Annotated in this window: 201 protein-coding genes, 1 tRNA gene and 1 pseudogene (1 of these 203 cut by a window edge); 122 read left to right on the forward strand and 81 right to left on the reverse strand. The window is 64.1% G+C overall.

The features are described from left to right. Positions 1-59: 59 nt before the first annotated feature. From AC0IYS_RS02860 to AC0IYS_RS02900, 9 genes are all read left to right on the forward strand, one after another. Positions 60-1304 carry an acetylornithine/succinyldiaminopimelate transaminase gene (locus AC0IYS_RS02860; RefSeq protein ID WP_471703749.1) on the forward strand — a complete coding sequence of 415 codons (1245 nt, stop codon included), beginning with the start codon at positions 60-62 and terminating at the stop codon, positions 1302-1304. A gap of 111 nt (positions 1305-1415) precedes the next feature. Beyond that, positions 1416-2453, forward strand: coding sequence for an arginine N-succinyltransferase (locus AC0IYS_RS02865; protein ID WP_471703750.1), 1038 nt, complete (start codon positions 1416-1418; stop codon positions 2451-2453). Between the two features lie 13 nt (positions 2454-2466). After that, on the forward strand, positions 2467-3525 hold the full coding sequence (astA, locus tag AC0IYS_RS02870) for an arginine N-succinyltransferase (RefSeq protein WP_471703751.1): 1059 nt from the start codon (positions 2467-2469) through the stop codon (positions 3523-3525). Next, entirely contained in the window at positions 3518-5023 is a 1506-nt protein-coding gene (astD, locus tag AC0IYS_RS02875; RefSeq protein WP_471703752.1) for a succinylglutamate-semialdehyde dehydrogenase, read from the forward strand. Before astA ends, astD begins: the two co-directional genes overlap by 8 nt. 9 nt (positions 5024-5032) lie before the next feature. Beyond that, positions 5033-6370, forward strand: a complete 1338-nt coding sequence (gene astB / locus AC0IYS_RS02880; RefSeq protein WP_471703753.1) for an N-succinylarginine dihydrolase — start codon at positions 5033-5035, stop codon at positions 6368-6370. A gap of 166 nt (positions 6371-6536) precedes the next feature. Next, positions 6537-11249: an NAD-glutamate dehydrogenase domain-containing protein gene (locus AC0IYS_RS02885; RefSeq protein WP_471703754.1), complete on the forward strand. Its 4713-nt coding sequence runs from the start codon at positions 6537-6539 to the stop codon at positions 11247-11249. Positions 11250-11253: 4 nt separating this feature from the next. Continuing rightward, a complete protein-coding gene (locus AC0IYS_RS02890) occupies positions 11254-12255 on the forward strand; it encodes a succinylglutamate desuccinylase (RefSeq protein WP_471703755.1) in 1002 nt (333 codons plus the stop codon). 110 nt (positions 12256-12365) lie between these two features. Further along, a complete protein-coding gene (locus tag AC0IYS_RS02895; protein ID WP_471703756.1) occupies positions 12366-12887 on the forward strand; it encodes an EF-hand domain-containing protein in 522 nt (173 codons plus the stop codon). Between the two features lie 374 nt (positions 12888-13261). Beyond that, entirely contained in the window at positions 13262-14740 is a 1479-nt protein-coding gene (locus tag AC0IYS_RS02900; protein ID WP_471703757.1) for an APC family permease, read from the forward strand. Between the two features lie 210 nt (positions 14741-14950). On the opposite strand, the gene AC0IYS_RS02905 is transcribed toward AC0IYS_RS02900, so the two are convergent. The 4 genes from AC0IYS_RS02905 to AC0IYS_RS02920 form a co-directional block, all read right to left on the reverse strand. Then, positions 14951-15187: a hypothetical protein gene (locus tag AC0IYS_RS02905; protein WP_471703758.1), complete on the reverse strand. Its 237-nt coding sequence runs from the start codon at positions 15185-15187 to the stop codon at positions 14951-14953. A gap of 300 nt (positions 15188-15487) precedes the next feature. Then, a complete protein-coding gene (locus AC0IYS_RS02910; protein ID WP_471703759.1) occupies positions 15488-16405 on the reverse strand; it encodes an EamA family transporter in 918 nt (305 codons plus the stop codon). 18 nt (positions 16406-16423) lie between these two features. Then, entirely contained in the window at positions 16424-18592 is a 2169-nt protein-coding gene (locus AC0IYS_RS02915; RefSeq protein ID WP_471703760.1) for an FUSC family protein, read from the reverse strand. Positions 18593-18686: 94 nt separating this feature from the next. Beyond that, entirely contained in the window at positions 18687-20375 is a 1689-nt protein-coding gene (locus AC0IYS_RS02920) for a M14 family zinc carboxypeptidase (protein WP_471703761.1), read from the reverse strand. 187 nt (positions 20376-20562) lie between these two features. Here AC0IYS_RS02920 and AC0IYS_RS02925 point away from each other — a divergent pair, with 187 nt between their 5' ends. Next, positions 20563-21402, forward strand: coding sequence for a hypothetical protein (locus AC0IYS_RS02925; protein ID WP_471703762.1), 840 nt, complete (start codon positions 20563-20565; stop codon positions 21400-21402). On the opposite strand, the gene AC0IYS_RS02930 is transcribed toward AC0IYS_RS02925, so the two are convergent. The 6 genes from AC0IYS_RS02930 to purB form a co-directional block, all read right to left on the reverse strand. Further along, positions 21403-21969, reverse strand: a complete 567-nt coding sequence (locus tag AC0IYS_RS02930) for an NADPH-dependent FMN reductase (RefSeq protein WP_471703763.1) — start codon at positions 21967-21969, stop codon at positions 21403-21405. Between the two features lie 104 nt (positions 21970-22073). After that, positions 22074-24227, reverse strand: coding sequence for a S46 family peptidase (locus AC0IYS_RS02935; RefSeq protein ID WP_471703764.1), 2154 nt, complete (start codon positions 24225-24227; stop codon positions 22074-22076). Positions 24228-24399: 172 nt separating this feature from the next. Beyond that, a complete protein-coding gene (locus AC0IYS_RS02940) occupies positions 24400-24966 on the reverse strand; it encodes a YceI family protein (RefSeq protein WP_471703765.1) in 567 nt (188 codons plus the stop codon). A 46-nt stretch (positions 24967-25012) separates the two neighbouring features. Beyond that, positions 25013-25567 carry a YceI family protein gene (locus tag AC0IYS_RS02945; RefSeq protein WP_463453039.1) on the reverse strand — a complete coding sequence of 185 codons (555 nt, stop codon included), beginning with the start codon at positions 25565-25567 and terminating at the stop codon, positions 25013-25015. 18 nt (positions 25568-25585) lie between these two features. After that, entirely contained in the window at positions 25586-26110 is a 525-nt protein-coding gene (locus AC0IYS_RS02950; RefSeq protein ID WP_471703766.1) for a cytochrome b, read from the reverse strand. A gap of 145 nt (positions 26111-26255) precedes the next feature. After that, on the reverse strand, positions 26256-27632 hold the full coding sequence (purB, locus tag AC0IYS_RS02955; protein ID WP_471703767.1) for an adenylosuccinate lyase: 1377 nt from the start codon (positions 27630-27632) through the stop codon (positions 26256-26258). A 104-nt stretch (positions 27633-27736) separates the two neighbouring features. Here purB and AC0IYS_RS02960 point away from each other — a divergent pair, with 104 nt between their 5' ends. From AC0IYS_RS02960 to AC0IYS_RS02985, 6 genes are all read left to right on the forward strand, one after another. Beyond that, positions 27737-28348 carry a glutathione S-transferase N-terminal domain-containing protein gene (locus AC0IYS_RS02960; protein WP_471703768.1) on the forward strand — a complete coding sequence of 204 codons (612 nt, stop codon included), beginning with the start codon at positions 27737-27739 and terminating at the stop codon, positions 28346-28348. Between the two features lie 7 nt (positions 28349-28355). Then, positions 28356-29411 (forward strand): LacI family DNA-binding transcriptional regulator, encoded by a 1056-nt coding sequence (locus tag AC0IYS_RS02965; protein WP_471703769.1) that lies wholly within the window; start codon positions 28356-28358, stop codon positions 29409-29411. A gap of 234 nt (positions 29412-29645) precedes the next feature. Beyond that, complete coding sequence (locus AC0IYS_RS02970; protein ID WP_471703770.1) at positions 29646-31955, forward strand: TonB-dependent receptor; 2310 nt, start codon at positions 29646-29648, stop codon at positions 31953-31955. A 148-nt stretch (positions 31956-32103) separates the two neighbouring features. Then, complete coding sequence (locus AC0IYS_RS02975) at positions 32104-33966, forward strand: alpha-amylase family protein (protein WP_471703771.1); 1863 nt, start codon at positions 32104-32106, stop codon at positions 33964-33966. A gap of 33 nt (positions 33967-33999) precedes the next feature. Continuing rightward, a complete protein-coding gene (locus AC0IYS_RS02980; RefSeq protein ID WP_471703772.1) occupies positions 34000-34977 on the forward strand; it encodes a PfkB family carbohydrate kinase in 978 nt (325 codons plus the stop codon). A gap of 11 nt (positions 34978-34988) precedes the next feature. Further along, on the forward strand, positions 34989-36332 hold the full coding sequence (locus tag AC0IYS_RS02985; RefSeq protein ID WP_471703773.1) for an MFS transporter: 1344 nt from the start codon (positions 34989-34991) through the stop codon (positions 36330-36332). Positions 36333-36356: 24 nt separating this feature from the next. Here the strand turns inward: AC0IYS_RS02985 and bfr are convergent, their stop codons facing one another. Beyond that, positions 36357-36830, reverse strand: coding sequence for a bacterioferritin (gene bfr, locus AC0IYS_RS02990; RefSeq protein WP_463453030.1), 474 nt, complete (start codon positions 36828-36830; stop codon positions 36357-36359). A gap of 255 nt (positions 36831-37085) precedes the next feature. Between bfr and AC0IYS_RS02995 the strand changes: the two genes are divergently transcribed. Next, positions 37086-37622 (forward strand): pyridoxamine 5'-phosphate oxidase family protein, encoded by a 537-nt coding sequence (locus tag AC0IYS_RS02995; RefSeq protein ID WP_471703774.1) that lies wholly within the window; start codon positions 37086-37088, stop codon positions 37620-37622. A 38-nt stretch (positions 37623-37660) separates the two neighbouring features. Here the strand turns inward: AC0IYS_RS02995 and AC0IYS_RS03000 are convergent, their stop codons facing one another. Together AC0IYS_RS03000 and AC0IYS_RS03005 are read right to left on the reverse strand one after the other, a co-directional pair. After that, complete coding sequence (locus AC0IYS_RS03000; RefSeq protein ID WP_471703775.1) at positions 37661-38368, reverse strand: energy transducer TonB; 708 nt, start codon at positions 38366-38368, stop codon at positions 37661-37663. 2 nt (positions 38369-38370) lie between these two features. Next, the gene (locus tag AC0IYS_RS03005) at positions 38371-38595 is read right to left on the reverse strand and encodes a (2Fe-2S)-binding protein (RefSeq protein ID WP_090324999.1); all 225 of its coding nucleotides are present in this window, start codon (positions 38593-38595) and stop codon (positions 38371-38373) included. Between the two features lie 261 nt (positions 38596-38856). Here AC0IYS_RS03005 and AC0IYS_RS03010 point away from each other — a divergent pair, with 261 nt between their 5' ends. The 5 genes from AC0IYS_RS03010 (at position 38857) to AC0IYS_RS03030 (ending at position 42183) form a co-directional block, all read left to right on the forward strand. Beyond that, entirely contained in the window at positions 38857-39126 is a 270-nt protein-coding gene (locus AC0IYS_RS03010; protein WP_471703776.1) for a FeoA family protein, read from the forward strand. A 3-nt stretch (positions 39127-39129) separates the two neighbouring features. Beyond that, on the forward strand, positions 39130-41034 hold the full coding sequence (gene feoB / locus AC0IYS_RS03015; RefSeq protein ID WP_471703777.1) for a ferrous iron transporter B: 1905 nt from the start codon (positions 39130-39132) through the stop codon (positions 41032-41034). A 12-nt stretch (positions 41035-41046) separates the two neighbouring features. Next, the gene (locus AC0IYS_RS03020; protein ID WP_471703778.1) at positions 41047-41334 is read left to right on the forward strand and encodes a DUF6587 family protein; all 288 of its coding nucleotides are present in this window, start codon (positions 41047-41049) and stop codon (positions 41332-41334) included. Between the two features lie 296 nt (positions 41335-41630). Continuing rightward, complete coding sequence (locus tag AC0IYS_RS03025) at positions 41631-41903, forward strand: BrnT family toxin (RefSeq protein WP_471703779.1); 273 nt, start codon at positions 41631-41633, stop codon at positions 41901-41903. Further along, positions 41884-42183, forward strand: coding sequence for a BrnA antitoxin family protein (locus AC0IYS_RS03030; RefSeq protein WP_471703780.1), 300 nt, complete (start codon positions 41884-41886; stop codon positions 42181-42183). The genes AC0IYS_RS03025 and AC0IYS_RS03030 overlap by 20 nt, the downstream gene beginning before the upstream one ends. 15 nt (positions 42184-42198) lie before the next feature. Here the strand turns inward: AC0IYS_RS03030 and poxB are convergent, their stop codons facing one another. Together poxB and AC0IYS_RS03040 are read right to left on the reverse strand one after the other, a co-directional pair. Beyond that, the gene (gene poxB, locus AC0IYS_RS03035; RefSeq protein ID WP_471703781.1) at positions 42199-43920 is read right to left on the reverse strand and encodes a ubiquinone-dependent pyruvate dehydrogenase; all 1722 of its coding nucleotides are present in this window, start codon (positions 43918-43920) and stop codon (positions 42199-42201) included. Between the two features lie 94 nt (positions 43921-44014). Beyond that, a complete protein-coding gene (locus AC0IYS_RS03040) occupies positions 44015-45625 on the reverse strand; it encodes an FMN-binding glutamate synthase family protein (RefSeq protein ID WP_471703782.1) in 1611 nt (536 codons plus the stop codon). Positions 45626-45773: 148 nt separating this feature from the next. Here AC0IYS_RS03040 and AC0IYS_RS03045 point away from each other — a divergent pair, with 148 nt between their 5' ends. Genes AC0IYS_RS03045 through AC0IYS_RS03055 form a run of 3 tightly spaced genes read left to right on the forward strand, consistent with a single transcriptional unit; the run spans position 45774 to position 47741 of the window. Continuing rightward, positions 45774-46445 carry a glutathione S-transferase gene (locus tag AC0IYS_RS03045; protein ID WP_471703783.1) on the forward strand — a complete coding sequence of 224 codons (672 nt, stop codon included), beginning with the start codon at positions 45774-45776 and terminating at the stop codon, positions 46443-46445. A 55-nt stretch (positions 46446-46500) separates the two neighbouring features. Continuing rightward, positions 46501-47277, forward strand: a complete 777-nt coding sequence (locus tag AC0IYS_RS03050) for a 5'-3' exonuclease (RefSeq protein ID WP_471703784.1) — start codon at positions 46501-46503, stop codon at positions 47275-47277. A 38-nt stretch (positions 47278-47315) separates the two neighbouring features. Next, a complete protein-coding gene (locus tag AC0IYS_RS03055; RefSeq protein ID WP_471703785.1) occupies positions 47316-47741 on the forward strand; it encodes a response regulator in 426 nt (141 codons plus the stop codon). A 174-nt stretch (positions 47742-47915) separates the two neighbouring features. On the opposite strand, the gene mnmA is transcribed toward AC0IYS_RS03055, so the two are convergent. Beyond that, the gene (mnmA, locus tag AC0IYS_RS03060; RefSeq protein ID WP_471703786.1) at positions 47916-49037 is read right to left on the reverse strand and encodes a tRNA 2-thiouridine(34) synthase MnmA; all 1122 of its coding nucleotides are present in this window, start codon (positions 49035-49037) and stop codon (positions 47916-47918) included. Positions 49038-49052: 15 nt separating this feature from the next. Next, positions 49053-49550 (reverse strand): NUDIX hydrolase, encoded by a 498-nt coding sequence (locus AC0IYS_RS03065; RefSeq protein WP_471703787.1) that lies wholly within the window; start codon positions 49548-49550, stop codon positions 49053-49055. 303 nt (positions 49551-49853) lie between these two features. On the opposite strand from AC0IYS_RS03065, the gene AC0IYS_RS03070 reads away from it, so the two are divergent. The 4 genes from AC0IYS_RS03070 to AC0IYS_RS03085 all read left to right on the forward strand — a co-directional run bounded on the left by AC0IYS_RS03070 (position 49854) and on the right by AC0IYS_RS03085 (position 53651). Beyond that, complete coding sequence (locus AC0IYS_RS03070) at positions 49854-50966, forward strand: Re/Si-specific NAD(P)(+) transhydrogenase subunit alpha (protein ID WP_471703789.1); 1113 nt, start codon at positions 49854-49856, stop codon at positions 50964-50966. An 11-nt stretch (positions 50967-50977) separates the two neighbouring features. Further along, a complete protein-coding gene (locus tag AC0IYS_RS03075) occupies positions 50978-51307 on the forward strand; it encodes an NAD(P) transhydrogenase subunit alpha part 2 (RefSeq protein ID WP_471703790.1) in 330 nt (109 codons plus the stop codon). Beyond that, the gene (locus tag AC0IYS_RS03080) at positions 51304-52779 is read left to right on the forward strand and encodes an NAD(P)(+) transhydrogenase (Re/Si-specific) subunit beta (RefSeq protein ID WP_471703791.1); all 1476 of its coding nucleotides are present in this window, start codon (positions 51304-51306) and stop codon (positions 52777-52779) included. The genes AC0IYS_RS03075 and AC0IYS_RS03080 overlap by 4 nt, the downstream gene beginning before the upstream one ends. Positions 52780-52886: 107 nt before the next feature. Further along, positions 52887-53651: an SDR family oxidoreductase gene (locus tag AC0IYS_RS03085; protein WP_471703792.1), complete on the forward strand. Its 765-nt coding sequence runs from the start codon at positions 52887-52889 to the stop codon at positions 53649-53651. Positions 53652-53976: 325 nt separating this feature from the next. On the opposite strand, the gene AC0IYS_RS03090 is transcribed toward AC0IYS_RS03085, so the two are convergent. From AC0IYS_RS03090 to AC0IYS_RS03110, 5 genes are read right to left on the reverse strand one after another with little or no spacing between them, the layout of a single operon-like run. Further along, positions 53977-54876 (reverse strand): J domain-containing protein, encoded by a 900-nt coding sequence (locus tag AC0IYS_RS03090; protein ID WP_471703793.1) that lies wholly within the window; start codon positions 54874-54876, stop codon positions 53977-53979. A 3-nt stretch (positions 54877-54879) separates the two neighbouring features. Then, positions 54880-56031, reverse strand: a complete 1152-nt coding sequence (locus AC0IYS_RS03095; RefSeq protein WP_471703794.1) for a UbiH/UbiF/VisC/COQ6 family ubiquinone biosynthesis hydroxylase — start codon at positions 56029-56031, stop codon at positions 54880-54882. Next, a complete protein-coding gene (locus AC0IYS_RS03100; RefSeq protein WP_471703795.1) occupies positions 56028-57386 on the reverse strand; it encodes an aminopeptidase P N-terminal domain-containing protein in 1359 nt (452 codons plus the stop codon). The genes AC0IYS_RS03095 and AC0IYS_RS03100 overlap by 4 nt, the downstream gene beginning before the upstream one ends. Then, entirely contained in the window at positions 57386-58129 is a 744-nt protein-coding gene (gene murU / locus AC0IYS_RS03105; protein WP_471703796.1) for an N-acetylmuramate alpha-1-phosphate uridylyltransferase MurU, read from the reverse strand. Before murU ends, AC0IYS_RS03100 begins: the two co-directional genes overlap by 1 nt. A gap of 13 nt (positions 58130-58142) precedes the next feature. After that, positions 58143-59213 carry an aminoglycoside phosphotransferase family protein gene (locus AC0IYS_RS03110; RefSeq protein ID WP_471703797.1) on the reverse strand — a complete coding sequence of 357 codons (1071 nt, stop codon included), beginning with the start codon at positions 59211-59213 and terminating at the stop codon, positions 58143-58145. Positions 59214-59320: 107 nt separating this feature from the next. Between AC0IYS_RS03110 and AC0IYS_RS03115 the strand changes: the two genes are divergently transcribed. The 4 genes from AC0IYS_RS03115 to rsmA all read left to right on the forward strand — a co-directional run bounded on the left by AC0IYS_RS03115 (position 59321) and on the right by rsmA (position 65085). Further along, positions 59321-61585 (forward strand): LPS-assembly protein LptD, encoded by a 2265-nt coding sequence (locus AC0IYS_RS03115; RefSeq protein ID WP_471703798.1) that lies wholly within the window; start codon positions 59321-59323, stop codon positions 61583-61585. Between the two features lie 112 nt (positions 61586-61697). Beyond that, complete coding sequence (locus AC0IYS_RS03120; RefSeq protein ID WP_471703799.1) at positions 61698-63161, forward strand: peptidylprolyl isomerase; 1464 nt, start codon at positions 61698-61700, stop codon at positions 63159-63161. Between the two features lie 64 nt (positions 63162-63225). Then, positions 63226-64290, forward strand: coding sequence for a 4-hydroxythreonine-4-phosphate dehydrogenase PdxA (gene pdxA, locus AC0IYS_RS03125; protein ID WP_471708784.1), 1065 nt, complete (start codon positions 63226-63228; stop codon positions 64288-64290). Positions 64291-64314: 24 nt separating this feature from the next. Further along, the gene (rsmA, locus tag AC0IYS_RS03130) at positions 64315-65085 is read left to right on the forward strand and encodes a 16S rRNA (adenine(1518)-N(6)/adenine(1519)-N(6))-dimethyltransferase RsmA (protein ID WP_471703800.1); all 771 of its coding nucleotides are present in this window, start codon (positions 64315-64317) and stop codon (positions 65083-65085) included. Positions 65086-65360: 275 nt separating this feature from the next. Here rsmA and AC0IYS_RS03135 read toward each other — a convergent pair whose 3' ends face one another. Together AC0IYS_RS03135 and AC0IYS_RS03140 are read right to left on the reverse strand one after the other, a co-directional pair. Next, entirely contained in the window at positions 65361-66005 is a 645-nt protein-coding gene (locus tag AC0IYS_RS03135; protein ID WP_471703801.1) for a hypothetical protein, read from the reverse strand. A gap of 29 nt (positions 66006-66034) precedes the next feature. Further along, positions 66035-66685: a hypothetical protein gene (locus AC0IYS_RS03140; RefSeq protein WP_471703802.1), complete on the reverse strand. Its 651-nt coding sequence runs from the start codon at positions 66683-66685 to the stop codon at positions 66035-66037. Between the two features lie 214 nt (positions 66686-66899). On the opposite strand from AC0IYS_RS03140, the gene AC0IYS_RS03145 reads away from it, so the two are divergent. Then, the gene (locus tag AC0IYS_RS03145) at positions 66900-67607 is read left to right on the forward strand and encodes an HAD family hydrolase (protein WP_471703803.1); all 708 of its coding nucleotides are present in this window, start codon (positions 66900-66902) and stop codon (positions 67605-67607) included. Positions 67608-67687: 80 nt separating this feature from the next. Beyond that, positions 67688-68704: a heat-inducible transcriptional repressor HrcA gene (hrcA, locus tag AC0IYS_RS03150; protein ID WP_315220145.1), complete on the forward strand. Its 1017-nt coding sequence runs from the start codon at positions 67688-67690 to the stop codon at positions 68702-68704. A gap of 97 nt (positions 68705-68801) precedes the next feature. On the opposite strand, the gene fur is transcribed toward hrcA, so the two are convergent. Then, entirely contained in the window at positions 68802-69230 is a 429-nt protein-coding gene (gene fur, locus AC0IYS_RS03155) for a ferric iron uptake transcriptional regulator (protein WP_471703804.1), read from the reverse strand. Positions 69231-69511: 281 nt separating this feature from the next. On the opposite strand from fur, the gene AC0IYS_RS03160 reads away from it, so the two are divergent. From AC0IYS_RS03160 to AC0IYS_RS03180, 5 genes are read left to right on the forward strand one after another with little or no spacing between them, the layout of a single operon-like run. Beyond that, positions 69512-70165: an outer membrane protein assembly factor BamE gene (locus tag AC0IYS_RS03160; RefSeq protein WP_471703805.1), complete on the forward strand. Its 654-nt coding sequence runs from the start codon at positions 69512-69514 to the stop codon at positions 70163-70165. A 10-nt stretch (positions 70166-70175) separates the two neighbouring features. After that, on the forward strand, positions 70176-70985 hold the full coding sequence (dapB, locus tag AC0IYS_RS03165; RefSeq protein WP_471703806.1) for a 4-hydroxy-tetrahydrodipicolinate reductase: 810 nt from the start codon (positions 70176-70178) through the stop codon (positions 70983-70985). Continuing rightward, complete coding sequence (locus tag AC0IYS_RS03170) at positions 70982-71668, forward strand: MotA/TolQ/ExbB proton channel family protein (RefSeq protein ID WP_471703807.1); 687 nt, start codon at positions 70982-70984, stop codon at positions 71666-71668. Before dapB ends, AC0IYS_RS03170 begins: the two co-directional genes overlap by 4 nt. A 31-nt stretch (positions 71669-71699) precedes the next feature. After that, positions 71700-72134: an ExbD/TolR family protein gene (locus AC0IYS_RS03175; protein WP_471703808.1), complete on the forward strand. Its 435-nt coding sequence runs from the start codon at positions 71700-71702 to the stop codon at positions 72132-72134. Further along, positions 72134-72460, forward strand: a complete 327-nt coding sequence (locus AC0IYS_RS03180; protein WP_471703809.1) for a barstar family protein — start codon at positions 72134-72136, stop codon at positions 72458-72460. The genes AC0IYS_RS03175 and AC0IYS_RS03180 overlap by 1 nt, the downstream gene beginning before the upstream one ends. A gap of 90 nt (positions 72461-72550) precedes the next feature. Here the strand turns inward: AC0IYS_RS03180 and map are convergent, their stop codons facing one another. Beyond that, a complete protein-coding gene (map, locus tag AC0IYS_RS03185) occupies positions 72551-73360 on the reverse strand; it encodes a type I methionyl aminopeptidase (RefSeq protein ID WP_471703810.1) in 810 nt (269 codons plus the stop codon). Positions 73361-73418: 58 nt separating this feature from the next. Continuing rightward, on the reverse strand, positions 73419-73790 hold the full coding sequence (locus AC0IYS_RS03190; protein WP_471703811.1) for a VOC family protein: 372 nt from the start codon (positions 73788-73790) through the stop codon (positions 73419-73421). Between the two features lie 168 nt (positions 73791-73958). Between AC0IYS_RS03190 and leuS the strand changes: the two genes are divergently transcribed. The 12 genes from leuS to AC0IYS_RS03250 all read left to right on the forward strand — a co-directional run bounded on the left by leuS (position 73959) and on the right by AC0IYS_RS03250 (position 91155). Next, positions 73959-76601 carry a leucine--tRNA ligase gene (gene leuS / locus AC0IYS_RS03195; RefSeq protein WP_471703812.1) on the forward strand — a complete coding sequence of 881 codons (2643 nt, stop codon included), beginning with the start codon at positions 73959-73961 and terminating at the stop codon, positions 76599-76601. Between the two features lie 31 nt (positions 76602-76632). Then, positions 76633-77247 (forward strand): LPS-assembly lipoprotein LptE, encoded by a 615-nt coding sequence (locus AC0IYS_RS03200; RefSeq protein WP_471703813.1) that lies wholly within the window; start codon positions 76633-76635, stop codon positions 77245-77247. A gap of 10 nt (positions 77248-77257) precedes the next feature. After that, on the forward strand, positions 77258-78274 hold the full coding sequence (gene holA / locus AC0IYS_RS03205; RefSeq protein ID WP_090325103.1) for a DNA polymerase III subunit delta: 1017 nt from the start codon (positions 77258-77260) through the stop codon (positions 78272-78274). Positions 78275-78308: 34 nt separating this feature from the next. Beyond that, positions 78309-79580: a glutamate-5-semialdehyde dehydrogenase gene (locus AC0IYS_RS03210; RefSeq protein WP_471703814.1), complete on the forward strand. Its 1272-nt coding sequence runs from the start codon at positions 78309-78311 to the stop codon at positions 79578-79580. A 9-nt stretch (positions 79581-79589) separates the two neighbouring features. After that, a complete protein-coding gene (locus AC0IYS_RS03215; protein ID WP_471703815.1) occupies positions 79590-80006 on the forward strand; it encodes a CopD family protein in 417 nt (138 codons plus the stop codon). A 10-nt stretch (positions 80007-80016) separates the two neighbouring features. Continuing rightward, a complete protein-coding gene (locus tag AC0IYS_RS03220; RefSeq protein WP_471703816.1) occupies positions 80017-80619 on the forward strand; it encodes a DsbA family protein in 603 nt (200 codons plus the stop codon). A 60-nt stretch (positions 80620-80679) separates the two neighbouring features. After that, a complete protein-coding gene (locus AC0IYS_RS03225; RefSeq protein ID WP_373924107.1) occupies positions 80680-81882 on the forward strand; it encodes a THUMP domain-containing class I SAM-dependent RNA methyltransferase in 1203 nt (400 codons plus the stop codon). Between the two features lie 23 nt (positions 81883-81905). Next, positions 81906-83183, forward strand: coding sequence for a multidrug effflux MFS transporter (locus tag AC0IYS_RS03230; RefSeq protein ID WP_471703817.1), 1278 nt, complete (start codon positions 81906-81908; stop codon positions 83181-83183). A 224-nt stretch (positions 83184-83407) separates the two neighbouring features. After that, positions 83408-85564, forward strand: a complete 2157-nt coding sequence (locus AC0IYS_RS03235; RefSeq protein ID WP_471703818.1) for an HDOD domain-containing protein — start codon at positions 83408-83410, stop codon at positions 85562-85564. Positions 85565-85568: 4 nt separating this feature from the next. Next, positions 85569-87863, forward strand: a complete 2295-nt coding sequence (locus AC0IYS_RS03240) for an EAL domain-containing protein (protein WP_471703819.1) — start codon at positions 85569-85571, stop codon at positions 87861-87863. A gap of 17 nt (positions 87864-87880) precedes the next feature. Beyond that, positions 87881-89479, forward strand: a complete 1599-nt coding sequence (locus AC0IYS_RS03245) for an SEL1-like repeat protein (protein ID WP_471703820.1) — start codon at positions 87881-87883, stop codon at positions 89477-89479. Between the two features lie 95 nt (positions 89480-89574). Further along, positions 89575-91155, forward strand: a complete 1581-nt coding sequence (locus tag AC0IYS_RS03250; protein ID WP_471703821.1) for an SEC-C metal-binding domain-containing protein — start codon at positions 89575-89577, stop codon at positions 91153-91155. 1 nt (position 91156) lies between these two features. Here the strand turns inward: AC0IYS_RS03250 and AC0IYS_RS03255 are convergent, their stop codons facing one another. After that, positions 91157-91711: a DUF4865 family protein gene (locus AC0IYS_RS03255; RefSeq protein WP_471703822.1), complete on the reverse strand. Its 555-nt coding sequence runs from the start codon at positions 91709-91711 to the stop codon at positions 91157-91159. A gap of 216 nt (positions 91712-91927) precedes the next feature. Here AC0IYS_RS03255 and AC0IYS_RS03260 point away from each other — a divergent pair, with 216 nt between their 5' ends. The 4 genes from AC0IYS_RS03260 (at position 91928) to AC0IYS_RS03275 (ending at position 94784) form a co-directional block, all read left to right on the forward strand. Beyond that, positions 91928-92803 (forward strand): LysR substrate-binding domain-containing protein, encoded by an 876-nt coding sequence (locus tag AC0IYS_RS03260; RefSeq protein WP_471703823.1) that lies wholly within the window; start codon positions 91928-91930, stop codon positions 92801-92803. 264 nt (positions 92804-93067) lie between these two features. Next, positions 93068-93748: a CsgG/HfaB family protein gene (locus AC0IYS_RS03265; RefSeq protein ID WP_471703824.1), complete on the forward strand. Its 681-nt coding sequence runs from the start codon at positions 93068-93070 to the stop codon at positions 93746-93748. Positions 93749-93756: 8 nt separating this feature from the next. Further along, positions 93757-94125, forward strand: a complete 369-nt coding sequence (locus tag AC0IYS_RS03270) for a DUF4810 domain-containing protein (protein WP_471703825.1) — start codon at positions 93757-93759, stop codon at positions 94123-94125. Beyond that, complete coding sequence (locus AC0IYS_RS03275; RefSeq protein ID WP_471703826.1) at positions 94122-94784, forward strand: DUF799 domain-containing protein; 663 nt, start codon at positions 94122-94124, stop codon at positions 94782-94784. The genes AC0IYS_RS03270 and AC0IYS_RS03275 overlap by 4 nt, the downstream gene beginning before the upstream one ends. 14 nt (positions 94785-94798) lie before the next feature. On the opposite strand, the gene AC0IYS_RS03280 is transcribed toward AC0IYS_RS03275, so the two are convergent. After that, entirely contained in the window at positions 94799-96079 is a 1281-nt protein-coding gene (locus tag AC0IYS_RS03280; RefSeq protein ID WP_471703827.1) for a M28 family peptidase, read from the reverse strand. A 74-nt stretch (positions 96080-96153) separates the two neighbouring features. Beyond that, on the reverse strand, positions 96154-97407 hold the full coding sequence (locus tag AC0IYS_RS03285; protein ID WP_471703828.1) for a glycosyl hydrolase: 1254 nt from the start codon (positions 97405-97407) through the stop codon (positions 96154-96156). 237 nt (positions 97408-97644) lie between these two features. Between AC0IYS_RS03285 and AC0IYS_RS03290 the strand changes: the two genes are divergently transcribed. After that, positions 97645-98697, forward strand: coding sequence for a TraB/GumN family protein (locus tag AC0IYS_RS03290; RefSeq protein ID WP_471703829.1), 1053 nt, complete (start codon positions 97645-97647; stop codon positions 98695-98697). 17 nt (positions 98698-98714) lie between these two features. Here the strand turns inward: AC0IYS_RS03290 and AC0IYS_RS03295 are convergent, their stop codons facing one another. Next, complete coding sequence (locus AC0IYS_RS03295; protein WP_471703830.1) at positions 98715-99467, reverse strand: AAA family ATPase; 753 nt, start codon at positions 99465-99467, stop codon at positions 98715-98717. Between the two features lie 103 nt (positions 99468-99570). Beyond that, a complete protein-coding gene (locus AC0IYS_RS03300) occupies positions 99571-100269 on the reverse strand; it encodes a glutathione S-transferase family protein (protein ID WP_471703831.1) in 699 nt (232 codons plus the stop codon). Positions 100270-100433: 164 nt separating this feature from the next. On the opposite strand from AC0IYS_RS03300, the gene AC0IYS_RS03305 reads away from it, so the two are divergent. Further along, complete coding sequence (locus AC0IYS_RS03305; RefSeq protein ID WP_471703832.1) at positions 100434-101381, forward strand: LysR family transcriptional regulator; 948 nt, start codon at positions 100434-100436, stop codon at positions 101379-101381. Between the two features lie 41 nt (positions 101382-101422). Beyond that, positions 101423-101496, forward strand: a tRNA-Gly gene (locus AC0IYS_RS03310). 407 nt (positions 101497-101903) lie between these two features. Here the strand turns inward: AC0IYS_RS03310 and AC0IYS_RS03315 are convergent. Beyond that, positions 101904-102791: a hypothetical protein gene (locus tag AC0IYS_RS03315; protein WP_471703833.1), complete on the reverse strand. Its 888-nt coding sequence runs from the start codon at positions 102789-102791 to the stop codon at positions 101904-101906. A 184-nt stretch (positions 102792-102975) separates the two neighbouring features. On the opposite strand from AC0IYS_RS03315, the gene AC0IYS_RS03320 reads away from it, so the two are divergent. Next, positions 102976-104115 (forward strand): MFS transporter, encoded by a 1140-nt coding sequence (locus AC0IYS_RS03320; RefSeq protein WP_471703834.1) that lies wholly within the window; start codon positions 102976-102978, stop codon positions 104113-104115. Between the two features lie 18 nt (positions 104116-104133). Here AC0IYS_RS03320 and AC0IYS_RS03325 read toward each other — a convergent pair whose 3' ends face one another. Further along, positions 104134-105756 carry a tryptophan halogenase family protein gene (locus AC0IYS_RS03325; protein WP_471703835.1) on the reverse strand — a complete coding sequence of 541 codons (1623 nt, stop codon included), beginning with the start codon at positions 105754-105756 and terminating at the stop codon, positions 104134-104136. Between the two features lie 244 nt (positions 105757-106000). Between AC0IYS_RS03325 and AC0IYS_RS03330 the strand changes: the two genes are divergently transcribed. Continuing rightward, complete coding sequence (locus tag AC0IYS_RS03330; protein WP_471703836.1) at positions 106001-108454, forward strand: TonB-dependent receptor; 2454 nt, start codon at positions 106001-106003, stop codon at positions 108452-108454. Between the two features lie 101 nt (positions 108455-108555). Here the strand turns inward: AC0IYS_RS03330 and AC0IYS_RS03335 are convergent, their stop codons facing one another. Next, positions 108556-108972, reverse strand: a complete 417-nt coding sequence (locus AC0IYS_RS03335; protein ID WP_471703837.1) for a DUF2141 domain-containing protein — start codon at positions 108970-108972, stop codon at positions 108556-108558. Positions 108973-109115: 143 nt separating this feature from the next. Between AC0IYS_RS03335 and AC0IYS_RS03340 the strand changes: the two genes are divergently transcribed. Further along, the gene (locus AC0IYS_RS03340; RefSeq protein ID WP_471703838.1) at positions 109116-109652 is read left to right on the forward strand and encodes a sterol desaturase family protein; all 537 of its coding nucleotides are present in this window, start codon (positions 109116-109118) and stop codon (positions 109650-109652) included. Here the strand turns inward: AC0IYS_RS03340 and crtB are convergent. From crtB to AC0IYS_RS03375, 7 genes are all read right to left on the reverse strand, one after another. Then, positions 109546-110517 carry a 15-cis-phytoene synthase CrtB gene (gene crtB, locus AC0IYS_RS03345; protein WP_471703839.1) on the reverse strand — a complete coding sequence of 324 codons (972 nt, stop codon included), beginning with the start codon at positions 110515-110517 and terminating at the stop codon, positions 109546-109548. The two genes, AC0IYS_RS03340 and crtB, sit on opposite strands and share 107 nt — an antisense overlap. Beyond that, entirely contained in the window at positions 110514-112004 is a 1491-nt protein-coding gene (locus tag AC0IYS_RS03350) for a phytoene desaturase (RefSeq protein ID WP_471703840.1), read from the reverse strand. The genes crtB and AC0IYS_RS03350 overlap by 4 nt, the downstream gene beginning before the upstream one ends. Then, positions 112001-113176 (reverse strand): lycopene beta-cyclase CrtY, encoded by a 1176-nt coding sequence (gene crtY, locus AC0IYS_RS03355; protein WP_471703841.1) that lies wholly within the window; start codon positions 113174-113176, stop codon positions 112001-112003. The genes AC0IYS_RS03350 and crtY overlap by 4 nt, the downstream gene beginning before the upstream one ends. Further along, positions 113173-114504, reverse strand: a complete 1332-nt coding sequence (locus tag AC0IYS_RS03360; RefSeq protein ID WP_471703842.1) for a glycosyltransferase — start codon at positions 114502-114504, stop codon at positions 113173-113175. Before AC0IYS_RS03360 ends, crtY begins: the two co-directional genes overlap by 4 nt. 23 nt (positions 114505-114527) lie before the next feature. Continuing rightward, entirely contained in the window at positions 114528-115472 is a 945-nt protein-coding gene (locus AC0IYS_RS03365) for a polyprenyl synthetase family protein (RefSeq protein WP_471703843.1), read from the reverse strand. 135 nt (positions 115473-115607) lie between these two features. Then, positions 115608-116891 (reverse strand): MFS transporter, encoded by a 1284-nt coding sequence (locus AC0IYS_RS03370; RefSeq protein WP_471708785.1) that lies wholly within the window; start codon positions 116889-116891, stop codon positions 115608-115610. A gap of 196 nt (positions 116892-117087) precedes the next feature. Further along, positions 117088-118428, reverse strand: coding sequence for a GH1 family beta-glucosidase (locus AC0IYS_RS03375; RefSeq protein WP_471703844.1), 1341 nt, complete (start codon positions 118426-118428; stop codon positions 117088-117090). 196 nt (positions 118429-118624) lie between these two features. Between AC0IYS_RS03375 and trmB the strand changes: the two genes are divergently transcribed. Beyond that, positions 118625-119344: a tRNA (guanosine(46)-N7)-methyltransferase TrmB gene (gene trmB, locus AC0IYS_RS03380; protein ID WP_471703845.1), complete on the forward strand. Its 720-nt coding sequence runs from the start codon at positions 118625-118627 to the stop codon at positions 119342-119344. Here trmB and AC0IYS_RS03385 read toward each other — a convergent pair whose 3' ends face one another. The 9 genes and pseudogenes from AC0IYS_RS03385 to AC0IYS_RS03425 form a co-directional block, all read right to left on the reverse strand. Next, entirely contained in the window at positions 119345-119755 is a 411-nt protein-coding gene (locus tag AC0IYS_RS03385; protein WP_471703846.1) for a hypothetical protein, read from the reverse strand. After that, entirely contained in the window at positions 119755-120264 is a 510-nt protein-coding gene (locus AC0IYS_RS03390; protein WP_471703847.1) for a hypothetical protein, read from the reverse strand. Before AC0IYS_RS03390 ends, AC0IYS_RS03385 begins: the two co-directional genes overlap by 1 nt. A gap of 39 nt (positions 120265-120303) precedes the next feature. Then, entirely contained in the window at positions 120304-122112 is a 1809-nt protein-coding gene (locus AC0IYS_RS03395; RefSeq protein ID WP_471703848.1) for an amidohydrolase, read from the reverse strand. A 12-nt stretch (positions 122113-122124) separates the two neighbouring features. After that, a pseudogene (locus tag AC0IYS_RS03400) lies at positions 122125-122433 on the reverse strand (EamA family transporter); the annotation flags it as partial. A gap of 54 nt (positions 122434-122487) precedes the next feature. Beyond that, positions 122488-123015, reverse strand: a complete 528-nt coding sequence (locus AC0IYS_RS03405) for a DUF1993 domain-containing protein (RefSeq protein ID WP_471703849.1) — start codon at positions 123013-123015, stop codon at positions 122488-122490. Positions 123016-123018: 3 nt separating this feature from the next. Then, positions 123019-124842, reverse strand: coding sequence for a DNA helicase RecQ (gene recQ / locus AC0IYS_RS03410; RefSeq protein WP_471703850.1), 1824 nt, complete (start codon positions 124840-124842; stop codon positions 123019-123021). Between the two features lie 25 nt (positions 124843-124867). Next, positions 124868-125707 (reverse strand): undecaprenyl-diphosphate phosphatase, encoded by an 840-nt coding sequence (locus AC0IYS_RS03415; RefSeq protein WP_471703851.1) that lies wholly within the window; start codon positions 125705-125707, stop codon positions 124868-124870. A 251-nt stretch (positions 125708-125958) separates the two neighbouring features. Continuing rightward, a complete protein-coding gene (locus AC0IYS_RS03420) occupies positions 125959-126708 on the reverse strand; it encodes a substrate-binding periplasmic protein (RefSeq protein WP_471703852.1) in 750 nt (249 codons plus the stop codon). 55 nt (positions 126709-126763) lie between these two features. Continuing rightward, positions 126764-127672, reverse strand: a complete 909-nt coding sequence (locus AC0IYS_RS03425) for a LysR substrate-binding domain-containing protein (protein WP_471703853.1) — start codon at positions 127670-127672, stop codon at positions 126764-126766. Between the two features lie 157 nt (positions 127673-127829). On the opposite strand from AC0IYS_RS03425, the gene AC0IYS_RS03430 reads away from it, so the two are divergent. Continuing rightward, the gene (locus AC0IYS_RS03430; RefSeq protein ID WP_471703854.1) at positions 127830-127958 is read left to right on the forward strand and encodes a hypothetical protein; all 129 of its coding nucleotides are present in this window, start codon (positions 127830-127832) and stop codon (positions 127956-127958) included. Positions 127959-127981: 23 nt separating this feature from the next. Here AC0IYS_RS03430 and AC0IYS_RS03435 read toward each other — a convergent pair whose 3' ends face one another. The 6 genes from AC0IYS_RS03435 to AC0IYS_RS03460 all read right to left on the reverse strand — a co-directional run bounded on the left by AC0IYS_RS03435 (position 127982) and on the right by AC0IYS_RS03460 (position 132055). Continuing rightward, positions 127982-128590, reverse strand: coding sequence for a hypothetical protein (locus tag AC0IYS_RS03435; RefSeq protein WP_471703855.1), 609 nt, complete (start codon positions 128588-128590; stop codon positions 127982-127984). 2 nt (positions 128591-128592) lie between these two features. Continuing rightward, positions 128593-128871: a hypothetical protein gene (locus tag AC0IYS_RS03440; RefSeq protein WP_471703856.1), complete on the reverse strand. Its 279-nt coding sequence runs from the start codon at positions 128869-128871 to the stop codon at positions 128593-128595. A 101-nt stretch (positions 128872-128972) separates the two neighbouring features. After that, entirely contained in the window at positions 128973-129251 is a 279-nt protein-coding gene (locus AC0IYS_RS03445) for a YkgJ family cysteine cluster protein (RefSeq protein ID WP_471703857.1), read from the reverse strand. A gap of 12 nt (positions 129252-129263) precedes the next feature. Next, positions 129264-130040, reverse strand: coding sequence for an alpha/beta fold hydrolase (locus AC0IYS_RS03450; RefSeq protein WP_471703858.1), 777 nt, complete (start codon positions 130038-130040; stop codon positions 129264-129266). Continuing rightward, positions 130037-131053 carry a M14 family zinc carboxypeptidase gene (locus AC0IYS_RS03455; RefSeq protein WP_471703859.1) on the reverse strand — a complete coding sequence of 339 codons (1017 nt, stop codon included), beginning with the start codon at positions 131051-131053 and terminating at the stop codon, positions 130037-130039. The genes AC0IYS_RS03450 and AC0IYS_RS03455 overlap by 4 nt, the downstream gene beginning before the upstream one ends. 78 nt (positions 131054-131131) lie before the next feature. Continuing rightward, positions 131132-132055: a LysR family transcriptional regulator gene (locus AC0IYS_RS03460; RefSeq protein ID WP_471703860.1), complete on the reverse strand. Its 924-nt coding sequence runs from the start codon at positions 132053-132055 to the stop codon at positions 131132-131134. A gap of 93 nt (positions 132056-132148) precedes the next feature. Between AC0IYS_RS03460 and AC0IYS_RS03465 the strand changes: the two genes are divergently transcribed. After that, a complete protein-coding gene (locus AC0IYS_RS03465) occupies positions 132149-132589 on the forward strand; it encodes an ester cyclase (RefSeq protein WP_471703861.1) in 441 nt (146 codons plus the stop codon). A gap of 115 nt (positions 132590-132704) precedes the next feature. After that, positions 132705-134105: a glycoside hydrolase family 88/105 protein gene (locus AC0IYS_RS03470; protein WP_471703862.1), complete on the forward strand. Its 1401-nt coding sequence runs from the start codon at positions 132705-132707 to the stop codon at positions 134103-134105. 47 nt (positions 134106-134152) lie between these two features. Here the strand turns inward: AC0IYS_RS03470 and AC0IYS_RS03475 are convergent, their stop codons facing one another. After that, the gene (locus tag AC0IYS_RS03475) at positions 134153-134485 is read right to left on the reverse strand and encodes a CzcE family metal-binding protein (protein WP_471703863.1); all 333 of its coding nucleotides are present in this window, start codon (positions 134483-134485) and stop codon (positions 134153-134155) included. Between the two features lie 320 nt (positions 134486-134805). Between AC0IYS_RS03475 and AC0IYS_RS03480 the strand changes: the two genes are divergently transcribed. Together AC0IYS_RS03480 and AC0IYS_RS03485 are read left to right on the forward strand one after the other, a co-directional pair. After that, positions 134806-136539 carry a methyl-accepting chemotaxis protein gene (locus AC0IYS_RS03480; RefSeq protein WP_471703864.1) on the forward strand — a complete coding sequence of 578 codons (1734 nt, stop codon included), beginning with the start codon at positions 134806-134808 and terminating at the stop codon, positions 136537-136539. A gap of 112 nt (positions 136540-136651) precedes the next feature. Further along, on the forward strand, positions 136652-137308 hold the full coding sequence (locus AC0IYS_RS03485; RefSeq protein ID WP_471703865.1) for a lysozyme inhibitor LprI family protein: 657 nt from the start codon (positions 136652-136654) through the stop codon (positions 137306-137308). 42 nt (positions 137309-137350) lie between these two features. Here the strand turns inward: AC0IYS_RS03485 and AC0IYS_RS03490 are convergent, their stop codons facing one another. Next, positions 137351-138697, reverse strand: a complete 1347-nt coding sequence (locus AC0IYS_RS03490) for a type II toxin-antitoxin system HipA family toxin (protein ID WP_471703866.1) — start codon at positions 138695-138697, stop codon at positions 137351-137353. 3 nt (positions 138698-138700) lie between these two features. Further along, complete coding sequence (locus tag AC0IYS_RS03495) at positions 138701-139069, reverse strand: helix-turn-helix transcriptional regulator (protein ID WP_471703867.1); 369 nt, start codon at positions 139067-139069, stop codon at positions 138701-138703. Positions 139070-139355: 286 nt separating this feature from the next. On the opposite strand from AC0IYS_RS03495, the gene AC0IYS_RS03500 reads away from it, so the two are divergent. The 6 genes from AC0IYS_RS03500 to AC0IYS_RS03525 all read left to right on the forward strand — a co-directional run bounded on the left by AC0IYS_RS03500 (position 139356) and on the right by AC0IYS_RS03525 (position 147266). After that, positions 139356-141323 carry a sialate O-acetylesterase gene (locus AC0IYS_RS03500; protein WP_471703868.1) on the forward strand — a complete coding sequence of 656 codons (1968 nt, stop codon included), beginning with the start codon at positions 139356-139358 and terminating at the stop codon, positions 141321-141323. A 61-nt stretch (positions 141324-141384) separates the two neighbouring features. After that, entirely contained in the window at positions 141385-143868 is a 2484-nt protein-coding gene (locus AC0IYS_RS03505) for a glycoside hydrolase family 95 protein (RefSeq protein ID WP_471703869.1), read from the forward strand. Positions 143869-144032: 164 nt separating this feature from the next. After that, a complete protein-coding gene (locus tag AC0IYS_RS03510; RefSeq protein ID WP_471703870.1) occupies positions 144033-144677 on the forward strand; it encodes a TetR/AcrR family transcriptional regulator in 645 nt (214 codons plus the stop codon). Positions 144678-144845: 168 nt separating this feature from the next. Further along, positions 144846-145499 carry a protein-L-isoaspartate O-methyltransferase family protein gene (locus AC0IYS_RS03515; protein WP_471703871.1) on the forward strand — a complete coding sequence of 218 codons (654 nt, stop codon included), beginning with the start codon at positions 144846-144848 and terminating at the stop codon, positions 145497-145499. A 14-nt stretch (positions 145500-145513) separates the two neighbouring features. Next, positions 145514-145837, forward strand: a complete 324-nt coding sequence (locus AC0IYS_RS03520) for a rhodanese-like domain-containing protein (RefSeq protein WP_315219373.1) — start codon at positions 145514-145516, stop codon at positions 145835-145837. Positions 145838-145922: 85 nt separating this feature from the next. Next, entirely contained in the window at positions 145923-147266 is a 1344-nt protein-coding gene (locus AC0IYS_RS03525) for a TolC family outer membrane protein (RefSeq protein WP_471703872.1), read from the forward strand. Between the two features lie 13 nt (positions 147267-147279). Here the strand turns inward: AC0IYS_RS03525 and gloA are convergent, their stop codons facing one another. From gloA to AC0IYS_RS03545, 4 genes are all read right to left on the reverse strand, one after another. Then, positions 147280-147687, reverse strand: a complete 408-nt coding sequence (gene gloA, locus AC0IYS_RS03530) for a lactoylglutathione lyase (RefSeq protein WP_471703873.1) — start codon at positions 147685-147687, stop codon at positions 147280-147282. 70 nt (positions 147688-147757) lie between these two features. Then, positions 147758-148189, reverse strand: coding sequence for an OsmC family protein (locus AC0IYS_RS03535; RefSeq protein WP_471703874.1), 432 nt, complete (start codon positions 148187-148189; stop codon positions 147758-147760). 95 nt (positions 148190-148284) lie between these two features. Then, positions 148285-149619 (reverse strand): PQQ-dependent sugar dehydrogenase, encoded by a 1335-nt coding sequence (locus AC0IYS_RS03540; RefSeq protein WP_471703875.1) that lies wholly within the window; start codon positions 149617-149619, stop codon positions 148285-148287. Between the two features lie 78 nt (positions 149620-149697). Beyond that, the gene (locus AC0IYS_RS03545) at positions 149698-149949 is read right to left on the reverse strand and encodes a hypothetical protein (protein WP_471703876.1); all 252 of its coding nucleotides are present in this window, start codon (positions 149947-149949) and stop codon (positions 149698-149700) included. 135 nt (positions 149950-150084) lie between these two features. Here AC0IYS_RS03545 and AC0IYS_RS03550 point away from each other — a divergent pair, with 135 nt between their 5' ends. From AC0IYS_RS03550 to can, 10 genes are all read left to right on the forward strand, one after another. Beyond that, on the forward strand, positions 150085-150978 hold the full coding sequence (locus AC0IYS_RS03550) for a DUF3667 domain-containing protein (RefSeq protein WP_471703877.1): 894 nt from the start codon (positions 150085-150087) through the stop codon (positions 150976-150978). 190 nt (positions 150979-151168) lie between these two features. After that, positions 151169-152077: an NAD kinase gene (locus AC0IYS_RS03555; protein ID WP_471703878.1), complete on the forward strand. Its 909-nt coding sequence runs from the start codon at positions 151169-151171 to the stop codon at positions 152075-152077. A gap of 17 nt (positions 152078-152094) precedes the next feature. Further along, the gene (gene recN, locus AC0IYS_RS03560) at positions 152095-153747 is read left to right on the forward strand and encodes a DNA repair protein RecN (RefSeq protein ID WP_471703879.1); all 1653 of its coding nucleotides are present in this window, start codon (positions 152095-152097) and stop codon (positions 153745-153747) included. Between the two features lie 239 nt (positions 153748-153986). Continuing rightward, positions 153987-155927: a hypothetical protein gene (locus tag AC0IYS_RS03565; RefSeq protein ID WP_471703880.1), complete on the forward strand. Its 1941-nt coding sequence runs from the start codon at positions 153987-153989 to the stop codon at positions 155925-155927. Between the two features lie 96 nt (positions 155928-156023). Beyond that, the gene (locus AC0IYS_RS03570) at positions 156024-157994 is read left to right on the forward strand and encodes a hypothetical protein (protein ID WP_471703882.1); all 1971 of its coding nucleotides are present in this window, start codon (positions 156024-156026) and stop codon (positions 157992-157994) included. A gap of 153 nt (positions 157995-158147) precedes the next feature. After that, on the forward strand, positions 158148-159257 hold the full coding sequence (gene hemH / locus AC0IYS_RS03575) for a ferrochelatase (protein WP_471703883.1): 1110 nt from the start codon (positions 158148-158150) through the stop codon (positions 159255-159257). Between the two features lie 280 nt (positions 159258-159537). Next, positions 159538-160077 carry a nucleotide exchange factor GrpE gene (grpE, locus tag AC0IYS_RS03580; protein ID WP_090325222.1) on the forward strand — a complete coding sequence of 180 codons (540 nt, stop codon included), beginning with the start codon at positions 159538-159540 and terminating at the stop codon, positions 160075-160077. Between the two features lie 118 nt (positions 160078-160195). Next, on the forward strand, positions 160196-162151 hold the full coding sequence (gene dnaK, locus AC0IYS_RS03585) for a molecular chaperone DnaK (RefSeq protein WP_471703884.1): 1956 nt from the start codon (positions 160196-160198) through the stop codon (positions 162149-162151). Positions 162152-162278: 127 nt separating this feature from the next. Further along, entirely contained in the window at positions 162279-163412 is a 1134-nt protein-coding gene (gene dnaJ / locus AC0IYS_RS03590) for a molecular chaperone DnaJ (RefSeq protein WP_471703885.1), read from the forward strand. Between the two features lie 104 nt (positions 163413-163516). After that, positions 163517-164194 carry a carbonate dehydratase gene (gene can / locus AC0IYS_RS03595; RefSeq protein ID WP_471703886.1) on the forward strand — a complete coding sequence of 226 codons (678 nt, stop codon included), beginning with the start codon at positions 163517-163519 and terminating at the stop codon, positions 164192-164194. A 39-nt stretch (positions 164195-164233) separates the two neighbouring features. Here can and AC0IYS_RS03600 read toward each other — a convergent pair whose 3' ends face one another. Beyond that, positions 164234-165157, reverse strand: coding sequence for a LysR substrate-binding domain-containing protein (locus AC0IYS_RS03600; protein ID WP_471703887.1), 924 nt, complete (start codon positions 165155-165157; stop codon positions 164234-164236). Between the two features lie 131 nt (positions 165158-165288). On the opposite strand from AC0IYS_RS03600, the gene AC0IYS_RS03605 reads away from it, so the two are divergent. From AC0IYS_RS03605 to tal, 31 genes are all read left to right on the forward strand, one after another. Continuing rightward, entirely contained in the window at positions 165289-165912 is a 624-nt protein-coding gene (locus tag AC0IYS_RS03605; RefSeq protein ID WP_471703888.1) for a glutathione S-transferase family protein, read from the forward strand. 261 nt (positions 165913-166173) lie between these two features. Further along, positions 166174-166557 carry a nuclear transport factor 2 family protein gene (locus AC0IYS_RS03610; RefSeq protein ID WP_471703889.1) on the forward strand — a complete coding sequence of 128 codons (384 nt, stop codon included), beginning with the start codon at positions 166174-166176 and terminating at the stop codon, positions 166555-166557. Next, positions 166554-167048 carry a 2,4'-dihydroxyacetophenone dioxygenase family protein gene (locus AC0IYS_RS03615; protein ID WP_471703890.1) on the forward strand — a complete coding sequence of 165 codons (495 nt, stop codon included), beginning with the start codon at positions 166554-166556 and terminating at the stop codon, positions 167046-167048. The genes AC0IYS_RS03610 and AC0IYS_RS03615 overlap by 4 nt, the downstream gene beginning before the upstream one ends. A gap of 56 nt (positions 167049-167104) precedes the next feature. After that, entirely contained in the window at positions 167105-167686 is a 582-nt protein-coding gene (locus AC0IYS_RS03620) for a YceI family protein (protein ID WP_471703891.1), read from the forward strand. Positions 167687-167791: 105 nt separating this feature from the next. Beyond that, positions 167792-168661: a TauD/TfdA dioxygenase family protein gene (locus AC0IYS_RS03625; protein WP_471703892.1), complete on the forward strand. Its 870-nt coding sequence runs from the start codon at positions 167792-167794 to the stop codon at positions 168659-168661. Positions 168662-168687: 26 nt separating this feature from the next. Then, positions 168688-169707 (forward strand): ABC transporter substrate-binding protein, encoded by a 1020-nt coding sequence (locus tag AC0IYS_RS03630; RefSeq protein WP_471703893.1) that lies wholly within the window; start codon positions 168688-168690, stop codon positions 169705-169707. A 4-nt stretch (positions 169708-169711) separates the two neighbouring features. Next, a complete protein-coding gene (locus tag AC0IYS_RS03635) occupies positions 169712-170569 on the forward strand; it encodes an ABC transporter ATP-binding protein (RefSeq protein ID WP_471703894.1) in 858 nt (285 codons plus the stop codon). Continuing rightward, positions 170566-171438, forward strand: a complete 873-nt coding sequence (locus AC0IYS_RS03640) for an ABC transporter permease (RefSeq protein WP_471703895.1) — start codon at positions 170566-170568, stop codon at positions 171436-171438. The genes AC0IYS_RS03635 and AC0IYS_RS03640 overlap by 4 nt, the downstream gene beginning before the upstream one ends. Positions 171439-171515: 77 nt before the next feature. Further along, positions 171516-172139 carry an ANTAR domain-containing response regulator gene (locus tag AC0IYS_RS03645; protein WP_471703896.1) on the forward strand — a complete coding sequence of 208 codons (624 nt, stop codon included), beginning with the start codon at positions 171516-171518 and terminating at the stop codon, positions 172137-172139. 419 nt (positions 172140-172558) lie between these two features. Beyond that, a complete protein-coding gene (locus AC0IYS_RS03650) occupies positions 172559-173731 on the forward strand; it encodes a CmpA/NrtA family ABC transporter substrate-binding protein (protein WP_471703897.1) in 1173 nt (390 codons plus the stop codon). A gap of 39 nt (positions 173732-173770) precedes the next feature. Further along, positions 173771-174667 carry a nitrate ABC transporter permease gene (ntrB, locus tag AC0IYS_RS03655; protein WP_471703898.1) on the forward strand — a complete coding sequence of 299 codons (897 nt, stop codon included), beginning with the start codon at positions 173771-173773 and terminating at the stop codon, positions 174665-174667. 11 nt (positions 174668-174678) lie between these two features. Further along, a complete protein-coding gene (locus tag AC0IYS_RS03660) occupies positions 174679-175485 on the forward strand; it encodes an ABC transporter ATP-binding protein (protein ID WP_471703899.1) in 807 nt (268 codons plus the stop codon). Further along, the gene (locus AC0IYS_RS03665) at positions 175485-176147 is read left to right on the forward strand and encodes a type IV pili methyl-accepting chemotaxis transducer N-terminal domain-containing protein (protein ID WP_471703900.1); all 663 of its coding nucleotides are present in this window, start codon (positions 175485-175487) and stop codon (positions 176145-176147) included. Before AC0IYS_RS03660 ends, AC0IYS_RS03665 begins: the two co-directional genes overlap by 1 nt. A 408-nt stretch (positions 176148-176555) precedes the next feature. Beyond that, positions 176556-177860 (forward strand): MFS transporter, encoded by a 1305-nt coding sequence (locus AC0IYS_RS03670; RefSeq protein WP_471703901.1) that lies wholly within the window; start codon positions 176556-176558, stop codon positions 177858-177860. Positions 177861-177877: 17 nt separating this feature from the next. After that, the gene (nirB, locus tag AC0IYS_RS03675) at positions 177878-180409 is read left to right on the forward strand and encodes a nitrite reductase large subunit NirB (protein ID WP_471703902.1); all 2532 of its coding nucleotides are present in this window, start codon (positions 177878-177880) and stop codon (positions 180407-180409) included. Between the two features lie 11 nt (positions 180410-180420). Further along, on the forward strand, positions 180421-180768 hold the full coding sequence (gene nirD, locus AC0IYS_RS03680; protein WP_090325260.1) for a nitrite reductase small subunit NirD: 348 nt from the start codon (positions 180421-180423) through the stop codon (positions 180766-180768). Next, complete coding sequence (locus AC0IYS_RS03685) at positions 180765-182003, forward strand: NAD(P)/FAD-dependent oxidoreductase (RefSeq protein WP_471703903.1); 1239 nt, start codon at positions 180765-180767, stop codon at positions 182001-182003. The genes nirD and AC0IYS_RS03685 overlap by 4 nt, the downstream gene beginning before the upstream one ends. A gap of 24 nt (positions 182004-182027) precedes the next feature. Continuing rightward, positions 182028-184751, forward strand: coding sequence for a molybdopterin-dependent oxidoreductase (locus tag AC0IYS_RS03690; RefSeq protein WP_471703904.1), 2724 nt, complete (start codon positions 182028-182030; stop codon positions 184749-184751). A 51-nt stretch (positions 184752-184802) separates the two neighbouring features. Next, positions 184803-186173 (forward strand): glutamine synthetase family protein, encoded by a 1371-nt coding sequence (locus AC0IYS_RS03695; RefSeq protein WP_471703905.1) that lies wholly within the window; start codon positions 184803-184805, stop codon positions 186171-186173. Positions 186174-186266: 93 nt separating this feature from the next. Further along, positions 186267-187394, forward strand: a complete 1128-nt coding sequence (locus AC0IYS_RS03700; protein WP_471703906.1) for an ABC transporter ATP-binding protein — start codon at positions 186267-186269, stop codon at positions 187392-187394. A gap of 12 nt (positions 187395-187406) precedes the next feature. Further along, complete coding sequence (locus AC0IYS_RS03705) at positions 187407-188315, forward strand: ABC transporter permease subunit (RefSeq protein ID WP_471703907.1); 909 nt, start codon at positions 187407-187409, stop codon at positions 188313-188315. Continuing rightward, a complete protein-coding gene (locus tag AC0IYS_RS03710) occupies positions 188312-189157 on the forward strand; it encodes an ABC transporter permease (RefSeq protein WP_471703908.1) in 846 nt (281 codons plus the stop codon). The genes AC0IYS_RS03705 and AC0IYS_RS03710 overlap by 4 nt, the downstream gene beginning before the upstream one ends. 83 nt (positions 189158-189240) lie before the next feature. Next, positions 189241-189999: a gamma-glutamyl-gamma-aminobutyrate hydrolase family protein gene (locus AC0IYS_RS03715; RefSeq protein ID WP_471703909.1), complete on the forward strand. Its 759-nt coding sequence runs from the start codon at positions 189241-189243 to the stop codon at positions 189997-189999. Between the two features lie 124 nt (positions 190000-190123). Further along, complete coding sequence (locus AC0IYS_RS03720; protein ID WP_471703910.1) at positions 190124-191494, forward strand: glutamine synthetase family protein; 1371 nt, start codon at positions 190124-190126, stop codon at positions 191492-191494. 28 nt (positions 191495-191522) lie between these two features. Beyond that, the gene (locus AC0IYS_RS03725; RefSeq protein WP_471703911.1) at positions 191523-192974 is read left to right on the forward strand and encodes an aspartate aminotransferase family protein; all 1452 of its coding nucleotides are present in this window, start codon (positions 191523-191525) and stop codon (positions 192972-192974) included. Positions 192975-192998: 24 nt separating this feature from the next. After that, positions 192999-194486, forward strand: coding sequence for an aldehyde dehydrogenase (locus tag AC0IYS_RS03730; RefSeq protein ID WP_471703912.1), 1488 nt, complete (start codon positions 192999-193001; stop codon positions 194484-194486). 18 nt (positions 194487-194504) lie between these two features. Next, positions 194505-195842 carry a glutamine synthetase family protein gene (locus tag AC0IYS_RS03735; RefSeq protein ID WP_471703913.1) on the forward strand — a complete coding sequence of 446 codons (1338 nt, stop codon included), beginning with the start codon at positions 194505-194507 and terminating at the stop codon, positions 195840-195842. 10 nt (positions 195843-195852) lie between these two features. Then, positions 195853-197214, forward strand: a complete 1362-nt coding sequence (locus AC0IYS_RS03740; protein ID WP_471703914.1) for an aspartate aminotransferase family protein — start codon at positions 195853-195855, stop codon at positions 197212-197214. Between the two features lie 170 nt (positions 197215-197384). Continuing rightward, a complete protein-coding gene (gnd, locus tag AC0IYS_RS03745) occupies positions 197385-198404 on the forward strand; it encodes a phosphogluconate dehydrogenase (NAD(+)-dependent, decarboxylating) (RefSeq protein ID WP_471703915.1) in 1020 nt (339 codons plus the stop codon). Next, entirely contained in the window at positions 198401-199084 is a 684-nt protein-coding gene (locus tag AC0IYS_RS03750) for an HAD family hydrolase (RefSeq protein ID WP_471703916.1), read from the forward strand. Before gnd ends, AC0IYS_RS03750 begins: the two co-directional genes overlap by 4 nt. After that, positions 199081-200151: a transaldolase gene (gene tal, locus AC0IYS_RS03755; protein ID WP_471703917.1), complete on the forward strand. Its 1071-nt coding sequence runs from the start codon at positions 199081-199083 to the stop codon at positions 200149-200151. The genes AC0IYS_RS03750 and tal overlap by 4 nt, the downstream gene beginning before the upstream one ends. 120 nt (positions 200152-200271) lie before the next feature. Here the strand turns inward: tal and tkt are convergent, their stop codons facing one another. After that, positions 200272-202338 (reverse strand): transketolase, encoded by a 2067-nt coding sequence (gene tkt / locus AC0IYS_RS03760; protein WP_471703918.1) that lies wholly within the window; start codon positions 202336-202338, stop codon positions 200272-200274. Between the two features lie 179 nt (positions 202339-202517). On the opposite strand from tkt, the gene AC0IYS_RS03765 reads away from it, so the two are divergent. Beyond that, positions 202518-205886 (forward strand): DEAD/DEAH box helicase, encoded by a 3369-nt coding sequence (locus AC0IYS_RS03765; RefSeq protein ID WP_471703919.1) that lies wholly within the window; start codon positions 202518-202520, stop codon positions 205884-205886. Here the strand turns inward: AC0IYS_RS03765 and panB are convergent. From panB to hda, 5 genes are all read right to left on the reverse strand, one after another. After that, positions 205846-206724, reverse strand: a complete 879-nt coding sequence (panB, locus tag AC0IYS_RS03770; RefSeq protein ID WP_471703920.1) for a 3-methyl-2-oxobutanoate hydroxymethyltransferase — start codon at positions 206722-206724, stop codon at positions 205846-205848. The genes AC0IYS_RS03765 and panB overlap by 41 nt on opposite strands. Positions 206725-206791: 67 nt before the next feature. Continuing rightward, on the reverse strand, positions 206792-207307 hold the full coding sequence (gene folK, locus AC0IYS_RS03775; protein WP_471703921.1) for a 2-amino-4-hydroxy-6-hydroxymethyldihydropteridine diphosphokinase: 516 nt from the start codon (positions 207305-207307) through the stop codon (positions 206792-206794). Between the two features lie 15 nt (positions 207308-207322). Next, positions 207323-208741, reverse strand: a complete 1419-nt coding sequence (pcnB, locus tag AC0IYS_RS03780; protein ID WP_471703922.1) for a polynucleotide adenylyltransferase PcnB — start codon at positions 208739-208741, stop codon at positions 207323-207325. Continuing rightward, on the reverse strand, positions 208734-209405 hold the full coding sequence (locus tag AC0IYS_RS03785) for a histidinol-phosphatase (RefSeq protein WP_471703923.1): 672 nt from the start codon (positions 209403-209405) through the stop codon (positions 208734-208736). Before AC0IYS_RS03785 ends, pcnB begins: the two co-directional genes overlap by 8 nt. Positions 209406-209415: 10 nt before the next feature. Then, the gene (gene hda / locus AC0IYS_RS03790; RefSeq protein ID WP_315219311.1) at positions 209416-210102 is read right to left on the reverse strand and encodes a DnaA regulatory inactivator Hda; all 687 of its coding nucleotides are present in this window, start codon (positions 210100-210102) and stop codon (positions 209416-209418) included. A gap of 358 nt (positions 210103-210460) precedes the next feature. Here hda and purM point away from each other — a divergent pair, with 358 nt between their 5' ends. Further along, positions 210461-211504, forward strand: a complete 1044-nt coding sequence (gene purM / locus AC0IYS_RS03795) for a phosphoribosylformylglycinamidine cyclo-ligase (RefSeq protein WP_463452888.1) — start codon at positions 210461-210463, stop codon at positions 211502-211504. Between the two features lie 210 nt (positions 211505-211714). On the opposite strand, the gene AC0IYS_RS03800 is transcribed toward purM, so the two are convergent. The 10 genes from AC0IYS_RS03800 to AC0IYS_RS03845 form a co-directional block, all read right to left on the reverse strand. Beyond that, a complete protein-coding gene (locus AC0IYS_RS03800; protein ID WP_471703924.1) occupies positions 211715-212440 on the reverse strand; it encodes a hypothetical protein in 726 nt (241 codons plus the stop codon). A 14-nt stretch (positions 212441-212454) separates the two neighbouring features. Continuing rightward, positions 212455-213135 (reverse strand): purine nucleoside phosphorylase YfiH/LACC1 family protein, encoded by a 681-nt coding sequence (locus AC0IYS_RS03805; protein ID WP_471703925.1) that lies wholly within the window; start codon positions 213133-213135, stop codon positions 212455-212457. Positions 213136-213151: 16 nt separating this feature from the next. Continuing rightward, positions 213152-214366, reverse strand: coding sequence for a 6-phosphofructokinase (locus AC0IYS_RS03810; protein WP_471703926.1), 1215 nt, complete (start codon positions 214364-214366; stop codon positions 213152-213154). Between the two features lie 61 nt (positions 214367-214427). Then, positions 214428-216449 carry a S9 family peptidase gene (locus tag AC0IYS_RS03815; RefSeq protein WP_471703927.1) on the reverse strand — a complete coding sequence of 674 codons (2022 nt, stop codon included), beginning with the start codon at positions 216447-216449 and terminating at the stop codon, positions 214428-214430. Between the two features lie 53 nt (positions 216450-216502). Then, positions 216503-218560, reverse strand: a complete 2058-nt coding sequence (locus AC0IYS_RS03820) for an alpha/beta hydrolase family protein (protein WP_471703928.1) — start codon at positions 218558-218560, stop codon at positions 216503-216505. An 88-nt stretch (positions 218561-218648) separates the two neighbouring features. Continuing rightward, positions 218649-220712, reverse strand: coding sequence for an alpha/beta hydrolase family protein (locus tag AC0IYS_RS03825; protein ID WP_471703929.1), 2064 nt, complete (start codon positions 220710-220712; stop codon positions 218649-218651). A gap of 85 nt (positions 220713-220797) precedes the next feature. Next, positions 220798-222861 (reverse strand): sodium:solute symporter family protein, encoded by a 2064-nt coding sequence (locus tag AC0IYS_RS03830; protein WP_471703930.1) that lies wholly within the window; start codon positions 222859-222861, stop codon positions 220798-220800. Continuing rightward, positions 222858-223160 carry a DUF4212 domain-containing protein gene (locus AC0IYS_RS03835; RefSeq protein ID WP_471703931.1) on the reverse strand — a complete coding sequence of 101 codons (303 nt, stop codon included), beginning with the start codon at positions 223158-223160 and terminating at the stop codon, positions 222858-222860. The genes AC0IYS_RS03830 and AC0IYS_RS03835 overlap by 4 nt, the downstream gene beginning before the upstream one ends. Beyond that, positions 223153-224706, reverse strand: coding sequence for a sensor histidine kinase N-terminal domain-containing protein (locus AC0IYS_RS03840; protein ID WP_471703932.1), 1554 nt, complete (start codon positions 224704-224706; stop codon positions 223153-223155). The genes AC0IYS_RS03835 and AC0IYS_RS03840 overlap by 8 nt, the downstream gene beginning before the upstream one ends. Beyond that, positions 224703-225419, reverse strand: a complete 717-nt coding sequence (locus AC0IYS_RS03845; protein WP_471703933.1) for a response regulator — start codon at positions 225417-225419, stop codon at positions 224703-224705. The genes AC0IYS_RS03840 and AC0IYS_RS03845 overlap by 4 nt, the downstream gene beginning before the upstream one ends. A gap of 174 nt (positions 225420-225593) precedes the next feature. On the opposite strand from AC0IYS_RS03845, the gene recA reads away from it, so the two are divergent. The 5 genes from recA to sucD form a co-directional block, all read left to right on the forward strand. Continuing rightward, positions 225594-226703 carry a recombinase RecA gene (gene recA / locus AC0IYS_RS03850; RefSeq protein ID WP_471703934.1) on the forward strand — a complete coding sequence of 370 codons (1110 nt, stop codon included), beginning with the start codon at positions 225594-225596 and terminating at the stop codon, positions 226701-226703. A 75-nt stretch (positions 226704-226778) separates the two neighbouring features. Beyond that, positions 226779-227237, forward strand: a complete 459-nt coding sequence (gene recX, locus AC0IYS_RS03855; protein ID WP_471703935.1) for a recombination regulator RecX — start codon at positions 226779-226781, stop codon at positions 227235-227237. Between the two features lie 71 nt (positions 227238-227308). Continuing rightward, positions 227309-228922: a phosphoethanolamine transferase gene (locus tag AC0IYS_RS03860; RefSeq protein WP_471703936.1), complete on the forward strand. Its 1614-nt coding sequence runs from the start codon at positions 227309-227311 to the stop codon at positions 228920-228922. 526 nt (positions 228923-229448) lie between these two features. Then, entirely contained in the window at positions 229449-230618 is a 1170-nt protein-coding gene (gene sucC / locus AC0IYS_RS03865; protein WP_471703937.1) for an ADP-forming succinate--CoA ligase subunit beta, read from the forward strand. A 13-nt stretch (positions 230619-230631) separates the two neighbouring features. Further along, positions 230632-230686, forward strand: partial view of a succinate--CoA ligase subunit alpha gene (sucD, locus tag AC0IYS_RS03870; protein WP_019923788.1) — the 5' portion only. It continues 827 nt past the right edge of the window; only the first 55 of its 882 coding nucleotides appear in the window; its start codon is at positions 230632-230634; the stop codon falls past the right edge of the window.

A 230686-nucleotide genomic window follows, 5' to 3' on the forward strand; every position in this document is an offset into this window, starting at 1 on the left:
ATGGCGCAACGTCAGCGGATTTCTGCTGGTCGCCCCACTAAACATTGATAGGGAATGCCATGAACGCCAAGCTAGATACGACCGTAACGACCCGTCCTGTGACTCGTCAGACTTTTGATGAAGTCCTGGTGCCTACCTACGCACCCGCAGCGATGGTTCCGGTCCGAGGCGCTGGCCTGGACCTGTGGGACCAGAATGGCAAACACTATCTGGACTTCACGTCCGGCATCGCCGTGGCCTCGCTGGGCCACTGCAACCCGGTCGTGGTCGAGGCGCTGACCCGCCAGGCCAACACCTTGTGGCACCTCGGTAACGGCTACACCAACGAGCCGGTGCTGCGCCTGGGCACCGCGCTGACCGAAGCCACCTTCGCCGACCGTGCCTTCTTCTGCAACTCCGGCGCGGAAGCCAACGAGGCGGCCCTGAAGCTGGCGCGCAAATACGCGCACAGCAAATTCGGCGCGCACAAATCGCGCATCATCTCGTGCTACCAGTCGTTCCACGGCCGCACGCTGTTCACCGTGTCCGTCGGCGGCCAGTCGAAGTACACCGAAGGCTTCGAGCCGCTGCCGCCGTCGATCGACCATATCGTCTATAACGATATCGAGGCGGCGCGCGCCGCCATCGGCGACGACGTCTGCGCGGTGATCGTCGAACCGCTGCAAGGCGAAGGCGGCGTGGTCCCGGCCGACAAGGCCTACCTGCAGGAGCTGCGCGACCTGTGCACCAAGACCGGCGCGCTGCTGATCTTCGACGAAGTCCAGTGCGGCATGGGCCGTACCGGTGACCTGTTCCACTACATGACCTACGGGATCACGCCGGACGTGCTGACGTCGGCCAAGGCGCTGGGCAATGGCTATCCGATCGGCGCCATGCTGACCACGCACGAACTGGCCGCGACGCTGGGCGTCGGCTCGCACGGCACCACCTACGGCGGCAATCCGCTGGCCGCGACCGTGGCGCTGACGGTGCTTGAGACGATCAACCAGCCGGCCTTCCTGGCGCGCGTGAAGGAAGCCGGCGCCAAGCTGCGCGGCATGATGGAAAAGCTGATCGCCGACTATCCGCAGGTGTTCGCGCAGGTGCGCGGCGCCGGCCTGCTGCTCGGCATGGTCGTCACCGACACCTGGAAAGGCCGCGCGAAGGACATCCAGAAGGCCGCCGAAGGCAATGGCCTGATGGTGCTGATCGCGGGCATGGACGTGGTGCGTCTGGCGCCGGCGCTGATCGTCTCGGACGCGCAGATCGCTGAAGTCGACCGCATCCTGCGCCTGTCGCTGGACGGCATGATCGCCGCAGCCTAAGAAGCACTCGCGGCGGACCTGGTTCCGCCGCTTTTCATTTGTGACCCGGCGTGTTCCGACGCGCCGGGTCGCTTGCTTTGACGCTTGAGTTGAATTACCGAAGGAGTTCCCATGTATGTAGTCCGTCCGGTCGAACTTGCGGATATCGCTGCCCTCGAAGCACTGGCGGCGGTGCCCATGCCGGGAGTGCATACCCTGCCGAAGACGCGCGAGAAAATCCTCGCCATGATCGAGCGTTCGATCGCGTCGTTCGCCGCGCACGTGGATATCCCCAGCGAAGAGGCGTATCTGCTGGTGCTCGAGTCGTTGGCCGATAAAACCATCGTCGGCACCGCCGCCATCTTCGCCGCCGCCGGTTCCAACGGCACCTATTTCTCGTTCCGCAACGACGTGATCCAGCAGGTGTCGCGCGACCTGAATATCAGCCACAGCGTGCACGCGCTGACGCTTTGTTCGGAGCTGACAGGGTACTCGCAGCTGTCCAGTTTTTATGTCGGCGAACGCGAATACGGCACGCCGGAAGCGGCGCTGCTGTCGCGCGCGCGGCTGATGTTCGCCGTGCTGGCGCCGCACCGCTTTTCCGACCGCTTCTTCGTGCCGCTGGCCGGCGTGACCGACGACGCCGGCGGTTCGCCGTTCTGGGATGCGCTGGGCCGCAAGTTCTTCCAGATGGATTTCCTCGACGCCGAACGCGTGATCGGCGGCGCCCGCAACCGCACCCTGATCGTCGAATTGATGCCGCACTATCCGGTCTACGTGCCGCTGCTGCCGGGCGACGCGCAGGCGGCCATGGGCCAGATCCATCCGTCGGGCGAGCTGGCGTTCAACCTGCTGACGGCCGAAGGCTTCGAAGCGGACGACTACATCGATATCTTCGACGGCGGCCCGATCCTGCAGGCGCACAAGAATTCGCTGCGCACCTTCAGTGGCGCCTTGCAGCGCCGCGTGACCGTCGCCGCCGAGGCGCGCGACCGTGGCCGCGAACCGCAGCTGCGCTATGCCGTGTCGTCGGGCGCCGAACATAATTTCCGCGCCGTGATCACCCATTGCGCCGCGCTGGAATCGCAAGTCACCGTCGCGCTGCCGGCCGATGTGCTGGAAGCGCTGCAAGTCGCCGACGGCGACACCGTCATCTGCGTCAGAATCTAAGAGTGGACAACCTATGCTAGTAGTACGCGCAATCAAAGCCGACGACCTCGACGCCCTGTACGTGATGGCCACGCAGGTCGGCAGCGGCATGACCACCCTCAAGCCGGACATGAAGATGATGGGCGACCGCCTGGCGATCGCCGTCGCCTCGTTCGCCGAAACCATCCCGCCCGAAAAGCGCGACTACATGTTCGTGATGGAGGATACCGACACGGGCCGCCTGGCCGGCGTGTGCGCGATCAAGGGTGCGGTCGGGCTGAACGAACCGTTTTATAACTACCGTATCGGCACGCTGGTGCATTCGAGCCGCGAGCTCGATGTGTTCACCCGCATGGAAACGCTGTACCTGTCGAACGACCTGACCGGCAGCACCGAACTGTGTTCGCTGTTCCTTCATCCGGACTACCGCACCGGCAACAACGGCAAGCTGCTGTCGAAGAGCCGTTTCCTGTTCATCGCGCAGTTCCCGCATCTGTTCACCGAAAAGCTGATCGCCGAAATGCGCGGCTACCAGGAGGAGGGCGGCCGCTCGCCGTTCTACGAAGGGTTGGGCCGCCACTTCTTCAAGATGGATTTCGACCACGTCGACGATCTGACCGCCGTCGGTAAAAAATCCTTCATCGCCGAGTTGATGCCGCGCCAGCCGCTTTACGTGGCCTATCTGCCCGAGGACGCGCAGCAGGTGATCGGCAAGGTCCACACTTCGACCGCGCCGGCGCGCCGCCTGCTGGAGCAGGAAGGCCTGTACTTCGAAGGTTATGTCGATATTTTCGACGCCGGACCGGTGCTGCAGGCGCGCGTGTCGGAACTGCGCGCCATGCGCGACAGCACGCTGGCCGAAATAGGCAAGGTCTCCGACCTGGCCTCTGCCTGCGCGCCGGAGGCGCCGATGGACGAGCCGATGCTGGTGTCGAACACCACGCTGAGCGATTTCCGCATGATCCTGTCGCAGTCGGTGCCGGTGAACGGCGCCCTGGAACTGCCCGTCGCGGAGCAGGACGCCCTGTGCTGCAAGGCCGGCGACACCGTCCGCACCCTGACTCTCAATTTGAGGAAGAATCCCCATGTTTAACGCATCGCCCAACGCATCGAACACCGCACTCAGTAACTTCATCAACGGCGAATGGCTGCCTGGCAGCGGCCCGGAAATTTCGACCATCGATCCATCGAACGGCCAGCAGACCTGGGCCAGCAATGAATCGATGCCGCAAGACGTGGCGCACGCCTGCGCCGCCGCGCGCGAAGCCTTCGAAGCCTGGGCCCTGGCGCCGCTGGACGAGCGCATCGCTGTGTGCACCCGCTTCCGCGACCTGCTCAAACAGGACGCCGAGGCGCTGGCGCTGCTGATCTCCGAGGAAGTCGGCAAACCGCTGTGGGAAGCCCGCACCGAAGTGGCGACGATGGCCAACAAGATCGATATCTCGGTGCAGGCGCACGCCGCGCGCACTGGCGAGTCGCACAACAAGGTCGCCGACGGCGAGGCGGTGCTGCGTCACCGTCCGCACGGCGTGTTCGGCGTTTTCGGTCCGTATAACTTCCCCGGCCACCTGCCGAACGGGCATATCGTGCCGGCGCTGATCGCCGGTAACACGGTGGTGTTCAAGCCGAGCGAATACGCGCCGCGCACCGCCATCAAGACCGTGCAGCTGTGGGAGCAAGCCGGCGTGCCGAAAGGCGTGATCAACCTGGTCAACGGCGGCCGCGATACCGGCATCGCGCTGGGCCAGAACCCGCTGCTCGACGGCGTGCTGTTCACCGGCAGCTGCCAGACCGGCTCCGCACTGCATAAGCAGTTCGGCGGCCAGCCGGGCAAGATGCTGGCGCTGGAAATGGGCGGTAACAATCCGCTGGTGATCTGGGACCAGGGTAACAACATAGACATTGACGCCGCCGTCTTCATGGCGATTTCCTCGGCCTTTATTTCGGCCGGGCAGCGCTGCACCTGCGCGCGCCGTTTGATCCTGCCGACCGGCGCGGCGGGTGACGCGATCGTTGCGCGTCTGGTCGATGTCGCGAGCCGCCTGACCATCGGCGCCTCGAACGCCGAACCGGCGCCGTTCATGGGGCCTGTCGTCTCGTCGGTGGTGGCCAAACGCCTGGTGCAGGCGCAGGAGGACATGGTGTCCAAGGGCGGCAAGCTGCTGCTGGAAATGCGCCACCTGGACGCCAACAGCGGCTTCGTCTCGGCCGGCATCGTCGATGTCACCGACGCCCAGGACATTCCGGATGAAGAGTGGTTCGGTCCTTTGCTGCAGGTGATCCGCGTGACCGATTTCGACAGCGCCATCAACGCCGCCAACGCCACCGCGTTCGGCCTGGCGTCGGCGCTGATCTCCAACGACGAGAATCTGTGGAAGATTTTCCAGGTGCGCGCACGCGCCGGCATCGTCAACTGGAACCGTCCGACGACCGGCGCCGCCAGCACCGCGCCGTTCGGCGGCGTGGGCCAGTCGGGCAACCATCGTCCGAGCGCCTACTACGCGGCGGATTACTGCGCCTATCCGGTGGCGTCGATCGAAAACAATGTACTCGAAATGCCTGCGAAACTGTCGCCGGGCATGCACTTCTAAGGATCCGACATGCGCGCACGCGAATTCAACTTCGACGGCCTGGTAGGTCCATCGCATAACTATGCCGGTCTGTCGTTCGGCAACGTGGCGTCGTTTAGCAACGTCAAGAGCGCGTCGAACCCGAAGCTGGCGGCGTTGCAGGGTCTGGCCAAGATGCGGGCGCTGGCCGCTCGTGGCTTCGGCCAGGCTTTGCTGCCGCCGCAGGACCGGCCCAACTTCCGGCTGCTGCGCAGTATCGGCTTCACCGGCAGCGATGCCGACGTGCTGGCGAAAGCGGCCAGGGAAGCGCCGGTGATCCTGGCGTGCGCGTATTCGGCCTCGCCGATGTGGACCGCCAACGCGGCGACGGTCAGCCCGTCCGCCGACAGCGCCGACGGCCGCACCCATTTCACCGCGGCCAATTTGAACAACAAGCTGCATCGCGCCTTCGAGCATGAGCAGTCGGCGCGCAGCCTGCGCGCGATCTTCCACGACATCAATCACTTCGCGGTTCACGATGCGCTGCCTGGCACGCCGGCTTTCGGCGACGAAGGCGCGGCCAACCACACGCGCCTGTGCAAGGACCATGGCAGCGCGGCGGTCGAGATGTTTGTGTACGGCCGTACCGAATTCGACGCGTCGGCATCGGCGCCGAAGAAGTACCCGGCGCGCCAGACGCTGGAAGCTTCGCAGGCCGTCGCGCGTTTGCACGGCCTGTCGGCCGATCGCACCGTCTACATCCAGCAGAACCCGGACGTGATCGACCAGGGCGTGTTCCACAACGACGTCATCGCCGTCGGTAACGGCAATGTGCTGTTCTATCACGACCAGGCCTTCGCCGACGAAGCGGGCAGCCTCGATACGCTGCGCCGCGCGATGGACGGCGTCGGCGCGGAGTTGAACGCGATTCGCGTCGATACCGGGGCGGTGTCGGTGGCCGATGCGGTGGCCAGCTATCTGTTTAACAGCCAGCTGCTTTCCAAGGACAACGGCAAGATGGCGCTGGTGATCCCGCAGGAGTGCGAGGAGAACGCCGCCGTCGCCGCCTATCTGCAAGGGCTGGTCGCCAGCGGCAACGCGGTCGACGAGTTGATTCATTTCGATCTGCGCCAGTCGATGCGCAACGGCGGCGGGCCGGCGTGCCTGCGCCTGCGCGTGGCGCTGACGGACGCCGAGGCGGCGGCCATGCATCAAGGCGTCGTGATGACCGAGGCGCTGTATCACACGCTGGTGGCGTGGGTGGAGAAGCATTACCGCGACCGGCTCGATCCGTCCGACCTCTCCGATCCTTCATTGGCGATCGAAGTGCACACCGCGCTGGAGGATTTAAGCCGGATTCTTGGAATGCCGAACCTCTACGATTTTTAAAATTGAGATGCTCGAATAATCGTGCTCCATTGATTCGATTTGTAATGCACTATTTCGTCCCCATCTGGTTTAATAGTGTCCGGATTCCCGACCCTTCGCCGCGTAGCCACAAGCCGGCGCGGCGTCCTGCAACATAAAATACTCATAACGTATTGGAGAAGCAAAGATGAAACAAATGCCACAAGACCTGCGCGCTCAGACGCTGGATTTGATCAACGCCAGCAAGCCTGCCAGCGAAACAAGCCAGGTTCCGGCGCTGATCAGCGCCTGGCTCGGATCACTGGACGATGAAGACCTGACCGGCACCGTGCCCGGTAGTCTGGCGCCGGTTTTGTGGGACGGTTTCACGCAAGCCTCCAAGCGCACCGGCAACGGCGCGCAAATCGCCAAGCTGCGCTACGAAGATGGCCGTGGCGGCATGGCCACCGCGCTGTTGATCCTCAACGACGACATGCCGTACCTGGTCGACTCGATCGTCATGGCCATGCGCAAGCTGCGCATCGTCGCCAACGGCGTATTGAACTCGGTGCTGCCGGTCGCCCGCAACGCGGAAGGCGTGGTCACCGCCGTCGGCCAGAGTGGCGACAAACTCGAATCCTACGTCCTGTGCCTGCTGGCCGACGACCTGTCGGAGGCGGAACTGGACACGCTGGTCGACCGCGTCGAGCTGGTCTCGCGCGACGCCGCCGTGGTCCGCCGCGACAAGGCCGCGATGCAGGAACACTTCAGCCGCATCGCCAAAGAAGCATCCGCCAATGGCGAAGAGGGCCAGGAAGTCGCCGCCTTCCTGGAATGGGCGCGCACCGAAGGCTTCGAGCCGTTCGGCTACGCCTACTATCAAGTCAAACCGGGCGTGCGCGAGCTGGAACGCGACATCCCGAGCCGCATCGGCGTGCTGCAGGACACCACGCATCCGGTCTATGGCACCTGCCTTGCGAACATCCCGGGCGACTTCGACACGCTGTCGAAGCGCGCGCACACGCTATCGATCGTCAAGGCCGACGTCGAAGGCACTTTGCACCGCGACCAAGCGCTGGATTTCATTGGCATCCGCCACACCGATCCGCAAGGCGCTATCCTCGGCGAATACTGCTTCGTCGGCCTGTTCACCCGCGCGGCCACCGCCACGCCGCTGAACCGCCTGCCGTTCGCGCGCGGCCGCATCGCCAAGGTGTTGAGCATCGCCGGCGTGCGCCAGGAAGGCTTCCGCGCCGAGAAATTCATCGAGATACTCGAATCGCTGCCGCGCACCGAAGCGCTGGAAGCGGAGCCGGAATGGCTGGCAGAAGTCTGCGGCGCCGTCGTCTCGCTGTACAAGCAACCGCGCACCAATGTGTTCGCGCGCCGCGACGTCTATGCGCGCCACCTGAACGTGCTGGTGTACCTGCCGCGCGAGCGTTACAGCGCAAGCGTCGCTTCCGCCTTGGCCAAGGCGCTGCAAGCCAGCTCCGGCGCCCATCACGTCAGCTCGCAGACCTTGGTGGCCGACGGCCCGCTGGCCCGCGTGTACCTGATCGCCCACGGCGCGCGCTATCCGCTGGACCTGGAAACGGACATCCAGCAGCCGCTGACGGCGGTGCTGGACGGCTGGCATGACAGCTTCTCGAAGCTGGCCGACGCCGTCTCGAACGTGCCGATGCGCGCTCACCTGCGCAAGATGTGCGCGACCCTGCCGACCGACTATGTCGGTTCGACCCCGCCGGTCGCCGCCTTCTATGACCTGCAAACCATTTTGCAAAACACCGATCCGTCGCGCGTCGACGTGCGCGTGGACGCGGCGGCCGACGCCACCACCATCCGCCTGTACTCGGTGGACCGCGTGCCGTCGCTGTCGACCATCCTGCCGGCGCTGCACAACGCCGGCGTGGCCATTGACCGCGAACAGGCGCACTCGATCCGCATGGACGGCAAGCGCCACTTCGTCACCAGCCTGTCGGTCGATGAAGCCAGCGCCGCCAGCCTGGCCAAGCCGGAAGTGATTCCGGTCGCGCAGGAGTTGTTCGCGTCCCTGTTCAACAACGAAGCCGAAGACGGCCGCCTGAATGGCCTGGTCATCGAAGGTGGTTTGAGCCTGCGCCAGGTGCAACTGGTGCGCGCCTACATGAGCTACTGGCGCCAGACCGGCACCCAGTTCTCGGTGCGCTACATCGCCGAGACGCTGCGCAAGCAGCCGGCCATCGTCAAGCAGCTGGTGGACGCCTTCCTGCAGCGCTTCAATCCAGCGCTCGATCAAGCCACCCGCGACGCCGCGCTGGAATCGCTGGCCGCCATCAAAGGCCGCCTGCCGTCGATCAACCACGCCGACAGCGAAGAAGTGCTGGGCGCCCTGACCGATCTGATGACCGCGACCCTGCGCACCAACTACTTCCAGAACAACCAGAAGGGCGACAAGATCATCTTCAAGTTCGACACCAGCAACCTGTCGCTGGTGCCGGAACCACGTCCGTTCCGCGAGATCTTCGTGTTCTCGCGCCGCTTCGAAGGCGTGCACCTGCGCGGCGGCCCGGTCGCCCGTGGCGGCTTGCGCTGGTCGGACCGCATGGAAGACTACCGCACCGAAGTCCTGGGCCTGGTGAAGGCGCAGATGGTGAAGAACGCCGTCATCGTGCCGGCCGGCGCCAAGGGCGGCTTCGTGTGCAAGCAGATGCCGAAGGACGCCGTGCGCGAAACCATCGCGGCCGAAGGCGAAGCGGTCTACCGCCTGTTCATCGCCAGCCTGCTCGAAATGACCGACAACCGCGTGCTGGGTAAAATCGTCCCGCCAGCGGACACCGTCTGCTACGACAGCGACGATCCTTACCTGGTGGTGGCTGCGGATAAAGGCACGGCGACCTTCTCCGACATCGCCAACGGCATCGCTGTGCAACGCGGCTTCTGGCTGGGCGACGCCTTCGCGTCGGGCGGCTCGAACGGCTACGACCACAAAAAGATGGGCATCACCGCCAAGGGCGCGTTCGAAGCCGTCAAGCGCCACTTCTACGAAATGGACCACGACATCCACGCCACCCCGGTGACGATGGTCGGCGTGGGCGACATGTCGGGCGACGTGTTCGGCAACGGCGCGCTGCTGTCGCGCAAACTGCAGATCATCGCCGCGTTCGACCACCGCCATATCTTCCTCGACCCGACGCCGGACATGGAAAAATCCTTCGTCGAACGTGAGCGCATGTTCGCGCTGCCGCGCTCCTCGTGGGACGATTACAACAAGGAATTGATCTCGGCTGGCGGCGGCGTCTATCCACGCACCTCGCGCATGATCGAACTGTCGCCGCAGATCCGCGCCGCGCTGGACATCGAGGAAACCTCGCTGCCGCCGGAAGAACTGATGCACCGCATCCTGAAGGCGCCGGTCGATCTGTTCTACAACGGCGGTATCGGCACCTACATCAAGGCGTCGACCGAGTCCCACGCGCAGGTCAAGGACCGCGCCAACGACAACATCCGCGTCGACGGCAACCAGCTGCGCTGCAAGGTCGTCGCCGAGGGCGGCAACCTGGGGGCCACCCAAGCGGGCCGTATCGAATTCGCGCTGGCCGGCGGCCGCATCTTCACCGATGCGATCGACAACTCGGCCGGCGTGGATTGCTCCGACCATGAAGTGAACGCCAAGATGTGGCTGGACGTGGAAATGAACGCCGGCCTGCTGACCGAGGCGGACCGCAACCGCACCCTGAACGAAATGACCGCCGACATCGAGCGCCTGGTCCTGCGCGACAACACGCTGCAAACGCAGTTGCTGGTGCGCGAGGCGCAGGCGCAAACCGACGCCGCCGTGCAAGACGGTTACGCCTCGCTGATCGCCTTCCTGGAAGAAGAGGGCGCGCTGTCGCGCGATCTGGAGCAGCTGCCGACGGTGGCCGAACTGGCGCGCCGCAAATCCGATGGCCGTGGCTTGACCACGCCGGAACTGGCTGTCGTCATCGCCAACGTCAAGAACCGCTACAAACGCATTCTGTCGGCGCTGCCGCTGACGGAAAACAGCTGGGCCGAGTCGGTGCTCAAACCGTACTTCCCGGACCTGCTGGTGGCGACCCGTCCGGCGCTGGCGCACCCGCTGGCCAACGCCATCCTGGCGACCGTACTGGCCAATGAATCCGTCAACCGTTGCGGCCCGCTGATGCTGCGCCAACTGGCCGGCGAACATGGCGTCGACGAAGCGGACGTGATCCTGGCATGGGGCCAGGCATGGTCGGCGCTGAACCTGGCGCCGATCTTCTCGACCCTGGACGCCGACGCATTGAAAGTGCCGCGCGCCGTCTCGATCAAGGTCGATGGCCGCACCCGCGTCCTGCAGAAGGCCGTCATCGAAGGCGCGCTGACCGTGCCCGCCGACCAGCTGAAGGACGGCGTGGCCGAGTTGACCCGCCTGTTCGCCAAGCCCGAGACCTTGGCCCACCTGAGCTCCGACGACGGCCAGTCCGACGCCGAACTGACCGCAGGCCTGCGTCCGGAATTCGTCGCTGCCTGGAAGGCTGTCGACGCGATCGAATCGGTGGCGGCGTTTGTGTTCGCGGCGCTGTCGGTCACCCGTCCGCTGGGCATGGATTTGCCGGCTTTCCTGCAAGTCGGCCTGGCGCTGCGCGCGCAAGTCGGCATCGACACCTTGGAACGCGGCCTGAAGCTGCCGGCCACCAGCCGTTCGCAGGAACAGCTGCGCAGCTACGCGCAGAACGCGTTGCGCCGCACGCAGCAACGCCTGTTGTCGCAGGTGCTGCTGCACGCCACCGGTAGCCACTCGGGCGTGGAGGCGGTCGAACTGGTGGCCAACACGCTGGGCCTGACCGGCTACGCGGTGGCGACCGATCTGGAACAGGCGATGCTGGATGTGTGGGCGCTGTCCGAGGCGACCAACTCAGGCAACACCACCTTGGCGGTGTAAGCGCATGAGCGAGCGTATCGACACCTTGCCGACAGCGTTACCGGAGGCGGTCCGTGCGCTCGCCGAAGCGGATTTCAGCGCCGTCGCACAGCGCTTTTCGGCGGCCGGTTTCGCTGTTACGCAGCCGGCCGACGGCATCCTCACGATCAAGGGCACGGGCGACCGTCCCGCGATGCTGATCTCCGTTGGCGTGCATGGCGACGAGACGGGGCCGATCGAGATGGTGGCCTACCTGCTCGACGCCTTGTCGCGGCAACCGCAGGCGCTGGCCGTCAATCTGATGCTCTGCGTCGGTAACATCGGCGCCATCCGCGCCGGCAAGCGCTTCATCGATGCGGATTTAAACCGCATGTTCCGCGCCGAACGCGGCACCTTGGCCGGCACCGCCGAAGCCGCGCGCGCCGACGTGATGATCGCCGCTACCACGGCCTTCTTCAGCGACGCGGGACCGGTGCGCTGGCATCTGGATCTGCACACGGCCATCCGGCCGTCGGTGTATCCGACCTTCGCCATCGTCCCGGAGATCATCGCCGAGCATACGCGGCGCGCGCTGATCGAGTGGCTGGGGGTTGCCGGCATCGGCGCGGTGATCATGAATCCGGCTTCGGTCGGCACGTACAGTTACTACTCGGCGGAGCATCATGGCGCCGCCGGCACCACCGTGGAGCTGGGGCGCATCGGCACCCTGGGCCAGAACGACCTGGCGCAATTCGCCGACGCCTCGCTGGCGTTGGATGATCTGCTGCGCGGCGCGCCCAAGCGCGAAGCAAAACAGGCGCCCCACGTCTTTAACACCGCGCGCCAGATCATCAAGTTGAGCGACAAGTTCCAGATGGCGTTCGGGAAGGACACGCATAACTTTACGGCGCTGAAGCAGGGCGAGGAGATCGCCCGCGACGGCGACACCGTCTACACCGTCCAGCATCCGGAGGAACTGGTGGTGTTCCCCAATCCCGACGTCCGGGTCGGCCTGCGCGCCGGTCTGATGGTGGTGCGGATCGACTGACCCTTCCGTCTTAACACCGCTTTACCTCCCTTTACATTCCGCGCACTCATCGTTGGACGATTAAGTACGTTAACAGGTACAGCATTGTCCTTAACTATGGAGTAAGCACTATGACGACAGCAATCAGCGGTATTTCGGGAAGCGCCAGCGCGCCGGCATTCGACCCTGCCAAGGGCGCGGCGCGTATCGCCAACAAGGTGTTCGGCGAGATGGACGCCGACAAGGATGGCAAGGTAAAGAAGGAGGAATTCGTTTCCGGCCTGGCGTCGAAAGGCGTTTCGGCCGACGACGCGGCCAAGCAGTTCGACGCGATCGATCAGCAGAAGACCGGTTCGATCACGAAATCGGATCTGGAGACGGCGATCAAAAGCGGCGACTTTGCGCCGCCCAAGCCCACCGAAGGCGGCGCGCCCGCCGCGCAGGGAGGCGGCAAGCCGCAAGGCGCGGGTGGCGGTGGCGGAGCAGGTGGGGCCGGCGCCGCAAGCAGCGCGACCAAGACCTACGAGGCGGCCGACACCAATGAAGACGGCACGGTGTCGCAGCAGGAGCAGCTGGTCTACAGCATCTCGCATCCGTCAGAGGGCGCTTCGGACCCCGGCAAAATCGGCGGCAACATCAACGAAATCGCGTGATCTTGTATTCCCGGTTTAGTCTTTAATTACGGGCGATGAGCACCGCAAGGATCGTCGCGGCGACGCCGAGCACGGCGACCGCCGCGCCGACCATCGGATGAAAACCGCGCGAGACTGTAGGGATTTTTTGAACCGGCATGAATGCTCCTTCTTGTCAGACTGTAATGTTGACTAAGATTAGCGTGCGTCTTGTTTGCAATCTATACGTCGGCCTGTATCAAAAGTAAGCAACTGTAACCAAGCCTTGATGGCGAGTGCGAATAAAGTTGTATTTGTGGCACAAATTACTTTGTGGCGATGAGGCTGGAAAGCCCTATAATCGCTTAGTTTTTTTGCCCCCATTTTCGCCCACACATCTCCCACAAGGATAGCCTGTGAACCAATCGCTGGTCCAGAAACTGACCCGTACCAAGCCGGTCGATACTACAGTTGCACACTTACCAGCTGAGCACGCCCCAACCAGCAATGGCCTGCACCGTTCGATCGGCCTGTTCCCGCTGACGATGATCGGTGTCGGCGCCACTATCGGCACCGGTATTTTCTTCACAATGATGGAAGCCGTGCCCAAGGCAGGCCCCTCCGTCGTCCTGTCCTTCCTGATCGCCGCCATCACCGCCGGCCTGACGGCGCTGTGTTATGCCGAACTGTCGTTCCGGATTCCGGCCTCGGGCTCGTCGTACTCGTTCGCGTATGCGACCGTCGGCGAATTCGCCGCCTTCATCATGGCCGCCTGCCTGTTGCTCGAATACGGGCTGGCGGCGAGCGCGACCGCCATCGGCTGGTCCGACTACCTGAACAATTTCCTCACCAACGCCTTCGGCTGGCACATCCCGGACATGCTGCGCTCGCCCATGATCGTCTCCACCGCGCACGGTATCGAGTGGCGCGCGGGGCATATCAACCTGCCGCCTATCCTGTTGGTGATCTTGTGCGGCCTGCTGCTGATACGCGGCACCAAGGAATCGGCCATCACCAACGCCATCATGGTGCTGATCAAGCTGGCGATCCTGATCTTCTTCATCGTGATCGCGTTTTCCGGGTTTGACATCAATAACTTCCATCCGTTCTTCAGTCCCGACAACGGCGTGCACTATACCGGCATGGCCGGGGTGACGGCGGCGGCGGCGACGGTGTTCTTCTCGTTCATCGGCCTCGACACGGTCGCCACGGCCGGCGAAGAGGTGCGCAATCCCAAGCGCAACGTACCTATCGGCATCCTGTCGGCGCTGGCGATCGTGACGGTGTTCTATATGCTGGTGGCGGTGGCGGCGATGGGAGCGCAGCCGGCGTCGAAATTCGCCGGCCAGGAAGCCGGGCTGGCTGTGATCCTGCAGAACGTCACCGGCAAGACCTGGCCGGCGCTGGTGCTGGCGGCGGGCGCGGTGATCTCCGTGTTCAGCGTGACCCTGGTGACGATTTACGGCCAGACGCGGATTCTGTACGCGATCTCCAAGGACGGCCTGATCTCGAAGTCGTTCCAGAAGGTGAGCGCGAAGACGGCGTCACCGGTGCAGAACACGTTGATCGTCTGCATAGTCGTGGGTCTGGTGGCCGGCTTTGTGGACGCGACCTTCCTGTGGGACATGGTCAGCATGGGCACGCTGACGGCGTTTATCGTGGTGTCGCTGGCGGTGCCGGTGATGCGCAAGAAGGAAAACGGTAAGGGTGTGAAGGGCTTCCGTGTGCCGTTCGGTCCGTATGTGGTGCCGGGCCTGAGTATCAGCGCCTGCCTGTATCTGATGTTCGGTCTGTCGTTGACGACTTACACGATCTTTATCATCTGGATGTCGGCCGCGGTCGTGACGTACTTCCTGTACGGGATGCGCAACTCGAAATTGAATCTGCTGAAGTAACTTATTTAAACCGCTACAAACTAAAAAGCCCCGGCACCGCGTTAGCGGCCGGGGCTTTTTGCTGTGGCGCGCACGGCTTATTCTACGTCTTTGGTTGGCTTCGAGCCCAGGTACAGGCGCAGAACGATACCGGATACGGCGATGGCGGCAGGCAGGTTTTCGATGATGGTCAGCATGGTGGTTCTCCGTAAATAAGTGAGTGAACTGCTATTAACCGAAACGGGCTGCGATGTAGCGCAGTTCCGCAGCCAGGTTAGGCGAGTGGGCTTCCACGTCTTTAGCGGTGCTGCTCAGCCACCAGATGGTTTCATCGGCGCGCTCGGTGGTCGCTTCTGCAACAGCGGCTGGCTTCCGTGCAAACAGCGCAGCGAACAGTTGACGTACGGCGTTGGCGACGTTGCCTGCATAGTTGGCGTTGGTGTGAGTGTTGAAAGTAGTCGAGTTCATGAGAAGCTCCTGTTAAATGTTCGTTTGATGCAGTGCAGTATGCGCCGTTTTCAGAAATAAAAAAAATTTTGATTTGTGATAGGAGCCATTAGTTTTCAGTATAACTTGATGTTTTCCCTATGAAACATCGGTTCCGAATGGCAACAAATTATGTTGGATTTTTTTGCTTGGGATGCTGCATCCGGTAATCTTGGATGTCCGAATGGCAATAATGGCGGCTAACCGTGCGACAGGCTGGCAAAGCTATTCACGAACGTGATAGCGGATATCGATTTTATTTGGGAAATCAATGACAGGAAGTTAACGCCGGCGGTCGAGCCAGCGGCCGCCAAACATCGTGCACATCAGCGACAGCACGATCAGCGCAATGCCGGCCCATTGCCAGCCGGTGACGACGTCGCCCAGCAGCACCATGCCGGCGCTGATGCCGACCACCGGCACGCCCAAGCTGAACGGCGCCACGCGGTTGACCGGGTGCCGCTTGAGAAGCCGGGTCCACATGGCGTAGCCGAGAATGGTGGCCATCCAGCCCAGATAGGCGACCGCCGCCCAGGTGGTCCACGGCGCGCCGGTCCAGTGCCAGCGGGTGGCCGGATCGTCGAACGCCAGCGACAGCCCGATGAAAGGCAGGATCGGCACCAGGCTGCACCAGACCATGAAGCTGACCACGTCGAATTCCGGCGTGGCCTGCTGGGCGCGGCGCACGACGATATTGGAGGCGGCCCACATCGCCGCCGCCATCAACGTCAGCAAGAAGCCGCCGGCGGTGGTGCCGCCGGCGTGGCCCGGTTCCACGTAGTTCATGCCGAAGCAGACCAGCCCAACGGCCGCCAGCAGCAGGCCGCCTTTCAGGGCGCGGCTGGCGCGCTCGCGCAGCAGCACGAAGCCGAACAGGGCGGTGAAGAAGACCTGCGTTTGCAGGATGACCGACGCCAGCGAGGCCGACATGCCGACCTTGAGCGACAGGAACAGCAGTCCGAACTGGCCGACGCCCTGGCACAGTCCATAGGCGACGATCCATTTGACGGGGAGCTTGGGCGGACGCACGACGAGGATCAGCGGCAGCACCGCGAACACATAGCGGGCGGCGCCCATCTGGAACGGCGTCAGGTCCTTGAGGCCGATCTTCATCGCGACGAAGTTGGTGCCCCAGATCAGGACCACGGCCAGGGCGGAAAGGAGGTCGCGAGTGGTGAAAGGGGCGGATGATGAACTCATCGCCCCATGTTAGCAGTATCAGGCCACGTTGCGGACGATGGCTTCACTATGGACGATGATTTTTGCGGCATCGGCTTGCAACAGACGGATGCGGCGCTGCACCAAAGGCCAGCCCGACCACGGCACGGCGGCGGTGCCGGCTGCGCAGTCGACCGGCTTGTTCGGCGCCAGCGCAGCGAGCGGCGCTGGCGTCTTGCGCGCATGCCGATCGAGCGCCTGCGACAGGATGCCGACCACCTCGGCGTGGCTCTCGTCCAGCATGGCGTTGACCGGCTCCTTCGGCAACTCCGTCACGTGGCGGCGCAGGATCGAGCGCAAGGCCGCCACGTGCGCCACCAGCAGGTAGTTCTGCACGATGAACAGGTTGATGTCCTCCACTGCGCGCTGCTTGCTCGATGGCTCGTCGAGCATGCGCACCAGCGCGGAGCTGAGCGACGCCAGGCTGTCCATCAACCGTTTGCGCTCGATGCGGTAGGCGAAATCGTCCTTGCCTTTGCCTTGCAGCAGATCGAAGCTGGCCTGCATGTAGCGCAGGTTCACGTCCAGCACTTCGCGGATCAGGCGCGGGAGGGTTTGGTATTCCCAGTTGGCCAGCACGAAGCTGAAGGCCGTCGCCACCGCCGCGCCGATGAAGGTATCGATGAGGCGCTCCATGATCAGGTCGTTGTTCCCCGGCGCGATCAGGTGCATCTGCAGCAGGATCATGATACTGACCGCGATGGCGGCGTAGCGGTAGCGCAGGTAGATGAAAGTGGGCGTGGCCACCGTCGCCACCACCAGGATGCCGAGCATGAAAGCGGGGTGGTTCAGGTAGCGGATCACCAGCGCGGTGATCACGCAGCCGATGACGGTGCCGATGATGCGGTCGCTGCGCCGCTGCTTGGTCATGCTGAAGCTGGGCTTGAGGATGATCACGATGGTCAGCACGATCCAGTAGCTGTGCGCCGCGTAAGGCAGCCATGCGGCCACCGCCAGGCCGACCGAGATCGCCATCGCCACCCGCAGCGAGAAGCGGAAGATCGGCGAATCCATGCGCAGGTGCGACAGGATCATGCGCAGCTCGTACTTTTGCTGCGACAGGAAGGGCCCCATGTCGGCGTCGACCCAGAACGGCGTGGTGTCGTAGACCTTTTGGCTGGCCTGATGCAGTTCGCCGATCATCTTGATGATGGCGCGGATCTTGTTGCGCTGGGCGCGCAGCACCGCCAAGGCTTCCTGCTGCGGCTTACCGTCGTCGATGCGGCGCTGGATCGCGGCCAGTTCCGCTTCCACGGCGTCGAGCTCCGGCGTGTAGCTGATCTCCGCGTACGACGCCTTTTTGCGGGTGACGTCGTAGGCCACCGATTCGATATCGCGCGCGGCCTTGTAGGCCAGGTCGTGCAAGGTGGCGAGCACCGGCGAATCGGCCAGGTGCATGCGCAGTTGCGCGTAATCGGTGTGGGTCGACAGGATCAGCTCATACAGGTCCAGCATGCAGACGTGGACCTGCACCACGATGGCGTCCTTGCTGTTCTGGTGCGCGCGCAGGATCAGGTCTCGCGACGCTTGCTGGCGGTCGGCCAGCACGCTTTGATGGCGCACCAGCTTATTGAACTGCTCATTGAGGTTGTAGCGGGTGTCGTAGAAGTCGGCCTTGATGTCGATGTAGGCGGCCAGCTCGAACAGCGCCTCGGCCAGCACCTGCTGCTTGATGCGGTGACGCAGTATCCACGAGATGCCCATCGCGTACGCCAGGTAGGCCACCGCGCCCAGGGTGAACAGGCCGGTATGAATGAACGACTGCTTGACCGTCATCGAGTGCTCCATCGACATGGTCATGATGAACAGCGTGGCCAGTTGCAGCGGCATCGACTTTTTGCCGTAGACGACCATCATGCAGGCGAGGAAGCTGATGATCACCAGCATCGTCAGCAGCAGCCAATGCAGCGGCGCGCACAGGCTGATGAGCAAGGTAACGGCGCTGCACAGCAGCACCGAGGCGCTCATCTCGTTGAATTTGTGGCGCAGGGGGCTGGGCATGTCCATCAGCGCGGTGCACAGGGCGCCGATGCAGACCGTCATGGCGGTGGCCATGTCGGCGAACTGCAGGGTGATCACGGTGACGCCGACCAGGCCCGCAGCAAAGCGCAGCCCAAGATAAAAATAGTGGCTGTAGAAGAAAGTGCGCAGATTGAGTGCGTAGTGCATGGCTGTGACCTTGTGGGCAGCGGGTGCTAATGTGTGCACGGCGGGATCGCCGCCGCGCACACGGGGAACGCGAAACTACGGTGTCGGGCTGTCGTCAGAAGACCGACAGCACCGGGTAGCGGCGCCATTCGGGTTCGGCGTGGCGCTTGCCGTTTTCGAAGATGAAGCCCAATACTTTTTCCTGATCCGACAGCAGCGCCGGATTGGCTGCCTTCCACGCTTCGAACTTGGCCTTCAGTTCCGGCTCCGCTTCGAGCATTTCCAGCGCCAGGTCTTCGAACACGTAGTCGGAGAACGCTTCCTTCTTTTCCAGCACGCTGTTGAAGAAGCCCCAGCGGAAGAATGAGTCGTGGCCTTGCGGTTCCAGCGTTTCGACGGCGTAGCGGGCGTTGGCCTGCTTGAGCGGGATGAACCAGTCGCCCGGCTGCACGGTGAAGCTGCCGGTGCGCGCTTCCAGTTCCACGGCGTCGTGATACATATGGCCTTCATACGCGTGCGGGCGCGAGGTCACGGAAGCGATGTGATAGTACTGCGCCTCGATGGTCGACGCTTCGTCGAACGCGGCCATCTCGACGCCGTTCCACTGCAGGCGCTCGATGGCTTCGCGCCAGGCTTGCGGCACGATATAGCCTTTCGGCGCGCGCACGGTGGCCGCCGGCACGAAGTTGTTGTAGTAGGCGATGTCCTTTTCCCACGGCTGGCTGCGATCGTAGGAGAGGCGCTGATAGTTCCCCAGCACGCTGGCGCTGCGCTTGGCCGCGTAGCCCTCGAAGCGGACGGTCGACGGATTGGTGTCATCCATTTGCCAGGCGACGGTCCACTCGCTGGCGTTGGCCGCCTGCTCTTTTGCGTCGGCGCGCAGGGCGCGGATTTGCGCGCCGTGGGCGGCGGTGAAGGCCATCGTCACGTCCAGCAGCGCGCGCATCGATTCGTAGCGGTCCTTGAAAGGCTTGAGCATGTGCGTCTCCGGCATGAAGCCGATGACGTGGTGCAGGGCCGCGAAGCCGGTCGAGAAGCGCGGTACTTCCAGGAATTCGGCGATGCCGTCGTCCGGGCTGTCCTTGATTGGGTTGACGTAGGGGCAGGTGGGCCAGCCCTTCGCTTCCATCTCGGCGTAGATATGCGGCAGCATGGTCTCGCGCAGGAAGGGGCCGAGGCCGTAGCCCAGCTTATCCGCCTGGGTGTGGATCAGGGTCATCGTGTACGGATAGTCGGCGCCGTTGGACGTGTGGGTGTCGACCATGACGTCCGGGTCCCAGCTGGTCACCAGCTGGTTGAACAGGCGGGCGTTGAGCGTGTCGCACTTGATGAAGTCGCGGTTCAGGTCCAGGTGGCGGCTGTTGCCGCGGAAGCCGAATTGCTCGGGGCCGTCCTGGTTGACGCGCGAAGTGTTGGCCCGGTTCAGCGCGCCGTCGACGTTGTAGAGCGGTACGAACAGCAGCACGGTGTCGCCCAGCGCCGCCAGGCGGGCCGGCTCGTAGCACAGGTCGCGCACGATGGCCATGCAGGCGTCCACGCCCTCGGGTTCGCCGGGGTGGATGCCGTTGTTGTTGAAGAAGACGGTGCGGCCCTCGGCCTTGATCTGCGAGCGGTCGAACACGCCGTCCGGGCTGACGATGCCGGCATGCACCGGGATGCCGCCGTCGGACACGCCGATCTGTTCAAAACGCAGCACCTGCGGGAAGCGCGCGGCCAGCTCCTCGTAGAACGCGATGCATTCGGTCCACAGGGTGGTTTGATTTTGATTGCCTTTTTCATAAGGCGTCGGCATATCTGGGTGCATGGCAGTCTGGATCTCAGAGGAACAATGTGAAATGGCGCGCCACGCCTTGTGGGCGCTTCGGCGTGCTGTCGAGGGCGCGATTGTATCATTCGTGCCCGCTTTTTGAGCGGCGGCAGGCCGCTCGCGCCAAGTACTTGAGTTGTTTCAAGGAAATAAATCCACGCGGTGGTCTACTGGAATTCTCGTCATGAACCAGGAGCCAGCGATGTGGAACGGGAGTGGGCTTGGTGCGGTGCTGGTCGCTTTTCTGCTGGCGCTGGTGTGCAAGGTGGGGCTGGCGCAGATCGGGCCGCGCTATGTGATCGACGTGAAAGCGGTCGGCGGCGTCGCCATCGTCGGCGCGGCGCAAGGCAGCGTGCAGCTGGTCGGCAAAGGCCTGGCGCTGATCCGCTTCCGAGGGCTGCGCCTGCTGACCGTGGGGGCCGACGCCGACGCCTACAGCGCCGAGTCGGTGCGCGAGTGGCCGGCGGTCGACCTGGTGCTGGTGACGCCGGCCAGCGCCGGACGCTACGGCGGGCTGGCGCCGCTGGCCGCGCTGCGCAGGCTGCCGGTGATCCTGGTGGAGCCGTCCGCCGGCGCGGCGGTGCCGCCGATGCCGCCGCCATCGTCGGCGCCGGGCGGTGGTGGCGACGGCCCGCACTACTATCCGATGCAGACCTGGGACGCATTGCATCTGCGTAAGGGCACGGGGAAGAACAACGATAAAGCGTGGCTGCGCGTGACGGCCATGCCCGGTCGGCCGGGAACGGCGCCTGTGGCGGGTTTTGTGCTGGAGCTGGGCAGCGGCCGGACCTCGTACCGGTTGTATGTCAGCTGCGAGGCGCTGGCCGCCGACGAGATCGAAGGCCTGCCGCTGCGCCTGCCGGGTGCCGACCTGGCGCTATTGCCGGCGCGCGATGGGCCGCAGTTGGTGCCGCTGCGCCGGGCGACGCAGGGCGCCGGCGTACAGGTGGGCGATGCCGGCTTGGTCGGCAAGCCGGCCGCGCTGACGGTGGCCGGCTACGCGTTCCGGGCAATCCGGCGCTGATTATTTCTTGGCGTTGGTTTCCACCCAGGCCGCGAAGGCGTCGGCGAATTTCTTCAGGAATTCCCTGGTGCGGTCGTTGTTGATCTTGCCGTCGTCGCCCAGCAGGCTGCCGGCGCCGCCGATGTAAGCTTCCGGCTGTTGCAGCACCGGCATGTCGAGGAACACCAGCGACTGGCGCAGATGATGGTTGGCGCCGAAGCCACCCACCGCGCCGGGCGAAACGGTGACCACGCCGGCCGGCTTGCCGCTCCAGGCGCTGTCGCCGTAGGGACGCGAGCCGATATCGATGGCGTTCTTCAGCGGCGCCGGCACCGAGCGGTTGTACTCCGGCGTAACGAACAGCACGGCGTCGGCCTCCTTGATGCGCTGGCGGAAATGGGTCCATGCCTGCGGCGGCGTGACATCTTTCCCTTCCAAATCCTCGTTGTACAGGGCCATCTCGCCGATTTCAACGATGTTGAACTCCAGCGAAGGCGGCGCCAGCGCGATCAGTTCGTGGGCGAACTTGCGGTTGATCGACTCCTTGCGCAGACTGCCGATCACTACGGCGACTTTTTTGGCGGGCATGACTTCTCCTGGTCTTGATTGGTGGAATGGAAGCGTTACTGTACCGCAGGCGCAAAAAAACCACGCCGCGTTGCCGGGGCGTGGTTTCGTTGAGCGGCAGGGAATTACTCGGCGTTCATTTCCTTCAGCAGATTATCGGCGTGGTCGACGTGCTTCATGTTCCACAGGATGTAGCGCAGATCGACCTGGATATCGCGCGTCATCGCCTTGTTGAAGTCCCAATCGGAGATGATCGAATCGAGCGTGCCGTCGAAGGCCAGGCCGATCCACTCGCCTTTGCTGTTCAGCGCGGCCGAGCCGGAGTTGCCGCCGGTGATGTCCAACGTCGCCAGGTAGGCGACCGGCACCGATTTGAGCACCGGATCGACATACTTGCCGAAGTCCTTGGCCTTGATCGCGTCCAGCTGCGCCTTGGGCGCGTTGAACTCGCCTTCGCCGGTGGCCTTGGCGGCGACGCCGGCAACGGTGGTGAAGGCTTTCCAGCTCGAGCCGTCGGCGCCCGGATCGCGGCCGGCGATCTTGCCGAAGGTCACGCGCAGGGTGCTGTTGGCATCGGGATAAACAGCGCGGCCCTGGCTGTTCATGTAGGCGATCTTGGCCTTCATGTAGTTGCCGTAGGCTTGTTGCAGCTTGCCGCCCAGTTCTTCCTCGGCCGCTTCTTCCTTCAGGTCGTTGTCGTACAGCGCCACGGCCGCCTTGACGAAGGCGTCGTCGCTGGCCTTGAAGTCCTGCGGCTTCTTGTCCAGCCAGGCGGTGCGGGTGGCCGCGTCGCCCAGCTTGCTGCCGGCGTAGAGCTTGTCGAGCGCCGCTTGCAGGTCGGCGCGGCTCATGCCGTCCTTGATGCCGACGACCGTATCGAAGGCGGCGCTGCGCTGGGCGGCCGGCTGGGCCGCGTACTTGGCCAGGCTGTTCATGACCAGCGCCTTGTCGACCTTTTCGTCGTAATTGCGCAGCAGCGCGGCCACGCTGGACTTGATGCGCGGCACGTCGCGCACCTGGTAGCCGGACTTGCGCTCGACGTCCGGCTTGGCGTTCTCGTTGGCCAGGCGGTACAGCACGCGCGCGGTGTTGAGCAGGCGCGGTTTCGAGGTCGACAGGTAGTAGTCGCGCTTGGTTTCGGCGTCGCGCTGGGCGATCAGCTTCTCGACCAGTTCGATGTCGGACGCGTATTCCTTCTTGCGCGCGGCGTCGGCGTTGATCCAGGTCTTCAGCGCTTCGTGCTCGGCCGTTTTGCGGGCCAGCATATCGCTGTTGGCGTACGAGTTCAGCATGCCCTGGCGGTTCTTGTAGTAATTGTTGATGCTGGCCACCTGCGACGCGTATTTCAGCGCGGTGTCTTTATCATCCTTGGTCATGGCGGCGATGGTCGCCAGGTTCTCGGCCGACGTCTTGACGAAGTTCGGATAGCTCCAGTCGAAAGTGAAGGCCACTTCCGACGGCAGGCGGTGGCGGTTGGTGCGGCCGGGGTAGCCCAGCACCATGATGAAATCGCCTTCCTTGACGCCTTCCCTGGCCAGTTTCAGATAGTGCTGCGGCACGTAGGGGACGTTGTCCTTGCTGTAGTCGGCGGCCTTGCCGTCCTTGCTGACGTAGGCGCGGTAGAAGCCGTAATCGCCGGTGTGGCGCGGCCACATCCAGTTATCGGTATCGCCGCCGAACTTGCCGACGCCTTCCGGCGGCGCGTGCACCAGGCGCACGTCGCGGATCTCGAGCTGCTTGCTCAGATAAAATTCCAGGCCGCCGTAGAACGACGACACGGTGCAGCGGTGGCCCGCGTCTTTTTCGCACTCGGCGGTGATGGCCTTGCTGTTTTTCTCGATCGCATCGCTGCGCTTCTTGCCGCTCAGTTTGGCGACGGCTGGCGTGACGACCTGCTTGGTCACGTCGGTGACGGCCTTGGTTACGAAGATGCGGCTGCCCGGTGCGGCCGGCAATTCCTCGCCGAAGTTCTTGGCCAGGAAACCGTTGGCCAGCAGATTGCGTTCCGGCGTCGAATTGTGCGCGACGCTGCCGTAGACGCAATGGTGGTTGGTCGCAACGAGGCCTTGTGGCGACACGAACGACGCCGAGCAACCGCCGAGGCTAACGATGGCGCCGGCCGGGAACTCGGTCAGCTTGGTCAGGTTGGCGGGGTCCAGTTCGAGGCCGGCGGCTTTCAGTTCCTTCGCCACTTGTGGCAGCTGTTGCGGCATCCACATGCCTTCGTCGGCATGGGCGGCGGTGCTCAGGATGGCGAGCGCGATCAGAGTCTTATGCATTTATATCGTTTCCAAAGTGGTGACGTGGGACAGCGCTGAGAGTATCCGCAGCATTGCCGTATACGTCAACCACATTTTGACGATATCAAAAAGCAACCCCGGGGGCACTGACCCCCGGGGTGGGGGCTTACGGTTGGGGCCGTGTCTGAATGACAGACTTGACCCCGACTGTTTAGTCGGCTTTGATGGCTTCGATCTGGATCGCCAGTTTGACTTCCGGGGCGAACGCCGGGGTGCCGTAGTTCAGGCCGAAATCGGTGCGCTTGAACTCGGCCGTGGCGTCGGCGCCGCAGACTTCCTTCTTGTAGCGCGGGTGCATGATGCACTTGAACTTGTCGACCTTGAGCATGACCGGCTTGGTCACGCCCAGCATCGTCAGTTCGCCGTCGACGCCGATCAGCTTGTCACCGTCGAACTTGAACGATTTGCTCTTGTAGGTGATGGTCGGGAATTTCTCGACGTTGAACATGTCCGGACCGCGCGCGTGGCTGTCCATCTTGTCGAAACCGAAGTTGATCGAGGCCGGGTCGATGGCGATGTCCAGCGAGCCGGTCTTGGTCTTGGCGTCCAGGGTGACGGTGCCGCTGGTCTTGTTGAACTTGCCGCGCCATACCGACAGGCCCATGTGGTCGGCCTCGAAGCTCGGGAAGGTGTGCGTCGGGTCGATGTTGTAGGTGGCGGCGATGGCGGACGTGGCCGAGGCGGCCAGCAAGGTGGCGACCAGGATCTGTAATTTCATGCGGTGTGTCTCCCTGAGTGGATGGCGAGTGGTTTATTGACCGGACTTATTGGCCGGCTACTACGTGAAACTTGATCGTGACGTCGTCGGCCACCATGCTGGTGTCCTTCCATTCGCCTTCGCCGATGTTGTAGGCCAGGCGTTTGATCGGCAGCGCGCCGTCGAACACTTGCTTGCCGCCCTCGGTCTTGACCGTCAGCGGGAAGGTGATGTCGGTGGCTTTGCCTTTGATGGTCAGCTTGCCGGTGACGGTGAGCTTGCCCGGTCCGGCGCTTTTGATGGCGCTCGAGACGAAGGTCGCTTTCGGGAACTGGGCCGAGTTGAACCACTCCTTCTTGGCCACTTCCTTGTTGTACTCCGGATCGCCCATGTCCAGGCTGGCCGTTTCGACTTCGACCGTGGCCTTGGAGGCGTCCGGCTTGGCGGCGTCGTAGTCGATGGCGACCGTGTATTTCTTGAATTTCGATTCGATCGGCACGTTCATTTGCTTGAACGTGGCCGAAACCGAGCTCTTGGCTGGATCGGTTTTCAAGACGGCGGCGCTGGCGGCCAGGGCGACACCCATCAGGGAGACGAGGGCGATTTTCTTCATGGTTTTCATAGTGGCTCCGGTAGGGGGTTACGGCAGCATCCGCTTGAGCGTGATGTCGCGGTCGATAAAGTGATGCTTGAGTGCGGCCAGAGCGTGGGCGACAACAACACCCGCCATCGTCATGACCAAAACATAATGAACAGTTTTTAAAATTGCCTTAAGTTCAGGGTCCGGTCCGATCAGCGCCGGCAGGGTGACCAGCTTGAGGTAGACCACCGGCACGCCGGCCGCGCTGCCGTACAAATAGCCGGAGATCGGCGCGGCGAACATCAGGAAGTACAGCAGGTAGTGCACGCCGTCGGCGACCTTGTGCTGCCACGGCGGGATGCTCACCAGCGGCGCCGGCGGCGTGTTCGCCAACCGCCACAGCAGGCGGAGCGCGGCCAGCGCGAGCACCGTCACGCCCAGCCATTTGTGCCATGAGAAGTATTTGAGCTTGGTCGGCGTGAAGCCGGGGATGGCGACCATCGTCAGGCCGAGGAAGAAGGCCGCGACGATCATCAGCGCGATCAGCCAGTGCAGCAGCATGGCCGTCTTGGTATAGCGTTGCATGGGTAGTGCTCCGGAAAATAGTACGTGTTAGGACTAACTGTTGCGGCTAATATACCAAAGAAACGCGGCGTGTGCTGGCGGGCAATAAAAAAGCCCCCGGGACGTGCGTCGCGGAGGCTAGTGTATGACAGATTGCTTATTTACATCAGATGGCTTTTGCCAGAGCCGGGGCGATGCCGATGTAGTTGGCAGGGGTCATGTCCAGCAGCAGGTCCTTGGCGTCCTGCGGAATGGCCAGGCCGAGGATGAACTCGCGCAGCGCGTCCTTTGAGATGCCCTTGCCGCGCGTCAGTTCCTTCAACTGCTCGTACGGGTTCTCGACGCCGTAGCGGCGCATCACCGTTTGCACCGGCTCGGCCAGCACTTCCCAGTTGGCGTCGAGGTCGGCGGCGAGGCGGGCGTGGTTCACTTCGAGCTTGTTGAGGCCGCGCAGGCAGCTGTCGTAGGCCAGCAGGGTGTAGCCGAAGCCGACGCCGATGTTGCGCAGCACGGTCGAGTCGGTCAGGTCGCGCTGCATGCGCGAGACCGGCAGCTTTTCCGACAGGTGCTTCAGTACCGCGTTGGCCAGGCCCAGGTTGCCCTCGGAGTTTTCGAAGTCGATCGGGTTGACCTTGTGCGGCATGGTCGACGAGCCGATTTCGCCGGCCTTGGTCTTCTGCTTGAAGTAGCCCAGCGAGACGTAGCTCCAGATGTCGCGGTTCAAGTCCAGCAGGATGGTGTTGACGCGGGCGAAGGCGTCGAACAGTTCGGCCATGTAGTCGTGCGGTTCGATCTGGATGGTGTACGGGTTGAACACCAGGCCCAGACGCTGCTCGATGACGTCCTTGGAGAACGCCGCCCAGTCGAACGATGGATACGCCGACAGGTGGGCGTTGTAGTTGCCCACCGCGCCGTTCATTTTGCCGAGGATCTCGACCTGTTCGATGCGCGTGATGGCGCGCTGCAGGCGGGCGACGACGTTGGCCATCTCCTTGCCCAGGGTGGTCGGGCTGGCGGTCTGGCCGTGGGTGCGCGACAGCATCGGCACGTCGGCGTTGGCGATGGCGATGTCGGTCAGCCTGGCGATGACGTTGCGCAGCGATGGCAGCATGACGCCGTCGCGGGCGGCCTTGAGCATCATGCCGTGCGAGGTGTTGTTGATGTCTTCCGAGGTGCAGGCGAAGTGGATGAACTCCGACGCGGCGACCAGTTCCGGCACGTCCTTGACCTGTTCCTTGAGCCAGTATTCCACGGCCTTGACGTCGTGGTTGGTGACCGCTTCGATCTCCTTGATGCGGGCCGCGTCGCTTTCCTTGAACTCGTTGGCGATCTTGTCCAGCAGCGCGGTGCCGGCGGCCGAAAACGGCTCGATCTCGGCGAAACCGGCCAGCGACAGCGCTTGCAGCCAGGAGATTTCCACTTTGACGCGGTGGTGCATGAAGCCCGATTCGGACAGGATGGGACGCAGCAGGTCGGTTTTGCCGGCGTAGCGGCCGTCCAGCGGCGACAGCGCCGACAACGTGGAGTAAGCAGGTGTGGTCATGATCGAGGAGGGGAAGTTGAAGAAGGCAAAACGTGATTTTACCATTGGCGGAGGGCGACCCCGCCGATGTTATACTGTCCGCTAACCTTCTACTCCGTGCATCCATGAAACTTATCGGTTCCCTCGCCAGTCCTTATGTCCGCAAAGTTCGGGTCGTCCTGGCCGAAAAAAAGCTCGATTGCCAGTTCGAGCTGGAAAACGTGTGGGCGCCCGATACGGCCATCAGCATCCTGAACCCGCTGGGCAAGGTGCCGGCCCTGGTCATGGAGGACGGCAGTGTGATGGTCGATTCGCGCGTGATGGTCGAGTATCTGGATACCCTGACGCCGGTGTGCAAGCTGCTGCCGCCGAATGGCCGCGACCGCGCCGACGTCAAGTGCTGGGAGGCGCTGGCCGACGGCATGCTGGACGCCGCCATCATCGTGCGCCTGGAGCGCACCCAGCGTCCGATCGAGCTGCAAAGCGAGGACTGGATCGCGCGCCAGATGCGCAAGGTGCATTTGGGCCTGGCGGCGCTGTCGGAAAAGCTGGGCGACCAGGCTTACTGCGCAGGCAAGAACTATTCGCTGGCCGACGTGGCGGTCGGCTGCACCCTGGGCTGGCTGTCGTTCCGCTTCCCCGAGATCACATGGCGCGACGACCACGCCAACCTGGCCAAGTTGTTCGACAAGCTGTCGGAGCGCCAGTCGTTCAAAGACACCGTGCCATCCGCCTGAAGTAACCATGCCTAAGACGATGCCGCCCGAGGCGGACAGCGCCTCCGCGCAGCAGCGCCGGTTGCAGATGGCCGATATCGCGCGGCTGGCCGGCGTGTCCACCTCAACCGTGTCGCGCGCGCTGGCCGGCAGCAAATTGGTCAGCGAGGAAACGCGCGTGCGCATCATGGAGCTGGCGCGCTCGCTCAAATACACCATCAACATCGGCGCGCAAAACCTGCGCATGAAGCAGAACCGCACCGTCGGCGTGGTGATCCCGTACGACCCGGCCACGCGCCAGCATTTGTCCGATCCGTTTTTCCTGGGGATGCTGGGCAGCCTGGCCGACGCGCTGACCGAGCAGGGTTTCGACATGCTGGTCTCGCGCGTCAACGCCGAGGAGCTGGACGCGGCGGCCGGGCCGTTCGACACCGGCCGCGTGATCGGCATCGTGTTGATCGGCCAGTGGCGCCATCATGAACAATTGAACCAGCTTGCGGCGCGCCATGTGCCGATCGTGGTGTGGGGCGCGCAGTTGCCGCAGCAGCTGTACTGCACCGTCGGCGGCGACAACGTCACCGGCGGCGAGTTGGCCGTCACCCATTTGCTGGAGGAGGGCCGCAAGCGCATCGCCTTCTTCGGCGATATCAACCTGCCCGAGGTCGGGCAGCGTTACGAAGGCTATTGCGCCGCGCTGCGCAAGGCCGGCATCGAGGTCGATCCGGCCTTGCAGGTGTCGGTGTCGTTCCTGCCCGAGGGTGGACGGGAAGCGGTGCGGGAGCTGCTGGCGCGGCGCGTGCCGTTCGACGCCATCTTCGCCGGCAGCGATTTGCTGGCCATGACCGCGATTAATACGATGCGCGAGCACGGCCTGTTCGTACCGGGACAGGTGGCCGTCGTCGGCTATGACGATATCGAGCTGTCGACCTATTTCCATCCTCCTTTGAGCACCGTGCAGCAGCCGATCCGCGAGGCCGGCCGCGCGCTGGTGGCGTCGCTGCTGGAGCTGGTCGAGGGCCGGCCGTCGCCGTCGCTGCAGTTGCCGACCAAGCTGGTGGTGCGTTCGAGCAGTTGCGCCGTCTGACGACTGCCTAATTTTCGCAACCGATTGCATAAATTTAATGGTGCGACGCAGCATTAATCGTGCTCTGCAACGTAATTTTTGCCAAATCTGTCCCGGTTTCCTTCTGCGGTAATTGCACCCAGAACATATTGCGGCGCATCTATGCAATCGATTGCATTAAATCCGTGTTCAAGGAATAATGGCGTACCTGTTCAACAAAACAGCAGAGCAAAACGACAATATCTGGAGACCACCATGAAACACCGCACCATCAAACTGGCCGCCATGACGGCCGCCGTCGCCGCCGCCGTCCTGCACATGGGCGTCGCCGCCGCGCAGGAAGCCGCTCCCGCAGCCGCCGCTTCGGCCACCGCCGCACCCGCCGACGGTTTGAACATGGAACGCGTGGTGGTCACCGGCACCACCACGGGTTCGTCGAAGATGAAGACCAGCGTTTCGATCAGCACCATCGAGGGTGACGTCATCAAGAATTCGGCGGCCCTGAGCGCGGCCGAAGTGCTGCGCGCCGTGCCGGGCGTGCGCGCCGAATCGTCGGGCGGTGAGGGCAACGCCAACATCACCGTGCGCGGCGTGCCGGTATCGGCCGGCGGCGCGCGTTATGTGCAGATCCAGGAAGACGGCCTGCCGGTGCTGCAGTCGGGCGACTTCAACTTCATCACGCCGGACAGCTACGTCAAGATCGACGGCACGCTCGACCACCTGGAAGTGGTGCGCGGCGGCTCGGCCTCCACCCTGGCGACCAACGCGCCGGGCGGCATCATCAACTTCATCACCAAGACCGGCGAGGAGAAGGGCGGCCATATCGGCATCAGCCGCGGCCTCGGTTACGACGAGACACGCTACGATTTCGACTACGGCTCGCCGATCTCGGACAAGACCCGCTTCTTCATCGGCGGCAGCTACCGCACCGGCGAAGGCGTGCGCGATAGCGGCATGAGCACCGCCAGCGGTGGCCAGATTCGCGGCAATCTCACGCATGACCTGGACAATGGTTTCATCCGCCTGTCGTTCAAGCACGTCGACGACAAATCGCCGACCGCGCTGCCGGTGCCGGTGCGCGTGGTGAACCAAAAGATCACCGAGATCCCCGGCATCGATCCGCGCACGGTGAGCTTCTATTCGCCGAACTGGGTGCGCGATGTCACCTTGGGCAAGAACAACACCCCGGTGTCGACCGACGTCAACGACGGCCTGCATGTGAAGAGCGATTCGATCGGCCTGGAAGGCTCGTTCGACCTGGGCGACGGCTGGAACCTCAGTAACAAGTTCCGCGCCTCCGACAACAGCGGCCGCTTCACCGGCGTCTTCGCCGGTAACAATGGCGTGAACGGCAATTACACCTTCGCCACCGGTCCGAATCGCGGCCAGGCCTACAACGGCGCCGCCTTCTCGGCGGTGGTGTTCAACACCTCGATCGACGACGCCGGCAATACGCTCAACGACACCAAGCTGTCGAAGACCTTCAAGCTGGCCGATGGCTCGAAGTTGACCACCACCGCCGGCCTGTATCTGTCGAACCAGAAGCTGGCGTTGACGTGGAACTTCAACGAGTACCTGATGCAGCTGAGCGGCGACAAACCGGCGCTGCTGCAAACGGCCAGCACCACGCCAGGCCTGGTCGGTCCGGCCTTCGGCGGCTGCTGCATGCGCGCGGTCGATATGGAATACAAACTGACGTCGCCTTACCTGAACGTGGGTTACGAGGCCGGTCCGCTGAACCTGGACGCGAGCGTGCGCCAGGACCGCCAGGAAGCCAACGGCAGCGCCAACATCGCCACCGGCGGCCTGCGCTACGATCCGGCCACCGAGCAGATGGTCAACTACAAGATCAACCACACGTCGTATTCGGTGGGCGGTAACTACCGGATCACCAACAACCTGGCGACGTTCGCGCGCGTCAGCGATGGCGTGGCGTTCAATGCGGACCGCATTTTGTTCGGCACGCCGCTGGATGGTTCGGCGCCGATCAACATCAACACCGTCAAGCAGCTGGAAGGCGGCGTGAAATGGCGCAGCGGCGGTTTGAGCACCTTCGTGACGCTGTTCCAGGCCAAGACCGACGAGAGCAACTACGAGGCGACCACGCAGCGCAGCACCTCGAACAAGTACGACGCCAAGGGCGTGGAGCTGGAAGGCGCGTATTCAATCGGCGACTTCCGCATCAGCGGCGGCGCGACTTACACGCATGCCAAGATCACCGGCACCGCCGCCGCAGATGTGGCCAACATCGGTAATTCGCCACGCCGCCAGGCCAAGTGGATCTATCAGGTTGCACCTACCTATACCATCGGCGACGCGACGGTCGGCGCCAGCGTGATCGGCACCGGCAAATCGTGGGGCGACGATGCGCACACTATCGAGATGCCGGCGTATGCTGTGGTCAACGCCTTCGTCAACTACCGCGTGACTGAGAAAGCCACCGTGTCGCTGAGTGCCAATAACCTGTTCAACAAGATCGGCTATACCGAAGTGGAAGGCGATGGGCATGCGGCACGCTCGATCACCGGCCGCGCCGCGAAGGTCACCTTGTCGTACGCGTTCTAAGCAGGACCAAGCTTCAATCTGAAACACGTAGGGCGGATTAGCGCAGCGTAATCCGCCAATGCATGCGTCGTCGGCGGCGCATGCATGGTGGATTACGGCGTTCCGCCTAATCCCCCCCTACGAAAACCCATCACCAAGCCTTTCGACTATGCCCTCTCAAGTAACCTCGGACCGCCTGCTCGCGGTCCTTCCCGAAGATCTGCGGCCACAGGCGGCTGAACGCCTGACAACGGCCGGGCCGGTGCTGCGCCGCCTGCTGGCCGGCCTGTACGGCGACCACGTCGGCTTCGACGCCTGGCTCGGCGATCTGATGGCATCCCTGGGCAAGCTGTACGCCGAACGCGCCCCCGAACTGCGCGCGCTCGACCTCCAGCGCGTCGCGCACCCCGACTGGTTCCTCAACCAGCGCATGCTTGGCTACTGCGCCTACGTACAAAACTTCGGCGGCAATTTGAACGGCGTCGCCGACCGCATCCCCTATCTCGAGGAACTGGGCGTCAGCTACCTGCACCTGCTGCCTTTCCTGCGTCCACGCGAAGGCGAAAACGACGGCGGCTTCGCCGTCACCAGCTTCGACGAAGTCGATCCGGCGCTGGGCACCAACGCCGACCTGCACGCGCTGACCACGCGCCTGCGCACGGCCGGCATCAGCCTGTGCTCCGACTTCATCCTGAACCACGTCGCCGACGACAACCAATGGGCGCTGGCCGCGAAAGCCGGCGACGCCAGGGCGCGCGCGATGTTCCACGTCTTCCCCGACCGCGACCTGCCGGACCGCCACGAGCGCACACTCGGCCAGGTGTTCCCGCAAGTCGCGCCGGGTAACTTCACCTATGTCGAAGCGATGGGCGGCTGGGTGTGGACCACCTTCTACCCCTATCAGTGGGACATGAACTGGTCCAATCCGGACGTCTTCGTTGAAATGGCGGCTGCCATGCTGCGCCTGGCCAATCGCGGCATTGAAGTGTTCCGCCTCGATTCCACAGCCTTCCTGTGGAAGCGCGAAGGCACCAACAGCATGAACCAACCGGAGGCGCACCAGATCCTGCAAGCGCTGCGCGCCATCGTCGATATCGTCGCACCGGGCGTTCTGCTGAAGGCCGAGGCTATCGTGCCGACACGCGAGCTGCCGGCCTATCTGGGCAGCGCCGCCGCGCCGGAATGCCATATCGCCTATCACAGCAGCCTGATGGCGGCCGGCTGGGTGGCGCTGGCGGAGCAAAACACCGGCGTGCTGCGCGAGGTGATCCGCAATACGCCGGCCTTGCCGTCGGCCGCCACCTGGCTCAGTTACGTGCGCTGCCACGACGACATCGGCTGGAACGTGCTGCGCGCGGAGGCGGAAGTCGGTTCTACCGCCGGCAGCGCGGCACGGCTGGCCGGCGCCGCGCGCTTCTTTGGCGGCGCGGAGGGCAGTTACGCCAGCGGCGCCGCCTTCCAGAGCACCGATCCTAACGCGGCCCACGGCAGCAACGGCATGGCTGCGTCGCTGACCGGTTTGCAGACCGCGAGCAACGAGGAGGAACGTTCGCTGGCACTGCGCCGCATGCAGTTGCTGCATGGCCTGGCGCTGAGCTTTGGCGCGCTGCCGGTGCTGTACATGGGCGACGAGCTGGCGATGGAAAACGACTATAGTTACCTGGATCGTCCGCAGCACGCGATGGACAGCCGCTGGTTGCAGCGCCCCGTGTTCGACGAGCAGCGCTGGAAGCACCGCTACGATAAAAGCACCGCGCCGGGGATCATGTTCCAGGGCCTGGCCAATTTGATACGCGTGCGCCGCAAGCAGGATGCGCTGGCCGCCAACGCGCCGCGCGCAATGCTGGCAGACGCGCCGGAAGGCTTGCTGGCGCTGGCGCGCGGGGACAGCTTCCTGACGTTGATGAACTTCACCGGCCAGCCGCAGGACTACGCGCTGCAAGGCGTCTGGAGCGACTGCGCGGCGCCGGGCCGCGTCGATGGCACGATCACCCTGGCGCCCTACGCGATGCACTGGCTGGCACGCGAATAATATAAAATCGCCCGAGAGGGCGTGGAGACATGCATGAATGCAGCTATAACCCCAAGAACGATCGCCGTATTCGGCGAAGCGCTGGTAGACGATTTCATCACCGAGCAGGTTGTCGGCGGTGCGCCGTTCAACGTGGCGCGCAATCTGGCGGCGTTCGGCGTTGCCACGCTGATGGTCACGCGCATCGGCGACGACAAGAACGGCGCGTTGATGCGCGCGGAGTTCGAGCGTTTCGGCATGAGCCAGGCCGGCTTGCAGATCGATCCGAAGGAGGCCACCGGCCGCGTGGTGGTCGAGCGCAACGAGCAAGGCCACCGCTTCATCATCCTGCCCGACCAGGCCTACGACTATGTGGAGACGCCTGCCGCGCTGGCGGCGCTGGCCGAGGCCAAGCCAGGCGTCATCTACTTCGGCACGATGGCGCAGCGCCACGAGTGTTCGCGCAAGACGGTGCGCGAGATGCTGCGCCATTCGGACGCCATGCGCTACCTGGACCTGAACGTGCGGGACGGGCAGGTGACGGAACGCTGCGCCTTCGAGTCTTTGCACCTGGCCGACATCGTCAAGGTCAACGAGGAAGAGCTCAAGGATTTATTCAGCTGGTACACGCACACCAAGCCGGGAACGAAGGCGATCGACAGCCCCGAGATGGTGGAGGCCTGCCAGGCGCTGATGCGGATCTTCTCGCTCAAGGGGCTGATCGTCACGCTCGGTGAGCGCGGCGCGTTGCACTTCGGCGCCGACGGCGCCGTCACCGCCAACCAGGAGTGCCACGCGCCGGCGCGCATCGTCGACACGGTCGGCGCGGGGGACGCCTTCTCGGCCGTGTTCCTGTTCGGACAGTCGCGGGGCTGGTCGCTGGCGCTCACGCTGGCGCGCGCCAACGCCTTCGCCGGCGCCATTTGCGGCATTTCGGGAGCGGTGCCGGCCGATATCGCCTTCTATCAGCCATGGATCGCCTGCTGGCGCAGCGGCGGCGTCTTGCCGTCGAAAGCCGGGGCGGTGGTATGAGCGGCACCTGCATGAAACCGCATCTGTCGTGGTGGCAGATCGTCAATATGAACATTGGCTTCTTCGGCATCCAGTTCAGCTTTGGCCTGCAGCAAAGCAGCATGAGCCCCATCTACAAGTACCTGGGCGCCGACGAGGCGAGCCTGCCGTATCTGTGGCTGGCCGGCCCGATGACCGGGCTGCTGGTGCAGCCGCTGATCGGCGCGATGAGCGACCGCACCGTCACGCGCTGGGGGCGGCGCACGCCGTACTTCCTGATCGGCGCGATCCTGTGCAGCCTTGGCCTGCTGGCGATGCCGTTCAGCCCCACCTTGTGGATGGCGGCCAGCCTGCTGTGGATACTGGACGCGGCCAACAACGTGACGATGGAGCCGTACCGCGCCTTCGTCAGCGACAAGCTGGCGCCGAAGCAGCATTCGCTGGGCTTCCTGACGCAGAGCGCCTTCACGGGTCTGGGTCAAACGCTGGCCTACCTGACGCCGTCGTTGCTGGTCTGGCTGGGCATGAACAAGGACGCCGTCAACAGCAGCCATATTCCGCATATCGTCATCGTGGCCTTTTTGATCGGCGCGGTGTTCTCGATCAGCTCCGTGCTGTGGACCTTGAAGACGACGCCCGAGCATCCGCTGACCGCGCAGGAGCTGGCGGAGATCCGTTCGCGGCCGGCCGGCTGGCGTCATACCTTGGGCGACATCGTCAGCGCCGTGCGCGAGATGCCGGCGACGATGAAGCAGCTGGTGTGGGTCAAGCTGTTCCAGTGGTATGCGATGTTCTGCTACTGGCAGTACATCATGCTGTCGCTGTCGACCACCTTGTACGGCACCACCGACCAGGCGTCGCAGGGATTTCGCGACGCCGGCTTGCTGGCCGGGCAGGTGGGGGCCTTCTATAACTTCATCGCGTTCATCGGCGCGCTGGCGCTGGTGCCATTCACGCGCAAGTATGGTCCGAAGCTGACGCACAGCGTGTGCCTGATGCTGGCCGGTTTCGCGATGCTGAGTATTCCGATGATCCACTCGCCGGCGCTGCTGTTCGTGCCGATGGTCGGCATCGGCCTGGCGTGGGCGTCCATCATGGGCAATCCGTATGTGATGCTGGCCGGTTGCATTCCGCCGGAGCGCACCGGGGTTTATATGGGCATCTTCAATATGTTCATCGTGATCCCGATGATCATCCAGATCTTCACGCTGCCTTTGTACTACCGCAGCCTGCTGGGCGGGAATCCGGAGAACGTGATCCGGCTGGCCGGTGGCCTGATGTTGTGCGGCGCGGTGGCCGTGCTGTTCGTGAAATTAAAAAAGCCGCAGGCGGAGGGCCTGCGGCTTAAGGATAACGAGGCGACCGGCGCCGCATAACGCCGCCGATCGTCAAGCAGGGATTTACTCTTCGATGATCTGGCTTTGCAGGTAGTTCTGGATGCCGATCTTGCCGATCAGGTCCAGCTGCGTTTCAAGCCAGTCGATGTGCTCTTCCGTGTCTTCCAAAATCATCAACAGCAGGTCGCGCGAGACGTAGTCACCGGCCTTCTCGGCGGTGGCGATGCCTTCCTTGACGGTCAACTGGGCGCCTTTTTCCAGCGCCAGGTCGCAGCCGATCATTTCTTCGGTGTGTTCGCCGATCATGATCTTGTGCATCGCTTGCAGGTTCGGCAGGCCGTCGAGCATCAGGATGCGGTCGATCAGCTTGTCGGCGTGCTTCATTTCGCCGATCGATTCTTCGTATTCTTTCTTCGCGATCTTTTCCAGGCCCCAGTGCTTGTACATGCGCGCGTGGAGGAAGTACTGGTTGATGGCGGTGAGTTCGTTGGTCAGCTGTGCGTTCAACAAACGGATGACTTCTGGATCGCCCTTCATGGCTTGCTTTCTAAAATGGTGTCGAATACCCGCATTCTGCCACGAACGGGCTGGCGAGGCGTAGCGGCACGGCCGTAAATCGTGCCCGGCGGCGTAAAACTGTATCAATATCCCCGGAGTGAGATTGTTGGTGTTAATGAAAACAATTAACATTCGCACCATCACGTGGCGCCAGTGTGAGGCAACCCACCGAGTGCTGGCGCCGCCAGAGCTAACATGGGTGCTCTACTTATTCGTACTTACCAGGAGCGCGCCATGGATTCGATCAATGCCAACCAGCCGGAACAAAACCATCAAGATCTGATCGGCGAAGACGCCGTCAAGAAGATCAAGGACTTCGTCGATAGCACGCCCGGCTGCTTCTTCTGCACCAACGATGGCGACGGCGGTCCGGGCGATGCGCGGCCGATGATGGCGCAGCAGGTCGATGATCTGGGTAACATCTGGTTCATCAGTGCCAGCGACAGTTTGAAGAACCAGGAGCTGGCGGCAGATCCTTCGGCGACCTTGTACTTCCAGGGTTCGGCACACTCGGAGTTCCTGCACATCGAGGGCGTGGCCACCGTGCTGCGCGACCGCGCGAAGCTCAAGGAGCTGTGGAGCTTTACCATGAAGACCTGGTTCACGGAGGGCGAGGACGATCCGCGCATCACGCTGATCAAGTTTGCGCCGACTTACGGTTATTATTGGGACACCAAGCATGGCCGCGCGGTGGCTGGCGTGAAGATGCTGATTGGCGCCGTGATCGGCAAGACGCTGGACGATTCGATCGAGGGTCGTCTGGATCTGTGATGATATAAATGACATGCGCCGCAGGAGCGGCGCATGGTTCAACCCAGCTGGAAGTTGATCGGCACCAGCGCGTACACCGGTATGGCCTTGCCATCTTCGATATACGGTTTGTACAGCGCGCGCAGCACGGCCTGGCGGCCGGCTTCATCGAGCTTCTCGGAACCCGACGATTTTTGGATCGTCACTTGCTCCGCCTGGCCTTTCTCTCCAATCAGCACGCGCAGCATCACGATGCCGCTCTCGCCCATGCGGCGGGCCATGCTCGGGTACACCGGCTGCGGCGCGCGGATATATTCCACCCCTGTGATGGTTTTCGGCGCCGACGGCGCTGCCGGCGCTGGCGTCGGCGGTGCGGCAGGTCCGGCCACGGCAGGCGTCGACGGCTGGTTGGTGCGCGGTGTCGGCGGCGCGACGGTGATCGTCGGCTCGACCTGCGGCGTGGCCAGTTGCGGCATCGGCGGGATATAGGTCGGCGTCAGCTTCACGACCGGCACCGTCTTCGGCTCCGGCGGAGCCGCCTTGAGCGGCTCGGGCGAGGCGACGAAGGTCACCGTGACCACCTTGGGCATGACGGCGACGGCGATCTTGCTCATCATCCCCGAATTGATCGCATAAAACATCAACGCATGACCCACGACGATCGCCGCCAGCGGCGCGAACCTGCGTCCGCGCGCCTTCATTTGGCGCAGTCCAGCGTCGTTCACGGACAGCGAGGGCGCCGTCCGGCTATAAGTCATGGTGTTCATAATTAGTTGGTGAAGACGGGACGCTTCAGCACGGTTTCTTTGATCTCTGCGGTGGCCTGGATCGTTGCCAGATGCTCGTTGAGGATTTGTTCGGCGCAATCGAAGCATTGGCCGCAGCAGGTCGACACGCCCAGGTCGCGGCGCAGTTCTTCGATCGAGGCCACGCCCAGCTCGACGGCTTGACGGATTTCACGATCAGATATGTTGTTGCAGACACATACAATCATTACGCACCTTCTGGCTAGCTGCTAAAAATGGGTTGGTTCAACCCGAACAAGAGCAATAAAGACATGATTGCAGGTAACTTAATGCGAATCATTATCATTAATCGTATACTGCCTCAACTTGGCGGCCGATGCAAGCGTAAATAGTAGTAATTCGCATTACCGTTTATAATGCTAGTATCTTATTTCCGGCGAGAACGCGCTCTTGCGAACCGCCGGGCGCGTCGCCGCCCACCGGCGCCGCATCCTGACCGGACTTAGCTCATGACGCCTGCTGTTCCCCTGATCACCCTGGACGCGCTGACGACCGGCGCCGCCGCCACCGTGGTGCACGTTTCGCCCGGCGACGCCGCCGACGACGGCGCCGGCCTGGCGCGGCGCCTGATGGAACTGGGCTTCGTCCCCGGCGAGAAGGTCCGCCTGCTCAAGCGCGGCATGCCCGGCGGCGAGCCGCTGGCCATCAAGGTCGGCAACTCCACTTTTGCGTTGCGCCGCTTCGAAGCCGCGCTCATTTCGATTCAACCGGACCAATAAACAATGGGTGCTGTAGAAAACGCGGTGCCGCAGGCGCCCACGACTTCCCCGTCCCGGACGCCCATCGTGGCCCTGCTGGGCAATCCGAATTGCGGCAAGACCGCCTTGTTCAACCGCCTGACCGGCTCGCGCCAGAAGGTCGCCAACTACGCCGGCGTGACCATCGAGCGCAAGGAAGGCTCGTTCAGCTCCCCCAACGGCCACGGCTTCCGCGTGCTCGACCTGCCGGGTGCCTATAGTTTGTCGGCCCACACGCCGGACGAGGAAATCACGCGCGACGTCGTCGCCGGCCTGCGCGCCGGCGAGGCCGCGCCGGACGTCGTGGTCTGCGTGGTCAACGCCACCAATCTGCGCCTGAACCTGCGACTTGTATTAGAGATCAAACGCCTCGGCCTGCCGATGGTGCTGGCGCTGAACATGGTCGACGTGGCCAAGAAGCGTGGCATCGAGATCGACGCCGACCTGCTGGCCGACGAATTGGGCATGCCGGTGGTGGAGACGGTGGCGGTGCAGGCCGGCGGCGAGAAGTCGCTGGTGCGCGCGCTCGAACTGATGCTGCCGCTGCCGGCGGCGAAACCGAATCCGCTGTCGGCGATCGACGCCGTATCGGTCGAGGACACGCAGCGCGAGGTGCGCCGCATCCTGGCCGCCGTCAGCAACGACGTCCACGACACCGGCAACCTGACCGAAAAAATCGACAACGTGGTGATGCACCCGGTGGTCGGCCCGATCATCCTGGCGTTGCTGATGTTCCTGGTGTTCCAGGCCGTGTTCACGTGGGCGGCGGTGCCGATGGAGATGATCTCCGGCGGCGTCGAAAGCCTGGGCAAGGTGCTGGGCGCCTATCTGCCCGACGGCATGCTGCGCAGCCTTCTGGTGGAAGGCATCATGGGCGGCGTCGGCAGCGTGCTGGTGTTCCTGCCGCAGATTCTGATCCTGTTCTTCTTCATCCTGATGCTGGAGGACTGCGGCTACCTGCCGCGCGCGGCCTTCCTGCTGGACCGGCTGATGGGCGGCGTGGGCTTGTCGGGCCGCGCCTTCATCCCGCTGCTGTCCAGTTTTGCGTGCGCGATCCCCGGCGTGATGGCCGCGCGCACCATTCAGAATAAGCGCGACCGCCTGGTGACGATCATGATCGCGCCGCTGATGACGTGTTCCGCGCGCCTGCCGGTGTACGCGCTGGTGATCGCCGCCTTCATTCCGGAGCGCGAAGTGGGCGGCTTCATGAGCCTTCAGGGGCTGGTGCTGTTCATCCTGTACTTCGCCGGCATTATCTCGGCGATGGCGGTGGCCTACTTCATGAAGCGCGCCATGGGCTCGACGCACAAGCAGCCGCTGATGCTGGAGCTGCCGGCCTATCACTGGCCGCACATGCGCAACCTGGCCCTGGGCCTGTGGGAGCGCGCGCGCATCTTCCTGACGCGCGTCGGTACCGTGATTCTGACGCTGATGATTCTGGTCTGGTTCCTCAGCACCTTCCCGGGCGCGCCGGAAGGCGCCACGCATCCGCCTATTTATTACAGCGTCGCCGGCATGATCGGCCGCGCTTTGGAATTCGTGTTCGCGCCGATCGGCTTCAACTGGCAGATCTGCATCGCGCTGGTGCCGGGCATGGCCGCGCGTGAAGTGGCCGTTGGCGCGCTGGGCACCGTGTACGCGTTGTCGCAGAGCGGCGACGACCTGGCGCAGTCGCTGACGCCGATCATCGCCGCGTCGTGGGCGCTGCCGACGGCGTTGTCGCTGCTGGCGTGGTATGTGTTCGCGCCGCAGTGCTTGTCGACGTTGAGCGTGGTGCGCCGCGAAACCAACAGCATCCGCTATCCATTGCTGATGGCGGGTTACATGTTCGCGCTGGCGTACGTGGCGTCGTTCCTGACGTACCGTATCTCGATGGCGCTGATAGGTTGACAGGAGGCTGATATGTGGCAGCAGATTATCGTTGGATTGATTGTCGCGGCGGCGGTGCTGCACGCTTGCACCAAGTACCTGCCGGCGGCGTGGCGACAGCAGATTGTGTATTTCCTGACGCGGCGCGGGTTCGACCAGAACAAGATGGCCAAGCTGTTCAAGACGCAGGCCAACTGCGGCGATGGTTGCGGCAGCTGCGGGTCGTGCGAGACGTCGGCGCCGGCGGCGTCGTCCACTTCATCGTCCCCGGATTCCTCGACGCCGCACAAGCGCGTCATCAAGCTGCACGTCCAGCGCTGACAGGCTGCATGGGGAGGGTTGGGGCACACGGAATCCTGTGGTAAACCCTCTCTTTCGTCTTCTCTTTTCTTCTATTTTTCTCGCCTTTTTTCTCTTTTTGGATTCCGCCATAAAAAGCGAAGAAAAGAGAAGAAAATAGACAAAAGCAGAAGTAAAAAGAGAGCGTTTGCCACAGTGCGCGCATAGCCCGGGCGCTAGTTGATGTTCACCTGTGACTGCGCAAGGTCGCCAGCTACCTCTCCCATTAGTCTTTTCCCAATCGTTTGATTTTTCAACCTTTGGGACTAAGATTAGCCATGGCGATCACGTTTGATCCCAACAAAGATGCACTCAATCTCCGTAAGCACGGCATTTCGCTGGCTGCTGCCGCTGCGTTCGAATGGGAGACGGCCGTGATCTGGACTGACCAGCGCTTTCACTACAACGAACTACGCGAATGCGGCCTGGGTCTAATCGGCAAGAACTTGTATTTTATTGTATTCGTTCAGCAAGGCAATAATGAGCGCATTATCAGTTTGCGCAAGGCGAACAAAGCGGAGGTAAGACGTTATGCGACATATCGAACGTGAAATTATTCCACCAACAGATGAGGAAGACGCGGCAATCACCGCTGCAGCGCTTTCCGACCCCGATGCATTGCCCCTGACAGAGGAACAACTTGCGCAGCTGCGGCCGTGGCGCTTGCGCCTGCTGCCCCCGCCGGGCTCCCCGAAAGTGTCATTAAGGATAGATTACGACGCTGACCTGATCGAAGTCTTCAAACGTACCGGCGACGGTTGGGAAGCCGGCATGAACGCCGTATTGCGCGAGTGGGCGATGCGACGCGGCTATCTACCGTTCCCTGACTAGCTTCACAAGCGTCGGCTAGCGCAGCAGATTGACTTTCGCCAGATCGATCAGCTCACCGGCGCGGCCATCGAGCACCGCCTTGATCATGAACAGGCCGAACTTGTGCGCCTCGTCCAAGGTCGCGTGCGGCGGCATGATCAACTCCTGGCGCGCGCTCACCACATCGACCAGCACCGGCCCGTTGTGGGCCAGCGCCTCGCGCAGCGCGCCCTCCAGCGCCTGCGGGTCTTCCACCCGGATGCCCTTGATGCCCATCGCCTCGGCCATGGCGGCGAAATTCGGATTCTTCAAATCGCAACCGGTGTCGAGGAAGCCGTTCGCCTTCATCTCCAGCTCGACGAAACCCAGGGTGCCGTTGTTGAGCACAATGATCTTCACCGGCAAATCGAGCTGCAGCAGCGTGAGGAACTCGCCCATCATCATCGCGAAGCCACCGTCGCCCGACAGCGAAATCACCTGCCGGTCCGGATGCGACGCCTGCGCGCCGATCGCGTGCAGCATGGCGTTGGCCATCGAACCGTGGTTGAACGAGCCGACCAGCCGCCGTTTGCCATTCAACTTCAGGTAGCGCGCCGCCCAGGCGATCGGCGTGCCGACGTCGCAGGTGAAGATGGCGTCGTCGTCCGCCAGTTCGCTGACCAGGCGCATGATGGCCTGCGGATGGATGGCGCGGGTGCCGGCGTCGATGACGGCTAAACTATCGAGGTCTTTGCGCGCCTCGGCATAATCGGCACGTGCCTTTGCCAGGAAGCCGCCATCGGATTTCTCCGCCAGCTTGGGCAGCAAGGCGCCCAGCGTCTCCTTCACGCCGCCCAGCACGCCCAGCGCCAGCGGGCAGCGGTTCCCCAAGGCCTCCGGACGCACATCGATCTGCGCGATTTTGGCCTGCTCGGGGAAGAACTGGCGATACGGGAAATCGGCGCCCAGCACCAGCAAGGTATCGCAACCTTTCATCGCCTTGTAGCCGGATGCGAAGCCCACCAAACCGGTCATGCCGACGTCGTACGGGTTGTCGTACTCGATGTATTCCTTGCCGCGCAGGGTGTGCACGATGGGTGCCTGCAGCGTACGCGCCAACTCCATGACCTCGGCGTGCGCGCCGGCGCAACCGGCGCCGCAGAACAGCGCGACACGTTCGGCGCCGTTGAGCAGCGCCGCCAGTTCATCGATATCGCGCGGGTTCGGCATGAGCGCCGGAGGATTCGGCAGTAGCCACGCCGGCGCCGCCGCGTGTAAAGGCTGCAGCGCGACATCGCCCGGAATGACCACGACGGCGACCCCACGCCGCGCCACCGCGATGCGCATGGCGCGATGCAGGATTTGCGGCAGCAGCGCCGGATTCGACACCAGCTCGACGTAGTGGCTGCAATCCTTGAACAGGCTTTCGGGATGCGTGGCCTGGAAGTAGTCGATACCGATCTCGGTGCTCGGAATGTGGGCGGCGATCGCCAGCACCGGCACGCCGCTGCGCTGGCAGTCGAACAGGCCGTTGATCAGGTGCAGATTGCCCGGGCCGCAGCTGCCGGCGCACACCGCCAGTTCGCCCGTCAAGTGGGCCTCGGCGCCGGCGGCGAAGGCGGCGCCTTCCTCGTGGCGCATGTGCACCCATTCGATGGCCTGTTCGCGCCGCAGCGCGTCGGTGAAGCCGTTCAACGAATCCCCGACCACGCCGAACACGCGCTTGACGCCAGCCCGTGCCAAGGTGTGTGCCATGTAGTCCGCAGCGGTAGCGCTCATATTCCGACCTCCCGGATAAATGTTAAAAAATTATCTGAGAGCCGAGTGTAGTGGAGTGCCGCGCGCCTTCCCATCTCCTATTGTGGAGGGGCGCCTAGCACAGCGGATTGAACGATTCCGCCTGCGCCATCGGCCAATATAACCCGAACACCGGCGGCAGACGCGCCAGCTGGCTCGGGTCGAGCAACTGTCCGGCTTCCAGATACGGCAGCAACTGCGACACCAGCTTGACCTGGTTGGGCGAGATGCGCCGCACCAGGTGGCGCGGCTTGAGCTGCGACGGGTGCGTCAGGCCGGCGGCGGCGATCAGCTGCGCCAGTGCGGCCATGGTGTTCTGATGGAAGTGCGTCACGCGCAGCATCTTGTCTGGCACCACCAGCGCGCGTTGCCGGTTCGGGTCTTGCGTGGCGACGCCGGTCGGGCATTTGTCGGTGTGGCAGCTCTGCGACTGGATGCACCCGAGCGCGAACATGAAGCCGCGCGCCGAGTTGCACCAGTCGGCGCCCATGGCGATGATGCGGGCGACGTCGAACGCAGTGATGATTTTGCCCGATGCGCCGATCTTGATCTTGTCGCGCAAATTGGCGCCCACCAGCGTGTTATGCACCAGCAGCAGCGCCTCCTGCAGTGGCGTGCCGACATGGTCGGTGAATTCCAGCGGCGCGGCGCCGGTGCCGCCCTCGCCGCCGTCGACGACGATGAAGTCCGGCGCGATCCCGGTCGCCAGCATCGCCTTGACGATGCCGAAGAATTCCCAAGGGTGGCCGATGGCGAGCTTGAAGCCGGTCGGCTTGCCGCCCGACAGATTGCGCAGCCGGTCGATAAACGCCAGCATTTCGAGCGGGGTGCCAAACGCGGAGTGGCTCGACGGCGAGACGCAATCCACGCCGAGGGCGACGCCGCGCGTGGTGGCGATTTCGATCGTCACCTTGGCGCCCGGCAGCACGCCGCCGTGGCCCGGCTTGGCCCCCTGCGACAGCTTCAACTCGATCATCTTCACTTGCGGCGAGGTGGCGTTGGCGACGAAGTTCGCCTCGGAGAAGCGGCCGTCGGCGTCGCGGCAGCCGAAGTAGCCGGAGCCGATCTCCCATACCAGGTCGCCGCCGTTCTGGCGGTGGTAGGGACTGATGCTGCCTTCTCCGGTGTCGTGCATGAAGCCGCCGGCCTTGGCGCCGCCGTTCAGCGCCAGGATGGCGTTGGCCGACAGCGCGCCAAAGCTCATCGCCGAGATGTTGAACACGCTGGCCGAATACGGCTGCGCGCGCGGGCAGTCCGGGTGGTTGCCGATCTCGATGCGGAAGTCGTGGCCCTGTTCCTGGGCCGGCACGATGGCGTGGTTGATCCATTCGTAGCCGGGCGCGTAGACGTCGAGCTGGGTGCCGAACGGGCGCTTGTCGGTGTCCATCTTGGCGCGCTGGTAGACGATGCTGCGCTGGTTGCGCGAGAACGGCGCGGCCACCGTGTCGTCCTCCAGCAGGTATTGGCGGATCTCGGGGCGGATCGCTTCGAAGAAGAAGCGGAAATGCGCCAGGATCGGGTAGTTGCGGCGCAGCGCGCGCTTGGTTTGCAGCAGGTCGGTGACGCCGACGACGGTGAGCGCGGCGGCGGTCAGCGGGATCCACCACGGCGCGCCCAGCGCCAGCGAGGCGAGCAGGGTGACGATGGCGGCAACGAAGGCGATATAGCGCGGGGAAAACAGATTCATGGGCGGTCCGGATGGCGGCGGCTGGAGCGATCAGTGTACTGCTGTTTCTTTCCGGAATCCATTACCCATCGGTCAGCGACGCGCGGCGGCCAGTAATGCTAAGCTAGCACGGTCGCGGCGCACGGCCGTTCTTTTTCGGGAAACCACCATGATCGTTGTCCACCACCTCAACAATTCGCGCTCGCAGCGCGTGCTCTGGCTGCTCGAGGAACTGGGGCTGGAGTACGAGATCGTGCGCTACCAGCGCGATCCGCAGACGATGCTGGCGCCGCCCGAGCTGCGCGCGGTGCACCCGCTGGGCAAGTCGCCGGTGATCACCGACAACGGCGTGGTCGTGGCCGAGTCGGGCGCGATCGTCGAGTACCTGGTCGAGACCTATGGCAACGGGCGCCTGGTGCCGCCGGCCGGCACCGCCGAGCGCCGCCGCTGGACCTATTTCCTGCACTTCGCCGAAGGCTCGGCGATGGCGCCGCTGCTGATGAAGCTGGTGTTCGACCGGGTCGAGACCAGTCCGGCGCCGTTCTTCGTCAAGCCGATCGCCAAGGCCATCGCGCGCAAGGTCAAGGGCAGCTATATCCTGCCGCAGATCGAGGCCCAGCTGACATACCTGGAAAACGAGCTGGCCGCCGCGCCGTGGTTCGCCGGCGCCGAGTTCAGCGCGGCCGATATCCAGATGAGTTTTCCATTGGAGGCTGCCGCCGCCCGTGGCGGGCTCGACGCCAACCGTCCCAAACTGACCGATTTCCTCAAGCGCATCCACGCCCGCCCGGCCTTCCAGCGCGCCATCGAGCGCGGCGGGCCGTATGAGTTGTTGAAGTAAGGTTAAGCCACGTCGGGTAAAATGGCGGCTTGATCAAGCCCGGATGAATTTGAACATGGGTCGACTCCTTGCCATCGACGGCCTCAATATCGTGCGCCGCGTCTACGAAGCCAGCCCCGAACCCGATAGCGCCGAAAAGGCCGACATCGCGCTGCGCCACGCGCTGTCGTCGTTCCGCACGCTGCTGCACGACCACGAACCGACCCACGTGCTGCCGGCCTTCGACTTCGGCGGACGCACCTGGCGCCACGACCTGTACGCCGGCTACCGCGAGGGCCGCGCGCCGATGCCGTCGCCGCTGCGCGAGGCGCTGCCGGCGTTCTACAACAAGCTTGCCGGCTTCGGCATGCACGTGGTCTCGCTGCCCGAGGTCGAGGCCGACGACGTCATCGGCACCGTGGTGCTGCGCTGGCTGGCCGACGGCCGCGGCGAGGCCACCATCGCCACCACCGACAAGGACCTGCACGGCCTGATCGCCCACGGCGCGCGCGTGTGGGACCATTTCAAGAGCGAGTGGCACGACCACGCCTGGGTCGAGCAAAAGTGGGGCATACCGGCCGACCAATTGCCGGACCTGCTGGCGCTGATGGGCGACGTCACCGACTCGATCCCCGGCGTGTCCAAGGTGGGCGTCAAGACGGCGGCCCGACTGTTGCGTACTTACGGCAATCTGGACGCCATCATGGCCGGGGCCGGCATTCTGAAGGACACGCTGGGCGAAACTCTACGAAAAGAGCGCGAAATGCTGTATCTTTCGAGACAATTGGTGCAATTGAAAACAGATGTGCGGGTCGGCGTGACCTGGAATATGCTGGCCTGGGACCGGCAATAACCGGTGGCGCGCGCACTCATTAATACAAGGTTTGCAAGATGTTAAAAGCGGTCATTATCGATTCCAGCGCGGTCGCGCGCGGCCTGCTCAACACGGTGCTGCTCGACGGCGGCTACGACGTGGTGGGCCAGAGCCACACCTGCGCCGCCGGCCTGGCGCTGCTGATCAAGTTCAACCCGCACATCGTCTGCATCGCCCGCGAGCAGATGGAAAACGGCGAAGACGTGGTGCAGGAAATCCGGACCAAATGGCCCAAGACCCTGATCTTCATGGTTTCGAGCGAATTCGACGCCGCCACCATCCAGGCCGCGCACGCGATGGGCGTGAGTGGCTTCATCGTCAAGCCGTTCAAGGCCGACACGGTGCTCAACACGATCCGCAACGTCGTCATCGCGATGGTCAAGCGCCAGCGCGCGGCGATGGCCGAGAAGGACGCCCCACCCGAAGCCGGCGACGAAGCCTGATAACGGGGTCAAGTCTGTCATTCGGACACGAGGCCAACGATAACGGGGTCAAGTCTGTCATTCGGACACGAGGCCGGCCGTAGCAAACCGATACAACGATAACGGGGTCAAGTCTGTCATTCGGACACGAGGCCGGCCGTAGCAAACCGATACGGCTGAAGCCGTGTCCGAATGTCAGACTTGACCCCCTGTGAATGTGAAGGTCGAGCTGTCGATGATGCCGCCGCCCAGGCACACGTCGCCGTCGTACAGCACGGCCGACTGGCCCGGCGTGACCGCCCATTGGGCATCCATGAATTTCAACGCGAAGTCCGAGTCGCCTTCGGGCGCGATCTCGCACGCCACGTCGGCCTGGCGGTAGCGCGTCTTGGCGGCCATCGCGCGTGGCGACGGCGCTTCGCCGGCGATCCAGCTGGCCTGGTCGGCGCGCAGGTCCGACGACAGCAGCCACGGATGCTCGTGGCCCTGCACGATGTACAAAGTGTTGTTGGCCACATCCTTGCGCGCCACGTACCAAGCGTCGCTGCTGCCGTCCGGGTTCTTGTACGCTTTCATGCCGCCCACGCCGATGCCCTTGCGCTGGCCCAGCGTGTAGAACGACAGGCCGACATGCTCGCCGACGGTCTTGCCGTCGTCGGTCTTCATCGGGCCCGGTTTGTACGACAGGTAGCGGTTTAAAAATTCGCGGAACGGGCGCTCGCCGATGAAGCAGATGCCGGTCGAATCCTTCTTGGCGGCGTTGGGCAGCTTGAGTTTCTCGGCGATCTGGCGCACTTCGGTCTTCGGGATTTCGCCCAGCGGGAACAGGGTCTTGGACAACTGCGCCTGGTTCAGGCGGTGCAGGAAGTAGCTCTGGTCCTTGGTGTGGTCGACGGCTTTGAGCAGCTCGAACTTGTCGCCGTTCTGGCGCACGCGCGCGTAGTGGCCGGTGGCGATCAGGTCCGCGCCCAAGTGCATCGCGTGGTCGAGGAAGGCCTTGAATTTGATCTCGGCGTTGCACAGCACATCCGGGTTCGGCGTGCGGCCGGCCTGGTATTCGCGCAGGAAGTCGGCGAACACGCGGTCCTTGTATTCGCTGGCGAAGTTGACCGCCTCGATGTCGACGCCGATGACGTCGGCCACGCTGGCCGCGTCGATCCAGTCCTGTCGCGTCGAGCAGTATTCGGAGTCGTCGTCGTCTTCCCAGTTCTTCATGAACAGGCCGACCACGTCGTAGCCCTGCTCCTTGAGCATCCAGGCCGCGACCGAGGAATCGACCCCGCCCGACATGCCGATCACGACTTTTTTCTTGCTCATTACTTTTCCAGCCTTCTATCCATTAGCGGTGCTCACCGCCTCCTTGAACACGGAGGCGTGTGTTTGTATCAGTTCCAGCGGGGCTCGGCGCCCGGCCAGGTATTCGTCGACGCATTGCAGCACCGTGGGGCTGCGGTGACGGTCGGCGCAGGCGGCCAGCTCGTCGCGCGTGAGCCACATCGTGCGCAGGATGCCCTCGTCGAGCGGGCGGTCGTGCTGCGCGCCGGGCGTGCCGCAGAACGTGAAGCGCAAATACGTCACCTCCTCGCCGGTGCGGTTGGAGGTGTAGCGCGACATGTACATGCCCACCAGCGCCGTCGGCGTAAAGTCGTAGGCTGTCTCCTCGAGCGTCTCGCGGATCACGGCCTGCTCGAGCGACTCGTATGGGTCGAGATGGCCGGCCGGCTGGTTGATGCGGATGCCGTCGCTGGTCTCTTCTTCGATCAGCAGGAATTTGCCATCTTTTTCGACGATGGCGGCAACAGTAACAGAGGGTTTCCAGATACGCGGCATGAGTCATCCTTGAAAGAGCCGACATTTTAGCCTGTTCCGGACGTTTGGTTTGAAACCCCGAGCGCTAAAAGATGAGTTCGTGTTGAACAAAAACAAGGTTTGGTCGGATAAACCGTGATTGACTGGGTGGTTTGCGCCATATCCAGCATTTTCGACGGCATTTCATGATAAATAGTGATAAATGATGTGATAAAAGCGTCATGTATTGATTAATACACATTCCGTATGATGGGTTCCCTGGGCGGCCGCAGGCCCGCGTTTCCGTGTTAGATTCTAGTCAGTTTGTTAATCATTGGAGGCACCATGAGAATAAGCGTACCGGCCGAGACAAGGCCGGGGGAGACCCGGGTCGCGGCCACACCCGAAACAGTCAAGAAGCTGGCAGCCAAACACGAAGTGCTGGTGCAATCGGGCGCCGGGCTGGCCGCCTCGGTCACCGACGAGGCCTATGTGGCGGCCGGCGCCCGCATCGTCGGCGCGGCCGAGGCGTACGGCGCCGACGTGGTGCTCAAGGTGCGCGCCCCCAGTGCCGACGAACGCGCGCAAATCAAATCCGGCACCGTGGTGATCGGCATGCTCAACCCCTTCGACACCGACAACAACGCGGCCATGGCCACGGCCGGCCTGCAAGCCTTCGCGCTAGAGGCGGTGCCGCGCATCACACGCGCGCAGTCGATGGACGTGCTGTCCTCGCAGGCCAATATCGCCGGCTACAAGGCGGTGCTGGTGGCGGCCAACACCTACCAGCGCTTCATGCCGATGCTGATGACGGCGGCGGGCACCGTCAAGGCGGCGCGGGTGCTGATCATGGGCGTGGGCGTGGCCGGGCTGCAGGCCATCGCCACGGCCAAGCGGCTCGGCGCGGTCATCGAGGCGTCCGACGTACGCCCGCCGGTCAAGGAGCAAGTCGAATCGCTGGGCGCGAAGTTCATCGACGTGCCCTTCATCACCGACGAGGAAAAGGAAATCGCGCAGGGCGTGGGCGGCTACGCGCGGCCGATGCCGGCCGACTGGATGCGCCGCCAGGCGGAGCTGGTGCACGAACGTGCCAAGCTGGCCGACATCATCATCACCACCGCGCTGATCCCGGGACGCCCGGCGCCGGTGCTGATCTCCGAGGAGACGGTCAAGGCGATGAAGCCCGGTTCCGTGATCGTCGACCTGGCCGTGTCCCAAGGCGGCAACTGCCCGCTGTCGGAGCTGAATAAAACGGTGGTCAAACATGGCGTGCATATCGTCGGCGAGCCCGATCTGGCGACTTTGGTGGCGGCCGACGCCTCCGCCCTGTACGCGCGCAACGTGCTCGATTTCCTCAAGCTGATTATCGACAAGGAAGACAAGTTGGTGATCGACCGCGAGGACGAAATCATCAAGGCGACCTTGCTGTGCGCCGGCGGCGAACTGTTAAGAAAATAAAAGGAGACATCATGGAAGTGAGCCACACCATCATCAATCTCATCATCTTCGTGCTGGCGATCTACGTCGGCTACCACGTGGTCTGGACCGTCACGCCGGCGCTACACACGCCGCTGATGGCGGTGACCAACGCCGTTTCGGCGATCATCATCGTCGGCGCCATGCTGGCCGCCTCGCTCACCGAGGGCGTGATCGGGCAGGTCGCCGGCACCGTGGCCGTGGCGCTGGCCGCCGTCAACGTATTCGGCGGCTTTCTGGTCACGCAGCGCATGCTGGAGATGTTCCGCAAGAAGGAGCCGAAGGCCAAGCCTGCGGCCACCAAGCCGGGAGATCACGCATGAACTTTATCTCCATGAACCTGGTGACGATGATGTACCTGATCGCGTCGGTGTGCTTCATCCAGGCGCTTAAAGGGCTGTCGTCGCCGGGCACGGCGCGCACCGGCAACGCCTTCGGCATGTCGGGCATGGCGATCGCGGTGGTGACGACGATCGCGTTGATCCTCAAGCTGCGCGCGGACGCGGTGGCGGCGGGCGTTGGAACGGGAAGCGGCATGGGCCTCGGCCTGGTGCTGGTCGGCGTGGTGGTCGGCGGCGGCATCGGCGCGGTGCTGGCCAAAAAAGTCGAAATGACCAAGATGCCGGAGCTGGTGGCGGCGATGCACTCGCTGATCGGCCTCGCGGCGGTGTGCATCGCGGTGGCGGCGGTGTCGGAGCCGCACGCCTTCGGCATCGCGGCCGTCGGCACGCCGCTGCCGTTCGGGAACCGCATCGAACTGTTCATCGGCACCTTCGTCGGCGCCATCACGTTCTCCGGATCGGTGATCGCCTTCGGCAAACTGTCGGGCAAATACAAGTTCCGCCTGTTCCAGGGTGCGCCGGTCAGCTTCGCCGGCCAGCACATGTTGAATCTCATTCTGGCCATCGTCATGGTCGGCCTCGGGCTGGTGTTCTGCTTCGCCGGCGGTGTCGAACCGGCGTGGACGCCGTTCCTGGTGATGACCGCGATCGCCTTCGTGCTGGGCGTGTTGATCATCATTCCGATCGGCGGCGCCGACATGCCGGTGGTGGTGTCGATGCTGAACTCCTACTCCGGCTGGGCGGCGGCGGGAATCGGCTTCTCGCTCAATAACGCGATGCTGATCATCGCCGGCTCGCTGGTGGGTTCGTCCGGCGCCATCCTGTCGTACATCATGTGCAAGGCGATGAACCGTTCGTTCTTCAACGTGATTTTGGGCGGCTTCGGCGGCGCGCCGGCGGAGGCGGGCGGCGGCGGGGCCAAGGAGCAGCGTCCGGTCAAATCGGGATCGGCGGACGACGCCTCCTTCATCATGGCCAACGCGGAAAGCGTGATCATCGTGCCGGGCTACGGCCTGGCGGTGGCGCGTGCGCAGCACTCGCTCAAGGAGCTGGTCGAGAAGCTGACGCACAAGGGCGTGAGCGTGAAGTACGCGATCCATCCGGTGGCCGGGCGCATGCCGGGCCACATGAACGTGCTGCTGGCCGAGGCCGAGGTGCCGTACGACCAGGTGTTCGAGATGGAGGACATTAACGGCGAATTCGGCCAGACCGACGTGGTGCTGATTCTGGGCGCGAACGACGTGGTCAACCCGGCCGCCAAGGATCCCAAGTCGCCGATCGCCGGCATGCCGATCCTGGAGGCGTACAAGGCCAAGAGCATCATCGTCAACAAGCGCTCGATGGCTTCGGGCTATGCGGGCCTGGATAATGAGCTGTTCTACCAGGCCAATACGATGATGGTGTTCGGCGATGCCAAGAAGGTCATCGAAGACATGGTCAAGGCCGTCGAGTAGCGGCTTTAATTCATATTTTGTGAATGGTTAATTGCTGTTTGGCCGATTGATGGTTGGGTTGGTGAATCTTATGATGGCTTCACTAACCCACCACAAGGAGCCTCAAAATGAACCGCTTACAAAACAAAGTCGCAATCGTCACTGGCGCATCGTCCGGCATCGGCCGCGCCACCGCCAAACTGTTCGCCGCCGAAGGCGCCAAGGTTGTCGTCGCCGCGCGCCGCGAGGCCGAACTGGCCAGCTTGGTCGCTGAGATCAAAGCCGACGGCGGGCAGGCCGTCGCGCTGGCCGGCGACGTCACCTCCGAAGCGTTCAACGCACAACTGGTCGCCGCCGCCGTCGAGGCGTATGGCCGGCTCGATATCGCCTACAACAACGCCGGCACCCTGGGTGAAATGGGCGAGACCACCGGCGTCTCGGAGCGGGGCTGGAACGACACGCTGGCCGCCAACCTGACCAGCGCCTTCCTCGGCGCCAAGCACCAGATTCCCGAGATGATCAAACATGGCGGCGGTTCGGTGATTTTCACCTCGACGTTTGTCGGCTACAGCTTCGCGTTTCCAGGTGTGGCGGCGTACGCGGCCAGCAAGGCGGGTTTGATTGGTTTGACGCAGGCGCTGGCGGCGGAATATGGTCCGAAAGGCGTGCGGGTGAATTCGGTGCTGCCTGGCGCGGTCGACACGCAGATGTACCGCGACATGAACGATACGCCGGAGGCGACGTCCTTCATCACCAACCTGCACGCGTTGAAGCGCGTCGCGCAGCCAGAGGAGTTGGCGCGCTCGGTCTTGTACCTGGCGTCGGATGACTCGTCGTTCGTCACCGGCACCGCGTCGCTGATCGACGGCGGCGCGTCGATCACCCGTACCTGAAACGCGAATTCGATCCCATTCCGGATCGAATTCGTTCCCCTGCTTCGCACGCATGTGATGGGAAAGCGCTAGTGGGGGAGCGCTGCGCTGCCACTCTGGTAAACCTTCTATTTCCGCTCTTATTTTTTTCTATTTTTCTCTCTTTCTTCTATTCCGTTGGGCATTCTCAAAAGAAGGAGAGAAGCGAAGAAAATAGAAGAAAAGAGAGAACGAAAGCGAGGGGTTGCCACAGGAAGCGGCATGGAGCGGAACCAAAATGTCGATGGCGATATGGAATGCGACCAGCACTGCGGAGATAAAGTGCTTGTATCGCCAGCGGCGTTTTCTAGGTAGTAGGGTAGAAATATTTAGACAGGGCCACGCAGAAGAACAGCAGTACTGGTGCAAGAAACATGAATACCAGTACGACACGCCAGAATCTATATTCCACTTGCTTTTTTGACGTTGCCATCGTCGCCCATTGTTCATCTTCGTCTGTGGACGGTGTGTAGAGTGCATCATCCGAGCCAGCATTCAGCCAACGATAAAGGGTACTGTTTCCTACAGTGATCGCCACTAACGCGGGAAATAGCTGTTGCAGATCGCGTATTGCAAGGCAGTGTTTGTCGACATCTTCCAGTTCCGGTGGACGGGGATCGCTCATTCTCATGATTGCCGCACGCAGCGGTGCTTGTTCTTGCGGGGGAAGCCCTTCCAGCAGACGACGCTGGCTGATGGCATGGTCAAGCACGACGCCGGCGCGATGGAACAATCTAAGTCGTCGTCGATCATCTTCCCAGCCGAAGATGTCGGTAGCCGCAATAAACAACGATTCATGCCCGGGCTGCCGGCGATAGACCAGTGCATCTGCAATGATCATCTCTAAATGCATGCGAATATTCAGATTGACAAGCAGTTCGCTGAACAACGCCTGGCGCAGGTTGGCCTCCCAAACATGGGGGGCTATCTTCTGTGCTTGGGTGATAGAGGCCAAGCATTGTTCCCAAGCTACATATGCGACACCCATGGCGGAATCTTCTTCCGCCTGCGACGTTGGTCCTCCCGCCAGGTTTGAGTCACTTTGTGTAGCACCGAATAGCAGCGACTCGTATGCGCTACGTAATTTCTGAAAGCCGACTGGGTCGTTCTGCTGATCGATTTGTTTCAGTTCGCGCGCGTAGGCTTTGCGGATATCGCGTTCGTTGGCCTCCGGTGTTAATCCGAGTCGGGCGTAGGCGTCCTGCATAGCTCAGCGGCGGCCGTACATCATCAGCTCGGCCAGCACGCCGCGCGCCGGGCCGGCCATGTCGATGGCGGCCAGCGACAATCCCAGTAGCGCCTGCGCCGGCGAGTCGTTGGCGAAGACCCTCGCCATCGTGTCGGTCAGGCGCACCGTCGTGGTCCGGTCCTGCCGGCGAAGCTCGGTGAACTGCGCCAGCATCGCCTGCGTGGCGCCTTGCGCCAGCAGGCGCGCCAGCACGGTGACGTCGCGCAGGCCCAGATTCAATCCCTGTCCCGCCACCGGATGCAAGGTCTGCGCAGCGTTGCCGATGGCGACCGTGCGGGCCGTCGCGCGCGGATCGGCATTCAACCCAAGCGGGAAGGCCAGGCGCGGCGACGCGTGCGTGAAGCGGCCAAGGCGCTCGCCGAACGCCTCGCCCAGCGCGGCAAGAAAAGCTTTATCGTCCAGCGCCTGCAACGTCGCGGCCAGCTCGGGACGCACGCACCACACCAGCGAATACTCGTCACCTTGCGGCAGCAGTGCCAGCGGGCCTTGCTCGGTGAACCGTTCGAAGGCGCGGTGCTCGAACGGCCGGCTGCTGCGCACCTGCGCGATGATCGCAGTCTGCCGGTAGTCGCGCCGCTGCGAGCGGGTCTCCTGGTCGTTGAACAAACCGCCTTCCGCCTGCACGACGATGGACGCCTTTAACGACTTCGCTTCCCCGGTCGCGGTGTCGATGATGGTCAGCGCCACCGAATCGGCCAGCTCGTCGAGCGCTTCCACGCGGGCGGGGCGCAAGGTCGCGATGCCCGCGCGTTCGCAGACGGCGCCCAACGCCGTCACCAGATCGCCGTAGCGGGTGACATAGCCGAGCGCCGGCAGTTTGTGTTCGTCGCGGTCGATCAGGCTGCGGCCGAATTGTCCGCGGCGCGAGACGTGGATCTGGTGGATCGCCGTCGCCGGCACCGGCCAGGCGCCGATTTCCTCGAGTATCTGGCGGCTGCCGTAGGACAGCGCGATCGAGCGCGGGTCCTTGCTGGCCTGCGCCAGCGACTTGGCGTCGACCAGCGCGATGCGCGCGGCGGGCACGCCGCGTTTGGCCAGCAGCGCGGCCAGTGCCATCCCGGCCGGTCCGGCGCCGCAGATGGCGACGTCGCTATCGGTTTGAATATCCATCATCGCTGCCGCATGACTTCTTCAATCTCGGCCACCGTCTTCGGCGCGGCAGCGCTCAGGATGGTGTGGCCATCGGCGCTGACCAGCACATCGTCCTCGATGCGGATGCCGGTGTTCCAATACTCCTCGGGCACGCCGTCGGCCGGCCGCACGTAGATGCCCGGTTCCACCGTCAGCACCATGCCGGGTTGCAGCGCCCGCGAAGGTTTGCCGGCCGCGTTCACGTCACGATACAGGCCGACGTCATGCACGTCCATGCCCAGCCAGTGGCCGGTGCCGTGCATATAGAACTGCATATAGTGTTTGTTGGCGATGACGTCGTCCACGCCGCCGTGGAGATCCTTCTTCAGCAGTCCCAGATCGAGCATGCCCTCGGACAGCACCCGCAGCGCCGCGTCGTGGGCGCCGGAATAAGACAGTCCGGGCGCAATGGTCTTGAGCGCGGCCGATTGCGCCGCCAGCACCAGTTCATACAAGCGCTTTTGCGGCGCCGAGTAACGGCCGTTGACCGGATAGGTGCGGGTGATGTCGGAGGCATAGCCATCGAGCTCGCAGCCGGCGTCGATTAGCACCAGATCGCCGTCCTTTGTTTGCGCGTTGTTGGCGCTGTAGTGCAGCACGCAGGCGTTGGCGCCTGCCGCGACGATCGAGTTGTAGGCCGGCGCCTGGGCGCCGTTGCGGCGGAATTCGTACAGCAGCTCCGCCTCGATCTCGTACTCGAACATGCCGGGGCGCGAGGCGCGCATCGCCCGCGCGTGCGCCGCGCTGGAGATGGTGGCCGCGCGCAGCATGGTGGCCTGCTCGCCGTGGTCCTTCAGCAGCCGCATCTCGTCGAGCAGCGGCAGCAGGTCGACCGCGCTGGCCGGCGGCGTGATGCCGGTGCGCGCCATGCGCCGCACGTTGCCCAGCCAAAGCTTGATCTGCGCGTCGAGCGACGGATTGCTGGCCAGGGCGCAGTACAGCGCCGGCGCGTCGGCCAGCAGCTTGGTGATTTCGCCGTCGAGGTCTTCGATCGGATAGGCCGCGTCGAAGCCGAAGGCCGCGCGGGCGCCGTCCGGGCCGTGGCGGAAGCCTTCCCAGATCTCGCGCTCGACGTTCTTCTGGCGGCAAAACAGGATGGAGCGCGCCGGCACGTCGTCGCCGCGCGCAGCCACCAGCACCACCACGCTTTCCGGCTCGGCAAAGCCGGTCAGGTAATAGAAATAGCTGTCGTGCCGGTACGGGTAGTCGCTGTCGCTGTTGCGCGCAACTTCCGGCGCCGTGCCCAGCACGGCCACCGCGCCGGACGGCATCGCCGCCAGCACCCGGGCGCGGCGCGCAACGCAGGTTGCCACCCCGGTTGCCACTGCGGCCGACATCAGCGCGCGCCCTTGGCGCCGGGCGCCATCGACGCCAGCGGCGCGTTCAGCCGTTCCAGCTGCTCGACGGTGCCGAGGTTATGCCACTCGCCCTCGTACACCTCGCCGCCAACCTGCTTTTTGTCGATGAACGAGCGGATCAGCGGTCCGAGCTTGGCGTGCTCGCCCGGCGCGATGCCGTCGAACATGTCCGGCCGGTAGACGCCGATATTACCGAAGGTCCACTTCGGCGCGCCATCGGCGGCGTCATTGGTCAGCGAATACATCGTCAGGCCGAAGTCGCCCTCCGGATGGAAGTCCGGATTGGGCACCAGGTACAGCCAGCAGACGTCGCGCTGGTCGGCGGGGTAGGGCTTGCCCCACATGTCCTCGTCCTTGAGCACATCCTTGACCTGTTCGAAGTCGAAGTAGGGGCAGTAGATGTCGCCCGATACGGCCACGAACGGTTCCTCGCCCAGCAGGTGGCGCGCGGTGGCGACGCCGCCGGCCGTTTCCAGCGCCGTCGTCTCGCGCGAGTACAGCAATTTCGCGCCGTACTTGCCGCCGTCGCCCAGCTCGCGCTCGATCGCCTCGCCCAGGTGGGCGGTGTTGATGACGATCTCGGTGATGCCGGCGCGCACCAGATTGAGAATGTGCCAGACGATCAGCGGCCGGCCGCGCACTTTAAGCAGCGGCTTGGGGCAGCTGTCGGTCAGCGGGCGCATGCGCTCGCCGCGCCCGGCGGCGAAGATCATCGCTTTCATAGGCGCCCCGTCATCAGAACGTGTAGCCGACTTGCGGCTGCTTGTCCTCGAGCGTGTCGAGCAGGCGCACCAGCGGCTTGAGGTCCTTGTAGCGGTTGGCGGTCTTGCGCACGTAGTCCATCACGGTCGGCAGGTCGCCCAGGTACTGCTCCTTGCCGTCGCGGTGGTACAGGCGGCAGAACAGGCCCAGGATCTTCAGGTGGCGCTGCAGGCCCATGTACTCGAAGTCCTTGTAGAAGGCGTCGATGTCCTTGTTGACCGGCAGGCCGGCCGACTTGGCGTGCTGCCAGTAGCGGATCGCCCAGTCGAGCACCAGCTCCTCGTCCCATTGCACGTAGGCGTCGCGCAGCAGCGAGGCCAGGTCGTAGGTGACCGGGCCGTACAGCGCGTCCTGGAAGTCGAGCACGCCCGGGTTGCCGGCGTCCATCCACATCAGGTTGCGCGAATGGAAGTCGCGGTGCACGAACACCTGCTGCTGCGCCGTGACGTTGGCCAAAATCGCCTCGAACACGCCCTGCAGCTCGGCGCTTTGCTTGTCGGTCAAGGTCGCGCCCAGGTGCTTGCCGATGTACCACTCGGGGAACAGGTTCATTTCGCGCAGCAGGAAGGCGCGGTCGTATTCGGGCAGCACGTCGGGCGCGCTGGTGGCCTGGAAGCGCACCAGCGACTCGAGCGCCTCGGCGTACATGGTCGAGGCGTTGTCGTGGTCGAGCACCTGCAGGTAGGTCGTCACGCCCAGGTCGGACATCAGCATGAAGCCGCGTTCGTAGTCGGTGGCGACGATGCGCGGCACGGTGACGCCGGCGTGCGTGAGCATTTCGTCAACCTTGACGAAGGCCAGCACGTTTTCGCGCTCCGGCGGCGCGTCCATGACGATCAGGGTGGCGCCGAGCGCGGCGCGGTGCGCGGGCAGCACCTCGACGCGGAAGTAGCGGCGGAAGCTGGCGTCGGCCGAGGCCGGACGCGCCGTTGCCACATCGACCACGTCCAGGGTGGACAGCCAGGCGGTCAGTTGCGCCAGGCGGGGATCGGCCGGCGGCGTTGCTCCAGATGTATCTGAAGTTAAATTCTGTAATAAAGACATTAAGCGAACCGTGGAAACCGGCGTAAGGTGAAGATTCCCATATAATAAGGGATTCAAATCAAAAAATCGCCTGTCATGGTGTTATCCCTCTTCTTTTCATGAGCTGCATGCGCTGGCTACTGGCCCCCCCCACTTCGCACCGCTGGGCGTACGCCCTGACCGCCATCGTCACCGTCTCGGCGGTGCCGTCGTACGCCTATGCCCAGGCCGTCGCGCCCAAGCCGCGCGTGCCGCGGGTGGAAGACCCGAACGCCGTCACCACCGTCAAGGCCGAGGATATCAGCGGGCGTCCCGAGCGCGAGGTGGTGCTCGAACGTAACGCCGAGGTCGTCAAGGACCAGACCAAGGTGCAGTCCGACTACGCCTGCTTCCGCCAGGTCGAGAACGAGGTCGAGGCCAAGGGCGCCGTCAAGATCTGGCGCTGGGGCGACTACTACACCGGCACCGAGCTCAAGCTCAATATGGACAGCGGCAAGGGCTACATGCTGGAGCCGACCTACCGGATGGCGGCCAACAACGCCCAGGGCAGCGCCGAGCGCATCAACTTCATCAACGAGGACGAGGCGCAGGTCGTCAACGGCACCTACAGCACCTGCGAGGGCGCCAATCCGGACTGGTACCTGCGTTCGAGCACGCTCAACCTGGACTCCGGGCGCGACGTCGGCACCGCCAGCCACACGGTGGTGTATTTCAAGGACGTACCGATCCTGGGCACGCCGGCGCTGTCGTTCTCGCTGTCGGGCGCGCGCCGCTCCGGCTGGCTCTCGCCGACGCCGGGCGTCGGTTCGCGCACCGGCCCCGAGCTGGTGGTGCCGTATTACTTCAACATCGCTCCCAACCGCGACCTGACCTTGTTCCCCAAGGTCATCACGCGGCGCGGCTTCCAGCTCGGCGCGCACGCGCGCTACCTGGGCGAGACCGAAGGCGGCCTGTACCAGGGCGACACCTACCTCGAGTACATGCCGCACGATAAAAAATTCGTGCCGGAGACGCCGGGCGGCTCGACCGACCGCTGGACCGTGCGCTCGAGCCACAAGCAGGACATCACCGAGGACTGGGCGTTCTCGTGGAACCTGCGCGCGGCGTCGGACAACAACTATCCGAACGATTTCTCCAAGACCGTCTCGAGCTCGACCGAGCGCCAGCTGCTGCGCGAGCTGCGCACCGATTACCACGGCGACATCTGGACCCTGACCGCGCGCGTGCAAAAGTACCAGGTGCTGCAGGACCCGGCCTCGGTGACCGACCCGTCGCTGTTCGTCACGCGCCCGTACGACCGGCTACCGGCGATCAACTTCCACGCCGCCCAGTACGACGTGGCCGGCGGCTTCGACTGGGCCTTCGACAGCGAGCTCACGCGCTTTAGCCATCCGACCCTGATCAACGGCACCCGCCTGGTGGGCATTCCGCAACTGAGCTATCCGATCGTCGGCCCGAGCTACTTCATCACGCCCAAGGTCATGGTCAATATGGCCACGTATTCGCTCGACAGCTTCGGCGCGCAATCGTCGCGCAACCTGTCGCGCGTGGTGCCGACCGTCTCGCTCGACTCGGGCCTGGTGTTCGAGCGCGACGTCAAATTCCAGAACAAGGAAATGACGCAAACGCTCGAGCCGCGGCTGTTTTACGTCAAGACGCCGTACCGCGACCAGAGCCAGTTCCCGACCTTCGACACCGACGCGGCCACGTTCAACTTCAGCCAGATCTTCAGCGAGAACCGCTTCGTCGGCTCGGACCGCGTCGGCGACGCCAACCAGCTCACCGCCGCGCTGGTGTCGCGCTTCCTCGACGCCTCCGGCGCCGAGCAGCTGCGCCTGGCGTTCGGCCAGCGCTTCTACTTCGAGGACCAGCGCGTGCAGCTGGCCTCGACCACACCGGTGAGCGAGGCCCGCTCCGACATCCTGCTCGCCGCCAACGGCCGCATCTCCGAACATTGGGGCTTCGACAGCGCGCTGCAGTACAATCCGAGCCAGAGCCGGGTGGTGTCGCAAAGCTACACGGCGCAATGGATCCCGGCGCCGAAAAAAGTGCTCAACGTCGGCTACCGCTACCTGCGCGACAGCTTCAAGAACATCGAGGTCTCCAGCCAGTGGCCGATTTTCCAGCGCTGGTACGGTGTCGGCCGGGTCAGCTACTCGATGCAGGCGAGCAAAATCCTCGAGAGCCTGATCGGTCTCGAATACAAGGCCGACTGCTGGGTGTTCCGCATGGGCGCGCAGCGCTTCGTGACCACCTCGACCACGGCGTCGACGCCGATCTTCTTCCAGCTCGAACTCAACGGCCTGTCGCACCTGGGCGTGGGCAGCCCGATCGAGGCGATGAAAAACAGTATTCCGGGGTATCAGCGTTTGAACGAGGGCTACGGCCGCTAAAGCAAGGCATCCGGGCGCGCGCCGCCGTCCCCTGGCCGGGGCGCGCGCCTTTTGATTTTTTTTACACCTGACTCATGAGCGTTCTACCATGCGTAATGCCAGTATGTACCAAATGAAGCTACTCGCCGTCCTGTTGTGCACCACCGCCCTGGGCGGTTGCAGCCTGTTCTCGAAAAAACCGGCGCCGGCGCCGGCCGCCCCCGCCGTCACCACCCCGGCCGCGTCCGCCACCGGCGGCGCGGCCGCCAAGACCGATGGCAAGGCTGATGCCAAGGCCGACGGCAAGGGCTTCATTCCGCCCGGCTCGTCGAGCAACGTCGCCATCGACTCCATCGTCGTCGTCGTCAACGACGACGTCATCACCCAGCGCGAGCTGGCCAACCGCATCAAGACCGTCACCGCCCGCATGCAGGCGCAGAAGGTGCAGATGCCGGCCGCCGCCGACCTGCAACGCCAGCTGCTCGAGCGCATGATCGTCGAGCGCGCCCAGCTGCAGATGGCCAAGGAGATGGGCGTGCGTGTCGACGACACCCAGCTCGACCGCGCGATCGGCCGCATCGCCGAGTCGCAAAAGATCAGCGTACAGGACATGCGCAACCAGATGGAAAAGGACGGCACGCCGTTCGCCGCCTTCCGCGAAGAAATCCGCGAAGAAATCATCATGCAGCGCCTGCGCGAGCACGAGGTCGACGCCAAGATCCAGATCTCCGACGCCGAGGTCGACAGCTTCCTGGCCGCCGAGAAGGCCGCCGCCGCCGAGCAGTTCGAGATCAATATTTCGCAAATCATGGTGCGCATCCCGGACAACGCCACCGCCGAGGTGATCGCCCAGCGCCGCGCCCGCGCCGAGGAAGTGATGCGCCAGCTGCGCACCGGCGCCGACTTCGCCAAGATGGCCGCCACCTATTCGGACTCCAGCGACGCGCTGGAGGGCGGCGTGGTCGGCTGGCGCCTGCCGGAGCGGCTGCCGCCGGTGTTCGCCGAGGCGCTGGTCAAACTCAAACCGGGCCAGGTCACGCCGATCATCAAAAGCACCGGCGCCTTCCACATCCTGAAGGCGGTGGACCGCCGCAGCGTGGCAGAGGCGCAGGCCGCCCAGTCGGTGCAGCAGACCCACGCGCGCCACATCCTGATCAAGGTCACGCCGACGATGAGCGCGGCCGACGCCAAGCGCAAGCTGGCCGAACTGAAGGAACGCCTGGACAACAACGCCGCCAAGTTCGAGGACCTGGCGCGCCTGGTGTCGAACGACGGCTCGGCTGCCAAGGGCGGCGATTTGGGCTGGCTGTACCCGGGCGATACGATGCCCGAGTTCGAGGCCGCGATGAACAACCTGAAAATCGGCGAAGTGTCGCAGCCGGTCGAGACCAGCTTCGGCGTGCACCTGATCGAGGTGCTCGAGCGCAAGAGCGACGACGTCTCCAAGGAGCGCGAGCGCAACAACGCGCGCCAAGCCATCCGCGAACGCAAGATGGAAGAGGCAACCGACAGCTGGCAGCGTGAAGTGCGCGACCGCGCCTACGTCGAGTTCCGCACCGAAGAGGGCGCCGCCGCCGCGGCGGCCGCGAAACAGTAACCACGCCGCGACAGGGGAGCACATGAGCGCCACTTTATCCACCGGGCGCGCAGATGCGGCCCCCATGGTTCCCGCCCGTCGCCGGGGGCGGCCTGTGCTGGCCGTCACCGTCGGCGAGCCGGCCGGCATCGGCCCGGAAATCTCGATCCGCGCCGCCTGGGCGCGGCGGCACGAAGTCAATTGCGTGCTGCTGGGCGACGCCGCCTTCCTCTCAATGATCGCCGCCGACATCGACCCGGCCATCCGGCTGTCGGCGCTGTCGTTGCAGGCGGTGCGCAACGGCGGCCTGCCGCACTTCGGCCCCGAACGCATCAGCGTGATCGACGTGCCGCTCGACGCCCACGTCGTGCCTGGCAAACTCGACAAGAACAACGGCCGCGCCGTGCTGGCCACCCTGGACGCCGCCATCGAAGGCGTGCGCGCCGGCTGGTTCGAGGCGGTCGTCACCGCGCCGCTGCAAAAAAGCACCATCAACGACGCCGGCGTCAAATTCTCCGGCCACACCGAATACTTCGCCGACCAGACCGGCACCGCGCAAGTGGTGATGATGCTGGCCGGCCAGCCGCCGGCGCCGGCCGGCGGCACCATGCCGCCGCCGCTGCGGGTGGCGCTGGCCACCACCCACCTGGCGCTCAAGGAAGTCGCCGCCGCCCTCACGCAAGAAGGCCTGGCGCGCATCCTCGACATCCTCGACCACGATCTTAAAACCAAGTTCGGCATCGCCGCCCCGCGCATCCTGCTGTGCGGCCTGAACCCGCACGCGGGCGAGGGCGGCTACCTGGGCCGCGAGGACATCGACGTCATCGCGCCGGCCATCGCGGCGGCGCAGGCGCGCGGCATCGACGCCCGCGGCCCGTACCCGGCCGACACCCTGTTCCAGCACAAATACCTGAAGGACGCCGACTGCGTGCTGGCCATGTACCACGACCAGGGCCTGCCGGTGCTCAAGTACGCCACGTTCGGACAGGGCGTCAACATCACGCTCGGCCTGCCGCTGATCCGCACCTCGGTCGACCACGGCACGGCGCTGGACCTGGCCGCGCAAGGCCTCGGCCTGGCCGACTGCGGCAGCATGGAGGCGGCCATCGCCACCGCGCTGGCGATGGCCGACGCCGTCGCCGGCCTTTGAACACTCACTGATTAGAAGAAAACCATGAAACACGTAGCCCGCAAACGCTTTGGCCAGAACTTCCTGCACGACAAATACGTCCTGTCGAGCATCACCGAGGCGATCGCGCCGGCGCCGGACGACGCCATGGTCGAGATCGGCCCGGGCCTGGGCGCGATGACCGAGCAGCTGATGCGCACGCTCAAGATGATGCACGTGGTCGAACTCGACCGCGACCTGGTCGCCCGCCTGGAAAAGACCTACAACCCGGCCAAGCTGACCATCCACGCGGGCGACGCGCTCAAGTTCGACTACAGCACCATCCCGGTGCCGGCGGGGGAGAAGTTGCGCATTGTCGGCAACCTGCCGTACAACATTTCCAGCCCGTTGCTGTTCCACCTGGCCACGTTCGCGCCGCTGGTCAAGGACCAGCACTTCATGCTGCAAAAAGAGGTGGTCGAGCGCATGGTGGCCGAGCCGGGCAGCAAGACCTACGGCCGCCTGTCGGTGATGTTGCAATGGCGCTATGACATGTCGTTGTTGTTCGTGGTGCCGCCGGAAGCGTTCGATCCGCCGCCGAAGGTCGAATCGGCGATCGTGCGCATGATCCCGGTGGCCGAGCAGCTGCCGTGCGACGGCCCGACCCTGGAGGCGGTGGTGCTGAAGGCGTTTTCGCAGCGCCGCAAGGTGATCCGCAACTGCCTGGCCGGCATGTTTACCGAAGCGCAGATCGTCGAAGCGGGCATCGACCCGACCCACCGTCCGGAAATGGTCGGCCTGGCCCAGTACGTCGCCCTCGCCAACCTCCTCAAATAATCCATCCTCCGGGGTCAAGTCTGACATTCGGACACGACCTCGTCCTTGAAGTCGGCAGTACGGTAAAGCCCGTGTCTGAATGTCAGACTTGACCCCCGCTGGTTTAAAGTTGCAGGCAAAAAAAAGCCCGCTGGTTAAAGCGGGCTAAATCCAATTCCTTTGCAAGAAGTGGAGGAGACAAGTACAGTATGGTGCGTCGCGGTATATCACGCCACTTTATTTTTCACATATCAAACATCAGGTCTGTGAATATCTGAAGTCTCCCGCTCCCGCTTTTATTTAGGCTTGCACTCCACCAGCAGATTGGTGACGGCCGCTTCGCCCATGACGCCGACGCCGTTTTTCACCGTGCAGGTGATGTCGGCCGAGCTCAGGGTGGTGTCCGGGTGGATGGTCACACCATACGACTGGCCGTCCGCCACGGCGACCGGGAAGGCGAAATCGCCGGTTCCGCTGCCGTCGGTCGGGCTGGTCAGGGTCACTTGGCCGCCGGCCGAGCCGTTCAGCAGGGTTACGGTGCGCGGTACGGCGGCCGTGGTGCCCACGGCCGGGACCGGGACCAGGCCCTTGAACTGGCCGCCCAGCGAATACGCCCTGCGCACGCACGAAATCGCCACAGAAATCGCCACCGTCTGGCCGGCCGAACCGGTGTTGATGGTGTCAAACTGGCAGGCCATGTGCTCCGGCTGCTGGGTGAACGATACGGCGTAGCTGGTGCCGTAGCCGATCTGGCGCGGGAACGCGAAGGTGGTGGCGCCGGCCGGGATGGAAATGGTTTCGCCGCCGTTGCTCAGTTGCAGGCCGGGCGTGGCCAGGCCGTTGATCGTGCCCTGCACCGTGTATTGCGCCTTGCCGCCGCAGCCGGCCAGCAGGGCCGCCGCGCTCAGCGCCACGATGGCGCCCAGATACGATAATTTCATGTGATTCTCCAAAGATTGAGCCAGCGTGTTTATTTTGCGACGCAGTTGACGACCAGCCGGTCGTCATTGCCGGCGGGCATCACACCGGCGCCTGGTACGGAGCCGGTGACCGGCGCGATGACCGAGCAGGTGCGGTTGGACGGCTGCGCCAGCACGGTCACGCCATAAGGCGAACCCTCGCCGACCGTGTTGGCGAAGGAAAACCGTACTTCGGCGCCGGCTGCCGCAGGCGCGGGCGCGGCGATATACACGGTGTCCGGGCCGTTCGCCAGGGTCACGCCGTCGTTGGTGCCGGTCACGCCGTCGTCGGCCAGGCCCTGCACTTTGCCGCTCAGCACCCATGGATTGGTGGTGCAACTGACCACCGTCCGATACGAGGTGAAGGAGTTGGCCTTGTTGGTGTTATCGGTCAGTTTGCACGTGGCGCCGCTTGGCGGGGTGTCGATTTGAATGTCGAACGATTCATCGACCGCGATCAGGCGGGTGAACTGGAACGAGGTGGCGTTGGGCGCGATGGTGATCTTTTCGCCGGTCGGGCGGTTGATCAGCACCAAACCGGACTTGTTCAAGCCGCTGATACTGCCCTGCAGCAGCATGCTGCCACTGCCATTGCCGCCGCAGGCGCTCAGGACAGCGGCACACAGCAGGGCCAGGCCCGCACGCGGATACATACTTTTCATAAAATCTTCTCCAAAACGAATAGGGCCGGCAGCACGCACGGGTGCAGCATCTTACACGGATTTGCCCCGTATTTTAGTGCATTTGGTAACACCAGTGACCCCAATGGATGTAACAGCTTGTTAGGGCGCGGCGCCAGGCGACGCGCGACCGGAGTGTGGTCGGAGCGCGATCGGTGCGACAATAGTCCGGAATCCACTCCATTTTTCGCCGCCCATGACACCACGCCCACCGCAAGCCCTGCTGTTCGATCTGGACGATACCCTGTGGCCGATCGGCCCAGTCATCGCGGCCGCCGAAACCGGCTGGCACGCCTGGCTGGCCGAGCGCGCCCCGGCCGTGACGAGCAAGTATTCGGTCGAGGCGCTGCGCGCGCTGCGCCTGGCGCTGCTGGAACAACAGCCGGAGCTGACGGCCGACCTGTACCGTCTGCGCCGCCTCGCGCTCGAGGCCGTGTTCGCCGAGACCGGCGAGGACGCGGCCCACATCGACGGCGCGATGGAACACTTCAACGTGCTGCGCAACGCGGTCACCCTGTTCGACGACGTCGCCCCCGTGCTCGCCGAGCTGGGCGGCATGCTGCGGCTGGGCGTGATCACCAACGGCAACGCCGACCTTGAAGTCATCGGCCTGCACCACCATTTCGAGGTGGCGCTGGCCTCGGCCCGCTTCGGCCGCGCCAAGCCCGACCCGTCCATCTTCCTGGCCGCCTGCGAGGCGATGGGCGTGGCGCCGGCCGACGCCGTCTACGTCGGCGACGACCTGCGCCTGGACGTGCGCGGCGCGCAGTCGGTGGGCATGCGGGCGGTGTGGATGAACCGCACCGGCAGCACCGCCCACCTCGACGCCGGCATCGTGCCTGACGCGATTTGCGCCGATTTCCACGCGCTGCTGGCCTGGGTGAGGCAACAACTGGGGCATTGATGTCACACGACAGCCCCCGGCCGGCGCGGAGCGTGCATAATAGATAAACACGGCAACTCTCGGCAAATAAGATATACAGTATGCAACTCGACACACGCGCTCAAACCCTGCTCAAAGCCCTGGTGGAACGCTATATCGCGGACGGCCAGCCGGTCGGCTCGCGCGCGCTTTCCAAGATTTCCGGGCTGGACCTGTCGCCGGCGACGATCCGCAACATCATGGCCGACCTCGAGGAGCTTGGCTATGTCGCCAGCCCGCACACCTCGGCCGGCCGGGTGCCGACGCCGCGCGGCTACCGCATCTTTGTCGACACCTTGCTGACGGTGCAACATCTCGACGAGCAATCGGTCGAGGGCCGCATGCGCCTGCAGGCGCCGCAGCCGCAGAAAATGATTTCCAACGCGGCGCAGATGCTGTCGTCGCTGTCGCAGTTCGCCGGCGTGGTGCTCAGCCCGCGCCGCGAATCGGTGTTCCAGCAGATCGAATTCCTGCGGCTGGGCGAAAAGCGCATCCTGCTGGTGATCGTCGGCCCCACCGGCGACGTGCAAAACCGCCTGCTGCTGACCGACGTCGACTACAGCCCCACGCAGCTGATCCAGTCGGCCAACTACATCAACCAGAACTATGGCGGCCTGGCCTTCGACGAGGTGCACACGCGCTTGCAGACCGAGGTGCGCCAGTTGCGCGACGACATGGGCCGGCTGATGCAGGCGGCGGTGGAGGCGGGCAGCGAGGCGATGGCGGACAACTCGGACGACATGGTCATCGCCGGCGAGCGCAACCTGCTGTCGGTGAGCGATTTGTCGTCGAACATGACGTCCTTGCGGCAGATGTTCGATATGTTCGAGCAAAAGACCGGCTTGATGCAGCTGCTCGACGTGTCGAGCAAGGCCAGCGGCGTGCAGATTTATATCGGTGGAGAATCGAGCCTGGTGCCGATGGACGAGATGAGCGTGGTGACCGCGCCGTACATGGCCAACGGCAAGATCGTCGGCACCCTGGGGGTGATCGGCCCGACCCGCATGGCCTATGAGCGCGTGATACCGATCGTCGATATCACGGCCAAATTATTGTCGAACGCTTTAAGTCACAATTGATTCCAACCCGTAAGGCGTGCGGCTTGGGGTCGTACCCCGTACGGGGTACGACCCCGCCGTATCGGGTTGAGTGTATGCGCCGCCGGGGCGCATACATTCAAGGCCGGTGCGGGCAGGCCGTCTTGATGCAATTGCCATAAATCGCCAGCGCGTGCTCGGCGATCTTGAAACCGCGCTCCTGGGCGACCATCTGCTGGCGCGTTTCGATCGCTTCGTCGAAGAATTCCTCGACCCGGCCGCAGTCCAGGCACACCAGGTGGTCGTGGTGGGAACCCTCGTTGAGCTCGAAGATGGCCTTGCCGGTTTCAAAGTGGTTGCGGTTCAGCAGGCCGGCCTGCTCGAACTGTGTCAGCACGCGGTAGACGGTGGCCAGGCCGACGTCCATATTGTCGGCCAGCAGGATCTTGTAGACATCCTCTGCCGTCAGGTGGCGCACGTCGCTGTTCTGGAAGATGTCCAGGATTTTAAGGCGAGGCAGGGTGGCTTTGAGGCCGCTGGCCTTCAGATCGGTTGGATTGTTACCCATGTTGGACACTCTTATTCTGGTTGGCGATAGCTAGCCGACAGTTTAACGCACTCCGCCCGCCACCGCACTCATTGCTGCCATCTTATTGGGACATCGCGGCCCGGCCGGCGTTTGCAAACATTTACACTTGCGCCTTGCAAAACAAGGACATATCCCCGGTTTTACAGGATAATGCTGTCACTTCGCGCGCCCGCGCGGCCCCATCTCGCACCATGTGCTCGGCATGTGCTTTATGATATAGCGTTTTTCGGCATTTCCGCTCGACCAGATTGAGGACATTTATGCGCGTCACCCCGGCTTTACTGCAGTCTTTGTCGCACCGTTTTACCCGCCGTGCTCCGTTGCTCGCAGGCGCCGTCTGCGTCGCGCTGGCCGCCGGCGGCTGTGCTTCCAACACCACCCTGGGCGAGAAATCGAACCAGGTCAAGGAAACCGGGATCACCCTGGACGCCAGCAAGGGCGCGCAAACGACCACCATCACGCCGCTGCAAAAGTTCATGTGGTTCTTCTCGCCATACCGTCCTGATATTCAGCAAGGCAACTTTGTATCCGAGGAAATGTTGGCGCAGTTGAAAGTCGGCATGACGCGCGAACAGGTCCGCTTCATCTTCGGCACCGCGCTGCTGACCGATCCGTTCCACGCCAACCGCTGGGACTACGCGTTCCGCATGGCCAAGGGCAACGGCGAAGTGACCACCAGCCGCGTCATCGTCTTCTTCGACAACGACGGCAAGGTGGCGCGCTGGGAAGGCGGCAACCTGCCGACCGAAAAGGAATACATCGCCCGCATCGCCGGCCCGGCGCCGAAAATCAAGAAAAATCCGGACGCGCCCGACAACAAGCCTGCGTCGAGCGTGCCGCCGCCGACCAACTCGGGCAGCGACAACGCCGCGCCCGCGCCGGTTGGCGTGACGGTGGGCAACCAGAACAAATAAGGAAGCACGCATGACCGCAATGAATATCGCCATCGCCGGCGCGAGTGGCCGCATGGGCCGCATCCTGATCGAAGCCGTCGAGAACGCGCCGGACGCGCGCCTGGCCGGCGCCCTGGGCCGCGCCGGTTCGGCCGGCGTCGGCGGCGATGCCGCCGCCTTCCTCGGCAAGCCGGGCGGCGTGCTGGTGCAGTCGGACCTGGCGCAAGGCCTGGCCGGCGCCCAGTACCTGATCGACTTCACGCGTCCCGAAGGCACGCTGGAGCACCTGGCCTACTGCGCCGAGCACGGCATCAAAGTCATCATCGGCACCACCGGGTTCGACGACGCCGGCAAGGCCGCCATCGCCGAGGCGGCCAAAAAAACCGCGATCGTGTTCTCGCCCAACTTCAGCGTCGGCGTCAACGTCACCATGAAGCTGCTCGAGCAGGCCGCCAAGGCGCTGTCGACCGGCTACGACATCGAAGTGATCGAAGCGCACCACCGCTTCAAGGTCGACGCCCCGTCCGGCACCGCGCTGAAGATGGGCGAAGTGATCGCCGGCGCCATGGGCCGCGACCTGAAGGAGTGCGCCGTCTACGCGCGCGAAGGCGTCACCGGCGAGCGCGATCCGTCGTCGATCGGCTTTGCCACCATCCGTGGCGGCGACATCGTCGGCGACCACACCGTGCTGTTCGCCGGCATCGGCGAGCGCATCGAAATCAGCCACAAATCGAGCAGCCGCGCGACCTACGCGCAAGGCGCGCTGCGCGCCTGCCGCTTCCTCGCCGACAAGCCGACCGGCTTGTTCGACATGTATGACGTGCTGTCGCTGAACGGATGACGCCCGCCGTCGCCAACCAGTTCACCCTGGCCCATTACTGGGAGCAGGGCGACGGCATCAGCCACGCGGTGGCGTTCGTGCTGCTGGCGATGTCGCTGGTGAGCTGGTTCTTCATCCTGTCGAAGGCCTTCGCGGCCTGGCGCGTGCGCCGCAGCTCCCCGGCCGTGCAGGCCTTCTGGGACGCGCCGACGATGCAGGACGGCGTCGCCTCGCTGGAGCTGGCCGACCCGGAAAAAATCTACCTGCCGCTGGCGCAGCAGGGCGCCGCGCAGATCAAAGTGGCCGAGCGGCAGTCGCTGGGCGGCGAGATGGACCGCGCCGCGCAAGTGACGCGTGTGCTGCGGGTGGCGATCCAGCGCTCGACCAACCGCCTCGAAGGCGGCCTGACCGTGCTGGCGTCGATCGGCGCGACCGCGCCGTTCGTCGGCCTGCTGGGCACCGTCTGGGGCATCTACCACGCGCTGGCCAATGTCTCGGCCAACGGCACCGTGCAAATCGACAAAGTGGCCGGCCCGGTGGGCGAGGCGCTGGTCATGACCGCGATCGGCCTGACGGTGGCGATTCCGGCGGTGCTGGCGTTTAACGCGTTTAACCGCGTCAACCGCCTGACGCTGGCGGAGCTGGACGCGTTCGCGCACGACCTGCACGCCTATCTGACCACCGGCGCGCGCGCCGGCCGGTAACCTACACGTTGTATTTGAGCCGGGAGCAAGCATGAGCTTTGGCGCCTTCAACCACCACCGCCAGCCGGGACCGATGGCCGATATCAACGTCACGCCGATGGTCGACGTGATGCTGGTGCTGCTGGTGATTTTCATCTTGGGCGCGCCGATGTTCACCAGCGCGGTCAAGCTCGACCTGCCGAAGGCGCAGGCGCCCACCAGCCAGCAGCAGGCCGAGGCGGCCACCGTCACGCTGGCCATCGACGGCAAGGGCAAGATATTCTGGAACAACGAGCCGCTCGAACAGGAGGCGCTGGAGGCGCGCCTGGTCGAAGCGGCCAGGCAGGACCCGCAGCCGGAGCTGCAGCTGCGCGCCGACAAGGACACCCGCTACGAAGTCGTGGCGCAGGTAATGGCGGCGGCGCAGACCAACGGATTAACGAAACTGGGGTTCGTCACGGATCCGAAGAAAGTAGAGAAGAAATAATGGCAACCGCAGAATTGAACGGCGCGGCGATCTCCGACATGGCGAGCTTCCACGCGGCCTGCAAGGCGGCGATGGGCTTTCCCGACACGTATGGCGCGACGATGGACGCGTGGGTCGATTGCCTGAGCTATTTGCGCGATGAAGACGGCATGAGCAAATTCCGCCTCAAGCCGAACGAGGTGCTGGAGATCGTCATCCAGGATGCCGGGGCGCTGAAAACCGCCGCGCCGGATATCCTGGAAGAGGTGACGTACTGCGTGGCCGGCATCAACGAGCGGTATGAGGATTACGGCGAGAAGCCGGCCTTGAAGCTGACGTTGAAGTAAACCCGCACCGCCAGGCGCGAACGGCGCCGCAGTCGCGGGTATGGGGTCGGACCCAACGGGTCCGACCCCGGTGTGGCCCGGGGTTAAAACTCAACCCGCGATCGGGATCTGCGCCTTGGCGCCGGTCTCGCCGGGCGCCAGGGTCAACACCTCGAACCCGGTCTCGGTCACCAGCACCATATGCTCCCATTGCGCCGACAGCGATTTGTCGCGCGTCTCGACGGTCCAGCCGTCGTCCAGTTCCTTCGTGGCCGCGCGGCCGGCGTTGATCATCGGTTCGATCGTAAACAGCATGCCCGGCTTGAGCACCACGCCCTGGCCCGGACGGCCGTAATGGGTCACCTGCGGTTCCTCGTGGTAGACCTGGCCGATACCGTGGCCGCAATAATCGAGCACCACGCTGAAGCCGGCCTTCTCGGCCACCGTCTGGATCGCGAAACCGACATCGCCCAAGGTCGCGCGCGGCTTGACGGCGCGGATGCCGGCCCACATCGCCGCGTAGGTGGTTTCGACCAGCTTGCGCGCCGCCTTCGACGGCTCGCCGACGTAGTACATGCGGCTGGTGTCGCCGTGCCAGCCATCCTTGATGACGGCGACGTCGATGTTGATGATGTCGCCGTCCTTCAGCACTTCCTCGGGCGAGGGGATGCCGTGGCAGACCACGTGGTTGATCGAGCTGCACACGGTGGCCGGGAAGCCGCCGTAGCCGACGTTGGCCGGGATCACCTTCTGCACGTTGACGATGTAGTCGTTGCACAGCTGGTCTAGGTAGGCCGTGGTCACGCCGGCCTTGATGTGCGGGCCGATCATCGTCAGCACGTCGGCAGCCAGTTGGGCGGCGACGCGCGCCATGACGATTTGTTCGGGCGACTTGATCATATTGGCGTTACGGCGGGACATGGACTACCTCTTTCTTTTTGAAGGGGCGTAGTTTGCCACAAACCGCCACCCCGATGGGTTAGCGTACCTCTTTCAGGTCGAAATGCGGGTTGTAAATCAGGCACAACAAATTGCCGAACGGGTCCGCCAACTCGACCGTTTTGATGTTTTCGCCGACATCTTCAATGGCGCCTTCGACGGTCGCGCCCAGCGCCACGATCCGGTCGGCTTCCGCCTGGATGTCGTCGACGCCCCAGTACACCATGCCGCCGGCCTTGGCGGCGGTGAACTTGTCACTCGGGATCAGGCCCAATTCAAAGCCGCCGACGCTGAAGCCGACATAAAAAGACTGGTCGAAGTAGGGCGCGGTGTCGAACACCTTCGCGTACCACTCCTTGGCGGCCGCCAGATCGGCCACCGGATAAACCAGCGTGCGCAGTCCTTTGATCATGGTACTAGTCTCCCAAGATGACGAAAACACCATATTGACACATCGGTAGTGTCAGCGAAACCTCTCAATGGCCTCGCGGGGGCCACTCTCGTGCGCTGGAGGCGGTTGAGCCAGTATAATGTCCGGTTCATATTCCTTTTTGCCGGGCCACGCCGGCTGCACACCATCATGCAAGATAAATATAGTCCCGCCGACGTCGAATCAGCCGCGCAATCCCACTGGAAGGCCATCGACGCCTATAAAGCCGTCGAGCACGACCCGCGTTTCCCGAAAGGGAAGTACTACGCCTGTTCGATGCTGCCTTACCCGTCGGGCAAGCTGCACATGGGCCACGTCCGCAACTATACGATCAACGACGTGATGTACCGCTACCTGCGCATGAACGGCTACAACGTGCTCATGCCGATGGGCTGGGACGCGTTCGGCATGCCGGCGGAAAACGCGGCGATGGCCAACAACGTGCCGCCGGCGCAGTGGACCTATTCGAACATCGCCCACATGCGCGAGCAGATGGAGTCCATGGGCCTGGCGATCGACTGGTCGCGCGAGATGACCGCCTGCAAACCGGAATACTACAAGTGGAACCAGTGGATGTTCCTCAAGATGCTTGAAAAAGGCATCATCTACAAAAAGACCGGCACCGTGAACTGGGACCCGATCGACCAGACCGTGCTGGCCAACGAGCAGGTCATCGACGGCCGCGGCTGGCGTTCGGGCGCGCTGATCGAAAAGCGCGAGATTCCGATGTACTATGCCCGCATCACCGATTACGCCGACGAGCTGCTCGAACACGTCGACAGCAAGCTGCCGGGCTGGCCGGAGCGCGTGCGCACCATGCAGGCCAACTGGATCGGCAAGTCGACCGGCGTGCGCTTCGCCTTCCCGCACCAGATCAAGGATGCCTCCGGCGCGCTGATCGGCGACGGCAAGATGTACGTCTTCACCACCCGTCCGGACACCATCATGGGCGTGACCTTCTGCGCCGTGGCGGCCGAGCATCCGCTGGCGATCCACGCCGCGCAGACCAACCCTGAACTGGCCGCCTTCAACGCCGAGTGCAAACTGGGCTCGGTGATCGAGGCCGATATGGCGACGATGGAGAAGAAGGGCATGCCGACCGGCCTGTTCGTCACCCATCCGCTGACCGGCGAGCAGGTCGAGGTCTGGGTCGGCAACTACGTCTTGATCACCTACGGCGACGGCGCCGTCATGGGCGTGCCGGCGCACGACGAGCGCGATTTCGCCTTCGCCAAAAAATACAACCTGCCGATCAAGCAGGTGATCCAGGTCGAGGGCCAGGAGTTCTCCACCGACGCGTGGCAGGAATGGTATGGCGACAAGGCCGTCTCCGTGGTCACCAACTCGGGCAAGTACGACGGCCTGACCTACGCCGACGCGGTCGAGGCGGTGGCCGCCGACATGGCCGCCAAGGGCCTGGGCGAGAAGAAGATCACCTTCCGCCTGCGCGACTGGGGCATCTCGCGCCAGCGTTACTGGGGCACGCCTATCCCGATGATCAACTGCGCCGATTGCGGCTCGGTGCCGGTGCCGGAAAAAGACCTGCCGGTGGTGCTGCCGGAAGACTGCGTGCCGGACGGCAGCGGCAATCCGCTGAACAAATACGAAGCCTTCCTCAAGTGCGACTGCCCGCAGTGCGGCAAGCCCGCGCGCCGCGAGACCGATACGATGGACACCTTCGTCGATTCGTCGTGGTACTACATGCGCTATACGTCGCCGGGCGCGAACGAATCCATGGTCGATGAGCGCAACGATTACTGGATGCCGATGGACCAGTACATCGGCGGCATCGAGCACGCCGTGCTGCACTTGCTGTATGCGCGCTTCTGGACCAAGGTGATGCGCGACTTCGGCATCGTCAAGTTCGACGAGCCGTTCACCAACCTGCTCACGCAGGGCATGGTGCTGAACGAGACCTACTTCCGCGAAGACGACGCGGGCAAGAAGACCTGGTTCAATCCGGCCGACGTCGAAGTGACGCTGGACGACAAGGGCCGTCCGCAAGGCGCCGTGTCGAAGGACGACGGCCAGCCGGTGCAGATCGGCGGCACCGAGAAGATGTCGAAGTCGAAGAACAACGGCATCGATCCGGCCGCGCAGATCGGCCAGTACGGCGCCGACACCGCGCGCCTGTTCACGATGTTCGCCTCGCCGCCGGAACAGACGCTGGAATGGTCGGGCAGCGGCGTCGAAGGCGCCAACCGCTTCCTGCGCCGCGTGTGGGCGTTCGGCTATGCGCAGGCCGCGCGCATTGAGTCGGCATTGAACGCCGCGCCGGCGCCGGTGGCCACCGAGCCGCAGAAAACCCTGCGCCGCGAACTGCACAAGATCCTGCAGCAGGCCGACTATGACCTCAAGCGCATCCAGTACAACACCGTCGTTTCGGCGTGCATGAAAATGCTCAACACGATCGAATCGGCAAAGCTGGACGACAGCGCCGAATCGAACGCGCTGGTGGCCGAGGGCTTCTCGATCTTCCTGCGCTTGCTGAACCCCGTGGCCCCGCACATCACCCACGTGCTGTGGGAGGAACTGGGCTACGCCAAGGCGCACGGCGACATCCTCAACGCGCAGTGGCCGCAGGTCGACCCGGCCGCGCTGGAGCAGGCCGAGATCGAGATGATGATCCAGGTGAACGGCAAACTGCGCGGCAGCGTGGTCGTCGCCAAGGGCGCCGACAAGGCGGCCATCGAGGCGGCGGCGCTGGCCAGCGAAGCGGTACAGAAGTTCATCGAGGGCACGCCGAAGAAGATCATCGTCGTGCCGGGCAAATTGATCAACATCGTTGTTTAATAGATTAGCGGACGGATCTCGGATGACTAACATGGCAAGCAGGTCCCGGTTGTTCCAGCGCGCGCGCCTGTGTGGGCTAGTGCTGGCGGTGTCGCTGACGGTGTCGGCGTGCGGCTTCCACCTGCGCGGCGACGGCGGCCACTACACGCTGCCGTTCCCGACGATGTATGTGGGACTGCCCGAGTCGTCGCCGCTGGCGGTCGATTTGAAGCGCAACATCAACGCCAACGGCAGCACCATCGTCGTCAAGACGGCGAAAGAGGCCGACGGCATCGTCGAGGTGCTCTCCAATCCGGAGCACACCAAGACCAAGACCATCCTGTCGCTGAACAACAATGGCCGCGTGCGCCAGTACCTGCTTCAGTACAGCATCGTGTTCCGCGTGCTGGACAAGCAGGGCGCCGTGCTGCTGCCGCCGACGTCGATCGCGCTGAGCCGCCCGATCGACTTCAACGAAACCCAGTTGCTGGCCAAGGAGCAGGAAGAGGCCCTGCTGTACAAGGACATGCAGACCGACCTGGTGCAGCAGATGATGCGCCGTATCGCCGCCATTAAAACGACGCGCATGTCGGTGCCCGCATCTACGCCCGCATCTACGCCAAATCCGGCGCCGACCCAGTCGGCACCGGCCGTGCCGATCCTGTAAGGGCGCTTCTATGCAATTGCGGTTGGAAGCGCTGGACGGCCATTTGACGAAGTCGTTGTCCCAGCTGTACGTCATCACCAGCGACGAGCATCTGCTGGCGCTGGAGGCGGCCGACAAGATCCGCCGCGCCGCGCGCGCGCAGGGCTATTCGGAGCGCGACGTGCTGACCGTCGAGCGCAGCTTCAAGTGGGGCGAGCTGCTGGCGGCCAATCAGGCGCTGTCGCTGTTCGGCGATAAGAAGCTGATCGAGTTGCGCATCCCGACCGGAAAACCCGGCAAGGATGGCGGCGCGGCGCTGCAGAACTATGTAAAAGATCTGAGTCCGGACAACCTGACCCTGATCACCCTGCCCAAGCTGGATTGGCAGACGCAGAAGGCGGCCTGGGTGGCCGCGCTGCAGCAGGCGGCGGTGTATATCGACATCGCGCAGATCGAACGGGCACACCTGCCCAACTGGATCGGCCAGCGTCTTGCCGCGCAAGGGCAAAGCGCGGACCGGCAAAGCGTCGACTTCATCGCCGACCGCGTCGAGGGCAACCTGCTGGCGGCGCACCAGGAGATCCAGAAGCTGGCCTTGCTGCACGAGCCGGGCAAGCTGACCTACGAGCAGGTGCACGACGCGGTGCTCAACGTGGCGCGCTACGACGTCTTCAAGCTCAGTGAGGCGATGTTGTCGGGTGACCCGGCGCGGCTGGTGCGCATGCTCGAAGGCCTGAAAGGCGAGGGCGAGGCGCTGCCGCTGGTGCTGTGGGCGGTGTCGGAGGAGATCCGCACGCTATTGAAACTGAAGTCGGGCATGGCGCAGGGCAGGCCGCTCGGCGCGCTGCTCAAGGAATACCGCATCTGGGGGCCGAAAGAGCGCATGATGGACCCGGCGCTGCGCCGCATTTCGCTGCCGACGCTGGAGGCGGCGATGAAGGACGCGGCGCAGGTGGACAAGATGATCAAGGGCCTGCGCGCCAAGGCGCACAACGGCGACGCCTGGGACGCCATGCTGCAGCTGGCATTGAAAGTGGCGCGCGGCTGAAGTTTAAGAACGCAGTGAACATCGTGGGATGAACATGGATATCAAGCACTACATGGAGCAACTGGGCCAGCAGGCGCGCAAGGCATCGCGCGCGATGGCCCGCGCCGACAGCGCCACGCGCAACCGCGCGCTGACGCTGATCGCCGACGCCATCGAACACAACGCCGACCAGCTGCGCGCGGCCAATCAGCTGGATATGGACGCGGCGGCCGCCAACGGCCTGGCGCCGGCCATGCTGGACCGCCTGGCGCTGTCGGACAAGGCCATCGCCACGATGGTCGAAGGCCTGCGCCAGATCGTCGCGCTGCCCGATCCGATCGGCGAGATCTCCGGTTTGAAATTCCGTCCGTCGGGCATCCAGGTCGGCCAGATGCGCGTGCCGCTGGGCGTGATCGGCATCATCTACGAATCGCGGCCCAACGTCACCGTCGACGCGGCGGGGCTGTGCATCAAGAGCGGCAACGCCACCATCCTGCGCGGCGGCTCGGAAGCGATCCACTGCAACCGCGCGCTGGCAAAGCTGGTCAAGGAAGGCCTGGCCGGCGCCGGCCTGCCCGAGGACGGCGTGCAGGTGGTCGACACCACCGACCGCGCCGCCGTCGGCGCGCTGATCACCATGCCGCAGTATGTGGACGTGATCGTGCCGCGCGGCGGCAAGGGCCTGATCGCGCGCCTGATGGAAGAGGCGACCGTGCCGATGATCAAACACCTGGACGGCATCTGCCACGTCTACATCGACGCCAAGGCCGACTTGAAGAAGGCGGTGGACATCGGCTTCAACGCCAAGTGCCACCGCTACGGCACCTGCAACACGATGGAAACCCTGCTGGTCGCGCGCGCGATCGCGCCGGCGGTGCTGCCGCAACTGGCGGCGCTGTACGCCACCAGGGAAGTCGAACTGCGCGCCGATCCCGAAGCGCTGGCGATCCTGTCGGCGGCCGGCTATCCGCACCTGGTGGCCGCCACCGAGGAGGACTGGTCGACCGAGTACCTTGCAGCGATCCTGTCGGTGAAAATCGTCGACGGCATCGACCAGGCGATGGAGCACATCAACCAGTACTCGTCCAAGCACACCGAATCGATCGTCACCGAGGACCACAGCGACGCCATGCGCTTCCTGCGCGAAGTCGATTCGGCGTCGGTGATGATCAACGCCTCGACGCGCTTTGCGGACGGCTTCGAATACGGCCTGGGCGCCGAAATCGGCATCTCGAACGACAAGCTGCACGCGCGCGGCCCGGTCGGGCTGGAAGGTTTAACGTCGTTGAAATACGTGGTATTCGGCCACGGTGAAGTTCGTCAATAAAGGATAGCTATGCTCTGGATTAAGGCGCTGCACATTTTCTTCGTCATCTGCTGGATGGCCGGCGTGTTCTACCTGCCGCGCATCTTCGTCAACCTGGCGATGGAGACCAACGCCGCCACCACCGAGCGGCTGACGCTCATGGCGCGCAAGTTGTACCGTTTTTCGATGTGGCTGTCGGTGTTCGCGGTGGTGTTCGGCGCGATCCTGGTCTACATGCAGTACGGCGCGAAAATGCCGGGCTGGATGCACGCCAAGCTGCTGCTGGTGGTGCTGGTGGTCGGCTATCACCACGCCTGCGGTTCGATCCTGAAGAAGTTCGAAAAAGGCGTCAACACGCGCAGCCACAAGTGGTTCCGCGTGTTTAATGAAGTACCGGTGTTCATGTTGTTGGCCATCGTCATCCTGGTTGTCGTCAAACCGTTCTGATTGGAGCGTCATGAGCAAAGTCTGTCAGTATTTTTTCGCCATCCATTCGCCGTGGACCTATCTGGGGCATGAGCGCTTTGTCGCGCTGGCGCGCCAGCACGCGGTGCAGATCGAGGTGCGCCCCTTCGACCTGGGTAAGGTGTTCGGCGTCTCCGGCGGCCTGCCGCTGGCCAAGCGCGCGCCGCAGCGCCAGGCCTACCGCCTGGTCGAGCTGACCCGCTGGTCGGCGTTCCTCGGCGTGCCGATGAACGTGCAGCCGAAGTTCTTCCCGGTGTCGCCCGACCTGGCCAACCGCATGGTGATCGCCGCGCGCCTGACGCACGGCGTCGACGTCGCGCTGGAACTGGCCGGCGCCATCATGCGCGGACTGTGGGCCGAAGAGAAAAACATCGGCGACGAGGACACCCTGGCGCAGATCGCCGGCGGCTGCGACCTCGATGGCCGCGCGCTGATCAAATCGTCGGAGACGGCCAGCGTGCAGGCCGAGTACGACCGCAACACCGAGGACGCCACCGCAGCCAATGTATTCGGCTCGCCGTGGTATGTGCTCGATGGAGAAAGCTTCTGGGGCCAGGACCGCCTGGACTTCCTCGAGCGGGCAATGCAGAAGTAAAGCAGTAACGAAGTAAAGTAGCACCGGTTTTTGGTTTTTCAACGGACAAAAGGTACACCTATGGCATCCTATTTTTGCCCATGCCCGCGCGGCATGGAAGCGGCACTGGCCGAAGAACTGGGCGAAATCGCCCTCCTGAGCACCACCATGAAGGTGCACAACCAGGTCCCGGGCGGCGTGCACTGCTCCGGCGACCTGCTGGATTCCTACCGCATCAACCTGCACTCGCGCATCGCGTCGCGCGTGCTGATGCGCATGGCGGTCACCGGCTACCAGAACGAGAACGACATCTACGACCTGGTGCTGGCGCAGCAGTGGGAAGACTGGTTCACCTACGACCACACGATCCGCGTCGACGTCACGGCCGTCAAATCCCCGCTGAAAAGCCTGGAGTTCACCACCCTGAAGATCAAGGACGCGATCTGCGACCGCTTCCGCGACCAGTTCGACAAACGTCCTTCGGTCGACACCAAGGAACCGGACATGCGCATCGTCGGCTTCCTCGACGCGCGCCAGTTCATCATCTACCTGGACACCTCGGGCGAGGCGCTGTTCAAGCGCGGTTGGCGCGAGGAAACCGGCGACGCGCCGCTGCGCGAGAACCTGGCCGCCGGCCTGCTGCGCGTGTCGGGCTGGAAGCCGGGCATGCCGCTGTTCGACCCGATGTGCGGCTCCGGCACCATCCTGTGCGAAGCGGCGCAGATGGTGCAGGGCATTCCGCCGGGCGCGCGCCGCCGTTTCGCCTTCGAAGCCTTCAACGACTTCGATCCGGCCCCGTGGAACGACATGAAGAATTCGATCAAGGCCAATCCGCTGCCGGCATCGCCGACCATCTTCGGTTCCGACATCTCGGGCGACATGGTGGCGATGACCCGCCATAACCTGAAGTGCGCCGGCATCATGTTCGACGTGCCGCTCAAGCAGATCGAGGCGCAGGAAGTGAAGGCGCCGACCGAGCAGCCGGGCATCCTGCTGACCAATCCTCCGTACGGCGAGCGTATCGGCGTGCGCGGCGACAGTTCGCTGCCGGAGGACGAACTGGCCAGCGGTTTCTATTCGGCGCTAAGCACTACGCTCAAGCAGCGTTTCGCCGGCTGGACCGTGTTCCTGTTCACCGCCGACCTGGGGCTGCCGAAGATGCTGCGCCTGAAGGAATCGCGCAAGACGCCGTTCTTCAACGGTGCGCTCGAATGCCGCCTGTTCCGCTTCGATATGGTGGCGGGCTTCAACCGCCGCGAAGCGGCAAAGCCCAAAGAAGTCTAAAAAGTCTAGAAAAGGCCCCAACGATGTTCCCGACACCTCCCGCCAATCTCCCGCCCGATCCTGTCGAGGACATCCCCCCGCCGCCGCCGTCGCACATGAAAGTGCTCAGCGCGGCGGGACTGGCGACCATGCTGGCCGCGATGTCGATGCTGGGACCCTTCTCGATCGACGCCTACCTGCCGGCCTTCCCCAACATCCAGGCGTCGTTGGGCGCCACTCCGCTCGAAGTGCAGCAAAGCCTGACGTTCTACATGCTGGCCTTCGCCGCCATGGTGCTGTGGCACGGTGCGCTGGCGGACGCCTTCGGGCGCCGCAACGTGGTGCTGGTGTCGCTGGTGATGTTCGCCATCGGCACGCTGGGCTGCGCCTCGGCGCACACGGTGCATTACCTGTGGGTGTTCCGCGTCATGCAGGGCGTGTCGGCCGGCGCCGGGGTGGTGGTGGGGCGCGCCATCATCCGCGACCTGTATGACGATGCCGCCGCCGCGCGCCTGCTGTCGCTGGTGACGATGATCTTCTCGATCGCGCCGGCCGTCGCGCCCATCCTCGGCGGCTGGATCGTCACCCTGTTCGACTGGCGGGCGATCTTCCTGTCGCTGCTGGCCTACACCATCCTGCTGTTCATCTACTGCTACCGGCGCCTGCCGGAGACGCTGCCGCCGCACAAGCGCCAGCCGTTCAACCCGCGCTACCTGGCGCGCAATTACGGCGACATCCTGCGCTCGCCGCTGTTCCTCATGAAGTCCGGCGTCGTCGCGCTCAACTTCGCCGGCCTGTTTGTGTATATCGCGGCGGCGCCGGAATTCCTGCCCCAGCACCTCGGCCTGGGGCCGTCGCAATTCGGCTGGCTGTTCATTCCGGCGGTGTCCGGGATCTTCCTGGGCGCGCTGGCGGCCAACCGCATGGCCGGGAAAATGACATTTTCGCGACAGATCGGCATCGGCTTCTGTTTCCTGATCGCGGCCCCGGTGCTGAACGTTTTGTACCACCTCTTTTTCCCGCCGGCGCTGCCCTGGTCGGTCGCGCCGCTGCTTTTTTACAACTTCGGCATGTCGGTCGTGGCGCCCGCCGCCACCCTGCTGGCGATGGACCTGTTCCCGCACATCCGGGGCACCGTGGCCTCGTGCCAATCGTTCGCGCTGACCATGCTCGGGGCGCTGGTGGCGGGCGTCATCGCGCCGTTTCTAGCACACTCGGTGCTGTGGTTAGCCGCAGGACAGCTGGCTTTTAGTGCCTCTGCTCTCGTTTTATGGTTGACGTCGCGCCATTACCGGCGCATGCTTCTACGCCATCCAGGTTAACACTTGTTTACGGTAGGAAATTGAATTAGTTTAAAGTGAAAGATCGATATCTGCTTGATAGCTGCCAAGTTATCATGATACTTTATGCTAATATAACTTTTCCAAACGTAATTTCAAGCGTCGAACCTGCCTGAAATACTGATGAAAAAATAACTATTTTGCGGTACTGAGCCGTTGAGTACCTTCTCCTTATTCGACGACCACTGGCGGCAAAGCTGGATACGATGCATCAACCTGACCATGACATTCGCAATCGATTGCTGATTGCCCGTCTGCCGGCCATGCCGCAGATACTCATTAAGTTGATCGAGCACTTGCAGGCGGACGACGCCGGCATGCCGGAGCTCGCCGCATTGATCGCCAAGGACGCGGCGATGACCAGCAAGATCCTCACCGTCGCCAACAGCTCGGCCTTCCACCGCAACGCCCGCACGGTGGGCCTGGAGCAGTCGCTGGTGTCGCTCGGCACCGACATGATCAAGACCCTGGTGATCAGCGAATCGGTGTTCCAGACCTTTAACAGCTTCCCCCATTCCGGCAGCACCGATTTGCGCGGCTTCTGGAAAGGCTCGCTGACGACCGCCGTCATCGCGCGCGACATCGCCCGCAAGATGGAATACCCGCACGTTGAGGAAGCCTACCTGGCCGGCCTGCTGCACAACGTCGGCCGCCTGGCGCTGCTGGCGGCAGCGCCCAAGGAATACGGCTTTAACTTCATGGCGCGCGACGACGAGGACCTGTGCGCCGTCGAGCAGCGCACCTTGCAGATCACGCACTCGGAAGCGGGCGCCTGGCTGATCGAGCGCTGGCAGCTGGACTCCTTCCTGGCCGACAGCGTGCTGTATCACCACGAGCCGCTGGCGCGCCTGGAGTCGTCGCATCCGCTGATCCGCATCGTGCGCCTGGCGCACCTGCTGTGCTGCCACGACGACCAGCACGAGGCGATCGAAAACGGCGCCTATCTGTGCGGACTCGATGGCGAACTGCTCGAGCAGATCGTCAACAACGCCGCCCGCCAGGTGGAAAAGTCGGCCGATTACCTGGGCATCGACCTGGCCGGCGTCGACGACGTGCCGGTGCCGGCCGCCTACGCGCCGCCGGTCGTCGATCCGGTGCAGCAGCGATTGTCCGAGGAAGTGCGCAACATGGTCCTGGTGTCCGAGATGGGCCAGTCCTTCGCGCGCCAGAACGGCGAGGCGGGACTGCTCGAATCGATGACGCGTTCGGCGCGCATCCTGTTCGATTTCGAGAACGCGCTGGTGCTGCTGGAGAACCCGACCGGCCACGCGCTGCACGGCACCGCCACCGGCGACCAGCAGCTGCGTTTTTCCGAATTCATCATCCCGCTCAACAAGGGCGGCGTGGTGGCGGCGTGCGCGCTGGAACGCAAGCTGGCCATCATCAGCCGCGACGGCCAGTTGCAACCGCCATTGAGCGTGGCCGAGGACCAGTTGTTCCGCATCCTCGGCACCGAGAGCATGGTATGCCTGCCGCTGGTGGCCAACCAGCGCTGTCTCGGTGTGCTGATCGGCGGTGCGCCGGCCTGGCAGATGGCCAGCTACCAGAAGCGCGCGCGCTTCCTGCAGTCGTTCGGCACCCAGGCCGCCGCCGCGCTGGAGACGGCCATCAGCGAGCGCGGTCACGCCAAGCGCCAGATCGCCCACGTCGCCGAGGAGTACCGGGAAGCGTCGCGCCGCGTGGTGCATGAGGTGAACAACCCGCTGTCGATCATCAAGAACTACCTGTCGGTCCTGGACAGTAAACTGGCCAGGCGCGAGCCGGTGGTCGGCGAGATGTCGATCCTGAACGAGGAGATCGACCGCGTCGGACAGTTGATCAACGGCTTGGCCGACCTGCAGCCGACCGAAACCAGCCACGCCACCGATGTCGCGCGCGTGGTCGACGACGTGCTGCGCCTGTTCCGCGCCACCGACTTCGTGCCGGCGTCGGTGCAGATCGTCGTGCGCATGCAGGAGGAGCCGGCCGACATCGAGGGCGACGCCGACCTGCTCAAGCAGATCCTGGTGAACCTGATCAAAAACGCGGTCGAGGCCATGCCCGACGGCGGCAAGATCGAAATCGCCAACCGCGGCCACGTCAACCGCGAGCGCAAGCTGTATCTGGAGCTGGTCATCGGCGACACCGGTCCGGGGCTGTCGGCCGACGTGCTGGCCAACCTGTTCTCCCAGGTGCGCAGCACCAAGGAAGGCCCACACCATGGCCTGGGCCTGTCCATCGTCCACGGCCTGGTGAAGAAGATGCAGGGTCTGATCACCTGCCGTTCCGGCAAAGCGGGAACCACTTTCGAAATTTTGCTGCCCGCCCGTAGCAGTTCCAGTCCCGTCGGCGGCGTGCAAACGCGGTTGATGGATTCAGTTTAAGGCCATGATGAACCTGACTCCCGCCGGCTACGCCGCCCTAGAAACGAGTTCGGACGACCCCACCCCCGTCGTCCATGCCGCCGATAATTGGCCCCGCATCCTGCTGGTGGACGACGAACCGCGCCTGCTGTCGTCGTTGTACGAGCTGCTGCGCGACCGCGACTACCATCTGGTGACCGCGACCTGCGGCAGCGAGGCGCTGGCCCAGCTGACCAAACTGAAATTCGACCTGATCCTGCTCGACCTGCGCCTGCCCGACATGAGCGGCCACGAGATCATGGACTTCATCAACGCCAAGGGCATCGACGGCGACGTCATCGTCATGAGCGGGGAGGTCGGCATCGACGCCGCCATCGGCGCGCTCAAACGCGGCGCCTACGACTACCTGCGCAAGCCCTATAGCCGCGAGGAGCTGCTCAAGACCGTGGAGAACGCGCTGCAAAAGCGCCGCCTGGCGGTCGACAACGAGCGCATCGCCTCCAAGCTGGAAAACTCGGAGAAGATGTACCGCTACCTGGTCGACAGCTCGCCGGACATCATCTATACGCTCAACCACGAAGGCAAGTTCACCTTCATCAACGACCGCGTGCAGCAGCTGCTCGGCTTCACCCGCGAAGAACTGATCGGCAAGCACTACTCGATCCTGGTGCACGACGAGGACCAGGAGCGCGCCCGCTACGCCTTCAACGAGCGCCGCGTCGACGAGCGGGCCTCGCGCAACGTCGAACTGCGCCTCAAGTGCAACACCGGCGGCGGCATCGAGCGCACCTTCAACAACACCTTGATGACGATTTCGCTCAACGCGATCGGCATGCATGTCCCCGACCACAGCATCAAGAAGCACGAATTCTTCGGCACCTACGGCGTCGCCCGCGACATCACGGACCGCAAGCGCGCGGAGGAAGTGATCTCCTACCAGGCCTACCATGACATCCTGACCGACCTGCCGAACCGCATGCTGTTCAAGGACCGCCTGGGGCTGGCCGTGATCCAGGCCAAACGCAAACTGACCGAGCTGGCGGTGATGTTCATCGACCTTGACCGCTTCAAGCTGGTCAACGATACGCTGGGCCACGTCAAGGGCGACGAGCTGCTGCAGCAGGTGTCGCAGCGCCTGAAAACCTGCCTGCGCCGGGGCGACACGCTGGCGCGCCAGGGCGGCGACGAATTCACCATCGTGCTGCCGGAGCTGCGCGACCGCCAGGACGCCAAGGCCATCGCCGACAAGTTCCTTGAGAGCCTGCACGAGCCGTTCGACCTCGATGGGCACCAGGTGCACATCTCCGCCTCGATCGGCATCGCCATTTATCCGAACGACGGCGAGACCATCGACGAGCTGCTGCGCCATGCCGACATCGCCATGTACCAGGTCAAGGCGCTGGGCAAGAATGGCCACAGCTTCTATCACGACTCGATGCTGGACGTGTCGCACCAGAAGATCGCGCTGGAACAAAGCCTGCGCAAGGCGCTGGAGCTCAACGAGCTGGAAATGTACTACCAGCCGCAGCTCGACGTCGCCACCGGCCGCATCATCGGCGCCGAGGGCCTGATGCGCTGGAATCATCCGCAGCGCGGGCTGCTGTCGGCCGGCGAGTTCCTGCCGTTCGCCGAGGAAAACGGCTTGATGCTGCCGATCTCCGACTGGATGCTGGGCGCCTTGTGCCGCGATCTGCTGCAGTGGAACGCCGCCGGCGGCGAGTCGATCCGCCTGTCGCTGAACCTGTCGCCGCAATACCTGGACCGGGGCGACTTCTTCGAGAAGATGCGCGGCGCGCTGACGCGCTACGGCATTTCGCCGGCGCAGATCGAAGTGGAGATCACCGAGAACATCTGCATCCGCAATCCGCAGTACGCGATCGAACAGTTGAACAAGCTTTGCCAACTGGGCGTATCGGTGGCGATCGACGATTTCGGCACCGGCTATTCGTCGCTGTCGTACCTGCACCGCTTCCCGATCCACACCATCAAGATCGACCAGTCGTTCGTCAAGGAGATCCACGACGAGAACGGCCACTATCCGGTGATCCTGGCGATCATCTCGATCGCGCGCGGCCTGGGCCTGCACCTGGTGGCCGAAGGCGTGGAGACCGACGTGCAATCGCGCTACCTGCAGGCCAACGGCTGCACCACGATGCAGGGCTATTTCTACCATCGCCCGATCTCGCTGCTCAGTTTCATCGACGTGCTGCAGGACCAGAACCGCTTGTCGGCCGCTTCCTCGCTGCCGTCCAGCGCCACCAACGCCAACAAGGCGCCGAACACAGACACCCAACCGGCCATGGTCGCAATCCAGGCTTGAATAATCAGTGAAGCAGTATGACGAAATACACGCCTGACGGACCCGATGCCAATCAAGGCGGCACCCACACAGCCGAATTCCTGCGCGTGAAGCAGCAAGCCGAACGTGGTATCGCCAACGCCCAGCACAGCCTGGGCTTTATGTACTTCAACGGCCAGGGCGTGGCGCAAAGCTTCGAGCTGGCGGTGGTCTGGTATCGCCAGGCGGCGATGCAGGGACTGGAGCACGCGCAGTACAACCTGGGCGTGATGTTCCAGAAGGGCCAGGGCGTCGAGCAGAATTACGAGGAAGCGGCGGCGTGGTACAAGCTGGCGGCCGAGCAGGGCTACGCCGCCGCCCAGTACAACCTGGGTTGGCTGTACGCCAAGGGCCAGGGCCTGGAGGCCGACACGCAGAAAGCCATGCACTGGTTCAGCAAGGCCGCCGAGCAGGGCGACGCCGGCGCGCAAAACAATCTGGGCATGATGTACGACACCGGCAAGGGCGTGCCGCAGGATTTCAAGCAGGCCATCGCCTGGTATCGCAAGGCGGCGGAGCAGGGCTATGCGCGCGCGCAGTTCAACCTTGGTCTGCGCTACGACAACGGCCAGGGCGTGGCGCAGGATGTCGGCCAGGCGATGTCGTGGTACCGCAAGGCGGCCGACCAGGGTTACGCGCCGGCGCAATTCAATCTGGCGCTGCGCTTCGACAAGGGCGACGGCATCGCGCAGGACAGCCAGAAGGCGATCCTGTGGTACCGCCGCGCGGCGGAACAGGACCACGCCAGCTCGCAGTTCAATCTGGGTCTGATCTACGACAACGGCCAGGGCGTGCCGCGCGACGAGCAGAAGGCGCTGGACTGGTACCGCAAGGCGGCCGAGCAGGGCCACGCCGGGGCACAGAACAATCTGGGGCTGCGCTACGATCACGGCCAGGGCGTGCCGCAGGATTACGACCAGGCGCAGGCCTGGTACCGCAAGGCGGCCGAGCAGGGTTATCCCGGCGCGCAGTACCATCTGGGCTTGCTGTACGACGCCGGCCACGGTGTGCCGATGGACCATCAGGAAGCGATTTTCTGGTATCGCAAGGCGGCCGACCAGGGCCACCTGCGGGCGCAGTTCGATCTGGGCCTGCGCTACGAAACGGGACGCGGCGTGCCGCAGGACCTGCGCAAGGCGATGCTGTGGTACCGGCGCGCGGCCGAACAGGATTACGCGGCGGCGCAGTACAACCTCGCGCTCTTGTTCGACAACGACGAGGGGCCGCAGCCGGATTGCGCGCAGGCCAACGGCTGGTATGCGAAGGCGGCGGCGCAGGGGCATACCCTGGCGCAGTTCGCGCTCGGCCTGCGCTACGACAATGGCCAGGGCATGCCGCAGGATTACGCGCAGGCCCACCACTGGTATGCGCAGGCGGCCGGCCAGGGACATTTGCGCGCGCAGTTCAATCTCGGCCTGATGTATCTGGTGGGGCAGGGCGTGCGGGCCGACGTCGCGCAGGCGTGGTTATGGCTGGCGATGGCGGAACGCGGCGGTTTCGGCGCCGCCGAGCGGTATTTGAAAACCGCCGCGTCGCGCATGGATGGCGAACAGCTGGCGCAGGCGCGCCGGCGGCTGCAGGCGCCCCACCTCGCGTAAATTCGCATTGAAATGGTTGCAGGGCACGCCAGGTGGCTGTGCTATATTGGCCCGAATGTTGGCGCGCGGCGGCCAGGACTTTGATCATCAGGACCATGAACGACCTAGAATTTGCCGAGCTAGCCTCCGCCCGCATCGCATCGCTATACGGTGTCGCCAAACGCAGCCAGCATCAATTCCCCGCCCACGCGCTCATTCAGACGCGCGCGCTCGCCAGTTTATGCTGCGACATCCTCTATCCTTACGACAGCGAGTGGAAGCTGGGCCTGGAGGGAAAGATCAATGTGCTCGTCAAGTCGCACCTGATCAACCCGGACATTCAAGAACTGCTGCATAAGTTACGGCGGTGGGGCAACTCCGCGGCGCATCCGGAGGAAAGCCTGCGCAGCGAAGCACAGCTGCAAGCCCTGGCCAAACAGGCGCTCATCGACGTCATGGCGCTGATTGAAGTGGTATTTCGTCAGAAAAACCATGGAGCTGCGGTACCCGACTACCATATCGTCGATGAAAGCCCGGACGAACTGAGTGCGGTGTGCTACCGGGCGCTATTTGAAAGCCGCCCCACGGACCAGTACCGGGCCGCGATGCTGTTGCTGAAGCGGTCGACGTCCGACTTCTCGATGACGGAACGCGCGCTGGACCTGCTGCGCTACGCCAGCGACGCCGGCTACACCCCGGCGCGCTACCAGTTCGGGCTCGCTTTGGCAGAGGGAAAAAACGGCATAGAGCATATCGGGCGAGGCGTCCATCTCATCGCGATGGCCTGCCAGGACGGCGACATCGACGCGCTTGCATGGTGCGGCCGCTCGGCGCTGTTGGGCCTGCATGAGGAGGCGGTCGATCATGCCCGGGCCAGGGATTATTTGGAGCGCGCGGCCGCCGAAGACCATCCACTTGCGCTGGTTCTGCTGTCGAACATCTATCGCGAAGGGCTGGGCGTGGCGGCCAACGCCAAGACCGCGTTTGATTTGACCTTGCGCGCTGCGGAAGCCGGCTACCCCATCGGCCAATATCAAGCCGGCCAGGCGTTGTATCACGGTGAAGGGGTGGCGACGAACGAACGGGCAGCGCTTGCCTGGCTGCAGCTGGCGAGCGACGCGGGCCTCCACATCGCCCAGCGCGCGGTCGGCGTCCTCATCCGCAATGGCTCATTGCCGGGAGGATTCTCCAAGGCGGAAGAGCTCCTGCAGCGCGCCATGCCCAAGGTCAATCAGGCCCACCTGGACCTTGCCGACCTGTATCTGGCGCAGGAAGAACCGGGGAAATGGATCGAAGCGCTCGCGTTGGTCCAACGGGCTTTCGAAGTCGCGGTGGGCGACCAGGACCAGGCGACCGCCAATCAAGCGCTTCGGATGGCGCCGGCCTTGATCAACAGACTGATGGCGTCCCGCGGCAAGATGTCCGCCGCGCAGCTTGAAAGTTTTGCGTTGACGCGCCTCTTGTTCGACGAACAGGGACGGCCGTGTCCGAACCGTGAAACGCGTATGCGCGATTTCGTCACGAACGCCATATCGTTGTCTCGCATCGAAGGCAACAACGCCAAGGCGGAAACAGGCGCGGTGCGTCCAGCCGAGCCGGCGGCCGTCAAACAACGCATCGCCAATGACAAGGTTGGCCGCAACGAGCCTTGCTCTTGCGGTAGCGGGAAAAAGTACAAGGCCTGCTGCGGCGTATAGATCAGCGCCGGGGCGCCGACATGTGGCCAACCCGGTAATGCTGCGCCGCCGGCGTGACGTCGGTTGGTTGCGCATCGCGCCACAGGCAAAACCGCACGATGGTCCACGCCGCCGGTTCGAAACCGATCACCACCGCCAGCGCGCCGCGCTCGCGCGCATCGCGTGCCCATTGCTCCTCCTGTTTGCGCAGCGTCGCCAGGTCGCTGTAGGGGGCGATTTGATGCACGCTGCGGGTCGCATGCCGCGCCGCGCGCACGTCGGCGCCCACATCGGCGTGCCACGGCGTCCAGGTGCGCACCGAGGGCCAACCGAAGGCCCGCGCCACGCCGGCGAATCCCGGACCGTTGAGAAAGCCGTGCATCGATTCTTCATCGCGCCACAGATAGAACGGCGCATACAGGTTCTCTGCCGACTCGCCGTGCTCCGCGTACAGATAGGCTTTGAAGACCAGGCCGGGCAAATCGTCCAGCAGCGGCCCCTTGGTGGCGATGCGCGTGCGTACGATCGCCATATCGTAATCGGCCGGCAGCGCGAAGCTGTACTGCATCGCGATCATGATGCGAGTCCCCGCAGCAGCGGCGCCGCCGGCGCTCCGCCGCCGAACGACCACTCGTCGCCGAGCGTGGTGGTGATGACCACCATTACATCCCTCCGGTTGCAGATCATGGGCATGATGTCCTCCGTTTGTTGATTGACAGCTTCACGATACAAGATTAACTTAGTACTGAAAATCGGGAATATTTTGACCAACAATTCGATAAATCGGGATGGTATGCGAAAGATCACGTTCGACCTCGATGTGCTGCGCACCTTCGTCACCGGTGTTGAGCTGGGCAGCTTCGCCAAAGCGGCCGACCGTTTGGGGCGCTCCACCTCGGCCGTCAGCGCGCAGTTGAAAAAGCTGGAGGACCAGCTCGACGCGCCGGTGTTGCGCAAGGCCGGGCGCGGCATGGCGCTCACCTCGGCGGGCGAGACGCTGCTGGCCTACGCGCGCCGCCTGCTGGATCTGAACGACGAGGCGCTGACGGCATTGCGCGGCGCCGATCTGGCGGGCGCCGTCCGGCTGGGCATGCAGCAGGACTTCGGCGAACATCTGCTGACCGAGGTGCTGGGCCGCTTTGCCCGCGCGCATGCGCAGGTGAGCATCGAGGCGCAGGTCGGGCGCAACGCGCAACTGATCGAACAGGTGGGCAATGGCCAGCTCGATCTGGCGCTGGCGTGGGATAAAACCGGCGATTGGCCGTACGCGCATCGGCTGGGGCAGCTGCCGATGCGCTGGCTGGCCGGCGCGCAGGCGGTGTTACCGGCGCATGACGCCCATGCGCCGCTGCCGCTGGTGATGCTCGACGCGCCTTGCCTGATGCGCTCGGCGGCGATCGATGCGCTGGACCGGGCCGGCATCCCTTGGCGTGTCGCTTTCACCAGCACCAGCCTGTCGGGCGTCTGGGCGGCCGTCGCGGCGGGGCTGGGGGTGACGGTGCGCACATCGGTCGGCGTGCCGGCAGGCGTGCGGCTGTTAGAGGCATCGTCGTTGCCGCCGTTGCCGCACATCGGCCTGAGCCTGCTGCAATCGGAAGCGCAACTCAAGCCGGCGGCGCAAAGACTGCGCGAGATCGTGCTGGAAGCAGTGGCCCCGGCGCTGGGCTGATAAACCAGGTACGGGACCGATGATAAATTCAGGAACCACGTAGGGCGGATTAGCGCAGCGTAATCCGCCATGCTCCGTCGGCGGCTCATGTCGGATTACGCCGTCCCGGCTAATCCGACCTACGTATCTCCGTAGCGGATATTACGCAGCGTGACTATTGGATAGATTCTCCGTCACAATAACCTTTATAATTTCCGAAAAGAAATTTACTTGCAAAATATCAATTTGCAGACGACTTCGGTCCATCCACCACTTAGGGGCAACATGAACACTTTTAATTCCGGCAAATTGCTGGCCGCCGCGCTGATCGTCTCGGCATTGGCCGGCTGCGCCACCGAATCCTCGCGCGCCATCGCCGTGCCGGTTGCCGCCAGCGCCGCGCGTCCCTACGCCGGCCCGCGCACCCTGGTCGCCGTCGGCAAGTTCGACAACCGTTCCAGCTTCATGCGCGGCATCTTCTCGGACGGCGTCGACCGCCTGGGCAGCCAGTCGAAAACCATCCTGATCGCGCAACTGCAGCAGACCAACCGTTTCAATGTGCTCGACCGCGACAATATGTCCGAGCTCAAGCAGGAATCCGAGTACAAGAAGCAGGGCCAGAACATCAAGGGCGCCGATTTCATCATCACCGGCGACGTGACCGAGTTCGGCCGCAAGGAAGTGGGCGACCATCAACTGTTCGGTATCGCCGGCCGTGGCAAGACCCAGGTCGCCTACGCCAAGGTCACGCTCAACGTGGTCAATATCGCGACCTCGGAAGTGGTGTATTCGACCCAGGGCGCCGGCGAATTCAGCCTGTCGAACCGCGAAGTGCTCGGCTTCGGCGGCACCGCCAGCTACGACGCCACGCTCAACGGCAAGGTGCTGGACCTGGCCATGCGGGAAGCGGTCGACCGCCTGGTCTCCGGTGTCGAAGCCGGCGCCCTGACCCTGCCGAAACAGTAAGGACCGCCATGAACCCGACCAAGAACCTCAAGCGCGCGGCGCTGCTGGCGCTGGCCGCCGCCGTGCTGACCGGCTGCGCCACGCCGCCCCAGACCCTGTACCAGTGGGAAGGCTACCAGCCGCAGGTCTACCAATACCTCAAGGGCGAAAGCCCGGAGCAGCAAATCGCCGCGATGGAAAAGGACTTGCAAACCATCAGCGCCAAGGGCAACAACGTGCCGCCGGGCTTCCACGCCCATCTGGGCATGTTGTACTCGGTGGCCGGCAAGCCGGACCAGGTGGTGGCGCAGTTCGAGGACGAAAAAAAACTGTTCCCGGAATCGGCCGCGTATATGGACTTCCTGCTGGGCAAAATGAAAAAGGGTGAGAAATTATGATGTCGCGTGTTCTGAAAATGGCCGCCTGCCTGGCGCCGGCGGTGTTCCTGTTCGGCTGCGCGACCAAGGCGCCATCGTATGACTACACCGCGTTCAAGGCGGCCAAACCGCGCTCGATCGTGGTGCTGCCGCCGCTGAACAATTCGCCGGAGGTCAACGCCGGCAACAGCGTGTACGCGCAGGTGACGTATCCGCTTGCCGAGGCCGGCTATTACGTGCTGCCGGTGGCGGTGGTGGCCGAGACCTTCAAGCAAAACGGCTTGACGGGCGCGGCAGACATCCAGGGTGTCGATCCGAAGAAGTTGCAGGAGATTTTCGGCGCCGACGCCGGGCTGTACATGACCATTTCCAAGTACGGCTCCACCTACAACGTCATCAACAGCGTGTCGGTGGTCGCGGTCGACGCCAAGCTGGTCGACCTGAAAACCGGCACGGTGCTGTGGGCGGGCTCGGCCAGCGCGTCGGACAACGAAGGCGGCAACAACAGTGGCGGCGGCTTGATCGGCGCGCTGATCACGGCGGCCGTCAAGCAGATCATCAACACCACCACCGACGCCTCGCACCCGGTGGCGGGCGTGGCCAACGCTCGTCTGCTGAGCGCCGGCTACAACAACGGTCTGCTGTACGGACCGCGCTCGAAGAACTACGCGGCCCAGTAACTATTTTTTTGTAGTTACTTTTTGACCTGCACGCCGGCCAGCTTGGCCACGCCCGCCAAGGTGGTCTGCGCCGCGTTCAGGCCCAGTAGGAAGTCCTTGTCCGAGAAGTTCGCGTACAGGTCGGTCGGCTGGTGCCAGTGCGGGTCCCAGCCGGAGCCGATCTGCTGGCCACGCTCGTTCTCGCGCAGCGAAATCGACGGCACCAGATCCATGAACGGCGTCGAATCGGTGTTGGTCATGTGGAAGCCGACGGCGGCCGGGTAGTGGGTCGCGTACTTGTCGTTGGCGGCGCGGAAGGCCCAGGCCAGCTTGGCCGAGGCCTCCGACTGCTTCGACGCCGACTGATATTCGATGTTGACGTCGGCCTCCAGGCGCTGCTCTGGCGGCGCCACGAACACCGGCTTGCCATGTTCGTCGACCACTGGCTTGCCGTAGCCGTCGATCTTCTGGAACGGCATGCCGTGATCGAACAGCATCATGTCGTGCTGGATCATGCCCAGCCATTTCGGTTCCGGATAGTTGCCCGATCCCTTGGGCGATTCGATCCCCTGCAAATCCTTGCGCTGGTTGACATACGCGGTCGCGCCGTTCAAGCCGCTTTCCTCGTTGTTCCACAAAATGAAGCGGATCGAGCGGTCGGTCTCGACCCCGGGCGCGCTGAAGATGCGCGCCAGTTCCATCACCAGCGCGGTGCCGGAGCCGTCGTCGTTGGCCGCCTCGCCGAAACCGATGCCGTCCATGTGCGCGCTGACGATGTACATTTCCTCCGGGTGTTTGCTGCCGATCTTGGTGCAGTAGACGTTCTCGCGCTGCGAGGTGCCGACCGGCGTTTGCTCGGCGTTCAGCGCGCGCAGCTTCTCGTCGGGCTGGGCCAGCGGATCGGTGTTGACGCCGGTGGCGATGCGGTTGCCGAACAGGGTGCTGCCACCCTGGCCCGGTGGGCCGCCGGCGCCGCCGCTCGGAATGCCGGGCGCGCGCCTGGGCGCCGGATCGCCCGGCGCCGCTTGCGTGTACTGGTATTGCAGGCGTTCGGTGTTGGTGCAGCCGTAGGACTTCAGTTGCGCCTCGATCCAGTCGAGCGCCTGGCGGTTGCGTTCCGTCCCTTGGCGGCGGTCGCCGAATTTGGTCAGGCTCTTGATGGTGGCCTTGTATTTTTCCAGATCGAGCTGGCCCACCAGCGAGGAGATCGGGTCGGCGGCGGTCGCCGTTGGCGCGGGGGCCGCCGTCGGCGCCTGGGCTTGGGCGGCACAGCCGGCGCAGGCCAGCGCCAGGCTCAATGCTACTACTGGTTTCATGGATTTCCTCTTGGCAGGGTCAATAAGCTCTGCCATTCTGCATCACACCGCAGGATTTGAGAAGTTATCTCTCTTTAGAACCGTGGCAGCTTGTCCAGCGTGATCACGTCCGGGTGGTTGTAGACCTTGCGCTTGTGGGCGTTAGTGTTGAAGTGTTCGCCGGTCCAGAAATTGTTGGGCGAGCTCGCGCCGGCGGGGCCGTCGCCGTCGTTCCACGTCATGAACCACAGCCACGCCGCGCCGTCGGCCCGCATCTTGTCCGGGTCCGGGATGTAGCTGTTTTCGGTCAGCGCGATCGGCTTTTTCTCGGCCGAGACTTGCGCCGTCTGCCGGTACTTGGCGATCTGCGAGCCGTAGGTCTTGTTGTCGGTGTCGTCGTAGATGTCGAAGCTGGCGATGTCGACCACGTCGTCGCCGGGGTACCACGCCGGGTCCTGGCCGTTCCATACCCAGATCAGATTGTGGATGCCGTGCACCTTGACCAGGCGCTCGTACATGTGGCGCCACAGCAAGATGTTGGCGTAGGCTTGCGGTACGCCGTCGGCGCGCGCGCGGCCCCACCAGAACCAGCCGCTGCCGTTGTTGCCGGAGGCTTCGTGCAGCGGGCGCCACAGCACCGTCACGTTGGCGTCGGACAGACGCTTGAGCTGCACCGCCACCAGGTCGATGCCGTCGTTGATCTGCTGGTAGGCCGGGCTGGCGGTGTCCAGCGCGCCGTTGGCGACCGGAATCGTGAATGTGGTGTTCTTGCTGGCGTCCGGCTCGTGCACGTAGAAGCGCGCCTTGTTGACTTGCGCGGTCTTCAATAGCGACGGATCGCGCCAGTGCCAGTGGAACGTCACCAGGCCGCCCTTGCTGGCGAAGGCGATCGCCTCCTCGGTCTGGCGCTGGCCCGCATGGGGGGCGGTCATGCCGTAGTCCATGAAATCAAACCCCATCAGCGCCGGGTACTTGCCGGTGTCGGCGTGGACGCGTTCGGCCATGTCGATGGAATCGTTCCAGGACAGGTCGGTCTGGCCAGCGATGATGTGTTTGCCCCAGATGCCGCGCAGCCAGTTGAAGGTCGCGCGGGTTTTGGCGTTGGCGTCCGGATCGACGGGAGCTGTGCGGGTGGCGATGGCCGGTGCGCCGGTGCGGTTGTCAGGGCAGAAATTGCGCGCCACGCAGTACTGGCCTTTCTCGAACGACCAGCGTCCGTTGTGGTTGCCGCACAAGGGCCAGGATTTGCCGTTGATCGTGCAGCTTTCCGCAGCGGCGCTGGCGCCCGACAAGGTCAGCATCGTCGACAGGGCGAGCAGTTTGAAGGCTGCGGTGGCGGAAGATGGCATCGGCGGTCCTGATGGTTGAGTGGTCAGCCCACAATGTAGCCGTGCGCTGATGGCATTTCAACCAGGACAGGTTTTCGGGTGCTTGTTTAGCCGGGATGATGCAGATGTTTAACGCGGGGCGTTCCGCTGTGCCTGTGGGGGCGTGACGCGATACTTGCGTTGCCGGCGCTTCGAGGCCCACCGCCATCCGCATGCGATATATATAATCGACAACAATTTCCCCACATCAGGATACTCATGAACAGCCCTTCGTTCCGGTTTACCGCAGGCCGTAGTCTGGTCGTGTTGTCGCTGTGCGCGCTGAGCGCCGCGCCGGCCTGGTCGCAGACCGAGCCATCACCACCGTCGGCGGAGCAGGCCGTGGCGGCGGGGGAGGACGTCATCGCGGAAACCATCCTGGTGGCGGGGCAACGTCCCGGTCCGGGCTTGTGGAAGGTGTCGAAGGGCGATCACGTGCTGTGGGTGTTCGGCACCTACTCGCCGCTGCCGAAGAAAATGGAGTGGCGCTCGAAGGAAGTGGAAGCCATCCTGGCGCAGTCCCAGGAATACCTGCAGCCGCCGGGCGCGACATCGAACGTCGGATTTTTCCGCCAGATGACGTTGCTGCCGTTTGCGATCGGCTTCAAGAAGAATCCGGATGGCGCCGAGCTCAAGGATTTGCTGCCGGAGCCGGTCTACGCGCGCTGGCTGGTGCTGAAGAAAAAATACATCGGCGACGACGACGGCATCGAGCGCGAACGGCCGATCTTTGCAGCCGACACCTTGTTCCGCAAGGGTCTGGAGCAGGCCGGTTTGGGTTCGGGCGGACGCGAGGTGCGCGAGACGATCGAAAAACTCGTCAAGCAAAGCAAGATCAAGATGACGTCGACCGTCGCCAAACTGGAGATCGACGATCCGGTCAAGATGCTCAGGGAGTTCAAGAAGTCTTCGCTGGACGACGTCGCCTGTTTTTCCAACACGATGGCGCGGCTGGAGGATGACATCGACGCCATGCGCGTACGCGCCAACGCCTGGGCCAAGGGTGATTTGGAGGCGATTCAGAAGATCAGCTACGCCGACCGCGACGGCGCCTGCGATTCGGCGGTGCTCAACAGTGCGTTGCTGCAAAGCCGGCCGGGGTTGAAGTCGGTGCAGCAGAAAATTCAGGATAGCTGGGTGGCAGCCGCCGAGAGATCGCTGGCGGCCAATGTTTCGACGTTCGCGACGTTGCCGGTGAAGGATTTGCTCGACCCGAAGGGGTTTGTCGCGGCGCTGGAGGCGAAGGGGTATGTAGTGCGGAAGCCGGAGTAGTGCGAAGTCATTCCCCGTCAGCCACTCCGATCTAAAAGGATATCCAGCATGCGCTTTGGATTCACCACGAAATCGTGCATGACTTGGAAGTGTTCGGTTTCCTCGTAACTAACCCGCTGCATGCCGGATGCCGAGCACGAGTAGATATAGGCGTCAGGATAGGTCATCAGGATCGGCGAGTGCGTGGCGATCACAAACTGCGAATTGTCGTTGACGAGTTCGTGTATCCGGCTCATCAGGGCGAGTTGGCGTTGCGGCGATAGCGCCGCTTCCGGCTCGTCCAGAAGATAGAAGCCGTTTCCGCCGAAGCGATGCATCACGAGCGACCAGAACGACTCGCCATGCGATTGCTCGTGCAGGGATTTGCCGCCGTACGAATCGATGATCGGCGGGCCACCGGGGCCCTCATCCAGTTTTTCGATTTCGGTCGCGACATTGAAAAAGCTCTCCGCGCGAAGAAAGAAACCATCTTTGGGTCGCTTGACTCCCTTCGACAGCCGTATGTACTCGTGCAATTCCGAATGCGACGCGCGCGTTCCGAAGCCAAAGTTTTTCGTTCCCCCTTCAGGATTGAAGCCGAACGAGACAGCCATGGCCTCCATCAAGGTGGATTTGCCGGAACCGTTTTCCCCGACGATGAAGGTGATTTTGGGATGCAGGTCGAGCACGTCGAGATGGCGTACCGCCGGCAAGGAGAACGGATACCGCTCGAAGCTCGGGACGTCGCTCACTCTCAATCGGACTTGGGAAACATACTGTTTAGAAATCATGCGATCTTCCCGACGTGGTCAACAATGCGCAAACCCGCGTAGGATACGCCCAACGCGGGTCCAGCTCAATGGTAGAGCAGAAGCTTCCCACCCCTGCCGCGTATCACTCTTTATTGTCCAGCTCGGGGATGCCACTGCTACGGTCCGCATAGGCAGCCTGGAAACTCGGACGCTGCTGCCAACGCTTCCAATAGGCGTCCAGGAACTCGAAACGCTCGTCCAGCGGCGTGGCATTCACTGGAAACTTCGAGAACGCGATTGCGGTTGCCAGCGTGATGTCGGCGAAAGTCGGTTCTTCGCCGCCCAGCAGCCATTGGCGTCCGTCCGAAAGATGCGTGTTGACCAGTGCGGCGTGGGCCAGCGCTTCTTTGCGGCAGTGCTCGCCCCAAGCTTCATTTTTAGTCAGTTCGAGTTTGAAGCCCAAGCCCGTGTGCAGGACGTGGAAGGCGGTCACGATCCGGTACAGGATGTGAACCCAGACGCGGTTGTCCCACATATTGTCGAGGCCCTGCTGCAACGGATCTTCGCCCATGATGCGCCGGCCGGGGTAAGCCTGATCGAGGTAGCGGACGATGGCGGCGGTTTCAGAGATAAAACTTCCATCGGCCAGCTGCAGGGTTGGCGTTTCGCCCCACGGATTCATTTTCAGATGCGGCCACTGGCGCTGCTCGCCGCCCGGGCTCATGTCGTAAATTTGCTCCTCGAACTGATCGGCAATGCCTTTTTCGTGCATGAACAGGCGCAGGCGCTGTGGGTTGGGGAAAGCCGAAGGGGAGGTAAAGAGGCGCAGTTTGGCAGTCATGATCATTTCCTTTTATTGATAACGTACATTGAAGCGAGCTGTCTTCACTCGCCGGGCTACTTGCAGAACCGTTCCTGAGCAAGCAATGACTGAAGTGTATTCATATGTTCAGCGCGGATAAATGGGGCTAGAATCACTTCATTCATTACATTTTGGAACAAACTATGGCAAGCGTGGACACCATGCAGCTCGGCAGCATCGAGCAATTTTGCAAGGCGGCAGAGTTGGGCAGCTTCACTGCGGCGGCGGAGTTCTTCGGTCTTACGCCTGCTGCGGTCAGCAGGTCCATCAGCAGGTTGGAGCACCGTTTGGGCGTGCGGCTCTTTTCCCGCACAACGCGAAGTATCAAGGTCACCAACGAAGGTAAGCTTTTTTGGGAGGAATGCCAGGCGGCGCTGGAACAGATCGCTGAGGCGGAACGTGCGATTACCGGAGCGCAGACTGTGCCCAGTGGTTTGCTGCGCATCAGCGTCAGCGCCGCTTATGGCACGCATCGCTTGTTGCCCTTGATGCCGCGATTTACTGACGCTTACCCTCAAATCGAGATTGAGCTCAGCATTTCGGACAAGATCATCGACTTTGTAGAGGAGGGCTTCGATGTGGCGATCAGGCTGGGCATTCAGCGGGACTCCCGTCTGGTCGCATACAAACTGGAAGACGCGCCCCTTGGCGTGTTTGCGACGCCGGGATACTTGAAGCGGAAGGGTACACCGCATTCTGTTGCTGATCTGGAGTCGCACGATTGCATACAATATATTTCCCCGAACACAGGAAGGCCTCTGACTTGGTTGTTCAGCGGGACGAACGGGGAAGAAATAGATTATCCAGTGCGGAGTCGCATGCGTATTCTCAATGATGCGCTAGGCTGCGTAGCGTGGGTGAATGCAGGTGGAGGTCTGTACCAGACCTACCAGTTCGCGGCCGCGGGCGCCGTGAAGCGCGGCGACCTGGTGGAAGTGCTTCAAGAACACAGCGGGCGTTCACGGCCTTTCTCTATTCTGTATCCGCAGAACCGCCATCTGTCGGCAAAGGTGCGCGCCTTTGTTGATTTTTTGCGCTCGACGGTCGATTCAACGGCGGTTAAACAGGTCATCACACAGGCCAGGCTGTAACGTTGTCAACAACGTGCAATTCCGCGTAGAATGCTTGTGTCGCGGGTGTAGCTCAATGGTAGAGCAGAAGCTTCCCAAGCTTACGACGAGGGTTCGATTCCCTTCACCCGCTCCAATCAGCCAAAGATTAGCGACTGCTCCGCAACGGCTCCTGCTGAAGTCCTACGCCTCCTTATGCCCGTCAATGCTAGCAAGCCGTCCAAGGCATCCCCAATGACTGTCGCTGCGGTTCGCCCAAGGCCGTAATCCGCCACAATGTTCATAATTTTTGTCTTTTCACGTAATGTGAACAGGCGTAAAAGATGAACGCTTAAGCCACCTGTCTCGCATTAAAAAAGCTTTAATTGGGATGGTGATGCCCTGCAGAGACGCTCGCTAAAACGAAGCAAGGCCGGTCATAGGGACCGGCCTTGCTGTCAAATCACGCCAACGACATTACGTCAGGATCGCGATCAGGATGATGATGGGCAGTGGGATGCCGAGCAGCAGTAGTAGTATCGAGCGCATAGTATTCTCCTTGAATTAGATGACGGTGCGCGTAACGACACGCGCGTGATCGCGGTTGCGGCCGCCGATGGTGGCGCACAGGCTTGCGACGAAGGCGCCCAGCAGCAGTGCGAAGGTCATCCACAGCGCCGAGCGGGCAGCCGCCTTGCGCGCAGCTTCAGCCGCCGCCATGGCCTTGGCTTTCACTTCTGCCGCCGCCTGCTTGGCTTGGGCGTAAATTGCGTCGACGCGCTGTTCCGCTTCCGGTTGCGACAGGCCGCTGCGCTTGGCGACCAGTTGCGCCATATAGTTGCGGTCGTCGGCGCTGATTTTACCGGCCGCCAGATCGGCAACCAGGATGCGGGTGATTTCTTCACGCTCCGATGCCGTGGCGCCTTGTCCGTTCGGCGAACGCAGCAGCATGTCGGCGAAATAGTCGTTCGAGCGCGGATTGTCGGCGACTGCCGATGCGCCAGCGGTGATTGCCGGTGCGGCAGCCGCGCCGGCGTCGATGGTGCCGCTGAGGACAGCGCGCGCGCCGCCGGCCAATACCGCCACCGTGATCAAGGTCGCTACTGCCCACGCCAACAGGCCGTGCGCGGTGTCCCGGAAGTGGACTTCGTCACCATGGATGCTGGCCCATTTGACGCGCAGCCGGCCGGCCACGTAGCCACCGATGCCCGATGCCGCCAATTGCGTGAAGGCGATCCAGACGATCGCGGCCACGCCCAGCGGCGCGGCGTTGTATTCGTACGGCGAGACCGACGACAGGCCGAGGCCCATGCCGAGCATCAGCAGCAGGAACGAGAGCGCGGCGGCGGCGGCCGCGCCGGCGAAGATGGCGCCCCAGGAGACGCCGGAGGCGTAGCCGTCATCGCCATCGCGGCTGACGACCGCGCCGGGTGTGAATGGTTGAGTCTGCATGATTTTTCCTTATGATTGTTAAACAACACGGGATCGATCATGCGCCAAGGGGCTCAAGCACAATGTGAGCGCTCGCACTGATGCACTGTTTTCGTGCGGTTTTTGTTACGAGGGTTTACCGGTTTGTAACTTGCCGTATACTTAAAGGTTGATATCGTTTTCAGCCCACTCCGGAAAATCGCCTATGAATTCAGTCGGCCCCAAACAGCGCCTGTCCACTCGTCTTGCCTTTCTTGCCGCCGGCCTGGCCATGTCGGCCTGGGCGCCGCTGGTGCCGTTCGCCAAGCAGCGCCTGGCGCTGGGCGAGGCGGACCTGGGCCTGCTGCTGCTGTGCCTTGGCGCCGGCTCGCTGATGGCGATGCCCGTTACCGGCTTGCTGGCGTCGCGCTTCGGCTGCCGGGTGGTGGCGCTGGTGTCGGGTGCTTTCGTGTGCCTGGTGCTGCCCGGGTTGGCGGTTGCGCCCACGCCGATGCTGCTGGGGGCCACGCTGTTCGCGTTCGGCGCGGCGCTCGGCACGCTCGACGTGGCGATGAATGTGCAGGCGGTGATCGTCGAGCGCGAGAGCGGTGGTTCGCTGATGTCGGGCTTTCATGGATTGTTCAGCGTCGGCGGTTTTATCGGCGCGGGGTTGATGGCGTTGATGTTGTGGGCCGGTTTGAGTCCCGCCGCTGCCATCGCGGTGGTGTCGTTGCTGGTGGCGCTGTCGCTGGTCGCGGCGGCGCCGTATCTGCTGCGCGAGCCGGATGCGGGCGAGGGACACGGTTCGATGTTCGTCGTGCCGCATGGCGCGGTGATCTTCATCGGCGTGTTGTGCTTCCTGTGCTTCCTGGCCGAGGGCGCGATCCTCGACTGGAGCGCTTTGCTGCTGACGTCCGAGCAGGGGATGGATGCGACCCGCGCCGGTTTGGGGTATGCGGCGTTCGCGATCGCGATGACGGTGGGGCGCTTGACCGGCGATCGCGTGGTGCGCAGGCTCGGTGGCAAGCGTGTGCTGTTGCTGGGCGGGCTGTGTGGCGCGGTGGGATTCTTTGCCGCGGTGCTGGCGCCTTCCGCGCCGCTGGCGCTGGTGGGCTTTTTGCTGGTGGGCCTGGGGGCGTCGAATGTGGTGCCGATTTTGTTTACCGCCGCCGGAAATCAGAGTGCGATGCCGGCGGGGTTGGCGATTGGCGCGATTACCACGCTGGGGTATGCGGGCATCCTGGCCGGGCCGGCGGTGATCGGCTTTGTGGCGCACGCCGTTAGTTTGAACCTGGCCTTTGCGGGCCTGGGTTGCGCGATGTTGATCATTGCCGCCAGCGCCAGATTGGGTGCGGCCAAGGCCTAGATTTTTCCGGCTCCGTGGTCAGGTGCCGGTTTTCCGTTGGCCCTGGCGGAGGAAGTGGTCCACCAGCGCGCGGTGCGTCGGCAGGTCCGCCACCGCGCGTTGCGACATTTGCTCGATCATCTGGAACTCCTTGCGCGCTTCGTCGAAGCGCGGCATGGTGCGGGCGTTGGCGTACTGCCTGGTCGGGAACTCCATGCCGTACAGGACGTACTGCCAGCTCGACGGCGGATACATCTCCAGGTCCACCACGAAGTCCATCCGGTGCGGCGGCCGGCTGCGCCACATCGCCAGCTTGTCGCGCAGCGTTTCGGGGATGCTGGCCGGGTCGGTGTTGTCGATCCAGAAGCGGCTGTCGGTGCGCTGCGTGAGGCAGTAGTGCATCTTGACGAAATCGACGATGCGCTCGTAGCGCGCCTTCATCATGTCGTTGTAGACCTTGGCCACCGGTTCCATGTCGCCGCTGTGCGGGAACAGATAGCTGACCAAGTATGCCGCCGTTTCAATCAGGCCGATGCCGGACGATTCGAGCGGCTCCAGGAAGCCGCCGGACAAGCCGACCGCCGCGCAGTTCTTCACCCAGTGCAGTTCGCGATAGCCGACGTTGAGCTTGAGCTGGCGCGGATTGAGCGCGTCGCCGGCGGGGCCGATGTAGCGGCGCAGCACCCGCTCGGCGCTGGCGTCGTCGGTGTGCCGGCTCGAATAGACATAGCCGATGCCGCGCCGCTGGTGCAGGCCGATGTCCCAGGTCCATCCGGCTTCGTGCGCGGTCGATATCGTGTACGAGGGGATGGGCGCGTCCGGACGGTCATATGGCACCTGCATCGCCAGTGCGCGGTCGACGAACAGCACGTCGTTGATGTTGCGGAACGGCGTGCCCAATGCTTCGCCGATCAGCGCCGCGCGGAAGCCGGTGCAGTCGATGTACAGGTCGGCCGTGAGCACGCCGGCTTCCTTGGTGTGCACCGCGCCGATCGCGCCCTGCGCATCGAGTTCGACACGGTCCACCGTGGCCTGCACATGCTTGACGCCCAGCGATTGCGCGTGGGTGCAGAGCAGCGCGGCGAATTTGCCGGCGTCGAAATGGTAGGCGTAGTTCAGTGGCCCCATGAAGTCGGCGTCGTTGGGACGCTTGGGCGCGTGCGAGGCGTCGGCAACGCGCTTTTGCATCGTCGCGGCGGCGGCGAAACCGGCGCCCGGCGCGGCCGCGCCCTGCAGCCAGTAGGGCAGCAGTTCCGGTCCGCCGGGACGCTGGCTGGGCAGGCTGAAAGGGTGGAAGTAGTGGTCGTTGCCGACTCTACCTGGCATGCCGGGCGGCCGCACCCAGTCGGTGAATTTGATGCCCTGCTTGAAGGTGGCGTCGCATTCGCGGATGAAGCGGCCCTCGTCGATGCCGATAGCCGCCAGCGTGCCGCGGATCGACGGGAAGGTGCCTTCGCCGACGCCGATGATGCCGATTTCCTTCGACTCGACCAGGGTGACCTGCACGCTGTCGGCGTCCGCGCCGCAGCCGACGGTGCGCGCCAGGAAGGCCGCCGTGAGCCAGCCGGCGGTGCCGCCGCCGACGATCAACACGCGTTTCACGCCTTGGCGCATGCCCGCCGTTGCGCCGTCTTCCGTCCCGCCACCCGCTGCCGTGTTCATCTTTTCCGCCTCCGCGTCGGGCACGCCGTTTTGCTGATTCCCTCAGGAAATATCAAGCAAACGACGCGCCGATACAATTTTTCGTTTGACATCAGTATTTGGAATTATGTACCATGAAATCGATTTCACAAATAAAGAAAACGATTTCAGACAAACTGAAAACGATTTCACGAAGCACAGCAGTGTTTTTCACGATAAATGGCGATGGCGCTTCTCACAGGCGGCACCGCACCCAAGGAGACTTATGAACCACGTACCGCACACCGGCAAGCGCCTGCTTTCGCCGATCCAGTTGGCCGTCCTCGCTTTGCTGGCCGGCGCCAATGTCGCCCACGCCGCTGGCCAGACCGACCAGGCAGCGCCAGCACCGGCCCCGGCACCTGTGGCGGCCGCCACCCCGGCCGCCAATGACAAAACCAGCAATACGATCACCGAAGTTTATGTTACCGCTACCAAGCGCTCGACCTCGCTGCAAAAGACGCCGGTCGCGGTCACCGCGCTGAACGCCGCCGCGCTCGACGACAACCACGTGCAAACCATCCAGGACGTCGTCAACCTGGTGCCTGGCTTCTCGGCCACCGGCCAGGGCGACCACGGCGTCATCACCATGACCTTGCGCGGCATCGGCAACGATAGCGCCAAGACCGAATACGCCGACCCGGAAGTGGCCACCTTCGTCGACGGCATCTACTCGCCGCGTCCGGAAGGCGCGACCGCGCTGCTGTTCGACCTGGAAGCGATCGAAGTGCTGCGCGGCCCGCAAGGCACGCTGTGGGGCCGCAACTCCACCGTCGGCGCCGTCAACATGCAGACCGTGAAACCGGAAATCGGCAGCAGCGCCGGCTTCTTCGAAGGCGGCTATGGCAACTACGCCCGCATGGGCGCGCGCGGCGGCATCAACATCCCGATCAGCGATACGATGGCCATGCGCGTGTCGTTCGTGCACGAGCAGCACGACGGTTACGTCGATTACCAGAAGGCGCCGAACATTCCGCTGGCGCAGCAGCAAGCCGCCGCCGCGCCGGTGATCGCCGCCTGGAACGCCGCCCACCCGGGCAACCCGATCGCCTTCCAGCCGATCAACCCGAACAACTACGTCACCGGCGGCAACAAGTACAGCGCCCAGGACCAGAGCGCCGCGCGCCTGAGCTTCCTGTGGCAGCCGACCCGCGAACTGAAGTGGAACATCTCCTACGAGCACTACATGGATCGCGGTACGCCGAGCCTCAACCTGTTGCAGGAACAGCGTCCCGGCGAGAAATTCTGGTCGGGCCTGGTGGACGTGGCGCCGAACGTCGAGCGCGATTCGAACGCCGTGCGCAGCCGCGTCGACTACGAGATCAACAAGGACATCAGCCTGGCCTACATCGCCGGTTACTCCCGCTTCAACGGTTCGTCGACCTACGACCAGGACGCCGGCGCGCGCCTGCCGACCAGCTTCACCAGCGGCGGCAAGTACCAGGCCAACAATACCGTCAATTCCAAGTACAAGAGCTACAGCCACGAAGTGGAAATCCAGTCGACCGGCAAACGCGACGTCGATTGGCTGCTGGGCCTGTACTACGCGAACGAGAACAACGGCATCCGCTTCGACATCCCGATCATGAACGGCACCGAGCAGGGCACCGTCGACTGGCAGGGTTCGTTCATCCAGCCGAAGGAAACGGTCGATTCCAAAGCCGTCTTCGGCCAGACCACCTGGAACGTCAGCGATGCGCTGCACGTGACCGGCGGCCTGCGCTACACGTCGGACAAGCGCCGCAACGTCGGCGGCACCAACAATGGCTGGACCGACTTCACCGCCCCGCAAGTGCCGGTGAGCTCGTCGCTCAATCCGCTGGCGCCCGGCTCGGGCTTTAGCACCTACCAGCGTAACGACGGCAAATTCGAGGATAACAAGCTGACCGGCCTGCTGCGCGTCAACTACGATCTCGACAAGAACAACATGGTCTACGCCAGCGTCGCCACCGGCTACAAGTCGGGCGGCCTGCAGGACGGCGGCGTGCCTTACGGTTCGGAATCGCTGACCAACTACGAAGTCGGCTCGAAGAGCACCTTCCTCGGTGGCGCGGTACGCATGAACAACGCGGCTTACTTCTCGAAGTTCAAGGACTTCCAGTTCAGCGCGCCGATCACCAATCCGGACGGGACCCGTGGCCTGGCTACGAGCAATGCCGAAGGCGCCAACATCTGGGGTCTGGAAACCGAGATCGCCGCCAAGATCACCCCGGTCGACCGCGTGCAGTTCACCGCCGCCTACACCCACGCCAAGCTGAAAAAGCTGATCGGCGGCAGTAACGATTACGTGCTGCCGGCGTGCGCGGTGCCGGGCATCAGCACCTGCCTGGACGTGACCGGCAATACCATGCCGCACTCGCCGAAGTTCAGCGCGCAAGTGATGTACCAGCACAGCTTCCAGCTGGCAAGCGGCACGCTGATCCCGCGCATCAGCGCCCACTACGAAACCGCCAGCTGGTTGAGCGTGTTCAACCTGGGTGAGCCGGATCGCCAGAAGTCGTACACCCGCACCGATCTGGGCCTGCGCTTCGACGCCGATTCGAAATGGTACTTCGATGCCTTCGTCCGCAACGCCGAGGACAAGAACATCAAGACCAGCGCCATGAACGCCAATGGTCCATGGCAGGCGCAGTATCTGCCGCCACGTACCTTCGGCATCAACGTCGGCAAGACGTTCTAAGGAATAGCAGTAGTAAAGCGTTTCATGTAGTCCAGTGTTGTCTGTGGTCTTATGGCTCCTCTTCCTACCAAGGTCGAGGGGCTTTTTTTTATTCCCGGTCGTTAGCGCAGCTTGATCGCGACGGCCATCGTGTCGTCGCGCACGTCGATGGCGGCGTCGCTGAAATCCGGCGGGCCGAACTTGCCGCGCGCGTCGCGGCTGAAGCCGTAGTTTTCGCTGGGGACGCCGATAAAGTTGCGGTCCAGCTTGTCGTTCTGGTTTTCGTCCTGGTAGGCCAGTACCGCCCAGGTGCCTTTCGGCACGTTCTGGATCGTGACGACGGTCTCGTTGGCCTGCGCCGGCGCCGAGCCGCTGTACAGGCAATCCTTCAGAAAGCGTTCCTTGTCGCATACGGCGACATTCACCTTGCCCTTGCCGCCGACGACCGACGAGACCTTCACCTCGATGGTGGCGGCCGATGCCGTGGCGGCCAGCAGGACGGTGGAGATGAGCAACGATGGCTTGATCAGTGATTGCATGGGTTTCCTTTTCATGGGTTTACTTTTCTTGTGCGTTGAATGGCAAAAGCGGGTTGCTGGCGCTGCGGAAAGAGCGGCTATGGTAGGCTGTGTCCATCGCTGCTTTGCTCAGCGCCGCCCACACCGACGGACCGATACGACCCATGATACTGAATACGCTCATCGTCCTGATCACCATTGTATTGATGGAATTGTTTTCTATTGTCGCGCACAAATATGTGATGCATGGTTTCGGTTGGGGCTGGCATCGCTCGCACCACGAACCGCGCACCGGCTGGTTCGAGAAGAACGATCTGTACGCCGTCGTTTTCGCGGGCGTGGCGATCGCGCTGATTTATTTCGGTACGGAAGGCCATCATCCCCTCGAATGGATAGGCGCCGGCATGACCGCCTACGGTTTCCTGTACTTCGTCGCGCACGACGGCCTGGTGCACCGCCGCTGGCCTTTCCAGTACACGCCCCGCAGCGGCTATCTGAAGCGGCTCTACCAGGCGCACCGCATGCACCACGCCGTCGAGGGGAAAGAGGGCGCGGTCTCGTTCGGATTCCTGTACGCGCCGCCGGTCGATGAACTCAAGCGTCAACTGCGCGCGCTGCACGACGGTCCGCTGCGCCAACGTGGTCGGGACGCTGCCACAAGCCCTGCGGACGCGGCGACATCCGCTGAAGACGCGAAGTAAGCGCGCTGGCGCCGCCCTTCGCCAGCAGCCACAGTTTGGTTGCCTTCGACGTCCCGACCCGTTCATCCCAGGCGTGCGCGCCCCGCGCTTTCACGTTGATACCGATCTGCCGGTAGACATTGCGCGCCGTGGCGATGGCCCACGCGCTGCGCAGCGGCAGCGCGATGATGCCCTGGTTGGCGGACGCGTAATAGGGTTCGGCGTAATCGACCAGCCTTGACGCCACCTTCGCCAGGTCCGCGCGGTGCTTCGGCAATCCCACTTCGTCCAGCGGAATGCCGGCTTCGCGCAGCCATGCGGCCGGCACGTAGCAGCGCCCCATGCGCGCATCCTCGACGATGTCGCGGGCGATATTGGTCAGTTGAAACGCCAGGCCGAGGTCGCAGGCGCGGTCCAGCACCGTTGCCTTGCTGGCGCCCATGATGGAGGACATCATCAGGCCGACCACGCCGGCCACGTGATAGCAGTAGCGCAGCGTGTCGTCGATCGTCTCATATCTTGCCTGGTCGACGTCCATGGCGAAACCGGCCAGGTGGTCGAAGGCGAAGCGCGGTTCGATCTTGTGGCGCAGCGCCACCTCCTGGAAGGCGGCGAAGGCCGGATCGGACATCTTCTCACCCGCGTAGGCGCGCCGGGTTTGGTCTTCGAGTTCCGCCAGTTTTTCGGCGGCTTCGTCCGGCGCCAGTTCCACCGCGCCGAAGCCCAGCTCCTGGCCGTCGACCACGTCGTCGCAATGGCGGCACCAGGCATACAGCATCAACACGCTGCGCCGCACATCGGCCGGAAACAGCTTGGCCGCCGCCGCGAAGCTTTTCGAGCCGACCTTGATGGTCTGCGTCGCGTGGTCCAGCAAGGCCTCGCTCATCGCCCGAACTCCTCGATCATCAACCCGGCGGTCGCCTTGGCCGAGCCGATCACGCCCGGCACGCCGGCGCCGGGATGGGTGCCGGCGCCGACCAGGTACAGATTCGCCAGCTCGCTGTCGCGGTTGTGGGGCCGGAACCAGGCGCTCTGCGTCAGGATCGGTTCGAGCGAGAACGCCGAGCCGACGTGCGCATTGAGCTGGTCGCGGAAGTCGAGCGGCGTGAAGATTCGGCTGGTGACCAATTGATCGCGCAGGCCGGGCATGTAGCGGCGCTCCAGGTATTCGAAGATGCGGTCGCGGTAGCGCGGGCCTTCCACCGTCCAGTCGATGTCCGCGTTGCCGAGGTGCGGCACCGGCGCCAGTACGTAATGGCTGCCGCAGCCTGGCGGCGCCAAGGACGGATCGGTGATGCAGGGCGCGTGCAGGTACAGCGAGAAGTCGTCGGCCAGCGTTTTGCCGCCGAAGATTTCGGTGATCAATTCCTTGTAGCGCGGTCCGAAGCAGACAGTGTGGTGCTGCAGCTGGCTGTGATGGTGATTGAGTCCGAAGTACAGCACGAACAGCGAGTTGCTGAAGCGTTTTTTGCGCAGCGAGCCGGCTTCCGACGGGCCGCGCGGATGCTGCGAGAGCAAATCCGCATAGGTGTGCACGACGTCGGCGTTGGATGCCACCGCCTGCGCGGGGAAGTGGCGTCCGTCGGCCAGGCGCACGCCGTTGACGCGCGCGCCGCTGGCCTCGATCGCCGCCACGTCGGCATTGAGCTCGATGCGGCCGCCGATGTCCTGGAACATGCGCACCATGCCGTTGACCAGCGCGCCGGTGCCGCCGCGCGGGAACCACACGCCCCAGCGCCGTTCCAGAGCGTGGATCAGGGTGTAGATCGACGACGTGGCGAACGGGTTGCCGCCGACCAGCAGCGAGTGGAAGGAAAACGCCTGCCGCAGATGTTCGTTCTGGATGAATTTGGAGACGATGCTGTAGACGCTGCGCCATGCCTGCAGCTTGGCCAGCTGGGGCCCGGCCGCGATCATGTCGCGGAACGACAGGAAAGGCACGGCGCCCAGTTTCAGGTAGCCTTCGTCGAACACCGCCTTGGAGTACGCCAGGAAGCGCTGGTAGCCCTGCACGTCGGCCGGGTTGAGCGCGTGGATTTGCCGGTCCAGCGATTCCTGGTCGTTGGCGTAGTCGAAGTGGCTGCCGTCCTCCCAGCACAGGCGGTAGAACGGCGCGACCGGCAGCATCTCGACGTAATCCGACAGGCGCTTGCCGGCGACGGTGAACAGCTCCTCGATCGCCGACGGATCGGTGATGACGGTGGGGCCGGCATCGAAGGTGAAGCCCTGGTCTTCGTAGACATAGGCGCGGCCGCCCGGCTTGTCGCGTTTTTCGAGCAGGGTGGTTTGAATCCCGCTCGCTTGCAGACGGATGGCCAGCGCCAGGCCGCCGAAGCCGGCGCCGACAACCACTGCCTGTTTTGTTTCGTTCATTCGGGTTTCCTGATTTGGTGGGGATGGATTTTGCGTGCGGCCGATATGGCCTGGCCGACCGGCACCGGCGGTTTTCCCGACAGCAGGCGGGCTTTGTCGCCGAAGGTTGGACGGCCGGCGTAAAAGCGCGCGATCAGCGGCGCCGGTAAATGGTAAAAACGCTGCATCACGCGCCAGCGGCTGTCGGCATCGCCGGCCAGGAATAGCATGCGGTTGAGCAGCCGGAAAAAGCGCTGACCGCGCCATTCGTGCAGCGCGGTTTGGCGGATGGCGTCGAATAGTGCGGGCGCGCTCAAGTCGTCGAGCGCCGCGATCCGCTCGGCCAGCCGCACGGCGTGCGGCAGCGAATAGCCGGTGGTCGGGTGGAACAGGCCGGCCCGCAGGCCGGATGTCGGTTGCCCGTCGAGGTCCGACCAGAAGTGATCGATATCGCCGGCCAGCACGATGGGCAGCGAGCCGTGCTCCTCGCGGATAATCTCTTCGATGCGCCAGTTGCGCGACGCGGCATAGGCGGCGATGTTGGCGCGCAGCCGTTCCGGTTCCCACACGCCGGTGTCGACGTAATGCGTGTCTTCGATCAGCAGGCGGTCGGGCGCGAAGGGCAACACGTAGACGAAACGGTAGCCGCCTTGCTGCGCGACGCTGGCGTCCATGATGATGGGCGAGGTCAGTCCGTGCGGCGCGGCCAGGCGTACTTCCTGTCCGAGGAAGGTTTGGTAGCCCAGCGCCAGCCGCTCGGACGGACGCGGACCCCGGCCGTCGATGACGGCGCCGGCGTGCAGCTCCTCGCCGCCGGCAAGGCGCACGGAGGTGGGGGTCAGGCTTTCTATCCGGGCCGCGAGCCGCAGCGTGTCGCCCAGCGCGGCTTCGATGACGCGCGCGAAATCGTCGGAGGCGATGCTGGCGTAGCCGCCGTCGAGCTTTCTGGCGTGTTCGGGGAAGATGACGTCGTAGTCCGGCCAGCGGGCCGAGACCAGCGGTGCGAGCCACTGCCGCTGCGCCGCATCGAGATCGCTGTCGTGGAACGACCAGGTATGGTTGCCGCCTATCCGGTCGCCCTGTTCGAGCAGCAGAATGCGCAGCGATGGACGCGCGGTGCGCAGCCGCCACGCGATCAGCGCGTTGGCCAGGCCGCCGCCGGCCAGGATCACGTCGTACGGCGCGGCGCTCATGCGAGGCCGCTCGCGGTCCGACAGGCGTCGCTGTCATTTCGCTGGTTCAGGTTCAGTGCTGTTTCGACGATGTCGGCGGCGCGCGGCGTGCCGCCGGCTTGCCCCAGCTGTTCCGATAATCCCGCCAGACGCTGTTCGTATTCTGGTTCAGCGAGCAGCCGTCGCAAGTGCTTGCCCAGTTGCGCCGCGCCGGTGAAGCGCGGCGACGCCCGCAAGCCGATGCCGGCATGGCAGATCCGCGACGCCACGCCCGGCTGGTCGAAGGCGATCGGCAGCGCCAGTATCGGCGTGCGCGCGGCGATGGCGTCCATCGCGGTGTTCAGCCCCGCGTGCGAAATCACGGCGTCGGCGCGGGCCAGCACCGCCTGCTGCGGCGCGAACGCGCACACCGTCGTCGCGCCGGCGGGCCCGGCCCGCTCGATGGCCTGCGCCTGTTGCGGATTCAATCCTCCGCAGTGGGCGACCAGCAGTTGAACGTCTATCCCCCGGCAGGCTTGCGCGATGCGCTTGAACAGCGCAAAGCGCTGGCCCTGCAATGTGCCCAGCGAGGCGAAGATGAACGGGCGGTCCCCGGCGATGGCCGGCATGGGATCGATGCGCGGGCCGGCATGCGACGCGCCACCGGGAGCATGCCGCAGCGGTCCGACATGATGGAAATTCGCAGGCAGCTGCTTGCGTGGAAAATCGAAGGCGGCAATGGTCTGGCTGATTTGCGCCAGTGGCGACAGGCACTCGTGCAGCATGCCGCGCGCCGGGATGCCCAAGGCGCGCGCCTGCCGCTCGATCACCTTGCGGTGCGGGGACATGAGCCAGTCGTACACGCGGGTGCTGCCTTCATACATTTTCAACGAGCGCTCGTCGGCGCCGAATTGGAACGGCATCACCGGCAGCGGGATGCCCGGTTCGCGATTGACCGGCAGCGCGCAGGCCACCGAGACGAACGGCAGCGCCAGCGCCTCGGCCACCAGTCCGGCCGCCGCCTCCATCTGGTCGCCGATCAGGGCGTCGATGCGCAGCGCCGCGATGGCGGCGGGCAGTTCGCGGCACAGCATGTCGGTGGTGTCGGCCATGTCGACGATGACCTTGCGCAGTCCCAGCGGACTGCCCGGATTGGCCGCCAGCCGCAGCGAGGCGTCCAGCGATCCTGGCGGATAGCGGTCGGCGCCGAGCGCGTGGAAGCCGATGCGAGCGTCAGGTATCCAACCGGCGGCGTCGGGCCGGTGCAGGAAGGTGACCCGGTGTCCGCGCGCGATCAACGCCAGCGCCAGCGCCGACAAGGCGTTGAAATGGCTATAGAAGGCCGGGGCGACCACGCCGAAGTGGGCCATGCGATATCCTCTCGACCCGCGCGTTACGGCGCGTGCAGATCGGCGACCGGGCCGGCCTTGCGGAACAGATTCCCGACCAGGAGGCGCGTGCGTTGTTTGCTGCCGATGGCGTCCGTCAGGTAGTCGTCGGCGTCGCGCAGGTGCGCGGCCAGGCGGCGCTGGGTTTTTTCCATGCCGAGGGTGGCGGTGATGGTCGCCTTGCCGGCGTCCTTGCCGACATCCTTGCCGGTCAGCGCGCAGTCGTTGCCCGGGACGTCCAGCAGGTCGTCCTTGATCTGGAACGCGTGGCCGGCGGCCATGGCGAAGGAGCGCAGCGATTGCAGCACGCGCTCGTCGGCCTGGGCGATGATGCCGGCCATTTCCACCGAGAGGCCGAGCAGCACGCCGGTTTTGAGTTCGTTGGTGGTGGCGATGTCGTCGACCGAGCGTTTATGGCCGCCGTGCAAATCCTCGAATTGCCCCCTGACCAGGCCCTGCGTACCGACCGTCTCGGCCAGCGCGCTGACCAGCCGCGTACGGATCAGTGGCGAGATGTCCTGCGTCTGGGAAAGAATATGGAAGGCCCGGCTGAGCAGGGCGACCGACGCCAGGATGGCGACGTTTTCGCCGAACTGGATATGCACAGTGGGCTTGCCGCGCCGCAATTTGGCGTCGTCCATGCACGGCATGTCGTCGAGGATCAGGGAGGCGGCGTGCACCAGTTCGACCGCGCAGGCGGCGTCGAGCAGGGCCGGCGACGAGCAGCCGAGGTCGCGCGCGACCAGCATCAGCAGCAAAGGTCGCATGCGCTTGCCGGTGCTCAGCGCCGCCGCGCGCATGGCCGCGGTCAGCGTGTCCCCGCCATCGTCGGGCAAAAAGTAACGGATACGCTCCTCGAGCTCGCGGCGCAGGTCATCGATCTCGGTTTCCGATGGATCGCCGAGCAGCTCCCGTTTGATGCCGTTGAACCGCAGTGTTTCCGTAACCATGCGCAAGTCCTTGTGCCGATTGACTAATGAATTCCCTTGCGGGCCATCATACCGATGCAAACTTCAACAGACAGGACTTGAGTCAATCGTGCGCGTGCCAACGCACGCTTAAAAGCGGTTCATTTTTTGGACAGCCTACTCCTTATTGTGGAAGGGCGCAAACCACGTGACCAGGAAAGATGGAATCGTCGCCGCCATCACCAGCCAGAAGTAGTGTACATAACCGAGCGCCTGCTGCAAATGACCGCTGATCACACCGGTGACCAGCATGCACAGGCCCATCAGGCCGGTGCCGAAGGCGTAGTGGGTGGTCGTGTATTTGCCCGGCGCCAATTGCTGCATCAGGTAAATCATGAAGCCGACCGAGCCGAAGCCGAAGAAGAACTTCTCGATCGCCACGCCGGCGCTGATAATCCACAGGCTTTCCGGCTGATAAATGCCCATCAACAAGAACGTGACGTTCGGGATGTTGACCGCGCAGCACAGGATGAACAGGGTGGCCGGCAGGCCGCGCCGCGCGACGAAGATGCCGCCGAGCAATGAACCCAGCAGCACGGCGATCAGGCCATAGGTGCCGTAGATCAGGCCCAGCATTTCGTTCGACAGGCCCAGGCCGCCCTTGGCCACCGGATCGACCATGAAGAACGGGCCGATTTTTTCCAGCAGGCCGATACTGAGGCGGAACACGAACGCGAAGCCGACCATCAGCCAGACGTCGCGCTTTTGGAAGAAGGTGACAAAGGAGTCGCGCAGGATGAATGCCGCGTCGGCCACCGACTTGGGCGCGTTTTCGGCCTTGGCGCCGTCCGGCATCACGCGCAGGTGCCACAGCGCGGTGACCACGGTGATGGCGGCGGCGATGAAGAAGATGATGCGCCACGAATCGATCCACGCCGGGCCGAACACGCCGGCCTCGTGGTGGAAGTAGTGGGTGTGCAGCCAGCCGCTCAGGTACACCATGCCGCCCGAGGCGACGATGGGACCGACGTTCCAGCTCAGGCTCTGGATGCCGCAGAACAGCGACTGCGTCTTCGAGTCGAGCGAAGTGACATACACGCCGTCGGAGGCGATGTCCTGGGTGGCGCCGACCAGCGACAGTATCCCGAACAGTAACACCATGATGTGCAGGTAGTTCGGCAGCGACATCGACAGCGCGACGGCGCCGAAACCGATGCCGACGATCAGCTGCGCGCACAGCACAAAGAACTTCTTGGTGCGGTACATTTCAACGAAGGGGGCGAACAGCGGCTTGATGGTGTAGGCCAGGATCAGATAGCTGGCGTATTGCGCCGCCTCGCCGTTGCTCATGCCAAGGTTCTTGAACATGATCGACGTGACGCTGGTGAGCATCATGTACGTCAGCGCCATCGAGAAGTACCCGGTCGGCACCCACAGCATCGGCGTGCCGCGCGCGAACATGGCGCGCAACAGCGATTGCTGCTCGCCGGGGGCGGGGGCGCCGGCGGCTTCGGATGCTCTTGCGGCGCGGCGGAAGGTGCGGTCTGCATGGTGTCGTCCTCGTTGTTCTCTGTGGAGTGTAGCACTTGGCTCTGCGGCCAATAGATGCTGCCGCGCCGGCACATGGGCCGGCGCGGGGTGGGGCTTCGGTGTGGCTTTACGCGGCGTGTGCGGCTTGCGGTGCGCGCTGCTGTACCAGATAGTCGCGGTACCACAGGGCGCTGTGCTTCAACGTGCGCTTCTGCGTCGCATAGTCGACATGGACGATGCCGAAACGCTTGGCGTAGCCCGAGTTCCATTCGAAGTTATCCAGCAAACTCCAAAGGAAGTAGCCTTGCACGTTCACGCCTTGCAGGCGGGCGTCGTTGAGCGCCTTCAGGTGGCGTAGCACGAAATCGATGCGCGCCTCGTCCGGCACTTCGCCGTTGACGACGGTGTCCGGGTTGGCCATGCCGTTTTCGGTGATGTAGATCGGCGGCAGCTCGTATTCGTCGTGGAGCTTGAGCAGCAGTTCGGTCAGGCCGTCCGGGTAGATTTCCCAGCCCATGTCGGTCTTGCCCAGTTTCGCTTCCGGCTGGCGCGGCGGCACTTCGGCGCTGCAGTAGGAACGGAAGTAGTAGTTCACGCCCAGGAAGTCGATGCGGTGCTGGATATCCTTGAAGTCGTTGGCATGGATCTCCGGGCCGTTCTCGCCGTAGGTGTCGAGCGCCAGCTGCGGGTATTTTCCCTTGAAGATGGGGTCCATGAACCACTGCACCGAGCGGGCGTATTCGAATTCCGCCATCGCGATGTCGGCCGCGCTGTCGGTGGCCGGATCGGCGGTCCACTGATTGAGCACGATGCCGAGCTTGGCCGAGCTGCCGACCGCGCGCATCGCCTGCATCGCCAGTCCGTGCGACAGCAGCAGGTGGTGCGAGACTTGCACCGATTTTTTCAGGTCGGTCACGCCGGGCGCGAACTGCGAGTTGCCGTAGCCCAGGTTGGCCGTGCACCATGGCTCGTTGTGCGTCGCAATCGTTTTCAGGCGGTTGCCGAAACGGCGCGCCACTTCGGCCGCGTAGTCGGCAAAGCGGTAGGCGGTGTCGCGATTGAGCCAGCCGCCTTCATCTTCCAGGCCTTGCGGCAAATCCCAGTGGTACAGCGTCAGGTGGGCGTCGATGCCCTTGCTTTCCAGTTCCGTCAGCAGACGGTCGTAGAAGGCGAAGCCGGCCTCGTTCCACGCGCCCTTGCCGGTCGGCTGCACGCGCGACCAGGCCATCGAGAAGCGGTAGGCGTCCACGCCCAGGCTGGACATGATGGCCACGTCTTCCGGGTAGCGGTTGTAGTGGTCGCAGGCGACGTCGCCGTTGGTGCCGTCGATGATCTTGCCGGGGGTGTGGCTGAAGGTGTCCCAGATCGACGGGCCTTTGCCGTCGGCGGTGGCGCCGCCTTCAATCTGGAAAGCGCTGGTGGCGATGCCCCAGGTAAACGAGGGTGGGAATTGCGTGAAATCGGTCATTTTTGTCGTTCTAGCAGGTTAAATACGGAGCGGGGAGGGCATTTCGACGTTTGAAAACGATTTCACGCCTCTTTTAACGATTAGACCTCAAGTCCCTGTGAGTGTCAATCATTTGCTGATGCAGCTCTCAGTTCAGAGTTTCGACACTGATATAATGCTGCCTCATTATTTATCAGCTTATCCACCAGCTTCCATCATGTCTTCCGAAACCCCTAAAGACGGCCCGGCGCGGCCGATGCTCTACGACCCGACCGAACACCGCATCCGCAGCTTCGTCACCCGCGCCGGCCGCCTGTCGACCGCGCAGGCGCGCGCGCTGGAAGAGCAGGGTCCGAAGTTCATGATCGGCTACACCAAGGCGCCGCTCGACTACGAACAGGCGTTCGGCCGCAAGGCGCCGGTGGTGCTGGAAATCGGCTTCGGCATGGGCGGCACCACCGCGCACATCGCCGCCGCGATGCCGGAGAAGGACTTCATCGGCGTTGAGGTGCACACGCCCGGCGTGGGCAGCCTGCTCAAGCTGATCGACGAACAGGGCTTGACCAATCTGAAGGCCATCCAGCACGACGCGGTCGAGGTGCTGAACCAGATGATCCCGGACGGCTCGCTGCACGGCGTGCATATCTTCTTCCCGGATCCGTGGCACAAGGCGCGCCACAACAAGCGCCGCCTGATCCAGGCGCCGTTCGTCAAGCTGCTGGTGCAAAAGCTGGCCGTGGGCGGCTACCTGCACTGCGCGACCGACTGGGAAGACTACGCGGTGCAGATGCTGGAAGTGCTGGGCGCCGAAGAAGGCCTGCAAAACACCGCCGACGGCTACGCGCCGCAGCCGGCCTACCGTCCGCTGACCAAGTTTGAAAACCGCGGCCTGAAACTGGGCCATGGCGTGTGGGATCTGGTCTTCACCAGGAAGTAGTTATTTGGGCTGCCGGGCCAGCGCCGCGTTGAAGCGTTCGATCACATCGTCCGGCACCATCTTGCTGCACCACAGGCGGCGCTCGGACGCATCCCGATAGATCACGTCCGAGAATTTTCCCTTGTCGTCGCGGCCGGGCAGCTCCACCCAGCTCATCATGCAGGCCGGCTCGCGGTTGTCCTTTAGCAGCACCAGCTGCTGCTTGGCCGGCGTCTGGCGGATTTCGTAGGCGATGCCGGCGGCGGCCAGCGCCTCGGTCACCGGCTTGGCCGCGTCCCCGGCCAGCTGGCCTTGCGGCGTGGTGTAGTGCACCCCCGCGCGTTCGCTGTAGTGCACGATCAAGGTCTGGCCGGCGGCCGCGCCGCTCGCCATCGCCAATGCAATCGACACCAGTGCGGCCAGTGATTTCATCACGCCTCCAGCGTCTCCATATCCAGCACCACCACATACGAGAGGCGGCCGTTCTTCCACACGCCGCCGCCGCGCACCTGCGCGTCGCAGGTGGTGATCCGGTCGGCGACTTCCTCGCGTTTCAGGTTGGCGCGGAAGGCCAGCGAGGCTTTCTGCGACAGGTAACCGGCCATGCGGCCGTCGAGGAAGACGGCGACGGCGGCGCTTTCATACGGATTGGCGTCGTCGGGCACCAGGGTGGCCAGATACGGCACCCTGGCCGGCTGGTCGCCATGGTCGCCGGCCAATTGCTTCAGCGTGTTCTGGTAGCGCGATTCGTTGACCACTTCCACCAGGAAGCGGCCGTCGTCGGACCAGTGCAGCGCCGCCGGCGCGTTCGGCAGTGTCGGCTCGTACGGCGTGGCCGGGCGCGGTGGCAGCACCATCGGCTTGGCGGGATTGGTCTTGATGATCGCGTAGACCACCAGCGCGGTGGCGACGATGATCAACAGGGAGATGGCGAATTGCATGGCGGGTCTGTTCAAGTGCTGGCGTGTGAGGCCGACATCTTAACGCATGCCCTTGGCCTGATACACAATTTTGCCGCCCACGACGGTCTGCAGCACCTTGATGTTGGCGATGTCCTGTGCCGGGATGGTGAAGAAATTCCGGTCGAGGACAATCATGTCGGCCAGCTTGCCCACTTCCAGGGAACCGGTCAGCGCCTCCTGGCGCAGCGTGTACGCCGCGTTCATGGTGATGGCGCGCAGCGCGGCGGCGCGCGGCATGCCGGGTTGCTTGCCCAGCCGGCCGGCGTATTCCTTGCCGGCGTCCGGGGCGGCGGTGCGGGTCACGCCCACCTTGAGCGCGAACCATTCGTCCAGCGTATCGACCGGCCAGTCGCTGCCATAGGCGATGCGGGCGCCGGCGTCGAGCAGCAGCGCCTGCGGTTGCACGGTGGCGTAGCGCGCCGGCCCCATATAGTCCTTCAGCGCGCCGACGGTGTCCGGCGCCGGTTTGGCCCACTGGAACGACAGCACCGGCGTCACATCGAGCTTGGCGAAGCGCGGATAGTCTGCCGGGTCGACGATTTCGTCGTGCGCCAACGCGGGACGCACGTCCTTGCCGGCCGGCGTGGAGCGCAGGTATTCGATCGCGTCCAGCGTTTCGCGCACGGCGCGGTCGCCGTCGACGTGGATGTGCGGATCGATCTTCGCGTTGGCCAGTTCCGTCAGCGTGGTCCGCAACGCGTCCTGCGTGAAGTAGCTGGGCGGGCCGTTGCTGGCGCCGGGCTGCCAGTCCGGCCGGTCGGCCGTGCCCTTGTTGACCAGGTAAGGCTCCAGCATGGCGCCGGTGAAGGCGGGCGCCGAGATCACGCCGTCCATGAACAGTTTGGCGTGGCGCACCTGCATCGACGGCGCCACCGTGGTCGGGCCCTGGTCGAATTGTTTTTGCTGCTTGAGCAGCTCGGCGACGGCGCTTTGCGGCGTCGCGCCCTTGTCCAGATCGACCAGCACCGCGAAGTGCGCGCGCGCGGTCAGCTTGCCCTGTTTGTGCAGGTCGGTGAAGGCGGTCATCGTCTCCGGATCGGTGTAGGCGTCCAGGAAGGAGGTGATGCCTTGCTGGCGCATCGCCGCCAGCGCGGCGGTGGACGCGGCCAGGTTCTCGGCCACGGTGAGCGGCGGCAGCAAATTCATCGCCATGTCCTGGGCGGCATCCTCCAGCAGGCCGGTGGCGTTGCCGCCGGCGTCGCGGGTGATTTTTCCGCCGGCCGGATCCTTGGTGTCGCGCGTGATCCCGGCCAGTTTGATCGCCTTGGAATTCAACTGCACGGAGTGGCCGAAGGACGAGCGAACGAGCACGGGGCGGTCGGTCTTCAGCGCGTCCAGGGTGGCGGCGGTGGTTTCCACGCCATCGGGCAGCATCCCTTGCTGGAACCAGTTGACCACCACCAGCCAGCGGTCTGGCCCCGAGGGTTTGGCGCTGCGTTTGTCGGTGTCGATGCAGCCCTGGATGCGCGACTGGAACTGGGCGACGGTCAGCGCCTGATAATCGAGGCTGCAATTGAGCAGGCGGCTGCCGCCCGATTGCGGATGCATATGGCCGTCGACCAGGCCTGGCATCAGCATGCGGCCTTTCAGATCGACGACTTTGGTAGCTTTTCCGGTCAGCGGCTGGACGCCGGCGTTGTCGCCGACGTAGACGATGCGGCCGGCGCGCACGGCCAGCGCCTCTTGCACGCTGTCTTTCGCGTCGACGGTGTAAACATAGCCGTTGCGATAGACGGTATCGGCGGGTGGTTCGGCGGCGTATGCCGAGTTTTGCGCGGAAACAGCCGCCAGTATTGTCAGTCCTGCGAAATAAGCCCTGCTGGTCATGCATCCCCCGGGTTATGCGGCCTCCATCAGTTTGGTGCGCGGCGCCAGCGGCAGAAACGCCAACAGGTTCCCCGCCAACACCAGCGCCAGCCCGCTCAAGGCCAGCGGCGTCCAGTGGTAGCCTTCGTAAATGGTTGAAATGGTCAAAGCGACGATGGGGAATAATACCGTGGAATAGGCCGCGCGGTCCGGTCCTATGCGGCCGACCAGCAGCAAATACGTGGTGAACCCGATCACCGAGCCGGGAATGGCAAGGTACAGCAGCGCGCCAAGGTAACGCGGTGACGGATCGAGCGCGAACGGCATGCCCATCGCGAGGGAAGTTCAGGCAAAACTGCCGCAGTGGCGGCGCCGCCGTCGATGGCACATGAACGGTCAGGCGGCTGCGGGTTTTTCCCACGAAAAGCCCGGCGCGTAGACGTGATAGCCGTCGAAGTCGCCCTTGCCGATGGCCACGCCACGGCTGCGCGCGATCGCGTACACCATGCTCAGGTGGAAGTAGAAATTTGGCAGGATATACAAATTCAGATATTCGTCGGCCGGCAGCGCCAGGTCGGCGAAGCCCGCGCGGTCGCGGCAGATGCGGTCCGCCGGTCCATTGAATTGCGACGGCGGGATGTCGGCGATAAAGCGCATCGTCTCGACCACCTGCCACTGCAGCCCGGCGAACGAAATTTCGTCGCCGTTGAAGCTGACCACCGGCACCCCGGCCAGCGGGCAGCAGCCGCGCAGCGCGAAATTAGCGGTCGCCCTCACATGCTGAGCGAACGGCAGCATGTCCTTGTGCAGACGCGCCGCCAGCAGACCATCGCCAACGCCAGCTTCACCCTCGGCCGCCTCGATCTTGCCCAACATCCCGCACAACTGCGCGAGCGAACGATGAAACACGGCGGACGGATGCATGCGTTACTCCATTTCGCTGATCATGGCGACGATCTCGTCGCCGTAGGAAGCCAGTTTTTTCTCGCCGACGCCGGAAATGCCGCGCAGGTCAGACAGGGTGGTCGGCCGCGCCTTGGCGATTTCGCGCAAGGTCGCGTCGTTGAAGATGATGTACGCCGCCACGTCGTGCGCGCGCGCCGTCTCGACCCGCCACCAGCGCAGCTTGTCGAAGATGGCCTGTTCGCCGGTCGACAGGTCGCTCTCCACATAACCCTTGGAGGCGCGCCCGGCGCTTTTCTGCTTGACCGGTTTCTGGTACTGCCGCAGCTGCACCTTTTGCCCGCCCTTGAGCACCGGCCGCGCCGCGTCGGTCAGCTTGAGCGAGCTGTATGACTCGTGGTCGACCGTCACCAGTCCCAGTGCGATGGCCTGGCGCAGGATGGCGCGCCATTCCTGCTCGCTGCGGTCGGCGCCGATGCCGAACACCGACAGCGAATCGTGGTGCCAGGTCTTGATGCGTTCCGTCTCAACCCCGCGCAGCACTTCGATCACGTGGCCGGCGGCGAAGCGCTGGTCGACGCGGTACACCGCCGACAGCAGCTTTTGCACCGGCACCGTGCCGTCGAAGGACACCGGCGGAATCAAACAGGTGTCGCAGTTGCCGCACGGGCCGGAGCGCTCGCCGAAGTAGTCGAGCAGGCGCACGCGCCGGCAGCTCAGGGTTTCGCACAGTCCCAGCATCGCATCGAGCTTGTTGCCCAGCACGCGTTTGAAGGTTTCGTCGGCCTCCGATTCGTCGATCATGCGCCGTTGCAGCACCACGTCCTGCAAGCCGTAGGCCATCCAGGCGTTGGCGGGGGCGCCGTCGCGGCCGGCGCGGCCGGTCTCCTGGTAGTAGCCTTCGATGCTTTTCGGCAGATCCAGGTGGCAGACGAAGCGCACGTCCGGCTTGTCGATGCCCATGCCGAAGGCGATGGTGGCGCACATGACGATATTTTCTTCGCGCAGGAACTTGGCCTGGTTGGCCGCGCGCTTGGCGTGGTCCATGCCGGCGTGGTACGCCATCGCGCGCACGCCGTTTTCGTTGAGGAATTCGGCGGTCTCCTCGACCTTCTTGCGCGACAGGCAATAGACGATGCCGCAATCGCCGCCGTGTTCGGTGGTGATGAAGTCGAGCAATTGCTTGCGGCCGTTGGCCTTTTCAACGATCTGGTAACGGATGTTGGGGCGGTCGAACGACGACACGAACTGCATCGCGTCGCCCAGTTGCAGGCGGTGGACGATCTCGGCGCGGGTTTGCGGGTCGGCGGTGGCCGTGAGCGCGATGCGCGGCACGTTGGGGAATTGCTCGTGCAGCACCGACAGCTTGATGTACTCGGGCCGGAAGTCGTGGCCCCATTGCGAGACGCAATGCGCCTCGTCGATGGCGAACAGCGCGATCTTCGATGCCTGGAACAGGTTGAGGCAGCGGTCCGTCATCAGCCGCTCGGGGGCGACGTAGACCAGGTCGATCTCGCCGGTGCGCACCAGGCGCTCGATGCGCTGGGCTTCCTCGTAGGTCTGGGTGGAATTGAGGAAGGCGGCGCGCACGCCGACCTCGGCCAGCGCGTCGACCTGGTCCTGCATCAGCGCGATCAGCGGCGAGATGACCACGCCGACGCCGTCGCGCACCAGGGCGGGAATTTGGTAGCACAGCGACTTGCCGCCGCCGGTGGGCATCAAGACCAGCGCGTCGCCGCCGCCGCTGACGTGGCCGACAATTTCCGCCTGCTGGCCGCGGAACGCCGGATAACCGAACACGGTTTGCAGCAGGTCGAGGGCGCGTTCGTTATTTTCCTGGTGATTCATGATGCCACTGCAACTACTCAAAAAGTTAGTCCTTCCAGACGATCACGCCAGTGTAACCTGTGATGAGCACCAGCAGGCCAAAAGCGATGCGATACCACGCAAATATCGTGAAAGTATGGGTGGCGATATAGCGCAGCAGCCAGCGCACGCAGAAGAACGCCGAAATAAAGGCTGCCACGGTGCCGAGGGTAAACATCGGCAGGTCCGACACCGACAGCAGCGCGCGCGCCTTGTACAGCGAGTAGGCCGAGGCGATCAGCAAGGTCGGAATGCCGAGCAGGAAGGAAAACTCGGTGGCCACCTGGCGCGACAGGCCGAACATCATGCCGCCGATAATGGTCGCGCCGGAGCGGCTGGTGCCCGGAATCAGCGCGAACGCCTGGGCGATGCCCATTTTTAACGCATCGAGCGGCGTCATGTCCTCGACCGAGTGCACGCGCACGCTGACCGGGTTGGCGGCCGCATGGCGCTCGACGAGCAGGATGATGACGCCGCCGACGATCAGCGCGATGGCTACCGGCACCGGCTTGAACAAATAGGTCTTGAGCAGGTTGCCGAAGATCAGGCCCAGCACGGCCAGCGGCAGGAAGGCGATGCCGATGTTGAGGACGAAGCGCTGCTGGGCGCGGTCCGAGGTCACGCCGGCGAAGGCTTTTGCGATGCGGGCGCGGTATTCCCAGCAGACGGCAAAGATGGCGCCGGCCTGGATCACGATTTCAAAAACATTCATCTGTTCTTCCATGCCCTGAAAGCCCAGCAGGTGCTCGGTGAGGATCAGGTGGCCGGTGGAGGAGATCGGCAGGAATTCCGTGAAACCTTCCACGAGGCCCATGATGATGGCTTTTAGTGCGAGAACAATGTCCATGTAATTAAGTAGTTACGCGAGGGAGTTTGAGGGAGTTACTGCGAAGTGCTTACCGCCGGGGTCGAAGCTTACCATGTTCGGCGTTGTCTTTTCGTAATCTAACTCAACCGTAATCCGATTTGTGCGATGCGGCATAAAAAATCCCGCCGGACGCCCGTTCGGCGGACGCGCTCTCTGGATGAGACCGTTGTGGGGCGGCCTGGGGCGTGTTGCAGCGCATCGCGAAGATGCCCGTGAGATAACGTTTGGCGTCAGCGCAGCCGCAGCAGGCGCGTCATTTCGCCGCTTTTCTCGAGCGCGTCGAGGGCGGCGCTGACCTGTTCCACGGTGACGCGGCCCTTGCGCGAGACCGCGCAACCGCTCTTGACCTCGCTGACGACCAGCAGGTTGTAGCCGGCCGCCAGCTCGCCGTGGGGGAACTGCTTGTCGATCGACTGGCCCGTGGTCAGGAAATAGTCGAAGCGCCCGGCCTGCCACTTGCGCACCGTCAGGTTGAGCGACGGCGCGTCGTCGCGCACGAAGTCGGCGCCGAGCTTTTGTTCGATGTCCGGATAGTGGAAGCCGAGCACGGTGCCGACGGTTTTGCCGCGCACCGCCTCGATCGACGCCGGGGCCGGCACCCGCTTCGAGGCGATCAGTACTTCGGAGGTGGGAATGAAGGTGCGGCTCCAGTTGAAGTCGCCCTTGAACCACGCCGGCAGATAACCGCAGACGACGTCGCCGTCGCCCGATTCGAGCGCGCTGGTCATGCGCTTGCGCGGCAAGCCGACGAATTGCACCGGCATGCCCAGTTGCTTGCCCAGCGCGTTGCCCAGGGCCTCTTGGAAGCCGCCCTTGCGCGGACCGGACTGGGCGGGCGCGTCCTCGATCTTTTGCACGAAGCGCAGCGTGCCTTTGGCAGGCGCCGCCGTCGCCGCAATCGTCATCGATGGCTGCGCCGCCAGCAGCGCGGCGGCGAGCAGGGGAAGGAGGGGAAGTAGTGCACGGAGTGGTGCGGTCATGCGGCGTGCCCTGAGATGTCGACTTGCCAAAAGGTAGCCCATTCCCGGCGCCCAGTCAATCGAATGCAGGCGCGAATGAGCCCTCCATCTCGTCGATCTCTTCGCGCAGCCAGGCGCTGAAATGGGCAACCTTGCTCATTCCGCGCTTTCCGGGGTTGACCAGCAGCCGGTAGCCGCGCCCGTAGGTGGCGGTGAAGCCGGGAATCATCTTCAGCGCGCCGCTGCGGATGTCCTCGTAGGCGATCGTGTAGTGGGTCAGGCCGACGCCATGGCCGGCCAGCGCCGCCTGCACCAGCACAGCCGCGTTGGTGTAGGAGCGCGAGAAGTCGTGCTTGCCCTTGAGCAGGCCGTGATCGCGCAGCAGCATGATCCAGTTGTCGGTCGAATCCTCGTACAGCAGTGGAAAACGCCGCAGGTCGGCCGGGGTCAGTTCCGCCTGGCCGGGCGCCAGCAGCGACGGGCTGTAGACGGCCACCAGCCGCACGTGGAACAGGAAGTCCGGATCTTCCTTGTCGACGTCCATGATGCGCAGCGCGACGTCGGTGTTGTCGTCGTTGAGATCGACCAGCCGGTCGGTCGAGTCGATGCGGATGTCGAGCTCGGGATACAACTTGGTGAAGCGGTCGATGCGTTGCACCAGCCATTTGATCGCCAGCGAGTGGGTGGTCGAGATGCGCAGGATTTTTTCTTCGTCGCCGCCGCGCAGCGCCTCGACCTTGGCGCGCAGCTCGCCCAGCACACGGCGCACCGTCACCGCCAGCTCCTGCCCCTTTTCCGTCAGCGTGATGTGGCGCGGGTGGCGGATGAAGAGCTCAAAGCCGAGCGCGGCCTCCAGCTGCTTGACCTGCAGGCTGATCGCCGCCGGCGTCTTGTGCAGTTCCTCCGCAGCCAGTTTGAAGCTGCCCCAGCGGGCGGCGCAGTCGAAGTCGACGAGCCCGGACAAGGAGCGCAACGGTTTGTTCATGAGATCCTGAGGCTAAGTTTTTCTTATGCATCAATCGAAAATAACTCGTTTGATCGAGCGGGCATGCGGGATGAAAATATACCGCATACGCCGAAACGTCGCCATGACTAAGTTTTGTTGATGGGGGAGGGCGTTCACGACCATTCAGGAGTCAGCCATGTCCACGTCCACGATACCCAAGCACCAAGCCGTCGATCACGCCTCGTTCGAAGTATTCACGCCCGAGTTTCGCGCGCGGTTTGTTGCGCAACTGATGAAGATATTGGCGCAGATGGCGCGCCGTTGAGGCTTGCGCAGGATGCTCGAACGTTACTTGCTTGTTGTCCGGCTAATTGGACGAATTCGCGGTTTTTTGTACGTGATCGCCGCGTCGTTTAATCTTTTCTTTGCCACTGCATACTGGTCTTCGGTGAGCAAGATCGCTCCGGGCGGAAGAAACCAGCCAATGACGCAGTGATCGTCGCGTAGTGCGATTTGAATATGTGTATTTGCATGAAATCCAGACGTGGGCGCGACTTCCGCACCTTGGTGGAAGGCAGCTCTTACCGCCTGAAACGGTGGTAGCGGAGGGGTCGCTGAGCCAGCAGCAATTTGGCCAGCCGCAAAGGCCTCGTAGGCCAAACTAAACTCTTTGATGCCGACTTGCGTGGTCAGATCGAGCCAGTCACGCACCTGCAGCGCTGCGCCGACGACGGCTGGTGTCGCAATCGGCTTTGCAGTGTAGCGTTTTTCGGGATGAAGGTACGATGCCTGTGCGAACAGTCGGGCGCGTTCGGCGTCGCCTTCAAAAAAATACGCACCAGGTCCTAGCCAGTCATACTTGTTGTTGCTGTGGTTGAGGTGTTTCAGACGCCCGCTGACAAGATCGTCCCGGATGGTAACGTCACAGCCGTGATAGGCGATGAGCGCGGTTTCCACGCTTATCTAAAACGAGGCGTGAGTTTGCCATCCCGTGTGACTATGCCAGCTTTTATGGCTATCTCCGCCGCCTGGTTTGCCGTCATCGCGTACGGATTTTTTGCTGGGGCTGCAACCGACGCCACCTTCACGCCGTATCGCTTCGCAACGGACTTGACGACAGCGGAAAACTTATCCTGCTGCGTTGGCGTTGAGCGCACGCCATTATCCCGCAGCAATTCCGCTTTGGGAAAAACCTGCCGCCGGTCGCTCGACTTCGTTCTGGTCTTTGGAGTAGTCATGATCTGATTCTCCCACAGTGAAAAGAGCGACGCAATTCCCGCGCAGCTTTGCCGTAACCGCCGTGACCAAATAACTTCTTCGGGTCGACAGTGTCACCGCGCTAGGCCGGCGCGGTGGCGCGTTCCAGCGCATCGAGCCACAGCATCGCCTGCTCGCGGCTGGTGCCGCACATCTCCTCCGACGGCTGCAAGCCGCCGCAGCAGGCCGGGCGCTCGGGCTTGCCAAAGATGCCGCAGCGGTTGTCGTCCTGAAGCTGGATGCAGCGCACGCCGGCCGGCTTGCCGTTGGGCATACCGGGGATGGCGCTGGAGATGGAGGGGGCGGTACAGCAGGCGCCACAGTTCGGACGGCATGCCATCGCCGATGTGGTCGAGGTCATAGGGCCGGTATTTTACCCGGCTTTGCCGGCGGCCAGCCATTTTCCGACCTGGCCGGCGACCCAGGTGCCGTCGTCCAGCGGCAGGTCGTGGCCGGCGTCGGGATGCTCGCGGTGTTCGGCTTGCCAAGCCTCTGCCAGCCGGCGCGAGCAGCGCGGATCAACCAGCTGGTCGCCGGCGCTGCTCAGTACCAGCAGCGGCACGGCGGGCCGCGCGGCCGGGGCGCGGAAGCGCGCGGCCGACCACAACTGGCGCAGCGCGTTGGCGCGCGTGACGGGAAACTCGCGCTGGTAGCCCAGCCAGCGGTTCAGCAGGCCGGCGCGTTCGGCGGCGTCGCCGTGGCGGCTGGTCAGGCGCAGGATCAGCCGCTCCTGATCCTCGACGCCGCCGTCGAGCAACTGGCGGACGATGGCGCCATAGTTTTGCCAGCGCAGCCGCTCGTGGAAGCGGCTGTAGGGACGCATGCTGGTGTTGATCAGTACGCAGCGGGTCAGCTCGCCCGGATGGCGGCTGGCCCATTCCACCGCCACCATGCCACCCAGCGACAGCGCCAGCAGCGAATAAGGCGGCGGCAGGCCGCGCGCCAGCAGATCCTGGCGGCAGAACGCCACCATCTCCGCCACCGTGGTCGGACTGCGCAGCGCGTGCCGTGTGCCGTTGCCCGGCAGGTCGGGCGTGACGACGTCCACGCCCACCACCGTCTCGGCCAACTGGTTGGGAAAGCGGCCCCAATGGCGCTGCTCGCGCATCAGCCCGCGCAACAACACCCAGGTGCCCGCGTCCTCGGTCATGTGTGATACCACTGCGACAGCGCGCGCCGGTGCTGCACCTTGCGCGCCAGGCCCTCCGGCATCCAGCGCCCATGGCTGTTGGCGGCCCGCATCAGGAAGTCGAACCAGATCAGGTGGCGCCGCAGCACCCGCTGCAAGCGGTGCGCCGCCGTCGGATTGAAGAAGGCGACGCGGTCGAAGATCTGGCGCGGATTTTTCTTCACCCACAGCCACGAACCCATCTCCAAGGTCAGCGGCAGGAACGCGCGGTCGCTGCCGGTGGTGCCGTTCAGGTACAGGTAATCCCACAGGTCGCCATGGGTGCGGTACTGGCGGCTTTGCGGCTCGAACACGTAGTTATGATTGGGATAGCTCTGGGTGAACAACTGTTCCAGCGCGCCGATGTCGGCCAGGTGCGGAATCGGCGTGGCCGTGTGGGCGTGCGGAAACCAGATGCGGTCGCGCAGGCCGAAGCCCGAGTGGCAGTCGAGCGCCATGCTGAACTGGCGCGTGAGCAGCTCGCGCGAGACCAGGTCGCAGACGGCCTGGCTTTCCGGCTCCATCGGCGCGCCGTCGACGCCGCGATACCACGGCAAATGGTGGCTGTAGCGCTGGCCGCCCAGCATGAACGGGACTTTTTCCACTGCGCTCAGCGGCGCGTTGCGCATCAGGTCGACGCCCTGCGGGTTGCAGCGCGTGGCCTGCCACATGCCGCCGGGATTGACCAGCGGCATGAACACTAGCCGCATCGATTCGAGTTGCTGGTGCAGCGTGCTGTCCCAGCGCAGCCGCGCCAGCAGGCTCTCCAGGAACGACAGGATCACTTGCGTGCCGATCCGCTCCAGGCCGTGGATGCCGCCGAAAAAGCCCAGCGCCGGCACGTCCGGACTCGGGTTGCCCAGCGCGATCGTGTAGACGGGGAACTGGCGGCCGTCCATGGCCACCGTGCAAGGGGCGTTCACTTCCAGATGGCGCCCGCCTTCGTCGATCAGACGTTTCAGGGTGATCAGTTCGGGCAGGTTCTTCTCTGGCATGGGCGGACGCAGGTGGGAATATGGCAGCTAGTGTAGCCGATGTGCCCGGTTTCGCCGTGCCCGCACGGAACGATATTTTCAGTCGCGTAAGGGCGCGCACACCGCCACCAGCTGCGCGCGCAACCAGCGCTGGGCCGGGTGGGCGTCGTTGCGGCGGTGCCAGTGCAGCACGAACGGCACCGGCGCCAGGTCCAGCTCGGCCGGCAGCGGCAGCACGGCCAGCGCCGCGCGCAGGCCGCTGGCCCGCACCACGCCCGCCATCATGGTGGCCAGCACGTCGCTGGCGGCGACGATCGCCGGCGCGGCGTACATCTGCGGCAGCGTGATGGCGACGTCGCGCGTGCGGCCCAGCTGCGCCAGCCGCACGTCCACGTGGCCCACACCGTCCCCCTCCGGCGACACCAGCAGGTGCCGGTGCGCCAGGAAGGCCTCGAGCGGGACGGTCTTTTCGTTCGCCAGCGGATGATCCTTGCGCGCCACGCAGACGAAGCGCTCCTCGAACAGGGGCGTGGTCGGAATGCGCGGCGTGCTGCCGCCCGGCACGCCGATGGCGGCGTCGACCTCGCCGGCGTCGAGCAGGGCCAACGCGTCCTCGCGCGCGCTGAAGGCGCGCACCCGCAGCGTCACGCCCGGCGCCACGCGCGCCAAATGCCGCAGTAGCGGGGGCAGGACGACGAAGGCCGGATGGTCCGACAGCCCCAGGGTCAGGCGCAAGGTCGATGTCGTCGGGTCGAAGGCTTGGGTGAAGTCCAGCGTGCGCTGGATGCTGGCCAGCGCGTCCCCCAGCGGCGCGGCCAGTTCCAGCGCGCGCGGCGTCGGCTGCAGTCCGGCCGCGCTGCGCACGAATAGTTCGTCCTTCAGCAGCAGCCGCAGGCGGGCCAGCGCCGCGCTCATGGCCGGCTGCGTGCGGCCGATGCGCACGCCGGCGCGCGTGACATTGCGCTCGCACATCAGCGCGTCGAAGGCGACGAGGAGGTTGAGGTCGATCCCATGTAAATCCATGCCATGGATATTACTGCATATCCATTATCGATTGGAATTGCGCGCGCCGCGCCGCTACAGTGAAGGTCTCCATCACCACACGCAAAGCACACCATGACCATGCAAGACAACGGCCTCACCCTTGCTCAACAGCAAGCCATCGAAAACCTTTACGGCGCCTTCAACGACAAGCATCCCGACCTGCTCGACCAGGCGCTGGCGGTCGATTGGGAAGACATTCCGCTGGGACCGGACCAGCAGCCCGGCCTGGCGGGGATGAAACCGGTGATCGCACTGTTCACCACCGCTTTCCCGGACGTGAAGATCACCATCCTCGACATTTTCGGCCGCGATGGCCACGCCGCCGTGCGCGCGCAAATCACCGGCACGCATAGCGGCGAGTTCTTCGGCATCGCGCCGACGGGCAAGCCGATCGCCATTGCCATCCACGAATTTCACCACCTGTCGGCCGACCGCATCACCCGCACCTGGCACCTGGAAGACTGGTTCGGCATGCTCAATCAGGTGGGGGCGTGGCCGCCCAAGGCGGTCTGACCACTTGAAATTGTGGTCTGATAGGTAAACGTTTAATTAGTGCTTGACGTAATCGTCGACCTTGCCTAGCCTTCGTATCGGAGACTCATTACCGATATAAATAGAAAGGTTGACAATGAAGCATTTATCCAGCCGATTGACCCTGCTGGTAGCCGCCGTCCTGGCCGCCGGCGCCGTTCACGCCGACGGCCCGTTCCGCAATCCCGACAATAAAAGCGCCAACGACGCCGGCGAGGGCACCTATCCGGTTCCGTACAAAAAGCCGACCGAGGCCGAGATCGTCGGCGCGCTCGACCGCGTGCGCGGCTACATCGACAGCATCACGCCGACCCGCATCGTCGACAAGGCGACCGGCAAGCCGATCACCGACCTCAAGAAGCCGGTAGCCGGCGCCGTGTTCGAGAACTCGCCCGGCGACTTCGGCCTGATGGTGTACGAGATGGGCGTGATCCACTCGGGCCTGCTGAAGGCGGCCGAGGTCACCGGCGACAAGCGCTACAGCGACGTCACGCGCCGTCACCTGCAATTCTTCAAGGACACGCAGCCGTATTTCCAGGCGCAGGAAAACCAGTTCAAGCTGGGCCGCGCCAACAGCTTCACCCGCTTCCTGGAACCGCGCTCGCTCGACGACAGCGGCTCGATGTGCGCCGCGCTGGTGCGCGCGCGCTTCGCCAAGGTCGGCCCGGACCTGAAGGGCATGATCGACACCTGCAGCGGCTATGTGCAGAAGAAGCAGTACCGCCTCGACGACGGCACCTTCGCGCGCCAGCGTCCGCAGGCCTCGTCGCTGTGGGCCGACGACATGTACATGGGCATTCCGGCGCTGGCCGAGATGGGCCACCTCACCGGCGACAAGGCCTGGTTCGACGACGCCGCCTCCAATGTGCTGACGATGGCCCAGCACCTGTTCAACGAGCGCAACGGCTTGTTCACGCACGGCTGGAACGCCAACAACCCGGACGCGCCGCGCTTCTACTGGGCGCGCGCCAACGGCTGGGCGGTGTTGTCGATGAGCGACCTGCTCGACGTGCTGCCGAAGGACCATCCGGCCTATCCGAAGGTGCTTGCCCAGCTGCGCGCCAGCCTGCGCGGCATCGCCGAGCTGCAGTCGGGCACCGGCCTGTGGCACCAGATGCTCGACCGTAACGATTCGTACCTGGAAACCTCGGCCACCGCGATCTTCGTCTACGTCTACGCGCACGCGATCAACCAGGGCTGGATCAGCCCGACGACCTACGGCTCGATCGCCCAGGCCGGATGGATCGGCCTGAGCACGCGCATCAACGCCAAGGGACAAGTGGAAGGCACCTGCGTCGGCACCACGTTCGCCAGCGACCAGGTGTACTACTACAACCGCCCGGTCAGCGTCGACGCGATGCACGGCTACGGTCCGGTGCTGCTGGCCGGCGCCGAGATGGTCAAGCTGCTGAAAAACCCCGCCATCGACATCCAGCACAAGCTGCGCACCTACCACTACATGCCGCGCGAGAGCGGCGCCAAGATCAGCGAGCACTGATCTGTTCGATGATGGGTCCGGCCCGGCGGCCGGACCCATGTTGCCGCTTAGCTGCGGTACAGCGGGTTGGAGGCGACGTAGACGGTGACCTTCTTATTGAAGGTGCCGGCCGGCGCGATCTTGCCCAAGTCGAACGACGTCTCTTGATGCAAGGTCTGGAAGTGCCAGGTGAAGCTGGCGCCGTTGACCTTGAATTCCACGGTTTCGCCATTTTCCACGCGTACGTGCTTGGTCATTTCCGAGATCACGATTTGGCGGTGGGCGCCGGCCGCCGGCGCGCTGGTGCCGTATTTGGCCGTGCCGGCGGTGGTCGCGAAAGCGGTGGCGGTCGTTGCGAACAGGGCGGCAACCAGGGCTGCGGTGCGGATCGATTTAAACATGATGGTGTTCCTTCAAATTGTGCGACGGTTGAGTCCATTCGTGCGGACAGGTTTGCCGGCAGCATTCGATTTGCTGCCGATGAACACAGTATGGGGATGTTGTCGACACCTAAAATCTGCCGACCGGGGGAGGGCGTATGCCGGGCGGCATATGAAGGCAGTGAATGCACGAGCTCGCTTGACGGTGTTGTCCACCGTTCACACCCCGAGTTTCATTGTGGACTGCCATCAGTGTTGGGGCTAAAGTGATTTGGATCAACATCCGGCTGTCGTCCAAATCCACTTCGTCATCGCAAGCCTCAAAAATAGGGAGCAATGTCATGCAATGGTTTTCCAGCTTGAAAATGTCCACCAAATTGATCGTGTCATTCGCATCCGTGCTGGCGCTGACGTTGCTGGTCGCCATCTTTTCCATCGTGCAGCTGGCAAGGGTCAACCAAACGTCGACCGACATGGAAATCAATTGGATGCCGAGTGTTCGCGCCACCTCGGACATGAACACCAACACGTCAGACTTCCGCATTGCCGCGCTTCAGCACATCCTGTCGGCCGACGCCCAAGACATGGCCCGCTACGAGCAGGAGATGGCCAAGATCATGGCGCAGTTCGAAAAGAACCAGAAGGAGTACGCCGCGCTGATCAGCTCGCCGGAGGAAAAAAAGATATACGAAGCCTTCCTGAAAAACTGGGAGGAGTATCTGGCCGAGCACAACAAGGTGCTGACTTTGTCGCGGGCCAACGCTAATGAGGAAGCGACCAAACTCGCCCGCGGCAACTCCCAAGTGCAGTTCGACGAGGCCAGTGCGGACCTGGGCAGGCTGGTCGATCTCAACGTGGGCGGCGGCCGGCAGGCAAGCGCCGATGGCAACGCGATGTATGCCAACGCCCGCGCGTGGATCATCGGCCTGAGCGCGGTCGCCATTGCCCTGAGCGTGCTCATCGTCGTGGTCGTGGTCCGCAGCGTGCAGTCGCAGCTGGGCGGCGATCCCGCCTATGCGGCCGGGATCGTGCGCCGCATCGCCGAGGGCGACCTGAACGTGCATGTCGAGGTCGCGCACGACGACAAGCACAGCTTGCTGTTCTTCATGGGCGAGATGCGCGCCAGCCTCGAAGGCATCGTCAACCAGGTGCGGGCCGGCACCGTCAGCATTGGCGCGGCCACGCGCCAGATCGCGGTGGGCAATCTTGACCTGTCGTCGCGCACCGAGGAGCAGGCCAGCTCGCTGGAGGAAACGGCGTCGTCGATGGAAGAGATGACCTCGACCGTCAAGCAGAACGCCGACAATGCCCGGCAGGCCAACCAACTGGCGATCACGGCCTCCGACATCGCCACCAAGGGCGGCGCGGTGGTTGCGCAAGTGGTCGAAACCATGGGTTCCATCAATGCGTCGTCCAGCATGATCGTCGACATCATCGGCGTGATCGACGGCATTGCGTTCCAGACCAACATCCTGGCCCTGAACGCGGCGGTCGAGGCGGCCCGCGCCGGGGAACAAGGCCGGGGATTCGCCGTCGTCGCCAGCGAGGTGCGCAACCTGGCGCAACGCTCGGCCGCCGCCGCCAAGGAGATCAAGGCCTTGATCGGGGCGTCGGTCGAACAGGTCGAGGCGGGCGCCACCTTGGTCGACCAGGCCGGCTCGACGATGCAAGGGATCGTCGACAGCATCCGCAGCGTGACCGACATCATGAGCGAGATCAGCGCGGCCAACCAGGAGCAAACGCAAGGCATCGAGCAGATCAACCAGGCGATCGTCCAGATGGACAACACCACCCAGCAGAACGCCGCGCTGGTGGAGGAGGCGGCGGCGGCCTCGCAGGCGCTGCAGGACCAGGCGGCCAGGCTGGCGGAGCTGGTCAGCGTGTTCAAGACCGCTGAGAGCGCAGACACCCCGGCGCTGAAACCGGCGCCGTCGAGCCGTCCGGCGCTGCCCGCGAAAGCGGCGCCGGCGAGCGGCCGCGCTGTCGTTGCCGCCACAGGCCGGGCCGGCGCCAAGCCGCTGAAACTGGCATCGACGGGCAGCTCCGCCGCCGGCGGCGACTGGGAAGAGTTTTAATCGATTGGCATGGCTTTCACCCCGGGTTAAGAATAATAATTTACGATGCCTTGCCAGTCGGGCATACGACGAGCGAAGCTTTGGGCTTGGCTCGTAACCATGGGATCTGTCGATGAAAGCACTTCTTGCATGCTTGTTTTGCGCCTTGTTCTCGGGCGGCGCTTTTTCCGCCAGCTTTGACTGCGGCGGCGCCGCCACCGCAACGGAACGACTTATTTGTTCGGATGCCGATTTGTCGAAGATGGACGAGGAATTGGCCGCTAGCTATAAGAAAACGCTGGCCTCGCTGGACGACGTCAACAGGAAGCGACTAGTGGCGGAACAAAAGTCCTGGCTGAAATCCTCCCGCAGCCTGTGCGACGACGTCGCCTGCCTGCGCCGTTCATATGAAACACGAGCCAGGTTGCTGCAGGAATGCCACGGCGTTTGCCTCGACTTGTCGGAGGAGTACGCCTCCAACGGAGAAAATCACTTCCTCATGACAATGCGGGATGCGAACGCCCGTAACCAGTCATTCAGCAAAGACCTGTCGCGTAGAAAGCTCGGCGCCGTATCCGGCTGCGAAACGCTGGTTGATATCGCCGTGGGCACGGCTCACGGCAACCACAGCTTTGGTGGCCTTTGCCGGCTAGGCAGTGAGAGGGCGGCCAGCTTCTTCATGGTCTGCAATGATGAGATGCTTGGCAATTTCAAAGTCATGCCGGCCGCGAGCGGCACGACCAGATACCAGTTAGCGGATTTCACCATCAAGAATTGCTTTGGCGGTTGAGCGAGTCGTTTCGAGCAGGTTCGCCCTTCCGTCCGTGCGCTTCTATATGGCTGCCGGCTGTCCTCGTAACACCTCGAGTTGTCGCAGCATCCCGTGCAGAATACTGTCCGCCAAGTCTTGCGGAAACCCTGCGGGAATGTTTCGATAAGCGGCTTGTATGACCTGCGGCGTCTGCACAATCAATTCCTCGATGATGCGTTCGGCTGCCAGGGCGCCCAGATTCACCCGTCGCGCCATGGCGGACCAGTGCCGGCGCTGGATTCGGTAGACCTCGTAGTAATTGGTGCTGCCCCGGACCGCCATCGCAAGCTTGGCGTCACGCGGCTGGATCTGGTTTCTTCCCGTACCGATGATCGGGTGTGCGGACAGCACGTCGTACAAGGGCGTAGCGCGGTAGCGGCCGCCCGGCAGTATCGCAAGGCTGAAGTTTTTCGCGTGCCCATCCGTTGCGATCAGTAGCCAGAATAAGAGTTGCGTCTTGTAAAAGTTTAGGCGGTCGAGTTCGGCCGCTTCAGAGCCGAAGAGCAGCTGCATGATCCGCTCGATGCCCGGGCCGCCTTCGCGCTGGTACTTTTCGAGCGGAGAGCAGCCGACCGCCTGGCACATGTCTTCTTGTGGCAGACGCGCTATCCAGGTGCCGTCGTCGGAATTCTTGCGGTCGAACCGTTCGACGGCCAATACCTTTTGGTCGTCAAATTGAAGGATGGCAGAGCGCGCGACGGGCAAGCCGAACAGCGCCATAATTTGAGAACAGAGCCATTCGTTTTCCACCGATGTTCGAAAGTCCGCCTGCATGTCGCCGACCATGCCGAGCGGAAGTTTCAATATGTGTGTGGTGGGCGTGCTCCCTTGCGGCAGCAGCCATTGGCCTTCGCGCCAGAGCAGGGCGGTCTTCTCTTGCGCGCCGGCGATCGAGAGCCGCAGATCGGCGTTGGACTCCGCGCGGGCCAATCCCCCGGCGGGCGCGGTGGTCGACCGCAACAGTTTCGCGACGCGCTGCTCATCGAGCGGATCGCCACGAATGCTGAACAGATCGTCCGGGACTTGATCGACCGGCAACAGCTGGGCCGCGCCAACGCAGTCGCGGCCGATGGCGGCGAGCAGTTCGAACGGTGATGTTCCTCCGGTTTGATGCCGTTGTGCCAGGCGTCGCCGAATGGGTTCGCTATCCGGTAACAGATTGTCGAAGTAATTCGTCACCACGTCGCCGGAGTAGGCTGCGTTGTCCGCCCGGAAGGGCATGGACAAGGATAACGGACGTCCCTGCTCGTGCTCGATCCACTGGTGGAAATACTCGAAAGTCGATGTGTTGGCTGCGTTGGTCCACTTCCCTACTGGAATGCCATTCAGCCAGACATTCAAACTTCCCCGGTTACGTGCGCGCGCCATGGTTCACCATTTGGTCTTGTCGGACTGCTGGATGGCCTGTGGCGGAAGCTTTGCCGTCCTCCCGGTGGGCGTGTTGAGCTCTGGTTTCTTAGCGATGTAGGCCGCAGGGTTTTGTGCCGCCGCCGGCGCGCGACCGTGACCTTCCCCTGCGGGCGAATCGGGCGGCGAGAAATTGAGTTCGACATTAAGCAAGCGCAGAATGGTGTATAGGCGTTCCACACTGGTCGAGCCCAGGTTCGATTCGATTTGCGCGTAGCTTTGCTGGGTGATTCCCAGCTTTTCAGCCATCGCCGCTTGGGTGAGACCGGCCCGCTTTCGGAAGCCTTGGATAAGCGGCTTTAACTGATCGATGGTTTGGAGGGGAAATGGCATAAACAGGTGCGTTGATAAGCGATTCTTACAGTATATGGCCTGTTAGCTGTAAAAACAATATAGAACCTGTTATTTTGTGTTGGCATTCGACAGAATACAGTTCAAAAGCTGTAATATAGAAATACAGCCTAAGCACTGTTAAGTCCTTCGACACCGGGAGGGGCGACGTAATGGTGAAAAATATAACTGCATATGGCGGTTTTCGTTATTGGAATGGCCTATTGCTAGGAGGGAAATACGGCCACACTTAATGCTGCGAAAACTTTTGCCCTGTTCCGGCGCCAATATGAAAAATCCACCTCGCCGCCGCGTTGCCGGCATGCTCCTGCTGCTGCTTGCGTCCTCGATTGCCGCCCCGGTGATGGCGCAGACAACGCCACCGGCGTTCGCAGCCATTTTCGGCGACCACGCCGTGTTGCAGCGCGGTGAGCCCTTGACCGTGTGGGGCACGGCAAGCCCTGGCCAGCGCGTGACGGTGAGCCTGGGCAGCAAGACCGCCGAGGCGCAGGCAGGAGCGAACGGACGATGGCGCTCGAGCCTGCCGGCGATGGCGGCCGGCGGACCGCACACCCTGTCGGTCACCGCCGACGGTGCCGGCACCACGCTCCAGGACATCATGATCGGCGACGTCTACCTGTGCGGCGGCCAGTCGAACATGGCGTTCCCGGCGCGGCTGTCCACCGGCGCCTGGCCAAACTTTCCCGACAATCCGAACCTGCGCTTCGTCAATGTTCAACTCGTCAGCGAAGCCGCCGTCCAGGACGATCTGAAACGGCCGCTGGCATGGGAGGTGGTGTCGCCCAAAACGGCGGGCGAGGCTTCGGCGGTGTGCTACTACATGGCACGCACGCTGCAACAGCGCCAAAAGGTGCCGGTCGGCTTCATCAATTCGAGCTGGGGCGGCACCACCATCCAGGGCTGGATCGGCGCGTCGTCGCTGAAGACCTTGCCGGCCTACGCCCAGCGGCTCGACGCGCTGGCCGACATGGCGTCGAATCCGCCCAAGGCGATGGCCGGCGAGGCGCGCCGGCACCAGCAATGGTGGGATGCGCACGACCCGCAGGCCAGGGCCCAACGCGGGTGGAGTGCGCCGGACTTCGACGATTCCGCCTGGCCGAGCCTGACGCCCCAGGGATCGTGGAAGGAAGCCGGCATCCCGTCGCTGGCGGACTTCGATGGCGCCGCGTGGTTCCGCACCACCGTGACCCTGGATGCGGCGCAGGCGCGGGCGGCGAACATGCTGCAGCTCGGCCCCATCGATACCTACGACAGCACCTGGGTCAACGGCGTGCGGGTGGGCGGCGGCAGCACCGCCTGGGTGTGGCGCGAGTATCCGGTGCCGGCCGGCGTGTTCAAGCCGGGCCGCAACGTGATCGCCGTTCACGTGCTCAGCGGCGGCACCGGCGGCGGGTTGACCGGGCAGCCGGAACATCGCGGCGTCAAGACCGGCGACGGCAAGTTCATCGCCCTGTCGGCGCCGTGGAAATACCAGGTGGGCACACGCTTGAAGGGGCTGTCGATACCGCCGGCGCCGTGGGATATTCCGACCAGCCTGTCGACCTTGCACAATGCGATGATCGCACCGCTGGCCGGCTACAAGTTCAAGCTGGCGGCGTGGTACCAGGGCGAGTCCAACACCGGCGAAGCCAAGGAATACGAGACTTTGCTGGCGCTGCTGATCGCCGATTGGCGCAAGACTTTCGGCCAGCCGCAATTGCCCTTCCTGGTCGCCCAGCTGTCGTCGTTCGGCGCGGCCGCGACCAAGCCGGGCGATTCGGATTGGGCGCGGTTGCGCGAGGCCCAGGCCAACACCGTTCGCAACGACCCGCATGCCGGCCTGGCCGTCACCATCGACGCCGGCGACCGCACCGATATTCATCCGCCGCAAAAAGCGCTGGTGGGCGAGCGGCTGGCCCTGGCGGCGCGCGCGCTGGCCTACGGCGAGACGATCGCGCCGGGCGGACCGGAGGCGGTTGGCGTGACGCGGGCGGGCGAGGATCTGCTGGTCAAATTCAAAAACGCCGGCGGCGGACTACGCACCTACAGCGCGGCCCACGCGATCGGTTTCGAGGCGTGCGCCGGCGCCGATTGTCGGTATGTGCTGGCGGCGCCGCAAGGCGACACCGTGATTTTGAAAGGGGCCAATCTGCCAGGCACGACGCACGTCCGCTATGCCTGGGCCGACGCGCCCTCCGTGAATCTGTATAGCGCCGAGGACTTGCCGGCCGCGCCGTTCGAACTGGAGATTAAGTAAGCGGCGACGGGCTTCGTCCGCGTCATATTGAATGGGTAATCAGATCCATCTGGAGGATGACTTGAACAAAAAAAATACGAACGGTGTGGGCAAGGGTATCTCGGAAGGCCGGCGGCAGTTGCTGGTATCGGCCGGCCTGGCGATGGCGTTTCCCGGACTTGCCGGCGCCACGATGGTCGCCACCCCGGCGGCCGGCGATCGCGAAGACCTGGAATTGTGGTACCAGCGCCCAGCCGGCGCGTGGGTCGAAGCGCTACCGGTGGGGAATGGCCGGCTCGGTGCGATGTGCTTTGGACGGGTCGCCCAGGAGCGCATCCAGCTGAACGAGGACACGCTGTTCGCCGGCGGACCGTATGACTCGAACAATCCGCGTTCGCTGGAGGCGCTGCCCAAGGTCAGGAAGCTGGTCGATGAAGGCAAGTTCGCCGAGGCGGCGGACCTGATCTCCTCCTCGATGATGGCCACGCCGATGAAGCAGATGCCGTACGGGGCGGCCGGCGACCTGCTGCTCGACTTCGTGGGCGTGGCGGGCGCCGACAGTTACCGGCGTTCGCTCGAACTGGACACCGCCATCGCCGCCACGCGCTTCAATGACGGCAAGGCGCGGCATGTGCGCGAAGTGTTTGCCAGCGCGCCCGACCAGGTGCTGGTGATCCGCCTGACCGCCCAGGGCGGCACGCTTGATTTCGATCTTGGCTATCGTCATCCGGCCGACGCCAGGTACGGTGTCACCGACTACAACGGCCAGCGGAACGAGGCGGCGGGGGTGATCGGCGCGCCTTGGGATTATCGGGAACCGCCGCGCGCCGGGGAGCGCCCGTCGACGTTGTCCGTGCGCGCCGACGGCGCCGACGCGCTGCTGATCGAAGGGCGCAACATCGAATCGTCCGGCATTCCGGCGGCGCTGCGCTACGCGGTGCGCGTGAAGGCTCTTGGCGACGGCACGGTCACGCCGCGCGGCGACCGCATCGAGGTGCGCGGCGCGCGCACGGTGACGCTGCTGGTGGCGGTGGCGACCAGCTACATCAACTACGCAGACGTCGGTGGCGACCCGCTCAAGACCGTGCGGGCGCAGACCGAGGCCGCCGCCGCCAAACCGTACGCGCGCTTGCGCGCCGCGCACCTGGCGGCGCACCAGAAGCTGTTCCGGCGGCTGTCGCTGCGCATCGGTTCCAGCGCCGGTTCCAATGCCGCCGCGGCCACGCCGACCAACGAACGCATCGCCGCCGTCGAGACGCGTCCGGATGCCGCGCTGGCGGCGCTGTACGTGCAGTACGGCCGCTATCTGCTGATGTCGTCGTCGCGCCCCGGCAGCCAGCCGGCCAACCTGCAAGGCCTGTGGAACGAGGGGACCAATCCGCCGTGGGGTTCCAAGTACACCATCAACATCAACACCGAGATGAATTACTGGCCGGCCGAATCGGCCAACCTGGGCGAGTGCGTCGAGCCGCTGGTGCGCATGGTGGAGGATTTGTCGGTCACCGGCGCCGTCACCGCGCGCGAGGGCTACGGCGCGCGCGGCTGGATGGCGCATCACAACACCGATTTGTGGCGCGCCGCCGCGCCCATCGACGGCCCGAAATGGGGCATGTGGCCGTGCGGCGGCGCGTGGTTGTGCCAGGCGTTGTGGGACCACTACGAATACAATCCGGACCCGGCGTACCTGCGCCGCATCTACCCGCTAATGAAAGGCGCTGCGTTGTTCTTCGTCGATACGCTGGTGGAGGATCCGCAGGGCAGGGGGCTGGTCACGTCGCCGTCGATCTCGCCCGAGAACGAGCATCACAAAGGCGTGGCCACCTGCGCCGGCCCGGCCATGGACCGCCAGATCGTGCGCGACCTGTTCGGCTGGACGCTCAAGGCCCATGCGCTGCTCAAGGACGGCGACGGCGCCTTCGCCACCACCCTGGCGAGCATGCGTGCGCGTCTGCCGGCCGACCGCGTCGGCGCGCAGGGGCAGTTGCAGGAATGGCTGGAGGATTGGGACGCCGGCGCGCCGGAGCAGCAGCACCGCCATGTCTCGCACCTGTACGCGGTCTACCCGAGCGAGCAAATCAACGTGCGCGACACGCCGGAGCTGATCGCGGCGGCGAAGGTGACGCTCAACACGCGCGGCGACAAATCGACCGGCTGGGCGACGGCGTGGCGGCTGGCGCTGTGGACGCGCATGGGCGAGGGCGAGCGCGCCTATTCGATCCTGCAAGGACTACTGGGGCCGGAGCGCACCTATCCGAACATGTTCGATTCCCATCCGCCTTTCCAAATCGACGGTAACTTCGGCGGCGCGGCGGCGATCCTGGAGATGCTGGTGCAGTCCTGGGGCGGTGAGATCCACATCCTCGCGGCGTTGCCCAAGGCATGGCCGGAAGGTTCGTTGCGCGGCGTGCGCGCCAAGGGCGGCGTCGAAATCGACCTTGACTGGGCGGACGGCCGGATGACGCGATTGCGCCTGCGCGGAAAGCCGCACGACAAGGTGCGGGTGCGCTACGGCGGCCGCTTGATACGGGTTGCGTTGGATAAGAACGGAGCGGGTGCGGTGTTTTAGCCGCTCGGCATGGGCCGGCAGGTGTTTTCAAAAAGGACACTTATATATGCGTCGATGTCCGGGAACAGCTTGGACAAGTCGGATTAGGCATCGCGGCCGCTTGACGCTGCGCACCCTTGCGCTTATATTAATGACTTATAAGTAAGTTAAAATGAAAACCACCCATGCAAGCCTCTCAAGACACCAAGCCACGCTGGGAGCGGCGCAAGGACGCGCGGCCGCAGGAGTTGCTGGCCGCCGCACTGGAGCAGTTCGTCGAACGTGGCTATGCGGCCACCCGTCTTGAAGACGTAGCCAAGCGCGCCGGCGTATCCAAGGGCACGCTGTACCTGTATTTCGCCAACAAGGAAGAGCTGTTCAAGGCCGTCGTGCGCGAGACCATCGTGCAAGCGATCGGCGAAGCCGAGCAGGACGTGGCGGTGTTCGAAGGCCATAGCGGCGAGTTGCTGCGCACCATTCTGATGGCCTGGTGGGACGAGATTTGCACCACCCACCTGGCCGGCATCACGAAGCTGATGCTCTCCGAAGGCCAGAATTTCCCCGAACTTGCCAAGTTTTACAACGAAGAGGTGGTCAAGCGCGGCAGCGACCTGATCACCAGCGTGCTGGTGCGCGGCATCGGCCGGGGCGAGTTTCGACCGGTCGATCCGGCCGTGATGACGCCGGTGCTGATCGCCCCCGTGATGATGCTGATGATGTGGACAAATTCCTTCATGCCGGCCTGCGAGATGCCGGCGATCGACCCCCACGCCTTCATGAATGCCTTCATCGGCACCACCCTGGGCGGCCTGGAGGTGGCCGCGCCGTGAGCGGCCCCAGGGCGTTTTCCGTCCAAGTTGCCAATTTGGTAGGTTCATCCCCCTTAAACTGCAGACTGTCGCAATTTCCCGCGATACGGCCGTCAACTCGTTAATATGTGCCTCCATGCCAGTTCAACGATAAAATGACGGATTATTTAATCCCGACCGAGTCATAAGATGAATATCGAACAAGCCCGTTTCAACATGATCGAACAGCAAATCCGTCCGTGGGACGTCCTCGACCCGGACGTTCTGGAGCTGTTGCACGTGGTTAAACGTGAGAATTTCGTCCCCGCCGCGCACAAGGCGCTGGCCTTCGTCGACGCCGAGATCCCGCTGCCGGGCGGCGAATCGATGCTGATGCCGAAGATCGAGGCGCGCCTGCTGCAGGACGTGAACCTGAAAAAGCACGAGAACGTGCTCGAGATCGGCACCGGTTCCGGCTACATGGCCGCGCTGCTGGCGCACAAGGGCCGCCACGTGACGACGGTGGAAATCTCGCCGGAGCTGAAGGCGCTGGCGGAAAAGAATTTGGCCGACAACGACGTGACCAATGTGAAGGTCGAGCTGGGTAACGGCGCGCAGGGCTGGCCGAGCGGCGCGCCGTACGACGTGATCGTCGTGTCGGGCTCGCTGCCGGTGTTGCCCGAGTCGCTGTTGCAGCAGTTGAAAGTGGGCGGCCGCCTGGCCGTCATCATCGGCCAGGCGCCGGCGATGAAGGCGCAACTGATTACCCGTACCGGCGAAGCCGGCTACGACACGCGCACCTTGTTCGAAACCAGCGTCAAGCCGCTGGCCTCGGCCACGACGCCGTCGGCCTTCCAGTTCTAAGCGGCGGGCGGCCTATGCAGCATATTACCGCTCCGGAACTGGCCGCGTGGCTGGCCGACGAGGCGCGTCCCAAGCCGGTGTTGCTGGACGTGCGCGAGAATTGGGAATTCGAGACCTGCCGCATCGACGGCGCGGTGCAGATCCCGATGAACACGATCCCGGCGCGCATCGACGACCTCGATGAGGACGCCGAGATCGTTTGCATCTGCCACCACGGCGCGCGCAGCCTGCAGGTGGCCGCCTTCCTGGAGCGTAACGGCTTCGGCAAGACGGTCAACCTGACCGGCGGCATCCACGCCTGGGCGTTGCAGGTGGACCCGGCGATGCCGAAGTACTAGCCGCGGCCGACGCAATCGGCGCGGCGCCAAGGTGGCAGTGTTTTTGATTTGATCAACTTTTTTGATGACTCCAACGGAGAATGCAATGCAGAGACCCCTTATCGCCGTGCTGATCACCAGCGCCTTTTTGACGCTCAACGCACAGGCGGCCGATCTTCTTCAAGTCTATCAGCAAGCGCTCGCGAACGACGCCACGTACGCCAGCGCCCGCTCTTCGGTTGAAGCTGGTCGCGAGCGGATCACGCAAGGGCGCTCCGGGCTGCTGCCGGTGATCGCCGCCAGCGGGTCGAACACCCGCAACACGGGTGATTTCACGCCGTTCAACGTCGGCGCCGTCGATGTCATCGGCGGCGTGCCGGTCGTCTCAAACAAGCGCAATACCGATTACCACACCAACGTCTACACCGTTTCGCTGACGCAGCCGCTGTTCAACTGGGGCCTGTGGCAGAGCTATGAGCAGAGCAAGCTGGCGCAGGCGCAGGCCGAGGCCGCCTTTGCCCAGGCGCGGCTGGACTTGATCACCCGCGTGGCGCAAGCCTATTTCGACGTGCTCACGGCGCAGGACAACCTGACCTCGACCCAGGCGCAGAAGGTGGCGACCACCGAGCAGCTGGCCTCGGCCAAGCGCAACTTCGAAGTTGGCACCCAGACCATCACCGATACCCACGAGGCGCAGGCGGCCTACGATCTGGTGGTGGCGCAGGAATTTGCCGCGATTAACGATCTGGACAACAAGCGCACCGCGCTGCAGGTCATCATCGGCCAGGCGCCGGGCGAACTGGCGCCGCTGCGCGCGGGCGTGACCATCGCCGCGCCGGAGCCGGCCGCGGTCGATCCGTGGATCAGCTCGGCAGAAGGCCAGAACTTCGCCGTGATTTCGGCCCAATTGTCGCTGGAGATCGCCAAGCGCGAAATCTCGCGCAACCGCGCCAACCACCTGCCCACGGCCAATCTGACGGCGGCAACCCAGCACAGCAGCCAGACCGCGTCCGGCACGCAGAAGACCAACGCCATCGGCGTGACCTGGAATATTCCGATCTTCAACGGCTTCGCCATCACCAGCAAGGTGCGCGAAACCATCGCCCTGGAAGACCGCGCACGCAACGACCTCGAAGCGACCAAGCGGCAGGCGTCGCAAGCTGCGCGCCAGGCTTTCCTCGGCATGAACAGCGGCCTGGCCCAGGTCAAGGCGTTGGAGGCGGCCGAAGTGTCGAGCAAGTCGTCGCTCGATTCGAACAAGCTGGGCTACCAGGTCGGCGTGCGGATCAACATCGACGTGCTCAACGCGCAGCGCCAGTTGTACTCGACCCAGCGCGACCTGTCGCGCGCGCGCTACGACACCATCATGAATGGCCTGCGCCTGAAGTCTGCCGCCGGCACGTTGAAGGAAGAGGATCTGGCGCCGGTCAACGCGCTGTTGGCGCGTTAAACCTCAAGCCTGGTTACAGCCCCGCACCCTGGCCGTCGAAGCTGCGCTCGATCAATTCGATCTTGTAGCCGTCCGGGTCGGTGACGAAGGCGATCACCGTCGAGCCGCCCTTGACGGGGCCCGGTTCGCGGGTGACGGTGCCGCCGTTGGCGCGCACCGCCGCGGCCGCCGCGTAGATGTCGTCGGCCGAGACGGCGATGTGGCCATAGGCGTTGCCCATGTCGTAGCTGGTGGTGCCGTAGTTGTACGTCAGCTCCAGCTCGGCATGGTCGGGGTTGGAACCGTAGCCCAGGAACGCCAGCGTGTACTTGTACTCCGGATTGTCACTGGTGCGCAGCAGCTTCATGCCCAGCACTTTGGTGTAAAAATCGATCGAGCGCTGGAGGTCGCCGACTCGCAGCATGGTGTGCAAAATACGCATCGTGGTCTTTCGTTCGTAAATGAGAAACCGGGATTTTATGCGTTTTGCCGCATCCGTGCTTGTCCCGGCATCAGCCCTGCAACTGGGCGTCGAGCGTGATCTCGGCGTTGAGCAGCTTCGACACCGGACAATTGAGCTTGGCCTTCAACGCCGCCTCGTCGAATTTTTTCTGGTCGGCGCCGGGGATCGTGGCCACCAGGTTCAGGTGCACCTTGGTGATGGCGAAGGCGCCGTCGACCTTGTCCAGGGTCACGGTCGCCGTGGTGGCCAGATGCTTGGCCGTCATGCCGGCCTCGGCCAGGATGCCGGACAGCGCCATCGTGAAGCAGCCGGCGTGGGCCGCGCCGATCAACTCCTCCGGATTGGTGCCGGGACCGTCTTCGAAGCGGGTGTGGAAACCGTATTGCACGCCGTCCATTGCGCCGCTCTCGGTGGAGATCTTGCCGGCGCCGTCCTTCAGGGCGCCGCTCCATACTGCCGATCCTGCGCGTTCGTTGCTCATGATGTTCTCCGTGTGGTGGATCTGTCGATCGGGAGTCTCATCATGGCGGCAGTGTGCGGCCCAGTCCGTTCGCTTCCGCACACTGCGCAGGGCCGTTAGCGCGCGGCCGTCCTGGCGGCGGCCGGTGCCACGCGCCAGATGATGTTGCCGACATCGTCGGCCACCAGCAGCGCGCCGGCCTTGTCGACCGCCACGCCCACCGGCCGGCCCTGCGCCTTGCCGTCCTTGTCGAGGAAGCCGGACAGGAAGTCCTGCGGCGGCCCCGACGGCTTGCCGCCGCTGAACGGCACGAATACCACCTTGTAGCCACTGTGCGGCTTGCGGTTCCACGAGCCGTGCTGGCCGATGAACACGCCGCCCTGGTAGTTCTGCGGGAACAGCTTGGCCTCGTAGAAAGTCAGCCCCAGCGAGGCGGTGTGGCCGCCCAGCGCGTAGTCGGGCGCGATGGCCTTGGCCACCAGGTCCGGCTTGGGCGGCTTGACGCGGGCGTCAACCTTCTGGCCGAAGTAGCTGTACGGCCAGCCGTAGAAGCCGCCGTCCTTGACCGACGTCATATAGTCGGGCACCAGATCGTTGCCCAGCTCGTCGCGCTCGTTGACGGCGGTCCACAGGGCTTTGGTCTGCGGCTCCCAGCCCATGCCGTTGGGGTTGCGCAGCCCGGTGGCGAACAGGCGCGACTTGTTGGTGGCCAGGTCCAGCTCCCAGATCGCCGCGCGGCCTTCCTCGGCCTCCATGCCGTTCTCGGCGACGTTGCTGTTCGAGCCGACCGTCGCGTACAGGAATTTGCCGTCGGGACTGGCGATGATGTTCTTGGTCCAGTGGTGGTTGATGGTGCCGGCCGGCAGGTCCATGACCTTGACGCCGGCGGCGCTAATGCTGGTCTCGCCTTCCTTGTACGGGAAGCGCACGATGGCGTCGCTGTTGGCCACGTACAGGTTGTTGCCGACCAGCGCCATGCCGAACGGCGAATTCAAGCCCTTGAGGAAGACGGTGCGGGTCTGCGCCACGCCCTTGGCGTCGAGCCCGCGCAGCAGGGTGATGCGGTTGGCCGATTCGGTCACCGCGCCGGCCTTTTTCATCTGATGTTTCATGACGGCGCCCTTGATGCCTTTGCTGTCGTCCGGCTTGGGCGGGGCGTTGGTTTCGGCCACCAGCACGTCGCCGTTGGGCAGGGTGTAGACCCAGCGCGGATGGTCCAGCCCGCGCGCGTAGGCGGTCACGGCGAAGCCGGCGGCCGGCTGCGGGGTTTCCTGCGCGGTCCAGCGGTCCACCGGCGCGACGTTAACGGTGGGGATCAGCGATTTTTCCGGTTCCGGCAGCGTTGGATGAGGGCCGAAGCCGACCGGATAGGAGGCGCCCTGCGCCAGCACCGCTTGCGGCGCCAGCACGGCGCCGAGGATCAGGAGTGCGCTTGCGGTGGTGTTTTTCATGGTGATGTTCGTTACCCTGGTAATTTTATTGTGGTTGGCGGATGAGCCTAAGGCCCGGCCGCGCTTTGAATCGCGTTGTTAGTCGCGTGTGGTGTTGGGCTGCGGTCGCGCGGTGGCGTCGCGCGGGACCGGCGTCTTGACGTGCTCGACGCCGGGCTTGTTGCGCGCGTCGGTGTCGACCATGCCGCTGTCGACGTCGGCGGCGGCCTGTTTCCCCACGCTGCGCGGCTCGATCTCCTGGCCGTCTGGCGACTCGTCGCGCTCGTGCGGCAGGCGCTGCTGGTCATCGTTCTTTATTTTCTCGGTAGTGTTGATTTGTTTGTCCTTCATCATGTTCTCCTTCGTATCTTTGTTGTAAGGATCTTAGCGAGTTGGTTTTCCGTCAGTCGCCAGATTGAATTTCGACAACATCGGCGAGAACTCGTTTATCATTTAGTCTACTTTTTCTCCGCCAAGGTTGATCGCATGAGCACTGCCGCACATTCCGTCCCGGACAGCCACGCGCCGGCCGGCCGCTGCCCCAACTGCGAGGCGGTGCTCACCGGCGCTTTTTGCGCCAGTTGCGGCCAGGAAGCCCACCTGCACCACGCCAGCACGCGCGAATTCCTGCACGAGTTCATCGGCCATTACGTGGCGATCGAGGGCAAGCTGTGGGGCACGATGTCGCGCCTGCTGTTCCGTCCGGGCTTGCTGACCAATGAATACATCCGGGGCCGCCGCGTGCGCTTCGTGCAGCCGCTGCGGATCTATCTCACCTTGAGCCTGCTGTTTTTCGCGGTGCTCAAGTTCACCGGCGGTTTCGAGCCGGTGATCGACGAGAACGCGCGGCCGGCAAGCGCGGAGGTGGCGCGCACCGCCAAGCGCGACGCAGCGCAGGCGGACAACGAGCCGGGCCCGAAGGCGTTCGGCGACTTCCTGGGACGCTGGCCGCGGCTTCAGCACCAGTGGCATATCTTCGACGCGCTGCCGCAGGAGCAGCAGAAAAAAGTGTTCGTCGAGGCCTTCTACAAATATGCGCCCTACGCGATTTTCTGCCTGATGCCGGTGTTCGCGCTGTTCCTCAAGATTCTCTACCTCGGATCGGGGCGGCGCTTCGGCGAGCATGTGCTGTTCGCACTGCACACCAACGCTTTCGCCTATTTCGTCTTCTGCGCCATGTTGCTGATCAATGTGGGCATCGTCGACTTCGTGCTGTGGTGCTGGCTGCTGCTGTATCTGCCGTGGGCGATGCGGCGCGTCTACCATCGCAGCCGCTTCGGCACCTTCTGGCGCTGGGCGGTGCTGATGGCGTCCTTCATGATCTGCATCTTCGTCGCCAGCGCCCTGAGCGCGGCCAGCGGCATCATGACCTTGCACTGACTGAGGCCGCACTGAAACGGCGGCGGTTCAAATGCGGGCTGGTGCTTGCAGTCTGGCGGCCCGCGCACTATACTGCGGAAAATACTGTCTAAACGTACAGTAACGGGTGGGCCGACGGGTGATGGCAGAAGCCGGCGTTATGGGTTACCCTGCTGCGTGTCGTCGATCCCACCTTTTTGCCGAGACTTTTATGACCGCCACGCACGCCGTTTTCCATACCATTGCACTGGTCGTGCGCCCCAACACCGACGGCATCGCCGAATCGGTGGGCAGCGTGGTCGACTTCCTGCGCCGGGGCGGCTACACGGTGGTGTTCGAAGAGCAGACCGCCGAGCACCTGGCGGGCGGCTTCGACGGCGTGCGCGCGCTGAGCGCCAGCGAGATCGGCGCCGAATGCGACGCCGCCATCGTCATGGGCGGCGACGGCACCATGCTCGGCATCGCGCGCCAGCTCGCGCCGTTCGACGTGCCGCTGATCGGCATCAACCAGGGACGCCTCGGCTTCATGACCGACATCCCGCTCGACGGCATGCTCGACGTGCTGGCCAAGATCCTCGGGGGCAGCTACAAGGCCGAACGCCGCACCCTGCTCGAGGGGCGCGTGCGGCGCGACGGCAAGGACATCCACTTCGGTCTGGCCGTCAACGACGTTGTCGTCGCGCGCGGCGCCGGCGCCGGCATGGCCGAACTGCGGGTCGACGTCGACGGCCACTTCATGTACAACCAGCGCTCCGATGGCCTGATCATCTCCACGCCGACCGGTTCCACCGCGTACGCGCTGTCGGCCGGCGGCCCGCTGCTGCATCCGAGCCTGGGCGGCGTGGTGCTGGTGCCGATCGCGCCGCACGCGCTGTCGAACCGGCCGATCGTGCTGCCCGAGTCGAGCCAGATCGTCATCGAGATTGTGCGCGGACGCGATTGCAGCGTCAACTTCGACATGCAAACCTTCGCCAGCCTGCAGTCGCAGGACCAGATCGTGATCCAGCGCTCGCCGCACGCGATCACCTTCCTGCACCCGGAGGGCTGGAACTACTTCAATACGCTGCGCGACAAGCTCCACTGGAACGAGTATCCATCGGGCGAAGGCAAACTCAATTAACCATTCTCCAGGCATCCATGCTCCGTACCCTGTCCATCCGTGATTTCGTCATCGTCGACTCGATAGAACTGGAATTTTCCGCCGGCTTCACCGTCTTCACCGGCGAGACCGGGGCCGGCAAATCGATCCTGATCGACGCGCTGACCCTGGCGCTGGGCGGCCGCGGCGACGCCAGCGTGGTGCGCGAAGGCGCGGCCAAGGCCGACATCACGGCCGATTTCGTCGTCAGCGAGCAGGCGCGCGATTGGCTTGCCGCCAACGAGTTCTCGGTGGAGGAGGGCGGCGCGCTGCTGCGCCGCGTGATCGACAACGCCGGCCGCAGCAAGGCCTACATCAACGGCATCGCCGCCACCGCCTCGCAGCTGCGCGAACTGGGCGACATGCTGGTCGACATCCACGGCCAGCACGCGCACCAGTCGCTGATGAAAACCGAGGCGCAGCGCGTGCTGCTCGACGGCCAGGCCGGCGCCGGCGCCGACGTCAAGGCGGTGGCGGCCAGCCACAAGGCGTGGCGCGCGCTGTCCAAACAATTGCAGGAATTCGAGACCAACGCCGCCAACGTGCTGTATGAACGCGAGCGCCTGGAGTGGCAGGTCAACGAGCTGGAAAAGCTGGCCGTCAAACCGGGCGAATGGGCCGAGGTGACCAATGAGCAAAGCCGCCTGTCGCACGCCGCCAGCCTGCTCGAAGGCGCGCAGGAGGCCTTGGCCGCGCTGTCGGAATCGGAGGACCATCCGATCCTGTCGCAGCTGTCGTCGCTCAACCAGAAGCTCGGCAAGCTGGCCAACATCGACACCGGCCTGCAGGCCATCGTCGACCTGATCGAACCGGCGCGCATCCAGCTGCAGGAGGCGGTGTACGCGATCAACGATTACCTCGACCGCGTCGAGCTGGACCCGGAGCGGCTGCGCCAGGTGGAGTCGCGGATGGAGGCGATTCATTCGGCCGCGCGCAAGTTCCGCGTCACCGAGGAGGATCTGCCGGACGAACACGCGAAGCTGGCCGAGCGCCTGACGCAAATCGCCGACGCCAGCGACATCGAGGGCTTGCGCAAGCAGGAGGAAAAACTCAAGGCGGCCTACATGGACGTCGCCGGGCGCCTGAGCGCCACGCGCGCGCAGGCCGCGCGCCAGTTGGGCGAGGCGGTCACCAAGGCGATGCAGGAATTGAACATGACGGGCGGGCGCTTCGAGGTCGTGCTGAACGCCGTCGAACCGACGGCCCACGGCCTGGAGCAGGTCGAGTTCCTGGTGGCCGGCCACGCCGGCGTGGCCGCGCGGCCGCTGGCCAAAGTGGCCTCGGGCGGCGAACTGGCGCGCATCTCGCTGGCCATTTCCGTCATCACGTCCAACGCCACCACCACGCCGACCCTGATCTTCGACGAGGTCGACAGCGGCATCGGCGGCGGCGTGGCCGAAGTGGTCGGCCGCCTGCTGCGCCGCCTCGGGCAGGAGCGGCAAGTGCTGTGCGTCACGCACCTGCCGCAAGTGGCCAGCCAGGCGGGCCAGCACTTCCAGGTCGCCAAAGGGACGCTGGACAATGGCAAGACCGCCTCGCGCATCGACGTGCTCGACGCCAAGGCGCGCGTGGAGGAAGTGGCGCGCATGCTGGGCGGGCTGGAAATCACCGCCACCACGCGCAAGCACGCCCGCGAGTTGCTCGCCTCCTAGTTCTAAAATACGTAGGGCGGATTACGGCGTCCCGCCTCATCCGCCCTACGAAATTCTCCCCTTCAACCTTGCCCCAAAGACCGGCGCCGCTGTCGCCGGTACGTTTGCGCCTCGTCAGTCCCCCGCCGCCGCGTGCGCCTAGAGTGGATGGCAGCACCGGACCAGCGTTCCCGACGCGATCCGTGTGGCCGCAGTGCAAGCGTCTGCTTGCGCGCATTTTCTTGCAAGGGGAAGCCATCATGCCATTCCAATCGATCCGCAACACCGGCGCGCGCCGCCGCTTCATCGCCGCCGCCATCGCAGCATTGTTCACATCGCTGCCGTCGTGGGCCGCCGAGCCGCACGCCAAGGCGGCCGAGCAGCAGCGCGCCAGCCTCTACACGGTGATCAACCTGGGTCCCGAATTCGCCAGCGCCGTGCTCAACGAGCGCGGCCAGGTCGCGTTCAGCGGGTTCAATGCCGGCGACACTGTCGCCCGTTTCTTCGACGGCGAGCGCCTCGTGCCGATCGGCCCGGCCGACGCCTTCACAACCGTTACCGGACTGAACGACCGTGGCGTGGTGGCCGGCGGGATCAGGTACGCCGGCGAGGCCGATGGCCGGGCGTTCTCCTGGACGGCGGCCGGCGGCATCCGCGTGCTGCCCGGCGCGGCGCCGTCGACCGCGCTCGACATCAACGAGCGCAACGAGATCGTCGGCTGGGTGTCGGCGCCCGGCGTGGTGGCGCGCGCCATCCGCTGGAATCCGGACGGCAGCACGACATTGTTGGGGCCGCTTCCAGCCTCGTCGTCGGAAGGCACCGCCATCAACGACCGCGGCTATGCGACCGGCTACACGACCGTCGCCAACGGCGCCATCCACGCCCACGCCACCTTCTGGGACCGGGCCGGCGCCCAGACCGACCTCGGCCCGTTCGACGGCGGCGACGGTTTCGGCCTGCGCATCAACGAGCGCAACGAAGTGGCCGGCGTGGTCAACTATCCCGCCACCGGCCGCACCGAGGGCTTTTTCTGGAGCCGCGACAGCGGCACCGTGCGCATCGATGCCGGCCCCGGATTCTTCCTGGGCGACATCAACAACCGGGGCGAGATTGTCGCCAGCGCCGAGATCGGCGGCCGGCCCCGGGGCTTGTATTGGACCCTGCGGCGCGGCATCGTGCCGTTGCAGCTCGGCTTCGGCACCATCAGCCAGGCGTACGACATCAACGACCGTGGCGAGATCGTCGGCGCGGTCGCCGCCGCCGAGGGCGCCGCCTGGCGCGCGGCGCTGTGGCCGTCGTACAGCGCCGTGCCGATCGACCTGAACACGCAACTGTACGGGGTGCCGGCCGGCCTGGAAGTGCGGGCGGCGTTCCGCATCAACGAGCGCGGCGACCTCCTGGCCGACTCGAACGCCGGCCTGGTGCTGCTGCGACCCGGCCGGCGCGGCACCGACGCGCCGGTGCTCGGCCCCATCATCGGACTGCCGACCATGGTGGAGCTGGGCCAGGACTTGACGATGACGCTCAACTTCTCCGACAACAACGCCACGCAAACCCATACGGCCAGCGCGGTCTGGAGCGACGGCTGCCCGTCGTCGTCGTCGTCGGTCGGCGAGGGCGGCGAGGGCGGCGGCAGCGGCCGGCTGCGGCTGCAACATAGTTTCTGCGCCGCCGGCTATTACAGCGTCAAGGTGATGGTCACCGATGCGGGCGGGCGCTCGACCGAAACGTGGCGCAACTTCCTGGTGGTGTCGCCGACGCTGGCCGCGCTCAGCGGCGAGGGCGCGTTGGCGGCCGACGCGGCCGGCGCGGCGGTGGCCGGGTCGGGCTCGGGGCTGCGCAACGCGCCGCTGCGCTTCGCGCTGTGGGCGCCGCTGGGCGACGCGTCGGCGGCCGCCGGCCGGCCCGTGGTGCGCTTGTCCGGTCCGTTCCAGTTCGACGGCGAGTCGGTGACGCACGCGAGCGCGACCGGCGAGCAGGCGCGGGTGGAGGGCACGGGCCGGCTCAACGGCGGCGCCGGCTACCGTTTCGTGCTCGAAGCGATCGACGGCGCCGCCGGGCAGGACCGCCTGCGGGTGCGCGTGACGCACGCCGATGCCGCTGGCGCCGAGGTCGTCGATTACGACAACGGCGCCCCGGGCGCGGCGGCCGGCGACCGCCGCGCCGCCGTCGCGCAGGGTGGGCTGACGCTGCGCCGCTAACGGCGGCGGCTGTGCGGGCCGGCGCGCTGTGCAACGCGCGCCGGCGCCGTCAGCGCAAGCGCCCGCTTGCGCTCATTTTTTGCAAGGAGCTCCATCATGCATACTCCATCGATTTGCGGCGGTGCCATGCGCCGCCGCGCCATCGCCGTGCTGTGCGCGTCGCTGCCGTTCTGGGCCGGCGCGCAGACCACGCCGGCCGCGCCGAAAAACGACCAGGCCGGCCAGTTTCCCTTCGGCCTGTACACGGTGATCAACCTCGGGCCGGACCCGACCGCGGCCGTGCTCAACGAGCGCGGCCAGGCGGCGTTCACCGACGACGGTTTCCCCGACACCGTCAGCCGCTACTTCGACGGCGACCGCATCCGGCCGATCGGCTCGCTCGGCGGCGGCTTCACCTACGTGACCGCGTTGAACAGCCATGGCGTGGTGGTGGGCGCCTCGGCCAGCACCGCGGAAGCCGGCGGCATCGCCTACTCCTGGACGCTGACCGGCGGCATGCGCGCGCTGCCGGGCATGGCGCCGTCGGCGGCGGCCGATATCAACGACAGCGGCGAGATCGTCGGCCGGGTCACGGAGGCCGGCGGCATGGTGCGCGCCATCCGCTGGAATCCGGGCGGCGGCAGCACGCGCCTGGGGCCGCCGCTGGCCGACTATTCCGAAGCCCGGGCCGTCAACAAAACCGGTTCTGCGACCGGCGTTTCCACCGGCACCACCGGCAACACCGTGCCGCACGCGATCCTGTGGGACCGCGCCGGCGCCGCCACCGACATCAGTCCGGTGACCGGCGGCTTTGGCTACGGCGTGCACATCAACGACCGCACCGAAGTTGGCGGACTGATCAACGATGGGCCTTTCGCTCCGTGGAAAGTCCTGTTCTGGAGCCGCGCCACGGGCACGCTGTCGATCGACGCCGGCATCGACTACCGTCCCGGCGACTTGAACAATCGTGGCGAACTGGTCGGCAGCGGCGAGGTCGGCGCGCAGCGCAAGGCCTTCCAGTGGAGCCTGGGGCGCGGCCTGGTGCGCCTGCCGGTCGAGGCCAGCCTGTTCAGCTACGCGGTCGACATCAACGAGCGCGGCGAGATCGCCGGATCGACGCTGCGCACGACCGCCGACGGCTACATCCAGCGCGCGGTGCGCTGGCCCTCGTCCACCGCGCTGCCGGTCGACCTGACCGCGCGCCTGTACCGCGCGCCGGCCGGCCTGGCGTTGCAGGAGGCGCTGGCGATCAACGACAACGGCACCATCCTGGCGAAATCGAACGCCGGCCTGGTCATGCTGCGCCCCGGCCTGCGCGGCACCGACGCGCCGGTGCTCGGCCCGGTCGTCGGCCTGCCGGTCGTGGTCGAGCTCGGCCAGGAGCTGGACTTGACCGTCAACTTCGTCGACAACGCCCGGGCGCAAACCCACCAGGCCAGCGCGGCCTGGTCCGACGGCTGCCCGTCGCCGGCGCCCGGCGTCACCGAGGCCGGCGGGGTCGGCCAGGTGCGGCTGCGGCACCGGTTCTGCGCGGTCGGCTATTACGCCGTCACGGTGGTGGTCACCGATTCGGGCGGCCGCTCCACCGAGCTGCGGCGCACCGTCTTCGTCGAGGCGGCCGGTATGGCCGCGCTGGGCGGCGAGGGCTTGCTGGCCGGCGGCGTCGCACCGGCCGGGACCGGGCAACGCGGCAATTCCTCCGCGCCGCTGCGGTTCGCGCTGTGGGTGCCGCTCGACGGCGCGGCGCCCGCCGACGGGGTTGCCGCGGGCGCGCCCGTGGCCTGGTTCTCCGGCCCGTTCCGCTTCCGCAGCGACGCGGTCACGCGCGCCACCAGGACCGGGGAGGGCCGCGCGCGGGTGGCCGGTACCGGCCGGCTCGACGGCCGGGCGGGCTATCGCTTCGTGCTCGAGGCCGTCGATGGCGGCGCCGTGCAAGGCGCGCGGCTCGATCGCCTGCGGCTGCGCGTCACGCACGCGGACGCGGCCACCGGTGCCGAAGTGGTCGATTACGACAACGAGCCGGCGCGGCCGCCGGCCGGCGCCGACCGCACCGTCGTGGTGGACGGCGGGCTCACGCTGCGGCAATAAACCTCCGGGGTCAGGTCCACCATTTCTACACGAACCGAGCGATTGATGCCTTAACGGACCAGCTTGTGTAGCATTGGTGGACCTGACCCCGGAGTGATTGGGGTTTCTTATCTATAATGGCGACCTGTCCTATTCAAACCGCCATTGGCCCCCATGACCTTCTCCAAAGAACCTCCTTACAAGCACGGCACCGTCGGCCGCAGCGCGATCGTGCTGGTCAACCTGGGCACGCCCGACGCCCCGACCCGCTCGGCCGTACGCCGCTACCTGAAAGAGTTTCTGTCCGATCCACGCGTGGTGGAAATCCCGCGCGCGGTCTGGTGGTTCATCCTGAACCTGATCATCCTGCCGTTCCGCTCCGGCCAGTCGGCCAAGAAGTACGCCACCATCTGGACCCGCGAGGGCTCGCCGCTCAAGGTGCACACCGCCGCCCAGGCGATGTACTTGCTGGGCGCGCTCGGCGAACGCGGCCACGAGAACCTGACCGTCGCCATGGCGATGCGCTACGGCTCGCCGTCGATTCCCGAGGTGCTGGCCAAGCTGAAAGCGGACGGCTGCGAGCGCATCCTGGTGTTGCCGGCCTATCCGCAGTATTCCGGCACCACCACCGGCTCGATCTACGACGCCGTGTTCGACCACTACGGCTCGGTGCGCAACATCCCCGAGCTGCGCTTCGTGCGCAACTATCACGACCATGACGCCTATATCCGCGCGTTGCAGAACTCCGTGCTGAGCCACTGGGAAGCCAACGGCCGTCCCGACAAGCTGGTGCTGAGCTTCCACGGCGTGCCGAAGCGCACCCTGATGCTGGGCGACCCCTACCACTGCGAGTGCCTCAAGACCGCGCGCCTGCTCGCCACCGCCTTGAAGCTGAAGCCGGAGCAATACATGGTCACCTTCCAGTCGCGCTTCGGCAAGGCCGAGTGGCTGCAGCCGTACACCGCGCCGACCGTCGCCCAGCTGGCGCGCGACGGCGTCAAGCGCATCGACATCATGTGCCCCGGTTTTATCAGCGATTGCCTGGAGACCTTGGAAGAGATCTCGATGGAGGTGCGACACGACTTCGAGCAGGCCGGAGGTAAAGAGTTCCATTACATCCCGTGCCTGAACGAATCGCCAGACTGGATCGCCGCGCTGGGCGAGATCGCCGAGCAGCACATGATCGGCTGGCCGACCCAGATGTCGCCCGCCCAGCACGAGGAGCGCCGCAAGGACGCCGACACCGGTCGAGCCGCCGCGCTGCAACTGGGCGCCGCCGACTAGGGCCGCGCCGGGGCGCAGCCGCCCGAATCGCTGAAAAAGTGACAACTACACCACACCCGCCCCGTTCCGCGATAATCAGCACTTGCGGTCGTTGAGTGCCAGCCTGTTAAAATAGTCAGCTGTTGGATCGGCGCGAGCCCGCCCTGCGCGGCACGGACCCGCGCCAAAGCTGATTATTTAGTGGGCAGAATAACCCTTGAAAACATAGGATATCGCCCCACTTGCAGCCAGTGCGGTAACAAAAGTAATGTCAAACAAATACGATAGTAGGAGTCTTTAGATGCAAGATCAGGAAAATCAAGCAGTACCTAATCCGGAAGCGGCCGCCGAGCCGGCCGCGCCATCGACTCCTGACCAGCAGCCTTCCCTGGAAGAACAGCTGGCCAGCACCGAAGCGCGTCTGGCGGAAATGCATGACGCGTTCATGCGCGCCAAGGCCGACAGCGAGAACATCCGCCGCCGTGCCCAGGAAGACGTCGCCAAGGCGCATAAGTTTGCGGTTGAAAGCTTCGCCGAAGCCATGGTGCCGGTCAAAGACAGCCTGGAAATGGCCTTGAAGGTCGAGTCGCCCTCGATCGAGTCGCTGAAGGAAGGCGTGGAAATGACGCTCAAGCAGCTGACCGCCGCGTTCGAAAAGAACCGTCTGCTGGAGATCCAGCCGGCGCAGGGCGACAAGCTCGATCCGAACAAGCACCAGGCCGTTGCCGTGGTGCCGGCCGACCAGGAAGCCAACACCGTAGTTTCCGTGCTGCAAAAAGGTTATATGATCGCGGACCGCCTGCTGCGTCCCGCCATCGTGACCGCCGCGCAAGCGAAGTAATGTCCGGGGCCGGGGTTGAATTTAATTATTTCACCGTCACCCGAACTTAAGCACTTGAAAACATACAGCTTTTCCACATATTAGTACCATCTGAACTTAGCAAAGAGGAAGAAAAATCATGGGTAGAATTATCGGTATCGATCTGGGAACCACAAATTCCTGCGTTTCCATCATGGAAAATGGTCAGCCAAAGGTAATCGAAAACGCCGAAGGCGCGCGCACGACGCCATCGATCATTGCTTACCAAGAAGATGGTGAAATTCTCGTCGGCTCGCCGGCCAAGCGCCAGGCAGTGACCAATCCGAAGAACACCCTGTTCGCGGTGAAGCGTCTGATCGGCCGCAAGTTCGACGAAAAAGAAGTACAGAAGGACATCGGCCTGATGCCTTACACGATCACCAAGGCCGACAACGGCGACGCCTGGATCGGTGTGCGCGACAAGAAGCTGGCGCCACAGCAAATCTCCGCTGAAGTGCTGCGCAAGATGAAGAAAACCGCCGAAGACTACCTCGGCGAAGAAGTCACCGAAGCGGTCATCACCGTGCCGGCGTACTTCAACGACTCGCAGCGCCAGGCGACCAAGGACGCCGGCCGCATCGCCGGCCTGGACGTCAAGCGCATCATCAACGAGCCGACCGCGGCCGCGCTGGCCTTCGGCCTGGACAAGAACGAAAAGGGCGACCGCAAGATCGCCGTGTATGACCTGGGCGGCGGCACGTTCGACGTCTCGATCATCGAAATCGCCGACGTCGATGGCGAGAAGCAGTTCGAAGTGCTGGCCACCAACGGCGACACCTTCCTCGGCGGCGAAGACTTCGACCAGCGCGTCATCGATTACATCATCGACGAGTTCAAGAAGATCAACGGCCTGGATCTGAAAAAAGATCCGATCGCCCTGCAGCGCATCAAGGCTTCGGCCGAGCGCGCGAAGATCGAACTGTCGTCGTCGCAGCAGACCGAAATCAACGAGCCGTACATCGCCATGGCCAACGGCGCGCCGGTCCACCTGACGCTGAAGATGACCCGCGCCAAGCTCGAATCGCTGGTCGAGGAATTGATCAACGCGACCATCGAGCCATGCCGCATGGCGATCAAGGACGCCGGCGTCAAAGTATCCGACATCGACGACATCATCCTGGTCGGCGGTATGACCCGTATGCCGAAGGTGCAGGAAAAAGTGAAAGAGTTCTTCGGCAAGGATCCACGCAAAGACGTGAATCCGGACGAAGCGGTCGCCGTCGGCGCAGCGATCCAGGGTTCGGTCCTGTCGGGCGAGCGCAAGGACTTGCTGCTGCTGGACGTGACGCCTCTGTCGCTGGGTATCGAAACCCTTGGCGGCGTGATGACCAAGATGATCCACAAGAACACGACGATTCCGACCAAGTTCTCGCAAGTGTTCTCGACGGCCGACGACAACCAGCCTGCCGTGACCATCAAGGTTTATCAGGGTGAGCGCGAAATCGCCGCCGGTAACAAGGGCCTGGGCGAATTCAATCTGGAAGGCATCCCGCCGGCATCGCGCGGCACGCCACAGATCGAAGTGACCTTCGACATCGACGCCAACGGCATTCTGCACGTCGGCGCGAAAGACAAGGCCACCGGCAAAGAGAACAAGATCACGATCAAGGCCAACTCCGGCCTGACCGAAGCGGAAATCCAGAAGATGGTGAAAGACGCCGAAGTCAACGCCGAAGAAGACAAGAAAGTGAAAGAGCTGGCCGAATCGCGCAACCAGGCCGACGCGCTGGTGCACTCGACCCGCAAGTCGCTGACTGAATACGGCGACAAGCTGGAAGCGGGCGAGAAGGAAGCGATCGAAGCGGCGATCACCGAGCTGGAAGGCTCGATCAAGTCGGGCGACAAGGCCGACATCGACGCCAAAGTGGCCGCGCTGTCGACCGCTTCGCAGAAGCTGGGCGAGAAGATGTATGCCGACATGCAGGCGCAGCAGGCTGCGGCCGGCGGTGCTGAAGGCGGCCAGGGTGGTCCGGGTGCCGGCGCCGGCGCCGAACAGGCCAAGACGCAAGACGACGTCGTCGACGCCGACTTCAAAGAAGTCAAAGACACCAAGTAATGGGTCTGTAAAAGCGCCGCTCCCCCGGGGAGCGGCGAGCGCCGAGCCGTGCGGCCGTGTAAGCGGTGCCGGCTCGGCTTTTTAGCATATTCAGCACACAGTATAAATACAGCAAGGTCCCGACAATATGGCAAAGCGTGATTTCTACGAGACACTTGGTGTCGCAAAAAACGCGTCGGAAGACGAGATCAAGAAGTCCTATCGCAAACTGGCGATGAAATACCATCCGGACCGCAATCCGGACAGCAAAGAGTCGGAAGAAAAATTCAAGGAAGTCAAAGAAGCCTACGAGATGCTGACCAATCCGGAAAAGCGCGAGGCGTATGACCGTTACGGTCACGCCGGCGTCGATCCGAACATGGGCGGCGGTGGCGGTTTTGGCGGTGGCGCCGGCGGTTTCGGCGACGCCTTCGGCGACATCTTCGGCGACATCTTCGGTGGCGGCGGCCGTGGTGGCCGCAGCGCCGGCCCGCAGGTCTATCGCGGCGCCGATCTGCGCTACAACCTGGAGATCACGCTCGAGCAGGCGGCCCACGGCTTCGACACCACCATCCGCGTGCCGTCGTGGGACAAGTGCGACACCTGCCACGGTTCCGGCGCCAAGCCGGGCACCTCGCCGGTCACCTGCACCACGTGCGCGGGCCACGGCCAGGTGCGCATGCAGCAGGGCTTCTTCAGCATCCAGCAAACCTGCCCGAAATGCCACGGCACCGGCAAGATCATCCCCGAGCCATGCGCCGCGTGCGCGGGCCAGGGCCGCATCAAGCGTAACAAAACGCTGGAAGTGAAGATCCCGGTCGGTATCGACAACGGCATGCGCATCCGCTCGTCCGGCAACGGCGAACCGGGCACCAACGGCGGACCGTCGGGCGATTTGTATGTGGAGATCCACATCAAGCCGCACACGGTGTTCCAGCGCGAGGGCGACGACCTGCACTGCGAGATGCCGATCTCCTTCGCCAAGGCGGCGCTGGGCGGCGAAATCGAAGTGCCGACGCTCTCTGGTAAAGTATCGTTCACGATCCCCGAAGGCACCCAGTCGGGCAAGACCTTCCGCCTCAAGGGCAAGGGCATCAAGGGCGTGCGTTCCGGCTTCGCGGGCGACTTGTTCTGCCACGTGGCGGTCGAGACCCCGGTCAAGCTGACCGAGAAGCAGAAGGACATGCTGCGCGATTTCGAGAAGCTCACCACCGAGGGCGGCGCCAAGCATAGCCCGCAAAGCAAAACCTGGCGCGACAAGGTGAAGGACTTTTTTGAGTAACCGTTTTGTGTAACCCCGTCGTCACACAGGACGCGTAATATCGGACCGCCGTGCAGCCCATCTTGGGCGGCTCGGCGGTCTTCTTATGTACAAGAGGAGCATTCATGAGCGATCAAGACATCAGCAAATCCCCGCTGCGCGGCCTGTTGGAAAACAACCGCAAATGGGCCGAATCGGAAGTGGAACGCGATCCGGACTTCTTCAACCGGCTCGCCACGCAGGCGGCGCCCGAATATCTGTGGATCGGTTGTTCGGACAGCCGGGTGCCGGCGAACGAGCTGCTGGGCCTTGCGCCGGGCGACGTCTTCGTCCACCGCAATATCGCCAACGTGGTGGTGCATTCGGATTTGAACGCGCTGTCGGTGCTGCAGTTCGCGATCGATGTGCTGAAGGTGAAGCACGTGATCATCGTCGGCCACTACGGCTGCAAGGGCGTGCACGCGGCGATGACGGGCCAGCGTTTCGGCCTGGTCGACAACTGGCTGCGCCATGTGCAGGACGTCAACCAGAAGCACGAGCGGTATATGGGCGACGTGATGCCAAGCCAGGAGCGCTCGAAACGGCTGGTGGAGTTGAATGTGGTCGAGCAGGTGTCGAACGTTTGCCAGACCACGATTTTGCAGGATGCGTGGGATCGCGGCCAGGACGTCACCGTCCATGGTTGGGTCTACGGTATCGAGGACGGCAAGCTGCATGATTTGGGCATGACGGTTACTGCTGCGCATGAGCTGGCGCCGCGCGCCACCGTCAGGCTGGGCAAGTATGAGGAGCAGCTGGGCTGATCCACCTCCAGCGGGAGCGGAGACGCTGTTCTCCGCTCCCTATTGCGGTTGTTTTTTGTTCAGATTTTCATAACCCACAACCAGCGCGTCCAACAAGTGGCGCACGGCTGGCACCATCCCTCTACGCGTGGGGAAGACTGCGTGCACCAAGCCGGACTTGGATGTCAGATTCGGCAGCACCACCTGAAGCCTGCCGGTACGCAGCGCGTCATCGACAAATTCCCTCGGTAGCATCGTAACGCCCACGCCGCGCATGGCCGCCGCCCTCAGACTCGACAAGTCGTCCGTTGCCATGCGGGGCCGATGCTCCAGTGTGAACGCTTGCCCACTCGCGTCGAATAGATTCCATACATAGCGTTCCCGTTTGCTCGCTGACGCCAGCGTCGGCCAATGCTTCAACTCTTCCAGCGACGTCACCGCGCCGAGTCGTTCTATCAGACGCGGGCTGGCCACCAGGGCAAATGTCGACAGCCCCAAGTGGCGAACCGCGAGGTCGATGTCCTCCAGCGGTGGAAGCCGCACACGCAGCGCGATATCCAGGCCCTCCTCGATGACATCGACTTGGCGGTTGGTCGCGTCGATCAGCACGTTGACCTCGGGATTGTCCAGGGCGTACTGGGAAATGATGTCGGCTACTCCCGAACTCAGCAATGGCACCGGACAGCTGATTCGAACGGTGCCCTGTGGCTTGGTGAGGGTTTGGTCCACGATCTCCCTGGCGGCACGGGATTCGGCCACCAGTGCCACGCAGTGCTCATAGAACCGACGCCCCGTTTCGGTCAGCGAGAGGCTGCGGCTGGTGCGATTGAGCAAGCGAACCCCGAGCTCTTCCTCCAAAGCCCGAACGCGCCGGCTCAGTTTGGAGGTTTGCAGCCCGAGTGCGCGCGCGGCCGCGGTAAAGCTGTTGCGTTCGACCACCTCGGCGAAAAGGCGCAAATCGTTGAGGTCTGAGATCTGGTCCATGCGATCGGGCTCCGATAATATCCTTAGATCATTCTACCTGCGGCAACGATGCATTGCCAGCCAGGAGATATGCAAGCGATCGTTGCGAATTTAAGATGGCTTCATCAACTCCACTCCCAAAGGTAACAACCATGATCGACGTCTACGCCTACGCCACACCCAACAGCCTCAAAGTGCCCATCGCACTGGAAGAAATGGGGCTCGACTACCGCCTCATTTCCGTCAACTTGCGCCAAGGCGCACAGAGGGCGGACACCTTCAAGGAGATGAATCCAAACGGCAAAGTGCCGGTGCTCGTCGACAGTTCCGACAAGGACGCGGGCGTTGTCCTGAGCGAGTCGGCCGCGATTCTGGTCTACCTGGCTGAAAAGACCGGGCACCTTTTGCCTGAAGATGCCGCGCAGCGCGGCAAAGTGTTTGAACAACTATTTTTCCATGCCTCCGCCGTCAGCCCTGCGTACCTGCAGGCATTCCTGGTCGGGATCCAATCGCCGCCGCAGGCTGAAGCCAAGGCGAAGGCGCTCACCGAGGTCGAGCGTGTGCTGGGCGTGCTCGATCAAGCCCTGCGGTCTCGCCAATATGTCGCGGGCGACACCTACAGCATCGCGGACATCGCGCATTTCGGCTGGATCTGGCGCTCCCAGGCGGTCGGAGCGTCGCTTGAACAGTTCCCCTCCGTCGCTCGCTGGTACGGCGAGATGCTCGCACGGCCAGCGGTCGCGACTGCCATCGACAAAACCCTGGCGCTCGCTTAAGCAGAAACGCGCCCTATCGGGAGAACAAAATGATTTTGCACCGAAGCTGGGAATCGCTGGACAAGCTCGACATCGGGCCGAATCGACGTCGCGGTGGAGTCGATGGGCGCGCGGGACGGCGCGGTGTTGACGAATATGCCGGCGATCGACGTGATCGCGCTTGAAGATTCCGAGCTGGTCATGGTGGCCACCGGCCCGACGATGGACTGATTGACATTTTCCCGGTCTGACCGGAAACCCCGAAACTACAGGAGAAATCTTATGAGTGACCCGATCCACGAACTACTTCATCGCAACCTCCAAGAGGTTTTTGGCGAAGGCGATGGCGCGCGCCGGCGTGCCGCGATCGAAGAACTTTATACCGAAGACTGCGAGGTGTATGTGCCTCCCGGTGTGTTTGTCGGACGCGACGCGCTGGACAAATTCGCCGGTGAGCTGCGGGCAACGCATCCGCATTTTGCCTACACCGCGCACGGCGCCCCGCAGGTTCTCCATCACGCGGCCCGACTGCATTGGGGTTCCGGTCCGCGCGGCGAACAGCCAGCCTACACGGGCGAAGACGTGATCATTGTTCGCGACGGCAAGATCGCTGCGCTGTATGTGTTTTTGGATCCGACATCCGGTGAGGAAGGAGAGACGCCATGACAGGTGCATCAAGAAAACTACTGACCTTGAACGTCAACCAATCGCCGGTGCTCGAGAACGCCTTGGGACCAGGTGTGGGCTTCCAGCCGCTGTTCCTCGATACCGCCAATGGCATTTGGTGCATCCGCGCCCTGTTCGGCCCCGGCATCACGTTGCCATCGCATTTGCACACCGGTCCGGTGCATGCGTACACGCTGTCAGGCAATTGGTACTACGCCGAGCATCCGGAGCAGCCGCAGACCGCAGGTAGCTATCTCTATGAACCGGCCAGCAGCGTCCCCCATTTGTTCAAGACGCCTGCCGAGAACACAGAAGTCACGGAAATCATTTTCACGGTGTTCGGCGCCAATGTGAATTTCGACGAGCAGGGCCGGTTCCACAGCGTTATGGACGCCGGCCTTATACAACAGCTGGTCAAGGACCTCCAGCAGGCCCAGAACCGCGATGTTGTTCCTTACATTGTCGCCCCCGGTCCCGACGTGCTTCAGTGACGGCGGTTGTAGCGTTTATCCCATGCCGAACGGCATACCATCCATGAAAGAGAGAAATGAAAAATAAATTATTGATCGCACTAATGTTGGCCTTTGGTGTTGTTTCGGGCGCCAGCGCCGCCCCGTCCACCTATCAGCTCGATCCTACCCATACCTATCCGAGCTTCGAAACAGACCACTTCGGTGGCGTCTCGGTCTGGCGCGGCAAGTTCACCAAAAGCGCGGGCAGCTTTACGATCGACTCGGTGGCCAAAAAAGGCACGTTGACTGTCACGATCGACATGACCTCGGCGGCCATCGGCAACGAGGCGCTTGATGCCCAGCTCAAAGGCGACAATTTTTTCGACGCCGCCAAGTTTCCGACCGCTGCCTACAAAGGCACCTCGGTCAAGTTCGACGCTGCCGGAAAGCCTGCTGAAGTCATCGGCGAACTCACGCTGCATGGCGTGACCAAACCGGTCAACCTGAAGATCCTCTCGTACAAATGCTTCACCAATCCGATGATCAAGAAAGAGGTATGTGGCACCGATGCTCTGGCCACGTTCAATCGCGCCGACTTCGGCATCGATTACGGTAAGGATTACGGCTTCGCCATGCCGGTCACTTTGCGTATCCAGGCTGAAGGCGTCAAGCAGTAACGATGCATCTTGTACATTTCCCTCATATAGATATCGGATAAGCTTCGTTTTCTAAATATGGAGGACGGCATAGACTGGCGACTACTCATTCAATGGGCGTGTGCCATGTCTGCCGTTCTCCAATCTGCCTTTGACATCGAATTGTTCGATGCGCCGCTTGGCGCCGAGATCCTCGGCCTGGACCTGAGCCGTCCGCTGTCGCCGCGCCAGTTCCAGCGCATCCACAAAGCGCATCTCGATCACCACCTGCTGGTGTTCCGCGACCAGCGCATCACGCCGCAACAACAGGTTGATTTCAGCCGCCGTTTCGGCCCACTGCAAATCCACGTGCTGCGCAACTTCCAGCTGCCGTCGCATCCCGAGGTGCTGATCATCTCCAACATCATCGAGAGCGGCCTGCCGATCGGCTTGGGCGACGCCGGCCACTTCTGGCACTCGGACCTGTCGTACAAGGAGAAGCCCAGCCTCGGCTCCCTGCTGCACGCGCAGGAGCTGCCGGCGGAGGGCGGCGATACGCTGTTCGCCAATATGCATCTGGCATGGGACACCTTGCCCGCCGCGCTGCGCCACGCGGTGCAGGACGCGCGCGCCGAACATAGCTACCTGACCCAGTACGAGGAACTGCGCCGCCGCAGTCCCTTCCGCCCGGCGCTGACGCAGGCGCAGCTCGACGAGGTCAAACCCGTCACGCATCCGGTGGTGCGCACGCATCCCGAAACGGGCCGCAAGGCGTTGTTCGTCAGCGAGCATTTCACCACGCGCATCGTCGGCATGCCGGAGGACGAAAGCCGCGCGCTACTGACCGAATTGTTCGCGCACAGCGTGCTGCCGGCGCATATCTACCGCCACAAGTGGGCGCCGCACGATCTGGTCTTCTGGGACAACCGCTCGCTGATGCATCTGGCCGGCGGCACGCCCGACCACATGCGCCGCAAGCTCTATCGCACCACCATCGAGGGCGACGCGCCTTTCTGATATCTCCACATATATTAAGGAATCCGATGTCCAGACTTACTCCCCGCACCCTTGCAGCCGCCATTGCATCCACGCTAGCTCTGACCCTTGCCATGACATCGAGCGCGCACGCCGAAGGCACGCTGCACATCGCCCAGCAGTTCGGCGTGGTCTACCTGCTGCTCAACGTCGCGCAGGACCAGCAGTTGATCGAGAAGGAAGGCAAGAAGCATGGCGTCGACGTCAAGGTCGAGTGGAAGCAGTTGTCGGGCGGCGCCGCCGTCAATGACGCGCTGCTGTCCGGCGCCGTCGATATCGCCGGCGCCGGCGTCGGCCCGCTGCTGACGATCTGGGACCGCACCGCCGGCCGGCAGAATGTCAAAGGCGTGGCGTCGCTGGGCAGCTTCCCGTATTACCTGGTCAGCACCAATCCCAAGGTGAAGACGATCGCCGACCTGACCGAGAAGGATCGTATCGGCTTGCCGGCGTTGACAGTGTCGGTGCAGGCGCGTATCCTGCAGTACGCGGCGGCCAAGCAGTGGGGCGACAAGGAATTCGCGCGGCTCGATAAATTCACCCAGACCTTGCCGCATCCGGATGCGGCGGCCGCCGTCATCGCGGGCGGCACGGAGATCAACGGCCACTTCGGCAACCCGCCTTACCAGGATCAGGAACTGGCCGGCAATCCGAACGCGCACATCATTCTCAATTCCTACGATGTGCTGGGCGGCCCGAGTTCGGCCACCGTGCTGTACGCGACCGAAAAATTCCGCACCGAGAATCCGAAGACCTACCGCGCCTTCACCGGCGCGCTGGCCGAGGCGGCGAAGTATGCGAGCGCCAATCCGGAGGGCGCGGCCGACGCCTACATCCGCGTCTCGAAGAGCAAGGTCGATCGCGATCTGCTGCTGAAGATTTTCAAGAACCCCGAAGTGCGCTTCAGCGTCGAGCCGCAAAATACGCTCGGCCTGGCGCAGTTCCTGCACCGGGTGGGCGCGATCAAGAAGAAGCCGGCCAGCTGGCGCGATTACTTCTTCGACGACCCGGTCATCACGAAAGGCGGTTGACACCATGGCCTTCCAAGTGGTCCGTCCCAATACCGGTATCGCGCCGCTGCTGATCGCCGATGGCGTGAGCCTGGAATATGGCGCCACGCGCGCCACGCACGACGTCAGCTTCAACGTCTATCGCGGCGACCGGTTTGTGTTGCTGGGGCCTTCGGGCTGCGGCAAGTCCTCGCTGCTGAAGGCTGCGGCGGGTTTCATCAAGCCCGCCGCCGGTAGCATCAGCATCGACGGCAGGACGATCGATGGACCGGGGCCGGACCGCATCGTCGTGTTCCAGGAGTTCGACCAGCTGCCGCCCTGGAAGACAGTGAAGGAGAACGTCATGTTCCCGCTGCTGATGACCAAACGCCTGAACCGTCATCACGCGGAGGAGCGCGCGAGGCACTGGATCGCCAAGGTGGGACTGGGCGGCTTCGAGGATGCGCATCCGCACACGCTGTCGGGCGGTATGAAGCAGCGCGTGGCGATCGCGCGCGCGCTGGCGATGCAGCCGGAGATCCTGCTGATGGACGAACCCTTTGCCGCGCTGGACGCGCTCACGCGCCGCAATATGCAGGAGGAGCTTGGACGGCTGTGGGAGGAGCTGCGTTTCACGCTGTTGTTCGTCACCCATTCGATCGAGGAGGCGCTGGTGGTGGGTAACCGCATCCTGCTGCTGTCGCCGCATCCGGGGCAGGTGAGGGCGGAATTGAACAGCCACCAGTTTGGCCTGGACAGCGCCGGCGGCGCCGACTTCCAGGCGGCCACGCAGCGCATCCATGGGCTGCTGTTCGGTGCTCCCGCGCAGGGCCATCCCGCTGCGGAGCCGGCGACCGCACCCGCCTTCACCGGCGCGCCGCATGAAAGGAGCCGCGTGTCATGAGCCTCGTCCTCGATCCGCCGGTGCGCCAGGAGTTTGTCTACACCACCAACCCGGCCGCCCCACGGGCCGTCGATATCCCGCTGCCGCTGGTCCGGCAGGTGTGGCAACAGGCATGGCTGCGCAAGGGCGTCATCCTGATCCTGCTGGCGGTGCTGTGGGAAGCCATCGCCCGCTGGCAGGCCAACGACCTGCTGCTGCCCGGCTTCGTGCAAACGGCGCAAGCCTTCGTCAGCGGTGTGGCCAGCGGCGAGCTGCTCGACCGCGTGCGCATCTCGCTGGCCGTCCTGCTGCAAGGCTATGTGGCCGGCATCGCCGCCGCCTTCGTGCTGACGGCGCTGGCCGCGTCCACCCGCGTCGGCCGCGACCTGCTGGAGACCCTGACATCCATGTTCAACCCGCTGCCGGCGATCGCGCTGCTGCCATTGGCGCTGCTGTGGTTCGGCCTGGGCAAGGGTAGCCTGATCTTCGTGATCGTCCATGCGGTCCTGTGGCCGCTGGCGCTGGGCGCCTACGCCGGTTTCCAGAGCGTGCCGGAGACGCTGCGCATGGCCGGACGCAATTACGGCTTGAGCGGATTGCGGCTGGTGCTGCACATCCTGGTGCCGGCCGCGCTGCCGTCGATCCTGTCGGGCCTCAAGATCGGCTGGGCGTTCGCCTGGCGCACCCTGATCGCCGCCGAGCTGGTGTTCGGCACAACCGGCGGGCAGGGTGGCTTGGGATGGTACATTTTCCAGAACCGCAATGAGCTCTACACCGACAAGGTGTTCGCCGGACTGGCCGCCGTGATCCTCATCGGACTGCTGGTGGAAAACGTGGTATTCCGACCACTCGAAAGCGTCACCGTCAAGCGCTGGGGCATGCAACGCTAATTTGAGGGCTGGCAGAATTCGGCCTTTGTGCCTTAGAATCTGCCCATGCACATCAAAATTATCGGATTGTTATGACCATGCGTAATTTACGCATCGTGGTTGTCAACGCCATCATCCACGCCGGCGACGAGGATGATGAGTCGTTGCGCGCCCAGGTCGAACGGGCCAGGGTGCTGCGTATCGGCCTGCTGGAGGCGGGCTACGACATCGTCGCCTCGCTGCCGCCGGACATGTACCTGCCCGAGCGGATCGCCCAGCTGCAGCCCGATATGATCATCGTCGATGCCGAATCGGACGCGCGCGACGTCCTCGAACACATCGTCATTGCCACGCGCGACGAGCGCCGCCCCATCGTCATGTTCACCGAGAGCGCGGACACCGAAAGCATGGAGGCGGCGATGGCGGCCGGCGTGTCTGCCTATATCGTGGCCGGCCTGCAGGGTGAACGCATCAAACCGGTGCTGCAGGTGGCGCTGGCGCGCTTCAAGCGCGAGCAGAAGCTGCTTGAAGAGCTGTCCGACACCAAGAGCAAGCTGGCCGAGCGCAAGGTCATCGAACGCGCCAAGGGCCTGCTGATGGAGCGCCAGCGCTTCACCGAGGAACAGGCCTACCAAAAGCTGCGCGGTATGGCGATGAGCAAGAACCTCAAGCTGTCCGAGGTCGCCCAGCGCATCCTCGACGTCGAAGACCTGCTAGGTTAATACTTTATTTTAGTCCCCCGTCCAAAATGATGCGAGGCGCACCGCCGGTGCGCTTTTTTCGCCGCGAGCCAGTCATTTAGCGGTGCGCGGGCCGATCGCGCTTTTTCTCCCTCCCTCTGTGAACAATGCTGGCACGGACATTGCATAGTCTGTAGGCAAGCGCAATGATGCGCCGATGAGCCCTGCCAACGGCGGTGGGGCACACCAGACAACGACGTCTACCGAACATGAATGCGTTCATGCGGGGTAGGCGTTTTTTTTGTCCGAACGGTTTTACTGTATACAGAGGGATAGTCATGAACGATAAGAAGCTACCAGCAGATTCCGCCTTGCCACCAGCCGCCAGCGACGTTAATGTGTCGCGCAGAGCGGCAATTCAAAAAGTGATTCATGGTGCGGGTTTAGTAGCGGGAGGAAGTATGTTGGGTTTATCGACGGGTGGCGTGTGGGCGGCAGGTTCGGACAAACCGGAGAAGGAAGAAATCAAGATCGGCTTCATTCCACTGACCGATTGCGCGTCTGTGGTCATGGCCTCGGTGCTTGGCTTCGACAAGAAGTACGGCGTCAAATTCGTGCTCAGTAAAGAGGCCTCGTGGGCCGGTGTGCGCGACAAGCTGGCCAACGGCGACCTCGATGCGGCCCATGTGCTGTATGGCCTGCTGTATGGGGTCCAGATGGGCATCGGTGGCCAGAAGAAGGACATGGCGGTGCTCATGGGTCTCAATAACAACGGCCAGGCGATCACGCTGTCGAAGAAGCTGGCCGACAAGGGCGCCGTCGATGGCGCCTCGCTGGCGAAGCTGATGAACTCCGAAAAGCGCGAGTACACTTTCGCCCAGACCTTCCCGACCGGTACCCACGCCATGTGGCTGTACTACTGGCTGGCCGCTAACGGCATCAACCCGATGAAGGACGCCAAGGTCATCACCGTGCCGCCGCCGCAGATGGTGGCCAATATGCGGGTCGGTAACATGGACGGCTTCTGCGTGGGCGAGCCATGGGGCCACCGCGCCATCATGGACGGTATCGGCATCACCGCCACCACCACCCAGGACATCTGGAAGGACCACCCGGAGAAGGTGCTCGGCTCGACGCTGGAATTCGCCAAAAAGAACCCGAACACCTGCCGCGCGATGATGGCCGCCATCCTCGAGGCGAGCAAGTGGATCGACGCCTCGCTGGCCAACAAGAACAAGATGGCCGAGGTCATCGCCGACAAATCCTACGTCAACACCAGCAAGGATGCGATCGACCAGCGCATCATGGGCCGCTACCAGAATGGCCTGGGCAAGACCTGGGACGACCAGAATCACATGAAGTTCTATAACGACGGCCTGGTGAACTTCCCGTTCCTGTCGGACGGCATGTGGTTCATGACGCAGCACCGCCGCTGGGGCCTGCTGAAGGACGATCCGAACTACCTGGCCGTGGCCACCTCGGTCAACCAGATCGATTTGTACAAGGACGCGGCGACGATGACCAAGACGCCGATTCCAAAAAGCCCGCTGCGTTCCTCGAAACTGATGGACGGTTCGGTGTGGGACGGCAAGGACCCGAAAGCGTTCGCCGCCTCGTTCAAGATCAAAGCCTGATTTCTTCCCTAGCCAGACATCGCCAGATAGAGGAACGCCATGAACGCCATGCTCAAACCCGATAGCGCCGCCCCGGTAGCGGCGGCACTCGACGCCAAACCGGCCCGCCGTCCACGCCGCCCGCTCGCCGCCAATTCGACGGCGCGAGTACGCAAGCAGGTCTCCGCCACCGCCATGAAGATCGTCGCTCCGTTGCTGGGCGCCGCGCTGCTGGTGCTGGTGTGGCAGATCATCACCGTGAAAAACACCTCCTTCCCGACACCGCTGGTGACCTTGCAGGAGGCGATCAAGCTGTTCTCCGATCCGTTTTACCGCAACAGCATGAACGACCAGGGCATCGGCTGGAACCTGCTGGCATCCCTGCAGCGGGTGGCGATAGGCTTCGGCCTGGCCGCGCTGGTGGGCATCCCGCTGGGCTTTCTGATCGGCCGCGTGCAGTTCATCGGCAATATGTTCAGCCCCATTATCAGTTTGCTCAAGCCGGTGTCGCCGCTGGCCTGGCTGCCTATCGGCCTGCTGGTGTTCCAGTCGGCCAATCCGGCCGCGATCTGGTCGATCTTCATCTGCTCGATCTGGCCGATGATCATCAACACCGCCGTCGGCGTGCAGCGCGTACCGCAGGATTACATGAACGTGGCGCGCGTGCTTAATCTGTCGGAATGGAAGGTGCTCACCAAGATCCTGCTGCCATCGGCGCTGCCGTACATCCTGACCGGCGTGCGCCTGTCGATCGGCACCGCGTGGCTGGTCATCGTCGCGGCGGAAATGCTGACCGGCGGCGTGGGCATCGGTTTCTGGGTCTGGGACGAGTGGAACAACCTGAATGTCCCGCACATCATCATCGCGATCGTGGCGATCGGTTTCGTCGGTCTGCTGCTGGAGCAGGCGCTGATGGCGCTGGCCCGTGCCTTCACCTACGAACAAGTATCCAACTAAGGAGCACTGTCATGGACGATCCAAAATTCATCGATGTCGAAGGCGTGGAGATGGTCTTCCACACCAAAAAAGGTGTATTCCACGCGCTGCGTGAAATCGATCTGACGGTGCGCAAGGGGGAATTCATCACCCTGATCGGGCACTCGGGCTGCGGCAAATCGACCCTGCTCAACCTGATCGCCGGGCTGCTCAAGCCGACCGACGGCGTGCTGCTGTGCGCCAACCGCGAGATCGCCGGGCCGTCGCCGGAGCGCTCGGTGGTGTTCCAGAACCACTCCCTGCTGCCATGGCTGACCTGTTATGAAAACATCCATCTTGGCGTCGAACGGGTGTTCGGCAAGACCGAATCGAAGGCGCAGCTGCGCGAGCGCACCATGCAGGCGCTGGCGCTGGTGGGCCTGACGGCCGCCGAGACCAAGCGTCCGCACGAGATCTCGGGCGGCATGAAGCAGCGCGTCGGCATCGCCCGCGCGCTGGCAATGGAGCCGAAAGTGCTGCTGATGGACGAACCGTTCGGCGCCCTCGACGCGCTGACCCGCGCCCACCTGCAGGATGGGCTGCTCAAGATCGTCGCGGCCACCAAGTCCACCGTGGTGATGGTCACGCACGATGTCGACGAGGCGGTGCTGCTGTCGGACCGGATTGTCATGATGACCAACGGCCCGGCCGCCACCATTGGCGAGATCGTCGACGTGCAGCTGGAGCGTCCGCGCGACCGCGTGGCGCTGGCGCAGGACGCGCGCTACACCGAGTACCGCACGGCGGTGCTGGAGTTCTTGTACCGGAAACAGGCGCATCCCGCGAGGGAAGCGGCGTAATGGACATGTCCACGGGCGCCCTGGCCCCGGCCGGCAAGGCCTTGACCGGGGAGGTATTCAGCGCCTTGATCAACCTGTCGGGGCGGCGCCGCTTCACGTCGCAGCGCATCGTGCTGTACGCGCTGCTGGCGTCGCAGGGGCAGGAGGACGCAGCGGCGACGGCGCAGGAGGCGCTGGCGCTATTCCGTGGCGCCCATAAATCGCTCTTGAGCGAGGCGGACGGTCTGCCGGGCGTGTTCTGCCCGGAGCTGCGCGAAGCCTACTACGGCAAGATGGACGGTGACCGCCAGATCGTTGCCTTCGCCGACTTGGGCGAGCGCACGCTGAACGCGATCGCGCGCGGTTCGGGGCAGGCGGCCGAATTGCTGGCGGAGCTGGTGCGCATCACGACGCCAACGTTGGGAATCCTGAACCAGATCACCGGCATCTACGAGGAGCAGGCCAAGCAAAACGCGCGGCTGGTGCGCAAGCAGCTGCGTGGCGTGATCACTGATATAGAGACCATCAACCGCCAGGCGCGGATGGTGGCCTTCAACGCACGCATCGTCGCCGCGCGGGCCGGCGCGGCCGGCAAGGAGTTCTCGGTGGTGGCGGGCGTCCTGTCCAGCATCAGCGGCGAAATCGACGAAATGGTGGCCGCCGCGCTGGCCGCCGCCGGCTAAAAACCCCTGGGGTCAAGTCTAACATTCGTGCACGAGCTCGACCGTATCGCGGCTTTTAAGGATGTGCTTCTGTACGAATGTTAGACTTGACCCCCGGTGGGATGTGATTAGCACAACGCACCGCCATCGCGCACCGTCAGCGTGCGCCGTGCACCGCAACATCGCACCACGGTAAGCTTGTAATTTCTTTACTGAAACCTCAAAACCGCATTCCCCCTCTGTAGCGCCTCTCTCCCGACCATTGGCACGCCTCTTGCATTAGAAGGAGCAGGGGATCAATGGCGATCCCTCCCAAATACACACAGCTGGTCCAAAGACGGACCGGCAGGACAACGGCGTCCGCCCGACCTGGTTTAGAACACCTTGGTTGCGCGGACGCCTTTTTGTTTTCTGAACCGGGATAAAAAAATGGCCAGCAAAGCTACCAGCATCAAGCTCTTCTCGATCTCAACGCCGCAAATGCGGGCGTTCCACCTGACCTGGATGGCGTTCTTCGTCTGCTTCTTCGCGTGGTTCGCCTGCGCGCCGCTGATGCCGGTCATTAAAGGCGAATTCGGTCTGAGCGTCTCGCAGATCGCCAACATCAACATCGCCGCCGTCGCCATCACGATCCTGGTACGCCTGATCGTCGGTCCGCTGTGCGACCACTTCGGCCCGCGCAAGGCCTACACCGGCCTGCTGCTGCTCGGTTCCATCCCGGTGATCGGCGTGGCCTTCGCGCAGAGCTACGAGAGCTTCCTGTTCTTCCGCCTCGGGATCGGCGCGGCCGGCGCCAGCTTCGTCATCACGCAGTACCACACGTCGGTGATGTTCGCGCCCAAAGTCGTCGGCACCGCCAACGCCGCCGCAGCTGGCTGGGGCAACGCCGGCGGCGGTGTCGCGCAGGCTGTCATGCCGCTGCTGATGACGGCGATGGTGATGCTGGGCGTGTCCGAGACCTTCGGCTGGCGCGCCGCGCTGATCGTGCCGGGCATCCTGATGATCATCATGGCCGGCGTCTACTATCGCTATACCCAGGACTGCCCGCAAGGTAACTACAGCGAGCTGCGCGCCGCCGGCATCCCGATCGAAGGCGGCAAGAAGGGTGGCTGGGAGAGCTTCAAGCTGGCCGCCGCGAACTACCGCGTTTGGCTGCTGTTCATCACCTACGGCGCCTGCTTCGGCATCGAGATCTTCATCCACAACATCGCCGCGATCTACTACGTCGACCACTTCAAATTGACCCTGGGCCAGGCCGGCATGGCCGCCGGCAGCTTCGGTTTGCTGGCGCTGTTCGCCCGTGCACTGGGCGGCTGGGCCTCGGACAAATTTGCCGCCAAGGGCAACCTGAATAACCGCGTCACCCTGCTGTTCGTGCTGATGCTGGGCGAGGGCGCCGGCCTGCTGATGTTCGCCCACGCCGGTACCGCCGCCCTGGCGATCGGCGCGATGCTGATCTTCGGCCTGTTCACCCATATGGCTTGCGGCGCGACCTACGCCGTGGTGCCGTTCGTCGACAAGCGCGCCCTGGGCGGCGTGGCCGGCATCATCGGCGCCGGCGGCAACGTCGGCGCGGTGGCCGCAGGCTTCCTGATGAAGGGCCTGGGCGACACGCAGCAGACCTTGAGCATCCTGGGCATCGTCGTCGCCGCGACCGCGCTGTGCGCACTGGCGGCGCGCTTCAGCACCAGCGCCATCGAAGAATCCGCAATCGCCAACAAACTGGCAGCTTAAAGTTTAAAGGAACCGCTATGAAAATCATCGTTATCGGCCACGGCATGGTCGGCCACAAATTCCTGGAAAGCCTGGCCGCCAGCGGCAAGACCAACCTGCAGGTGACGGTGCTGTGCGAGGAAGTGCGCCCCGCATACGACCGCGTGCACCTGTCCGAATTCTTTTCCGGTAAAACCGCCGAAGACCTGTCGCTGGTAAAGCCGGGCTTCTTCGAGCGCGACGACATCGTCCTGCGCCTGAACACCCCCGCCACGGCCATCGATACCGCCGGCAAAACCGTCACCACCGGCGACGGCGACGTGCTCCCATACGACAAGCTGGTGATCGCCACCGGTTCCTATCCGTTCGTGCCGCCGCTGCCGGGCAAGGAGCGCAAGGATTGCTTCGTCTACCGCACCATCGAGGATCTGGAAGCGATGATGGAGTGCGGCCAGCGCTCCAAGACCGGCGTCGTCATCGGCGGCGGCCTGCTGGGCCTTGAATGCGCCAAGGCGCTGCGCGACCTGAAGCTCGACACCCACGTGGTCGAGTTTTCGCCGCGCCTGATGGCGGTGCAGGTCGACGACAGCGGCGCGCGCGTGCTGCGCCGTAAAATCGAAGAACTGGGCGTGACTGTCCACACCGGAAAAAACACCACCGCCATCGTTGACGGCGTCGATGGAACCCATCGGATGGAGTTCGCCGACGGCGGCCACCTGGACGCCGACATGATCGTCTTCTCGGCCGGTATCCGCCCGCGCGACATGCTGGCGCGCGAATCCGGCCTGGCCGTCGGCCCGCGCGGCGGCATCGAAATCAATAACAACTGCGTCACCTCCAACCCGGACGTCTACGCCATCGGCGAATGCGCGCTGTGGGGCGGCTTGATCTTCGGCCTGGTCGCGCCAGGTTACGAAATGGCGCGCGTCGCGGCAAAGCACATGCTGGGCGAAGCGGGCGAATTCGCCGGTGCCGACATGAGCACCAAGCTCAAACTGATGGGCGTGGACGTGGCCAGCATCGGCGACCCGCATGGTAATACCGCCGGCAGCCGCTCGTACCAGTTCACCGACGAGCGCAAACAGGTCTACAAGAAGATCGTCGTCTCCGACTGCGGCAAATACCTGCAAGGCGCCGTGATGGTCGGCGACGCCGCCGAATACGGCACGCTGCTGCAGATGATGCTGAACAAAATCGAATTGCCGGAATCGCCGGAGTTCCTGATCCTGCCGCAGTCGGACGGCGCCGCCAAGCCAGGCCTGGGCGTGGACGCGCTGCCTGAAAGCGCGCAAATCTGTTCCTGCAACGACGTATCCAAGGGCGCGCTGTGCGCGGCGGTTGCCGCCGGCGCCTGCACCATCGGCGATCTGAAAAGCTGCACCAACGCCGGCACCTCGTGCGGCGGCTGCGTGCCGCTGGTGACGCAGGTGATGAAGGCCGAGATGAAAAAGCTCGGCATGGCTGTCAACAACCACGTGTGCGAACACTTCGCTTACTCGCGCCAGGAGATGTTCCACCTGATCAAAGTCGGCCAGATCAAATCCTTCGACGACCTGCTGGCGAAGCACGGCAAGGGCCTCGGTTGTGACGTGTGCAAACCGCTGGCCGCCAGCATCCTGGCATCGGTGTGGAATGACTTCGTGCTGAAGAAGGAACACGCCAGCCTGCAGGACACCAACGACTACTTCCTCGGTAACATCCAGAAGGACGGCACCTACTCGGTGGTGCCGCGCATGCCGGGCGGCGAAGTGACGGCCGATGGCCTGATCGCGGTCGGCATGGTCGCCAAGAAGTACCAGCTATACACCAAGATCACCGGCGGCGCCCGCGTCGACCTGTTCGGCGCCCGCGTCGAGCAGCTGCCGCTGATCTGGGAAGAACTGATCGCCGCAGGCTTCGAATCCGGCCACGCCTACGGCAAGTCGCTGCGCACGGTCAAATCCTGCGTCGGTTCGACCTGGTGCCGTTATGGCGTCGACGATTCGATCGGCCTGGCCATCGAGCTGGAAAACCGCTACAAGGGCTTGCGCACCCCGCACAAGATCAAGTTCGGCGTTTCCGGTTGCACCCGCGAGTGCGCTGAAGCGCAGGGCAAGGACGTCGGCATCATCGCCACCGAAAAGGGCTGGAACCTCTACGTTTGCGGCAACGGCGGCATGAAGCCACGCCACGCCGAGCTGCTGGCGACGGACCTGGACAAGGCCACCCTGGTTCAGTACATCGACCGCTTCCTGATGTTCTACACCCGCACCGGCGACCGCCTGCAGCGCACCAGCACCTGGCGCGAGAACCTCGAAGGCGGCCTCGATTACCTGAAGCAGGTCGTGGTGCAGGACAAGCTGGGTATCGCCGCCGACCTGGAAGCCGACATGCAGCACGTCGTCAACACCTACGCGTGCGAGTGGAAAGAAGCCGTCGAGAATCCGGAAACCCGCAAACGCTTCCGCACCTTCGTCAACAGCGAGAAGGGCGACGACAACGTCGTCTTCATGGAAGAACGCGGCCAGATTCGTCCCGCCACCGTGGAAGAACGCAAACGCGTGATTCCGATCGCCGTCAGCGCAGCTTGAGGAGAATACAAATGCATCGCGATATTCAAACTGATAACTGGATCGCCGTCTGCAACCTGGACGACATCGTGCCCAACACCGGCGTGTGCGCACTGCTGAACAACGCGCAGATCGCGGTCTTCCACGTCAACGACGGCGGTCCGCGCGTGTTCGCCATCGATAACTACGATCCGAATTCGGAAGCGGCCGTGCTGTCGCGCGGCCTGGTGGGCAGCCTGGGCGAGCGTATCGTGGTCGCCTCGCCGATCTACAAACAGCACTTCGACCTGCAAACCGGCGAATGCCTGGAGGCGCCGGCCAACTCGGTTGGCACCTATCCGGCCCGCGTCGCAGACGGCAAAGTCTGGGTAGGCCTATGAAACCCCCGGAGCGCGTGGAATCGAAGCCTGCGCTGGTCGTCATCGGCAACGGCATGGCCGGCATGCGCACGGTCGAGGAGCTGCGCAAGCTCGATCCGGACATGTACGACATCACCGTGTTCGGCGCCGAGCCGCATGGTAACTACAACCGCATCCTGCTGTCGCCGGTGCTGGCCGGCGAGAAGACGATGGACGACATCATGCTCAACACGCGTGAGTGGTACGTCCAGCATGGCATCACCTTGCACGCGGGCGATCCGGTCGAGCATATCGACCGCCGCAAGCGCATCGTGCGCGCCCGCTCCGGCCTGGAAGTACGTTACGACCGCCTGCTGATCGCCACCGGCTCCAAGCCGTTCATCATCCCGGTGCCGGGCCACCAGTTGCCGGGCGTATTGGCCTTCCGTGATATCCAGGATGTGGAATCGATGCTGGAGGCGGCGCGCAACCACAAGCACGCGGTGGTGATCGGCGGCGGCCTGCTGGGCCTCGAAGCGGCCAACGGCCTGCAGCGCCAGGGCATGTCCGTCACCGTGGTCCACGTGACCGACGCGCTGATGAACCAGCAGCTCGACAAACCCGCCGCCCAGCTGCTACAGCGGGCGCTGGAAGACAAGGGCCTGACGTTCATGCTGAACGCGCAGACCGCCGAAATCGTCGGTACCGACCGCGCCACGGCCGTGCGCTTTAAGGACGGCAGCGAGATCCCGGCCGATCTGGTGGTGATGACCGCCGGCGTGCGCCCGAATATCGAACTGGCCAAGGCGGCCGGCCTGCATTGCGACCGCGCCATCATCGTCGACGACACCTTGCAAACCTACGATCCGCGCATCTACGCGGTGGGCGAGTGCGTGCAGCACCGCAGCGCCACTTTTGGTCTCGTCGCGCCGATCTGGGACCAGGCCCGCGTCTGTGGCGCCCATCTGGCCGGCGCCGGTGTGCGCCGTTACGTGCAGCAAACTTCGCCCACACGCCTGAAGGTCACCGGTGTAGACTTGTATTCGGTCGGCGATTTTGTCGGCGGCGAGGGCAGCGAGGACCTGGTGCTGCGCGATGCGCGCCGTGGCGTCTACAAGCGGCTGGTATTGAAGAACAACCGCGTCACCGGCGCCGTGCTGTATGGCGACGTAAAAGACGGCCCGTGGTATTTCGGCCTGATCCAGAACAACACCGACATCACCTCGATCCGGCAAACCCTGTTATTCGGCGAGGCGCTCAGCGCCAGGGCCGCGTGATCCAATAGTCTAAGCGAGCGAATTTTGAACCTGTCCCAAGACCATCTGTCAGTCCGCACCACCTGCGCATATTGCGGCGTCGGTTGCGGTGTGAGCGCCACCCCCAAGGGCGACGGCACGGTCTCCATCGCCGGCGACAAGCTGCACCCGGCGAACAAGGGGCGCCTGTGCGTCAAGGGTTCCGCGTTGGGTGAGACGGTAAGCCTTGATGGCCGTATGTTGTACCCGCAGGTGCGCGGCGAGGAAGGCCTGCGCCGCGTCTCGTGGGGCGAGGCGCTGGACAAGGTCGCCGGCACCTGGCGCGCCATCATCGACGAACATGGCCCGGACGCCGTGGCCTTATACGTATCGGGCCAGCTGCTGACCGAGGATTATTACGTCGCCAATAAGCTGATGAAGGGTTACATCGGCAGCGCCAATATCGACACCAACTCGCGCCTGTGCATGTCGTCGGCGGTGGCGGGCTACAAGCGCGCCTTCGGCGAAGACCTGGTGCCGCTGTGCTACGACGACCTGGAGCTGGCCGACATGGTTGTGCTGGTCGGCTCCAACACCGCGTGGTGCCATCCGATCCTGTTCCAGCGCATCCTGAAGGCCAAGGAAAAGCGCCCGGAAATGAGGATCGTCGTCATCGATCCGCGCCGCACCGCGACCTGCGAGCTGGCCGACCTGCACCTGCCGGTGAAGGCGGGTACCGACGTCTGGCTGTTCAACGGCTTGCTCAGTTATTTGAACCGCATTGGCGCGGTTGATCCGGCCTTCGTGGCCGATCACACCAACGGCTTCGAGGCGGCGCTCGCCACCGCCAACGCCGATTGCAGCGATCCGGCCGTCGTGGCGAAGATCTGCCGCATCGAGCTGCCGGTGCTAATGGAGTTCTACGAACTGTTCGCGGCGACGCACAAAACCATCACCGCCTACTCGATGGGCGTGAACCAGTCGTCGTCCGGCACCGATAAAGTCAACAGCATCATCAACTGCCACTTGATCGGCGGCCGCATCGGCCAGCCGGGCATGGGACCGTTCTCGATCACCGGCCAGCCCAACGCCATGGGCGGACGCGAAGTGGGCGGCCTGGCCAACATGCTGGCCGCGCACATGGACCTGGACCGCGCCGACCATCGCGAAGTCGTGCAAACCTTCTGGGAGTCGCCGGCGATGGCCGACAAGCCAGGCCTGAAGGCGGTCGACCTGTTCAAGGCGATCGAAGACGGCAAGGTCAAGGCGGTGTGGGTGATCTCCACCAATCCGGTGGTCAGCATGCCGGACGCCGACCAGGTGCGGCGCGCGCTGGAAAAATGCGAATTGGTGGTCGCCACCGACATCATGCAGAACACGGACACCAACGCTTATGCCGATGTGCTGCTGCCGGCGCTGGGCTGGGGCGAGAAGGAAGGCACGGTCACCAATTCCGAACGCCGCATCTCGCGCCAGCGCGCCTTCCTGCCCGCTCCAGGCGAGGCGATGGCCGACTGGAAGATTTTGGCGTTGTTCGCGCAGCGCTTGGGCTTCAGCGGTTTCGATTTTGACGGTGCGGGCGCGGTGTTCGACGAGCACGCGCGCCTGAGCGGCTTCCGCAACAGCGCCGCCGACGTGCCGCGCGCCTTCGACATGTCCGGCTTGGCGCAGTTGAACAAGAACGAGTACGACGGCCTGGAACCGGTCCAGTGGCCGGTGCGCCGTGGCGCCGACGGCGGCATGGAGGTGGAAGAGCGCCTGTTCGCCGACAAGCGCTTCGCCCACGCCGACGGCAAGGCGCGCTTCATCGTCACCGTCCCGCGCGCGCCGGCCAACGCCATCAGCGAGGACTTCCCGCTGGCGCTCAACACCGGCCGCGTGCGCGACCAGTGGCATACGATGACGCGCACCGGCAAATCCTTCACTTTGGCCGACCATATCTCCGAATCGTTCGTCGACATCCACCCGCAGGACGCGCTGCTGCACGGCGTGCGCGAGGGCGATCTGGCGCGCGTCAGCTCCGAATGGGGCGCGATGGTGGCGCGCGTGCAGCACGGCGGCGGCATCCCGCGCGGCACGGTGTTCATTCCGATCCACTGGTCCAGCCAGACGTCGTCCGACGCCCGCGTCGGCGCGCTGGTCAACCCGGTGGTCGATCCGGTGTCGGGCGAGCCGGAATTCAAACATACGCCGGTGCGCATCGAGCAGTTCCGCGTCAACTGGCACAGCTTCATCCTGAGCCGCACGGAAGTGGATCTGGACAGCGTCGCTCACTGGACCCGCATCCAGGGCCGCGAATTCGCGCGCTACGAGCTGGCCGGCCGCAACACCATCTCCGATTTCGGCCAGTGGGCGCGCAGCGTGCTGGGTGTGCGGGATCTCGACGCCGACTGGCTCGAATACGAAGACCGCACCGCCGGCGTGTACCGCGCCGTGCACGTGGTGAACGACCGCATCGAACAATGCATCTTCCTGTCGCCGCGCCAGGACATGCCGTCGCGCGCGTGGCTCGCCAGCCTGTTCGTCAAGGAGCAATTGAGCGAAATCGACCGCGTCGGCCTGCTGGTCGGCATGCCGGTCGAGAAGGGCGCCGACACCGGCCCGACCGTGTGCTCGTGCTTCGGCGTGGGCCGCAACACGATCTGCAACGCGATCATCGAGAAGGACTTGCAAACGGTCGCGCAGGTGACGTCCTGCCTTAAGGCGGGTGGCAATTGCGGTTCCTGCGTCCCCGAAATCAAGAAGATTCTTGTGCAAACGCGCGTGGAGGCGGCGGAAGCAAGGTTGTAAATATGGTAAATTAGACTATCGATCGCTTGATCATGACTACAGAGAGCGAACATGTCTATCCGTGAAAACTTCTCCGACGCCGATATGGACCAGTGGCTCAACGAGAACCGAGTCACTGAAATTGAATGCCTGGTGCCCGATTTGACGGGCGTCGCGCGCGGCAAAATCCTGCCGCGTGCGAAATTCACCCAGGAGCGCGGCATGCGCATCCCCGAGGCGGTGCTGGGCATGACCGTCACCGGCAACTACCCGATCGAGAACGCGGCCTACGACCGCGCCATCTCCTCCACCGACCGCGACATGATCCTGCGCGCGGACCCCGGCAGCATCACCGCGGTGCCGTGGGCGGTCGATCCCACCGCGCAGGTGATCCACGATTGCTACTTCGCCGACGGCACCCTGGTCGACTTCGCGCCGCGCTCCGTGCTGCGCCGCGTGTTGAAGCTGTACGCGGAGCGGGGCTGGAAGCCGGTGGTGGGGCCGGAGCTGGAGTTCTACCTGACCGAAAAGAACATCGATCCCGATCTGCCTTTGCGGGCGCCGGTGGGCCGCAGCGGCCGCGCCGAGACCAGCCGCCAGGTCTACAGCATCGACGCCGTCAACGAGTTCGATCCGCTGTTTGAGGATATCTATGACTACTGCGCGCTGATGAACCTCGACGTCGACACCCTGATCCACGAGACGGGCGCCGGCCAGATGGGCATCAACTTCCAGCACGGCGATCCGCTGGCGCTGGCCGATAACGTCTTCTACTTCAAGCGGACATTGCGCGAGGCGGCGCTCAAGCACGACATGTACGCCACCTTCATGGCCAAGCCGATGGCCGGCGAACCCGGGTCTGCGATGCATGTGCACCAGAGCGTGAGTGACGCCGCTACCGGCCGCAATATCTTCAGCGCGCCGGATGGCTCGCCATCGGCGGACTTCCGCCACTACATCGGCGGCCTGCAGCGCTATACGCCGGCGGTGATGGCGATCATGGCGCCTTACGTCAATTCGTACCGCCGTATCGTGCGCCATACGGCCGCGCCAATCAACGTCCAGTGGGGGAACGACAACCGCACCGTCGGATTCCGCATCCCCATCTCCGGCGTCGAGCAGCGCCGCGTGGAGAACCGCATCATCGGCGCCGACGCCAATCCTTATCTGGCGATGGCGGTGACCCTGGCCTGCGGCTATCTGGGCATGGTCGACAAGCTGGAGCCAACGCCGATGATCTCCGGCAGCGCCTACGACCACGCCTCCGAACTGCCGCAGGGATTGCCCCAGGCGCTGGAATGGCTGCGCCGCGAGGACCGCATCCGCGAGGTGCTGGGCGAGCGCTTCATCGACGTCTACACGGCCATCAAGGAGGTCGAGCACCAGGAGTTCATGACCGTCATCAGCCCGTGGGAGCGGGAACACTTATTGCTGCACGTGTAATTGGCAGCATTTATAATCACGTGTCCCAAAAATCGGGCGGCCGGCGGATGGTCGTTTCAAATATATTATTAAAATCATTTATTATTTCATAACATGACCATAGAGCGAGCTGCTGAACCCTTCCTCCTGATCCGCAATCTGGTTAAGGAATTCGACGGTGTCCGCGCTGTCAACGACGTGTCGGTCGCCATCAACAAGGGCGAGATTTTCGCCTTGCTGGGCAGCTCGGGCTGCGGCAAATCGACCCTGCTGCGGATGCTGGCGGGATTCGAGACCCCGACCCAGGGTCAGATCACGCTCGCCGGCAAGGACATCGTCAGCGTGCCGCCGTATCAGCGCCCGATCAACATGATGTTCCAGTCGTACGCGCTGTTCCCGCACCTGTCGGTGTGGGACAACATCGCCTTCGGCCTGCGCCGCGATGGCCTGCCGAAGGACGAAATCGCCGCGCGCGTGGAACAGATGCTCAATCTGGTGCAACTGACCGCCTACGGCAAGCGCAAGCCGCACCAGCTGTCCGGCGGCCAGCAGCAGCGCGTGGCGCTGGCGCGCAGCCTGGCCAAGCGGCCGCAATTGCTGCTGCTCGACGAGCCGCTCGGCGCGTTGGACAAGAAGCTGCGCGAGCGCACCCAGATGGAACTGGTCGGCATCATCGAGGAAGTCGGCGTCACTTGCGTGATGGTCACCCACGACCAGGACGAGGCGATGAGCATGGCGACCCGCATCGCCGTCATGAGCGAAGGCCGCATCCTGCAGGTCGGTCCGCCGGGCGAAATCTACGAAACGCCGAACTGCCGCTTCGTGGCGGACTTCATCGGCAGCGTCAACCTGTTCAACGGCAGCGTCACGGTCGATGAGCCGGACCACGTGATCATCGACACGCCCGAGGGCCGCCACTACGTCACCCACGGCATCACCGGGGTGATGGGAATGCCGGTGGCGGTGGCCGTGCGGCCCGAGAAGATCGCCCTGCAAACGGAGGCGCCGACCCTGGAGCAGCGCGCCAACGCCGGCGAGCATGGCTACAACTGCGTGCAGGGCGCGGTCACCGCGATGGCCTACTTCGGCAACGAGACCTTGTACCACGTGCGCCTGGACAGCGGCATGGAGATCAAGGTCTCGCGCACCAACGCCGCCCGCCACGACGACGCCGCGCTCAAGCGCGACCAGCGCGTCTACGCCCGGTGGGACGGCGCCGACGTCGTCGTGCTGACCAGCTAAGGCGGAACCGTCATGAACTTCCTGAAGAATTTACTGACCTTGCGATGGCTGACCGGCCGCCGCGTCGTCATCGCCGTGCCGTTCCTGTGGCTGACGTTCGCCTTCCTGGTACCGTTCCTGATCGTCCTTCGCATCAGCTTCACCGAGTCGGACATGGGCAATCCGTTCGGCACCTTGATGACACTCGTCGACGGCATCATCACGTTCAAGGTCAAAATCTCGAACTACCTGTTCATCGCGGAGGACGAGCTGTATGTGCTGACGTATCTCAGCTCCCTCAAGTTCGCCGCCATCACCACCGCGCTATGCCTGGTCATCGGCTACCCGTTCGCCTACTTCATGGCGCGCGCCAAGCCGACCGTCCGGCCGGTGCTGCTGATGCTGGTGATGCTGCCGTTCTGGACTTCCTTCCTGCTGCGGATCTACGCGTGGAAGGGCATCCTGGCCACCAACGGCATCGTCAACAACTTCCTGATCGGGATCGGCGCCATCAGCGAGCCGCTGCACCTGATGAACACCCAGTTCTCGCTGATCATCGGCATGGTCTACGCCTATCTGCCGTTCATGATCCTGCCGCTGTACGCCAACCTGGTGAAAATGGATACCCGTTTCCTGGAGGCGGCCGCCGACTTGGGCGCGACGCCGCTGCAAGCGTTCTGGCGCATCACCGTGCCGCTGTCGAAGTCCGGCATCATCGCCGGCTCGATGCTGGTGTTCATTCCGGCCATCGGCGAATACGTGATTCCGGAACTGCTGGGCGGTCCGGAGACACTGATGATCGGCCGCCAACTGTGGGACGAATTCTTCACCAATAACGACTGGCCGCTGGCGTCTTCCGTGACGGTGGTGGTGATCCTGCTGATCCTGGTGCCGATGGCGATCTTCAATAAATACAAGGCAGAGCAGGAGGCCCGCTCATGAAAGGCAATACCACTTTTATGCAGCGCTGGTTCGGGCGCGGCTGGCTGTCGATGGGATATCTGTTCCTGTATCTGCCGATCGTCGTGCTGGTGATCTTCTCGTTCAACAGCTCGCGCCAGGACATGGTGTGGACCGGCTTCTCGCTGCAATGGTACGCTGCGCTGATGAACGACGCGGAGATCATCAGCGGCCTCGGACTGTCGCTGCGCATCGCGCTGATGACGGCTTGCGCGTCGGTGGTGCTGGGCACCTTCGCCGCCTTCGTGCTGAATCGCTATCACCGTTTCACCGGCCGCACGCTGTTCGCCGGCATGGTCAGCGCGCCGCTGGTGATGCCGGAGGTGATCATCGGCCTGTCGCTGCTGCTGATGCTGGTGTCGGTGCAGAAGGTGTTCGGCTTCCCCGAGCGCGGCATGATGACGATCTGGATCGGCCACACCTTGCTGGGCATGGCCTATGCGGCGGTGGTGGTGCAATCGCGCCTGCAGGAGATGAACAAGTCGCTGGAAGAGGCGGCGATGGACCTGGGTTGCAGGCCGTATCAGGTGTTCTTCCTGGTGACGCTGCCGAACATCAAACAGGCGCTGGGCTCCGCGTGGCTGCTGACGTTCACCTTGTCGCTTGACGATGTGGTGCTGTCGGCGTTCCTGTCCGGCCCCGGATCGTCGACGATGCCGATTGTGATCTTCTCGCGTGCCCGCCTCGGATTGGACCCGCGCGTGAACGCGGTCGCCGCGCTGACTATCCTGGTGGTCACCATCGGCGTGATCGCGTCGAGCCTCTACATCGCCCGCAACGAGCGGCTGCGCCAGAAGCAGATTTCATCGGCGGCCAAAGGTTGACCCACCAATTCATTTAACTTCACCAGCGGGGGCGAACACCGAAATAGGAATATGATCATGTAATTCATGCTAAATTGATAAACATGCGCAGCCCTATCGTTCTCGTTCCCGCTTGCGTCAATCTGGTTGGCGTCCACGCCAGCCACACCGCGCATCTCAAATACGTCGCCGCCGTGGCCGACGGCGCCCGCTGCACGCCGCTGATCGTGCCGGCACTGGGCGCGACCACCGATTTCGACGCGCTGCTCGATCTAGCCGACGGCATCATGCTAACCGGTTCCCCCTCAAATGTCGACGCCGCCCTGTATGGGCAAGCGGTGCTCGATCCCTTGCTGCCTCGCGACGCCGCGCGCGACGCCACCACGCTGCCGCTGATACGCGCCGCGATCGAGCGCGGCATTCCGCTGCTGGCGATCTGCCGTGGCTTCCAGGAGATGAACGTGGCGCTGGGCGGCACGCTGCACCAGGCGGTGCACAACGTGCCGGGCATGTCCGATCACCGCGAGCAGAAGACGCTGACGCTGGAGCAGCAGTACGCCGCGTCGCACAGCGTGACCCTGGATGCGGGCGGCCGTTTGGCGCAAATACTCGATGGGGTACCGACGATCATGGTCAATTCTCTGCACGGGCAGGGCATCGCCACACTGGCGCCGTCGCTTGTGGTGGAAGCCCGCGCCGACGATGGCCTGGTCGAGGCCTACAGCCTGCCGGGCGACACGGGATTCGTGCTCGCGGTACAGTGGCACCCCGAGTGGCGGTTATCAGAGAACCCCGACTCGATCAAGTTGTTCCAGGCCTTCGGTGAGGCCTGCCGCATCTACAAGCAAGGGAGAGACGCATGAAGACCTACGAACAGTGGGCGCGGCGGGTCCCTTAGTGCCCCTTTTCGCGTCATCCCACAGGACCACGGCAACGGCGGCCCGCACGCGGCCGCGCGCACGATCAAAACAACAATGAGAGAATTACATGGCAATCCGCGAGAACTTTACGTACACAGACATGGATCTGTGGCTGAACGAAAAACACGTCACCGAAATTGAATGCCTGGTGCCCGATCTGACGGGCGTGGCGCGCGGGAAGATCCTCCCGCGCGGTAAGTTCACCCAGGAGCGCGGCATGCGCATCCCGGAAGCGGTTCTGGGCATGACCGTGACCGGCAATTATCCGACCGAGGACGCGGGCTACGACCGCGCCATCTCCAGCACCGACCGCGATATGATTCTGAAGGCCGATCCGACCACCATCACCATGGTGCCGTGGGCCAGCGATCCGACCGCGCAGGTGATCCACGACTGCTATTTTTCGGATGGCCGCTTGGTCGACTTCGCGCCGCGCTCCGTGCTGCGCCGGGTGCTCAAACTGTATGAGGACAAAGGATGGAAGCCGGTCGTCGCGCCGGAACTGGAGTTTTACCTGACCGCCAAGAACAGCGATCCCGATCTGCCTTTGAAACCGCCGATCGGCCGCAGCGGCCGCGCCGAGACCAGCCGCCAGGTCTACAGCATCGACGCAGTCAACGAGTTCGATCCGCTGTTCGAAGATATTTACGATTATTGTGATCTGATGAACCTCGACGTCGATACGCTGATTCACGAAATCGGCGCCGGCCAGATGGAGATCAACTTCCTGCACGGCGATCCGCTGGGTCTGGCCGACAAGGTGTTCTTCTTTAAGCGTACCTTGCGCGAGGCGGCGCTCAAGCACGACATGTACGCCACCTTCATGGCCAAGCCGATGGCCGGCGAGCCCGGTTCGGCGATGCACGTGCACCAGAGCGTGGTCGACGTCAAAACCGGCAAGAATATCTTCAGCGCGGAGGATGGCTCGGCCGCGCCGATCTTCAAGCAATACATCGCAGGCCTGCAGCGCTACATGCCGTCGGCGATGGCGATCGTCGCGCCGTATGTCAATTCGTACCGCCGCCTGGTGCGCCATACGGCGGCGCCGATCAATATTCAGTGGGGCATGGACAACCGCACCGTCGGTTTCCGTGTGCCGGAGTCGGGCGTGCAGGATCGCCGCGTCGAAAACCGCATCATCGGCGCGGATGCCAATCCGTACCTGGCGCTGGCGGTTACCTTAGCCTGCGGCTATCTCGGCATGACCGAGCAGCTGGAGCCGACGCCGATGACCGTGGGCAGCGCCTACGACCTCAAAGTCGAACTGCCGCAAGGCCTGCCGGAGGCGCTGCAGCATCTGCGCGCCGAGGACAAACTGCGCAGCGTATTGGGTGGCCGCTTTATCGACGTCTACGCCGCCATCAAGGACCTGGAGCATCAGGAATTCATGACCGTCATCAGCCCGTGGGAACGCGAACACCTGCTGCTGCACGTCTGACCGTCCAACCCTCCAACAAGGAATCACTATGGCAAATAACTCATTGGCACCAAGCGCCGCGCTGGTCGCGTCGGTAAAAAATCCGGCCGCGCCGCAGGTGTACGACACCGCCGCGATCCAGAAGCTGGACACGGCCCACTACATGCATCCGTTCACCGACCACAAGGCGCTGGGCGAAAAGGGCGCGCGCGTGATGGTGCGCGGCGAGGGTATCTACCTGTGGGATTCGCAGGGCAAGAAGGTCCTAGACGGCATGTCCGGCCTGTGGTGCGTCAATGTCGGCTACGGCCGCACCAGCATTTCTGAGGCTGTGTACAAGCAGATGGAGACGCTGCCGTTTTATAACAGCTTCTTCAACACCACCAACGTGCCGGCGGTGCAACTGGCCGCCAAGCTGGCGAAGATATCGCCGCCGCAGTTCAACCACGTCTACTTCACCGGCTCCGGCTCGGAAGGCAACGACACCAATCTGCGCATGGTGCGCCGCTACTGGGACGTATTGGGCTACAAGGAACGCCACACCATCATCAGCCGCCACAACGCCTATCACGGCAGCACCGTGGCCGGCGCCTCGCTGGGCGGCATGGACGGCATGCACGCGCAGGGCGGTTTGCCGATTCCCGGCATCGTCCATATCGGCCAGCCGAACTACCTGGAGTCGGGGCACGGCATGACGGAGGACGAATTCGGCATCGAGGCCGCGTCGTGGCTGGAGAAGAAAATCCTGGAGGTCGGCGCCGACAAGGTCGCGGCCTTCATCGGTGAACCGGTGCAGGGCGCCGGCGGCGTGATCATCCCGCCCGCGACGTACTGGCCCGAGATCCAGCGCATCTGCGACAAATACGGCATCCTGCTGATCGCCGACGAGGTGATCTGCGGCTTCGGGCGCCTCGGCAAGTGGTTCGCGTCGGAGCTGTTCGGCATGAAGCCCGACCTGATCACCTTCGCCAAGGGCGTCACGTCCGGCTATGTGCCGCTCGGCGGTGTGCTGGTCGGCGACCGCGTGGCCGATGTGCTGATCGGGCAGGGCGGCGAGTTCAATCACGGCTTCACCTATTCCGGCCACCCGGTCGCCTGCGCGGCCGCGCTGGAAAATATCCGCATCATCGAAGACGAGAAGCTGGTGGAGCGCGTCGCCAACGAAACCGGGCCATATCTGAAGAAGCGCTTCGCGGAACTGTCCGACCATCCGCTGGTTGGATACGCTGACAGCTGCGGCTTCGTCGCGGGCCTCAATCTGGTGCGCAGCAAGGGCGCCGTTCCGCACGATAACGTGACGTTCGACGAGGCGCTGGGCGTGGGCATGGTCTGCCGTGGCTACATGTTCGACAATGGCATGATCATGCGCGCCGTCGGCGACCGCATGATCATCGCGCCGCCGCTGGTCATGACCGTGGCGCAGATCGACGAGATGGTGGCGCTGATACGCAAATGCCTGGATCTGACCTACGCCGACATCAAGGAACGCGGCTGGGTCTAAACCTGAATTGGATTGGAGCGCAAAATGACTGCAACATCGTGGCATGAGCGGGCGGCGAGCCTGCAGATGGACGGCCGGGCCTTCATCGGCGGCCAGCGCGTGTGGGCGAAGAACGCGCAGCAGTTCGAAAACCTGTCGCCGATCGACGGCCGCAAGCTGGGCATGGTCGCGCGCTGCGACAGCGCCGATGTCGACGCGGCGGTCGCCAGCGCGCGCGAGGCCTTCGAGGCGCGCAGCTGGGCGGGCAAGTCGCCGGCGCAGCGCAAGCGCATCATGATCAAGTTCGCCGACCTGGTGCAAAAGTACGGTCCGGAACTGGCCCTGCTCGAAACGCTGGACATGGGAAAACCGATCAAGTACAGCCAGAGCGTGGACGTGGGCGCGACCGCCAATTGCCTGCGCTGGTACGGCGAGGCGATCGACAAGATCTACGACGAGATCGCGCCGACCGCGGAGAACAGCCTGGCGCTGATCACGCGCGAACCGGTCGGCGTGGTCGCCGCTATCGTACCGTGGAACTACCCGATGATCATGGCCGCGTGGAAGATCGCACCGGCCCTCGCCGCCGGTAACAGCGTGGTGCTCAAGCCGTCGGAGAAGTCGCCGTTGACGGCGCTGCGGCTGGCCGACATCGCGCTGGAGGCGGGCATTCCGGCCGGCGTATTCAATGTGCTGCCCGGATACGGCCACGAGGCCGGCGCCGCGCTGGCGCTGCACATGGACGTCGACTGCATCGGCTTCACTGGCTCCACCCGCGTGGGCAAGCAGATTTTCCAGATGGCAGGCCAGTCGAACCTCAAGCGCGCGTGGACCGAATTGGGCGGCAAGTCCGCCAACATCGTCTGCGCCGACTGTCCCGACCTGGATGCGGCGGTGGCGTCGGCCATCGGCTCGATCTATTTCAATCAGGGCGAGAGCTGCAACGCGCCTTCGCGCCTGTTCGTTGAAGCATCGATCAAGGACCAATTCATCGAGAAGGCGCTGGCGATGATGCCGGACTTCCAGCCGGGCGACCCGCTCGACGAGAACACGGTGATGGGCGCCATCGTCGATGCGACGCAGCTGAAGACCGTGATGGGATACATCGAAGCCGGCAAGGCGGATGGCGCCAAGCTGCTGTCGGGCGGGCGCCAGGCGCGCACCGAGACCGGCGGCTTCTTCGTCGAGCCGACCTTGTTCGACCAGGTCGACAGCGGCATGACCATTGCGCGCGAAGAGATCTTCGGGCCGGTGCTGTCGGTGCTGGCCTTTACCGATCTGAAGGAGGCTATCAGGCAGGCCAATTCCACGCCTTACGGCTTGCAGGCGGCGGTATGGACGTCCGACATGACCAAGGCGATACAAACGGCGCGCGCGCTGCGGGCCGGCACCGTGCACGTGAACCAGTACGACGGCGACGACATCACGGTGCCGTTCGGCGGCTACAAGCAGTCCGGCAATGGCCGCGACAAGTCGCTGCACGCGTTCGATAAATACACCGAACTGAAAACCACCTGGATTCAGATCGGCTAGCGAAAAAGGGAGACGGCGATGAGCCAGGCAATGAAGGATTTTCTACGCGACCGCAATATCCACGAAGTGGAGTGCGTGATCGCCGACATGACCGGCATCGCGCGCGGGAAAATCCTGCCCAAGGACCTGTTCCTCAGCGAAGGCGAGATGCGCCTGCCCAAGAGCGTCCTGCTTAACACCGTCAATGGCGAGCAGCCGAATAATCTGCCCTACACCGGCGCCACCGATCCGGACATGATCTGCGTACCGGATCTGGCCACCTTGCGGCAGGTGCCCTGGGCGGCGGAAAACGTCGCGCTGGTAATCCACGATTGCCAGAACTTCGACGGCACGCCGGTGGGCCTGTCGCCGCGCGCGGTGCTGCGCAAGGTCCTCAAGCTGTATGCCGACCGTGGCTGGCAGCCGGTGGTGGCGCCGGAGATGGAGTTCTATCTGGTCGCGCGCAGCAGCAATCCGCACGAGCCGCTGACGCCACCGCTGGGCCGTAGCGGCAAGACCGAATCCGGCCGGCAGTCGTACTCGATCGACGCGGTCAACGATTTCGATCCCTTCTTCCTTGAGCTGTCCACGTTCTGCAAGCAGCACCAGTTGGGTGTCGAGACGCTGATTCACGAAGCCGGCGCTGGCCAGATGGAAATCAACTTCACCCACGGCGACGCGCTGGAACTGGCCGACCGCGTGTTCCTGTTCAAGCGCGCGGTGCGCGAAACGGCGCTGCGGCACGGGATCTTCGGCACCTTCATGGCCAAGCCGATGGAGACGGAGCCGGGCAGCGCGATGCATATCCACCAAAGCATCCTCGATGCGGCGACCGGCAACAACATCTTCACTGATAAAAAAGGTGAGGCGAGTCCCCTGTTCTTCAACTATATAGCGGGCCTGGAGCGTTACACGGCGGCGGCCACCTTGCTGTTTGCGCCGCATGTCAATTCCTACCGGCGGCTGTCGCGCTTCATGTCGGCGCCGACCAATGTGCATTGGGGCTATGACAACCGCACCTGCGGCTTCCGCATCCCCAACTCCACGCCGACCAATCGCCGGGTGGAGAACCGCGTGCCCGGCGTCGACGTCAATCCCTATCTGGCGATGGCTGCGACGCTGGCGTGCGGCTACCTGGGCATGGTCGATGGCCTGACGCCTTCCGAGCCCACCGAGGGCAGCGCCGAGCATGTGCACGACCAGCTGCCGCGCAATCTGGAGGATGCGATTTTGCGGCTGCGTGAATGCAAACCCCTGAGCGAGATATTGGGCGAGTTGTTCGTGCAGGCGTTCTGCGAAGTCAAGGAGCTGGAATTCGCCACCTACAGCCGCGTGATCAGTTCCTGGGAGCGCGAGCATCTGATGCTGCTGGTGTGAGGAGGGCGCGATGTACAACACCCGCGATGGAGTGAACTGGCCGCGCGCGCAGGCGCTGGCGGCGCGGGAAAGCGCCAGCTACATCTCGCGCAATCCCGAATCCGCACGGCTGGCAGGCGAGGCGGCGCGGCACCTGCTGTTCGGCGTGCCGATGCACTGGATGAACGACTGGTCGACGCCGTTCGCGCTGACGGTGGCCGAGGCTTCCGGCGCGCGCTTCCGCGATGTCGACGGCCATGAGTATGTCGATTTCTGTTTGGGCGACACCGGCGCCATGTTCGGTCACGCGCCGCCCGCTGTGGCGCAGGCGGTCGCGCGGCAGGCCACGCGTGGTTACACTGCCATGCTGCCGTCGGAGGACGCGGCGCCGGTGGCGGCCGAACTGGCGCGGCGTTTCGGGTTGCCCTACTGGCAGTTCGCGCTGTCTGCTTCGGACGCCAACCGCTTTGTACTGCGCTGGCTGCGCGCGGCGACGGGGCGCGACAAGGTGTTGGTCTTCAATGGCTGCTATCACGGCACGGTGGACGACGTGTTCGTCGATCTGGTCGACGGCGTGCCGACGCAGCGTGACAGCCTTCTTGGGCAGGTTCACGCGCTGACGGATCACACCGTGGTCGTCGAGTTCAACGACCTGCCGGCGCTCGAAGCGGCGCTGGCGCCGGGCGATGTCGCCTGCGTGCTGGCCGAGCCGGTGATGACCAATATCGGCATGGTGCTGCCGGAGCCTGGATATTGGGAAGCGGCGCAGCGAATCATCCAGCGTCACGGCACGCTGCTGGTGATCGACGAGACGCACACCATCAGCAGCGGCCCCGGAGGCTACGCGCAGGCGCACGGCATGCGGCCGGACGCGCTGGTCATCGGCAAACCCGTCGGCGGTGGAATCCCCTGCGCGGTGTATGGTTTCACCGAAGAGTTGGCGCGAAGGGTCGAGCAGGCCAAACGCGCTGCGCCCCCGGGCCACTCGGGCGTCGGCACCACGTTGAGCGCCAACATGTTCGCGATGGCCGCGATGCGCGCCAATCTCGAACAGGTGATGACCGACGCGGCGTATCAGCACATGTTCGCGCTGGCGGCGGCGCTGGCGCAAGGGCTGGCCGACGTCATCGCCCGCCACAAGCTGGCATGGTGCGTGACGCGGGTCGGCGCCCGCACGGAATTCCAGTTCGCCCCGGCCGCGCCGCGCAACGGCGGCGAGGCGCAGAAGATTCTCGACGGCGAGCTGGAACAGATCATCCATTTGTACCTGCTCAATCGCGGCCTGTTGATCACACCTTTCCACAACATGCTGCTGGTTTGCCCCGACACCACCGGGGCCGATGTCGCCCGTTTGCTATCCGTTTTCGACGATTGCCTGCGAGAGCTGGTTTAACCAAGCCACCGCTGAAACAATCGCGATACAAATTGTCCCACCATCGGACTATTGATGAGCCCGCTATGTGCTCCAGCGAACCGATGCGACGGTCCGGCAGGGCTACCCTCGTCAGAGCGCGGGGCCTGCATTCGACATGCCCGCGCACTTTGACAGTGCGAGGATATGATATGAAAATCGGCATGGTAGGTCTGGGGCGCATGGGCGCCAACATGGTCTGGCGGCTCGCCAGGGACGGTCACCAGTGCGTCGCCTATGCGCGGCACGCGGAGACAGTGAAGTCAGTACTGCGCGAGGGCGTCACCGGCGCCTCATCGCTGGAGGATCTGGTGTCGCAGCTGGAGACGCCGCGCGTGCTCTGGCTGATGGTGCCGGCGGCATCGGTCGACGCCACGCTCGACACGCTCAAGCCACTGCTGGAAGCGGGCGACATCGTCATCGACGGCGGCAATTCGCATTACCACGACGATATCCGGCGCGGCGCGCAGCTCAAGGAGCTCGGGCTGCACTACGTCGACGTCGGCACCAGCGGCGGCACGCATGGCCTGGAGCGGGGCTACTGCCTGATGATCGGTGGCGAGAAGGAGATCGTCGGCCATCTCGAGCCGCTGTTCGTGTCGCTGTCGCCGGGCCACGCGGCGGCCACGCCGACACCTGGCCGCGACAAGCCCAATAGCAGCGCCGAACAGGGCTACCTGCATTGCGGGCCGAATGGCGCCGGGCACTTCGTCAAGATGGTCCACAACGGCATCGAGTACGGCATCATGGGCGCCTACGCCGAGGGCCTGAACATCCTGCGCAACGCCAACATCGGCAAACTCGAACACGAGGTCGACGCCGAGACCACGCCGCTGCGCAACCCCGAACATTACCAGTACGACCTCGATCTGGGCGAGATCACGGAAGTATGGCGGCGCGGCAGCGTGATCAGCTCATGGCTGCTGGATTTGACCGCCGACGCGCTGCTCAAGGATCCGCATCTGGACCAATTCGCCGGCCGCGTCTCCGATTCCGGCGAGGGCCGCTGGACCATCAACGCCGCCATCGACGAGGGCGTGCCGGTGCCGATCCTGAGTTCCGCGCTGTTCGAGCGATTCAGCTCGCGCGGCAACGGCGAATTCTCCGGCAAGGTGCTGTCGGCGATGCGCGCCGGCTTCGGCGGCCATGCCGAGAAACCGGCCAAGCCATGATGGACGATATCGTCTTTTTGGTCGACTGCGACAACACGCTCATGGACAACGACGCGGTCCAGCGCGACCTGCGCGACCATCTGGAACGCGAGTTCGGCATCGAGGCGCGCGACCGCTACTGGGCGATCTTCGAGGAGCTCCGCTCGGAGCTGGGCTATGTCGACTATCTGGGCGCGCTGCAACGCTACCGCGTTGAATCGCTCAACGAACCGCGGCTGCTGCTGATGGCCGGCTGGCTGATGAACTACCGCTTCGCCGACCGCCTGTATCCGCAGGCGCTGGAGGTCATCAAGCACCTGGGCCAGTGGGGCAAGGTGGTGATCCTGTCTGACGGCGACGTGGTCTTCCAGCCGCGCAAAGTGGAGTATTCCGGGCTGTGGGACGCCGTCGACGGGCGGGTGCTGATCTACATCCACAAGGAGACCATGCTGTGCGAGGTCGAGAAGGCCTACCCGGCGCGCCACTATGTGATGGTCGATGACAAGGTGAGGATACTGGCGGCGATGAAGTCCGGCTGGGGCGATCGCTTGACCACCGTGTTCCCGCGCCAGGGGCACTACGCCACCGCGCCCGATGTCGCCAGCTTCACCAACCCGGACCTGACCGTCGAACGTATCGGCGATCTTTTGCAGCACCAGTTGCCGGCGTTCGCCGGCCGTGAAAAGGAGAGCACACCATGAACCCTGCATTGCGTCTGTATGAGCTCGGGCAAAGCCTGTGGCTGGACAATATCACGCGCGGATTGCTCACCAGCGGTACGCTGGAGAAGTATATCCACGAGTACGACCTGAAAGGATTGACGTCGAATCCGAGCATTTTCGAGGCGGCCATCCACGGCGCCGACTTCTACGACAAGGCGATCGCGGAACGCAGCGCCGCCGGCGAATCGGGCGAGGCGCTGTTCCTCGAGCTGGCGCTGGAGGATCTGCGCGCCGCCGCCGATCTGTTCCTGCCGATGTACGAAGAGTCGGAAGGACATGACGGCTGGGTGTCGATGGAGGTTTCGCCGCTATTGGTGCACGATGCCGAAGGCACCCTGCGCGAAGCGAAGACGCTGCACAAGCGCCTGGACCGTCCCAACGCGTTCATCAAGATCCCCGGCACGCCGGAGGGGGTGAAGGCGATCGAGGAGGCGATCTTTGCCGGCATTCCGGTCAATGTGACTTTACTTTTCTCGCGTGAGCAGTATTTGGCGGCGGCCGAGGCGTATATTCGCGGCGTCGAGCGCCGGCTTGAAAAAGGGCTCGATCCGAAGGTGGCCTCGGTGGCGTCTGTGTTTGTCAGCAGGTGGGATTCCGCTGTGAAGGATAAGGGGCCCGAGGGCTCGAACAACACGCTGGGGATCGCCATGGCGCGCCGCACCTATGTGGCGTATCGCGAGTTGCTGGCGTCGCAGCGATGGAAGCTGTTGGCGGAGCGGGGCGCGTTGGCCCAGCGGCTGCTGTGGGCCAGCACCGGAACCAAGGACCCGGAGGCATCGGATGTGCTGTACGTGACGTCGCTGACGGCGCCGAATACGATCAACACGGTGCCGGAGAAGACCTTGCTGGCCTTTGCCAATCATGGCATCGTCAATGGCAGCATGCCGCCGGAAGGTGGCGATGCGGAGAAGGTGATTGCGAAGTTCGCCGATGCCGGCATTGATGGCGATGAGTTGGCGGAACGCTTGCAGTGCGAAGGCGCGGAGGCGTTCAGCAAGTCGTGGGCGAAGCTGTTAGAGGTGATCGCGGAGAAGAGCGGTCGGTAACTCCTATGTTGTGGAACCCGGCGCCGGTCGATTGAGCCGGCCGCCAACCCGCACAGGGCGGGGTCGTACCCCGTACGGGGTACGACCCCAATTCGCCGCAGTGCGGGTTGAACGATTCCGTCAGCCCAGCACCTGCCGCGCCATCAGCAGCACATTCTCGACCCCGAACCCATACTCCCTCAGCAGCCGGTCACCCGGCGCGGAGGCGCCATAGCCCTCGATCGACAGCACCTTTCCGCGCGGCCCCACGTAGCGATGCCAGCCCTGCGCCACGCCGGCCTCGATCGCCAGCCGCGCATCGAGCTCCGGCGGCAGCACCTCGTCGCGATACGCCTGCGGCTGGTCCTCGAACAACTCCCAGCTCGGCATCGATACCACGCGCGCGCACACGCCGTCCTCGAGCAACCGCGCCTGCGCCCGCAACGCCAGATCCACTTCGGATCCTGTCGCGATCAACACCAGTTCCGGCTTGCCGCCGGCCGCCTCGCTGACCACATACGCGCCGCGCCGCAAGCCCTCCGCCGCCGCATGCCGCTCGCGGTCCAGGGTCGGCACATGCTGGCGCGTGAGCACCAGCGCCACCGGCCGTGCCGTCGATTCCACCGCCACCTTCCACGCCACCGCCGTCTCGTTGGCGTCGGCCGGCCGTATCACCACCAGCCCCGGTATCGCCCGCAGGCTGGCCAGATGCTCGATCGGCTGGTGTGTGGCGCCGTCCTCGCCCAGCGCGATGCTGTCATGCGTGAACACGTAGACCACCTGCAATCCCATCATCGCCGACAACCGTATCGCCGGCCGCATATAGTCCGAGAACACGAAGAAGGTGGCGTTGAACGGCAGCGCGCCGCCATGCGCGGCGATGCCGTTGCTGATGGCCGCCATCGCGTGTTCGCGCACGCCGAAGTGCAGGTTGCGTCCGCGCCGGCTCCAGCCGCCGCCGTTCGATCCCTGACGGTCGCCGGTGCTCTCGTCCATGCCGTCCGGCTGGAAGTCGCCGAAGCCGGCGAGCGCGGTGAAGGTTGACGGATCGAGGTCGGCCGAGCCGCCGATCAGCGCCGGCAGCCTGGCCGCGATGGCGTTGGCCACCTTGCCGGCGGCGGTGCGCGTGGCCACGCCCTTGGCGTCGGCCGGGAACACCGGTATGTCGGCGTCCCAGCCGGCCGGCAGCGCGCCGGGGCCTGCGCCGCCTTGCATCAGATGCTTAAGTTCGCGCGCCTCGTCGGGGAAGGCGCGCTCGTAGGCGGCCAGACGGTCCATCCATTCGGCCTCGTGGCGCGCACCATGCGCGCCGCCGTTGGTGAAGGGACTGGCCGAGCCGTCGGGAATCAAAAACGGCGGCTGCTCCGGCCAGCCCAGCGCGCGCTTGGTCAACGCCACTTCGTCGGCGCCCAGCGGCGAGCCGTGGGCGTCGATCTTGTCTTGCTTGTTGGGCGAGCCGAATCCCAGATGGCTGCGCACCAGGATCAGCGACGGCTTGTGCACCTCGGCGCGCGCGGTGGCCAGCGCCTGCTCGATCGCTTCGATATTGTTGGCGTCGTCCACCGTCTGGATATGCCAGCCGTAGGCGGCGAAGCGCGCGGCGCGGTCTTCGCTGAAGGTCATGTCGCTGCCGGCCGACAGCGTGACCTGGTTGTCGTCGTACAGGTAGATCAATTTTCCCAGTTTGAGATGGCCGGCCAGCGAGGCCGCCTCCGAGGCCACGCCTTCCATCAAGTCGCCATCGCTGACGATGGCGTAGGTGTGGTGGTCGATGACGTTGTGGCCTTCGCGGTTGTAGCGCGCGGCCAGGCTGGCCTCGGCGATGGCCATGCCGACGCCGTTGGCGAAGCCCTGGCCCAGCGGGCCGGTGGTGATCTCCACGCCGGGCGTGTGGCCGCGCTCCGGGTGGCCGGGCGTGCGGCTGTCCCACTGGCGGAACTGGCGCAGGTCTTCCAGCGACAGGTCGTAGCCGCTCAGGTGCAGCAGGCCATAGAGCAGGGCCGAGCCGTGGCCGGCCGACAGCACGAAGCGGTCACGGTCGAACCAGTGCGGATCGGCGGGGTGGTGTTTCAGGAAGCGCGTCCACAGCACGTAGGCCATGGGGGCGGCGCCGAGCGGCAGGCCGGGGTGGCCGCTGTTGGCTTGCTGGACCATGTCGACGGCCAGGAAGCGTAGCGTGTTGACGCTGAGCTGATCGGTGTTGTTCATGCATGACTCCTCGTAGCGGATTACAAAGGAGGCCGACGCCGGAATGGGGCGGCCGCCTCACCCAGACTAGCTCTGCCGTGACATCCTCTCTGTGCGGCATGCCACACTGCCGTGGCGGTTGACCGAGAGTTCCCGCTGCGATACTGTTTCAATACCGTGCGGCGCATTCAAGGATTTCCATGACTCAATCATCGCGGCAAAAGTTGATCGACATTCTTGATTACTGGCATACGATCGAATTCTTTGTTCCGTTTGATCTGGATCAAGTCACCGACGTTGAAGACAAGTCGAGGTTGCGTTTTATCCGTCCCGAGCAACTCGCGAGCCTGCCGGCGGATTACTTCGCCCGCTTCGAGGCGCCGCCAACGATGCGCGTCACCGGCTTTCAGCTGTATCTCGGGCTGTTCGATCGCGCCGAGATCGCCACGGTGTGCAAGCGGGCCTTGCCCGCGCTGTCGGCGGCGGAAGCGGACGAGGACGAGCAACGCGGCCTCAGCGAGGGACGCACCTGCTTCGCCCGGGTGGCGTTGGGGGCGGGGGGCGAACCGATGTTCGCTCCGTTGTCGGTGTCGACGGTGCCGTGGGCCCTCGGGCGCATGGCGTCGCACGGGACCGATGGCCTGACGCTGGACGCCTTCAATTTGTCGCTGTGCGAGCTGAAGGACCGTCTGGCGGACTTCGACGCCGAGCGTGCCTTGGGCGCGCCGTTGAGCGGGATCGACATGGCGCGCCTGTGCGCGCTGTTTGCCGACTGGGCCGGGTTTTCGCCCGCCGCCGCGCAACCGCTGCTGCTCGAAGTGCGCATCGGGCCGAAGCCGAAAGAGAAGCCTGGGAGCGATGAGGCCATCGGCGAAGTGACGGAGGACGCCTCTGACGACGATGACGCGGTCGCCGACGAACCGGTGATCGATATCCTCAACAGCTTTTACATCGAAGACCTTGAGCGCGCGATGCGGTCGCTGCGCGAGGATGAGGTGCCGATGCTGGCGGCGTATCTGGAGCCGCTGGCGCACGATCGCCGCATCGACGTCTATACGCCGGAAGGCCGCGCCGCGCTGCTGCGGCAATTGCATCCCGCGCTTGCCAATCGCGGGCACTGGCTAAGCCAACCGGCGCACAGTATGAGCCTGATGCAGCAGTTTGCGATCAACACCGGACTCCAGGCGCTGCTCGACGGCGGCCTGTTCGCCGTCAACGGCCCGCCCGGCACGGGCAAGACCACGTTGCTGCGCGAGCTGTTCGCTGAAAATATCGTCCGCCGCGCGGCGGTGTTGTCACGCTGCGAGGTGGCGAAGGACGCCTTCTTGCCGCGTAAAACCCAGGTCCATTTCCGCAACGGCGATTCGACGTGGATCGCCTGCCTGAAGCCGGAGCTGACCGGGTTTGAAATGGTGGTCGCCTCGTCCAACAACGCCGCTGTCGAAAACATATCGAGCGATCTGCCCAAGCTCAAATCCCTTGGCGAAGATTGGCGCCATGTCGAGTATCTGCGCTCGGTGGCCTACCGCCTCGCGGCGGAAGACAAGAAGGGCTATTTCCATCCATCGCAGGAGATCGCGCCGTGGGGCCTGATCTCCTGCGCGTTGGGAAACAGCGCCAATCGCCGGCATTTTGTCTCCAAATTCTACGATAAGAACTGGAACGAGAAGGTTCAACCAGACCCGCGCTGCCAGAACATCCACCAGTGGTTGGCGGCCTACAAAGGACCGTCGTTCCGGCAGGCCGCTTCCGCGTTTCGCGAGTTGGAAGCCCGCGTCGAGGGCGAGGTGGCGCGGCTGGCGCAATGCGCCGATCTGTGGCGTGAGCAGCTGGGCGTGGATCGTGGGCAGTTCTGCGCGGACGCGGAGGCCGCGCTGGCATCGGCCACGTCGGGTGCCGCGCGGGCTGCAGCCGACGAAGCCGAAGCCGGGCGCCGGCTGCAAGCGCTGTTAGAGCGGCAGGAGCATTTGCGCGAGGAGGAGCGCTTGCTGGACCGGCAGTCGCCCGTGTTCTGGTCACGCTGGCTGCAGCTGCCGGCGGCGCAACTGCACCGCCGCGAATGCGCCGCCAACGCTGCCGCCCAGCGCGAGGTGCTGGCGCAGGTGAGCGCGGCCAGGGCGGAGCAGGCGGCATGCGCCGATGCCGCAACGCGGGCGGCCGGCGCCGTGCAAGCGGCGCGCGACGCCCTGTCGGAGCGCTTGCGGATCTGGGAGGAGCGGAAGCATCGCCTGGCGTCGATGCAGGAGCGCTACGGTTTCGAGTTGCCGGCGTGCGCCGAGGAGCTGGAATGCGACGGTTTTCAAATCAAGGGACTGTGGCACGACCCGGCGGTCGCCGGTTTGCGCTCGGCGCTCTTTGCCGCCGCGCTGGCGCTGCACGAGGCCTGGCTGGCGGAGGTGGGGCGCAAGGACGGCGGATTCGGGGGCAACCTGTTCGCGATCCCGCGCCTGTTGACGAATATTCGTCCGGACGATGACGCCAACGTCGCCTTGATCTGGCAAAGCCTGTTCATGGTGGTGCCGGTGGTATCGACCACGTTCGCCTCGCTGGCGCGGCAGTTCCGCGGCATGGGGGCTGGTTCGATCGGCTGGCTGTTCATCGACGAGGCGGGCCAGGCGGTTCCGCAGGCGGCGGTGGGCGGCTTGTGGCGCGCGCGCCGCGCGGTGGTGGTTGGCGATCCGCGCCAGATCGAGCCGGTGTTCACGGTTCCGCTGGCGCTGATCCGGGCGCTGTCCAGGCGCTCGCCGCACACCGCCGGCGAGGCTTATGCGCCGGACAAGGTCTCGGTGCAGCGGCTGGCCGACGACGCCAACCGCCACGGTACGCTGGCGCCGGAGGAGGGTGGTCCCGGACTGTGGATCGGCAGTCCGCTGCGGGTGCACAGGCGCTGCGCCGATCCGATGTTCAAGCTGGCGAACCTGATCGCATATGGCGGCAAGATGGTGATCGAGGAGTCGCGGCGCACCCCGGCGCCGCTGGAGATTCCAATGGGGGAAAGCGCCTGGATCGATATCGGCGGCCCGGCCGCGTTCAAGCAGGTGGTGCCGGCGCAGATCGAGTTTGTCGCCGGCTTGATCGTGGAGTTGTACCGGCGCAGCGGCGCGCTGCCGGCGCTATACGTGATCTCTCCGTTCAAGGCGGTCAGGGACGCGGTGCGCAAGCGCTTGCAGGAAGTCGACTGGCCGGACAAGCCGCCGAAGCCCGCAGCGTTGAAGAAGTGGTGCAAGACCAGCGTCGGAACGGTGCACACCTTCCAGGGCAAGGAGCAGGCGGTGGTGGTGATGGTGTTGGGAGTGGACCCCGAACATGCCGGGTCGGCGCAGTGGGCGGCATCCAAGGCGAATTTGCTCAACGTGGCGCTGACGCGCGCGCAGCAGTACTTCTACATGGTTGGCGCGGCCGATGTATGGCGCGAAAAGGCTTTCTTCGGCGCCGTGTGCGGGGAGTTACCGATGGTCGGCGCCGCCGACTTCATGGCCGGCGTGGGGGCGGTGGCGATCCCACGCGCCCCGCAGGCCACGGCTCCGCTTAGAAGCAGTGCTCCAGCGCCGGGAAGCTGCCATCCTTGACCGCCGCGACATACGCGCTGATGGCGGCGTCGATGCTGGTTTGCCCTTCCATGAAGTTCTTGACGAAGCGCGCTTTGCGGCCCGGGAAGACGCCCAGCAAATCATGCATCACCAGCACCTGGCCGGAGCAGTCCGGCCCCGCACCGATGCCGATCGTCGGTATCGCCAGCAGGTCGGTGACTTCCTTGCCCAGCGCCGACGGTATCGCTTCGAGCACCAGCACCGAGGCGCCTGCCGCCTGCAGTTTCAATGCGTCGGCCTTGAGCAGGTCGGCGCTGTCGGTGGTCTTGCCCTGCACCTTGTAGCCGCCCAGCTGGTGCACCGATTGCGGCGTCAGGCCCAGGTGCGCGCAGACCGGGATTCCGCGCTCGGTCAGGAAGCGCACCGTGTCGGCCAGCCATGCGCCCCCTTCCAGCTTGACCATGTGCGCGCCGGCCTGCATCAGCTGCACCGAGTTGGCGTAGGCCGTTTCCGGCGTGCCGTAGGCGCCGAACGGCAAGTCGGCGACGATCAGCGCCGACTTGCTGCCGCGCGCGACGGACGCCGTGTGGTACGCCACTTCGGCAACCGTCACCGGCAACGTCGACTGGTGGCCGTTGCAGACCATGCCGAGCGAGTCGCCGATCAGCAGCATCTCGACGCCGCAGCGGTCCATCAGCGAGGCGAAGCTGGCGTCGTAACAGGTCAGCATGGAGATTTTTTCGCCCGTCGAACGCAGGTTGGCCAGCGTGTGGACGGTGACAGCCTTGGTGGCGGCCGCTTTGGCCGGTGCAGGTGAGGTGGTGGCGGCGGGCTTTTGGCTCGCGGCCAGTTCGTTTCCTTGCAAATAACCAGACATGGTGGTTCCTTTAGAGATGAAGTCGGACCGCGATAGTGTAGTCCTGAATGCTATCGCGTGCAGAAGGTCAGGTGGCCGGGGCGATGCCCTGGCCGGCGACGCCGGCCGCGTAGTCGCGCGCCGGGCCGCGTCCGGGAATATGGATCGCCGGCGCCAGTTCCAGCAGCGGCACCAGCACGAAGGCGCGTTCGGTCATGCGCGGATGCGGCACCGTCAATGTGGGGCTGGCGATGACGGCGTCGCCGTACAGCAGCAGGTCCAGGTCCAGGGTGCGCGGGGCGTTGCGGTAGGGGCGTTCGCGCCCGTGCGCCTGTTCGATGTCGTGCAGCGCCCGCAATAGCGCCTCGGCGTCCAGGGTGGTGGCGATGCGGGCGACGGCGTTGATGTAGTCGTCGCCACTGGAGTCGATCGGCGCGGTGCGGTACAGGCTCGATGTGGCCATCAGGGTGCAGCCGGGCAGGCGTTGCAGGCGCTCGAGGGCGTCGGCGACGTTGGCGCGCGCGTCGCCGAGGTTGGCGCCGATGCCGATGTAGGCGATGGTGAAGGCGAAGCCGCCTTCATCCTTTTTGCCGATGATGCCCATGGTTGCGTGGACGGTTTACTCGCCGCTGCCGCCAGTGCCGCCGCCGCCGGACGCGCCGCCTTCGGCCGCCTCCGCAGGGCCTTTGCTACGGCCGCCGCGACGCGGCGCGCGTTTGCGTTTGCTCGCCGCGCCGCCGGGGCCGGACGACGATGACTGGCCGGCCGTCGCGATCAAATCCTCGCGGGTGGCTTCGTCGCCCTCGTAGAAGGCGGTCCACCATTCGCCCAGCTCCGCGTCGATCTCGCCGGAGGCGCAGCGCAGCAGCAGGAAGTCGTAGCCGGCGCGGAAGCGCAGGTGCTCCAGCAGTTTGTAGGGCGACTTGCCGGTGCGGCGCTCGAAGCGCGGCTGCATCGACCAGATGTCGCGCATGTCGGTGCCGATCTTGCGCTGCAGGGCCAGCTTCTCGGTCTGCGAGTCGAGCACGTCGTCGGCCGCCAGGTGCAGCGCCGGGATGGTCTGCTCGCCGGCCGCGCGGTAGGCGGTCCATTTTTCCAGGACCTGGTGCCACAGCAGGGACGCGAACAGGAAGCCCGGCGACACCGTCTTGCCGGCGGCGATGCGCGAGTCGGTCGAGTCCAGCGCCAACGTGACGAACTTGAAGCCCAGCGGCTGTTCCAGCACCACGTCGAGCAGCGGCAGCAGGCCATGGTGCAGGCCTTCCTTGCGCAATTGCTGCAGGCAGGCCAGCGCGTGGCCGCTCATGAGGAGCTTGAGCATCTCGTCGAACACGCGCGCCGGCGGCACGTTGTCGATCAGCGACGCCATCACCGGAATCGGCGCGGCGGTGACCGGCTCGATGGTGAATTTGAGCTTGGCGGCGAAGCGCACCACGCGCAGCATGCGCACCGGGTCTTCGCGGTAGCGCGCCTCCGGTTGGCCGATGATGCGCAAGGTCTTGGCGCGGATATCCTCGATGCCGCCGTGGTAGTCCAGCACCTGCTGGTTGGCCGGGTTGTAGTACATGGCGTTGATGGTGAAGTCGCGCCGCACCGCGTCCTCCGCCTGCGAGCCGAAGGTGTTGTCGCGCAGGACGCGGCCATGGTCGTCCTTGGGCGCGTTGTCCAGCGTGGTGCCGCGGAAGGTGGTCACCTCCAGCAGGTCCTGGCCGAACATCACGTGCACGATCTGGAAGCGTTTGCCGATGATGAAGGCGCGGCGGAACAGCTTGCGCACCTGCTCCGGCGTGGCGTTGGTGGCGATGTCGAAGTCTTTCGGCTTCACGCCCAGCAGCAGGTCGCGCACCGCGCCGCCGACGACGAAGGCCTCGAAGCCGGCTTCCTGCAAGGTGCTGGTGACGCGCACCGCGTTCGACGACAGCAGCTTCGGATCGATGCCGTGGGCGTCGGGGCCGAGGATCACGGGCGTGTTGGTGTCGCGGGCCTTGGCGGTTTTGTCTTTGGTGCCGAGGATTTTTCGGATCAGTTTCTTAATCATTGAATAGTTCAATTAAAGCCCAGCCTTGAGCGGTGGCGTGCGTTTTCAGGGTGGCGTTCGGGTTGGTCGCGATCGGGTGCGAGACGATCGACATCAGCGGCAGGTCGTTGTGCGAGTCGCTGTAGAAGTACACGGTGTCGAAGTCCTCCAGGGTCTTGCCCATCTTTTCCAGCCAGGCCTTGGTGTGGACGATCTTGCCGGCGCCCTGGGTCGGCGTGCCAAGCAGGCGGCCGGTCATGACGCCGTCGGCGTCGAGTTCCGGCATGGCCGCGATCAGGTGCTCCACGCCCAGCGCCTTGGCGATCGGCGCGGTCACGAAGTGGTTGGTGGCCGTGACGATGGCCACCAGGTCGCCGGCGTCCTGGTGTTTTTTCAGCAGCGCCAGCGCGGCCGGGCGGATCGCCGGCGCGATCACCTCGTTCATGAACTGCAGCCGCATCTCGGCCAGCCGCACCGGCGAAAAGCCGGCCAGGGTGCCGAGCGCGAACTCCAGGTATTCGACCGGGTCGATCGTGCCGGCCTGGTACTGCGCGTAGAAATCGTCGTTGCGGTGCTTGAAGGTGGCCGCGTCCACGGCGCCGATGCGCACTAAAAACTCGCCCCACTCGTGGTCGGAGTCGATCGGCAGCAGCGTGTGGTCAAGGTCAAAGAGGGCAAGCTTCATGCGGGATTCGTCATTCTTTCGCTTCCGCCTGCAACCACTCGCGCAACAGCGGCAGGGTGATCGGGCGTTGGGTTTCAAGGGAATACTGGTCCAGCGAGTCGAGCATCGTCGATAACGATCGCATGTCGCGCTGAAAATGGGACAGCAGGTAGGGTATCACGCCGGGCGACAGCGTCAAGCCGCGGGCGGTGGCGGCGGCCGACAGCGCGGCCACCTTCTCGTCGTCGGTCAGGCCGTGGATCTGGTAGATCAGGCCCCAGCCCATGCGGGTGCGCAGGTCCTCGCGCACCGGCAGCACGGCCGGGGCGACGGCGCCGCTGCACACCATGAAGGCGTTGTTGGCGCGGATTTCGTTAAACAGCGCGAAGGCGTCGATCTGCGCCACCGGCGACAGTTTTTCGCAGTCGTCGAGCAGGTACAGGTCCACCTCGGGCGAATACTGGAATTCGGACTCGATCGAAAACGGCGAGATGTAGCGCGCGCGCCGCTGCTCGTCCTCGCCGCCGGCGCTGGCCAGGGCCTTGAGCAGGTGGGTCTTGCCCACGCCGCCCAGGCCCCACAGGTAGGCGAAGTGCTCGCGCGAGCTTCGATCGGCGAATTGCGCCATCAGCGCCGCCGCCTCGGCGTTCTGCCCCACCTCGAACGATGCGAGGCTGTGCGCCTGGTCCGCGCCTAAATCGAGCACCAGCTGTTTCATGGCGTTCGCCTTGGTTTGATCGTTTGCATAACGCTTTTCTTGACGCTTTTTTTAAATACGTCACGCATTATAGAGGGGCGCCGTGGGTCGTGGTGCCGAAATGCCAAGGGGATGGGTCGCCCGTGCCGCCAGCCAGAATGCCGTGTGCTTGTGCTCTAGCGCGAGGGGAAATGGCATGGAATGTGATTTAGATGGTTAAAAACGGCAGGTGGACGGGGCATTTTGATAAAATAGCGGATTGACCGGGTTCGCGCAGGCTTATTTGCGCGGATTTGTGCAGAAAAGCGCTGAAAACGTGCGATTTTGCTACGAAACGGTCTCCGCCTTCTATTTTACCGCCTCCGCTGCGAAATACACCATGAGCCAAACTTCAAATGTTTCCCTGTCCTACCGTGATGCCGGCGTCGATATCGACGCGGGCGACGCTTTAGTCGAAGCAATCAAGCCTTTCGCCAAGCGCACCATGCGCGAGGGTGTCATGGGCGGCCTGGGCGGTTTCGGCGCCATGTTCGAGATCAGCAAGAAGTACAAGGAGCCGGTGCTGGTGTCCGGCACCGACGGCGTCGGCACCAAGCTCAAGCTGGCGTTCGAGCTCAACCGTCATGACACGGTCGGCATCGACCTGGTCGCCATGAGCGTCAACGACATCCTGGTGCAGGGCGCCGAGCCGCTGTTCTTCCTGGATTACTTTGCTTGCGGCAAGCTCGATGTGGCCATCGCCACCGACGTCATCAAGGGCATCGCCCAGGGTTGCGAGCAGGCCGGTTGCGCGCTGATCGGCGGCGAAACGGCGGAAATGCCGAGCATGTATCCGGCCGGCGAGTACGACCTGGCCGGTTTCGCGGTCGGCGCGGTGGAAAAATCGAAAATCATCGACGGCACCAAGATCGCCCCGGGCGACGTCATCCTGGGCCTGGCCTCGTCGGGCGTGCACTCGAACGGGTATTCGCTGGTGCGCAAGATCATCGAAGTGGCCAAGCCGGACCTGGAAGGCGACTTCCATGGCCGCAAACTGGCCGACGTGCTGATGCAGCCGACCCGCATCTACGTCAAGCCGCTGCTGGCGCTGATGGCCTCGATGGAAGTCAAAGGCATGGTGCACATCACCGGCGGCGGCCTGGTTGAAAACATTCCGCGCGTGCTGCAGCCTGGCCTGGTGGCCGAGCTGGACTCGAAATCGTGGACCCTGCCACCGCTGTTCACGTGGCTGCAGCAGCATGGCGGCGTGGCTGACGCCGAGATGCACCGCGTATTTAACTGCGGCATCGGCATGACGGTCATCGTCTCGCAGGAAAATGCCGCCGCCGCCATCGAGCAGCTGGAAGAGGCCGGCGAGATCGTCTACACCATCGGCAAGATCCGCGCCCGCGTCGGCGACGAGCACCAGACCATCGTCGTGTAAGCCAAGGTTTACGTGCGAAAAAGAAAGCGGACCACGCCAACGCGTCGTCCGCTTTTTTTATTGAACTGAGCAAAAATAAGTTCCGCATGCAGACCGCAGTGACACGTAGGGCGGATTAGCGAAGCGTAATCCGCCATGCGTGAGCCGCCAACGACCCATACCGACCCGCCCGTGTAGAAATGGTGGACCTGACCCCGGAGTTGCTTTTGGTTATGGGCCGGCTTCGCACGCGCCTTTGACGAGGAACGCTTGCGTGGCCTTGGCGATCGCCGCCTTGAGCTCGGCGGGGCCGCCGTCGTACATGTCGTTGTGCCTGGCGCCGGGAGGCTTGACGATGCAGGTGCCGTATTGTTTTTGCTCTTGCGCGTCCGGTAGCACGCCTGGGTCGGCCTGCGTGTCGCTGGCGCGGATCGAGAGCACCTTGACCGCCGCCGTGCGCGGCAGCGCGCCGCGCCGGTTGTCCAGGGTGACCACGCGGGTGATCGTGGGGTCGCCTTCGCTGGCGCGCTCGGCCGAGATGTCGCCACCCAGCGAGTGGCCGATCAACGTCACGTGCCGCCAGTCGTAGCCGGGGTGCGATTTGCTCAGACTATCCTGCACGAAGCGCAGGTTGGCGACGCCACGGCGCCGCATGGTTTTCAGTTGCGGTGCGACATCCTCGTTTCTGTCGAGCTTGGCGTCGGTCGGCAATTGGTGGTCGACGCTGACCACCAGCCACCCGGCCCGGTTCAGCTCCTCGACCAGGAAGCGATACTCCTTGTAGCCGTTGCCGTAGCCGGCGCTGAGCAGGGCCACCGGGCAGGGCGCCTTGGTGCATGGCGCGGCCGGCAGCGACAGTTCGATCGGAATCGCGCGCTGCCGCGCCTGATCCTGCAAGGTCAGGTCCAGGCTGGCGGCCGACGCGCCCGGCATCGCGGCGCCGATGGCGAGCGACAACGCTGAAGCCGGGATTATTGAGAGATGGCGATGACTGACCATTGGACGTCCTTGATCGGCGTGCGCGTTTCGCGGTCGCGCCGGTAGCTGTGAAAGGCGAAGCCGGCGTCGCCGGGATGGCACATCGTGCATTCCGGCGCGGCGGAGAAATTGGTGAAGCCGGCGCGCTCCAGTTGCCAGGCGGCGATGCCGGCCAGGTTCAGGTTGCCCGCTTCCGACGCGATGACCCGCGCCGGCATGGCGTAGCGCTCGCCGAACTGCGCGATCAGTTCCGGCGAGACTTGATAGCAGCAGTCGCCGGCCGCCGGTCCGGTCGCGGCCAGCCAGTCGCCGGGATGTTCGCCGCGCGCGGCCAGCATGTCGGCAAAGCGCGCGATGATGCCGGCGTAGGCGCCGCGCCAGCCGACGTGCAGCGCGGCGACCGCCTTGCCGTCCTTGCGCGCCAATAATACGGGCACGCAGTCGGCGGTGGCGATGGCCAGCAGCAGGCCCGGACGCTCGGTGAACATGCCGTCGGCCTCGCCGCAGTCCTGGTGCGCGCGGTCGGCGACGGCGATGTGCGTGCCGTGCCGCTCGTGCTGCATCGGACGCCGCGCCCAGTACTGCGGAAAGTGCTGCGCCATGTCGTCGTGCCGCCCGCCGAAGCCGTGCACGACCGACGCCACCGACTCTAAAACCGTGCTCCTGATAACCATCGATACCTGTATCTATCTAGCGTTTGAGGATTTTCTGCACCGGCGCCGGGCGCAGGCGGAAGGCGTCCGGCATGCCCGAGCCGAGCAGCGGACGAAGATACATGCGGAAGGCGTCGGTCACATCGGTGCCGCTGGCGCTGATGAACTCGTCCTCCATGACGCGCGTCTTGCCGGCCACCGCTTGCAGCGCCTGCAGTTCGTAGTCGACCGAGTAAAAGCCGGTGCGCTTGATGGCGACCGAGCCGTCGCGGTCGCCCCACATGGCGAATTGCACGGCCTTTTCGGCCACCTCGCGCGCCTCGCGCTGGTCGACGTCGGACACGCAGCCGATGAACGAGCGTTGCAGATAGCCGAAGGTGTCGCCGCGCACGCGCTTGATGCCGAGCTTGGCCTTGATCTCGTCGCACAGCAGGTCGGCCAGCGCGCCGGTGCCCGATAGCTGGACGTTGCCGTGCGCGTCGCGTTCGACTTCCTTGGCCAGCAGGCTGGCGATCGCTTCGCCGGAGGCGTCGTGGATGCCTTCGGAGACGGCGATCACGCAGCGGCCGTGGCGCTCGTACACGGCTTTGACGTCGAGCAGGAACTGGTCGAGCGAGAACACGCGCTCGGGCAGGTAGATCAGGTGCGGGCCGTCGTCGGAAAACTTCTTGCCCAGCGCCGAGGCGGCCGTCAGGAAGCCGGCGTGCCGGCCCATCACCACGCCGACATACACGCCCGGCAGCGCGGCGTTGTCGAGGTTGGCGCCGGCGAAGGCTTGCGCGACAAAGCGCGCGGCCGACGGGAAGCCGGGCGTGTGGTCGTTGCCGACCAGGTCGTTGTCGATGGTCTTGGGGATGTGCATGCAGCGCAGCGGATAGCCCGCCTGCTGCGCCTGCTCGCTGACGATGCGCACCGTGTCGGATGAGTCGTTGCCGCCGATGTAGTAGAACTGCTCGATCTCATGCGCGCGCATCACTTTGAAGATTTCTTCGCAGTACGCCAGGTCAGGCTTGTCGCGGGTGGAGCCGAGCGCCGACGATGGCGTGGCCGCCACCAGTTCCAGGTTGTTGCTGGTCTCGCGCGTGAGGTCGACGAAGTCCTCGTCGACGATGCCGCGCACGCCGTGCATGGCGCCATAGACGCGGGTGACGTCGCGGAAGCGGCGCGCCTCCAGCACCACGCCGGCCAGCGACTGGTTGATGACGGCGGTCGGGCCGCCGCCCTGGGCGACCAGGATTTTGCCTGAAGACATGTTCCGCTCCTTATCGTGGATATCGTGGATAAGACTGAGCCGTGACTATACAGCGAAATTTTTACTTGCCACCGATGTTTTTATCCAGAAACTTTTCAACCCGTCCCCAAAAATCGATGCGGTTTTTCGGCAGCGCCCAGCCGTGGCCTTCCTCCGCGTATTCGACCCACTCGACGTGCGGGTTGGTGCGCTTGACGGCGTCGTAGAACTTCACGCCGTGCACCAGCGGCACGCGCAGGTCGGCGCCGCCGTAGGCCAGCAGCAAGGGCTGCTTGATGCGGGCCGCCTGCTCCAGCGGCGAGGTGGCCTTGAGTTGCGCCGCGTCCTTGACCCGGTCGCCGACCAGCTGCGGCATGCCGTACTGCTTCCAGTCGTCGGAGATGTCCGAGCTGTAGCGCCAGCCGGCATCGTACATCAGGCCGATGTCGGTCACGCCCACCCAGTCGATGCCGCATTTGTACAGGTCGGGATCGTTGATCAGGCCCATCAACGTGGCGTAGCCGCCGTAGCTGGCGCCGGCGATGCAGATGCGCCCGGCGTCGGCGGTGCCCTGGGCGATGGCCCAGCGGGTGCCGTCGGCGATGTCGTCCTGCATCTTCAAGCCCCATTGCTTCCAGCCGGCGCGGAAATGTTTTTCGCCGTAGCCGGTGCTGCCGCGAAACTCCGGCTCCAGCACCGCGTAACCGCGCGAGGCCAGGAACTGGGCGTCGGCGTTCCAGTTCCAGCTGCCGCCACGCACGAAGGGGCCGCCGTGCACCAGCACCACCATCGGCAAATGCTTGTGCGGGCCGCCGGGCGGCAGCGTCAGCCATGCCGGGATCTCGAGGCCGTCGCGCGCGGCGTAGCGCACCTGCTCGCGCGTGCCCATCTCGGCCGGCTTGATGTCGGGGGCGACGGTGCCGACCTCGCTCATGCGTTTGGTCTCGGTATTAAAGATCAGAAAACGCGACGGTTGCTGGTCCGAGAACGATTCCACCAGCACCCACGGCGTTTCCGGCCGGCGCGCGGGCGTGATCAGGTTGATGGTGCCGGGCAGCTTGGCGTCGACGGTCTGCTGCAGCGCCTTCATGGCCGGATCGAACCACGCCGTGCCGAGCGCGTCGGCATGCACCCGCACGCCGAGCAGCTTGTTGTTGCTGATGATCAGATGGCCCCGGAAATCGAAGCCATCCAGGACCACCAGCGACTCGCCCAACTTGTTGTTGGCCAGGTCGTAGCGGTACAGGGCGCTGCGGTCGCCACCATGGTTGCTGGTGACGTAGAGCGCGCCGTCGGGGCCGAAGGCGAGCGGAGCGAATTCGTTGTCGCCGCCGACGTAGGCGTCGAAGCTTGCCAGCACGCGCCATTGCCGGGTGGCGGGGTCCAGGTAGCGGATCGAGCGGATGTTCTTGTCCAAGGTTTCGACCAGGCGCGGTTCGCCGTTCTGGTCGAGCAGCCACGAGCGCGCCACGCCCGGATGGTCGACCGAATGGGCGCCGCCGGTGCGGGTGTTCAGGCGCAGCAGGTCGAGCGAGACCAGGATGCCGGGATTGACGATGCCGGCGTCGCTGACGTAGACGTCCTCGCCGGTCTGCGGCCCGTCCTGGTCGAGCATGAAGGTATGCCACGGCAGCATTTCGTTGCCGCTGCCGTCGGTGACGAACGGCGAGTTGCGCTTGGCCAGCTGGCGAAAACCCTTGCCGTCGCGGTTGACCGCGAACAGGCCGGGGCCGAAGCGCAGGTCGCGCTGGCCGCTGGCCTTGTCGGTGGTGCTGAACATCAGACGCTCGTTGTTGACCCAGCGCGCATGGCCGATATCGGTGTCGGAGAACTGGGCCACCATGCGCGCGCTCATGTCGCCGAGATCGACCACCGCCAGGCCGTCGCGCCGTCCTTTGGCGCCGGTGAAGGCGGCCAGATACCGTCCGTTGGGCGACAGCATGGCGCCGTTGAAGGATGGATTGGCGAAGAAGCTGGCGATTGGCGGTCGCGCCGCGGTGGCGGCCGTGGCCGGGGCGTCGGCGGCCTGGACCGCGGAGCCGTGGGCGGCGAAGATGGTGGCAACCGCCAGGGCGGTGCGCAAGAGGAACTGGTTGAGTCTCATCGTTATTATGGTTAGCTGTTCTGGTGTTTTGGATTGGCGAGCGGCGTTGACGCTCAGGGGTTGGCCGTGTTGGGTCCGATATTTTTGTCCAGGAATTTCTCCACCCGTCCCCAGAAATCGATGCGGTTTTTCGGCAGTGCCCAGCCGTGGCCTTCCTCCTCGTACTCGATCCACTCGACGTTGGGGTTGCCGGCTTTGACGGCCTGGTGGAACTTGGTGCCGTGCGGCAGCGGCACGCGGCGGTCGGCGCCGCCGTAGGCCAGCAGCAGCGGCTGCTTGATGCGCGCCGCCTGCAGCAGCGGCGAGGTGGCCTTGAGTTGCTCGGCGTCCTTGACCTGGTCGCCGACCAGATCCGGCATGCCATACTGTTTCCAGCCGTCGGGCATGTCGGAGCTGAAGTTCCAGTGGCCGTCGTACAGCAGGTTGATGTCGGTCACGCCGATCCAGTTGACGCCGCACTTGTACAGGTCGGGGTCGTTGATCAGGCCCATCAAGGTTGCGTAGCCGCCGTAGCTGGCGCCGGCGATGCAGATGCGCCTGGCGTCGGCAGTGCCTTCGGCGATCGCCCAGCGCGCGCCGTCGGCGATGTCGTCCTGCATCTTCAAGCCCCACTGCTTCCAGCCGGCGCGGAAGTGCTTGTTGCCGAAGCCGGTGCTGCCGCGAAATTCCGGTTCCAGCACCGCATAGCCGCGCGAGGCCAGGAACTGGGTGTTCGCATCCCAGCCCCAGCTGCCGCCGCGCACGTGGGGGCCGCCGTGGACCAGCACCACCAGCGGCAGGTTCTTGCCGCCGCCCTTGGGCAGGGTCAGCCAGGCGGGGATCTCCAGCCCGTCGCGCGCCTTGTAGCGCACCAGTGTTCGCCGGCCCATCCGTTCCGGCTCGATCTGCGGATGGCTGTTGCCGAGCAGGCTCAGTTTTTGGGTGTCGCTGTTGTAGATCATCGTGCGCGCCGGGAACTGATCCGAATAGGCCGTCACCATCACCCACGGCGATTCCGGCCGCGCCGGCAGCACCAACAGGTTGACGGTGTTGGGCAGCATTTGGTTGATCCTGGCCTGCATCGCCTTCATGTCGTCGTCGAACCAGTCGGTGTCGCGCGCGTCGGTCAGGCGGCGCACGCCGAGCAGCTTGCCCTTGCCGAACAGAAGGCTGCCGCTGAAGTCGTAGTCCGCCAGCCGCACCACCGGCTGGTCGGAAATCTTGTTGGTGGCGAAGTCGAAGGTGTACACGGCCGTCTTGTCCTGGCCGGCGTTGCTGATGACGTACAAGGTGCCGTCCGGCCCGAAGGCCAGCGGGCTGAAGGCCCCCTCGCCGCCGGTGTAGGCGTCGTAGCTGACGAGCTTGCGCCATGCGTCGTCCCTGGCCGGGTCGCGGTAATAAATGGTGCTGATCCTGCCCTCGAGCGTGGTGGTCAGGCGCGGTTCGCCGTTGTGGTCGAGCAGCCAGCTGATGCTGTTGCCGGGACGGGTGAACGAGGTATAGCGGCCGGTCGTCGTATTGAGGCGTTGCAGGTCCACATAGTCGACCTGGCCCTGCTTGGTGGCGGCGCGATAGGTGACGTAGATGTCGTCGGAATTCTGGGCGTTCCTTTGGCCGAGCAGATAGGTATTCCATGGCAGCAGTTCGCGGCTGCGGATGCCCGAGGCGCCGCTGTTGACGAACGGTTTGCCGCTGCGGCTCACCAGTTGCAGCAGCTTGCCGCCGTCGCGGTCGATCGCGAACAGCCCCGGCGCGTAGCGTCTGTCGCCCTGGCCGACGCTGCGGTCGGTGGCGGTGAATACCAGCCGCTCGTCGTTGACCCATTGGAAGGACCCGATGTCGGCGTCGGTGAAGGAGCCCACCACCTTGACGCTGGAGTCGCTCAGCGTGACCACGCCCAGGCGATCGCGGCTCTCCTTGCCGGCCACGCGTACGGCCAGGTATTTGCCGCTGGGCGAGAGCAGCGCGCCGCTGAACTGGGGACTGTCATAGAAGGCGGCGATCGGCGGCGGCGCTTCCTTGGCCCCGGCGGTCACCGCCGGCGCGTCGGCCGCGCGGGCGGTCGGGGCTTGGGCAATGAACGCGGTCGCCGCCGCCAGTGTGGCGCGGACGAACAGCTGGTGAAATCGCATGGGGCGCTCGTGAAATGTTGGAGGTCTGGAACAATACCACCAAGTTGTCAAATCCGCCACATTCCTCCTCGATGCTGTTGTTGGCCGCCTACGGCACGGCGCCCTGGCCGATATTTTTGTCGAGGAATTTCTCCACCCGTCCCCAGAAGTCGATGCGGTTTTTCGGCAGCGCCCAGCCGTGGCCTTCTTCCTCGTATTCGATCCATTCGACGTTGGGATTGCCTTCCTTGACGGCCTTGTAGAACCGGGTTCCGTGCGGCAGCGGCACGCGCACGTCGGCGCCGCCGTAGGCCAGCAGCAGCGGCTGCTTGATGCGCGACGCCTGCAGCAACGGCGATGTCGCCTTCAATTGCTCGGCGTCCTTGACCTGGTCGCCCACCAGCGCCGGCATGCCGTATTGTTTCCACGCGTCCTGCATGTCGGAGCTGAAGTTCCATTGGCCGTCGTACAGCAGGTTGATGTCGGTCACGCCGGCCCAGTCGATGCCGCATTTGTACAGGTCGGGATCGTTGACCAGGCCCATCAACGTGGCGTAGCCGCCGTAGCTGGCCCCGGCAATGCAGATGCGCTTGGCGTCGGCGGTGCCCTGGGCGATGGCCCAGCGCGCGCCGTCGGCGATGTCGTCCTGCATTTTCAGGCCCCATTGCTTCCAGCCGGCGCGGAACAGCCGCTTGCCGTAGCCGGTGCTGCCGCGGTATTCCGGCTCCAGCACCGCGTAGCCGCGCGAGGCCAGGAACTGGGCGTCCGCGTCCCAGCCCCAGCTGCCGCCGCGCACGTATGGGCCGCCATGCACCAGCACCACCAGCGGCAGGTTCTTGGCGGCGCCGCGCGGCATCGTCAGCCACGCGGGAATGACAAGCCCGTCACGCGCCTTGTAGTGGACCAGCGACTGCTGCGCCATCCGCGCCGGATCGATTTGCGGGAAGAGGCCGCCGATCAGGTTCAGTTTTTTGGTGTCGCTGTTGTAGAGCATCGTGCGCGACGGGAACAGGTCCGAATACGATTCCACCAGCACCCACGGCGACTCCGGCTTGGTCGGCAGGGTCAGCAGGTTGATGGTGTTCGGCAGCATCTGGTCGATCTTGGCCTGCATCGCCTTCATGCCGTCGTCGAGCCAGGTCGTGTCCCAGGCATCGGTGAGGCGCCGCACGCCGATCAGCTTGTTGTTGGCGAAGATGAGGTGGCCGTTGAAATCGTAACCGTCGAGCACGATCAGCGGCTTGTCGGCGATTTTGTTGGCGGCGAAATCGAAGGTGTAGACGGCCGACTTGTCCAGGCCGGCGCTGCTGGTCACATACAGCGTGCCGTCCGGGCCGAAGGTGAGCGGGGTGAACGCGCCCTTGCCGCCGGTGAAGCTGTTGAAGCTGACGAGCTTGTGCCACTCGGGGTCCTTGGCCGGATCGCGGTGGTAGATCGTGCTGACGCCTTTCTCGCTGGTGGTGGTCAGGCGCGGCTCGCCGTTCAGGTCCAGCAGCCAGGACATGCTGTCGCCCGGGCGTTTGAACGAGGTGTAGCGGCCGGTGAGCGTGTTGAGGCGCTGCAGCTCGACATAATCGATTTGCCGGGTCGGCTGTATCGCCGGTTTGGTCACGTAGACGAATTCGGAATCCTGCGGCGTCGGCTGGCCCAGCAAGTACGTATTCCACGGCAGCAGCTCGCGGCTGCGGATGGCGGTGGCGCCGCCCGCCGTGATGAACGGCTTGCCGGCGCGGCTGGCCAGTTGCATGAACTTGCTGCCGTCGCGGTTGACCGCGTACAGGCCGGGGGCGTAGCGCGCGTCGCCCTGGCCGACGCTGCGGTCGGTGGCGGTGAACACCAGCCGCTCGTCGTTGACCCAGTCGAAGCTGCCGATGTCGGCGTCGCTGAAATTACCCACGCCCTTGACGCTGTTGTCGCTCAGCGTGATGACGGCCAGCGCGTCGCGCATGTCCTTTTTGCCCAGGCGCACGGCCAGGTATTTGCCGCTGGGCGAGAGCAGCGCGCCGCTGAACTCGGGATTGCTGAAGAAATCGGCGATCGGCGGACGCGCGGCGGTGGTGGCCGGCGCCGGGGCGGCGGGTTGGCCGGCCTCGGCCGCCGCTGCCACCCGTGGCACGGTCAGGACGGCGAGGGCGAGCAGTGCGGAATGGGCGAGCAATTGCTTGAGTCTCATGGGATGGTATGAAAGTAGGATAACTGCCCGAGGGTACCACCAAGTTATCAAATCCGCCACATGCGGTGATGCCCGAAATGTAACGTTACATATTCGTGCGTTCGGCCGCGCGGATGTAATCGACCAGCGCGGCGGTCTCGGGGTCCGGCGCCGGCGTCATCAGGCTGACGGCCACCATCGTCAGCAGGCCGGCCGGCACGCCGAAGATGCCGGCCGAGATCGGCGCGATGTGGAACCACTGGCCGGCCGCGCTGCCCCCGAGCACCGGATTGGTGTGCAACATATAGTAAAGGCAGACGGCGAAGCCGGCGATCATGCCGGCCACGGCGCCCTGGTAGTTGGCGCGTTTCCAGAACACGCCCAGCGCCAGCGCCGGGAACATCGCCGAGCCGGCCAGCGAGAACGCCGCGCCCACCAGCGAGATGATGTCGCCGGGCTTGGTCGAGGCGGCGTAGGCGGCGATGAAGGCCACCCCCAGCAGCAGCAACTTGGAGATCGTCACGCGCTTTTGCGTGGAGGCGGTGCGGTCGACGATCTTGTAATAGATGTCGTGCGACAGCGCGTTGGAAATCGCCAGCAGCAGGCCGTCGGCGGTCGACAGCGCCGCCGCCAGCCCGCCGGCCGCCACCAGGCCGGAGATCACGTACGGCAGGCCGGCGATCTCGGGCGTGGCCAGCACCAGCACGTCGGCGTCGATGGTGATCTCGGCCAGCTGCACCACGCCGTCGCGGTTGATGTCGCTGATGCTGAACAGCGGATTGACCTTGTCGACATTGCTCCAGTACGAGACCCAGTTGGGCAAGTGGGCGAAGTCGCTGCCGACCAGCGCGCTGTAGATGTCGTACTTGACCAGCACCGCCAGCGCCGGAATGGTCAGGTAGATCAGCAGGATGAAGAACAGGGTCCAGAATACCGACACGCGCGTGTCGTGCACCGACGGCGTGGTGTACGAGCGCATCAGGATATGCGGCAAGGCGGCCGTGCCCAGCATCAGGCAGAACACCAGCGCCAGGAAGTTGTTGCGCTTGATGTCGGAGGTGGCCGGATCGCCGGGGTAGGGCGTGGCGTGCGGGGTGATCGGCTCGGCGCGGGCCAGGTTCTGGGTGCGCGCGTCCGACCACATGCGGGCGGCCTCGTCGGCGTCTTTCGGATAGGCGATCAGCGCGCGCTCGGCGTTGCGGATCTCCAGCAGCGAGGCGTTGCGCAGCTTGACCTCGTCGAGCTTGCGCTGCATTTGCAGCCGTCCCGCCTCCCACGACGACGGCAGGGTGTTGAGGCGCAACTGGTAGTCGTCGGCGCGCTGGCGGAAGATGGCGCGCACCTCGGCCTCTTTCGGATCGTTTTGAAGCACCGCTTCGCGCGCGCTCAGTTGCGGCAGCAGCTTGCCGTAGGCCACCTGCGGAATCGGGTTGTCGCTGTGCTTGGCCGACAGCCAGATGGCCGGTATCAGGAAGGCGACCAGGATGATGATGTACTGCGCCACCTGGGTCCAGGTGATGGCGCGCATGCCGCCCAGGAAGGAGCACACCAGGATGCTGGCCAGGCCAAGGAAGATGCCGACCGAGAAGTCGACGCCGGTGAAGCGCGAGGCGATCAGTCCCACCGCGTAGATCTGCGCCACCACGTAGGTGAACGAGACGATGATGGTGGCGGCGACGGCGATGATGCGCACGGCGCGGCCGCCGCGGTTTTCGTCGCTGGCGCCGCCGTAGCGCGCGGCCAGGAAGTCGGGGATGGTGTACTGGCTGAACTTGCGCAGGTAGGGCGCGATCAGCAGCGCCACCAGGCAATAGCCGCCGGTCCAGCCCATGATGTAGGCCAGGCCGTCGAAGCCGTGCAGATACAGGCCGCCGGCCAGGCTGATGAAGCTGGCGGCCGAGATCCAGTCGGCGGCGGTGGCCATGCCGTTGAACATGGCGGGCACGCGGCGTCCGGCGACGTAATATTCCAGCACGTTGGAGGTGCGGCTGAGCACGCCGAGCGTGGCGTACAGCACGATGGTGGCGAACATGAACAGGTAGCCGATCCACACGCGCGGCATGCCTTCCTGCTCCAGCACGGCCAGCGAAATCAGGAAGAAGACGAAGCCGAGCGTGAACAGCAGGTAGTAGCGGCTCAGGCGCCGGAAGAAGGTGCCGGGTTCTTTCAAACGGGTGGCTCCTTCATGGCCGAGGGCTTGACTGCCGCGGCGGCCCGGTCCAGGCGGCGCATGCGCCAGGCGTAGAACGCCAGGATGGCCAGCGACACCAGCGACGCGCCCTGCGCGGCCAGGTAGAACGACAGCGGCCAGCCGAACACGCTCAGCCCGGTCAACTCGCGCGCGAAGAAGGCGACGCAGAAGCCGGTGAGCAGCCACAGCAGCAGCAACCAGCCGGTCATGGCGCGGGTCTTGCGCCAGTGCTGTTGGCGCGTCAGCGGCGTGGCGGGCGGGACTTTGGCGTCATCCATAATGCGGCGGCTCGCTTTCTTCTTCCGGCGGTGGCGGCGGCGGGAAGCCGACCCGGAACAGGCAGCCCGGCAGCTTCGGTTGCAGGGCGCGCGGATTGCTGTAGATGTCGACCTCGGCGCCGTGCTGCTGGGCGATTTCGCGCACGATCGCCAGCCCCAAGCCGCTGCCCTCGGCGGTGTGGCCGAGGATGCGGTAGAAGCGCTCGAACACCCGCTCGCGCTCGGCCTTGGCGATGCCGGGCCCGGTGTCCTCGACTTCCAGGTAACCGGGCTCGCCGTGGTGGCCGCGCACCCGCACCGTCACGCTGCCGCCGGCCGGCGTGTAGCGCAGCGCGTTGTCGATCAGGTTGGACAGCAGCTCGCGCAGCATGGTCGGATCGCCGACGATCTGCACCGGTTCGTCCGGCGCCTCGTAGCCCAGGTCGATGCGGTGCGAGAACGAAGCCTGCACCCAATCCTGTACCACGCCGCGCGCCAGTTCGGACAGTTCCAGCGGCAGCATCGCGGTGCCGGTTTGCGGCTGGTTTTCGGCGCGCGCCAGGGCCAGCAGCTGGTTGACCAGGCGCGTGGCCGCCTGCGAGCTCTTGGCCAGCTGTTCCAGCGAGCGGTGGATCTCGCCGCCGTCGGTCTGGCGCAGCGCCAGCTCCGACTGCATGCGCATGCCCGCCAGCGGCGTGCGCATCTGGTGCGCGGCGTCGGCGATGAAGCGTTTTTGCATCTCGATCGACAGCGACAGCCGCGCCAGCATTTCGTTGAGCGAGCGCACCAGCGGGGAAATCTCCTCCGGCACGTCGCTCGATTCGATGGGGCTCAGGTCGTCCGAACCGCGCGCGCGTATGCGCTCCTGCAACTGCGCCAGCGGCGACAGGCCGCGCGCCAGCGCGAACCAGACCAAGGCCAGCACGATCGGCAGGATGATGAACTGCGGCAGGATCACGCCCTTGATGATCTCGTTGGCCAGCTGGCCGCGCTTTTCCAGCGTCTCGGCCACCTGCACCAGCGCCAGCTGCGGCGCGTCGTCGCCGACCCTTTCCAGCCGCACATAGGAATAGGCCACGCGCACCGGCGTGCCGTGCATGCTGTCGTTGCGGAAGCGCACGCTGCCGGCGCGGTAGCGCTCGTCCTCTTCCAGCTGCGGCGCAGGCAGGTCGCGGTCGCCGTCGATGTGCTCGCCGCGCGGGCCGTGGATCTGGAAATACACATTGTCGACGTCGTCGGCGCGCAGGATGTCGCGCGCCGAGCCGGACAGGCTTTTAATGATCTTGCCGTCGACCGAGCGTACCTGCTGCGCCAGCACCGTCACGCTGTCCTCCAGCGCATGGTCGAACGGCTGGTTGGCGATCGACTTGGCGACCAGGTAGGTGATGGCGATGCTCATCGGCCACAGCAGCAGCAGCGGCGCCAGCATCCAGTCGAGGATTTCGCCGAACAGGGAATTTTGCATGCCCTCGTCGGCCTCGGCGGCGGGCGGCTGGTATTCCGGGCCGTCCTCCTGCGCGTCCTTGAATGGCTCGGGCAAGTGCCCGGGCGCCGGCAGGCGGTTCACTTGACGGCGTCGCCGACGTCGGCGTTGGCGCTGGCGCGGGCCGCTTCGGAATATTTCTCCAGGCAATAGCCCAGCCCGCGCACGGTGGCGATGCGCACGCCGCCCACCTCGATCTTCTTGCGCAGCCGGTGCACATAGACCTCGATGGCGTTGTTGCTCACTTCCTCGCCCCATTCGCACAGGTGGTCGACCAGTTGTTCTTTCGACACCAGGCGGCCGGTGCGCGCCAGCAGGATTTCCAGCAGGCCCAGCTCGCGCGCCGACAGGTCCAGCATCTGGTCGTTGATATAGGCGCTGCGGCCGACCTGATCGTACGACAGCGGCCCGTGCTTGATGACGGTGGCGCCGCCGCCGGCGCCCCGGCGCGTGAGCGCGCGCACCCGCGCCTCCAGCTCGGACAGCGCGAACGGCTTGGCCATGTAATCGTCGGCGCCCAGGTCGAGGCCGTTGACCCGCTGCTCGATCGAGTCGGCCGCCGTCAAAATCAGCACCGGCAGCAGCGACGCGCGCGCGCGCAGCCGGCGCAGCACCTCCAGCCCGGACAGCTTGGGCAGGCCCAGGTCCAGGATCAGCAGATCGAATTCCTGGGTGGAGAGGGCGGTGTCGGCCTCCTGGCCGTTGCGCACGCAATCGATGGCGTAGCCGGACTGGCGCAGCGAGCGCGTCAGCCCGTCGGCCAGCACGCTGTCATCTTCGGCTAGTAAAATACGCATGTCAGAACACTCCGGCTACAGAAGTTTGTATTGTGTTTCATTTCCCGCAAGGTGGCGAGTTTTTGTACGATTTCGCCGATTCTGTAGAAATCCGCTTGCATTGATAACTGTTTTTTTATACAGTACTGCCTGAACCGACGAATTGTCCCACCACCCACTGGTTGAAAGCACATTATGGACGACAAAAAAGCTGTAATTCCCGCATCTGAAAAAGCCAAGGCGCTGGCCGCCGCGCTGGCACAGATTGAAAAGCAATTCGGCAAAGGCTCCGTCATGCGCATGGACGCCAACGCGCCGATCGAGGACGTGCAAGTGGTGTCGACCGGCTCGCTGGGCCTGGACATCGCGCTGGGCGTCGGCGGCTTGCCGCGCGGCCGCGTGGTGGAAATCTACGGTCCCGAGTCGTCCGGTAAAACCACGCTGACACTGCAAACCATCGCGGAAATGCAAAAATTGGGCGGCACCTGCGCGTTCATCGACGCGGAACACGCGCTGGACGTCGGCTATGCCCAAAAATTGGGCGTCAACCTGCATGAACTGCTGATCTCGCAGCCGGACACCGGCGAGCAAGCGCTGGAAATCTGCGACGCGCTGGTGCGTTCGGGCTCGGTCGACCTGGTCGTCATCGACTCCGTGGCCGCGCTGACGCCACGCGCCGAGATCGAAGGCGACATGGGCGATTCGCTGCCGGGCCTGCAAGCCCGTCTGATGTCGCAAGCGCTGCGCAAGCTGACCGGCTCGATCAACCGCACCAATACGCTGGTCATCTTCATCAACCAGATCCGTATGAAGATCGGTGTCATGTTCGGTTCGCCGGAAACCACCACCGGCGGTAACGCGTTGAAGTTCTACGCCTCCGTGCGCCTGGACATCCGCCGCACCGGCTCGATCAAATCGGGCGACGAGGTGATCGGTAACGAAACCAAGGTCAAGGTCGTCAAGAACAAGATCGCGCCACCGTTCAAGGAAGCGCACTTCGACATCCTGTACGGCGCCGGCACCTCGCGCGAAGGCGAGATCCTGGACCTGGGCGTGGAAGCGAAGATCGTCGAGAAGTCCGGTTCGTGGTACAGCTACAACGGCGAGCGCGTCGGCCAGGGCAAGGACAACGCCCGTATCTTCCTGCAGGAGCGTCCGGCGCTGGCGTGGGAAATCGAAAACAAGGTCCGTGAATCGCTGGGCGTGCGCACTTTGCCGCCGCTGGCAGCCGACAAGGCCGAGAGCGTCGTCAAGCTGAAGTCGGTCGATAAAGCGGACAAAGGCGACAAGGCCGACGCGGCGTAATTTGCCCGTAGTCCGAATCGCAGCCACCGCGCCATTCCCATGGCCGGTGGTTTTTCTCATTGTGCAGAGGGTTTTATGGCCGCACCTCAACTTAGCCTGAAGGGACGCGCGCTACGGTTCCTGTCGATGCGCGAGCACAGCCGGCTGGAGCTGGGCCGCAAGCTGTCCAAGTACGCGGAGGAGGGCGACGACATCGAAGCGCTGCTCGACCTGCTGGAAAAAAACAACTGGCTGTCGCAGGAGCGGTTTTCGGAATCGCTGATCCACCGGCGCTCCGCGCGCTTCGGCAACAGCCGGATCGTGGCGGAATTACAAAGCCACGGCGTCAAAGGCGAAGCGTTGCAGGAACTCAAAGCCGGCCTGGCCGACAGCGAAACGGCGCGCGCCTGCGAAGTGTGGGAGCGCAAGTTCGGTGTCGTCGCCACCGACCCGAAGGAGCGCAACAAACAGATGCGTTTTCTGATGCTGCGCGGTTTTTCCCAACGCGCCGTGCAAGCCGCGATGAAAGGCGTCGATCTCGACGAGGAAATGTAAGTTGTCGACGGCCCATTGCGGGCCGCTGGCAACCGGGTAAAATGGATTTTTCTCCCAAGAAATCCACCGCCATGACCCGACGCGATATGGCCAAGGCACTGACGCTGGCGGCGTGGCTCTGGCTGCCAACGCTGGCGGTGCTGACAACGGATCAACCGCAAAGCGCCGCCGACATCTTCGCGTTGCTGGCGTTTTCCCTCCTTGTGCTAGCCCTTCCGCTGGCGCTGATACCGCGTGTACGCCTCTACTTCCTGCTCTGGGCCCCGCTGGCGCTGCTGGTCTTGCCATACACTTATCTGACGTACTTCTACAGCAGCGTCCCGGGCGACGCCATATTGGCGTCGGCCCTGCACACCAGCCCCGCCACCAGCATGCAAGTGCTCGCCTCGTTTGGCTGGCGCGTCTGGCTCGTGCCGCTCAGCCTGCTGGCCTACGTACTGCTGGCCCTCAGCCTCAAGCGCCAATGGCAACTCGGCATGCCGACCCGCAAACGCCTGCTGGCCGTCGTGCTGGCCTGTGTCAGCATTGCCATGGTCGCCCGGCTGGCGCTACCCCAGCAGCTCAAGCTGCCCCCGCTGCTGGAACAATCCACACTCAACCTGGCCTTCCCCAGCGGCCTGGCGATGTCGCTGTCCCGACTGGCGCGCCACCAAAACCACGCCAGCGCCAAAGAATTCGCCAGCGTCCACGGCCGCCCGGCCACTGGGGCGGAGCCGCAACCGCTGCTGGTCGTGCTGGTCATCGGCGAAAGCCTGCGCGCCGACCACCTCGGCATCAACGGCTACGTCCGCAACACCACACCGCAACTGGCCGCGCTCGGACCGGAACTGCTGACGTTCCCGGACGTCGCCTCCACCGCCAACTGGACCGACCACGCAATGCCCGCCATCGTCTCGCTGCCGGCCGGCACTGCGGGCAAGCAACGCGCCAGCGTCCTGCAAACCTTCAGCGAAGCCGGCTTCCGCACGGCCTGGCTGTCCAATCAGGAGCCGACGCCGTTCAGCCGTGGCGCCGACGTCGTCGAGCACGCCGTCAACGCCCAGGACTTCCATCTGCGCACGGACGCCAACCTGCTGCCGCTGATGACGTCCTTCGTCCGCCAGGCCGGACCGCGCCAGTTCGTCGTGCTGCATATGATCGGCAGCCACATTCCATACGAGGAGCGCTACGGCGCCGCCTCGCGCGTCTACCGGCCGACGCTGCGCGAGCTCGGCATCGACGCGCCGCTGCCGGCCGACAAGACAGCCGCCATCAACTCCTACGACAACACGGTGGTCGAGACCGACCGTTTCCTCGCGCGCGTGATCGACGTGCTGCGCGCCGAGTCGCGCCCGGCCGTGATGGTGTACACCTCCGACCATGGCGAAAACTTGTTCGACGACCGGCGCCACCTCTTCATGCACGCCCAGACCGGCCCGACCCGTCACGATACGCACGTCCCCTTGCTTGTCTGGATGAACCCACCATACCGGGCCGCCCATCCGGCCGTCGAGCAAGCGCTGCGGGCCAACGCTGAAAAGAAGATCAGCCATGCCGCCATGTTTCCGACCTTGCTGGACATTGGCGCGGTCGGTTGGGACGGCAATGACGCCAGCCACAGCTTCGCATCCCCCTCATATATAGAGCGCCCCCGCGACGTCATGATCGACGCCGTGTCGACCACGCCGTACGAAAGCCTCAAATAACTTCCGCGGCGCAACAAAGCCGCGCAGTTTTATGACGAGTTGGCATCAGGCACGTCGCAAGTCGGGCTGGGGTGTGCTACACTTTTAGGGTTTTTGCAGCACCGTGGGTGCGGTGGTTGTCCGTAGAAGCTACGGCAACGTGCATTTTCGATAAGAGAAATGCGCAAGGCTGCTAACTAACTCATGCCGCGAGAGCGGTAATTCTTATGTCACTGTCACTACCAGTTCACTGTCGTGCGTTCCGCACGGTCGTCCCAGCATATCCGCATACCGGTTGCCTATGGAAGATTGACGCCTGTTTCACCTCCGGCCTTCGCGCTGGCAGCACCCCCCTGATCGTCGCCACACCCCCCAATTCCAAAACATTGCCCCGCACCGCGTCACGACGCCGTCGCACGGGCCGGTTTTACCCGCGCTGGGTGGACAAAGCAGCACCGGGTAGCGCGTAGCAACATCTGCTTACTAGCAACACACATTTCGCAGTATCAACCGATTTATACACATCAGCATCAGAAGGGAAGCCAGCATGAAAATCCATGAGTATCAAGGCAAAGAAATCCTCCGAAAATACGGAGTGACGGTTCCGCGCGGTATTCCGTGCATGTCCGTTGAAGAAGCAGTTAAAGCTGCGGAAACCTTGGGCGGCCCGGTCTGGGTTGTGAAAGCACAAATCCACGCCGGTGGCCGTGGTAAAGGCGGCGGCGTGAAAGTTGCGAAATCGCTGGAACAAGTCAAAGAATTCTCCGAGCAGATCCTGGGCATGCAGCTGGTCACGCACCAGACCGGCCCTGAAGGCCAAAAAGTACGCCGCCTGCTGATCGAAGAAGGCGCGGACATCAAGAAAGAACTGTACGTCTCGCTGGTCACCGACCGCGTCTCGCAGCGCGTTGTCCTGATGGCTTCCTCCGAAGGCGGCATGGACATCGAAGAAGTTGCCGAGTCCCACCCAGAACTGCTGCACTCGATCGCCATCGATCCAGCCGTCGGCCTGACCGACGCTGAAGCCGCTGGCATCGCTGCGAAGATCGGCGTGCCGGAAGCGTCGATCGCCGACGCTGTCACCAACCTGCAAGGCCTGTACAAAGCCTACTGGGAAACCGACTCGTCGCTGGCCGAAATCAACCCGCTGATCTTGACCGGTTCGGGCAAGGTTATCGCTCTGGACGCCAAGTTCAACTTCGACGCCAACGCGCTGTTCCGTCAACCGGAAATCGTCGCTTACCGCGATCTGGACGAAGAAGATCCAGCCGAAGTCGAAGCATCGAAATTCGACCTGGCCTACATCTCCCTCGACGGTAACATCGGCTGCCTGGTCAACGGCGCCGGTCTGGCCATGGCCACCATGGACACCATCAAGCTGTTCGGCGGCGAGCCGGCCAACTTCCTGGACGTGGGCGGCGGTGCGACGGCTGAGAAAGTCACCGAAGCATTCAAGATCATGCTGAAAAACCCAGGCCTGAAAGCTATCCTGGTCAACATCTTCGGCGGCATCATGCGCTGCGACGTGATCGCCGAAGGCGTGATCACCGCGGTGAAAGCTGTCTCGCTGAACGTGCCGCTGGTGGTCCGCATGAAGGGCACCAACGAAGACCTGGGCAAGAAGATGCTGGCCGATTCCGGTCTGCCTATCATCGCTGCCGACACCATGGAAGATGCAGCGAAGAGCGTCGTCGCCGCCGCTGCCGGTCAAGCTTAATTAAGGAATCAACATGTCCATTCTGATCAATAAAGATACCAAAGTCGTTACCCAAGGGATCACCGGCA

This window comes from Duganella sp. AC237 (assembly GCF_979254035.1).

Bases quoted from the DNA above. Each gene is read 5' to 3' on its own strand.
- AC0IYS_RS03565 (WP_471703880.1), top strand. From the start codon at position 153,987: ATGCCATTCCAATCGATCCGCAACACCGGCGCGCGCCGCCGCTTCATC.
- AC0IYS_RS03540 (WP_471703875.1), bottom strand. From the start codon at position 149,619: ATGAAAAACACCACCGCAAGCGCACTCCTGATCCTCGGCGCCGTGCTG.
- AC0IYS_RS03610 (WP_471703889.1), top strand. From the start codon at position 166,174: ATGAGTGACCCGATCCACGAACTACTTCATCGCAACCTCCAAGAGGTT.
- AC0IYS_RS03545 (WP_471703876.1), bottom strand. From the start codon at position 149,949: ATGAAGGACAAACAAATCAACACTACCGAGAAAATAAAGAACGATGAC.
- AC0IYS_RS03660 (WP_471703899.1), top strand. From the start codon at position 174,679: ATGGACGATCCAAAATTCATCGATGTCGAAGGCGTGGAGATGGTCTTC.
- AC0IYS_RS03490 (WP_471703866.1), bottom strand. From the start codon at position 138,697: ATGGCGCGCGCACGTAACCGGGGAAGTTTGAATGTCTGGCTGAATGGC.
- purB (WP_471703767.1), bottom strand. From the start codon at position 27,632: ATGACCACACCTGCTTACTCCACGTTGTCGGCGCTGTCGCCGCTGGAC.
- AC0IYS_RS03535 (WP_471703874.1), bottom strand. From the start codon at position 148,189: ATGAGCAACGAACGCGCAGGATCGGCAGTATGGAGCGGCGCCCTGAAG.
- astB (WP_471703753.1), top strand. From the start codon at position 5,033: ATGCGCGCACGCGAATTCAACTTCGACGGCCTGGTAGGTCCATCGCAT.
- AC0IYS_RS02885 (WP_471703754.1), top strand. From the start codon at position 6,537: ATGAAACAAATGCCACAAGACCTGCGCGCTCAGACGCTGGATTTGATC.
- holA (WP_090325103.1), top strand. From the start codon at position 77,258: ATGCAATTGCGGTTGGAAGCGCTGGACGGCCATTTGACGAAGTCGTTG.
- AC0IYS_RS03225 (WP_373924107.1), top strand. From the start codon at position 80,680: ATGGCATCCTATTTTTGCCCATGCCCGCGCGGCATGGAAGCGGCACTG.
- AC0IYS_RS03120 (WP_471703799.1), top strand. From the start codon at position 61,698: ATGAAGCTACTCGCCGTCCTGTTGTGCACCACCGCCCTGGGCGGTTGC.
- AC0IYS_RS03190 (WP_471703811.1), bottom strand. From the start codon at position 73,790: ATGATCAAAGGACTGCGCACGCTGGTTTATCCGGTGGCCGATCTGGCG.
- crtY (WP_471703841.1), bottom strand. From the start codon at position 113,176: ATGAGCGCCGCGCCGTACGACGTGATCCTGGCCGGCGGCGGCCTGGCC.
- AC0IYS_RS03820 (WP_471703928.1), bottom strand. From the start codon at position 218,560: ATGCGATTTCACCAGCTGTTCGTCCGCGCCACACTGGCGGCGGCGACC.
- AC0IYS_RS03245 (WP_471703820.1), top strand. From the start codon at position 87,881: ATGACGAAATACACGCCTGACGGACCCGATGCCAATCAAGGCGGCACC.
- AC0IYS_RS03440 (WP_471703856.1), bottom strand. From the start codon at position 128,871: ATGACTACTCCAAAGACCAGAACGAAGTCGAGCGACCGGCGGCAGGTT.
- AC0IYS_RS03240 (WP_471703819.1), top strand. From the start codon at position 85,569: ATGATGAACCTGACTCCCGCCGGCTACGCCGCCCTAGAAACGAGTTCG.
- AC0IYS_RS03765 (WP_471703919.1), top strand. From the start codon at position 202,518: ATGACTCAATCATCGCGGCAAAAGTTGATCGACATTCTTGATTACTGG.
- AC0IYS_RS03115 (WP_471703798.1), top strand. From the start codon at position 59,321: ATGCGCTGGCTACTGGCCCCCCCCACTTCGCACCGCTGGGCGTACGCC.
- AC0IYS_RS02925 (WP_471703762.1), top strand. From the start codon at position 20,563: ATGAACCAGGAGCCAGCGATGTGGAACGGGAGTGGGCTTGGTGCGGTG.
- AC0IYS_RS03480 (WP_471703864.1), top strand. From the start codon at position 134,806: ATGCAATGGTTTTCCAGCTTGAAAATGTCCACCAAATTGATCGTGTCA.
- AC0IYS_RS02915 (WP_471703760.1), bottom strand. From the start codon at position 18,592: ATGCACTACGCACTCAATCTGCGCACTTTCTTCTACAGCCACTATTTT.
- can (WP_471703886.1), top strand. From the start codon at position 163,517: ATGAGCGATCAAGACATCAGCAAATCCCCGCTGCGCGGCCTGTTGGAA.
- AC0IYS_RS03055 (WP_471703785.1), top strand. From the start codon at position 47,316: ATGTTAAAAGCGGTCATTATCGATTCCAGCGCGGTCGCGCGCGGCCTG.
- astD (WP_471703752.1), top strand. From the start codon at position 3,518: ATGTTTAACGCATCGCCCAACGCATCGAACACCGCACTCAGTAACTTC.
- AC0IYS_RS03670 (WP_471703901.1), top strand. From the start codon at position 176,556: ATGGCCAGCAAAGCTACCAGCATCAAGCTCTTCTCGATCTCAACGCCG.
- AC0IYS_RS03720 (WP_471703910.1), top strand. From the start codon at position 190,124: ATGGCAATCCGCGAGAACTTTACGTACACAGACATGGATCTGTGGCTG.
- AC0IYS_RS02920 (WP_471703761.1), bottom strand. From the start codon at position 20,375: ATGCACCCAGATATGCCGACGCCTTATGAAAAAGGCAATCAAAATCAA.
- AC0IYS_RS03645 (WP_471703896.1), top strand. From the start codon at position 171,516: ATGCGTAATTTACGCATCGTGGTTGTCAACGCCATCATCCACGCCGGC.
- AC0IYS_RS03395 (WP_471703848.1), bottom strand. From the start codon at position 122,112: ATGACCAGCAGGGCTTATTTCGCAGGACTGACAATACTGGCGGCTGTT.
- AC0IYS_RS03220 (WP_471703816.1), top strand. From the start codon at position 80,017: ATGAGCAAAGTCTGTCAGTATTTTTTCGCCATCCATTCGCCGTGGACC.
- AC0IYS_RS03635 (WP_471703894.1), top strand. From the start codon at position 169,712: ATGGCCTTCCAAGTGGTCCGTCCCAATACCGGTATCGCGCCGCTGCTG.
- AC0IYS_RS03050 (WP_471703784.1), top strand. From the start codon at position 46,501: ATGGGTCGACTCCTTGCCATCGACGGCCTCAATATCGTGCGCCGCGTC.
- AC0IYS_RS03835 (WP_471703931.1), bottom strand. From the start codon at position 223,160: ATGGATGACGCCAAAGTCCCGCCCGCCACGCCGCTGACGCGCCAACAG.
- AC0IYS_RS03495 (WP_471703867.1), bottom strand. From the start codon at position 139,069: ATGCCATTTCCCCTCCAAACCATCGATCAGTTAAAGCCGCTTATCCAA.
- AC0IYS_RS03110 (WP_471703797.1), bottom strand. From the start codon at position 59,213: ATGTCTTTATTACAGAATTTAACTTCAGATACATCTGGAGCAACGCCG.
- AC0IYS_RS03300 (WP_471703831.1), bottom strand. From the start codon at position 100,269: ATGACTGCCAAACTGCGCCTCTTTACCTCCCCTTCGGCTTTCCCCAAC.
- AC0IYS_RS03810 (WP_471703926.1), bottom strand. From the start codon at position 214,366: ATGTCTTCAGGCAAAATCCTGGTCGCCCAGGGCGGCGGCCCGACCGCC.
- AC0IYS_RS03335 (WP_471703837.1), bottom strand. From the start codon at position 108,972: ATGCAATCACTGATCAAGCCATCGTTGCTCATCTCCACCGTCCTGCTG.
- AC0IYS_RS03685 (WP_471703903.1), top strand. From the start codon at position 180,765: ATGAAACCCCCGGAGCGCGTGGAATCGAAGCCTGCGCTGGTCGTCATC.
- sucC (WP_471703937.1), top strand. From the start codon at position 229,449: ATGAAAATCCATGAGTATCAAGGCAAAGAAATCCTCCGAAAATACGGA.
- AC0IYS_RS03145 (WP_471703803.1), top strand. From the start codon at position 66,900: ATGACACCACGCCCACCGCAAGCCCTGCTGTTCGATCTGGACGATACC.
- AC0IYS_RS03080 (WP_471703791.1), top strand. From the start codon at position 51,304: ATGAACTTTATCTCCATGAACCTGGTGACGATGATGTACCTGATCGCG.
- AC0IYS_RS03290 (WP_471703829.1), top strand. From the start codon at position 97,645: ATGAACAGCCCTTCGTTCCGGTTTACCGCAGGCCGTAGTCTGGTCGTG.
- AC0IYS_RS03140 (WP_471703802.1), bottom strand. From the start codon at position 66,685: ATGAAAAGTATGTATCCGCGTGCGGGCCTGGCCCTGCTGTGTGCCGCT.
- AC0IYS_RS02895 (WP_471703756.1), top strand. From the start codon at position 12,366: ATGACGACAGCAATCAGCGGTATTTCGGGAAGCGCCAGCGCGCCGGCA.
- AC0IYS_RS03040 (WP_471703782.1), bottom strand. From the start codon at position 45,625: ATGAATCTGTTTTCCCCGCGCTATATCGCCTTCGTTGCCGCCATCGTC.
- AC0IYS_RS03250 (WP_471703821.1), top strand. From the start codon at position 89,575: ATGAACGACCTAGAATTTGCCGAGCTAGCCTCCGCCCGCATCGCATCG.
- folK (WP_471703921.1), bottom strand. From the start codon at position 207,307: ATGGGCATCATCGGCAAAAAGGATGAAGGCGGCTTCGCCTTCACCATC.
- AC0IYS_RS03600 (WP_471703887.1), bottom strand. From the start codon at position 165,157: ATGGACCAGATCTCAGACCTCAACGATTTGCGCCTTTTCGCCGAGGTG.
- astA (WP_471703751.1), top strand. From the start codon at position 2,467: ATGCTAGTAGTACGCGCAATCAAAGCCGACGACCTCGACGCCCTGTAC.
- recN (WP_471703879.1), top strand. From the start codon at position 152,095: ATGCTCCGTACCCTGTCCATCCGTGATTTCGTCATCGTCGACTCGATA.
- AC0IYS_RS03630 (WP_471703893.1), top strand. From the start codon at position 168,688: ATGTCCAGACTTACTCCCCGCACCCTTGCAGCCGCCATTGCATCCACG.
- AC0IYS_RS03405 (WP_471703849.1), bottom strand. From the start codon at position 123,015: ATGCATCCGTCCGCCGTGTTTCATCGTTCGCTCGCGCAGTTGTGCGGG.
- AC0IYS_RS03470 (WP_471703862.1), top strand. From the start codon at position 132,705: ATGAAGCATTTATCCAGCCGATTGACCCTGCTGGTAGCCGCCGTCCTG.
- AC0IYS_RS02980 (WP_471703772.1), top strand. From the start codon at position 34,000: ATGAATGCAGCTATAACCCCAAGAACGATCGCCGTATTCGGCGAAGCG.
- leuS (WP_471703812.1), top strand. From the start codon at position 73,959: ATGCAAGATAAATATAGTCCCGCCGACGTCGAATCAGCCGCGCAATCC.
- pcnB (WP_471703922.1), bottom strand. From the start codon at position 208,741: ATGATTAAGAAACTGATCCGAAAAATCCTCGGCACCAAAGACAAAACC.
- mnmA (WP_471703786.1), bottom strand. From the start codon at position 49,037: ATGAGCAAGAAAAAAGTCGTGATCGGCATGTCGGGCGGGGTCGATTCC.
- crtB (WP_471703839.1), bottom strand. From the start codon at position 110,517: ATGAGCGAGGCCTTGCTGGACCACGCGACGCAGACCATCAAGGTCGGC.
- AC0IYS_RS03305 (WP_471703832.1), top strand. From the start codon at position 100,434: ATGGCAAGCGTGGACACCATGCAGCTCGGCAGCATCGAGCAATTTTGC.
- AC0IYS_RS03815 (WP_471703927.1), bottom strand. From the start codon at position 216,449: ATGAGACTCAACCAGTTCCTCTTGCGCACCGCCCTGGCGGTTGCCACC.
- AC0IYS_RS03825 (WP_471703929.1), bottom strand. From the start codon at position 220,712: ATGAGACTCAAGCAATTGCTCGCCCATTCCGCACTGCTCGCCCTCGCC.
- AC0IYS_RS03415 (WP_471703851.1), bottom strand. From the start codon at position 125,707: ATGGACATTGTTCTCGCACTAAAAGCCATCATCATGGGCCTCGTGGAA.
- AC0IYS_RS03465 (WP_471703861.1), top strand. From the start codon at position 132,149: ATGACCATGCAAGACAACGGCCTCACCCTTGCTCAACAGCAAGCCATC.
- AC0IYS_RS03620 (WP_471703891.1), top strand. From the start codon at position 167,105: ATGAAAAATAAATTATTGATCGCACTAATGTTGGCCTTTGGTGTTGTT.
- AC0IYS_RS03160 (WP_471703805.1), top strand. From the start codon at position 69,512: ATGCGCGTCACCCCGGCTTTACTGCAGTCTTTGTCGCACCGTTTTACC.
- purM (WP_463452888.1), top strand. From the start codon at position 210,461: ATGAGCCAAACTTCAAATGTTTCCCTGTCCTACCGTGATGCCGGCGTC.
- AC0IYS_RS03025 (WP_471703779.1), top strand. From the start codon at position 41,631: ATGGCGATCACGTTTGATCCCAACAAAGATGCACTCAATCTCCGTAAG.
- AC0IYS_RS03640 (WP_471703895.1), top strand. From the start codon at position 170,566: ATGAGCCTCGTCCTCGATCCGCCGGTGCGCCAGGAGTTTGTCTACACC.
- AC0IYS_RS03085 (WP_471703792.1), top strand. From the start codon at position 52,887: ATGAACCGCTTACAAAACAAAGTCGCAATCGTCACTGGCGCATCGTCC.
- AC0IYS_RS03235 (WP_471703818.1), top strand. From the start codon at position 83,408: ATGCATCAACCTGACCATGACATTCGCAATCGATTGCTGATTGCCCGT.
- AC0IYS_RS03090 (WP_471703793.1), bottom strand. From the start codon at position 54,876: ATGCAGGACGCCTACGCCCGACTCGGATTAACACCGGAGGCCAACGAA.
- gloA (WP_471703873.1), bottom strand. From the start codon at position 147,687: ATGCGTATTTTGCACACCATGCTGCGAGTCGGCGACCTCCAGCGCTCG.
- AC0IYS_RS03425 (WP_471703853.1), bottom strand. From the start codon at position 127,672: ATGAACAAACCGTTGCGCTCCTTGTCCGGGCTCGTCGACTTCGACTGC.
- AC0IYS_RS03730 (WP_471703912.1), top strand. From the start codon at position 192,999: ATGACTGCAACATCGTGGCATGAGCGGGCGGCGAGCCTGCAGATGGAC.
- AC0IYS_RS03100 (WP_471703795.1), bottom strand. From the start codon at position 57,386: ATGTCGGCCGCAGTGGCAACCGGGGTGGCAACCTGCGTTGCGCGCCGC.
- AC0IYS_RS03650 (WP_471703897.1), top strand. From the start codon at position 172,559: ATGTTGGGTTTATCGACGGGTGGCGTGTGGGCGGCAGGTTCGGACAAA.
- AC0IYS_RS03700 (WP_471703906.1), top strand. From the start codon at position 186,267: ATGACCATAGAGCGAGCTGCTGAACCCTTCCTCCTGATCCGCAATCTG.
- grpE (WP_090325222.1), top strand. From the start codon at position 159,538: ATGCAAGATCAGGAAAATCAAGCAGTACCTAATCCGGAAGCGGCCGCC.
- AC0IYS_RS02860 (WP_471703749.1), top strand. From the start codon at position 60: ATGAACGCCAAGCTAGATACGACCGTAACGACCCGTCCTGTGACTCGT.
- AC0IYS_RS03180 (WP_471703809.1), top strand. From the start codon at position 72,134: ATGGCAACCGCAGAATTGAACGGCGCGGCGATCTCCGACATGGCGAGC.
- AC0IYS_RS03320 (WP_471703834.1), top strand. From the start codon at position 102,976: ATGAATTCAGTCGGCCCCAAACAGCGCCTGTCCACTCGTCTTGCCTTT.
- AC0IYS_RS02940 (WP_471703765.1), bottom strand. From the start codon at position 24,966: ATGAAATTACAGATCCTGGTCGCCACCTTGCTGGCCGCCTCGGCCACG.
- AC0IYS_RS03555 (WP_471703878.1), top strand. From the start codon at position 151,169: ATGACCGCCACGCACGCCGTTTTCCATACCATTGCACTGGTCGTGCGC.
- AC0IYS_RS02960 (WP_471703768.1), top strand. From the start codon at position 27,737: ATGAAACTTATCGGTTCCCTCGCCAGTCCTTATGTCCGCAAAGTTCGG.
- AC0IYS_RS03005 (WP_090324999.1), bottom strand. From the start codon at position 38,595: ATGATTGTATGTGTCTGCAACAACATATCTGATCGTGAAATCCGTCAA.
- AC0IYS_RS02985 (WP_471703773.1), top strand. From the start codon at position 34,989: ATGAAACCGCATCTGTCGTGGTGGCAGATCGTCAATATGAACATTGGC.
- AC0IYS_RS03230 (WP_471703817.1), top strand. From the start codon at position 81,906: ATGTTCCCGACACCTCCCGCCAATCTCCCGCCCGATCCTGTCGAGGAC.
- panB (WP_471703920.1), bottom strand. From the start codon at position 206,724: ATGTCTGGTTATTTGCAAGGAAACGAACTGGCCGCGAGCCAAAAGCCC.
- trmB (WP_471703845.1), top strand. From the start codon at position 118,625: ATGTCTTCCGAAACCCCTAAAGACGGCCCGGCGCGGCCGATGCTCTAC.
- AC0IYS_RS03280 (WP_471703827.1), bottom strand. From the start codon at position 96,079: ATGAAACCAGTAGTAGCATTGAGCCTGGCGCTGGCCTGCGCCGGCTGT.
- AC0IYS_RS03375 (WP_471703844.1), bottom strand. From the start codon at position 118,428: ATGACCGATTTCACGCAATTCCCACCCTCGTTTACCTGGGGCATCGCC.
- AC0IYS_RS03350 (WP_471703840.1), bottom strand. From the start codon at position 112,004: ATGAACGAAACAAAACAGGCAGTGGTTGTCGGCGCCGGCTTCGGCGGC.
- AC0IYS_RS03455 (WP_471703859.1), bottom strand. From the start codon at position 131,053: ATGCCAGAGAAGAACCTGCCCGAACTGATCACCCTGAAACGTCTGATC.
- nirB (WP_471703902.1), top strand. From the start codon at position 177,878: ATGAAAATCATCGTTATCGGCCACGGCATGGTCGGCCACAAATTCCTG.
- recX (WP_471703935.1), top strand. From the start codon at position 226,779: ATGGCCGCACCTCAACTTAGCCTGAAGGGACGCGCGCTACGGTTCCTG.
- AC0IYS_RS02945 (WP_463453039.1), bottom strand. From the start codon at position 25,567: ATGAAAACCATGAAGAAAATCGCCCTCGTCTCCCTGATGGGTGTCGCC.
- AC0IYS_RS03805 (WP_471703925.1), bottom strand. From the start codon at position 213,135: ATGGTTATCAGGAGCACGGTTTTAGAGTCGGTGGCGTCGGTCGTGCAC.
- AC0IYS_RS03275 (WP_471703826.1), top strand. From the start codon at position 94,122: ATGATGTCGCGTGTTCTGAAAATGGCCGCCTGCCTGGCGCCGGCGGTG.
- recQ (WP_471703850.1), bottom strand. From the start codon at position 124,842: ATGAATCACCAGGAAAATAACGAACGCGCCCTCGACCTGCTGCAAACC.
- AC0IYS_RS03260 (WP_471703823.1), top strand. From the start codon at position 91,928: ATGCGAAAGATCACGTTCGACCTCGATGTGCTGCGCACCTTCGTCACC.
- AC0IYS_RS03030 (WP_471703780.1), top strand. From the start codon at position 41,884: ATGCGACATATCGAACGTGAAATTATTCCACCAACAGATGAGGAAGAC.
- AC0IYS_RS03845 (WP_471703933.1), bottom strand. From the start codon at position 225,419: ATGCGTATTTTACTAGCCGAAGATGACAGCGTGCTGGCCGACGGGCTG.
- AC0IYS_RS03420 (WP_471703852.1), bottom strand. From the start codon at position 126,708: ATGACCGCACCACTCCGTGCACTACTTCCCCTCCTTCCCCTGCTCGCC.
- hrcA (WP_315220145.1), top strand. From the start codon at position 67,688: ATGCAACTCGACACACGCGCTCAAACCCTGCTCAAAGCCCTGGTGGAA.
- AC0IYS_RS03045 (WP_471703783.1), top strand. From the start codon at position 45,774: ATGATCGTTGTCCACCACCTCAACAATTCGCGCTCGCAGCGCGTGCTC.
- AC0IYS_RS03285 (WP_471703828.1), bottom strand. From the start codon at position 97,407: ATGCCATCTTCCGCCACCGCAGCCTTCAAACTGCTCGCCCTGTCGACG.
- AC0IYS_RS03740 (WP_471703914.1), top strand. From the start codon at position 195,853: ATGTACAACACCCGCGATGGAGTGAACTGGCCGCGCGCGCAGGCGCTG.
- AC0IYS_RS03515 (WP_471703871.1), top strand. From the start codon at position 144,846: ATGAATATCGAACAAGCCCGTTTCAACATGATCGAACAGCAAATCCGT.
- AC0IYS_RS03095 (WP_471703794.1), bottom strand. From the start codon at position 56,031: ATGATGGATATTCAAACCGATAGCGACGTCGCCATCTGCGGCGCCGGA.
- AC0IYS_RS02935 (WP_471703764.1), bottom strand. From the start codon at position 24,227: ATGCATAAGACTCTGATCGCGCTCGCCATCCTGAGCACCGCCGCCCAT.
- AC0IYS_RS03265 (WP_471703824.1), top strand. From the start codon at position 93,068: ATGAACACTTTTAATTCCGGCAAATTGCTGGCCGCCGCGCTGATCGTC.
- AC0IYS_RS03315 (WP_471703833.1), bottom strand. From the start codon at position 102,791: ATGCAGACTCAACCATTCACACCCGGCGCGGTCGTCAGCCGCGATGGC.
- hemH (WP_471703883.1), top strand. From the start codon at position 158,148: ATGACCTTCTCCAAAGAACCTCCTTACAAGCACGGCACCGTCGGCCGC.
- AC0IYS_RS03485 (WP_471703865.1), top strand. From the start codon at position 136,652: ATGAAAGCACTTCTTGCATGCTTGTTTTGCGCCTTGTTCTCGGGCGGC.
- AC0IYS_RS03385 (WP_471703846.1), bottom strand. From the start codon at position 119,755: ATGAAATCACTGGCCGCACTGGTGTCGATTGCATTGGCGATGGCGAGC.
- AC0IYS_RS03020 (WP_471703778.1), top strand. From the start codon at position 41,047: ATGTGGCAGCAGATTATCGTTGGATTGATTGTCGCGGCGGCGGTGCTG.
- dapB (WP_471703806.1), top strand. From the start codon at position 70,176: ATGACCGCAATGAATATCGCCATCGCCGGCGCGAGTGGCCGCATGGGC.
- AC0IYS_RS03330 (WP_471703836.1), top strand. From the start codon at position 106,001: ATGAACCACGTACCGCACACCGGCAAGCGCCTGCTTTCGCCGATCCAG.
- tkt (WP_471703918.1), bottom strand. From the start codon at position 202,338: ATGAACAACACCGATCAGCTCAGCGTCAACACGCTACGCTTCCTGGCC.
- pdxA (WP_471708784.1), top strand. From the start codon at position 63,226: ATGGTTCCCGCCCGTCGCCGGGGGCGGCCTGTGCTGGCCGTCACCGTC.
- AC0IYS_RS02950 (WP_471703766.1), bottom strand. From the start codon at position 26,110: ATGCAACGCTATACCAAGACGGCCATGCTGCTGCACTGGCTGATCGCG.
- dnaK (WP_471703884.1), top strand. From the start codon at position 160,196: ATGGGTAGAATTATCGGTATCGATCTGGGAACCACAAATTCCTGCGTT.
- rsmA (WP_471703800.1), top strand. From the start codon at position 64,315: ATGAAACACGTAGCCCGCAAACGCTTTGGCCAGAACTTCCTGCACGAC.
- ntrB (WP_471703898.1), top strand. From the start codon at position 173,771: ATGAACGCCATGCTCAAACCCGATAGCGCCGCCCCGGTAGCGGCGGCA.
- AC0IYS_RS03445 (WP_471703857.1), bottom strand. From the start codon at position 129,251: ATGACCTCGACCACATCGGCGATGGCATGCCGTCCGAACTGTGGCGCC.
- tal (WP_471703917.1), top strand. From the start codon at position 199,081: ATGAACCCTGCATTGCGTCTGTATGAGCTCGGGCAAAGCCTGTGGCTG.
- AC0IYS_RS03070 (WP_471703789.1), top strand. From the start codon at position 49,854: ATGAGAATAAGCGTACCGGCCGAGACAAGGCCGGGGGAGACCCGGGTC.
- AC0IYS_RS03460 (WP_471703860.1), bottom strand. From the start codon at position 132,055: ATGGATTTACATGGGATCGACCTCAACCTCCTCGTCGCCTTCGACGCG.
- AC0IYS_RS03255 (WP_471703822.1), bottom strand. From the start codon at position 91,711: ATGATCGCGATGCAGTACAGCTTCGCGCTGCCGGCCGATTACGATATG.
- AC0IYS_RS03135 (WP_471703801.1), bottom strand. From the start codon at position 66,005: ATGAAATTATCGTATCTGGGCGCCATCGTGGCGCTGAGCGCGGCGGCC.
- AC0IYS_RS03170 (WP_471703807.1), top strand. From the start codon at position 70,982: ATGACGCCCGCCGTCGCCAACCAGTTCACCCTGGCCCATTACTGGGAG.
- AC0IYS_RS03725 (WP_471703911.1), top strand. From the start codon at position 191,523: ATGGCAAATAACTCATTGGCACCAAGCGCCGCGCTGGTCGCGTCGGTA.
- AC0IYS_RS03325 (WP_471703835.1), bottom strand. From the start codon at position 105,756: ATGAACACGGCAGCGGGTGGCGGGACGGAAGACGGCGCAACGGCGGGC.
- AC0IYS_RS03370 (WP_471708785.1), bottom strand. From the start codon at position 116,891: ATGTTCGCGCGCGGCACGCCGATGCTGTGGGTGCCGACCGGGTACTTC.
- nirD (WP_090325260.1), top strand. From the start codon at position 180,421: ATGCATCGCGATATTCAAACTGATAACTGGATCGCCGTCTGCAACCTG.
- AC0IYS_RS03750 (WP_471703916.1), top strand. From the start codon at position 198,401: ATGATGGACGATATCGTCTTTTTGGTCGACTGCGACAACACGCTCATG.
- gnd (WP_471703915.1), top strand. From the start codon at position 197,385: ATGAAAATCGGCATGGTAGGTCTGGGGCGCATGGGCGCCAACATGGTC.
- AC0IYS_RS03210 (WP_471703814.1), top strand. From the start codon at position 78,309: ATGGATATCAAGCACTACATGGAGCAACTGGGCCAGCAGGCGCGCAAG.
- AC0IYS_RS03860 (WP_471703936.1), top strand. From the start codon at position 227,309: ATGACCCGACGCGATATGGCCAAGGCACTGACGCTGGCGGCGTGGCTC.
- AC0IYS_RS03525 (WP_471703872.1), top strand. From the start codon at position 145,923: ATGCAGAGACCCCTTATCGCCGTGCTGATCACCAGCGCCTTTTTGACG.
- AC0IYS_RS02865 (WP_471703750.1), top strand. From the start codon at position 1,416: ATGTATGTAGTCCGTCCGGTCGAACTTGCGGATATCGCTGCCCTCGAA.
- AC0IYS_RS03735 (WP_471703913.1), top strand. From the start codon at position 194,505: ATGAGCCAGGCAATGAAGGATTTTCTACGCGACCGCAATATCCACGAA.
- AC0IYS_RS03215 (WP_471703815.1), top strand. From the start codon at position 79,590: ATGCTCTGGATTAAGGCGCTGCACATTTTCTTCGTCATCTGCTGGATG.
- murU (WP_471703796.1), bottom strand. From the start codon at position 58,129: ATGAAAGCGATGATCTTCGCCGCCGGGCGCGGCGAGCGCATGCGCCCG.
- hda (WP_315219311.1), bottom strand. From the start codon at position 210,102: ATGAAACAGCTGGTGCTCGATTTAGGCGCGGACCAGGCGCACAGCCTC.
- AC0IYS_RS02930 (WP_471703763.1), bottom strand. From the start codon at position 21,969: ATGCCCGCCAAAAAAGTCGCCGTAGTGATCGGCAGTCTGCGCAAGGAG.
- AC0IYS_RS03200 (WP_471703813.1), top strand. From the start codon at position 76,633: ATGGCAAGCAGGTCCCGGTTGTTCCAGCGCGCGCGCCTGTGTGGGCTA.
- AC0IYS_RS03605 (WP_471703888.1), top strand. From the start codon at position 165,289: ATGATCGACGTCTACGCCTACGCCACACCCAACAGCCTCAAAGTGCCC.
- fur (WP_471703804.1), bottom strand. From the start codon at position 69,230: ATGGGTAACAATCCAACCGATCTGAAGGCCAGCGGCCTCAAAGCCACC.
- AC0IYS_RS03500 (WP_471703868.1), top strand. From the start codon at position 139,356: ATGAAAAATCCACCTCGCCGCCGCGTTGCCGGCATGCTCCTGCTGCTG.
- bfr (WP_463453030.1), bottom strand. From the start codon at position 36,830: ATGAAGGGCGATCCAGAAGTCATCCGTTTGTTGAACGCACAGCTGACC.
- feoB (WP_471703777.1), top strand. From the start codon at position 39,130: ATGGGTGCTGTAGAAAACGCGGTGCCGCAGGCGCCCACGACTTCCCCG.
- AC0IYS_RS03695 (WP_471703905.1), top strand. From the start codon at position 184,803: ATGTCTATCCGTGAAAACTTCTCCGACGCCGATATGGACCAGTGGCTC.
- AC0IYS_RS03715 (WP_471703909.1), top strand. From the start codon at position 189,241: ATGCGCAGCCCTATCGTTCTCGTTCCCGCTTGCGTCAATCTGGTTGGC.
- AC0IYS_RS02890 (WP_471703755.1), top strand. From the start codon at position 11,254: ATGAGCGAGCGTATCGACACCTTGCCGACAGCGTTACCGGAGGCGGTC.
- AC0IYS_RS03065 (WP_471703787.1), bottom strand. From the start codon at position 49,550: ATGCCGCGTATCTGGAAACCCTCTGTTACTGTTGCCGCCATCGTCGAA.
- AC0IYS_RS02905 (WP_471703758.1), bottom strand. From the start codon at position 15,187: ATGAACTCGACTACTTTCAACACTCACACCAACGCCAACTATGCAGGC.
- AC0IYS_RS03665 (WP_471703900.1), top strand. From the start codon at position 175,485: ATGGACATGTCCACGGGCGCCCTGGCCCCGGCCGGCAAGGCCTTGACC.
- AC0IYS_RS03270 (WP_471703825.1), top strand. From the start codon at position 93,757: ATGAACCCGACCAAGAACCTCAAGCGCGCGGCGCTGCTGGCGCTGGCC.
- dnaJ (WP_471703885.1), top strand. From the start codon at position 162,279: ATGGCAAAGCGTGATTTCTACGAGACACTTGGTGTCGCAAAAAACGCG.
- AC0IYS_RS02970 (WP_471703770.1), top strand. From the start codon at position 29,646: ATGAAACACCGCACCATCAAACTGGCCGCCATGACGGCCGCCGTCGCC.
- AC0IYS_RS03000 (WP_471703775.1), bottom strand. From the start codon at position 38,368: ATGAACACCATGACTTATAGCCGGACGGCGCCCTCGCTGTCCGTGAAC.
- AC0IYS_RS03295 (WP_471703830.1), bottom strand. From the start codon at position 99,467: ATGATTTCTAAACAGTATGTTTCCCAAGTCCGATTGAGAGTGAGCGAC.
- AC0IYS_RS03510 (WP_471703870.1), top strand. From the start codon at position 144,033: ATGCAAGCCTCTCAAGACACCAAGCCACGCTGGGAGCGGCGCAAGGAC.
- AC0IYS_RS03550 (WP_471703877.1), top strand. From the start codon at position 150,085: ATGAGCACTGCCGCACATTCCGTCCCGGACAGCCACGCGCCGGCCGGC.
- poxB (WP_471703781.1), bottom strand. From the start codon at position 43,920: ATGAGCGCTACCGCTGCGGACTACATGGCACACACCTTGGCACGGGCT.
- AC0IYS_RS02910 (WP_471703759.1), bottom strand. From the start codon at position 16,405: ATGAGTTCATCATCCGCCCCTTTCACCACTCGCGACCTCCTTTCCGCC.
- AC0IYS_RS03520 (WP_315219373.1), top strand. From the start codon at position 145,514: ATGCAGCATATTACCGCTCCGGAACTGGCCGCGTGGCTGGCCGACGAG.
- AC0IYS_RS03010 (WP_471703776.1), top strand. From the start codon at position 38,857: ATGACGCCTGCTGTTCCCCTGATCACCCTGGACGCGCTGACGACCGGC.
- recA (WP_471703934.1), top strand. From the start codon at position 225,594: ATGGACGACAAAAAAGCTGTAATTCCCGCATCTGAAAAAGCCAAGGCG.
- AC0IYS_RS03475 (WP_471703863.1), bottom strand. From the start codon at position 134,485: ATGTTTAAATCGATCCGCACCGCAGCCCTGGTTGCCGCCCTGTTCGCA.
- AC0IYS_RS03340 (WP_471703838.1), top strand. From the start codon at position 109,116: ATGATACTGAATACGCTCATCGTCCTGATCACCATTGTATTGATGGAA.
- AC0IYS_RS03450 (WP_471703858.1), bottom strand. From the start codon at position 130,040: ATGACCGAGGACGCGGGCACCTGGGTGTTGTTGCGCGGGCTGATGCGC.
- AC0IYS_RS03430 (WP_471703854.1), top strand. From the start codon at position 127,830: ATGTCCACGTCCACGATACCCAAGCACCAAGCCGTCGATCACGCCTCG.
- AC0IYS_RS02975 (WP_471703771.1), top strand. From the start codon at position 32,104: ATGCCCTCTCAAGTAACCTCGGACCGCCTGCTCGCGGTCCTTCCCGAA.
- AC0IYS_RS03390 (WP_471703847.1), bottom strand. From the start codon at position 120,264: ATGCAATTCGCCATCTCCCTGTTGATCATCGTCGCCACCGCGCTGGTG.
- AC0IYS_RS03705 (WP_471703907.1), top strand. From the start codon at position 187,407: ATGAACTTCCTGAAGAATTTACTGACCTTGCGATGGCTGACCGGCCGC.
- map (WP_471703810.1), bottom strand. From the start codon at position 73,360: ATGTCCCGCCGTAACGCCAATATGATCAAGTCGCCCGAACAAATCGTC.
- AC0IYS_RS03625 (WP_471703892.1), top strand. From the start codon at position 167,792: ATGTCTGCCGTTCTCCAATCTGCCTTTGACATCGAATTGTTCGATGCG.
- AC0IYS_RS02995 (WP_471703774.1), top strand. From the start codon at position 37,086: ATGGATTCGATCAATGCCAACCAGCCGGAACAAAACCATCAAGATCTG.
- AC0IYS_RS03570 (WP_471703882.1), top strand. From the start codon at position 156,024: ATGCATACTCCATCGATTTGCGGCGGTGCCATGCGCCGCCGCGCCATC.
- AC0IYS_RS03175 (WP_471703808.1), top strand. From the start codon at position 71,700: ATGAGCTTTGGCGCCTTCAACCACCACCGCCAGCCGGGACCGATGGCC.
- AC0IYS_RS03075 (WP_471703790.1), top strand. From the start codon at position 50,978: ATGGAAGTGAGCCACACCATCATCAATCTCATCATCTTCGTGCTGGCG.
- AC0IYS_RS03785 (WP_471703923.1), bottom strand. From the start codon at position 209,405: ATGAAGCTTGCCCTCTTTGACCTTGACCACACGCTGCTGCCGATCGAC.
- AC0IYS_RS03360 (WP_471703842.1), bottom strand. From the start codon at position 114,504: ATGGCCCACTTCGGCGTGGTCGCCCCGGCCTTCTATAGCCATTTCAAC.
- AC0IYS_RS02965 (WP_471703769.1), top strand. From the start codon at position 28,356: ATGCCTAAGACGATGCCGCCCGAGGCGGACAGCGCCTCCGCGCAGCAG.
- AC0IYS_RS03365 (WP_471703843.1), bottom strand. From the start codon at position 115,472: ATGGTTACGGAAACACTGCGGTTCAACGGCATCAAACGGGAGCTGCTC.
- AC0IYS_RS03710 (WP_471703908.1), top strand. From the start codon at position 188,312: ATGAAAGGCAATACCACTTTTATGCAGCGCTGGTTCGGGCGCGGCTGG.
- AC0IYS_RS03615 (WP_471703890.1), top strand. From the start codon at position 166,554: ATGACAGGTGCATCAAGAAAACTACTGACCTTGAACGTCAACCAATCG.